At 56.2% G+C, this 230,686-nt stretch carries 193 protein-coding genes, 2 tRNA genes and 1 pseudogene (2 of these 196 only partly in view); 120 read left to right on the forward strand and 76 right to left on the reverse strand.

The annotated features are described in order from the left end of the window. Window positions 1–225, reverse strand: the 5' portion of a protein-coding gene (locus ABJT94_RS01695) for a calcium/sodium antiporter (RefSeq protein ID WP_348475946.1). Its footprint begins 747 nt before the window's first position; 225 of the gene's 972 nt are visible here — the first part of the coding sequence; the start codon lies at window positions 223–225; its stop codon lies off the left edge, out of view. 675 nt (window positions 226–900) lie between these two features. Between ABJT94_RS01695 and ABJT94_RS01700 the strand changes: the two genes are divergently transcribed. The 23 genes from ABJT94_RS01700 to ABJT94_RS01810 all read left to right on the forward strand — a co-directional run bounded on the left by ABJT94_RS01700 (window position 901) and on the right by ABJT94_RS01810 (window position 24,217). Beyond that, window positions 901–1,260: a Na-translocating system protein MpsC family protein gene (locus ABJT94_RS01700; RefSeq protein WP_348475947.1), complete on the forward strand. Its 360-nt coding sequence runs from the start codon at window positions 901–903 to the stop codon at window positions 1,258–1,260. Between the two features lie 239 nt (window positions 1,261–1,499). Continuing rightward, window positions 1,500–2,522 carry a Nif3-like dinuclear metal center hexameric protein gene (locus tag ABJT94_RS01705; protein ID WP_348475948.1) on the forward strand — a complete coding sequence of 341 codons (1,023 nt, stop codon included), beginning with the start codon at window positions 1,500–1,502 and terminating at the stop codon, window positions 2,520–2,522. 26 nt (window positions 2,523–2,548) lie between these two features. Continuing rightward, complete coding sequence (locus ABJT94_RS01710; RefSeq protein WP_348475949.1) at window positions 2,549–3,655, forward strand: hypothetical protein; 1,107 nt, start codon at window positions 2,549–2,551, stop codon at window positions 3,653–3,655. A 1,392-nt stretch (window positions 3,656–5,047) separates the two neighbouring features. Further along, window positions 5,048–5,147 (forward strand) — tRNA-OTHER (locus ABJT94_RS01715). 175 nt (window positions 5,148–5,322) lie between these two features. Next, window positions 5,323–6,102, forward strand: a complete 780-nt coding sequence (locus tag ABJT94_RS01720) for a GntR family transcriptional regulator (protein ID WP_348475950.1) — start codon at window positions 5,323–5,325, stop codon at window positions 6,100–6,102. 226 nt (window positions 6,103–6,328) lie between these two features. Then, window positions 6,329–6,646, forward strand: coding sequence for a nitrite reductase small subunit NirD (nirD, locus tag ABJT94_RS01725; protein WP_348475951.1), 318 nt, complete (start codon window positions 6,329–6,331; stop codon window positions 6,644–6,646). Between the two features lie 4 nt (window positions 6,647–6,650). After that, window positions 6,651–6,968 (forward strand): recombinase-like helix-turn-helix domain-containing protein, encoded by a 318-nt coding sequence (locus tag ABJT94_RS01730; RefSeq protein ID WP_348475952.1) that lies wholly within the window; start codon window positions 6,651–6,653, stop codon window positions 6,966–6,968. 15 nt (window positions 6,969–6,983) lie between these two features. Continuing rightward, window positions 6,984–8,021, forward strand: coding sequence for an aromatic ring-hydroxylating dioxygenase subunit alpha (locus tag ABJT94_RS01735; RefSeq protein WP_348475953.1), 1,038 nt, complete (start codon window positions 6,984–6,986; stop codon window positions 8,019–8,021). Further along, the gene (locus tag ABJT94_RS01740) at window positions 8,014–8,769 is read left to right on the forward strand and encodes an SDR family oxidoreductase (RefSeq protein WP_348475954.1); all 756 of its coding nucleotides are present in this window, start codon (window positions 8,014–8,016) and stop codon (window positions 8,767–8,769) included. Before ABJT94_RS01735 ends, ABJT94_RS01740 begins: the two co-directional genes overlap by 8 nt. A 30-nt stretch (window positions 8,770–8,799) precedes the next feature. After that, on the forward strand, window positions 8,800–10,032 hold the full coding sequence (locus tag ABJT94_RS01745; RefSeq protein WP_348475955.1) for an FAD-dependent oxidoreductase: 1,233 nt from the start codon (window positions 8,800–8,802) through the stop codon (window positions 10,030–10,032). Between the two features lie 198 nt (window positions 10,033–10,230). Further along, window positions 10,231–11,355 carry an FAD-dependent monooxygenase gene (locus ABJT94_RS01750; RefSeq protein WP_348475956.1) on the forward strand — a complete coding sequence of 375 codons (1,125 nt, stop codon included), beginning with the start codon at window positions 10,231–10,233 and terminating at the stop codon, window positions 11,353–11,355. Between the two features lie 94 nt (window positions 11,356–11,449). Further along, window positions 11,450–12,427, forward strand: a complete 978-nt coding sequence (gene dctP, locus ABJT94_RS01755) for a TRAP transporter substrate-binding protein DctP (RefSeq protein WP_348475957.1) — start codon at window positions 11,450–11,452, stop codon at window positions 12,425–12,427. Window positions 12,428–12,491: 64 nt separating this feature from the next. Then, window positions 12,492–13,031 carry a TRAP transporter small permease gene (locus ABJT94_RS01760; RefSeq protein ID WP_348475958.1) on the forward strand — a complete coding sequence of 180 codons (540 nt, stop codon included), beginning with the start codon at window positions 12,492–12,494 and terminating at the stop codon, window positions 13,029–13,031. Continuing rightward, entirely contained in the window at window positions 13,028–14,347 is a 1,320-nt protein-coding gene (locus tag ABJT94_RS01765; protein ID WP_348475959.1) for a TRAP transporter large permease subunit, read from the forward strand. The genes ABJT94_RS01760 and ABJT94_RS01765 overlap by 4 nt, the downstream gene beginning before the upstream one ends. A gap of 48 nt (window positions 14,348–14,395) precedes the next feature. Continuing rightward, window positions 14,396–15,982 carry a sulfatase-like hydrolase/transferase gene (locus ABJT94_RS01770; RefSeq protein WP_348475960.1) on the forward strand — a complete coding sequence of 529 codons (1,587 nt, stop codon included), beginning with the start codon at window positions 14,396–14,398 and terminating at the stop codon, window positions 15,980–15,982. Between the two features lie 185 nt (window positions 15,983–16,167). Beyond that, window positions 16,168–16,974 carry an IclR family transcriptional regulator gene (locus tag ABJT94_RS01775; RefSeq protein WP_348475961.1) on the forward strand — a complete coding sequence of 269 codons (807 nt, stop codon included), beginning with the start codon at window positions 16,168–16,170 and terminating at the stop codon, window positions 16,972–16,974. Between the two features lie 121 nt (window positions 16,975–17,095). Beyond that, entirely contained in the window at window positions 17,096–18,019 is a 924-nt protein-coding gene (locus tag ABJT94_RS01780) for a VOC family protein (protein ID WP_348475962.1), read from the forward strand. An 83-nt stretch (window positions 18,020–18,102) separates the two neighbouring features. Next, entirely contained in the window at window positions 18,103–18,624 is a 522-nt protein-coding gene (locus ABJT94_RS01785) for a cupin domain-containing protein (protein ID WP_348475963.1), read from the forward strand. 85 nt (window positions 18,625–18,709) lie between these two features. Further along, on the forward strand, window positions 18,710–19,459 hold the full coding sequence (locus tag ABJT94_RS01790) for an alpha/beta hydrolase (RefSeq protein WP_348475964.1): 750 nt from the start codon (window positions 18,710–18,712) through the stop codon (window positions 19,457–19,459). Next, window positions 19,456–20,250 (forward strand): SDR family oxidoreductase, encoded by a 795-nt coding sequence (locus ABJT94_RS01795; protein WP_348475965.1) that lies wholly within the window; start codon window positions 19,456–19,458, stop codon window positions 20,248–20,250. The genes ABJT94_RS01790 and ABJT94_RS01795 overlap by 4 nt, the downstream gene beginning before the upstream one ends. A 13-nt stretch (window positions 20,251–20,263) precedes the next feature. Further along, on the forward strand, window positions 20,264–21,058 hold the full coding sequence (locus ABJT94_RS01800) for an aspartate dehydrogenase (protein ID WP_348475966.1): 795 nt from the start codon (window positions 20,264–20,266) through the stop codon (window positions 21,056–21,058). Between the two features lie 30 nt (window positions 21,059–21,088). Then, on the forward strand, window positions 21,089–22,555 hold the full coding sequence (locus tag ABJT94_RS01805; protein WP_348475967.1) for an aldehyde dehydrogenase: 1,467 nt from the start codon (window positions 21,089–21,091) through the stop codon (window positions 22,553–22,555). Window positions 22,556–22,582: 27 nt separating this feature from the next. Then, the gene (locus tag ABJT94_RS01810) at window positions 22,583–24,217 is read left to right on the forward strand and encodes a thiamine pyrophosphate-binding protein (protein ID WP_348475968.1); all 1,635 of its coding nucleotides are present in this window, start codon (window positions 22,583–22,585) and stop codon (window positions 24,215–24,217) included. 199 nt (window positions 24,218–24,416) lie between these two features. Here ABJT94_RS01810 and ABJT94_RS01815 read toward each other — a convergent pair whose 3' ends face one another. The 8 genes from ABJT94_RS01815 to ABJT94_RS01850 form a co-directional block, all read right to left on the reverse strand. After that, the gene (locus ABJT94_RS01815; protein ID WP_348475970.1) at window positions 24,417–25,031 is read right to left on the reverse strand and encodes an ABC transporter substrate-binding protein; all 615 of its coding nucleotides are present in this window, start codon (window positions 25,029–25,031) and stop codon (window positions 24,417–24,419) included. Between the two features lie 103 nt (window positions 25,032–25,134). Further along, window positions 25,135–27,216, reverse strand: a complete 2,082-nt coding sequence (locus ABJT94_RS01820; RefSeq protein WP_348475972.1) for a methyl-accepting chemotaxis protein — start codon at window positions 27,214–27,216, stop codon at window positions 25,135–25,137. Window positions 27,217–27,413: 197 nt separating this feature from the next. Beyond that, complete coding sequence (locus ABJT94_RS01825) at window positions 27,414–27,812, reverse strand: zinc ribbon domain-containing protein (protein ID WP_348475973.1); 399 nt, start codon at window positions 27,810–27,812, stop codon at window positions 27,414–27,416. A 22-nt stretch (window positions 27,813–27,834) separates the two neighbouring features. Beyond that, complete coding sequence (locus ABJT94_RS01830) at window positions 27,835–29,139, reverse strand: M24 family metallopeptidase (RefSeq protein ID WP_348475975.1); 1,305 nt, start codon at window positions 29,137–29,139, stop codon at window positions 27,835–27,837. Between the two features lie 65 nt (window positions 29,140–29,204). Then, window positions 29,205–30,707 (reverse strand): sugar ABC transporter ATP-binding protein, encoded by a 1,503-nt coding sequence (locus tag ABJT94_RS01835; RefSeq protein WP_348475976.1) that lies wholly within the window; start codon window positions 30,705–30,707, stop codon window positions 29,205–29,207. Then, the gene (locus ABJT94_RS01840; protein ID WP_348475977.1) at window positions 30,704–31,570 is read right to left on the reverse strand and encodes an ABC transporter permease; all 867 of its coding nucleotides are present in this window, start codon (window positions 31,568–31,570) and stop codon (window positions 30,704–30,706) included. Before ABJT94_RS01840 ends, ABJT94_RS01835 begins: the two co-directional genes overlap by 4 nt. A 144-nt stretch (window positions 31,571–31,714) precedes the next feature. Continuing rightward, window positions 31,715–32,686 carry an ABC transporter permease gene (locus ABJT94_RS01845; protein WP_348475979.1) on the reverse strand — a complete coding sequence of 324 codons (972 nt, stop codon included), beginning with the start codon at window positions 32,684–32,686 and terminating at the stop codon, window positions 31,715–31,717. A 129-nt stretch (window positions 32,687–32,815) separates the two neighbouring features. Then, window positions 32,816–33,769 carry a sugar ABC transporter substrate-binding protein gene (locus tag ABJT94_RS01850; protein WP_348475980.1) on the reverse strand — a complete coding sequence of 318 codons (954 nt, stop codon included), beginning with the start codon at window positions 33,767–33,769 and terminating at the stop codon, window positions 32,816–32,818. Window positions 33,770–34,051: 282 nt separating this feature from the next. Here ABJT94_RS01850 and ABJT94_RS01855 point away from each other — a divergent pair, with 282 nt between their 5' ends. From ABJT94_RS01855 to ABJT94_RS01885, 7 genes are all read left to right on the forward strand, one after another. Further along, window positions 34,052–35,797 carry an extracellular solute-binding protein gene (locus ABJT94_RS01855; protein ID WP_348475981.1) on the forward strand — a complete coding sequence of 582 codons (1,746 nt, stop codon included), beginning with the start codon at window positions 34,052–34,054 and terminating at the stop codon, window positions 35,795–35,797. An 82-nt stretch (window positions 35,798–35,879) separates the two neighbouring features. After that, entirely contained in the window at window positions 35,880–36,689 is an 810-nt protein-coding gene (locus ABJT94_RS01860) for an SDR family oxidoreductase (RefSeq protein WP_348475982.1), read from the forward strand. Between the two features lie 99 nt (window positions 36,690–36,788). Next, a complete protein-coding gene (locus ABJT94_RS01865; protein ID WP_348476039.1) occupies window positions 36,789–37,871 on the forward strand; it encodes a thiamine pyrophosphate-dependent dehydrogenase E1 component subunit alpha in 1,083 nt (360 codons plus the stop codon). Window positions 37,872–37,881: 10 nt separating this feature from the next. Then, window positions 37,882–38,877 carry an alpha-ketoacid dehydrogenase subunit beta gene (locus ABJT94_RS01870; RefSeq protein ID WP_348475983.1) on the forward strand — a complete coding sequence of 332 codons (996 nt, stop codon included), beginning with the start codon at window positions 37,882–37,884 and terminating at the stop codon, window positions 38,875–38,877. Next, the gene (locus ABJT94_RS01875) at window positions 38,867–40,180 is read left to right on the forward strand and encodes a biotin/lipoyl-containing protein (protein ID WP_348475984.1); all 1,314 of its coding nucleotides are present in this window, start codon (window positions 38,867–38,869) and stop codon (window positions 40,178–40,180) included. Before ABJT94_RS01870 ends, ABJT94_RS01875 begins: the two co-directional genes overlap by 11 nt. A 14-nt stretch (window positions 40,181–40,194) precedes the next feature. Next, window positions 40,195–41,652 (forward strand): NAD-dependent succinate-semialdehyde dehydrogenase, encoded by a 1,458-nt coding sequence (locus tag ABJT94_RS01880; RefSeq protein WP_348475985.1) that lies wholly within the window; start codon window positions 40,195–40,197, stop codon window positions 41,650–41,652. A 17-nt stretch (window positions 41,653–41,669) separates the two neighbouring features. Then, window positions 41,670–42,551 (forward strand): 2-oxo acid dehydrogenase subunit E2, encoded by an 882-nt coding sequence (locus tag ABJT94_RS01885; RefSeq protein ID WP_348475986.1) that lies wholly within the window; start codon window positions 41,670–41,672, stop codon window positions 42,549–42,551. Between the two features lie 82 nt (window positions 42,552–42,633). Here ABJT94_RS01885 and ABJT94_RS01890 read toward each other — a convergent pair whose 3' ends face one another. Genes ABJT94_RS01890 through ABJT94_RS01900 form a run of 3 tightly spaced genes read right to left on the reverse strand, consistent with a single transcriptional unit; the run spans window position 42,634 to window position 45,800 of the window. Beyond that, window positions 42,634–43,044 carry a PaaI family thioesterase gene (locus tag ABJT94_RS01890; protein WP_348475987.1) on the reverse strand — a complete coding sequence of 137 codons (411 nt, stop codon included), beginning with the start codon at window positions 43,042–43,044 and terminating at the stop codon, window positions 42,634–42,636. Continuing rightward, window positions 43,045–44,649 carry an AMP-binding protein gene (locus ABJT94_RS01895; RefSeq protein ID WP_348475988.1) on the reverse strand — a complete coding sequence of 535 codons (1,605 nt, stop codon included), beginning with the start codon at window positions 44,647–44,649 and terminating at the stop codon, window positions 43,045–43,047. It lies immediately after the preceding gene. Continuing rightward, window positions 44,649–45,800: an acyl-CoA dehydrogenase family protein gene (locus ABJT94_RS01900; RefSeq protein WP_348475989.1), complete on the reverse strand. Its 1,152-nt coding sequence runs from the start codon at window positions 45,798–45,800 to the stop codon at window positions 44,649–44,651. The genes ABJT94_RS01895 and ABJT94_RS01900 overlap by 1 nt, the downstream gene beginning before the upstream one ends. Window positions 45,801–45,985: 185 nt before the next feature. On the opposite strand from ABJT94_RS01900, the gene ABJT94_RS01905 reads away from it, so the two are divergent. The 3 genes from ABJT94_RS01905 to ABJT94_RS01915 all read left to right on the forward strand — a co-directional run bounded on the left by ABJT94_RS01905 (window position 45,986) and on the right by ABJT94_RS01915 (window position 49,753). Further along, complete coding sequence (locus ABJT94_RS01905) at window positions 45,986–47,527, forward strand: 3-hydroxyacyl-CoA dehydrogenase (protein ID WP_348475991.1); 1,542 nt, start codon at window positions 45,986–45,988, stop codon at window positions 47,525–47,527. 24 nt (window positions 47,528–47,551) lie between these two features. Beyond that, entirely contained in the window at window positions 47,552–48,757 is a 1,206-nt protein-coding gene (locus ABJT94_RS01910; RefSeq protein ID WP_348475993.1) for a 3-oxoadipyl-CoA thiolase, read from the forward strand. 210 nt (window positions 48,758–48,967) lie between these two features. Beyond that, entirely contained in the window at window positions 48,968–49,753 is a 786-nt protein-coding gene (locus ABJT94_RS01915; RefSeq protein WP_348475994.1) for an IclR family transcriptional regulator, read from the forward strand. A 56-nt stretch (window positions 49,754–49,809) separates the two neighbouring features. On the opposite strand, the gene ABJT94_RS01920 is transcribed toward ABJT94_RS01915, so the two are convergent. Both ABJT94_RS01920 and ABJT94_RS01925 read right to left on the reverse strand, forming a co-directional pair. After that, window positions 49,810–51,828, reverse strand: coding sequence for a TRAP transporter fused permease subunit (locus ABJT94_RS01920; protein ID WP_348475995.1), 2,019 nt, complete (start codon window positions 51,826–51,828; stop codon window positions 49,810–49,812). A 64-nt stretch (window positions 51,829–51,892) separates the two neighbouring features. Continuing rightward, a complete protein-coding gene (locus ABJT94_RS01925) occupies window positions 51,893–53,050 on the reverse strand; it encodes a TAXI family TRAP transporter solute-binding subunit (RefSeq protein ID WP_348475996.1) in 1,158 nt (385 codons plus the stop codon). 236 nt (window positions 53,051–53,286) lie between these two features. On the opposite strand from ABJT94_RS01925, the gene ABJT94_RS01930 reads away from it, so the two are divergent. Continuing rightward, window positions 53,287–54,675: an enoyl-CoA hydratase/isomerase family protein gene (locus ABJT94_RS01930; protein ID WP_348475997.1), complete on the forward strand. Its 1,389-nt coding sequence runs from the start codon at window positions 53,287–53,289 to the stop codon at window positions 54,673–54,675. 184 nt (window positions 54,676–54,859) lie between these two features. Here ABJT94_RS01930 and pepQ read toward each other — a convergent pair whose 3' ends face one another. Genes pepQ through ABJT94_RS01955 form a run of 5 tightly spaced genes read right to left on the reverse strand, consistent with a single transcriptional unit; the run spans window position 54,860 to window position 59,748 of the window. Continuing rightward, complete coding sequence (pepQ, locus tag ABJT94_RS01935) at window positions 54,860–56,164, reverse strand: Xaa-Pro dipeptidase (RefSeq protein WP_348475999.1); 1,305 nt, start codon at window positions 56,162–56,164, stop codon at window positions 54,860–54,862. Window positions 56,165–56,215: 51 nt separating this feature from the next. After that, on the reverse strand, window positions 56,216–56,938 hold the full coding sequence (locus ABJT94_RS01940) for an ABC transporter ATP-binding protein (RefSeq protein ID WP_348476000.1): 723 nt from the start codon (window positions 56,936–56,938) through the stop codon (window positions 56,216–56,218). Window position 56,939: 1 nt separating this feature from the next. After that, entirely contained in the window at window positions 56,940–57,770 is an 831-nt protein-coding gene (locus ABJT94_RS01945) for an ABC transporter ATP-binding protein (RefSeq protein ID WP_348476001.1), read from the reverse strand. Continuing rightward, window positions 57,770–58,675 (reverse strand): ABC transporter permease, encoded by a 906-nt coding sequence (locus tag ABJT94_RS01950; protein WP_348476002.1) that lies wholly within the window; start codon window positions 58,673–58,675, stop codon window positions 57,770–57,772. Before ABJT94_RS01950 ends, ABJT94_RS01945 begins: the two co-directional genes overlap by 1 nt. After that, on the reverse strand, window positions 58,672–59,748 hold the full coding sequence (locus ABJT94_RS01955; RefSeq protein ID WP_348476003.1) for an ABC transporter permease: 1,077 nt from the start codon (window positions 59,746–59,748) through the stop codon (window positions 58,672–58,674). The genes ABJT94_RS01950 and ABJT94_RS01955 overlap by 4 nt, the downstream gene beginning before the upstream one ends. Window positions 59,749–59,844: 96 nt before the next feature. Here ABJT94_RS01955 and ABJT94_RS01960 point away from each other — a divergent pair, with 96 nt between their 5' ends. The 3 genes from ABJT94_RS01960 (at window position 59,845) to ABJT94_RS01970 (ending at window position 62,634) form a co-directional block, all read left to right on the forward strand. After that, a complete protein-coding gene (locus ABJT94_RS01960) occupies window positions 59,845–60,453 on the forward strand; it encodes a cupin domain-containing protein (protein ID WP_348476004.1) in 609 nt (202 codons plus the stop codon). A 37-nt stretch (window positions 60,454–60,490) separates the two neighbouring features. Further along, window positions 60,491–62,077: an ABC transporter substrate-binding protein gene (locus ABJT94_RS01965; RefSeq protein ID WP_348476005.1), complete on the forward strand. Its 1,587-nt coding sequence runs from the start codon at window positions 60,491–60,493 to the stop codon at window positions 62,075–62,077. Window positions 62,078–62,178: 101 nt separating this feature from the next. Next, window positions 62,179–62,634 carry a GAF domain-containing protein gene (locus ABJT94_RS01970; RefSeq protein ID WP_348476006.1) on the forward strand — a complete coding sequence of 152 codons (456 nt, stop codon included), beginning with the start codon at window positions 62,179–62,181 and terminating at the stop codon, window positions 62,632–62,634. Between the two features lie 40 nt (window positions 62,635–62,674). Here the strand turns inward: ABJT94_RS01970 and ABJT94_RS01975 are convergent, their stop codons facing one another. After that, on the reverse strand, window positions 62,675–65,374 hold the full coding sequence (locus ABJT94_RS01975; RefSeq protein WP_348476007.1) for an HAD-IC family P-type ATPase: 2,700 nt from the start codon (window positions 65,372–65,374) through the stop codon (window positions 62,675–62,677). A gap of 187 nt (window positions 65,375–65,561) precedes the next feature. Here ABJT94_RS01975 and ABJT94_RS01980 point away from each other — a divergent pair, with 187 nt between their 5' ends. Then, window positions 65,562–66,761 (forward strand): multidrug effflux MFS transporter, encoded by a 1,200-nt coding sequence (locus ABJT94_RS01980; protein ID WP_348476009.1) that lies wholly within the window; start codon window positions 65,562–65,564, stop codon window positions 66,759–66,761. A 12-nt stretch (window positions 66,762–66,773) separates the two neighbouring features. Here the strand turns inward: ABJT94_RS01980 and ABJT94_RS01985 are convergent, their stop codons facing one another. Beyond that, window positions 66,774–68,006, reverse strand: coding sequence for a bifunctional alpha/beta hydrolase/OsmC family protein (locus ABJT94_RS01985; protein ID WP_348476011.1), 1,233 nt, complete (start codon window positions 68,004–68,006; stop codon window positions 66,774–66,776). Between the two features lie 123 nt (window positions 68,007–68,129). Here ABJT94_RS01985 and ABJT94_RS01990 point away from each other — a divergent pair, with 123 nt between their 5' ends. From ABJT94_RS01990 to ABJT94_RS02000, 3 genes are all read left to right on the forward strand, one after another. After that, a complete protein-coding gene (locus ABJT94_RS01990; RefSeq protein WP_348476012.1) occupies window positions 68,130–69,641 on the forward strand; it encodes an FMN-binding glutamate synthase family protein in 1,512 nt (503 codons plus the stop codon). A 111-nt stretch (window positions 69,642–69,752) separates the two neighbouring features. Further along, window positions 69,753–72,047, forward strand: coding sequence for a diguanylate cyclase (locus tag ABJT94_RS01995; RefSeq protein ID WP_348476014.1), 2,295 nt, complete (start codon window positions 69,753–69,755; stop codon window positions 72,045–72,047). A gap of 117 nt (window positions 72,048–72,164) precedes the next feature. Continuing rightward, window positions 72,165–73,367 (forward strand): FAD/NAD(P)-binding oxidoreductase, encoded by a 1,203-nt coding sequence (locus tag ABJT94_RS02000; RefSeq protein ID WP_348476015.1) that lies wholly within the window; start codon window positions 72,165–72,167, stop codon window positions 73,365–73,367. Between the two features lie 45 nt (window positions 73,368–73,412). Here the strand turns inward: ABJT94_RS02000 and ABJT94_RS02005 are convergent, their stop codons facing one another. Continuing rightward, window positions 73,413–74,039 (reverse strand): peroxiredoxin, encoded by a 627-nt coding sequence (locus ABJT94_RS02005; RefSeq protein WP_348476016.1) that lies wholly within the window; start codon window positions 74,037–74,039, stop codon window positions 73,413–73,415. A gap of 332 nt (window positions 74,040–74,371) precedes the next feature. Here ABJT94_RS02005 and ABJT94_RS02010 point away from each other — a divergent pair, with 332 nt between their 5' ends. Beyond that, the gene (locus tag ABJT94_RS02010; protein WP_348476017.1) at window positions 74,372–74,548 is read left to right on the forward strand and encodes a DUF6435 family protein; all 177 of its coding nucleotides are present in this window, start codon (window positions 74,372–74,374) and stop codon (window positions 74,546–74,548) included. 26 nt (window positions 74,549–74,574) lie between these two features. On the opposite strand, the gene ABJT94_RS02015 is transcribed toward ABJT94_RS02010, so the two are convergent. The 9 genes from ABJT94_RS02015 to zwf form a co-directional block, all read right to left on the reverse strand. Beyond that, complete coding sequence (locus ABJT94_RS02015; protein WP_348476018.1) at window positions 74,575–75,861, reverse strand: DUF4032 domain-containing protein; 1,287 nt, start codon at window positions 75,859–75,861, stop codon at window positions 74,575–74,577. Window positions 75,862–75,950: 89 nt separating this feature from the next. Continuing rightward, window positions 75,951–77,045, reverse strand: a complete 1,095-nt coding sequence (ugpC, locus tag ABJT94_RS02020) for a sn-glycerol-3-phosphate ABC transporter ATP-binding protein UgpC (protein ID WP_348476019.1) — start codon at window positions 77,043–77,045, stop codon at window positions 75,951–75,953. A gap of 198 nt (window positions 77,046–77,243) precedes the next feature. Then, window positions 77,244–79,439, reverse strand: a complete 2,196-nt coding sequence (gene malQ, locus ABJT94_RS02025; RefSeq protein WP_348476020.1) for a 4-alpha-glucanotransferase — start codon at window positions 79,437–79,439, stop codon at window positions 77,244–77,246. 239 nt (window positions 79,440–79,678) lie between these two features. Next, window positions 79,679–82,897, reverse strand: a complete 3,219-nt coding sequence (locus ABJT94_RS02030; protein ID WP_348476021.1) for a glycoside hydrolase family 15 protein — start codon at window positions 82,895–82,897, stop codon at window positions 79,679–79,681. A gap of 84 nt (window positions 82,898–82,981) precedes the next feature. Beyond that, window positions 82,982–83,617, reverse strand: a complete 636-nt coding sequence (locus ABJT94_RS02035; RefSeq protein WP_348476022.1) for a bifunctional 4-hydroxy-2-oxoglutarate aldolase/2-dehydro-3-deoxy-phosphogluconate aldolase — start codon at window positions 83,615–83,617, stop codon at window positions 82,982–82,984. Between the two features lie 52 nt (window positions 83,618–83,669). Then, on the reverse strand, window positions 83,670–84,680 hold the full coding sequence (gene glk / locus ABJT94_RS02040) for a glucokinase (protein WP_348476023.1): 1,011 nt from the start codon (window positions 84,678–84,680) through the stop codon (window positions 83,670–83,672). Beyond that, window positions 84,673–86,508, reverse strand: a complete 1,836-nt coding sequence (gene edd / locus ABJT94_RS02045) for a phosphogluconate dehydratase (protein ID WP_348476040.1) — start codon at window positions 86,506–86,508, stop codon at window positions 84,673–84,675. The genes glk and edd overlap by 8 nt, the downstream gene beginning before the upstream one ends. A gap of 42 nt (window positions 86,509–86,550) precedes the next feature. Then, window positions 86,551–87,249 carry a 6-phosphogluconolactonase gene (gene pgl / locus ABJT94_RS02050; protein WP_348476024.1) on the reverse strand — a complete coding sequence of 233 codons (699 nt, stop codon included), beginning with the start codon at window positions 87,247–87,249 and terminating at the stop codon, window positions 86,551–86,553. Window positions 87,250–87,261: 12 nt separating this feature from the next. Then, the gene (gene zwf / locus ABJT94_RS02055) at window positions 87,262–88,743 is read right to left on the reverse strand and encodes a glucose-6-phosphate dehydrogenase (protein WP_348476025.1); all 1,482 of its coding nucleotides are present in this window, start codon (window positions 88,741–88,743) and stop codon (window positions 87,262–87,264) included. A 313-nt stretch (window positions 88,744–89,056) separates the two neighbouring features. On the opposite strand from zwf, the gene hexR reads away from it, so the two are divergent. From hexR to aceF, 5 genes are all read left to right on the forward strand, one after another. After that, window positions 89,057–89,917 carry a transcriptional regulator HexR gene (gene hexR / locus ABJT94_RS02060; RefSeq protein ID WP_028670392.1) on the forward strand — a complete coding sequence of 287 codons (861 nt, stop codon included), beginning with the start codon at window positions 89,057–89,059 and terminating at the stop codon, window positions 89,915–89,917. Between the two features lie 401 nt (window positions 89,918–90,318). Beyond that, complete coding sequence (gene gap / locus ABJT94_RS02065; protein ID WP_213677280.1) at window positions 90,319–91,344, forward strand: type I glyceraldehyde-3-phosphate dehydrogenase; 1,026 nt, start codon at window positions 90,319–90,321, stop codon at window positions 91,342–91,344. Between the two features lie 92 nt (window positions 91,345–91,436). Further along, window positions 91,437–92,879 (forward strand): pyruvate kinase, encoded by a 1,443-nt coding sequence (pyk, locus tag ABJT94_RS02070; RefSeq protein WP_348476026.1) that lies wholly within the window; start codon window positions 91,437–91,439, stop codon window positions 92,877–92,879. 259 nt (window positions 92,880–93,138) lie between these two features. Continuing rightward, window positions 93,139–95,796: a pyruvate dehydrogenase (acetyl-transferring), homodimeric type gene (gene aceE / locus ABJT94_RS02075; RefSeq protein WP_348476027.1), complete on the forward strand. Its 2,658-nt coding sequence runs from the start codon at window positions 93,139–93,141 to the stop codon at window positions 95,794–95,796. Window positions 95,797–95,832: 36 nt separating this feature from the next. Further along, window positions 95,833–97,779, forward strand: coding sequence for a pyruvate dehydrogenase complex dihydrolipoyllysine-residue acetyltransferase (gene aceF, locus ABJT94_RS02080; RefSeq protein WP_348476028.1), 1,947 nt, complete (start codon window positions 95,833–95,835; stop codon window positions 97,777–97,779). A gap of 248 nt (window positions 97,780–98,027) precedes the next feature. Here aceF and ABJT94_RS02085 read toward each other — a convergent pair whose 3' ends face one another. Further along, a complete protein-coding gene (locus tag ABJT94_RS02085; protein WP_348476029.1) occupies window positions 98,028–98,864 on the reverse strand; it encodes a putative RNA methyltransferase in 837 nt (278 codons plus the stop codon). 234 nt (window positions 98,865–99,098) lie between these two features. Between ABJT94_RS02085 and ABJT94_RS02090 the strand changes: the two genes are divergently transcribed. The 5 genes from ABJT94_RS02090 to ABJT94_RS02110 all read left to right on the forward strand — a co-directional run bounded on the left by ABJT94_RS02090 (window position 99,099) and on the right by ABJT94_RS02110 (window position 102,750). Then, the gene (locus ABJT94_RS02090) at window positions 99,099–99,359 is read left to right on the forward strand and encodes a DUF4212 domain-containing protein (protein WP_028670398.1); all 261 of its coding nucleotides are present in this window, start codon (window positions 99,099–99,101) and stop codon (window positions 99,357–99,359) included. 5 nt (window positions 99,360–99,364) lie between these two features. After that, on the forward strand, window positions 99,365–101,137 hold the full coding sequence (locus ABJT94_RS02095) for a sodium:solute symporter family protein (RefSeq protein WP_348476030.1): 1,773 nt from the start codon (window positions 99,365–99,367) through the stop codon (window positions 101,135–101,137). Between the two features lie 122 nt (window positions 101,138–101,259). After that, window positions 101,260–101,772 (forward strand): hypothetical protein, encoded by a 513-nt coding sequence (locus ABJT94_RS02100; protein ID WP_348476032.1) that lies wholly within the window; start codon window positions 101,260–101,262, stop codon window positions 101,770–101,772. Window positions 101,773–101,824: 52 nt separating this feature from the next. Continuing rightward, complete coding sequence (locus ABJT94_RS02105) at window positions 101,825–102,373, forward strand: TIGR00730 family Rossman fold protein (RefSeq protein ID WP_348476033.1); 549 nt, start codon at window positions 101,825–101,827, stop codon at window positions 102,371–102,373. Then, window positions 102,370–102,750: a hypothetical protein gene (locus ABJT94_RS02110; RefSeq protein ID WP_348476034.1), complete on the forward strand. Its 381-nt coding sequence runs from the start codon at window positions 102,370–102,372 to the stop codon at window positions 102,748–102,750. Before ABJT94_RS02105 ends, ABJT94_RS02110 begins: the two co-directional genes overlap by 4 nt. A gap of 16 nt (window positions 102,751–102,766) precedes the next feature. Here ABJT94_RS02110 and ABJT94_RS02115 read toward each other — a convergent pair whose 3' ends face one another. The 3 genes from ABJT94_RS02115 to ABJT94_RS02125 all read right to left on the reverse strand — a co-directional run bounded on the left by ABJT94_RS02115 (window position 102,767) and on the right by ABJT94_RS02125 (window position 107,302). Continuing rightward, window positions 102,767–103,627, reverse strand: coding sequence for a universal stress protein (locus ABJT94_RS02115; RefSeq protein WP_348476035.1), 861 nt, complete (start codon window positions 103,625–103,627; stop codon window positions 102,767–102,769). Further along, window positions 103,627–105,111, reverse strand: coding sequence for a SulP family inorganic anion transporter (locus ABJT94_RS02120; RefSeq protein WP_348476036.1), 1,485 nt, complete (start codon window positions 105,109–105,111; stop codon window positions 103,627–103,629). The genes ABJT94_RS02115 and ABJT94_RS02120 overlap by 1 nt, the downstream gene beginning before the upstream one ends. A 667-nt stretch (window positions 105,112–105,778) precedes the next feature. Next, window positions 105,779–107,302: an aldehyde dehydrogenase family protein gene (locus ABJT94_RS02125; RefSeq protein WP_348477410.1), complete on the reverse strand. Its 1,524-nt coding sequence runs from the start codon at window positions 107,300–107,302 to the stop codon at window positions 105,779–105,781. Window positions 107,303–107,621: 319 nt separating this feature from the next. Between ABJT94_RS02125 and ABJT94_RS02130 the strand changes: the two genes are divergently transcribed. From ABJT94_RS02130 to ABJT94_RS02145, 4 genes are all read left to right on the forward strand, one after another. Next, on the forward strand, window positions 107,622–109,496 hold the full coding sequence (locus ABJT94_RS02130; protein WP_348477411.1) for a sigma-54-dependent Fis family transcriptional regulator: 1,875 nt from the start codon (window positions 107,622–107,624) through the stop codon (window positions 109,494–109,496). A gap of 319 nt (window positions 109,497–109,815) precedes the next feature. Next, window positions 109,816–112,371: an ExeM/NucH family extracellular endonuclease gene (locus ABJT94_RS02135; protein ID WP_348477412.1), complete on the forward strand. Its 2,556-nt coding sequence runs from the start codon at window positions 109,816–109,818 to the stop codon at window positions 112,369–112,371. A gap of 291 nt (window positions 112,372–112,662) precedes the next feature. Then, window positions 112,663–113,481, forward strand: a complete 819-nt coding sequence (locus tag ABJT94_RS02140) for a UDP-2,3-diacylglucosamine diphosphatase (protein ID WP_348477413.1) — start codon at window positions 112,663–112,665, stop codon at window positions 113,479–113,481. A gap of 249 nt (window positions 113,482–113,730) precedes the next feature. Continuing rightward, on the forward strand, window positions 113,731–114,597 hold the full coding sequence (locus tag ABJT94_RS02145) for a hypothetical protein (protein ID WP_348477414.1): 867 nt from the start codon (window positions 113,731–113,733) through the stop codon (window positions 114,595–114,597). A gap of 18 nt (window positions 114,598–114,615) precedes the next feature. Here the strand turns inward: ABJT94_RS02145 and cysE are convergent, their stop codons facing one another. After that, window positions 114,616–115,404 carry a serine O-acetyltransferase gene (gene cysE / locus ABJT94_RS02150; RefSeq protein ID WP_348477416.1) on the reverse strand — a complete coding sequence of 263 codons (789 nt, stop codon included), beginning with the start codon at window positions 115,402–115,404 and terminating at the stop codon, window positions 114,616–114,618. 1 nt (window position 115,405) lies between these two features. Next, window positions 115,406–116,182 (reverse strand): tRNA (cytosine(32)/uridine(32)-2'-O)-methyltransferase TrmJ, encoded by a 777-nt coding sequence (gene trmJ, locus ABJT94_RS02155; protein ID WP_348477417.1) that lies wholly within the window; start codon window positions 116,180–116,182, stop codon window positions 115,406–115,408. A 531-nt stretch (window positions 116,183–116,713) separates the two neighbouring features. Between trmJ and ABJT94_RS02160 the strand changes: the two genes are divergently transcribed. From ABJT94_RS02160 to ABJT94_RS02170, 3 genes are all read left to right on the forward strand, one after another. Beyond that, the gene (locus ABJT94_RS02160) at window positions 116,714–117,463 is read left to right on the forward strand and encodes an inositol monophosphatase family protein (RefSeq protein ID WP_213677262.1); all 750 of its coding nucleotides are present in this window, start codon (window positions 116,714–116,716) and stop codon (window positions 117,461–117,463) included. 193 nt (window positions 117,464–117,656) lie between these two features. Further along, entirely contained in the window at window positions 117,657–118,727 is a 1,071-nt protein-coding gene (locus tag ABJT94_RS02165; protein WP_348477419.1) for a patatin-like phospholipase family protein, read from the forward strand. Window positions 118,728–118,835: 108 nt separating this feature from the next. Next, the gene (locus ABJT94_RS02170) at window positions 118,836–119,753 is read left to right on the forward strand and encodes a hypothetical protein (RefSeq protein WP_348477421.1); all 918 of its coding nucleotides are present in this window, start codon (window positions 118,836–118,838) and stop codon (window positions 119,751–119,753) included. Between the two features lie 311 nt (window positions 119,754–120,064). Here the strand turns inward: ABJT94_RS02170 and ABJT94_RS02175 are convergent, their stop codons facing one another. Next, complete coding sequence (locus tag ABJT94_RS02175) at window positions 120,065–120,676, reverse strand: Yip1 family protein (RefSeq protein ID WP_348477422.1); 612 nt, start codon at window positions 120,674–120,676, stop codon at window positions 120,065–120,067. A gap of 356 nt (window positions 120,677–121,032) precedes the next feature. Here ABJT94_RS02175 and ABJT94_RS02180 point away from each other — a divergent pair, with 356 nt between their 5' ends. The 4 genes from ABJT94_RS02180 to ABJT94_RS02195 all read left to right on the forward strand — a co-directional run bounded on the left by ABJT94_RS02180 (window position 121,033) and on the right by ABJT94_RS02195 (window position 125,670). Further along, a complete protein-coding gene (locus ABJT94_RS02180) occupies window positions 121,033–121,365 on the forward strand; it encodes a TIGR01244 family sulfur transferase (protein WP_348477423.1) in 333 nt (110 codons plus the stop codon). 3 nt (window positions 121,366–121,368) lie between these two features. After that, a complete protein-coding gene (locus ABJT94_RS02185; protein ID WP_348477424.1) occupies window positions 121,369–122,979 on the forward strand; it encodes a SulP family inorganic anion transporter in 1,611 nt (536 codons plus the stop codon). Further along, window positions 122,972–123,931 carry a sigma-54 dependent transcriptional regulator gene (locus ABJT94_RS02190; protein WP_348477425.1) on the forward strand — a complete coding sequence of 320 codons (960 nt, stop codon included), beginning with the start codon at window positions 122,972–122,974 and terminating at the stop codon, window positions 123,929–123,931. Before ABJT94_RS02185 ends, ABJT94_RS02190 begins: the two co-directional genes overlap by 8 nt. Window positions 123,932–124,308: 377 nt before the next feature. Next, window positions 124,309–125,670 (forward strand): ribonuclease J, encoded by a 1,362-nt coding sequence (locus ABJT94_RS02195; protein WP_348477427.1) that lies wholly within the window; start codon window positions 124,309–124,311, stop codon window positions 125,668–125,670. 14 nt (window positions 125,671–125,684) lie between these two features. On the opposite strand, the gene ABJT94_RS02200 is transcribed toward ABJT94_RS02195, so the two are convergent. Next, a complete protein-coding gene (locus ABJT94_RS02200; protein WP_348477429.1) occupies window positions 125,685–126,125 on the reverse strand; it encodes an acyl-CoA thioesterase in 441 nt (146 codons plus the stop codon). 80 nt (window positions 126,126–126,205) lie between these two features. Further along, window positions 126,206–127,240: a DUF3080 family protein gene (locus ABJT94_RS02205; protein WP_348477627.1), complete on the reverse strand. Its 1,035-nt coding sequence runs from the start codon at window positions 127,238–127,240 to the stop codon at window positions 126,206–126,208. 139 nt (window positions 127,241–127,379) lie between these two features. Between ABJT94_RS02205 and ABJT94_RS02210 the strand changes: the two genes are divergently transcribed. The 6 genes from ABJT94_RS02210 (at window position 127,380) to ABJT94_RS02235 (ending at window position 133,203) form a co-directional block, all read left to right on the forward strand. Continuing rightward, window positions 127,380–128,168, forward strand: coding sequence for a hypothetical protein (locus ABJT94_RS02210; protein WP_348477430.1), 789 nt, complete (start codon window positions 127,380–127,382; stop codon window positions 128,166–128,168). Window positions 128,169–128,183: 15 nt separating this feature from the next. Further along, window positions 128,184–129,890: a solute carrier family 26 protein gene (locus tag ABJT94_RS02215; protein ID WP_348477431.1), complete on the forward strand. Its 1,707-nt coding sequence runs from the start codon at window positions 128,184–128,186 to the stop codon at window positions 129,888–129,890. A 177-nt stretch (window positions 129,891–130,067) separates the two neighbouring features. Next, window positions 130,068–130,949 (forward strand): MBL fold metallo-hydrolase, encoded by an 882-nt coding sequence (locus tag ABJT94_RS02220; RefSeq protein ID WP_348477432.1) that lies wholly within the window; start codon window positions 130,068–130,070, stop codon window positions 130,947–130,949. Window positions 130,950–131,042: 93 nt separating this feature from the next. Then, on the forward strand, window positions 131,043–131,489 hold the full coding sequence (locus ABJT94_RS02225) for a YeeE/YedE thiosulfate transporter family protein (RefSeq protein ID WP_348477433.1): 447 nt from the start codon (window positions 131,043–131,045) through the stop codon (window positions 131,487–131,489). A 2-nt stretch (window positions 131,490–131,491) separates the two neighbouring features. Next, window positions 131,492–131,965 (forward strand): YeeE/YedE family protein, encoded by a 474-nt coding sequence (locus ABJT94_RS02230; protein WP_348477434.1) that lies wholly within the window; start codon window positions 131,492–131,494, stop codon window positions 131,963–131,965. A 206-nt stretch (window positions 131,966–132,171) separates the two neighbouring features. Further along, window positions 132,172–133,203 carry an AI-2E family transporter gene (locus tag ABJT94_RS02235; RefSeq protein WP_127556006.1) on the forward strand — a complete coding sequence of 344 codons (1,032 nt, stop codon included), beginning with the start codon at window positions 132,172–132,174 and terminating at the stop codon, window positions 133,201–133,203. A gap of 52 nt (window positions 133,204–133,255) precedes the next feature. Here ABJT94_RS02235 and yeiP read toward each other — a convergent pair whose 3' ends face one another. From yeiP to ABJT94_RS02250, 3 genes are all read right to left on the reverse strand, one after another. Then, a complete protein-coding gene (gene yeiP, locus ABJT94_RS02240) occupies window positions 133,256–133,822 on the reverse strand; it encodes an elongation factor P-like protein YeiP (protein ID WP_348477435.1) in 567 nt (188 codons plus the stop codon). Window positions 133,823–134,374: 552 nt separating this feature from the next. Next, on the reverse strand, window positions 134,375–136,555 hold the full coding sequence (locus ABJT94_RS02245) for a malate synthase G (RefSeq protein ID WP_348477436.1): 2,181 nt from the start codon (window positions 136,553–136,555) through the stop codon (window positions 134,375–134,377). Window positions 136,556–136,703: 148 nt separating this feature from the next. Next, a complete protein-coding gene (locus tag ABJT94_RS02250; RefSeq protein WP_127556009.1) occupies window positions 136,704–137,654 on the reverse strand; it encodes a LysR family transcriptional regulator in 951 nt (316 codons plus the stop codon). A gap of 231 nt (window positions 137,655–137,885) precedes the next feature. Here ABJT94_RS02250 and aceA point away from each other — a divergent pair, with 231 nt between their 5' ends. The 8 genes from aceA to ABJT94_RS02290 all read left to right on the forward strand — a co-directional run bounded on the left by aceA (window position 137,886) and on the right by ABJT94_RS02290 (window position 146,199). Continuing rightward, on the forward strand, window positions 137,886–139,220 hold the full coding sequence (aceA, locus tag ABJT94_RS02255; RefSeq protein WP_348477437.1) for an isocitrate lyase: 1,335 nt from the start codon (window positions 137,886–137,888) through the stop codon (window positions 139,218–139,220). 212 nt (window positions 139,221–139,432) lie between these two features. Next, window positions 139,433–140,572 carry a HupE/UreJ family protein gene (locus tag ABJT94_RS02260; protein ID WP_348477438.1) on the forward strand — a complete coding sequence of 380 codons (1,140 nt, stop codon included), beginning with the start codon at window positions 139,433–139,435 and terminating at the stop codon, window positions 140,570–140,572. 659 nt (window positions 140,573–141,231) lie between these two features. Continuing rightward, window positions 141,232–141,684, forward strand: coding sequence for a cytochrome c (locus ABJT94_RS02265; RefSeq protein ID WP_348477439.1), 453 nt, complete (start codon window positions 141,232–141,234; stop codon window positions 141,682–141,684). Between the two features lie 82 nt (window positions 141,685–141,766). After that, window positions 141,767–141,976 carry a hypothetical protein gene (locus tag ABJT94_RS02270; RefSeq protein WP_348477440.1) on the forward strand — a complete coding sequence of 70 codons (210 nt, stop codon included), beginning with the start codon at window positions 141,767–141,769 and terminating at the stop codon, window positions 141,974–141,976. A 316-nt stretch (window positions 141,977–142,292) separates the two neighbouring features. Next, window positions 142,293–143,645, forward strand: a complete 1,353-nt coding sequence (locus ABJT94_RS02275) for a multicopper oxidase family protein (RefSeq protein WP_348477441.1) — start codon at window positions 142,293–142,295, stop codon at window positions 143,643–143,645. A 42-nt stretch (window positions 143,646–143,687) separates the two neighbouring features. Beyond that, complete coding sequence (locus ABJT94_RS02280) at window positions 143,688–144,176, forward strand: cytochrome c (protein WP_348477442.1); 489 nt, start codon at window positions 143,688–143,690, stop codon at window positions 144,174–144,176. A 51-nt stretch (window positions 144,177–144,227) separates the two neighbouring features. Continuing rightward, window positions 144,228–145,583 carry an APC family permease gene (locus tag ABJT94_RS02285; RefSeq protein ID WP_348477443.1) on the forward strand — a complete coding sequence of 452 codons (1,356 nt, stop codon included), beginning with the start codon at window positions 144,228–144,230 and terminating at the stop codon, window positions 145,581–145,583. 229 nt (window positions 145,584–145,812) lie between these two features. Beyond that, entirely contained in the window at window positions 145,813–146,199 is a 387-nt protein-coding gene (locus tag ABJT94_RS02290) for a DUF302 domain-containing protein (RefSeq protein ID WP_348477445.1), read from the forward strand. Between the two features lie 78 nt (window positions 146,200–146,277). On the opposite strand, the gene ABJT94_RS02295 is transcribed toward ABJT94_RS02290, so the two are convergent. From ABJT94_RS02295 to ABJT94_RS02310, 4 genes are all read right to left on the reverse strand, one after another. Continuing rightward, window positions 146,278–147,957: an NAD-dependent malic enzyme gene (locus tag ABJT94_RS02295; RefSeq protein ID WP_348477446.1), complete on the reverse strand. Its 1,680-nt coding sequence runs from the start codon at window positions 147,955–147,957 to the stop codon at window positions 146,278–146,280. Between the two features lie 153 nt (window positions 147,958–148,110). Further along, on the reverse strand, window positions 148,111–149,109 hold the full coding sequence (locus ABJT94_RS02300; RefSeq protein WP_348477447.1) for a DctP family TRAP transporter solute-binding subunit: 999 nt from the start codon (window positions 149,107–149,109) through the stop codon (window positions 148,111–148,113). A gap of 195 nt (window positions 149,110–149,304) precedes the next feature. Then, entirely contained in the window at window positions 149,305–150,744 is a 1,440-nt protein-coding gene (locus tag ABJT94_RS02305) for an MFS transporter (protein ID WP_348477448.1), read from the reverse strand. A 209-nt stretch (window positions 150,745–150,953) separates the two neighbouring features. Then, window positions 150,954–151,853, reverse strand: coding sequence for a LysR family transcriptional regulator (locus tag ABJT94_RS02310; protein ID WP_348477449.1), 900 nt, complete (start codon window positions 151,851–151,853; stop codon window positions 150,954–150,956). Between the two features lie 128 nt (window positions 151,854–151,981). Between ABJT94_RS02310 and ABJT94_RS02315 the strand changes: the two genes are divergently transcribed. Continuing rightward, window positions 151,982–152,536 carry an NAD(P)H-dependent oxidoreductase gene (locus ABJT94_RS02315; RefSeq protein WP_348477450.1) on the forward strand — a complete coding sequence of 185 codons (555 nt, stop codon included), beginning with the start codon at window positions 151,982–151,984 and terminating at the stop codon, window positions 152,534–152,536. Window positions 152,537–152,629: 93 nt separating this feature from the next. Here ABJT94_RS02315 and ABJT94_RS02320 read toward each other — a convergent pair whose 3' ends face one another. The 6 genes from ABJT94_RS02320 to ABJT94_RS02345 all read right to left on the reverse strand — a co-directional run bounded on the left by ABJT94_RS02320 (window position 152,630) and on the right by ABJT94_RS02345 (window position 157,661). Continuing rightward, complete coding sequence (locus ABJT94_RS02320; RefSeq protein ID WP_348477451.1) at window positions 152,630–153,109, reverse strand: GNAT family N-acetyltransferase; 480 nt, start codon at window positions 153,107–153,109, stop codon at window positions 152,630–152,632. Next, window positions 153,106–153,543, reverse strand: a complete 438-nt coding sequence (locus ABJT94_RS02325; RefSeq protein ID WP_348477452.1) for a VOC family protein — start codon at window positions 153,541–153,543, stop codon at window positions 153,106–153,108. Before ABJT94_RS02325 ends, ABJT94_RS02320 begins: the two co-directional genes overlap by 4 nt. A gap of 94 nt (window positions 153,544–153,637) precedes the next feature. Further along, complete coding sequence (locus ABJT94_RS02330; RefSeq protein ID WP_348477453.1) at window positions 153,638–154,393, reverse strand: SDR family oxidoreductase; 756 nt, start codon at window positions 154,391–154,393, stop codon at window positions 153,638–153,640. Window positions 154,394–154,425: 32 nt separating this feature from the next. Continuing rightward, window positions 154,426–154,737, reverse strand: a complete 312-nt coding sequence (locus ABJT94_RS02335; protein ID WP_348477454.1) for a cupin — start codon at window positions 154,735–154,737, stop codon at window positions 154,426–154,428. Between the two features lie 68 nt (window positions 154,738–154,805). Further along, window positions 154,806–155,930: a M14-type cytosolic carboxypeptidase gene (locus ABJT94_RS02340; protein ID WP_348477455.1), complete on the reverse strand. Its 1,125-nt coding sequence runs from the start codon at window positions 155,928–155,930 to the stop codon at window positions 154,806–154,808. Window positions 155,931–156,254: 324 nt separating this feature from the next. Further along, window positions 156,255–157,661, reverse strand: coding sequence for a C13 family peptidase (locus tag ABJT94_RS02345; protein ID WP_348477457.1), 1,407 nt, complete (start codon window positions 157,659–157,661; stop codon window positions 156,255–156,257). A gap of 213 nt (window positions 157,662–157,874) precedes the next feature. On the opposite strand from ABJT94_RS02345, the gene ABJT94_RS02350 reads away from it, so the two are divergent. The 6 genes from ABJT94_RS02350 to kynU all read left to right on the forward strand — a co-directional run bounded on the left by ABJT94_RS02350 (window position 157,875) and on the right by kynU (window position 165,197). Continuing rightward, window positions 157,875–159,053, forward strand: a complete 1,179-nt coding sequence (locus ABJT94_RS02350; protein WP_348477459.1) for a hypothetical protein — start codon at window positions 157,875–157,877, stop codon at window positions 159,051–159,053. A gap of 142 nt (window positions 159,054–159,195) precedes the next feature. Beyond that, window positions 159,196–160,266 (forward strand): hypothetical protein, encoded by a 1,071-nt coding sequence (locus ABJT94_RS02355; protein ID WP_348477460.1) that lies wholly within the window; start codon window positions 159,196–159,198, stop codon window positions 160,264–160,266. A gap of 333 nt (window positions 160,267–160,599) precedes the next feature. Beyond that, window positions 160,600–162,240, forward strand: coding sequence for a TonB family protein (locus ABJT94_RS02360; protein ID WP_348477461.1), 1,641 nt, complete (start codon window positions 160,600–160,602; stop codon window positions 162,238–162,240). A 55-nt stretch (window positions 162,241–162,295) separates the two neighbouring features. Next, on the forward strand, window positions 162,296–163,351 hold the full coding sequence (locus ABJT94_RS02365) for a hypothetical protein (protein ID WP_348477463.1): 1,056 nt from the start codon (window positions 162,296–162,298) through the stop codon (window positions 163,349–163,351). Between the two features lie 16 nt (window positions 163,352–163,367). Further along, window positions 163,368–163,802: a hypothetical protein gene (locus ABJT94_RS02370; RefSeq protein WP_348477464.1), complete on the forward strand. Its 435-nt coding sequence runs from the start codon at window positions 163,368–163,370 to the stop codon at window positions 163,800–163,802. 144 nt (window positions 163,803–163,946) lie between these two features. Beyond that, window positions 163,947–165,197: a kynureninase gene (gene kynU / locus ABJT94_RS02375; protein ID WP_348477465.1), complete on the forward strand. Its 1,251-nt coding sequence runs from the start codon at window positions 163,947–163,949 to the stop codon at window positions 165,195–165,197. Window positions 165,198–165,420: 223 nt separating this feature from the next. Here the strand turns inward: kynU and ABJT94_RS02380 are convergent, their stop codons facing one another. The 3 genes from ABJT94_RS02380 to ABJT94_RS02390 are packed head-to-tail and all read right to left on the reverse strand — an operon-like array spanning window position 165,421 to window position 168,504. Further along, the gene (locus ABJT94_RS02380; protein WP_348477466.1) at window positions 165,421–166,782 is read right to left on the reverse strand and encodes a TRAP transporter large permease subunit; all 1,362 of its coding nucleotides are present in this window, start codon (window positions 166,780–166,782) and stop codon (window positions 165,421–165,423) included. Between the two features lie 54 nt (window positions 166,783–166,836). Next, window positions 166,837–167,436, reverse strand: a complete 600-nt coding sequence (locus ABJT94_RS02385; RefSeq protein WP_348477467.1) for a TRAP transporter small permease subunit — start codon at window positions 167,434–167,436, stop codon at window positions 166,837–166,839. 3 nt (window positions 167,437–167,439) lie between these two features. Then, window positions 167,440–168,504, reverse strand: a complete 1,065-nt coding sequence (locus tag ABJT94_RS02390; protein ID WP_348477468.1) for a TRAP transporter substrate-binding protein — start codon at window positions 168,502–168,504, stop codon at window positions 167,440–167,442. A gap of 492 nt (window positions 168,505–168,996) precedes the next feature. Here ABJT94_RS02390 and rimO point away from each other — a divergent pair, with 492 nt between their 5' ends. Next, on the forward strand, window positions 168,997–170,355 hold the full coding sequence (gene rimO, locus ABJT94_RS02395) for a 30S ribosomal protein S12 methylthiotransferase RimO (RefSeq protein ID WP_348477469.1): 1,359 nt from the start codon (window positions 168,997–168,999) through the stop codon (window positions 170,353–170,355). 226 nt (window positions 170,356–170,581) lie between these two features. On the opposite strand, the gene ABJT94_RS02400 is transcribed toward rimO, so the two are convergent. Next, window positions 170,582–171,475, reverse strand: a complete 894-nt coding sequence (locus tag ABJT94_RS02400) for a LysR substrate-binding domain-containing protein (protein WP_213677217.1) — start codon at window positions 171,473–171,475, stop codon at window positions 170,582–170,584. Between the two features lie 129 nt (window positions 171,476–171,604). Between ABJT94_RS02400 and ABJT94_RS02405 the strand changes: the two genes are divergently transcribed. From ABJT94_RS02405 to ABJT94_RS02415, 3 genes are all read left to right on the forward strand, one after another. Beyond that, window positions 171,605–172,717, forward strand: a complete 1,113-nt coding sequence (locus ABJT94_RS02405; RefSeq protein WP_348477470.1) for an S-(hydroxymethyl)glutathione dehydrogenase/class III alcohol dehydrogenase — start codon at window positions 171,605–171,607, stop codon at window positions 172,715–172,717. Window positions 172,718–172,776: 59 nt separating this feature from the next. Further along, window positions 172,777–173,625 carry an S-formylglutathione hydrolase gene (fghA, locus tag ABJT94_RS02410; RefSeq protein WP_348477471.1) on the forward strand — a complete coding sequence of 283 codons (849 nt, stop codon included), beginning with the start codon at window positions 172,777–172,779 and terminating at the stop codon, window positions 173,623–173,625. A gap of 113 nt (window positions 173,626–173,738) precedes the next feature. Then, window positions 173,739–174,992, forward strand: coding sequence for an HD-GYP domain-containing protein (locus ABJT94_RS02415; RefSeq protein ID WP_348477472.1), 1,254 nt, complete (start codon window positions 173,739–173,741; stop codon window positions 174,990–174,992). A 4-nt stretch (window positions 174,993–174,996) separates the two neighbouring features. On the opposite strand, the gene ABJT94_RS02420 is transcribed toward ABJT94_RS02415, so the two are convergent. The 3 genes from ABJT94_RS02420 to ABJT94_RS02430 form a co-directional block, all read right to left on the reverse strand. Next, window positions 174,997–175,533, reverse strand: a complete 537-nt coding sequence (locus ABJT94_RS02420) for a PH domain-containing protein (RefSeq protein ID WP_348477473.1) — start codon at window positions 175,531–175,533, stop codon at window positions 174,997–174,999. 67 nt (window positions 175,534–175,600) lie between these two features. Beyond that, a complete protein-coding gene (locus ABJT94_RS02425; protein WP_348477474.1) occupies window positions 175,601–176,278 on the reverse strand; it encodes a Crp/Fnr family transcriptional regulator in 678 nt (225 codons plus the stop codon). 39 nt (window positions 176,279–176,317) lie between these two features. Continuing rightward, window positions 176,318–177,343, reverse strand: coding sequence for an adenylate/guanylate cyclase domain-containing protein (locus ABJT94_RS02430; RefSeq protein ID WP_348477475.1), 1,026 nt, complete (start codon window positions 177,341–177,343; stop codon window positions 176,318–176,320). Window positions 177,344–177,619: 276 nt separating this feature from the next. Between ABJT94_RS02430 and ABJT94_RS02435 the strand changes: the two genes are divergently transcribed. Both ABJT94_RS02435 and ABJT94_RS02440 read left to right on the forward strand, forming a co-directional pair. Next, window positions 177,620–179,482 carry a patatin-like phospholipase family protein gene (locus ABJT94_RS02435; RefSeq protein ID WP_348477477.1) on the forward strand — a complete coding sequence of 621 codons (1,863 nt, stop codon included), beginning with the start codon at window positions 177,620–177,622 and terminating at the stop codon, window positions 179,480–179,482. Continuing rightward, window positions 179,479–180,120 (forward strand): arylesterase, encoded by a 642-nt coding sequence (locus ABJT94_RS02440; protein ID WP_348477478.1) that lies wholly within the window; start codon window positions 179,479–179,481, stop codon window positions 180,118–180,120. Before ABJT94_RS02435 ends, ABJT94_RS02440 begins: the two co-directional genes overlap by 4 nt. 28 nt (window positions 180,121–180,148) lie before the next feature. Here ABJT94_RS02440 and ABJT94_RS02445 read toward each other — a convergent pair whose 3' ends face one another. Both ABJT94_RS02445 and ABJT94_RS02450 read right to left on the reverse strand, forming a co-directional pair. Beyond that, window positions 180,149–180,838 carry a cytochrome b/b6 domain-containing protein gene (locus ABJT94_RS02445; RefSeq protein ID WP_348477479.1) on the reverse strand — a complete coding sequence of 230 codons (690 nt, stop codon included), beginning with the start codon at window positions 180,836–180,838 and terminating at the stop codon, window positions 180,149–180,151. Between the two features lie 5 nt (window positions 180,839–180,843). Further along, a complete protein-coding gene (locus ABJT94_RS02450; RefSeq protein WP_348477480.1) occupies window positions 180,844–181,269 on the reverse strand; it encodes a cytochrome b562 in 426 nt (141 codons plus the stop codon). 207 nt (window positions 181,270–181,476) lie between these two features. On the opposite strand from ABJT94_RS02450, the gene ABJT94_RS02455 reads away from it, so the two are divergent. The 8 genes from ABJT94_RS02455 (at window position 181,477) to ABJT94_RS02490 (ending at window position 188,611) form a co-directional block, all read left to right on the forward strand. After that, window positions 181,477–182,007 carry a TlpA disulfide reductase family protein gene (locus tag ABJT94_RS02455; RefSeq protein ID WP_348477482.1) on the forward strand — a complete coding sequence of 177 codons (531 nt, stop codon included), beginning with the start codon at window positions 181,477–181,479 and terminating at the stop codon, window positions 182,005–182,007. Between the two features lie 325 nt (window positions 182,008–182,332). Next, window positions 182,333–182,866, forward strand: coding sequence for a hypothetical protein (locus tag ABJT94_RS02460; RefSeq protein WP_348477483.1), 534 nt, complete (start codon window positions 182,333–182,335; stop codon window positions 182,864–182,866). 196 nt (window positions 182,867–183,062) lie between these two features. After that, window positions 183,063–184,412 carry a c-type cytochrome gene (locus ABJT94_RS02465; RefSeq protein ID WP_348477484.1) on the forward strand — a complete coding sequence of 450 codons (1,350 nt, stop codon included), beginning with the start codon at window positions 183,063–183,065 and terminating at the stop codon, window positions 184,410–184,412. A 45-nt stretch (window positions 184,413–184,457) separates the two neighbouring features. Continuing rightward, window positions 184,458–186,233 carry a cbb3-type cytochrome c oxidase subunit I gene (locus ABJT94_RS02470; protein ID WP_348477485.1) on the forward strand — a complete coding sequence of 592 codons (1,776 nt, stop codon included), beginning with the start codon at window positions 184,458–184,460 and terminating at the stop codon, window positions 186,231–186,233. Continuing rightward, window positions 186,230–186,907 carry a cytochrome c oxidase subunit 3 gene (locus ABJT94_RS02475; protein ID WP_348477486.1) on the forward strand — a complete coding sequence of 226 codons (678 nt, stop codon included), beginning with the start codon at window positions 186,230–186,232 and terminating at the stop codon, window positions 186,905–186,907. Before ABJT94_RS02470 ends, ABJT94_RS02475 begins: the two co-directional genes overlap by 4 nt. 5 nt (window positions 186,908–186,912) lie before the next feature. Beyond that, window positions 186,913–187,584, forward strand: coding sequence for a heme-copper oxidase subunit III family protein (locus tag ABJT94_RS02480; RefSeq protein WP_348477487.1), 672 nt, complete (start codon window positions 186,913–186,915; stop codon window positions 187,582–187,584). Window positions 187,585–187,616: 32 nt separating this feature from the next. After that, window positions 187,617–187,937: a cytochrome C oxidase subunit IV family protein gene (locus ABJT94_RS02485; protein WP_348477488.1), complete on the forward strand. Its 321-nt coding sequence runs from the start codon at window positions 187,617–187,619 to the stop codon at window positions 187,935–187,937. A 56-nt stretch (window positions 187,938–187,993) separates the two neighbouring features. Next, window positions 187,994–188,611, forward strand: a complete 618-nt coding sequence (locus ABJT94_RS02490) for an SCO family protein (protein ID WP_348477489.1) — start codon at window positions 187,994–187,996, stop codon at window positions 188,609–188,611. On the opposite strand, the gene ABJT94_RS02495 is transcribed toward ABJT94_RS02490, so the two are convergent. Genes ABJT94_RS02495 through ABJT94_RS02505 form a run of 3 tightly spaced genes read right to left on the reverse strand, consistent with a single transcriptional unit; the run spans window position 188,602 to window position 191,523 of the window. Next, window positions 188,602–189,636 carry a TRAP transporter substrate-binding protein gene (locus ABJT94_RS02495; protein ID WP_348477490.1) on the reverse strand — a complete coding sequence of 345 codons (1,035 nt, stop codon included), beginning with the start codon at window positions 189,634–189,636 and terminating at the stop codon, window positions 188,602–188,604. The genes ABJT94_RS02490 and ABJT94_RS02495 overlap by 10 nt on opposite strands. A gap of 52 nt (window positions 189,637–189,688) precedes the next feature. Beyond that, a complete protein-coding gene (locus ABJT94_RS02500; RefSeq protein ID WP_348477491.1) occupies window positions 189,689–191,017 on the reverse strand; it encodes a TRAP transporter large permease subunit in 1,329 nt (442 codons plus the stop codon). Continuing rightward, window positions 191,017–191,523: a TRAP transporter small permease subunit gene (locus tag ABJT94_RS02505; RefSeq protein WP_348477492.1), complete on the reverse strand. Its 507-nt coding sequence runs from the start codon at window positions 191,521–191,523 to the stop codon at window positions 191,017–191,019. Before ABJT94_RS02505 ends, ABJT94_RS02500 begins: the two co-directional genes overlap by 1 nt. Before the next feature lie 313 nt (window positions 191,524–191,836). Here ABJT94_RS02505 and ABJT94_RS02510 point away from each other — a divergent pair, with 313 nt between their 5' ends. Further along, entirely contained in the window at window positions 191,837–192,709 is an 873-nt protein-coding gene (locus ABJT94_RS02510; protein ID WP_348477493.1) for a MurR/RpiR family transcriptional regulator, read from the forward strand. Between the two features lie 167 nt (window positions 192,710–192,876). On the opposite strand, the gene ABJT94_RS02515 is transcribed toward ABJT94_RS02510, so the two are convergent. The 5 genes from ABJT94_RS02515 to ABJT94_RS02535 all read right to left on the reverse strand — a co-directional run bounded on the left by ABJT94_RS02515 (window position 192,877) and on the right by ABJT94_RS02535 (window position 197,720). Further along, window positions 192,877–193,734: a PA4780 family RIO1-like protein kinase gene (locus tag ABJT94_RS02515; RefSeq protein ID WP_348477494.1), complete on the reverse strand. Its 858-nt coding sequence runs from the start codon at window positions 193,732–193,734 to the stop codon at window positions 192,877–192,879. A 59-nt stretch (window positions 193,735–193,793) separates the two neighbouring features. Then, window positions 193,794–194,999 (reverse strand): NAD(P)/FAD-dependent oxidoreductase, encoded by a 1,206-nt coding sequence (locus tag ABJT94_RS02520; RefSeq protein WP_348477495.1) that lies wholly within the window; start codon window positions 194,997–194,999, stop codon window positions 193,794–193,796. 51 nt (window positions 195,000–195,050) lie between these two features. Then, window positions 195,051–196,211, reverse strand: coding sequence for a GGDEF domain-containing protein (locus ABJT94_RS02525; protein WP_348477496.1), 1,161 nt, complete (start codon window positions 196,209–196,211; stop codon window positions 195,051–195,053). Window positions 196,212–196,311: 100 nt separating this feature from the next. Continuing rightward, the gene (gene arfB, locus ABJT94_RS02530) at window positions 196,312–196,725 is read right to left on the reverse strand and encodes an alternative ribosome rescue aminoacyl-tRNA hydrolase ArfB (protein WP_213677192.1); all 414 of its coding nucleotides are present in this window, start codon (window positions 196,723–196,725) and stop codon (window positions 196,312–196,314) included. A gap of 92 nt (window positions 196,726–196,817) precedes the next feature. Then, window positions 196,818–197,720: a LysR substrate-binding domain-containing protein gene (locus ABJT94_RS02535; protein ID WP_348477497.1), complete on the reverse strand. Its 903-nt coding sequence runs from the start codon at window positions 197,718–197,720 to the stop codon at window positions 196,818–196,820. Between the two features lie 143 nt (window positions 197,721–197,863). Here ABJT94_RS02535 and ABJT94_RS02540 point away from each other — a divergent pair, with 143 nt between their 5' ends. Continuing rightward, window positions 197,864–198,859, forward strand: coding sequence for an NADP-dependent oxidoreductase (locus ABJT94_RS02540; RefSeq protein ID WP_348477498.1), 996 nt, complete (start codon window positions 197,864–197,866; stop codon window positions 198,857–198,859). Between the two features lie 44 nt (window positions 198,860–198,903). Here ABJT94_RS02540 and ABJT94_RS02545 read toward each other — a convergent pair whose 3' ends face one another. The 5 genes from ABJT94_RS02545 to ABJT94_RS02565 form a co-directional block, all read right to left on the reverse strand. Then, window positions 198,904–199,698, reverse strand: coding sequence for a cytochrome b5 domain-containing protein (locus ABJT94_RS02545; RefSeq protein WP_348477499.1), 795 nt, complete (start codon window positions 199,696–199,698; stop codon window positions 198,904–198,906). After that, entirely contained in the window at window positions 199,695–200,987 is a 1,293-nt protein-coding gene (locus ABJT94_RS02550; protein ID WP_348477500.1) for a ferric reductase-like transmembrane domain-containing protein, read from the reverse strand. The genes ABJT94_RS02545 and ABJT94_RS02550 overlap by 4 nt, the downstream gene beginning before the upstream one ends. A 112-nt stretch (window positions 200,988–201,099) precedes the next feature. After that, entirely contained in the window at window positions 201,100–203,229 is a 2,130-nt protein-coding gene (locus tag ABJT94_RS02555) for a methyl-accepting chemotaxis protein (RefSeq protein WP_348477501.1), read from the reverse strand. A 118-nt stretch (window positions 203,230–203,347) separates the two neighbouring features. Further along, a complete protein-coding gene (locus tag ABJT94_RS02560; protein WP_348477503.1) occupies window positions 203,348–205,243 on the reverse strand; it encodes a propionyl-CoA synthetase in 1,896 nt (631 codons plus the stop codon). 219 nt (window positions 205,244–205,462) lie between these two features. Then, window positions 205,463–206,386: a DMT family transporter gene (locus tag ABJT94_RS02565; protein ID WP_348477504.1), complete on the reverse strand. Its 924-nt coding sequence runs from the start codon at window positions 206,384–206,386 to the stop codon at window positions 205,463–205,465. Between the two features lie 232 nt (window positions 206,387–206,618). Here ABJT94_RS02565 and ABJT94_RS02570 point away from each other — a divergent pair, with 232 nt between their 5' ends. Both ABJT94_RS02570 and ABJT94_RS02575 read left to right on the forward strand, forming a co-directional pair. Continuing rightward, window positions 206,619–207,821: a multidrug effflux MFS transporter gene (locus tag ABJT94_RS02570; RefSeq protein ID WP_348477505.1), complete on the forward strand. Its 1,203-nt coding sequence runs from the start codon at window positions 206,619–206,621 to the stop codon at window positions 207,819–207,821. A 271-nt stretch (window positions 207,822–208,092) separates the two neighbouring features. Continuing rightward, on the forward strand, window positions 208,093–209,199 hold the full coding sequence (locus tag ABJT94_RS02575; RefSeq protein WP_348477506.1) for a PLP-dependent aminotransferase family protein: 1,107 nt from the start codon (window positions 208,093–208,095) through the stop codon (window positions 209,197–209,199). Window positions 209,200–209,219: 20 nt separating this feature from the next. On the opposite strand, the gene msrA is transcribed toward ABJT94_RS02575, so the two are convergent. Then, window positions 209,220–209,840 carry a peptide-methionine (S)-S-oxide reductase MsrA gene (msrA, locus tag ABJT94_RS02580; RefSeq protein WP_348477507.1) on the reverse strand — a complete coding sequence of 207 codons (621 nt, stop codon included), beginning with the start codon at window positions 209,838–209,840 and terminating at the stop codon, window positions 209,220–209,222. Between the two features lie 128 nt (window positions 209,841–209,968). Here msrA and ABJT94_RS02585 point away from each other — a divergent pair, with 128 nt between their 5' ends. The 18 genes and pseudogenes from ABJT94_RS02585 to ABJT94_RS02670 form a co-directional block, all read left to right on the forward strand. Continuing rightward, complete coding sequence (locus ABJT94_RS02585; RefSeq protein WP_213677181.1) at window positions 209,969–210,370, forward strand: PilZ domain-containing protein; 402 nt, start codon at window positions 209,969–209,971, stop codon at window positions 210,368–210,370. A 228-nt stretch (window positions 210,371–210,598) separates the two neighbouring features. Further along, window positions 210,599–212,299, forward strand: a complete 1,701-nt coding sequence (locus ABJT94_RS02590) for a peptide ABC transporter substrate-binding protein (RefSeq protein WP_348477508.1) — start codon at window positions 210,599–210,601, stop codon at window positions 212,297–212,299. Window positions 212,300–212,653: 354 nt separating this feature from the next. Further along, a complete protein-coding gene (locus ABJT94_RS02595) occupies window positions 212,654–214,270 on the forward strand; it encodes a peptide ABC transporter substrate-binding protein (protein WP_348477509.1) in 1,617 nt (538 codons plus the stop codon). A gap of 202 nt (window positions 214,271–214,472) precedes the next feature. After that, entirely contained in the window at window positions 214,473–215,396 is a 924-nt protein-coding gene (oppB, locus tag ABJT94_RS02600; protein WP_127556093.1) for an oligopeptide ABC transporter permease OppB, read from the forward strand. An 11-nt stretch (window positions 215,397–215,407) separates the two neighbouring features. Beyond that, window positions 215,408–216,337, forward strand: a complete 930-nt coding sequence (locus ABJT94_RS02605; protein WP_348477510.1) for an ABC transporter permease subunit — start codon at window positions 215,408–215,410, stop codon at window positions 216,335–216,337. 20 nt (window positions 216,338–216,357) lie between these two features. Beyond that, window positions 216,358–217,329 (forward strand): oligopeptide/dipeptide ABC transporter ATP-binding protein, encoded by a 972-nt coding sequence (locus ABJT94_RS02610; protein WP_348477511.1) that lies wholly within the window; start codon window positions 216,358–216,360, stop codon window positions 217,327–217,329. After that, window positions 217,326–218,360, forward strand: coding sequence for a murein tripeptide/oligopeptide ABC transporter ATP binding protein OppF (gene oppF, locus ABJT94_RS02615; protein WP_348477512.1), 1,035 nt, complete (start codon window positions 217,326–217,328; stop codon window positions 218,358–218,360). Before ABJT94_RS02610 ends, oppF begins: the two co-directional genes overlap by 4 nt. Before the next feature lie 254 nt (window positions 218,361–218,614). After that, window positions 218,615–220,462 (forward strand): dihydroxy-acid dehydratase, encoded by a 1,848-nt coding sequence (gene ilvD, locus ABJT94_RS02620; protein WP_348477513.1) that lies wholly within the window; start codon window positions 218,615–218,617, stop codon window positions 220,460–220,462. Between the two features lie 7 nt (window positions 220,463–220,469). Beyond that, window positions 220,470–221,801, forward strand: a complete 1,332-nt coding sequence (locus ABJT94_RS02625) for a hypothetical protein (protein WP_348477514.1) — start codon at window positions 220,470–220,472, stop codon at window positions 221,799–221,801. Beyond that, window positions 221,761–222,813 (forward strand): A/G-specific adenine glycosylase, encoded by a 1,053-nt coding sequence (gene mutY, locus ABJT94_RS02630; protein ID WP_348477515.1) that lies wholly within the window; start codon window positions 221,761–221,763, stop codon window positions 222,811–222,813. The genes ABJT94_RS02625 and mutY overlap by 41 nt, the downstream gene beginning before the upstream one ends. A gap of 42 nt (window positions 222,814–222,855) precedes the next feature. Next, the gene (locus ABJT94_RS02635) at window positions 222,856–223,122 is read left to right on the forward strand and encodes an oxidative damage protection protein (protein ID WP_348477516.1); all 267 of its coding nucleotides are present in this window, start codon (window positions 222,856–222,858) and stop codon (window positions 223,120–223,122) included. A gap of 158 nt (window positions 223,123–223,280) precedes the next feature. Next, window positions 223,281–223,356, forward strand: a tRNA-Phe gene (locus ABJT94_RS02640). An 892-nt stretch (window positions 223,357–224,248) separates the two neighbouring features. Further along, window positions 224,249–225,916, forward strand: coding sequence for a diguanylate cyclase (locus ABJT94_RS02645; RefSeq protein ID WP_348485104.1), 1,668 nt, complete (start codon window positions 224,249–224,251; stop codon window positions 225,914–225,916). 21 nt (window positions 225,917–225,937) lie between these two features. Then, a pseudogene (locus ABJT94_RS02650) lies at window positions 225,938–226,129 on the forward strand (transposase); the annotation flags it as partial. A gap of 133 nt (window positions 226,130–226,262) precedes the next feature. After that, a complete protein-coding gene (locus tag ABJT94_RS02655; protein WP_348477518.1) occupies window positions 226,263–227,159 on the forward strand; it encodes a hypothetical protein in 897 nt (298 codons plus the stop codon). A gap of 205 nt (window positions 227,160–227,364) precedes the next feature. Next, a complete protein-coding gene (locus ABJT94_RS02660) occupies window positions 227,365–228,651 on the forward strand; it encodes an imelysin family protein (RefSeq protein WP_348477519.1) in 1,287 nt (428 codons plus the stop codon). A gap of 80 nt (window positions 228,652–228,731) precedes the next feature. Continuing rightward, window positions 228,732–230,138 carry a di-heme oxidoredictase family protein gene (locus ABJT94_RS02665; RefSeq protein ID WP_348477520.1) on the forward strand — a complete coding sequence of 469 codons (1,407 nt, stop codon included), beginning with the start codon at window positions 228,732–228,734 and terminating at the stop codon, window positions 230,136–230,138. Then, window positions 230,138–230,686, forward strand: the 5' portion of a protein-coding gene (locus ABJT94_RS02670; RefSeq protein WP_348477521.1) for an imelysin family protein. It continues 507 nt past the right edge of the window; 549 of the gene's 1,056 nt are visible here — the first part of the coding sequence; it begins with the start codon at window positions 230,138–230,140; the stop codon falls past the right edge of the window. The genes ABJT94_RS02665 and ABJT94_RS02670 overlap by 1 nt, the downstream gene beginning before the upstream one ends.

Genomic DNA, 230,686 nt, shown 5'->3' on the forward strand with positions numbered 1-230,686 from the left:
GCCGTAGGCATTGCCCAATGCCAGGCCAGGATTACCTTGAACAGAAGCGATGGCTGAAACCACCATTTCCGGCGCCGAGGTGCCGAAGCCGATGATCACCATACCGATCAATAGAGGTGACATGCCCGCGTACTTTGCAGTGACAGAAGCACCATCCACGAACTTGTCGGCACTCCAAACCAGTAAGGCTAATCCAGCAACAACGGCCAGCCACGCAAAAAACATAAGGTAACTCCAGAATTGAAAATGTTAAGCCAGTATAACGATTAGCGCATGAAAAGTCGGGGATTTTTCTCAACTTTCACTGTGTTTTTGGAAAGGCATAATCTCCAACTTCACTTTGAAATTTCGGTGTTGTTCGTTAGGGATAAATCGGCTAGTTCGGTATCGCACAACATACACCTTTGCACATTTAAAAGTCACAGCTTCAGTCGTGTGTTCCAAAAATAGTTTCGGCCTTTAGCGTCACCTAAAATTTTGAACGTCAGAAAAAGCTGCGACCGAAACAAGGAAGCTTCAGAAAAGGTAAGGTGAAATATCTATTTGAACCCGGACTGGCTGGTGAGTTTTTGTTTGAACTTAAGAAGTCAGGAAGAAATTATCTGACCAACTTAAGGCCTCTATATAATTGCAGCGAAGCCCTTCTTCCTTACAGTCTTTTGCTTACCCTAACGACCAGGAGCAGACAACGACCCTGACTAAAAAGCAGCAAACAGGGTTAGTGGCGTTGCCTATCAAGCACGACCAAAAAAACACGAAAGAGGGTTGACTTGCCATAAAACGGGGGGTAATGTCAGCAACAGCAGCAGTTTGGTATACCATAATCAGTAAATATACAGTAACTTAACAATACCAACTGTTACCTACTTGAACCTCAAAACACGATAAGAATCATAAGAGATGAGCTCAATAGGGGAATTTAAGCAAGAACTAATAAAAGACTACAATGTCATCAATAACAAGGTATTCGGAATTGGTGCCGTACGACAAAGAGTGGAAATACACGATGAAAAGCTGGTAATCATAGCCGAAAACAAGCGGGTGCCGTCGCTTTCATATTTAAAGGCGATAGACAACCATACTGGCGAGCTCGCTAACCACTACCTGGTTCAGGGGCTTAAGAAAGAGTTGTTGGATGTGCTTACCACCAAATATAATTTTGACGTTAACGCAATTTTCAAAGATTATGATGTAAAAGCCGAATTATCATGCACAGTTATTATATTGAAAAAACACGTACATGAGTATTTGATGTCATAAAAAACAACAGTTCATTGAAGAAGCTTGATCAAAGTAACCTGATCAAGCGATATCACGGCTGACGAGCTGCTATTGACTAGGTTTCAGTGTCAAAAGCTTGCAAGTAAGCCACTTAGGTAAAGTTGACTGGTAAATTGAACTCCTACCACGTTGTAGGGGCGCATTAAAACCGTCAGCTCAGTCTTGGGTCATTGACTCGGGATTGTGCTGGCGGTTTTTTTTTGGCTGAGGAGAAGCAAATGAAAACCGTTAAAAACATAGTAAAAGCGCTTAGCACCATTACCGGTGGCCGTACAGTCTCATCCATGGATGAAGTTAGAAGCGGGGACCACCCGTTTGTAATTCTCAAGTCTTCTGGTATCTATGGCAAAGAGGTTTTGGAAATCCCAGGGCTTATCTATGGAGCCCCTGATAAACCAGTCAAAAAAATAGCAGTGTGCATGACGATGACGGAGCTTGTTATTGAGCTTGCAGGCGCAACTGATGTAGATGCCATCATTGCGCATCACCCTATAGCCGATGCAGCTAGCTGCGGGGGAGTTACGCTGAAGAATTATCTGGACCTGTACAACATCGCGGGGCTTGAATGCCACGAAGCGTTCCATGGCCTGCACCCCGGAATCGCTTTCCTCCATGGTCACAAGATTACTGCATCAAATATTAGTTACGGTGGCATTCACGGTAACATTATGTTCATTGGTAAAGCGCTAAGCGATGTCCACACCCTTGGCGATATCCTGGATAGGCTTGATTCATTTATGGCCCTGGATCAAGACCGACAGCTATTGGAACAAGAGCAAAGAATCAGGGGGGTACCTTCTATCCAGGAAACAAGCGTGGAAACTAAAGGGTTCATTCATCTGGGTGAAAGTAGCAGCAAGGTCAATAATGTCATACACATCTTCCCTCATACGGGTTTCTCGCCTGACAATCTCAAAACGGCGGTGCATGAAAACCCTGAGATAGATACGGTAATCGCCTCAATAAGCCGTGTATACAGCGGGCATGAATTGATTGAAACAGCAAAGGATCTCGGCCTGAATTTTATAGTAGGAAATTGTCATGTAATGGAAATATTGGAGAATGGCCTACCCCTTGCCTATGCACTCGAAGAATTGCTTGAGGAAGTAGAAGTCGTTCTCTTTCGGGATCGAGTTACCTCAACTCCTGTTCAAGAGGTCGGCAATAAAACAATGCAAGGGTATGCAAGGAACATCGCTGAAGCACATTTACTAGGCAAGAATGCAACCAATATCGCCTGAAAAAATATAATAATGAGGAAAATAAAATGACTCAGAAAATCACACCTGATGCAGACAATCTACCGACCTCAAAAGAAAACAAGAGGAAGTGGGAAAAGGTTGAGTATGTTGGAATGACATTGCTATCGTTATGTATGCTCTTCCTTTTAATATCGCCTACCAGCCTTTCGGGCCTGTTCAATTCCATTCTGGACTCAGTACGCCCTGTTGTAGTGGATGTTTTTCTAACTGGAGTAGTTGGCACTGCAATCATCGCCAGCGTGATTATAGGTCGACTTCTTGAACGTCTTGGTTTTACCGATGCTCTCGTAAGAATCTTCGTTCCTGCGATGAAGGTGATTCGTGTTAATCCGGCCGTCATAATTCCGAGCATCTACAATATTTTCGGCGATATCAATGCAGCGGGTAGAATTTCAGGACCTATCCTTAAAAAAGCACATGCAACCAAGGATGAGCAGAAAATCGCTGTAGCGACTATGGTCCAATCACAACAATCATTTTCTACTTTCATGCTGGGCTTGATGGCTTTGACTTTTGCTGATGTAAATGTCTTCGCCGTCATACTCATCGCTGTGTTTTCCCCGCTCTTTGTTTCGCCGCTTATTTTGTCAAAATTGGTCTTTAGAAACGTTAAAACCGTTGAAATCAGCACTCTACCGAGATTCACACCAAGAACGGAGTTTATGCCAATGCTATTTAGCGCAGCCCGTGAAGGTGTAGAGCTTCTGCTGCTCATATTGATTCCAGCAGTAGCCCTGGTATTTGCCGTAATAGGGATACTCGAATATATTGGTATCTGGCAGCCAATGGAGGCAATGTTAGGACAAGCAATGCTCCTTTTGAACATTCATCCAGAAACCGGTGTACTTTCGGTCCTTGTAAGTCCAACACTGGCAATGGGCACCCTTCAAGGAATTGCTGCCGATCTAGACCCTTCGTTGGTCATCGGTTCCTTTGTGTTAGCTTCATCCGGTCTTCCACTGTCAGCCGTCTTTGGGCAAATTCCAGTCGTGTGGGCGGAATGCTCTGACCTTAGCGAGCGAGAAGCTATGGGTGCTGCGGTTCTAGGCATATGCATGCGGTTGTTGTCAGCGTTTTTAATTGCATTCTTCTTGACGCCGATACTAGTTTAAAGAATTTTAACAGAAATCTGATAAGGGCTACTGCCTCCTAGTAGCCTAGGTTGAATCATAACCACTTAGGGAATATCTCACTAATTGATATACGGCAGATAAGAGTTTAATAGACTTTTCAAGTATTCCTGCCGTATATTCAGTCGTATATTGAACCCTTTATTTCCTTGTGAAATTGAACACCGCTTGTATTATTCTCGACAGCAAGACTTTTAGTCAAGAAGATAGTTGGATTTTCCTTTAGTCCAGTATCATGCTGTTCGAAAACCGGATAGTAGTGTCAAATCGTTGTCGTGCCTTGTCTAAGGCTGTCTGGACTCAATTCAACGTCAACATTCTAGTATATTGCCATGGTCACTTAGTTGCTATTTGTAGCTTCACGTGACTCATATCTTCAATGAGCCCTCTTGTCATCGAATCAGGTTCAAGTTGCCTAAGCTTCTGACCACTACCACACAAAGTTTCTCTCAAGCGTTTGTATAGCCGAGAAAAGTAGGGTGTGAACCAAAAGTATTAATTAGGTCGAGACAATAATGGACATGACAACGGCCATATCAGTGTAAGGGCAATAAAAATTCAGCAAGAGCTGTAGTAAACCTTCCAGTGATCTTCGCCAATTGACTGAGTCGGTTCTAATTGAGGTTTTTTAACTTTTCTAGGAGCTATAGCTACTTATATGGCACCATATCGAGAAACACTCTCATTCAATCTCATGTATACACTTAGCACCTTCACCGTGACTGGCATTGAGCGTGTCGCCAAATCAATCATAGTTAAACAGACTGATTCACAGAACCAATGCTAAACCCCCCGACCGACTGGTTTTGTTGGTGAGCTCAAACCTACCATGTCTTCGATCGATGGTAATTCGTCCTCAGAAACCTTGGCTATCGAATCTTCCAGGCTGAGACTTCTATTCGAGCGGAGCTCTACGCTACCATCAGACACTGTCACTGATAGCTCTTCACTAACTTTCCACTAAGTTTCCTCAAAAAGGTCGGCGGGCAGCGTAATAACCTTTGAGCCTCCAACCTTCCGATTTTTTGTTGTCCATTGCAACATTTTGAATATCTCCAGAGTGGCTGACCTATCCAACTTAAAACTGCTGATTTGGCTGTACAGCAGATTGCCACCCCAATGCCCCTAGCCATTCGGATCCGCACCGTAATGGCTCAATGCCCGCACTGCTGCGGCGGCGGCCCTTTTCCAACTGGTTCGGGATATTGACTAACTGGACAGGAATAACCCCAACCCTGCACTGCTTCTCGGTGCATGAAACCGACTAGTGAGGGTCATGGACCATTAATTTTAAGTGACCATATGCTCTAAGAATACCTAAAAAATTTTAAAACCCGGAAAGTCATTGTTTAAGCGGTTTTAGGCCATGTACCAAATCGTAGGCTCAGGGAGTCTAATATTTTACTATGTCTATTCTGTCATCTTAACCTTGTCAAGGTTGGGGTCGCGAGTTCGAATCTCGTTGCGATTTCCACATATAGTAGTCGGCCTACAGGTACTCTTTGACAACAGGGGTTTCAGTCAGATCAATCCAGTTGCTTTCCCTCCCTCCATTCGCAGACAATTTCGTCAAACACCCCGTGAATACTTTACCCAACAGTTCGGGTACCCTTCTCACCAACATGACTGAAGACATCGGACTTAACACTATGCTGGACCACCTGAACCATCAGTTGGCAACGGAGCTGGAGAATTCACCAAAGTCGCCCAAATATCTGTGTCTGCGTGACGCTGTGCTGGCATTGATCGTTGCCGATACCCTGCCAGCAGGGACAAAACTACCCACTGAGCAGGCGCTTGCAGAGTCGTTACCATTGAGCCTGGGTACCATTCAGAAAGGCCTCAAGTCTCTGGTAGACAGTGGCGACCTCGTCCGTCAGCGTCGCCACGGCACCTTCGTTGCCGATATCGACCACAACCGGGAAATCGGCACCCCAGCTTTTCAGTTTTTCCGGCCCGACGGGACCCAGGTCAAACTGGTATTCATCACCTTGCTGAAACGAGAGAGTTTGAACAAGCCTGGCCCGTGGCAAGATCATCTGGGAAGCTGTTCTGAAGGGTATGTTCATCTGGTCAGACAGGACCAGATAGATGGTGCATTTCAATGCCATACCGAAGTCTATCTCAGAGCAGACCGGGCGAAGGGATTACTGGATGTCGATCAGGAGCAACTGGAACATGAAACCCTGATCCCCCTCTTGCAGGCATCGGGAACGGTGCACGCCTGGCGCGCCGTCAACCGGCTGACTCAGCTGACACTCCCCAAAACGGTACAGGCGACGGTATGGCCTGGTAGTTCGCCTCAGGACTACCACGGCCTGAGACTGGAAACGCATTATCAAACCGATCAGGGCGATACCTTTGCCTGGCAGATCATGCACATCCCCCATAATGACTACAGCATTTCAATGACAACCCAATCCTCCTAAACGCCTCTCGCTGAGGCGTTCAAGCCCCGGCCAACAGAGCACCGTCACACGACTCAACACGACCTGCCACTCCCAGTGTATCTGTCGCTTACAATCTTATACTATATAGTATTGACATTACTGCGAATCCGTAGATATACTCCGGCAAAGTCTCATATCCAAAACTAAATATCATATATGAGACTTGCATCTGACCTTTCCAACATCAGTGGCAGGAGGGTATGTCATGACCTGGCAAACCGTATGTACCAAGAATCAGGTCCAGGAGGACTTTCCATTTTCGACCAAAGTAAATGGTCAGGAAATCGGCATCTATGTACTCGATGGTGAGTATTACGCGCTTGAGGATGTTTGCCCGCACGCCTACGCCCTGTTGTCGCAAGGGTTTGTGGAAGACGGCAAGGTGGAATGCCCGCTTCACGAAGCCATGTTCGACATAAAGACCGGAAAATGCCTGCGTGAACCGGCAGATCGGGATGTCAAAGCCTACCCGGTTCGCATACTGGATGATTCTGTCCAACTGCAACTCAGTGACGAGGACTAAGACCATGGGTGCCACAAACACATCGCCGCAGTACAACCCGCAACTGCAAGACTGGGCCAAAATCATTCCATCTTCCGAGCCAGGCCAGGGTCGCATAGAAGCGCCCGGTGGTTTTGATAACCGTGTGTGGCAAAACCGGGAACGCGTGCCCGAGGCCTTTGAACTGTCACTGATTGAAGGGCTGGAAACCGTTTTTTCTGGTGGTGCCCAGTCTTTGGATGACGTTGTTACTGGTCTCAACAACGCCGGGTACAACGACCGTCAGGGCGCGCCCTGGACAGAAGCCAGTTTTCAGCAGGAACTGGCCATCCTTGGCCGGTAATCAGGAGGGTATCTTATGACCACATCACACCTTAAAACGGACCCACAGTCCTATCTCGATTCCGGCCTGCGTTCGCTCTGGTATCCGGTTATTGCCAGCTGGGAATTGGGCAGCAACCCACTGGGCATCACTCGCCTTAATGAAAATATCGTACTTTGGCGCGATCACGCCGGACAAATTCAGGCCATTGAAGACCGGTGCCCGCATCGTGGAGCCCGGCTTTCCAAAGGCTGGAACCTGGGCGATCGCCTTGCTTGCTGGTATCACGGCGTTGAAGTGGACGGTTCAGGAACCGTTTGCGACGTTCCAGCCATCAGCAATAGCCCCATGGTTGGCAAACCCTGTGTTCGACGCTACCCGGTTCAGGAAGCCCATGGCGCAGTCTTTGTCTGGTTTGGCGTCACGCCTGACGAGCCCCCTGCACCCCTCGAGCTACCCGAGCAGCTCACCGAAACCGACCGCTTTGGCCACTTCCTGTGCACCGCAACCTGGCAATGCAACTATCAGTATGCCATCGACAACGTAATGGATCCGATGCATGGCACCTTTCTTCACGCCAACTCTCACTCCATGGCAGAAGGTGATCGCCAGGCTGACATGACACTGGAACCAACTGACAGTGGTTTCATATTCAAGAAAACCGAACAGGCGGGGGTCAACTTTGACTGGGTCGAATACGGTAAAAGCGGTGCATTGTGGCTGCGCTTGTCGATCCCCTATCAAAAGAAATTTGGCCCGGGTGGTCCGTTCTGGATCGTCGGCATGGTCGTCCCGGAAGACAACGACAATTGCCGTGTCTTCTTTTGGCGTGTGCGTGAGGTCGACGGCTGGCAACGCCAGGTCTGGCGCTTCCTGTATCGCAACAAGCTGGAAGGTTTGCACTGGGACGTTCTGGAACAGGACCGGGTAATATTGGAAAGCCTGGCGCCGGATGCCCGCCAGCATGAAAATCTTTATCAGCACGATGTCGGCCTGTCCCGTTTGCGCCGGGTTCTGCTGAAAGCAGCCAAGCAGCAGCTTGCCGTGCGCCAGGAGGCTACCTCTGATGCGTGATGCACTGCTGGATAAACGCATTATGGTCAGCGGTGCTGCCCGCGGGCTCGGACGCAGTATCGCCGAAGCAGCGGCCAATCAGGGCGCACGCCTGGTCATTACTGATATTCTTTCTGACGAGTTGGAGAACACCGCGACAACGCTGCGAAATCGCGGTGTTGAAGTGGAACACTTGCTGATTGATCAGGGCGATCCGGAATCCATTGAACAGGGGTTTACGCAGATTGCCAGCAATGGACCGCTCGATGGCCTGGTCAACAATGCAGCCATTGCAACTCAGGTCGGCGGGAAAACACTGGAAGAGTACGACCTGGACCTGTGGGACAGAGTCATGCGCGTCAACGTACGCGGTCTTTGGCTCACTACCCGCGCTGCTGCGCCCCTCCTGGCGAAGTCACCGGCTGGTCGTATTGTCAACGTGGCCTCCGACACGGCCTTGTGGGGAGCACCGTTGCTGATGGCTTATGTCGCTAGCAAAGGTGCTGTCATTTCGATGACTCGCTCGATGGCGCGTGAGCTGGGTGATCGCGAAATCTGTGTCAACGCCATCGCACCCGGGCTGACCCACTGCGAGGCCACCGAGTATGTTCCGGAAGAACGCTATCAGACCTATCAGCAGGGCCGCGCTTTGAAACGCGAGCAGCACCCGGCAGACATTGATGGCACGGTCGTCTTTTTACTGTCTGACAGCGCCGGGTTCATTACCGGCCAGCTGATCCCGATCAACGGCGGCTTTGTCTGCCGCTGAACAACCCACAGTGACACCGGGAGCCAAATCATGACTGATTCAAGCACGTCCCAACATCAAACGCCGGATAACCGCCACATTGTGGTCGTCGGTGGTGGACAAGCCGGCGGCTGGGTCTGCAAAACCCTGCGTCGCGAGGGCTTCACCGGACGGTTGACTGTTGTTGCGGATGAAGATTGTGACTTTTATGAGCGGCCCCCTCTGTCGAAGGCCGCCCTGACCGAAGAGCCAGTACTTCCTCGCTTGTTCAGCGACACCGACCTTCAGGCTCTGGAGATTCAGTGGCAGCGCCCCAGAACAGCGAAAGCACTGGACGCTCACGCCCGCACACTTACCTTGGACGATGGCACGGTTCTCCGGTATGACCAACTGGTTCTGGCAACCGGGGCTCGCGCCCGGATTCCGGTGGACGCCTGGTCTGACATTCCAGGGGTCGTCACGCTGCGCAGCTGGAATGATGCGTTGGCGCTGCGCGAGGCCCTTGGAAGCACCCCTCATCTGGCGGTGATTGGCGGTGGCTGGATCGGCCTGGAAGTCGCTGCCAGTGCACGCCGCCTGGGACTCGAAGTCAGCGTTTATGAAGCTCAGGACCGCTTGTGTGCTCGGAGCGTCGGCGAAGAAGTGTCAGCGGCTTTGCTAGAACTGCATCGCGCCTCTGGCGTTCAGGTACACCTGGGATGCACAAATCTCTCTCTGGATCCTGGCTCACAGGGGCTGGTTCAAGTCACTGCCAACGGACTGCCCCCTCTGACCACCAATCTGGTACTGGTTGGGACGGGCGTCAGCTTTAATCTGGACCTTGCCAGACAAGCCGACCTTGCCATTGAACAGGGCGTGGTTGTGGATGACCAGGGCCGAACGTCAAACCCCGACATTTTTGCCGCTGGCGATATTGCTCAACATCCGCAGCTGGGCCTGTGTTTACAGTCATGGGCCTATGCACAAAACCAGTCCATGACAGTGGCCCGTGCACTGCTCGGAGAATCCGACCGATACAACGAACCAGCCTGGCTCTGGTCTGACCAGTACGAGGCCAACATCCAGATGCTTGGTATTCCAGTGCCGGGCTCCCGCTGTGTGATTCGGGAAGATTCCTCCGGGCCCGTGTTTTTTTACCTCGATGAACAGGAGCGGCTCACCCAACTGGTCGCGTTCAATCAGGCCCGGGCGATCAAGCTTGGAAAGCGCTGGATCAGTAATGGTCGTGTGTTAGTCGCCGACGATTTGGCTGACCCGGCGTTCAACCTGATGTCACTGCGCTAACAGGCACTCAAAAACAAACACACAAAGCCGCCCAACAGCGTTGACTTGAACACTGGAACGGCCTAAATTATCAGAATCATATATTAAACATAGTTTCATATTTGAAACAAGCACGAAATCAGCAAGTAACAAACCTGAAAACCGATGCGGCGCCATTCACAACAGCCGCAGCAACGACGAACAAGAGACAGGTGAAGCATGAGCGGATTAAAAATTGGAATTTGCGGTGGTGGTATAGGCGGGTTATGCGCAGCGATTGCTCTGCAGAAACAAGGCCACGACGTCAGCGTCTTTGAACAGGCCAGTCAGTTCCTGCGCATTGGTGCTGATGTGAATTTGACTCCCAACGCCGTGCGTGCTCTGGATCAACTCGGCGTCGGTGAAACCCTACGCAATACGGCCGCACGCCCCAACTATCGCATCAGTCGCACCTGGGACACAGGCGAGGAAACCTCCCGCCTGCCAATGAATCAGTCGGCCGAGGAGCGCTACCAAGCGCCCCAGCTCACCATTCATCGAGGTGATTTGCTGCGAGCCCTGGAAAACAAACTGCCGGAGTCTTCTATTCGCCTGGGCGCCCGGGTGAGCCACATCGAGAACGGGGTGCGGCCTACCGTCCACTTCGAGGATGCTACACAGGAGACGGTGGATCTGGTCATCGGTGGCGATGGCATTCACTCTGCTGTGCGTCGGTCATTATGGGGCGATGACTCTCCGGTATTTACCGGTCTGGTGTCCTACCGTGCCGTTATCGACCGTGCCAAAGTCGATGTACCCAATCTGGACTCCTTCACCAAGTGGTGGGGTCCAACACCCGACCGTCAGGTTGTTGTATTCCCCCTGACACGAGGCGAGGAAGTATTCATCTTTGCCACCACCGCTCAGGATGACTGGCGCGAAGAGTCCTGGACACTGCCCGGCGATGTCGAAGAGCTGCGTGAGGTCTACGCAGACTTTCACCCGGATGTAAGAACCCTGCTGAATGCCTGCGACAGCGTTACCAAATCGGCGCTTTATGTGCGTGAGCCCATGGCCCAATGGTCGAAGGAGCACACCACCCTGCTGGGCGACGCAGCGCACCCTATGGTCCCGTTCATGGCACAGGGGGCCTGCATGGCGATTGAAGATGCCGTGGTCCTGTCCAGAGCACTGGAGGGGGTTAAGCCCGAGACCTTGAAAGCGGCACTGCAAACCTATGAGCAAGCGCGCAAGGAGCGAACGGCAAAAGTTCAGCGTGGGTCTCGTGCTAATGACTGGCTTAAGGAAGCAGGCAACGCCGACTGGGTTTACGGCTATAGCGCCTGGGATGTCGCGCTAGCTTGAACGGCTGACTATCGAAGGACTGGACTCAGAAAACTCAAAAAAAACATCGAAACACTCGATAGCATATCTAACAATTACAACCGAGGATAACGTCATGATGAGAAGTTCCCTGACAAAACTGGCCCTAGTTCTGGCCTCATCGGCTGCGATGGCTTTCGCCCATGCGGAAGAGATTCGCATGAATGTGGTGTCATTCACGCCCAAAACCGCAGCGGTCTCTGATGGCTTCGTCCGTTTCATTGACGCGATGAATGCTGAATTCGAAGGCGAGTTGGAACTGAACTGGCGTGGTGGTCCGGAAATCATGGATCCGTTCAGAATGGCCGACGCAGTTCGCAACGGGTCGATGGACATGGCGTTGATGAGCCCAAGCTACTATTCCGGTCTGGTTCCCTCGTCACCATCGTCAAACATTTCACTGAAGACCTATGAAGAGATTCGCGCTACCGGCTACTTCGACCGCATGACTGACATTCATGCTGACCGGGGCCTGGTTTACCTGGGTGAAATTCCCGCCACCGATGTGAAATTTTATATTTTCCTCAAAGACGAAGTGGCAGACCACACCGAACTCGAAGGCATGCGCATCCGGGTATTCCCGACTGTATTGCCTTTCGTTCGTGGGCTGGGTGCCGAGCCGCTGGTGCTGCCGATCGGCGAGATCTACACCGCTATGGAGCGTGGAGTTATCAACGGCTTCGTTCAGGGCAACCTTGGCTGGGCCGAGCAGTATGAAGATGTGGTCAACTACTACATAACACCTGCCATCTACCGGGCTGGGTTTAATGTCATCATCAACCCTCGTAGCTGGTCTCGCTTACCAGAAGATTTGCAGACTCGGGTACAGGCTTATCTGCGTGAAGAACTGGCCCCACAGCTGGAAAGTGGCTGGCAGCCGATCATCGACCAGGGTAACCAGGAAGTGGCCGATGCTGGCTTCCAGGAAATCCGGTTGTCTGAGGAAGACGCAGCGGATTACCAGAGTATCGCACTTGATCAGGCCTGGGATGATCTGGCCACCAAGATAGATCCGGCACTGGCCGCTGAACTGAAAGCGATGCTGGTAGATTGAAGTTCAAGTGAGCGGTACCGGTTTGTCCGGTCCGCTCACGTCTGTTTCGACAGGAGTTATTTCCATGGGCAGTTTGCGATCTGATACGGGTGTTTATGCCAGAGCAATGCATGGGCTAAGCCTGATTAACGTCAGCCTGGCTGGATTGAGTGCTGTAATTCTATTGTGCGCCACCCTGTTCGTATTCCTGGAAATTGTGTCGCGGTTCTTTTTTGGCAAGTCTCAAATCTGGGTCATTGAAATCAGTGGCTATTCTCTGTTGTACATGACGTTTCTTGGCGCTCCTTACATGCTGGAGAAACACCGGCATGTGGCCATCGATATTCTGACCGATGCTTTGCCAGAACCTGTAAGAACCTGGCTTGCCATCATCATCGGCCTGACCTGCGCGCTCGCCTGTCTTGTCAGCACCTGGTTCGGTGTTGTGGTTTTTATGGATCAATGGGAATTTGGCATGCGTGAAACCACCCTGTTGGCCCCAAAGAGTCAATGGCTGACGATCGTGTTTCCGGTGGCGATGCTGCTGATGGCCCTGCAGTTTATTGACCAGGCTATTACCCAAGGACGGTCGCTGCGATCTCCGGGCTGGGGGTCACACTCATGATGGAATGGTGGCAAACACTGAGCCTGCTATTGGGCTCCCTGCTGATATTAATGGCCCTGGGGATGCCAGTGGCCTTTGCCTTTCTAACCGTCAACCTTGTCGGTTCCTATGTTTTCCTGGGTGGCTTCTCTGGCATTGAGCAACTGGTACTCAATACCACCGGTGCACTCACGAGTTTTACCCTGGTCCCTATTGCGATGTTCATGATCATGGGCGAGGTTATGTTCCGGTCCGGCATAGCAACAGATGTCATGGACACACTCGACAAATGGTTTGGCAAAGTGCGTGGTCGTCTGGCCTTTATGGCTGTGGGTGGAGGCGTACTGTTTTCCACCCTCACTGGCAACAGTATGGGGTCAGTGGCCCTGCTCGGTTCCAGTCTCGTGCCAGAAATGGAAAAACGCGGCTACAAGAAACCCATGTCTCTGGGCCCCATTTTGGGTTCGGCGGGTCTGGCTATTATGATTCCACCAAGCGCACTGGCTGTCGTGCTGGGTGTGGTAGCTGAACTGTCTATTGGGCGCCTTCTGATCGCGATCATCGTACCTGGACTGCTGATGGCCGTATTGTATGCGGGCTACATACTGATCCGATGCACCATTGAACCGGATGTCGCGCCAACTTTTGATATACCGCACACACCGATGTCAGAAAAGCTGACATCGACTGTACTGAATATTTTCCCCGTCGGAATCATCGTATTCGCAGTGGTTGGCTTCATTTTCATTGGCATCGCCACACCCACCGAAGCGGCTGCTTCAGGAGCTGTTGCGACCGTGCTACTGGCGGTTATAAAACGTCGGCTGAGTTTCAGAGGCTTCTCTGAGTCCATGCTCGAGAGCTCCATGATCTCGGTGATGATTCTACTGATTGTCGCCGGCGCCATTGCATTTTCGCAGTTGCTGGCCTTTACCGGGGCTACCTACGGTATGATGGATATGGTGCTGGGTTTGCCTGTCAGTCCAAAACTGATCGTTCTTGCCATGGTGCTGAGCATTGTTGTGCTGGGTATGTTCATGGGGCCCTTGCCGATCATGCTGATTACACTGCCCATCTTTGTACCCGTCGTCATTCAGTTCGGGTTCGACCCGCTCTGGTTTGCCGTCCTGTTTCTGATCGCCATTGAAACGGGGTCGACCTCACCTCCTCTGGGTGCTGGCTTGTTCGTGATGCGTGCAGTCGCCCCAAAAGGAACGACCATGTCGGATATCTACCGTGCGGCTGTCCCGTTTTTGATCTGCGACTTTCTGGCGATTGGCATTGTGTTTATTTTTCCAGAAATCGTTACCTGGCCCGTGAGCCTGATGTTTGACTAACCCCACCAGGCACTCTGACTCAAGGTCAGGGTTGCCGGAGGACGAGCGATGAAGCGACCCAATTTTGTGATCTTCATGACCGATCAGCAACGGGCTGACCACCTCGGTTGCTACGGAAATCGTATGGTGAAAACCCCGAACATCGATCAGCTCGCCAGCGATGGGCTGCGCTTCAAGCGGTTTTATGTTTCCAACCCGATTTGCCAGCCCAATCGGGCTGCGCTCATGACCGGGCAAATGCCGTCGGTCAACGGTGTTCGTCAAAATGGCATTCCACTCGACCTCGACAGCCAGACTTTTGCGGATGTACTGCGTGAGGCTGGCTACAATACCGGCTATATCGGTAAAGCCCACTTTCAGAATGTCACCAACATCCCCGCGCCAAAGCGTGAACAAAGAGGAACGGGTGATGCTCTGAGCGACCAAAGTCGTAACAGCTTCAAACGCCAGCGTTCCGGCAAGCCATATGAATGCGAAATTCGTCAGCAATGGCAGCAGCATCCTGAACAGGACATTCCACTGCCCTACTACGGGTTTGATCATGTGAAGCTATGCATTGGCCACGGTGATCAGATAGAAGGTCACTACAGCGCCTGGTTGAATGAAAAAGACCCGGAAGCGGCTGCACAACGAGGCCCGGATGCCTCCCTGCCCACGGATCCTTCGTATGGACCCTTGCCACCGCAGGCCTGGCGCACCGCCTTGCCCGAGCACCTTTACCCGACCCGTTATGTTCAGGAGCAAGCTTGCGAATTTTTGGCCCAGCAGGATGACAAAACGCCTTTCGTACTGATCGTCTCGTTCCCTGACCCTCACCACCCCTTTACGCCACCCGGCCGCTACTGGTCTATGTACGATCCGCAAGAGGTTGAGTTGCCTGAATCGTTCCATCATTCAGTCGATGCAATCAAAGGGTTGTCGCCAAGCGCATTGACGGCTTACCGTTGGGGCAAAGAGCAGCGAGGGAACCACTGGCCCATCGCCGTTTCGGAAGATGAGGCCCGAAAAGCGATTGCGCTGAACTACGGCAGCATCAGCATGGTTGATGATGCGGTAGGCGACATTATTGCGCAGTTGTCGTCTCGTGGCCTGGCAGACGATACCGTGGTGGCCTTTACCTCTGACCATGGCGATTACATGGGTGATCATGGCTCGCTGCTGAAGCTCGGTTTGCATTTTCAAAGCCTGATTCGGGTTCCCTTTATCTGGCGAGACCCACAACTGAGCGCGCGCGCCGGCCAGTGCAGTACCCGTTTGGCCAGTGCCATTGATCTCGCTCCAACCATATTGCAAAGAGCTGGCTTACGCATTCCCGTCGGCATTCAGGGGCAGAACATTTTTGACCAGAGCAAGCCAGCCGCATCTGTCCTTATTGAAGACCCGGGTATCGATGTATTTGCAGACTCGGATGCTGCCAGTGCACTTTACACCCTGGTGACCCAGAGCTGGCGGCTGACCCTGTTTGAGCATTCAGGGGATGGTGAGCTGTATAGCCTGGTCGAAGACCCACACGAGCTGAATAATCTCTGGAGTGACCGGGGCAGCCAGAACATTCGTGCATCTCTGGAGCATCAGCTGTTGCGTCGAATCATAGAACTTCGCGACAAGCGGCTAGTGGCGACAGCACGAGCCTGACAGATCGACAAGAATAGAAAGAAGACAGGCCAAAATGCTTGACGAAAGGACTCATTAATATATAGTATTGGTTATTCATATGATAAACAGTGTTTCATATATTAATATTTCGTCAGGCCATTCCGGAGCATTCAAGTCAGTTACTTGATACGCACCGATACAACAATGAGAAGGCAGGACAGGACATGGCAGAACAGGACACTCGAAAATACCTGATACCCGGGCTGGAACGCGGGTTGAACATATTGCTCGAACTGAGCCGCAGCGACCGCGAATTAAGCTTTGCGGATATCTGTGCACGAGTCGATGTGCCAAAGGCCACTGTCTACCGCGCTGTCCAGACACTGGAATACATGGGCTTCATCAAACGTCATGAAGCGACCGGCCTATATTCGCTCGGCGTCAATATATTGAGGCTCGGCTTTGAATATGTCGCCTCGCTTGATGTCGTACAGGTGGGTCAACCAGTCATTGAGCAGTTGCGTGACCGCACTGGCTGCTCCAGCCACATTGCTGTTCGTGATGGTCAGGACGTGATTTACGTCGCTCGCGTCAGCGCGGCCAATGCCACCATTCGCCGCGTCAGCGTCGGCAGTCGTCTGCCAGCCCATCGCACAGCTCTGGGCCGGGTATTGCTGAGTGACTTGTCCCGTCAGGCCTTTGATGCGCTTTACCCGAATGAGCATCTGCCTGACAACAGCCCGGGCTCCCCCGGCACACGGGATGCGCTGTGGAATCTGATTCAGGAAGATCGTGAACGGGGTTATGTCATTAGCGACTCTTTCTTTCAGTTGGGCATTTCATCGATTGCATATCCGGTTTTCAACCATGAAAACGATATTGAAGCCGTTGTCAGCATCATGGTACCGGTTCATGAAATACCCGTTGAAGACCGGGACCGACTGCGGGCCTTTGTCGCCGAAGCGGCGACCACTATTTCCGGGTTACTCGGTCACTCGGGGCACAGTAACGAACGAAAGGTCATTCCCTGATCAGTAGACGCAAGAATAAACGAAAACAGGGTTTTGCCAATCCGCAGAACCCACACAATTTTGACTATCCAATGAAGGTGAGACGCCGCTAAAGACTCTGCGTCCACCCCTGGAGGACGGCATGAGCCTGATCGGTATAGAAGCACTTGAATTTGGAATTGAAGATCGCGCAGCAAGCGAACAGTTTGCGACCGACTTTGGGTTAACAAAAGTAAAATCCGGCGAGTATCGCACTCAAAACGGTGCGCGTGTTCGTCTCTTTGACAAGACTGATCCGAGCCTGCCACCCGCCTTTGAGCCAGGCCCTACCCTGCGACGCATGGTGTGGGGTGTCGCGACTGAAGCCGATCTTGACCAGTACCGTCAGAAGCTGACCGGCACACCCGGGTTTCACGACCTGGGCAACGCATTGGAATTTCAGGACCCGAATGGACTCACCGTCCGCATCGTCCTCAGCACACTCGATTCCGTGGAGCTGACCGTTCCGCCCATCAACCAATATGGCGACATGCGCCGTGTCGATGAACCCAGCCCGGTATATGACCAGGCTGAACCAGTGAGCATTGGTCATGCCGTGTTCTTTGTTGATGACCTCGAGGGGCTCGAAGCACTGGAACGGTTCTACTGTGACCAACTCGGGTTTGTGGTATCTGACCGGTACATAGACCGGGGTGTTTTTCTGCGCATGAATGCCCGTGGCGGTCACCATAATCTCTTTCTGCTGAAGCTGCCACACCGCGGACGTGGCCTGAACCACGTTGCCTTCACCGTAAGGGATATCCATGAAGTTATTGGTGGCGGAATCGCGATGACCCGGAGCAAGTGGTCCACCTTCATAGGCCCAGGCCGTCATCCCGTGTCTTCGGCTTACTTCTGGTACGTGAACAGCCCGCTTGGCGGCGCGTTCGAATACTACACCAATGAAGACAGCCTGACCGAAAAATGGCAGGCACGCACCATGCACCACTCGCTGGAGTCCTTTACCGAGTGGGCCATCGAAGGCGGCATCGACTCGGATACTCGCCGCCAGAAAAAGCCGGCCTGACGTGCACTATTCAGTGAAAAACACTGTGCTGGAGATATCGACCGATTCACTGTCTGATCGGTCACCAACCACGAGGATCTGTCATGTCTGAACAATTTGCCACCTGGAAAAAACCCGATGATCTGTCGTTTTCTGACTGGATTGAGTCACGCATTGCCCGGTTCAAAGGCCGCAAGTACGACTGGAATGCACTGAAATTCCAGGCCGATTACGACCCTAAGTACCGTCGTGCTCAAATGCGTTACATCGGTACCGGCGCTACCGGCGTTGCCAACGATACCAACACCATACCGGCTGAACATTTCACGTTTTCGACCATGGTGCTGCCGTCCAAATGCGAGGGGCCGCTGCACGTGCACGATGACGTGGAGGAAGTATTTTTCATGCTCAAGGGCACGATCACGTTGACCTTGCAGGACGGCGAGAACACCACCGAAACCATCCTGGAAGAGCGCGATGTTGTGTCCATTCCACCCAATATCTATCGCGGCTTGTTCAACCACGGTGAAGAAGAAGCGCTGATGTGCGTCATGCTGGGAACACCCAAACCCAACATTCCGACCTACCCGGCTGACCACCCACTGTCCAAAGTAAAACGCAACTGAGCCAAAACGCATGCTAGAACGGATGATCTTACTCAACGGCCAATGCCAGCACTACTGTGAAACAGGCCCGGCAGACGCGCCCATTATGGTTCTGCTACATGGCATCAGTTCGGGGGCGCTGTCCTGGGAGCTGCTGGCGCATCACCTGCCTGGCTTCCGGCTGCTTGCCTGGGATGCCCCGGGATATGGCAAAAGCGACGCCCTAAAAAAAGATCATCCGTCCGCTGCCGACTACGCCGATCGATTGAACGACTGGCTCGTCGCCCTGGACGTCGACAATGTCATGCTTGTAGGTCACTCGCTCGGTGCGCTGGTCGCCAGTGCCATGGTTACTCGCCACAACGCACGCCTTGCCAGCGTCGTGCTGGCAGATCCGGCGCGCGGCTACAAACATCAGCCTGAAGACGTGCGGGATCAGGTGTATCGCAGCCGTTGGCCCGCGCTGATTGAACTGGGTGCCGACGCCTTTGCACTGAAAAGGGCTCCTCGCCTGCTTCGCCCCGACACAGAGCCATCAGCCTTGAAGCGGGTCCAAGCAGGCATGCGCCGATTGAACATTGACGGTTTTAAAGCAGCAAGCTGGCTTCTGGCAAATGACGATCTGGCCGACTGGTGGCCCCCAAACACTAGCCTGCCGGCGCGCATTCTGTGTGGCGATCAGGACACCATTACCACTCCCGAGACAGTACAGGCGCTGGCTACAGAGCTCTCTCTCCAATACCGGAGTATCGCCTGTGCAGGGCATGCCAGTTACCTCGATGCGCCCGAGGCTTTTGCCCGGGAACTGATTGACCTTGCTGGCCAGACCAACTTTGAAATGGAGCACCAACCATGAGTTTTATGATTGAACAGCGCGTCGCGGTGGTAACCGGTGGCTCATCTGGAATCGGACTTGAAACCGTTCGTCTGTTGTTGTCACAGGGTGCAAAAGTGGCTTTTTGCGGACGCAATGAAGACCGTCTAAACACCGCGCACGATCAACTCAAAAACGAGTTTCCCGACGCAAACATCGTCGCCTTGCAATGCGACGTACTCGATGCGGATTCCTGCAAGCAGTTAGCGGCGAATGTGGTTTCAATGCTCGGTCCGGTCGACATGCTGATTGCCAATGCAGGCCAGGGTTTTGTAGCTCGTTTCGACGACACACCCAGTGACGCCTGGCTATCGGAAGCCAACTTGAAATTGTTTGGAGTTATCAACCCGCTGAATGCGTTTCGGAGCCAGCTTGCGGCATCCGAGATTGGTTCACTGACCTGCGTCAATTCTCTACTGGCTGTTCAACCCGAGCCGCATATGATCGCGACCTCCGCCGCCAGAGCCGCACTGTTAAACATGACTCACTCTTTAGCCGACCAACTGGTCTCCGAGGGTATTCGCGTTAACTCGATTCTGCTAGGTGTCGTTGAATCCGGCCAGTGGCGTCGACGGTTTGAACGGCGCGGCGATCCCAGCCAGAGCTGGGAAGAGTGGACCGCAGGCATCGCCACTGATCGCGGTGTTCCCATGAAACGTCTCGGCAAACCGGAAGAGCCAGCACGAGCGCTGGTGTTCCTGGCTTCGCCGCTGGCCTCTTTTACCACTGGCGCCGCGCTGGACGTTTCCGGCGGGTTTAACCGGCACATATAGGAGAACCCGCACAATGACACAACGCATCATGATGATTGGCTATGGCGCCATGGGACGGGAAGTTCACCGCCTGCTGCCTGAAGGTCTATCTCTGGGCTGGCTGGTGCTGCCAGAAGCAGACATCGAAAAAGTCACCGCCGAATTACCGGCCAGCACAAAAATACTCAGCCGCATTGACCAGTGCGACGCCGAGCCCACGCTGGTGGTTGAATGCGCCGGACATCCTGGTCTAGCCGCACACGGTGAGGCGGTATTAAGCCGCGGCTGGACCCTGGCCGTGGTATCCATCGGTGCTCTGGCCGACCCGGCCCTGTATCAACGGTTGCGACAGGCAGCAGTTGACGGAGGCGGACGGTTGCAGATTCTCTCAGGCGCTGTCGCCGGTATGGATGGTCTCGCATCAGCCCGCGAAGGCGGGCTGACCTCGGTTACCTATGAGGCCCGAAAAGCGCCGAAAAGCTGGAAGGGCTCACCGGCGGAATCAATGATCGACCTGGACTCAGTCACCGAGGCGACGGCCTTTTTCGAAGGCAGCGCGGGTGAGGCTGCCCATCAGTTTCCGGCCAATGCCAATGTGGCAGCGACCATCGCGTTGTGTGGACTCGGCATGGACGACACAAGGGTCCGCTTGATGGTAGACCCGGATACAAAATGCAACACCCACCGCATTCATGCCGTAGGCGAGTTTGGTGAATTTCAGGTTGAAATGCATGGCAATCCGCTCGCCAGCAACCCAAAAACCTCCATGCTGGCTGCACTGTCTGTTGTGCGTGTCTGCCGGCAATTACTCGACCCGGTGGTCCTGTAAATCCTTTAACCGACCTGACGGAGAACGGACATGTCACACCCAATCTACATTGGAGGCCACTGGCGCGAAGGCCGCGGCGACGTCATCGTTTCCCGGTTTCCGGCAGACGATTCGATCAATGCCGAGCTGCGCGCGGCCAGCCTTGAAGACGTCGAAGACGCGGTCACCGCCGCCGATGCCGCCTGGCGCGACCCGGGCTGGGCTCAACGACTGCCACACCAACGGGCCGAAGTATTATACCGGGTCAGTGACCTGATCATGCAGCAGTTGGATACGCTCTCACGGCTGCAAACCCGCGACAACGGCAAGCCACTGTCGGAAACGCGCGCCCTGGTCGCCAGTGCCGCCGGAACAGCACGTTATATGGCCGCGGCCTGTGAAACGCTCGAAGGCGAATTGCCGACCCGGCGCAGTGCCGAGTTCATGACCTTCAGTGAATACGAACCCCTGGGTGTCATCGCTGCAATCACACCCTGGAATTCACCAATAGCCAGCGACATGCAAAAAGTAGCTCCGGCATTGGCCGGCGGAAATGCCGTTGTATTAAAGCCGGCTGAAGCGACCCCTTTGATGGCGCTTAAACTGGCTGAGTTGTTTGAACAGGCCGGTTTACCAAAAGGTCTGCTGAGCGTATTGCCCGGGCGCGGCAGTGTCATCGGTGACGCACTGGTACGGCACCCAAAAGTTCGCAAGATTTCTTTTACCGGTGGCACCTCTACAGGCCGCCACCTGGCTCACATTGCGGCCGACAAACTGATTGGCACCTCGTTGGAACTGGGCGGCAAGTCGCCAACCATCGTCTGCAAAAGTGCGGATGTGGAACAGGCGGTACGTGGTATAGCCTACGGCATCTTCAGCTCGGGCGGTCAGGCGTGTATTGCTGGTTCCCGGCTGTTCATACACGAGCGTCAGTACAATGCTGTCATGGCTCGGTTGCTGGAAGTTACCTCGGGTCTGCGTGTAGGGCATCCGGAGACTGATGGCGTTCATATTGGGCCGCTGATCAACACAGCCCACCGCGACAGTGTCTCGGCCTATGTTGATCAGGCAAGGCAGGAAGGCGGCAAGGTGTTGATCGGTGGCCAGGCACCCGATGATCCCGACCTGGCGGGTGGTAGTTATTACCTGCCCACCATTATTGAAGGCTTGCCGGCCAACAGCCAAGTCTGCCGCGAAGAAATCTTCGGGCCCGTGCTGGTCGCCCTGAAATACAAGGACGAAGCCGACTTGATACGTCAGGCCAACGACAGCGTTTATGGCCTGGCAGCGGGCATTTGGACGCAGGATTATCGTCAGGCCCTGACCCTGGCGCGTCAACTGGAGGCCGGAACTATCTGGATCAATACCTACAAAAAGTTTGCTATTTCAACCCCGTTTGGTGGTTTCAAAGAGAGTGGGCTCGGCCGCGAAAAAGGCCGACAAGGTATTCAGGCCTACATGCAACAGAAAAGCATCTACCTGGGGCTGGACTCGACACCCATGGGCTGGAGCCAATAACAACACCCCTGTTTCAGAGGACATCGTATGAGCACAATTACAGTGGGTGAGGCCATCGCCCGGACCCTTGAAGTCTACTCGGTCACCGCCGTTTACGGCGTGATCTCCATCCACAACTTACCCATCGCCGATGCGCTGGGGCAACGTGACCGAATCCGTTTTGTTCCAGCCCGCGGCGAGGCAGGTGCTGTCACCATGGCCGACGCTCATACCAGAGTCGGTTCACTGGGGGTTGCATTGACCAGTACCGGCGCTGGCGCTGGTAACGCTGTCGGTGCCTTACTTGAGGCCATGAACGCCGGTACGCCTATGGTCCATATTACCGGCCAGGTTGAAAAAGCTTACCTGGACAGAGATGCGGGCTTCATACACGAGGCCCGTGATCAAATGGGCTTTTTACGGGCCAGCTCCAAACAGGCCTATCGGGTCTGTACGCCTGAGCAGGCAGTACCGATGCTGCACAGGGCCATTCAAGATGCGACGACGGCACCTTGCGGCCCGGTCAGCATTGAAATTCCCATCGACATTCAAGCTGCGCAAGTCGAATGGCGTGACACCACACCGCCCGCGGCAGCGCCCATGGCCAACCTGGCAGAAGAAACGATCACTGAACTGGTGAACGCAATACGTGAGGCGCGTCGCCCAGTGCTCTGGGTCGGTGGAGGCGCCCTGGACGCGGGTGTGGCCGTTCGCAGACTGGCCGACCTGGGTGTTGCGGTTCTATCCACCACTCATGGCCGTGGCATTCTGCCAGACAGCCATCCACGCAGCTTACGTGCATTTCACAATGCCGAACCGGTTCAGACCTTGCTTGCCAACTGCGACCTGATGCTCGTCGCTGGTTCACGCCTGCGCAGCAATGAAACACTGACCTACTCATTGGCATTACCCCGCCCACTGCTGCAAATTGATATAAACCCGGCCGCTAATCAGCGCAACTACGACATCGACGGTTTCTTCTGCGGTGACTGCAACGATGCGTTAACCAGACTGGCCGACGCACTTGAAGGCAACTGGCAAGCAGATACTACCTTTGATGCTGACATCGCAAGCGCCGTGCAAAGCTCGGAGGACGCATTGCGCATTCAGGTGGGAGCCTACGCACGACTGTCGGATGCAGTGCACAAAGCGCTGCCCGTCAACGGCTTGTTTGTCCGTGACATCACGGTCTCAGGCAGTACCTGGGGAGCCCGACTGCTGCCTGCCGAAGCACCTCTGGGTAATATCCATTCCCTGGCGGGCGCCATTGGCATGGGACTGGCCATGGGTATTGGCTGCGCTGTTGCTCAACCTGAGCGAAAAGTCGTGACACTGGTCGGCGACGGTGGGCTTGCTCTCGGACTCGGCGAGATAGCCACCCTGGCTCAGGAACAAGCTGATATGGTGCTGCTGATCATGAATGATGGTGGTTATGGCGTCATGCGCGGCATCCAAACTAAATACTTCGAGGGTCGGCAGTACTTTAACGAACTCCATACGCCAGACTTCGGAAAAATCGCTGAAGCAATGCAGCTACCCTTCTGGAAGGCGAGCCATGCCGACGATTTTTCAGCAATAATGACTGAAGCGGTTAATACAGCTGGCCCGGCAATCGTAGAAGTCGATATGAAGAGTGTTGGCGAACTTAAATTCTCAGGGCCACCTCAGAAGAAACTGTACTAACGTCGGTGAAAGCCTCAGGTGTCTTAATGAACTTGAGGCTCCACAACAGCAACACCTTATCAGTAGTAAAGTTAGAGTCTCGCCAGCCACCTGAAGCGGTTCAGGTAGTGAAGAAAATATAGGGAACAGGAATACAACCCGCTCTCTACCGGGCATTCAGATGAGGTGGCGGGTAATCACAAGTGCCCCCCCCTACAGGTCAAAACCCCTGAGATACCTCGCCCAACGACATGAGCAACTCGGTCTCACTGTCTTTATTAATGCCCAGGTAAACATCCACTGTCTTCACTACCCATGCCGATCTGGGCATGGGGTAGCCCGCCTGGCGGGCGATGCTCTCTGCGTTCACGTTATAGGTTACCCAGGCATCAATATAGCCCAGGGTCAACTTTTTGAGGTTCAATGCATCGTAGGGCAGTTCATCCACATTTACCCCCCGCTCCGTCAGGTACTCGGTAATGGGCGAGTTCTGATACCCACCCACTCTCATACCCTGCAAGTCATCCAGACTGCTGATCTCACGGTCACTGCTTGCCCGGGTGTAAACAACCCACTGGTACTCCGCTAAAGGCCCTATGAACTCAAAGGTGCTTTCGAGGTCGTCATGCCGTTCCAATGGAAAAATGCCATACCCTGGTCTTTCGGAAGCACGCCGGTAGGAGATCGGCCAGGTGCGCATCTGGATACTGTAGTCAACATCCACCTGATTCAGTATCTGCCGTACTCGCTGTGTTGTCTCGTCCTCCAGATCAATGGCACCGGTCTGACTCTGCAAATCGGTATTATAGTGAAACTGGCCATAATCCTCTTTCATAACCCTGAGTTCGGCAGCGGACAATGAACTGCACAAGGCCATCAGAACGGCAAACCACGTGAAATACTTCAATTCTGCACAAAAAGTCATACCTACCCCCAGACTACAACTGGAATCGTTTAATCGCCTGGTCAAGATGATCGGCGATTTCATTAAGTTCGGCGGTTCTCTGAACAGTCGACTCAAAGTCTGCTGCCACGACGGCACCAGTGTCACTAATGGTATTGGTGCGTTTGGTGATGTCTTCCGAGACCGCCTGCTGTTCGTCCGTGGCCACAGAAACCTGCCCATTAAGTTCGCTTACACGGGCGATGAAAGTGAGGTATTCGCTGAATGCTCCTTGCACATCGCCGACGCGACCGGAAATGTCATTCGCATCTTTTACGCTGGTAGAGATAGACGCTACCGCCTCCCGGGACCCTGCCATCACACAGTCTATTTTTTCCGCAATTTCCTGGGTGTAGGTTTGCGTGCGACTGGCCAGTGTACGAACTTCATCGGCCACAACGGCAAACCCTCTTCCCTGCTCGCCAGCTCGTGCTGCTTCAATAGCAGCGTTGAGAGCCAGAAGATTGGTTTGCTCTGTGATATTTCTGATTACGTCGAGAATCTGGTCAATACCGGCTACTTCGCCATCAAGCGTCTCTATAACACCGGTCGCTTCCTGCATGGAAACGGTCAGTTTTTGATTGGAATTAACGGCGGCTCTGACCGCCGTTTCTATATCATGAGCTCGCTCCTCGCTGCGCACCATTTCACCTGCAGCCTGCCGGGTATTATGTGCCACGTCACGAACACTGGCTGCCATTTCAGTGACCGCCGCCGCCACCGAGTTGAGATCTTCACTCTGAAGGTTTAGGCGGGACCGCACAGACTTCGTTGATTCAGCAGTATCTGTGGAAATTGCATTAATATCGCGGTTAAGGTCAGCAATCCTGACGATCATCTCTCTTATCTTGTCGACCAGTTGCTCGGTCGAGTGAAAAATCTCGCCAATTTCATCATTAGGGTAATTACCCACCCTGGCGCTGAAATCACCGTTACCCACCTGCTTCATATACTTGCTCAGCCTGTGAATGGGACGGCGCACACTGCGCACCACAACCCAGGAGACCGCCAGACACAGCAGCAGTATGACAATTGTAGCCACGATGACGATGTAGCGACCAACCGCTACCTGATCCAGCGCCGCCTCACTGATGCCTGTTACTGCGGTATCGACTTGCTGTGACAGTGCCTGAAGGTTTCCGCCCGTATTGGCAAGACTGGCTTGAACGGCCTCTATCTTACCGGGCAATTCTGAGCGTATATCCACAAAGAGGTTGGTTTGCCGGGCGATCAGTCCATCGTTGGCGGTTGCCAGACTGTTAACCTGGTCAAACAAGGGATCGATTGCATCGTTATAGTCAGCAAAAGCAGGGTCAGCATCGACCTGATCGAAGATATCAAAGGTTAGAGTGGCAACCGCATCCAGGCTGTCTCTAAGGTCTGCCTGGGCAGACTCAATAACATCCAGACTGTCAGCCAGGGAGGCATTGATCGCCAGCAAGCTGACAGTGTCGAACAGTCTCTGTAGCCGAAAGGCAAGGGTTACTGCTTCAGGCGCTTCCATTCGAGCGAGGTTGGTGTCAAATGCCGGACCGGCTTCGGCACGCAGCCGGTCTATTTCCCCTCTGACCTCGGTAATGCGGGTTTCGGCTTCTATGGAACGCTCGTGGGTATTCATGTTCAGCGCTACCCGTTCGAACTGCTCCCGCGCCTGCTGCACTGACTGCGTTAACCGCGCTTCTAGCTCTGGCGACTGACTCAGTAAGGGAAAGTCAGTCGCCAGTCTGTCTGCCCTCTCATTGAAAGCCTGGATGTCTGACTCGACTCTGCCACGAATGGTCGCCATGACATCCGCTTGCCTCGCGTTATAGTGCTCGGCCGCACCGGTACTGATGTCTTTCAACGTCAACCTGGCATCTGCCAGTGCTTCCTTTACCGGCAAGGCCTCAGTAACAAGGGAGTTCACACTCTGGCTGGACTGTTGCAAACTGAACAGACTCACACCGAGCATACACAGCACACCAATACCGACTAGTCCAAAGCCGACACTCAGACGGGTCACCAGCGTCAGCCGCGGTAAACTGAGGTACTTTTTCAACACTGTGATCCGGGTCATTCCAAGGGAACTGACAACCATCACGGCCTCCTATTTGTTATTTTGGCCAGTGGTCTATAGATATTTTCTGTCACTGTTTGCTTTATCAGCAAGCCCCGGTTTCAGGCCGTTGCCACCGACATAGCACGCTATCTCGATGGCTCAACATCCCTTGAACCGGGGTTGATATCAACGTGTTGGCTGTCCCCCCCCAGAAATGGAATATTACGCGCTTATCGTTAATGCTTGTGACCACAGCTACCGCCTGAACCATGGCTGTGACCGCAGCTGCCGCCGTGACTGTGGCTATGTCCTTTAGCCGACCCGGTACTGACACCCCCGTGCACGGTGCGTCTACTGTTGACCGAGCCATAGACCGGGGTTTCCCGGCTATTGCTGTACATCTGTTGTGCTAGTGCAACGTTAGAGGCACAACCACAGGCAGTGGCAGCGGCACTTTTGTAGTTGACCTGGACGTGCTTTTTGAGCCCTTTCATGTGCAGTGCCGGAGCACCCATGATAACGCGCTCCAACAATTCTCCCGTCTCCGGATGAGAGGTCAGTGCCGGGTCATGAATGCTGTGGGAGATCTCAAAGATCTCCCCGGAGTCGGTTGCCCGATAGGTGTAGGTAGGCATAGTGTTTCCTCAATTCCAATACTTAATAGGGGTTCGCCACGAACAGATCCTGGGCTGGGAAAAGCGTGATGACCCGACAGCCATCAGCCGTCACCACAACTTCCTCTTCGATACGGGCGGCGCCATTGCCATCTGCTGCCGGGCAGTAGGTCTCAAGGGCGAACACCATGCCTTCCTGCAGTTCAAACGGGTTCTCAAAGGAAACCAGTCGGCTGATGATGGGACGCTCATGAAGCGCAAGTCCAAGTCCATGCCCGAACTGCAGACCAAAGGCTTCCATTTCGCTTTGAAAGCCAAACTCGGTTGCTGCCGGCCATACGGCTGCAATCTTATCGGTGGTCATCCCCGGTCTGACCAGGTTAATAGCAGCGTCGATCCATTCGCGGGCTTTGCGATAGGCATCCACCTGGGCAAGCGTTTTACTGCCCACATTCAGCGTTCGGTAATAACAGGTGCGATAACCCATGTAAGACTGGATGATGTCAAAAAAAGCCTGATCGCCCGGACGATACATGCGATCAGTAAAGTTATGTGGGTGTGGGCTGCAACGCTCCCCTGATACAGCGTTTATCGCCTCTACATCGTCCGACCCATTGTCATAAAGAAACTTGTTGGCGATGGCAACGAGCTCGTTCTCTCGTTTGCCTGGTTTCAGGTTGTCCGCTATCAACTGGTAACATCCATCGACCATCGATGCTGACTGATTCAGCAGGATGATCTCATCCATGCTTTTGATCTGACGTGCATTCAGCATCACTTGCTGTACATCTCGAACATCGAGCCCTTGCTTTTGCAAGGCGAACAACATGGGCGGTTCACAGACATCCACACCGATGGGCATATCGGCAACCCCTTCGGACTGAAGAATATCGCGAATTTCTTTTGCCGCATTTTCGAATAGCCCGGCTTCTTCAGCCACGGAACCGCGCAAGCCCAACATGCCGGCACGCCAGTGATCGTTATCGAACCAGGGGTTATTCAATCGGTGGTGTGCCGCGGCACTGCCAAAGTCCCACAGATAAGGGTCGGAATTACCCGTAAACAAGGCATACCGGCATATTTTGTCCCGCGACCACTCACCAATGACGCTGCTGGTGAGGTAACGAATGTTGTTGTTGTCGAAACACAACATGGCACCCAGGTCAGACTCACGAAGTGCCTGTCTGGCGCGTTCCACGCGATACTTGTGCAAACGTTTGAAGTCGACACGTTCTTCAAAATCAACATTCATACGCCCGGGTGCCGGTATAGGACGGCTCCAATCCCAGCGGGGGTCAAGTGCGTCGGTGTCAATGATGCTCGGCTCTACAATAATGTTGTTACTCATGGTATTCCTCTCGCCCACGGTGTTGTGCCTGGCCACATCCCGGCACTTCACCACAGTGTCTTTGGTTATTTTGGTGTGATTCCGGAGATCGCCTGGATCAGCTTATCTTCCGTTACATCTTCTGAGGTGAACGTTTTTATTATTTCGCCTGAGTACATGGCAACGATTCGGTCGGCAACATGCAATACTTCGGGCATTTCCGAACTGATCACGATAACGGCGTAGCCACCGGCTGCGAGCTCCCGTATCAGCTTGTGAATTTCGGACTTGGAGCCTACGTCTATGCCTCGCGTTGGCTCATCAACAATCAGGACTTTCGGATGCATTGACAACCACTTGCCAATGACGATCTTCTGCTGGTTACCACCGGAGAGATTGCCCACGGTTTGTCGCCAGCCCGGTGTGCGAATATCCAGCCGATCCCGATACAGGTCGAAAAGCGCTACTTCTGCACCATCGGATACGAAAGGCCCTGCTTTCATGTCATCAATCTGTGGCAACGTCATGTTGTCGCGACAGTTCATGCCAAGCACCAGGCCTTGCGTTTTACGGTCTTCAGGAACCAGGGAAATCCCTTCTCTAATAGCAGTAGCAGGCGAATTGATGACTGTTTCTTTGCCTTCCAGAAAGATCGCTCCTGAACTGGGTTGTCTGAGTCCAAACAGTGTTTCCGCTATTTCCGTTCTGCCCGCGCCCACCAAACCGTAAAACCCCAGGACTTCGCCGCACCGAACCTGAAAGCTAACGTTGTGGAATGAAGCCCCACAACTGAGATCTTTAACCTCAATGGCAATCTCACCCAGCTCATGGTTAACAGGAGCACGGGACAAGTCGAGATTACGGCCAATCATCATTCGAGTAATGGCTTCCTCAGTGGTATCCGCCGTCAACACAGAATCCTGATACTGGCCGTCACGGAGCACACTGACCCGGTCGGTAATCTTGAAAATCTCCTCCATGCGATGGGATATATAAACAATGCCAACCCCCTGGCTCTTCAAGTCGTCGATTACTTCAAACAGGACCAGCTTCTCGGCATCGGTCAGTGAGGCGGTTGGTTCATCGAAAATCACCGCTTTGGCGTCCACCGTCAAAGCCCGTGCAATCTCGACCATTTGCTGGTTGGCAATGGATAAATCCCCGACCCGGGTACGCGCATCGAAGTTCACTTTCAGGCGTGTTAGAATCCCATCGGTTTTTTCAAAGAGTGTTTTCCAATCAACCCGACCCATCGACTTTCTCGGTAACTCACCCAGGTACACGTTTTCTGCCACAGACAGCTCTTCAGCGAGGCTGAGCTCCTGATGGATAAAAACGATGCCCTTATTCTTGGCATCGAGCGGGTTGGACATGACAACCGGCGTTTCAGCAACGTAGATCGTTCCAGCATCGGGTTGATAGATTCCGCCGAGTACTTTCATCAGCGTCGATTTTCCGGCACCGTTCTCTCCCATCAGCGCATGAACTTCACCTGCCATCACAGAAAGAGATACGTTATCGAGCGCCTTAACACCCGGAAATGCTTTGACAATGCCCTCCAGACGCAGGGCTGGCGTTGACTGAGTCATACTTTTAACTCCTGTGCGCCCTTCACGTTGAGCTGGCGATCAATGAACAGAACCACAATCAGGATAAGGCCGAGAACCAGATTCACGGTTGAGGTATCAGCCCCAATGTAGCCCAGCCCTGTTCGCAGCAACTGGATAGCAATGACCCCTCCCAGGGTACCGATGATCGAGCCCGAACCACCGGCCAGCTTGGTACCACCCAGCACCACGGCGGTGATGACCCACAATTCATACAACATGCCGTCATTCGGGTTTACCGAGCCCGATCCGGCGTAGAAAACGACCGCAGACAAGGCAGCCAGAAAGCCTATTAGCGCAAAATTGATCAACATATGCGGGCCTACCCGAATGCCTGCGTTGACGGCCGCATTCCGGTTGTCGCCTATCGCATACGCATTACGCCCGTGGACTGTGTAGCGGGTGATCAGCCAAACAACCAGAACGGTCAGCCCAAACACCCAGGTGGCTGTGTGTAATCCAAGAAATCGAGCCTCGGCAAGGTCGACCAGCGTCCAGTTGAGGTTTGACGTTGGGTTTTCACCGTTGAACATAAATACAAGACCACGATAGCCCAACATGGAACCCAGAGTGACGATGAAGGCATCGACGCCTGTCTTCCACACGATCAACCCGTTTAAAGCGCCAAGTAAAACCCCGGTGGTCAAAGCAAGTAATACACTGGCAACAATTACCCAGTCGCCAATGCCCGAGAAAATACTCCAGGACAAACTGTCCAGCAGGATAATTCCCGCCATGGCAAAGATGGCCCCAACGCTCAAGTCAATGTTTCCGTTCACCATGACAATGGTCATACCGACAGCAATGATGCCAATGGGAGCGGACTGTTTGAGCAGAAGTAACATGTTTCCGCCATCCATGAACGCGACATCCGTTAACGACAAGTATTTTCCCGCAATACTGAAAAATATGAGCTCAACAACAATGAACAACCAAATTGCGCTCGTGCTTAGGTTGCGTTTTATAAAATCAGAATTCATCACCCGCTCCTATATCGTGGCCCAGAACTTGCCACGCTTGACTGAGATATCGAGCCACACCGCCAGGATGATAATGATCCACGTGATGACATACTGGATATAGAAGGGCCACCCAATCAGCAGGAGTCCGTTTTGAATGAAACCCAGAATCAATACGCCGATGACTGTCTTGAGAACCGTACCTGAACCCCCCAGAAGCGATGCACCTCCGAGAATGACAGCCGCGAGCACTTCCAGCTCCAGGCCTTGGCCAACCGTATTTTGGCTACCCATTGAACGACTGGCCTGAATCAACCCGGCCGTTGCCACGCAAAACGCTGAAATGAGATAACAGGTAAATACGGTACGGGCTCTGGGTATGCCAGAAAAAGACGCGGCGGTTGAGTTGCCACCGACGGCATAAACCTTCCTTCCGAACGGAGTTTTTGCCAGGAGTACGCCAAGAAATGCAGCCAGTGCGACAAACAGGATAATCGGCACGGGCAAGCCAAGAATTTCCCCCTGCCCGAAGAAGCTGAACCAGGTGCCTGCTTTGTCGTCAATATCCATGTTCTTACCGCCTGAATAGGTCAGCGTCAGTCCATGGATGGCCGAGAGCATGCCAAGGGTTACAATCAGGGAGTTGAGTCGTAGATAACCAACCAGGAAACCGATGGTCCCGCCCAAACCGAGTGTCATTAAGTACATGGTTGGAATGGCCAGGCTGGGCCCTAATTTATCGTGCAGATCAAGCACCACAATCGTGGAGAAAGACATCATGGAGCCGACCGACAAGTCGAGATTCCCGCTGATGACGACAAAGGTCACGCCAAGAGCCATCACACCCAGAATCGCCGATGATCTGACCACGCTTTGTAGATTGTCCAACGACAGAAACTTGGGACTAGCAAGCGCAAAAACCACCATAAACACCACGAATGCGATGAGAATGCCTTGATTGCCAATCACCGTAAGAATTCGTTTTCTGGCTAGATTTGCCATATGGGTATCCCTGAAACCGTATTGTTTTTATTAAGGTTAAAGAGTGCCCCAGGCATTCGATTGAACGCCTTGGGGCATTGACTTTTGGGAGTTTTAGGGCACCACTGGGCACCCCACCCAAAACCGGTATCAGAATACTGGACGGGTAAACTCATCCATATTGTCTTGAGTGATTTTCGGCGTATCGAAATAGTTCAGGAAAGGAACGTCATTTCCTTCCAGAATTTCAATGGCGGTCAGCAGAGCCGCTTCTGCGTCATCTACAGGAGACTGGTAGATTGAACCCCAATAGTCGCCTTCAGCCATGGCATCGTAGCCGACAGAGAAATTGGTGGCGCCAACGAAAATGATGCCATCGCGACCTGCTGCGCGAGCAGCGTTCAGTGCGCCAACACCCATGTTGTCGTCGCCTGAATAGACGCCGTCGATGTCATCGTACTTGGTCAAGAAGGCTTCCATCACCTGTTGAGACCGCTCCCGGTTCCAGTCACCAGGTTGCGTTTCCATCAGGTCTACATTGGGGCAAACCTCGGGCAGACGGTCCTCAAAACCAGCCGCACGTTCAATAGCCGTGGTGTAACCAGGTTGTCCTGAGATTTGTACAACTTTGGCTTCGTTCTCGATCCCCATGTCCTTGAACTTGTCGCACATGATCTCGGCAGAGCGGCTGCCCTGGGTCACGTTATCCGGACCTGAGAAGGAGCGAATGAAATCAAAGCCCTGTTCAGCAATGTTTGAGTTGGTTACAACCACAGGGATACCGGCATTGTGGGCTCTGCGGACGGCCGGAATGACAGCTTCGCCATTGGTTGGCCAGATGATAATCGCGTCAACTTCCTGTTGAATGAGTGAATCCACCTGGGCAATTTGACGTGCAACATCACCCCCGGCGTCAAGCACGACGGCGCGAACCTCATCATTGGCGTCTGCGGCCGCGATAAAGGCGCTTTCATAGGTCGTCTGGTAGCTATCAACACCCACGTTATTCTGTGTGATACCAATTCTCATTTCGGCCACCGCCAGGGCTGGACCCATTAACACGGTGGCAGTTACAGCGGTTGCTAGTAGTGTTTTAGTGCTCATTTTTACTCTCCGTTATTTTTGTTCTGCTTTACTGCGTTACTGCTGCATCAGCTCGGTCAACGGCAAGTTACGCATTCCCAGTTTGAAACGGGCTGGATAACCATACCCCCGGCCGCATGTTGAAAAACCCCCCAATATATCCAGTTTGGATATACCATATCCATTTTGGACATCATAATGGTTAATATACTTACGCTCTCGGAGTATATTCAGTTCCCTAATAAGAACTAATTGCGGTCCACTGCATTTCAGTCGGCCCAGGCTAGGCACGGAGCGGTCTTTATGTCGTCAATGCACCACAACTCGGTAGACAGAATTTCGGTGTTGGCCGCCCCGGATGAAGGCGTATTGCGCTTCCTCGACTACATGGACGAGCACATGCTGGCCTTCGAGTCGGCTCATTCACTGTTCAAACCGAATGCCCATATTCGTATGTGTGTTGAGCTCCTGAGGCGTCATTTTCAGGGAAAAGTCACCTCGCCAACGCTGCTGATCGATATCAGTGGCGTACCCTATGCCACCGCTACCCGCCGGTTAAATGAACTGGTCGAATCAGGCTTGATTAACCGCAGAGCGCGCCACAAAAGCGAACGCAGCTTCACCTTGCACCCCAGCGATCAGCTTCTGTCTCTCTGGATCCAAATGGCCAAAGACAACAACCTGCTGATCAACAGTACGGTCAATCTGGCGGATCAAAAGCATGAGCCCGACGAACGTTTCTTTGGCAGTGACTACTTCACTGAACGCCTGGGGCCACCGCTGAATGTGCTGAGTACACCCCTGTCTCTGGCCGGCGGCCTGCGTATGCTGTCGCACAGCGACCCTACCTTCCTGATCATGAACAACCTCAAACGTCATTTCGAACTGATTGTTGGCTGCCCCATCCATCACCGTTCCTACTCCCTGGATAAGCTGTATGACGAAGCTGTTGAAAATTCGAGTCGTGACAAAAGCAGTTACGATCTGGTTGCAGTGAACTTCCCGTGGATTGGCGAATTTGCCGAGCGCGGCATGCTATTGCCACTGGATACACTGATCGACATCGAGGCACTGAGCCCGACAGACTTTCACGCAGCCAGCTGGCGGGCATCCCACTGGGGTGGCCGTTGCTATGGCATTCCGGTAGAGACGACCTCCGAAGTATTGATGTACCGGACCGATCTCTTTGCTCAGGAAGGCATTGAGCCGCCTACCACGATCGATGAGTTGTTAGCCGTTGCGGAAAAACTGCATAAACCGGAAAAGCAGATCTATGGTATCGCCTGGAACGCAGCGAGAGGCACCGCGCTGAGCCATACCTTTATGATGGCGATGGCCGATTTTGGTCAACCGATCATTGATTTGGCCCCGGATGGCGAAGAGTTTTCAATTGCGGGCCTGGGCAGTCACAAGTATCGATCAATGATCGATTCAGAGGCGGGCCTGTCTGCTGCAAGATTCCTGCTGGAGCTTCTGAAGTACTCGCCTCCGGGCATTCTGAACATGTCCTGGTATGAGCGCACCAAAAGTTATGCCCAGGGCCAGGTCGCAATGACCTACAGTTTTTCCCAGATGACGCCCTACTTCGAAGATGACGACAATTCCCCGGCCAAAGACAATACCGGCTTCATCGCGCACCCGGCCGGTTCGGGCAAGAAACCCATTTCTCCACTGGGCGGCTTTGTGCTGGGCATTCCCAGCAATTTAAGCGAGCGGCGCAGGCAGGAAGCCGCCATCGCACTGGAAACATTCACCTCAGAACGGGCTCAGAGCCTCTATGTCAAAAATGGCAGCCGCGGTTGTTCACGGTATTCGGCGAGCGAAGACCCCAACATCCGCATTAACTCACCGATCTTCGATGCGGTGGACCAATTGGCCATTCAGGACCAACTGCAGGCATGGCCAAGACCACCCACTCCCGAGTTTGGCGCGATAACCCAGTTCTGCGGCGTTGTATTGCACGAAATGCTGCGCGGGGTCATCACACCCGAAGAGGCCCTGTCTCGGGCTCACGAAGGTGTCCAAAAACTCATCGAAAACTGGCAATAACAACAACGCAGTAACACGGAAATTTTAAAACCAATAGACGGTTAACAACCCACTTCAAACAACAACAAGACTGGAGAGAAAAATGGATCCGAAAAGACTGGCAGGAAAAAACATCGTCATCACCGGTGCAGCTCAAGGTATGGGCGCAGCAAATGCCATGTACTTTGCCGCGCAAGGCGCCAACGTGGTACTGGGCGATTTGAATCTCGACGGTGCTCAAGCCGTGGCCGAGAGTATCAATGCAGCCGGCGTAGGCAAAGCCGTTGCAGTGTCCATGAACGTCACCAAACGCGAAGACCACACAGCCGCGGTTCAAGCCTGTGTTGATGCCTTTGGTTCAATCAATGTTTATCTGAACAATGCGGGTGTGAACAAGCCCAAGATGTTTCTGGACATTGATGACGACAACTGGGACCTGATCATGAATGTCAACGCCAAGGGTGTGCTCTATGGCATGCAGGAAGCGACTAAGCAAATGATCAAGCAAGGCCCAATGGAGGATCACCCGTACAAGATCATCAACGTTGGTAGCATTCTGTCCCGTGCCGCCTTTCTGGACGTCATCCCCTACTCTTGCTCGAAACATGCGGTGCTGGCCATGACTACGGGCGGTGCTAAAGCGCTCTGGGAGCATAAGATCACGGTTAACGGCTACGGCCCCGGGGTTGTAAAAACCGAATTGTGGGAACAACTGGACAAAGACCTGGTCGAGATCGGGATGTTTGAGAAAGAAGGCCAGTCGATGGACCACCTGGCCGAAACCATGATTCTGATGAAAAAACTGTCAACACCGGATGATGTCATCGGCACCGCAGCCTTCCTGTGCTCGGATGAAAGTGACTACATGACCGGCCAGCTACTGATGATTGATGGCGGCATCATCATGCAGTAAAGCCAACCGGCAATCAGCGCAGTACCCTGAGACACAGCGATCAGGCAGACAGGCTCTAACCTGACCGTTCCCGGTACTGCGCTGCGGCCACCTGGCTTGATGCACTTGCCCTCAATTTTCGCCATGCCGGACTTGCTGGCCGATGTCACAGAGCCGCCTGACCAACCACAGAGGTTTGCAATGAGTAACTCGAAGAAAAAATTGAGTGCGGACGAAGCGTTGAGAATGTTTCGCCAGATGGTTCGTATACGCACCTTTGAAAATAACGCGAATCAGCTCTATTTATCGGCAAAAATGCCCGGACTGACACACATGTATTCCGGGGAAGAAGCGGTCGCTGTTGGCATTTGTGAAGCACTGCTGCCAACCGACAAGATTACATCGACCCACCGCGGCCATGGCCACTGCGTAGCCAAAGGCGCAGACTTTAAAGCCATGTTCTGTGAGTTGCTCGGAAAGGAAGAGGGCTATTGCCGTGGTAAGGGCGGCTCCATGCACATTGCGGATCAGTCAAACGGAAACCTTGGCGCCAATGCGATTGTCGGCGGCTCGATGGGTATCGCAACCGGAGCAGCACTGACCTCCAAATTGAAGAAGACGGGCGATGTTGCCGTTTGTTTCTTCGGCGATGGTGCTACCGCCCAGGGGTTAATGTACGAAGTGATGAACATGGCTGCCCTATGGAACCTTCCGGTCATCTACGCCTGTGAAAACAATGGCTATTCGGAGTACACAAAAACTGAAGAAATTGCAGCCGGCTCCATTACGGCTCGAGCTGAAGCCTTTGGAATTGAATCGTATCAGGTCGATGGGCAGGACGTTATAGCCGTTAACGAGCTGTCGCAAAAACTGGTCGATCGAGCTCGAAAAGGTGAAGGGCCTTTTTTCCTCGAACTGATGACCTACCGGTACCACGGTCACCATGTGGGCGATATTAACCGTGAGTATTATCGTGCCAAGGATGAAGAAGCAGACTGGAAGGAAAACCGGGACCCAATCATTCGCATGCGCGCCTGGCTGGTTGACAACGGATATGCCACAGAGGAGGCATTGGATGAGCTTCACAAAGAAGTGACAGAAGATGCCGAGAATGCAGTCGAATATGCACTGAACGCCCCCTACCCGGATGTCTCGGAGGTGGACATGCACGTCTACACCGATATTGAGCATGTCTTAGCCTGAGGAGAACAGTATGCGGAAAATTACGTTATCAAAGGCCGTCAACGAAGCACTGGCTGAAGAGATGCGCCACGACGAGACGGTCATCATTCTCGGCGAAGACGTGGCAGAAGCCGGTACGCCGTTCAAGGTTCTATCAGGCCTGGTCGAAGAGTTTGGTACGGAACGCGTTATTGATACCCCCATTTCCGAACCCGGCTTTATGGGTATTGGGGTAGGTGCCGCCATGACGGGGATGCGTCCGGTTGTCGATTTGATGTTCGGTGACTTTATTTTTCTGATCATGGATCAGCTTTGCAACCAGGCCGCTAAAACTCACTACATGTCCGGTGGCAAACTGAGTGTCCCTCTGGTGCTGCGCACCAACATGGGGGCAACACGGCGCTCAGCGGCCCAGCATTCACAGTCGTTACACGCCATTGTTGCTCATATACCGGGCTTGAAAGTAGCGATGCCGTCTTCTGCGTATGAAGCCAAGGGCCTGCTGAAAACGGCCATTCGCGACAATAACCCGGTGGTCATTTTCGAAGACAAGCTGATGTATCAGGACTCAGCCGAAGTCCCTGAAGAGGAGTACAGCATTCCTTTCGGTGAAGCCTGCGTGAAACGCGAAGGCACAGACATCACCCTCATCGGCACCTCGTCGATGGTTCAGGTCTGTGAGAAAGCCGCTGAAATGCTTCAGGCGGTGGGCATCAGTGCCGAAGTCATCGACCCCCGCACCATAGTACCGCTCGATGAAAAAACCCTGGTTGAATCGGCCAAGAAGACCGGTCGGGTCATCGTGGTTGACGAAGGTCACCAGAGCTTTGGTGTGACCTCTGAAATCGCCAGCCGGATCAATGAAAAAGCCTTTTATCATCTGGATGCACCCACCACCCGAATCGGGGCGATGGATGTTCCGATTCCGTTCTCACCGGCCCTGGAGGACATTACTGTTCCGACACCGGAGCGGGTGTTCGAACAGGCCAAAAAGCTGGTCAGCGGGGAGCTAATCGATGCGGCATGACATCATCATGCCCGCGTTGGGCATGGCACAGGATACCGGAACCCTGCTCGCCTGGCACAAATCGGAGGGTGAGGCGGTAACTCAGGGTGAAACCCTATTCGAGGTGGAAACCGACAAAACCACCATGGAAGTGGAGGCGCCGGCCAGCGGCTTCCTGGTTGGCATTACGGCCAGTGACGGGGATGAGGTACCGGTGGGCCAGGTCATCGCCATCATCAGCGATTCGGCCGACACACCGGCCAAGGAACCTGACGCTGGAACCGAGTCTGCCAAAGCGGACGCCCCCGCGCAGGCCCTGCCAGAAGGTAAGCCGGTTATCATGCCCGTGCTCGGCATGTCTCAGGACTCGGGCGTGCTGGTCGGGTGGAACAAGGAACCCGGTGACGCCGTCAAACAGGATGACATTTTGTTCGAAGTGGAAACGGACAAAAGTGTGGTTGAGGTGCCTGCTGGCCTGGATGGCTACCTGGCTGCCCGACTGGCGGCCGCTGGCGATGACGTACCCACGGGTGAAACCATCGCCATTATCAGTGAAGGAAAGGTCGCTGACCCGGTTGACCGGGCTTATTCGCAATCGGCTACAACAACCGCCAGTACCGAAGAGCCGCCGGCCGAACAGGCGGCAACGCCCGCCGACACATCGCCTGCGCCCAAAAAGCCAGAAACCGCCAAGCGGCCTGCGCCTGCACCGGGTGATAAAATACTGGCCTCTCCCAAGTTGAAGCGCCTGGCCTACCAGGCTGGCTACGACCTGGCGTTGCTCGCCGCCACGGGTCACCCCCAACCCTTTCATGCCAGCGACTTTACAGCGCTCAAAGACGCTAATACATCGGCACACAAACGCACAGGAACGGCCGTAACCCATGAAGCGGTTACCCGGCTGTCCGCACGGGTATCACCGGTTGAACTCGACGCCTTTCTTGGCTGGGCTTCCGACCATGTTGAAGCGGCCAACGACGCGAGTGTCATTGCTGCCTTTGCCGGGGCCAGCCTGGGCGATCATTCGACGGTGCGAATTCACAGGCGAGGCATCAGTGAAACCTATGCTGCACACACGCAATTGTCGAAAACCGTGGCCACGGAAGGCGAGCCTGACCTGATCGTACACGATCTGCGGGGAACCCTAATATCCTCGGCGGAACTCCCACCCGACTCGGCTCCTGTCATCTCTATTGTGGGCTCTGGCAATGAATTGATACTGACACTGACCAGTATTGATTCTCTGTTGGCCGGAAAAGACGCCGCCGTCGTACTCGACAACTTTGCCGGACGCATGGCAGATCCACTTCGGCACCTCTTCTAAAGAAAGGTATTGGTATGTCACAACATAACGATTTCATCAAAACGGTTCCAACCGACCTTTATATCAATGGTCAGTTTGTTTCAGCGTCTGAAAATGGCCGCTTTGGCGTATTTAATCCGGCGACGGAAGAAGCGCTGGCATCCGTCGCATCAGCAGAAATTGCTGACGCCGATGCTGCCCTTGATGCCGCTGAAAAAGCCATGGTTGAGTGGGCAGCAAGAACACCGCGTGAACGCTCAGAAGTGCTTCGAAAAGCCTGGGAGTTGATTCAGGATCGGCTCGAAGAGTTCGCCTATCTGATCACACTGGAAAACGGCAAAGGTAAAACCGATGCCATGGGCGAAATTCGCTATGCCGCCGAATTCTTTCGCTGGTTCGCGGAAGAAGCCGTTCGGGCAGACGGCCTGATTGCCCATGCACCGGCTTCCGGCGCAAGAATCATCGTGCAACACAAGCCCGCGGGCTTAGCTGTGCTGGTCACACCCTGGAATTACCCGGCCGCGATGGGCACCCGGAAAATTGCGCCTGCGCTGGCCGCCGGCTGCGGTGTCATTATCAAACCCGCCGCTGAAACACCGCTGACGATGCTGGCACTGATGCCATTGCTTGAAGAGGCGGGTGTACCGGCGGGTCTGGTAAACGTCTTGCCCACCAGTAAGCCAGCCGAGGTTGTCGATCATATGATGCACGACCCTCGCGTTCGTGTTGTGTCTTTCACAGGCTCAACAGCGGTTGGTCGCAAGCTGCTCAAATCAGCGGCGGATCAGGTACTCACGCCCGCAATGGAGCTTGGTGGCAATGCCCCTGTCATCGTATTCGAAGATGCCGATATGGATACCGCCATTGAAGGCGTGATGCTCGCCAAAATGCGCAACCTGGGTGAAGCCTGTACAGCTGCCAACCGGGTTTACGTGCATAAAGATGTGGCTGACGAATTCACCAAACGCCTGACGCAAACAATGTCGGCGTTAAAGATCGGTAATGGTGCAGACCCGGATGTTGACGTAGGTGCACTGGTTAATCTGGATACGCTTGAAAAGGTGGTGGGCTTTGTCAACGATGCGGTCGCGAAAGGCGCCAAAGTAGAATGTGGCGGACAGCGGCTACCAGGAAAAGGCTTTTTCTTTCCGCCAACGGTGCTCTCCAATGTGCCGGAAAACGCTGACTGTGTGCACGATGAAATATTTGGGCCGGTCGTTGCCATTCAAACATTCGAAGATCAGGACGACGTGATTCGCCGGGCAAACGATACCGAGTATGGCCTTGTGGCCTACGTTTTTTCCGAAAACATGAAGCGTGCCATGCAAGTATGCGAACGGCTGGACTACGGCATGGTCGGCCTGAACCGTGGCCTTGTCAGCGACCCGGCTGCTCCGTTTGGTGGCAGTAAACAATCCGGCCTTGGTCGTGAGGGCGGTCATGAAGGCATGCTGGAATTCATGGAAACCCAGTACATCTCGGCAACCTGGTAAAGAGAGAGGATGTTCGCATGCACACTGTTGTTGCATCACCAAGCGTTCGAGCGCAAGCGCGTCGCTTATCGATCGATCTTCAAGCTCTGGCCGACCGACTGGGCAGAACCCAACTTACCATGGATGACCTCAACGGCCATCAGACACCGGAGCAGCCTGTGAACGGTTATAGCAGCTATTGGAACGTGGATCACCGTCAATTCGGACCGGTTGACGAGCAAAAGACCAGCAAAATCGACCGGGTTGCCGCTGCGAATTTGACCGCTGCCAATGCGGTGATTCCCCAGGTCACTCATCACGATGAGGTGGATGTCAGTGAAATCGAACGCCTACGCGCTCAGTATCGCAGTGAATCCTCCGCACGAGGGGTGAAACTGACGACACTGCCTTTCTTCGTGAAGGCATTGGCCGTTTCATTGAAAAAGTTTCCAAAGTTCAATGCGTCCCTGAGTTCAGACGGTGACATCCTCCATATGAAGAACTACGTTCATATCGGCATTGCAGTGGATACCGAACACGGACTGATGGTCCCGGTTATTCGGGATGCTGACAAAAAAGGCTTGTGGCAGATTGCGGCAGAGATCGTCGATCTGGCAACCCGCGCCAAGTCGAGAAAGCTGGGCCCGGATGAAATGGGGGGTGCCTCCATGACGATCACCAATCTTGGGGGAATAGGCGGTACTGGTTTCAGCCCAATCGTAAACCCGCCAGAGGTTGCGATTCTGGGTATTACCCGTATGCAGCAACAACCGGTATGGAATGGCGAAGCCTTCGTTGCAACACCGATAGTGCCACTGGACTTGAGTTATGATCATCGCGTCATTAACGGTGCCGTTGCCGCCCGTTTTCTCAATGACTATGCACGCAGCCTGGCGGACCCTCGTTTACTGTTGATATGAAGGGGGTCACCCTTTCGTATACGGTGAGTCAGTGCTGCCTGCTCGGGCGCGCTGTCACCATAACGTGTCCTCGCTGCAAACGTCAGGGCGCCTCGTTTTCACTGCCCGAGCGAAGCCGAAAGGTCCCTTCGCCAAAGGCGATCAGAGTACCGTCGGCATCGAACACCTCGCCACTGGACATAAAGGTTTTGCGACCACCACCACGCACCCGGCCAACGACAGTCAACATTCTTGACTGTACCGGGCTCACAAAGGTCGTGGTCATCGACAGCGTTACCGCCTTTCGTATCCAGTTCGGATCGGGGCTGTATAGCCCCGCAAAGCTCATGGCGGTATCCAGAAGCGATGCCAGAACACCCCCGTGAACGTAATCACTGCGGTTCAGGTGGTGCGCCTCAAGCTGCAGTTCAAGGGTTACGGTGCCGGGCTGCCGCTCTTTGACCACCCAGCCTATGAGTGCCTGATAGCCTGAGTACGGTTGTTCATCTGTCATTCACTGCTCACCCTTATTGGCCAGATCACGCAGCCGGCCTTTCAGAATTTTACCGGTAGCGGTCGCCGGCAATTGCTCCATGATGGTAATTTCACTGGGCCGTTTGTAGGGCGCCAGCTGATCGGTGATGAAGTCTTGCAGTTCCGCACCGCTCACGATAGACCCTGGGTCACACTGTACGTAAGCCACCACTTCTTCATTGCCCGACACTTGCCTGCCAACCACCGCCGACATGATGACCGACGGGTGTCGATTGAGCGCGGCTTCTACATCGGGCGGGTAAATATTGAAGCCTGAACGGATGATCAGCTCCTTGCTGCGGCTGACGATGTACAGCTGGCCTTCCCCATCAACCCTGGCGATGTCACCGGTATTCAGCCAACCGTCAGCGGTCAGACACCCCGCCGTTACCTCCGGCTGCCGATAGTAGCCCAGCATGATATTCGGGCCCCGTACCCACAGTTCGCCGGGTTCGACATCACTGGCTGGCTGGTTAGGCGCAGCCGCAGTGTCCAGAGGCTGTAGCCGGTATTCAAGCATGGGCAATACGGCGCCTACGGTGTTGTCTTCTGGCTGCTGATCGATCCGGGTCTGGCTGATGGTCGGGCTGGCTTCGGTGAGCCCGTAGCCGTTGTGCAAGGTCAGGTTGAATACCGCTTCCACCCGCTGCTTTGTTTCCAGGTCCAGCGGCGAACCGCCGGCGGACATATAGACCAGTGAGTCTTTGTTCAGTGGTTGCTTGCGGGTACGCAGGTGTTCGAGCATTTTCGCGTACATGGCCGGAACGCCTTGCAACACCGTGATCGATTCCTGATCGAGCGCTTCAAAAACGGCTTCAGGCGTGAACCTGGGTACGGCATACAGGCAAGCTCCGTTGTAGAGTGAGCCCATGCACACCGACGACAAACCAAACACATGGGACATCGGCAATACGCCATACACCCGCTGACCTTCCGTCAGGTGTCGCATCCCCCCGGAAATGGAGGCAATGTAGAGAATGCCACGATGGCTGAGCATCACGCCTTTTGGGCGACCCGTAGTACCGGAGGTGTAAATCAGAGCGGCCAACTGACGATGCCCTTCCGGATACACCGGGTCGGGTTGTACGTCCTGAACCGCACTGATCATGAGCTCACCCAGGCTTGGGTGCCTGTAAGGTTCTGCCTTATGCCGCTGACCGTGGTTCGCAGCCTCGGTGGATACCCCTGAGGTGAAGTAGATACGCTTGGGCAAACAGTCGTCAGCAATGGCGTCAACCTCGCTGGCTGACAAGCGCGGATTGACGATGGCAACGCTGGCATCAAGCTCGGTTGCGGCCAGTAACAGCACCACCAGTGCCCGACAGTTTTCGCTGACCACCATAATGCGATCACCCGGTTTAACCTGCTGTTCCGTCAACCAGGTTTTCGCCGTCACAATCTTGGCCGACAATTGCCGATAGTTCCAGCGAACCGACCCTTCCACCAGGGCGGGCTGCTCGGGTATGCGTTTCGCGTTGTCGTGAATACGAGTACTGAGCCGATCCGGCAATTCGGCCACGAGGTCGCTAGCCCAGCGACCGAAAATCAATTCATCCGGTGCCTGACGGGGAGTCGACCAGTCCATCAGCTGGCATCCCGCACCATGTTTCTGGCAATCACCAATTGCTGGATCTGACTGGTGCCTTCATAGATGCGGAACAAGCGAACGTCCCGGTAGAAGCGTTCGACCGCGTATTCGGCCATGTAACCGGCGCCGCCGTGAATCTGGACGGCCCGGTCTGCCACCCGGCCGACCATCTCCGAGCAGAACAATTTGCTGCAGGAGGCCAGGGTCGAGACGTTTTCGCCGGCGTCTTTGCGGCGGGCGCCATCGAGCACCATGCATTCGGCGGCGTAAGTTTCGGTTTTGCTGTCAGACAGCATCGCCTGTACCAGTTGCTGATCGGACAGGGGCACACCGAATTGCTTGCGCTCCATGGCATACCGCAGCGACTCGTCGATCAGGCGATTCGCCACGCCAACACACACCGCGGCAATGTGCAGTCGGCCACGGTCGAGCACTTTCATCGCCGTCTTAAAGCCCTGCCCTTCTTTGAGACCAATGATGTTGGCCGCCGGTACCCGACAGTCCTCAAAAATGATGTCGCAGGTATGAGAACCTTTCTGCCCCATTTTTTTGTCGATCGCCCCGCGGGATAAACCCGGGGTATTGCCTTCGACCACAAAGGCCGTAATGCCGCCTGCGCCTTTATTCGACGGGTCGGTCCGTGCCATAACGGTGAACAGATCCGCTTCAGGGCCGTTGGTAATGTAGCGTTTGGTGCCATTCAACACATAGTGATCACCATCGCGTATTGCCGTGGTTCTCAGGCTGGCCGCATCTGAACCGGAATCGGGTTCGGTCAGACAAAACGCACTGATGATCTCGCCAGTCGCCATTCGAGGGACGTAATAGTCTTTTTGTTCATCGGTGCCATCAATCAGAATGCCCTGGGCACCAATGCCGTTATTGGTGCCGAAAATGGAACGAAAGGCGGGCGATGTCTGCCCGATCTCCATCGCGACCCGGACTTCCTCTTCCATGGTCAGACCCAGACCGCCGTAGGCTTCCGGAATGGCCAGCCCAAACAGGCCGATGTCTTTCATTTCCTGAACGATGTCTGCCGGTACCTGATCGGTTTCAGCCAGCACGGCTTCATTGGGAATCAGTCGCTCACGCACAAACTTTCGCAGCGTACCCAGTATTTGGTCCAGTGTTTCCTGATCTCTGATCATGGTTGATCGTCTCCGCGTGCTATTTTTGTTATTCCGCTATGCGGTATCTTCTTCCGCATATATTGCGCCAAACTTTTACATAGCCTAGGATGTCAGTCAATCATTAGAATCCAGTTTTTCAGAGCGGAACCCATCCACCGGGTCCGCCATAACAATAAAACGCATAGGTCACAGGAAATTCCATTATGTCGAGTGAACACCCTACTTCGACGCCAGCGTCACTGACGGTCAAACGTCTGGGCATCGTCGGTACCGGCGCCATGGGTCGGGGCATTGCCCAAATTGCCGCTGAAGCGGGGCTTGAGGTCATCTTGTACGATCAAAATGCCCGGGCGACGACCGCCGCAATCGACTTCGTCTCGGGCCTCTGGCAGAAGAAAGTCAGTAAGAACAAGCTGACCGAGGCAGACCACGACCGACTGCTGGCCCACCTGATACCCGGAGCCGAGCTTGCCAATCTGGCCGATTGCGACGTCATCATCGAGGCCATTGTTGAAAAGGTAGAGGTCAAACAAAGCCTGTTTTCAGAGCTGGAAGGCCTGGTCGGCGACGACACCATTCTGGCAACCAACACCTCATCGCTGTCGGTGACCGACATCGCCTCTGGCTGCAAGCGGCCGGAACAGGTGATCGGGTTTCATTTCTTCAACCCGGTGCCGCTGATGAAGATCGTCGAAGTGATTCCGGGCATCAAAACCGCACCTGAAGTCACCGGGCGCATGACAGCGCTCGGGCAGCAGCTTGGACATTTCACCGCACACACCACCGACACACCGGGGTTTCTCGTGAACCATGCTGGCCGCGCCTTCGGCACCGAAGCCTTGCGGATACTGTCAGAAGGCAGCGCCAGCTGTGCCGACATCGACCGCATCATGACCGACCAGGGCGGGTTCAGAATGGGCCCTTTTACCCTGATGGATCTCACCGGGCTCGATGTTTCCAGTGCCGTTATGGAATCCATTTACCACCAGTACTATCAGGAACCCCGGTATCGACCAGCGCAATTGATACGCCCGCGTGTCAGTGCCGGGCTGCTGGGTCGAAAGACGAGCGCGGGCTTCTACGCCTACGAAAATGGGCAGCAAGTGATGCCCGACGAACCCCCCATCGAGCGCACCCCGCCCTGCCCGGTCTGGATCAGCTCCGAGGATGAACCCAGCCATGCCCTGCTAACATCGCTGGTCGAAACGGCTGGCTGGCCCCTGGCCGATACAGCTCAGGACCCTCAGGCACTGTGCCTGATAACACCCTGGGGTGAAGACATCACCGGCTGCGCCCTGCGGCAAGGGCTGCCACCGGCACGTACCCTGGGTATCGACATGCTGGCGGGTCTCGATAAACGCCGCAGCGTCATGACCAGCCCGGCTACGGAACCTGGTTTCACCCGGGCCGCCACGACGCTGCTCAGTGAGGATGGCAGCGCCATCACCCGCCTGAAAGACAGCCAGGGGTTCGTGTTGCAACGCATCATCGCTTGCATCGTCAACATCGGCTGCGATATGGCGCAGCAGGGCATTGCAGAACCCGCCACCATCAACCGGGCCGTAGAACTGGGCCTGGGCTACCCCAAAGGCCCCCTGGCCTTGGGCGACCACTTCGGCCCGGGCCTCATTCTCGAGATATTGAACAACCTGTTGAACGTCACCGGTGATCCGCGTTACCGCCCCAGCCCCTGGCTGCGCCGCCGGGCCTTGCTTGGCCTGCCGCTGACGACTGAAGAACGCTAATCGCCCTACTGACCGAGGTACATTATGCAAGACGCCTACATTTACGACGGAATTCGAACGCCCTTTGGCCGGTTTGGCGGAAAACTCTCCAGCGTGCGGCCAGACGACCTGCTCGCCCTGGCGATCAGCACCCTGGTGCAACGCACCCCCTTTAACCCCGACCACTATGAAGATGTGGTGGCAGGCTGCACCAACCAGGCCGGTGAGGACTCCCGTAACGTCGCGCGGCATGCCGGGCTTCTCTCTGGTCTACCCGTTTCTGTGGCCGGCCAGACCGTCAACCGGCTGTGCGGCAGTGGCCTGGCCGCCGTCATCGATACTTCCCGTGCCATTCGCTGTGAAGAGGGCGGCCTGTACATTGCCGGGGGTGTTGAGAGCATGAGCCGTGCGCCCTACGTTCTGGCCAAAGCCGAAAGCCCCTTTGCCCGCAACCAGACGATGTATGACACGGTGATCGGTGCCCGTTTTGCCAACCCCCGCATTCAGGAACAGTTTGGTCTCGACAGTATGCCTGAAACCGCCGACAACATTGCCGCCGACATGGGTCTGCCGCGCGACCAGGCGGATGCCTTTGCGGCCCGCTCCCAGGCGCTCTATCAAAAAGCACTGGCTCAGGGCTTTTACGACGAAGAGTTGCTTGAGGTGGAAGTCAGCCAGGGACGGAAAAAGCCCGCGCTTCAGGTTACCCGGGATGAACACCCGCGCGCAGAAAGCACTGCTGACACGCTCGCAAGACTGCCACCCTTATTCACGGATGGAGTGGTTACCGCGGGGAATGCCTCCGGCATCAACGATGGTGCGGCGGCCCTGATTCTCGGCAGCCAGCAGGCCGGCAACGATGCCGGCATCAAACCCCGGGGTCGTATCGTCAGTTGCGCGGTAGCCGGCGTTGAACCCAGAGTCATGGGACTGGGCCCGGTGCCCGCCTCGCGCAAGGCACTGGCGCTGGCCGGTTTGACATTGAACGATATGGACGTGATTGAAATCAACGAAGCCTTTGCGGTGCAGGTGATGGGTTGTGCACAGCATCTGGGGCTGGCCTTTGATGACGCTCGCCTGAATGCCCATGGTGGTGCCATTGCCATCGGTCACCCTCTGGGCGCTTCCGGTGCCCGGCTCGCGCTGACGGCCCTGAGACACCTTGAAGCACAGCAAACCCGATACGCTCTGGTCACCATGTGCATTGGGGTGGGCCAGGGTATTGCTGTGATCATTGAGCGTTGTCGCTGATGTTACCAAACAATGGCTGAGTTACCATGTGGCAATGGGCCGCGCCGAATGCCGGTAGTGCCTCTGAGGGGTCGGCGTAGATCCATCCGTGGAGCCTAGGCCGCAGCATCCCTGCTGCGGACTCCCCCTCAGAGGCACTACCGGCACTCGTCGCTCGTCAACTCAGCAAATCCAAAACTTGAGTTAATATCTAAAGAGTGATGCCTTCACATGCAAGACGATCAACCCGAAGAAAAAGACCGTAATTTTGTCACTGCCCTGGCTCGTGGGCTTGAGTTACTGCGCGCCTTTGAAGCGGGTGAAACCTACCTGGGTAATGGTGAACTGTCGAAACGCACCGGTATTCCCAAACCCAGTGTGTCTCGTCTCACTTACACACTCACCCAACTGGGCTACCTGAAATACAACAGCCACCTGGAAAAATATCTGCTCGGCCCGGGTGTGCTGGCGCTGGGTTACCGGTTTTTCGCCAGCCATGGCATTCGCCAGCTGGCTCGGCCCTATATGCAGGAGCTGGCCAATTCGACGGACTGTGCCATTGCGCTGGGCGATGTCGACCGCAACGCAATTACCTATGTGGAAGTGTGCCAGGGTACTGGCCCGCTGGTGATGCGTCTGGAGGCAGGTTCGCGCCTGCCTGTAGTGAGCACGGCGATTGGCCGGGCGTGGTTGTGTGGCGTTAGTGAGCAGCGTCGCACTGCATTTCTGGAACAGCTCAAGACAGCCGACCCAAAGCAGTGGGAGGCGGCACAGGGCGTCATTGACAAGAGCCTGGCGGATTATCAGCGCTATGGTTTTGTGTTTTCCGAGGGCGATTGGGAGAACGAAATCAGCGCCGTTGCCGTGCCGTTAATTCTTGAAGGCGGTTCTGAGGTAATGGCCATCAACTGCGGCGGCGCGTCGCTCAGGTTGACCCATCAGATTCTGACTGAAAAGCTGGGGCCGCGCTTAAAACGTCTGGCCAGCTCCATTCAGGATCAATTGAAACACGGCTAAACCGATGACTGCGCAGCCCGTTGCTGCGCGATCATTCTACCCAGCGATGTCACCCACTACGCGACCGCTTGTTTCCCCTGGCCCCACCGGGCCAGCCCGATCGCGGGCAGCAAGCAGGCCGCGGCTATCAGCAGCAATTGCCACTGTGTCACTGGAATCAAATCCCCCCCGCCCGGCAAGGCCAGTGCAAGGCCGGCAATCAGGACCAGACCACGAACGACAATTTCCTGGGCAATGCCATAGCCCAATCGACCCACGCCAATCATGTACCCTTGCATGGCCGATGCGAAAAAGACAATACCGACCACCGCCTGCACAAAGACAATCGCAATCTCCAGTGCCTCGCCCTGCATAATCAGCGCCGGGTTCAATACAAACAGAAACGGGATAAAGTAAATGACACTGCCCAGCTTCATCGCCTGAAGACCGGTTTCTATCGGACGAGCGCCGGCGACTGTTGCCGCTGCGAACGCGCCAAGCGCCACCGGCGGTGTGATAAAGCTAAGCATGCCCCAGTAGAGAATGAACAGGTGCACCGCCATTGGGTCCAGACCCGCTCCCCGTGTCAGCGCCGGAGCCAGGGCAACGGCCAGAAAAATGTAGGCCGCCGTTACCGTCATGCCAATACCGAGTACGAAACTGGTCAGCGCACCCATCAACAGCAGCAGCAACACACTGCCACCGGCCAGGAAAATCAGATCATTGGCGATGGTTCCGGACAAGCCGGTGATCGACAAGGCCCCTACCAACAAGCCGACACCGACCAGGATCGCCGTTAACTCAGCAAATAATTTCGCGCCATCCGTCAGGGCCATGTAAGCCTGCTTCCAGCCCCACCGATGTTTCTTCGAAAACTGATTCAACACCAGCAACAACGCCGTTGCATAAAACGGCGCAACGGCTTCACGCTGCATCACCAGCAACATCCAGATCAACAGGGCAAACACGAAAATGAAATACCAGCCTTCCTTCAACGTAGTCGACAAGGTCGGCAGATCTTCCTTTGGCAACCCCTCCAGCTCATTGCGAGCCGAATAAGCGTCTATTTGAATAAAAAGCCCGAGAAAATACAAAACGGACGGGATAATCGCGGCCAGCACGACGGCTGAATAGGGGACGTTCAGAAACATCGCCATAACAAAAGCGGTTGCCCCCATTACCGGGGGCATAAGCACACCACCGGTAGACGCACAGGCCTCGACACCGGCCGCAAAAGACCGCTTCATGCCGATGCGCCGCATGGCAGGAATGGACAACGTACCGGTGGTCAGAACATTGCTGATCACACTGCCACTCATCGAGCCCATCAACCCGCTTGAAAAAATGGACACCTTGGCCGGACCGCCTCTAACGTGGCCCAGTACCGAGAACGCCAGGTTGATAAAAAACTCGCCGCCACCGGTTTTCTGCAACACTACGCCAAACACCAGAAAGCCAACCACCAGGCTGGCGAACGCTTGCAGTGGAATGCCCATGACACTTTCGGTGCTCATGGTGTGATACATGGCGGTTTCCGACAACGAGCTTGAAAACGCCTGAATCGGGCCAGGCATAACGTCAGCAACCAGCGGATACAGAGAAAAAACAGCCGCGATAATGGCGATTGGCCAGCCACCGGCACGGCGCGCCGCTTCAATAATCAGCACCCAGAACAGGTAGCTGAAATAGATGGCCAAGTCGGGTGCGGCAAATGCCCAGCCACGCTCAAGAATCGGTTCGGCGTGTATGACAAAATACGCGCCGGTGATCAGCGTCAGAAGGCTCAGCGCATAGTCATACCAGGGCACCGGCTTTGACGCCAGGGAAGGCACTGCAGGCCACAACAGAAAGACCAGTGGCAACAACAAGGTCACCACCGAATAATAGAATTGCGTTTCCAGACTGGAGACGAACAAAAACCAGCCAAAATTGAATAAGTAATCCAGTGTCATGACCAACAACAGGCTGGTTATCGCGGCCGGCAACCATGCCAGGAAAGTGGGTAAGGCGCGGATGCTGATGGTTTTTTCTGAATCTGGCGCGTTATGGTCTGTCTCGTCGGGACGGACAGGGTTACCCTGAGCCTTGGTCGTCATAAGATCTACTCATTAAAAAAACAGATCAGCCAACCAGCCGGGGGCTGGCTGGCTGCACAGCCGATTACTCGAATACCAGATCCATACCCGCAGCGTTCAAGGCGTCTGCGCGTGCCTGCATCCAGGCTACGGTAAAGGCATCGTTATCGCTTGGGGCATCGTCGATGAACGCATTCCAGGCGTCCAGAATCAGATTCTGGCGGTTGACCAGGTAATCCTGATGAGCCTGAAGATCATCGTTCCAGATGCCGATTTCCTGATAGTAACGAACCACCCCTTCATGGAACGGAATCACCCATTTCAGGTTCTGATTGTCCAGTGCATAGCCGTTAGCACCGGGCGCCGAATCCTTGTACGCGTCAAACTTTTCCTGCATGGCCTTGATCAGGCTGTAAGCCACATCGTCATCCAGCGTCTCATTACCAATGACAATCGGGTAAGGGTAACTGGCACTCGGAACCGGATTGTCAGCACTGACGCCGCCGGCACCCGCGGTCACCTGGTGAGGCTGAAAGTAAGGCGCAACCGCTCTCATGCGCTCCCAGCCTTCGGTATCGTTCGGGTCAAGCACCGGCCAGCTGATGCCCCGGGGGCTGCTGGCCAATTGCTGGGCTGGCGGTGTCACCGATGTCGTGAAGGAGGCATCAACGTTCCCCGCAATGATCCCGTCGAACGACCGTGCGTAGCCGGGAAAATCGACCCGCTCCACGTCATCCCAGGTCAGGCCACCGAACGCCAGGTACGCCTCGGTGCCTTTGTTCAGGGCATCGTCACCGCGAATGTAAGCCACCCGCTTGCCTCGTAAGTCAGCCGGCGTCTCAACGCCCATGTCACCTGCTACTGCAATCGATAAACCAAACGATGCCTTGGACGTTGTAATCAGACGAATCGGCTGAGGGCCCCAGTCCCGGTCGGCGAACATCAGCACACCTTCAGCCCCGTAGTAACTGGCAATACCGCAGGCGCACAGGTCGACGCGGCCGGTTTTCAACGGCGTCATGCGCGATACATCGTTGTCACCCGGCAATATGCGAACCGAGGTACCGTATTGGGATTGCAGCATGTTGCCAATGGCAACCACCTGAGCGTAACCACTGGAATTCGTGCCGTAGGCCGTCCAGGCCATGGTAGAGGGTAATTCAACCTCGGATGCCAGGCTGGCGGATGCACCAAAAATCAGTGGCAAGCTGGCAACAGCAAGGCGTAGCGCAAAACGTCTCATAGTTCACTCCTGAGTGCTTCTTGTTTTTGTTTTGCTGTGCGGAATTATCTTTCGCATGCAGAGGTTATCCTAGCCCTCGCTGATTCCCCCTGTCAATGGCTGGCGGCGTTCAGGCACCCCAGCTGTTCCGCTCTGCAGTTTGGTATTTTGTTTCTATTGACTATTGATGCCGGGCTGACCACCCTAAACAGCAAATTCCGACGGCACCGTTAAGCGCGCAAACATAGAGGGTTAGGATGAGCCAGACTGTTTACTTGAGCTGCCAGGGTGACACGGCCCTGATCGAGATTGATAACCCACCGGTCAACGCCCTGTCACAGTCCGTCCGTGCCGGTTTGCTGGAGGCACTGGACAAGGCGGAAACAGACCCTTCGATCAACGTGATTGCCCTGATGGGACGCGGCAAGGTGTTTATTGCCGGCGCTGACATCAAAGAATTCGGCAAACCGCCCCAGTCACCCATCCTTCCGGATGTGATCGCGACGCTGGAGCAAAGCACGAAAGCGGTAATTGCCGTCCTGCATGGTGTGGCCCTTGGCGGGGGCCTCGAAGTGGCCCTGGGTTGCCACTACCGGGTTGCTCTCAATGACACTCGCCTTGGCTTGCCGGAAGTAAAGCTGGGTCTGCTGCCCGGCGCCGGTGGCACCCAGCGCCTGCCCAGACTGACCGGCCTGGCAACCGCTGCCGACTGGATCACCCGGGGTAAACTGGTCGATGCCAAGACGGCGCTGAGCTCGGGTCTGGTCGACGCCATCAGCGATGCGGATTCCGCGCAGGAAGCAGCACTGGCTGTTGCCAGACAATGGCAAGAAGGGCGTATTGCGCTGCGCAAAACCGGCGCCCTGCCCAACCCCCAAGACGACAGCCATGTCATCGACCGTGCTCGCCAGCAATTGCTCGACGAATGCCCGGAGCTTTATTCCCCGTTTCGCATTCTGGATGCCCTTGAAGCCAGCTGTAATTTACCTCTGTCAGAGGGTCTGACACTCGAGCGCGAACTGTTTTTTCAATGCATGGACTCACCGCAGCGCGCCGGGTTGATACATCATTTTCTTGCCAGCAAAGCCATCGGCAAGGTGCCGGGAGCAGACGGTCCAGCCAGGATCGCAAGCGTCGTTGTGTCCGGTGAGCATTCAGTAGTTAAAGCCCTGGCCGATCAGCCGCTGGTGGAGCGGTCTGAATCCGGTTCACCGGGGATGAGCGTCTGGCTGACTTCAGACGACAACGAAAGCGCTGACACCCCTGTTACCGTCACCTTTCTCGATCCGGATTCAGCACAGGCTGACGTGGCGAGCGACTTTTCATTACTGCTCATTCCCCATAGCCAGTGGGCAGAACTGATTGACCACGGAGCACAGCCCGGCGCACAACAAGCTCTGCTCAACCTGCTCAAATCTTCCGGCTTGTCGGTCATTCCAAGCAAGCAATACAGTCTCTATCGCGCCTTAAAGGACAGCACAAAAGCATCAGAGGGCGACAGAAACGCGCAGGAAAAAGCCGCCCTGAGTAGCTGGGAAGCCGGGCTGTGCTATCGCGGTTCTGACATAGACGTACTGGCCATTGAAACCCTGGGCTACCCAAAACATCTGGGTGGGCCACATTACAAGGCTACTTTGTCGAAGTAGCCTGGTAACACAAGTTTCGGAGTTCGGATTAATAGGGTGGCTGTAGCCCGCGGCGGATACCGGTGGTGCTTCTGTGGGGTCGGCGTTAATCCATCCATGGAGCCTAGACCGCAGAAGCACCACCGGCACCCGCCGCTCGTATTGTGCAAACTCCGAAACCTGAACTCGTAATTTATCGACCTGCTTAAGCGTCGAATGCCTCTCGCGTCAGGTTACGATGGCCGGTTGCGGTCACCAGCACATTGTCTTCAATCCGAATGCCACCGAAAGGCTTAAGCTGTTCGATCAGCTCCAGATCCAGCCCGTGCTGTGGCTCGGCTTCGATCAGTTTGTTCAGCAACATCGGAATAAAATACAAGCCGGGCTCAATGGTAATCACCATGCCCTCTTCGAGTGTGCGGGTCAGCCGCAAGAAGGGATTGTCCGGATCGTTACGAACATCACCTTCGGGGGTTTGCTGATGACCGGCGACGTCGTGAACGTGCAAGCCCAGCAGATGCCCCAATCCGTGCGGGTAAAACGCCTGGGGAACTTTCTTGCTCAGTTGCTCCTCGACTGGGAGGCTGCAAATCTTGTGGTCGAGCAACAGCTGTGCAACACCCGCCTTGGTTTTTCGATGCAGGTCGGTCATTTTCACGCCGGGTTTGATGGCCGCATTGATGTCTTGTTGCAGCGCATCCACACCCGCCAGCAAAGCAGCGAAACGACCGGTATCGGTAGTGTGCGTACGGGTAATATCACTGGCGTAGCCATTCACCTTGGCACCGGCATCGATCAGCAGGGTTCGGTGTTGGGCCGGTACTTCAAACGAGCGTCGTTCGTAGTGCAGCGTCGCCGCTGATTCGTTTAACGCAATGATGCCGCTGTAGGGTTCGGTGCTTTCCAACTGACCACTGGCGGCCAGATAATCGCGATACACGCCGGCTTCAGACTGGCCGGCAAAAAAGGCGTCACGCGCTGCCCGGTGTCCGCGTACCGCGAGCCGGTTTGCCTCAGCCAGGCATTCAACTTCAAACTCGGTTTTATAGGCGCGGTCATAGGCCAATAGGGATCTCAGCTCCGTCGGGTTTAGTTCGACCGCATTAGTAAACTGACTCAATGCAGGATGCTCCGGACCAACCCAGGCGATGCGACCGGTCAGCGAGGGCAGCCAATCATCCAGGCTTTCAGCCGGTTGAAGGCGCCACATGCCTGCCCAGTCGCCACTCGGTTCGGTGGGCGAAATATGCCAGAAATCCTGACGGGCTGGCCACAGCAAACGCGGCTTGTCGCCAGGTTTGAAAACGATGAAGGTGTCGGGCAGGACGTCGTAGGGTAACCACTGCTGAGCGTAGGCTCTCGGCGTATAAGGGTAAGCGCGGTCGTCCTCAGCCACCATGACGAGGCTCCCTGCGCTGATAACAACCTGGTCGTACCCGGTTGTCGCAAGGGCTCGTTCATAGCGTTCCATCAGGGTGGCCAGGTGGCGGCTGTAGTGTTGTGTATTCATGGTGTCTCCAGCGGGCCAGTCACTCAGCCCTGTCAGTAAAAAAGGTCACGATTAAAAACTTTTCGACAGCAATTCGTTTCCGTATTCGCTGTTGAACTGCTGTTGTTTCAGCTGGTCAACGGTGGCAAGCTCAATTAATTGGCCCTGCTGCAAAATGCCCAGGTTGTCACACAGAAAGGACACCACGGGCAGATCATGAGTCACCAGAAAATACGTGAGCCCGCGCTCTTCCCGTAGCGTTTTCAACAGGTTCAGCACTTCAGCCTGTACCGACACATCCAGTGCCGAGGTCGGTTCATCGAGCAGCATGACCGGCGGGTCGAGCATCAGGGCACGCGCGATCGCTACGCGCTGGCGCTGACCGCCCGACAATTGGTGCGGCAAACGAAACCGGAATTTGCGGGCCAGCCCAACGGCATCCAGCGTCTCCAGTACTCGCTGGTTCTGGTCACGAATGCCATGAATACTGAGCGGTTCACTGAGAATGGTATCGACCGTTTTGCGCGGGTGCAGCGAGCCAAACGGGTCCTGAAACACCATCTGACACAAACGGACCAGAGCCGGGTCACGGCCGTGCTGCAGGTCGTGCTCGCCCAGCCGAATCCGGCCGGTCCAGTTGGTGATCTGGCCGGCAATGGCTTTGAGAATGGTGGATTTACCCGACCCACTCTCGCCCACCAACGCAAAGCTACCGCCTTCCGGTACGTGCAACGTCACGTCTTTGACCACTGAGGTTTCCCCATAGGCAATCGACAGGTGCTTGAGATCAATCATGTTAGACACCTCCCAGCTGGGTGCGGTCTAGTACCGGCAGGCGGTCCCGGTGTTCATCGAGCGTTGGCATTGAGGCGAGCAGACCCTGGGTATAGGGATGCCGGGCATTGGCCAGCTCACTGGCTTGACAGCTTTCCACTATTTCACCGTTGAACATCACCAGAATGCGGTCGCAATAACGGGCGACCATATTCAGATCGTGACTGATGATGATCAACCCCATGCCGGTGCGGGTGACCAGGTCATCCATAATATCCAGCACCTGAGCCTGTACCGACACATCCAGTGCAGAGGTGGGTTCGTCGGCAATCATCAGGTCAGGCTCAAGAATCACCATCATGGCAATCATGATGCGCTGGCCCATACCACCCGACACTTCATGCGGGTACAGCTTGTACACTCGCTCCGGGTCGGTAATGCGCACAGCTTCGAGGGACTCCAGCACGCGCTTGCGTCGTTCGCGTGCATTTAATGTGCTGTGAAAGCTCAGCACCTCGGCGATCTGATCACCAATGCGCATCACCGGGTTCAATGAAAACTTGGGGTCCTGCATCACCATGGACATGCGAGCGCCGCGCAGGGCCCGCATTCGCTTGTTGGACAGCGTCATCAGATCCAGGCCATCGAACTCCATCCGGTCGGCCGTCACTTTACCCGGCTTTTCGATCAGGCGAAGGATGGAACGACCGGTCATCGATTTTCCGGACCCACTCTCACCCACAATTCCCAGACGCTCTCGCCCCAGTTCAAAACTGATGCCCTTTACAACCTCAATGGCACCCTGTTCGCCGGGAAAGCTGACGCGCAGGTTTTCTATGGTCAATAAACTCATTATCGGGTCCTGTTACGGGGGTCGAGTACGTCACGCAGACCGTCGCCAAAGAGACAAAAGCCAAGACTGACAATCACGATGGCAAAACCGGGCATGGTGGCTACCCACCACTGGTCAAGAATAAACGCCCGACCACTGGAAATCATCGCACCCCATTCGGGCAACGGCGGCTGTGCACCCAGGCCAAGAAACCCCAGGCCGGCGGCGGTCAAAATGATGCCGGCCATATCGAGCGTTACCCGCACGATGGTGGACGACAAACACAACGGCATGATGTGTCTGAGAATCACCCGGGTATGGCTGGCACCCTGCATTTGAATCGCAGAGATAAACTCTGCATTGCGAAACGTCAGGGTCTCGGCCCGGGCAATTCGGGCATAGACCGGCCAGGTGGTGATGGCAATGGCGATCACCGCGTTTTCAATGCCAGGCCCCAGAGCAGCGACAAACGCCAGCGCCAGAATCAGCTTCGGCATCGACAGGAAGACATCGGTCAGCCCCATCAATACGCGGTCAACCCAGCCACCAAAATAGCCGGCGACCGTACCGACCAGCAAACCCACCGGCGCCGAAATTACGGCGACTAACAGCACGATCATCAGGGTGATGCGCGCACCGTGGATGATGCGCGAAAGAATGTCGCGACCCAGCTCATCGGTGCCCATCCAGTGATCGGCAGAGGGTGCCAGAAGGCGGGCACCAAGGTTGCTTTCTATCGGAGAATAAGGTGCCAGTACCGGAGCGAAGGCGGCAACGATGAGCAGACCAATGATGATCACCAGCCCGACCACCGCCAGCGGATTCCGCAGCAGCGCCCGTACCATCCGATAGGTTTGTCCGGCCCCGGCCTGAAAGCGGGTTTCCGGGTTTTCATCCACTAACCATGCGTGTGACAGCTGCATCATCGTGCCCTCGGATCCAGTATGCGATACAACAGGTCGGAGACCTTGTTGACGCCAATAAACACAGCGCCAATCACCAGCGTGGCGCCCAGCACCGAGTTCATGTCGGCATTAAGCAGAGCATTGGTCAGGTAGTTGCCAATGCCGGGCCAGGAGAAAACCGTCTCGATCATCACGGACCCTTCCAGCAACTGGGCGAAGGACAGGCCAATCACCGTTACCAGTTGGATCCGAATCGGGCGAAACGCATGCCGCCAGATCACAACCCGTTCCGGCGCACCCTTTACCCGCGCGGTAATCACGTATTCCTGACTGAGCTGTTCGAGCATGAATGACCGCGTCATCCGGGCGATGTAGGCCAGGCTAAAGAAGCCGAGAATCGTGGCGGGCAAAATAATATGAGACCAGGCACTGCGGAACACCGCCCAGTCACCCGAGAGCATGCTGTCGATCAGCAACAGGCCGGTTCGGCTCGGTACGATGCCTTCCATAAATATATCGATCCGGCCCGGCCCGCCCACCCAGCGCAGGTTGGCGTAAAACAGGGCCAGGCCCACCAGGCCCAGCCAGAAGGCGGGTATGGCGTAGCCCGCCAGGCCAAGCACCCGAATAACCTGATCAATCCAGGAACCCTGACGAGCGGCCGCCAACACCCCGGCTGGTACACCGACCAGCACGCCAATCAGAATACCCAGCGTGGCCATTTCCAGTGTCGCCGGAAACACTCGCGCCAATTCTTCAGCGACTGGCCGCTGACTGGTGACAGCCATGCCCAGATCACCGCTGATTACCGCTCCAACGTACTGCACGAACTGAACGATCAGCGGACTGTCGAGCCCCATCTCAGCCCGAACGGCGTCGTAGACATCCTGCGGGGCACGGTCGCCCACCACGGCTAGAACCGGGTCGATGGGTACCACTCGGCCGATTACGAAGGTAATGGCCAGCAGGCCCAGAAAGGTCATCGCGATGGTAGCCGCAAAGCCGCCCAGCGAAACCAGCCAGCGCAGTGACTGCTGACGCCGCCTTTTCCAGGGGTCGTCAGCGGCTGGGTTTGTCAGCACAAGGCTTTTCATGGAAGACAAAATCCTTTGTTGTTGTAAAAAACATTTTTTGACTTAACTAAATTTTTTTACTAGTGTCAAATAACTTTCATAAAAACAGGTAGCCCGATGAACGACCCGAAACCGGCTCAAGTCCTCGAAAAACCGCCCCTCAGCGGCCAACGCATTCGCGATTTGCGACGCCGGGCCGGGCTCACGCTTCAGGCGCTGAGTGATCAGGCTGGGATTTCAGTGGGATTTCTCAGCCAGGTGGAACGTGACAAGGGCACACCTTCGCTTGGGACGCTGGCTCAATTGGCATCAGCACTGGGCGTTAGCATTGAATACTTCATCGCCACACCGCGCGCCAATGACAGCATTACACGGGGACAAGAGCGGGAACGGTTTGCCATTGCCGATTCCTCGCTACAGTACGAACGCCTGTCGACAGACCTGCCAGGGGGCACCCTGACGTCGCTCATGATTCACATTCCGGTCGGATACAGCTCCGAACTCACCAAGCACGCCGGGGAAGAACTGATCGTTCTTCTGGAAGGCACTGTCCGACAGACATTGGGTGACAGCGCCTTTGTTCTGAATGCCGGGGACACCCTGCATTTTATGGGTGATACCCCACACAGTTTCGCCAATATTGGAGACGTACCGGTCCGTATGGTCTGGACCGGCACCTCACCCCGACTGATTGGCCAAAAAAGAACCCCGCTCGCTCGGGGCTAAACGATAAAAACGGTAAACACTCTGGAGAGCTATAACTATGGTTAACCGCTTTAAAACCGTCGCAGCTGCTGCGCTGCTGACGCTGACTGGTGCGTATGCATCGGCGGCCACGCCCGATAATGCGTTGGTCGTCGCACAGAACATCGATGACATCGTCAGCATTGATCCGGCTCAGGCCTATGAATTTTCATCCGGTGAGTTTGTCGCCAACGTCTACGACCAGCTGGTGCAATACGACGCTGAAGACACCACCACCCTGGTCGCCGGCCTGGCTTCTGATTGGGAAATCGATGCAGCCGATCAGGAAATTGTGTTCACCTTGCGTGATGGCGTGACCTTTCATTCCGGCAATCCACTGCGCACCGACGACGTGCTCTACTCGTTCGAGCGGGTTATCAAACTGAACAAGGCCCCGGCCTTCATCCTGACCCAGCTCGGCTGGACACCCGACAACGTGCTGGACATGGTCACTGCTGATGGCAACCAAGTGACGGTGCGTTATGAAGGCGAGTTTGCGCCTTCGTTCGTAATGAACGTGCTGGCGTCTCGCCCGGCATCCATCGTCGATGCAGAGACCGTCAAGGCCCAGGCCGTTGATGGCGACATGGGCAACAGCTGGCTGAACCGGAACTCCGCCGGCACCGGTCCCTTCAAGCTGCGCACCTACCGCCCCGCCGAGCTGCTGATTATGGATGCAAACCCGGATTACTTTGCCGGCGCGCCGGAAATGGATTCGGTGATCATTCGTCACGTCGCAGAAGCCGCCACCCAGCGGCTGCTACTGACCTCCGGCGATGTCGACATCGCCATGAACCTGACGCCAGACCAGGTCAGCGGCCTGGCCGGCAACGACGAGGTTCGGGTTGAAACCTTTCCGCAAGCCGCCGTGCACTTCCTGTCGTTTAACCAGATGAACGATACACTGACGTCTGAAGCCTTGTGGGAAGCGGCCCGTTACCTGGTCGACTACAACGGCATGGCCGACTCCTTCCTGAACGGTCAGATGCGCGTTCACCAGGCCTTCTGGCCCGCTGGCTTCCCCGGTGCGGTCACTGAGACGCCCTTCAACTACGATCCGGAACGGGCTCGGAGCATTCTTGAGGACGCCGGTTTTGACTTGCCGATGACGATGACGCTGGATGTCATCAACTCGGCGCCGTTTACCGATATGGCTCAGGCACTGCAAGCTACCTTCGCGCCCATAGGCCTGAACTTTGACATTCTGCCCGGCACCGGTGCCCAGGTGATCACCAAATACCGCGCCCGCACCCATGAAGCCATGCTGCTTTACTGGGGCCCGGATTTCATGGACCCGCACTCGAATGCCAAGGCGTTTTCCTACAACAGCGACAATTCAGACGACAACTACCAGAGCACCACAACCTGGCGCAACGGCTGGCAGCCATCTGATGCGATGAATGAAATGACCATGGCGGCACTCAGTGAACAGGACGCGGACCAGCGCCTGGCCATGTATGAAGAATTGCAACGGGGTGTACAAGAGTCATCACCCATTGTGATCATGTTCCAGGCAACCAAACAGGTCGCCATGGCGAACCAGGTGCAGGGCTTTGTTAACGGTGCCATTTCCGACTATGTGTTCTACCGTCTGGTCACCAAGTAACACGGCATGACGAACGCATTACCTTCATAATGTACGACTTGGGGCGCTCTGCGCCCCCTTTTTTTTGACCGAATTTTTTCTCTAATAATGCTGGATACGCAATGACACTCGATTCATCCGCTCCAATTTATAAGGCACTGCATCAGGAAGCGAAAACCATCGCAGGCGCCAAACTGTTTACCATCATGGTGTTGGACAACGACGCTGGGCTAGCGCACAGAGCTTACACCTCTCATCCAACCGACTATCCGGCAACCGGCTCCAAGCCAATGCGACAGGACCGTTGGAGTGCCCAGGTCATCGACGCCAAGCAGTCGTTTGTTGCCAACTCAACCGACGGTTTTTCCGATGTGTTTTCCGACCACCCGCTGATTAATCAACTCGGTTGCGAGTCCGTACTGAACGTTCCGGTCATTGAACAGAACAGGGTTGTCGGTACCGTGAACTTTCTGGATGGCAAAAACCATTTCACACCAGAACGCGTTACCGCCCTCGAGAATCTGGTCAACGCTCATCATCAGTCGCTGGTTACCGCGCTGGCAAAGGAACTGGGCTGAGGCCTGGCGACGCTAAAATGTAACGGGGCAACTGCCCCGCTTACCCCTTCCTTTTTTCCCACCGTTTTAAAAACTCAATGGCTATAAAGCTCGGGAAAAAACACGCCAGAATATAGGGCCACCATGCCAGCGGAAAAGGCGCCGTGCGAAACAGCTCGTTGGCAGCCGGTATCGCCGTTGGTATCAGCCGAATCCCTATGCTGATGGCAATGCCGCCCAGCAGCCAGGGGTTGCTGAAGGGGCTGAAGCTGAAGGCCGACTGTTTCAGCGACCGGGCAGACACCACATAGCCGATATGCGCCAGCAAGATACCCCAGAATGCGGCGGTCTGCGCCTGGGTCAGCAGTAACGCATCGACCCGTTGACCACCCACCACCGCTGGTGCCCCAAAATAGTAATAGAGCGCAAAGCCCGGTAGCGAAATGGCCAGCCCCATAATCAGCAATCGCTGAACAAACCGTGCATTGATGATGCCCTCGTCTGCCGCCCTGGGGGGTGCCTTGAGCAAGTCGCGCTCCTTGCGTTCCATCACAAGAGGCATGGTGAGCAGCACCGAATCGAGCAGGTTGATCCAGAGTATTTGCACCGGCTCCAGAACAAACCGTACGCCAAACAGTGGCACCTGAGCGGCAAGTAGCACTGCTCCCAGAATCAGAAACGCCTGGGCGGCGTTGGTGGGCAGGGTATATAAAATGGCCTTCTGTACATTGTTCCAGGCGTGTCGGCCTTCCTCGACCGCCGCGACGATGGTGGCAAAGTTATCATCCTGCAGCACCATATCGGCGGCTTCCCGGGCGACCTCGGTGCCACTGCGGCCCATGGCGATGCCAATATCGGCGGCTTTCAGGGCGGGTGCATCATTAACGCCGTCGCCCGTCATCGCGACCACGTGCCTGTTAGCCTGCAGCGCCTGAGCTATGGCCTTCTTGTGCTCCGGCGCCACCCGGGCAAATACCGACACCGTTTCAACCAGGGTGCGCAGGTCGGCTTCGTTCATGCCGGTCAGTTCAGCGCCAGTGACGGCCCTGCTAGCTTCAATGCCCAACAGATGCGCCACCGCCCGGGCGGTATCCGGGTGGTCACCGGTAATCATCATGGTCCGGATGCCCGCCTCCTTGCAGATTGCCACGGCGTCTTTCGCTGCGGCCCTGGGCGGGTCGATCATGCCCTGAAGGCCGACAAACACCAGACCGGACAGGTCTTCATGGCGCAGGTCGGCGTGATCTAAAGACACCGATTTCATGGCAAACCCAAGGGTACGCAGTGCGTTGCTGGCGAAGGCGGTGGCCTGACCGGCAACACGGGCGCTGTCGAGACTGGTCGGCTGACCCTGTGCATCTAGGGATTGATCGCACATACCCAGCACCACTTCCGGGGCTCCTTTCACCCACACCTGACGACCCTGGTCGGTATCTACCAGCACCGCCATGTATTTGGTGCTGGAGTCGAATGGAATTTCCTCCACCCGACGGATCTGCTCGAGGCGGACACCCCCCTTGTGACCGGACTGACGCAAGGCAATCTCCGTCGGATCACCCGTACCACCGTCGCCGGACAGGTGGGCGTTATTGCAGTAGCTACCGGCCGTCAGCAACGTCGACAAGGCAGGATGACCCGTTACATCGACGGGCGCTTCAAGGCTGAACTCGCCCTCGAGTGGCGTCGCGCCGGTGCTGACGTCATACACCCGGTCACCGGCGTATACCCGGGTCACCGTCATTCGGTTTTCGGTTAGTGTGCCGGTTTTGTCGGAACAGATGACCGTGGTTGCACCCAGCGTTTCAGCGGCGGGTAAATGGCGAATCAGTGCCTTACGCCGGGCCATCACCACGCCCGAGAGTGCAAGAATGGAGGTCATCAGCGCGGGCAGCATTTCAGGAATAGAAGCCACCACCAGCGAGACCGCCCCTAGAAAACCGTAGCTGATGCTGAACCCGAGATAAAGGGTATAGAAGAAGCTGACCGTACCCACCGCCAATATGGCGATGATCAGACTGCGAACAAACTCATTCAGCTTGCGTTGCATCGGGGTGATTTTGACCTGGGCGGACTTCACCATACCCGCGATCTGGCCAAAAACGGTCTGATGGCCGGTGGCAATCACCACCGCTGTGGCGGTTCCCTGGCTGACGTACGTGCCGGAAAAGCCGGTATTACGCTGATCGCCGGGTACCAGATCCTGGCCCGCCAAAGCACCGGTTATTTTCTGCACTGGTACGGATTCGCCGGTTAGCGACGACTCATCGACATGCAGATTACTGACACGAACAAAACGAACATCTGCCGGGATTTTATCGCCGGCTTCAAGAGCTACCAGATCCCCCGGTACCAGTTCTCGGGCGGGCAAGCGGTGCTCGGTGCCGGCTCGAATGATCAGGCACTCCTGTACCAGCAGGGTGCGCAATGCATCGAGGGCCCCTTCGGCTTTGCCCTCCTGAACAAACCCGAGCAAGGCGTTTAGCACCACCACACCGATAATCACCAGGGTGTCTGGCAACATGTGCTCACCCAGTAACGTCAGGGTGGTCGTTATGCCCGCGGTCACCAGCAGAATAATTACCATCGGGTCGTAAAACTGCGCCAGCAACCGGCGCCAGGCAGGTGTTTTCCGAAAGGTGATTTCGTTGGCACCAAAGCGCGCGAGGCGCTCTGCCGCCTCTGCTGCGCTCAGCCCTTCGGCGCTGGTTTCCAGGTGCGCAAAGACGGTATCCAGATCCTGTGAGTAGTCGACGGCCTTCATGGCGGAATCCTGCTTGGGCGGTGTAACATGGGTTAACCGGTTTCAGTATCCCGGGATCGACAGCCGGTTGCAAAGCCCGTTCTCAGGCCCATCGTACACCCATTCAGACAGCAGCGTTCCAGCGAGGTCTGCCTTTCTGCGATATAGTGCTGCAACGCTTACGCTCACCGACAAGGACCGACTTTTAATGGCTCTAAACCCTGCTTTTCTGATCCTGATTCTGACGCTCCTGCTGGGTTTGCAGCCGTTCACGACCGACCTTTACCTGCCTGCCCTGCCGTACATCACCGAGTCGTTCGATACCACGATCGCCCATGCCCAGTTAACCCTGTCGGTTATGCTGCTCGCTTTCGGCGGGTCCCAACTGATTTGGGGGCCAGTGTCCGACCGGTATGGCCGCAGGCCTGTCTTGATGGCAGGCCTGGGCTTATACGCCTTATCGGCCATAGGCGCGGCACTGGCACCGGCCATGGAGTGGCTGATTGGCTGGCGCCTGATTCAGGGCATTGCTTTGGGCGCGGCAGTGATGTGTGCCCGGGCCCTGGTGCGCGATTTGTTTGACGACCCGGTACAGTCGGCGCACGCGCTCAGCCGGGGCTTATCCGGCCTTGGCGTTCTGGCCTGTATTTCCGCACCGCTCGGTGCCCTGTTAACCGCCTATCTCGGCTGGCAGTTTACCTTTGTGTTTCTGGCGGTATTCAGCTTTGCGGTTTTGCTGCTAATTGCTTTTCGCCTTGACGAGACACTGCGCGAGCCACGCACCCAGTCGTTGCGACCGAGCCGCCTGGTGCGCACCTGGGCCGGCATTCTCACCCACCACACGTTCTGGTCTTACGCGCTGCTTCAGACCGCCACTTACGGGGGCCTTTATGTATTCCTTGCGTCGTCTTCGTTTGTGTTTATGGACTACCTGAGCCTGTCGGCAACGCATTACGGCATCATCATGTTTTCGATGTCTGCGTCTTACATCAGCGGCACATTACTGTGCCGTCGTCTGCTGCTGCGCGTCAGCATTCAGCGAACGGTTGTGGTCGGTGGTGTGTTTGCACTGACGGGCAGTTCGGCGATGATTCTGCTGGTTGTACTGGGCTTTACCTCACTCTGGGCGTTGCTGCTGCCGTTTTACGTCTTCATGATTGGGCACGGCATAAACCAGCCCTGTGCACAAAGCGGCGTTATGGGGCCTTTCCCTCAGGCCGCCGGGGCAGCATCGGCACTCAGCAGCCTGGTGATGGTGATCGGCTCGTTTCTGATCGGGCTCTGGCTGGGCCAGGCCATGGATGGGTCACCGCTGCCGATGGCGCTGGGCATCTGGTTTTGCGGCATTGCGGTGGCCATCTTTGGCTGGGGCTTTGCCGCCCGGATTCGAATGGCCGCTACAGCGTAATCAGGTTTCAATCTAGTTCACCTGCCCTCCTTCGGTTCTGATCCGTATTTCCCGGGTCAGGGTTTTATGCACCGGGCAGCGATCGGCGATTTCCAGAAAACGTTGCTGTTCGGCCTCGGTCAGGTTGCCCTGGTAGCTTATGTGGCGCTCCAGTTGTTCGATCTGTCCGTTCTTCGACTCGCACTCCTGGCAGTCTTCGGCGTGAATCCTCGAATGCCGCAGCCGCACCCGAATGTCGCTGACAGCCAACGATTTGTGATTGGCGTACATGCGCAAGGTCATTGAGGTGCAGGCGCCAAGCGACATCAGCAACAGATCATAGGGGGTTGGGCCCTGGTCGGTGCCGCCATTGCTTTCAGGCTCATCGGCCAGTACTTCATGTCGTGTTGTGTACAGGCCTCGCAAAAAGCGGGCGTCCTGTTCGGTTACGATGACCTCGTCTTCTGCGACCTTCGGCCGATCTGTCGGAGTGGCTTCATCGCCAAATTCCAGGTACCGGCTGGCCCAGGCCGCCAGTGTCGCCGCCACATAGTCAGCGTCTGCGCGCTTTGACAACAGGTGATCGGCGTTGTCGAGTGACACAAAACTCTTTGGATGCATGGCCGCCTGATAAAGTTCGGCGGCTTCACTGACGGGCACTACGGCATCGACCGGTGAATGGAAAATCAGCAAGGGTTTGCGCAAGGTGGCAACCAGGTTGCGTGACGACCAGTCCTCCAGGTCTTCCAGTAATTGCGACCTGATGTTGAAGTGGCGACCGCCAATATCCACCTCGGCCTGGCCATCCCGGGTAATGTCGCAGTGCTGGTCGGCAAATAAATGCTGAACGTGCGAAGGCGTAGAAGGGGCGGCAATGGTCACCACTGCTTCTACCGATTCAAGCCGGGAGGCCGCGACCAGTGCAGCCGCGCCACCCAGGCTATGGCCAATCAGCAATTTGGGGGCCTGGTAGTGTTCAGTCAGAAACTCAGCGGCATCAAGCAGATCTTCAACATTGGAACTGAAATTGGTGTTGCCGAAATCGCCGTCGCTGCCACCCAGGCCGGTAAAGTCGAAGCGAAATACGGCGATGCCCTGCTCGGCCAACGCACTGGCAATGCGAGTCGCGGCGACCACGTCCTTGCCGCAGGTGAAACAATGGGCGAACAGGGCCATCACCCGAACAGGGCCGGCATCCGGTTGTTCCAGTGCACCGGTCAGGGTATGCCCCTCCCGGTTGGTAAACTCGATTTTACGGCGTGTCATGGTGGCTCCCGGAAACAGATAACAGACCAGCACACTAGCACATTCGCCAGGGCCTAAGGGAAACCGCCCTCAACCGACCATCCTCTGGTAGGCTACTCCAAAATCTCTAACTGAGGACAATCGATGAGCAGTAATCTGCTGAATCTGGGCCTGATCGCACTAGCCGCGTTGGGGCTATTACTCGTGCTGGCGTTGCTGGTTGGATTGATCACTCTGGCGGTTTTGTATCTGATCGACCGCAATCAGAGTAAACACAGCATTCGCCGCAACTACCCGGTGGTGGGTCGCTTCCGGTATTTCTTTGAACACATGGGTGAATTCTTTCGACAGTATTTCTTTGCCATGGACCGTGAGGAGCTGCCTTTCAACCGGGCAGAGCGCAGCTGGGTGTACCGGGCAGCCAAAAACCTCGATAACACCATTGCCTTCGGGTCCACCCGCTCACTGGAGCCAACCGGAACGGTGATGTTCATGAATTCGGCCTTCCCGACTCTGAGCGACACCGCCGCCCACTGGCAACCCAAACGCATTGGCCCGGGCTGCCGTCACCCCTATGAACCCCAGTCTTTCTTTAACATCTCCGGCATGAGTTACGGGGCCCTGTCCAAGCCAGCCGTCCAGGCGCTTTCCCGGGGGGCCAAACAGGCCGGCTGCTGGATGAATACCGGCGAAGGCGGTTTGTCACCGTTTCACCTCGAAGGTGGCTGTGACCTGGTGTTTCAAGTGGGTACCGCCAAATATGGCGTTCGGGACCAAACGGGTGAACTCAGTGACGACAAGTTGCGCGCACTGGCAGCTCACGACCAGATCCGCATGTTCGAGATCAAGCTCAGCCAGGGGGCCAAACCAGGGAAAGGAGGCATTCTGCCCGGCGATAAGGTAACTGAGCAAATCGCAAAGATCCGGGGCATCCCCATCGGTCAGGATTCAATCAGTCCGAACCGCCATCTGGACATTACCTCGAACGCTGAACTGTTGGCGATGATCCACCGGGTCAGAGAAATCACCGGCAAACCGGTTGGCTTTAAATGCGTGCTGGGTGATACCGACTGGCTGGTTGCGTTGTTCGAGCTGATTCGCGAACGCGGCCCCGAGTACGCTCCAGATTTCATTACTCTCGACAGTGCCGATGGGGGCACCGGCGCGGCGCCACAGCCGCTGATGGATTACGTCGGTCTGCCAATCCGGGAAAGCTTGCCATGGCTCGTAGACCAGCTTATCGCCAGTGGCCTGCGCGAGCGTATCCGGATCGTCGCGTCCGGCAAGTTAATGGTACCCAGCAAAGTCGCCTGGGCGCTGGCGACCGGCGCTGACTACGTGGTATCGGCCCGGGGCTTCATGTTTTCGCTCGGGTGTATTCAGGCATTGCAGTGCAACCGAAATACCTGCCCGACGGGCGTCACCACGCACGACCCCAAGCTGCAACGCGGCCTGGTGCCGGCCGACAAAGCCGCCCGGGTGGCCCATTACCATCGACAGATGGTGTATTTTCTGGAAATGATTGCCCACTCCTGTGGCGTTTCCGGCCCCTCCGAGCTGGAACGCAAACACGTGCGCATGGTGACCGACAATGGCTTTTCGGCGCCGCTGGATTATTTCTACCAAAACCGCATACCGTTGCATTCGGTTAAGTAGTGGCTGCAGTGTGCTGAAACCGGTGATCTGCAGTCGATTTTTAAGGCAATCGCCGCAGGCAGCTACTATTATCAATTACTAATATGTTTGTCGGCTGTGGTAGTGCCCCTGATGCAAAATTTTTATGTGCGAACGCTGCTGATCGCTGCCGCCCTTAGCCTGGGGTTGCTGTCGCTTCAGGCGCAGGCGTCAGGGCAACCGCTGGACGAAGGCTGGCAATACCGCTGGGGCGATTCCCCCTTCAACGCAGACGGCGTGCCAGCGTGGACAGACGACCCAGCCGACAGCAGCGAGTGGCAGGCCATCGATTTTCCGTCCAACCCGCCCGATCGCGATGGCCAGACCAATGTGTGGTATCGGGTCACCCTGCCTGCGGATGAATGGCGGGACCCAATTCTCTATATTTACAGCGTTGATCTGATTACCGAGGTCTACCTCGAGGGTGAGCAGATCTACCATTATGGCGCCTTCGATGAACAGGGCCAGGGGTCTTTTGAAGGCTGGCCCTGGCATATGGTGCCTCTGCCGGAGGGGTATAGCGGCAAAACCCTGTATTTCAGAATCTTTTCGAGCTACAGCGACATCGGCCTCTGGGGCGAGGTGAGACTGAACAGTCGGCAGGATCAGATTCTCACCCTGCTGATCGATTCGGCGGATGCGCTAGCCGCCAGTGCCTTTTCCCTGATCATAGCCGTGCTTGCCTTGTTTTTCGCCTTGATCGAAACCCAGCGTCGAACCTTTGTCAGCGTGGGCCTGTTTTCTCTGGCCTCGGCACTGATGGTCACCGCCGAAAGTCCCGCCAGCTTGTTGCTGTTGTACCAGCCTATTGTCTGGGACTACGTCGCCGCGGGCGCTTACTTCACGTTGCCAGTGGCCATTGCTTTGCTGCTGGAACAATGGCTGCCGGAATCCCGAATCGGGCTGATTCGCAAACTGTGGCAAGGGCATGTGTTGTACGTGATTGGTGCCCTTGGCTTGTCGTTGCTCGGTGTCATTATTCTGCCCTCGGCGTTCTATGTATTTGACTATCTGCTGCTAGCGACACTGACCCTGCTGTTTGTATTAGTCGCACCTAACCTGCGCCGGGTAAGCCGGGAGCAACAGGCAGTCATCGCCACCTTCGCGCTCTACTCGGCCCTGCTGATTATCGATATGGCAGTCGCCCACGGCTTCTTGCCCTGGAATCGAACCCCACTGAGCTGGGGCGGACTGGCGTTTTCTCTGGTCATCAGCCTGGTGTCGCTGCGCCAATATCACCAAACCCGCCAGGAACTGTACGCGCTCAATCAACAATTGGAACTGAGAGTCGATGAACGCACCCGCAAGCTTGAAACGCTGGCTGACGAGGAGCGCTTGCGTACCCGAATTCTGTCTTATGAGCATGAAAAAACCCTCCTGCTCAATGACATGGTCACCCGCCTGCACGCCAGCCAATCACTGGAGCAGGGCTTTGACAACCTCGCCGCTGATCTGCCGGCTTACACTCGACCTCTGGTTGGCGCACTCTATCGTCGCCTTAACACCAAACCGGTATTCACGTTACTGTCGCAATGGGGCGAACACGGACTGGAGCTGCCTGAAACCTGGTCAGGAAGCGATTTCCCCGGCATATCAGCCTCTGCCTACCTGGACCCGATGAGCCAGGCACGGGTCGATCTTGACGGTTATCCATACTGGGTATTCCCCATTACTGTTGAAGATGTCGACCGGGGCTCTGATGTGCTGGGCCTGCTGATAATCGCCTTGCCTGAACTGGTCGCCGAAGGCGAACGTCGCAGCGGTCGCGGCCATTTGTTTCAATCTGTCCGCCAGGCAATGGACAAGGTAGGCGTGGTTTTGTCGAGCCTGATTCTGAGACAACGGCTGGAGACGCTATCGTATGAGGACTCGCTCACCGGTCTGAAGAACCGGCGTTACTTTAACGAACTCTATGCCCGGGAGTCGGCCATTGCACTGCGTACCCAGGTGCCACTGAGTTTCATCATGGTCGACCTCGACCACTTCAAACAGTTCAACGACCAATACGGGCACCAGGCCGGCGACGAAGCCCTGCGCCTGGTCGCTGATACCATGCGCATCCGGTTTCGTGAAACCGATGTGGTGTGCCGCTATGGTGGCGAAGAATTCATTGCCATTTTGCCCGGTGCCAGTTCGGCCGATGCCGAAGCCCTGGCCGGAGAAATTCGCATTGCCGTAAATCAGGTGCCCATCTTTCATGAAAACCGGAACCTGGGGCATCTGACGCTATCAGCCGGCATTGCAACCTGGCCCGAGCACTGCACCGACCCGGACAAACTGCTGGTTCTGGCCGACAATGCCCTGTACCTCGCAAAGGATTCCGGTCGTAACCGGGTTTGCACCCCCGCCCGTCCGGCGCACAGCACTGCCCCCAGCCCCGCAAACTGAGCCTTTGAATCCCGCAGTTGACGTTTTAACCAAGGCGCCCTATTCTTCTTTATATTAGTTTTTACTTATTTAATGAGATGCAACTGTGATGACTCGCCCATACACAAGGAGAACAGGATGAAGACCTACCAGATACTGATCGCCGGTGGAGGGGCTGCCGGCCTGTCCGTCGCGGCGTCGCTGAAGCGACGCGATGCGTCACTGACCATTGCGATAATCGAACCGTCTGAGACCCACGTTTACCAGCCTGGTCAGACGTTGGTTGGGCGAGGCGTTATGTCGCTGGAGGAACTGAAAAGACCGACTCAGTCGTTTATTCCAGCGGGTGTCGACTGGATCAAAGCCTCGGTCACCGCATTCAACCCTGAAGCCAGCGAAATCGATCTCGACAACGGCACTACCCTGGCCTACGAACACCTGGTCGTCAGCCTGGGCCTGAAACTGAACCTCGAGGGCATTGAAGGCCTGGCGGATACACTGGGCCAGAATGGGGTGACGTCAAATTACGTCACCGAGTTATCGGCCTATACCTGGGATCAGGTGCAACAACTGAAGACGGGCCGGGCTCTGTTCACCCAGCCACCCATGCCGATCAAATGTGCCGGGGCGCCGCAAAAAGCGATGTACCTCAGTTGCGATTACTGGCTAAAGGAAAATCGCTTGTCTGGCGTTGATGTCGAGTTTCACAATGCTGGAGCGGTCATGTTCGGCGTCGCCGAGTTTGTGCCGGTACTCGAAAGCTATGTTAAAAAGTACGGCGTAAAAACCTGCTTCAGCAGCACGCTAGTCAAAGTGGATGGCCCTGCCAGGAAAGCCTGGTTCAAACAGGGCGATGGCAGCGTTGAAGAAACCACGTTTGACCTGCTGCATGTAACACCGCCGCAATGTGCGCCGGATGTAGTCGCCTCCAGCGCACTGGCCAACGAAGCTGGCTGGGTCGATGTCGATCAGACAACACTGCAACACACTCGATTTACCAATGTCTTTTCGCTTGGTGACGTGTGCTCAGCACCCAATGCGAAAACGGCGGCCGCAGTACGCAAACAGGTTCCGATTGTCGCCGACAATCTGTTAGCTGCCAGAAAGCAGGAGGCAATGCCTGGCGTTTACGATGGGTACGGCGCCTGCCCACTGACCGTGGAAGTTGGGAAAGTCGTGCTCGCTGAGTTTGGTTACGGTGGCAGCCTAAAACCCAGCTTTCCACTGGACCCAAGAGTACCGCGCAGCCTCTACTGGTGGATGAAAACCACGGGTTTTCCTTGGGTTTACTGGAACCTGATGATGCGTGGCAGAGAATGGCTGGTGAAAACCAACCCTTAATTAAAAAACCCCGGTTAACCGGGGTTTTTTTTGCCTGATTGGAAATCAGACTTTGGTGGTGCGCAAGTAGGGACGAATTTCGTTCCAGCCTTGTGGGAAGATGTCTTTGGCTTCCTCGTTGCTGATCGACGGCGGAATAATAACGTCCTCACCCGGACGCCAGTCGGCCGGCGTTGCAACCCGCTTGGCATCGCCCAACTGCAGGGCATCGATAACACGCAAAATTTCATCGAAGTTACGACCCACCGACATCGGGTAGGTCAGCGTCAGCCGAATCTTTTTATTCGGGTCGACAATGAAGACAGAGCGAACGGCCGCTGTCTGGCTTTCGCCGGGGTGAATCATATCGTACTGCTTGGCAATCGACAGGTCTGCATCAGCGACGATCGGAAAGTTCAGGGTAGTGTTCTGAGTGTCGTTGACGTCGAAGATCCACTTGTTGTGCTCTTCAACGGTATCAGTCGACAGCCCCAACGGCTTGACGTTGCGCTTGGCAAATTCGTCAGACAGCTGCGCCGTGCGTCCCATCTCGGTGGTGCACACGGGCGTAAAGTCAGCGGGGTGGCTGAAGAAGAAGGCCCAGGAATCGCCCAGCCACTCGTGGAAGGTGATCTTTCCCTGAGTGGTCTCAACGGTAAAATCGGGTGCGGTATCGCCTAAACGTAGTGTCATCGTCTTGCTCCTGTTTACAGTGAGAACATGAAAGCACGGTGATGTGCCATCCTTATAACTCATTATATTAGGTTTATCTAATATTTATGCAATTCTATTACTATACTGTCGATAGTGACTGACTATCCAGCGTTATACTGATCCACATCAGGCTGGCATCCTGGCTGCACCGCGATGCGGCCCTCGTGTTCTTCCCTACATCTGGTCCCTGTGGCACTTTTTAAAGGCCTTTTACATTTGCTGACAACGCCACCCTGAGTCAAAACCCGTTCAGTGGCCCGAATCCGAGAATCGCCCGTATATGGTTCAAACGATAGTCAATCGGAGTCATCATGCTCAGTTTTTTGAAACGAGATACCACCAAGTCTTTGCAAAAAGCCTACGAAAAAAAGCTGACGGAAGCCCAGCAGGCACAACGCAACGGCGATATCCGCAGCTATTCAATGCTGTCTGAAGAGGCCGATAAGCTGTACCAGATGCTGCAGACGGCTCAACAAGACAAGTCGTAACCACCCGCTTCACTGCCAGCCCGGTTTTAGGGTTTTGTTGTTTTGACAAACGGATCGTCACCCGCTTTGAAATGACCTGCTTTGCGGCGTTTCATCACCGAGTTGATGTAATCTTCCGTCGCTGCCGCCTGACCGACATCCCGTCCGGCGGCCTGGCTCAGATACCAGCGATGCTCGAGAATTTCATGGAAAACCTCGGCGTCATCGAGACTGCCTTTCAGATCGCTGGAAATGCTCTGCAAGCTGGGGTTAAACACCTCGGATAACCAGCGATAGGCAGCCACTGGCTCGGGAATGTCCCGGCCTTCGTGTTCGGCGAGAAAGGCTTTGTAGCGGCTCAGGTCATTTAGCAACCGGCGTGCCTGGTTTTCCTGCACTTGCAACCCGGTCAGGCTGTTCAGGCGGCGTCGGTGATGCCAGTGTTCCACCACTCGCGGCACCATGCGTACGCGTTGGCCATCGTCGACCGTGGTTATCTCCATTTCCTCGACATCGAAGCCCAGGTCATTCAGCCGTCGCACCCGCTGTTCAATTTTGAACTGATCTTCGGGTTCGAAGACCTCATCATGGGTCAGTTCCTGCCAGAGCTTGTTGTAACGGTCGACCACCGAATTGGCCAGTTCAACCGGGTCGGAGCCCGCCGGGAGCTGTTCGGCCGCCTCCAGATCCATCAGATCGCCGGCCAGATTTAACTCGGCCAGTTCCAGATCGTAGGCACGCTGGCCATCACTCAGCGTCGGGTAGATTTCACTGGTTTCAGCGTCGACCAGGTAGGCCGCCATCAGGCCCGCATCACGCCGGAACAGCGTATTGGAGAGTGAGCAATCGCCCCAGTAAATGCCACTGAGATGCAGCCGGGCGAGCAACTCAACCAGAGCGTCCAGCATCTGGCCGAGCTGCTCCATGGTGATGCCTTGCTGGATAATGATGCGGTAAGGCAAGGCGCCTTCCAGATAGTGTGTAACCAGCAGCGCACGGTTGCTCATGTCCATGCTATCCCCCACCAGATCGAAGTTCGATCGGGCCTGGGAGACGCCCTCATCCCGGTTGGTGACCAGGCCGACAGGTTCGACTACTGGCAAGCCCATTTCCTCCATCTCACGCAATAAGTTGTATTCATTGCGGGCGATGGGCGTCATCAGTTCCTTGAGTGCATAGACCCGCCCCTTGTTGCTGATGAAACGAACCACGTTGCGATGAATTCCTCGCGCCACCTCAACAAAAAGATCCGGCGGCCATTGCGTCAGGTGCTTGGACCAGGGGTATCGCAAGTCGGTTATGTAGTGGCTTGGCGAGTGAATCTGAATTTTCATGAAGGGATCCCTGACACTGAAACAAAAAAACCGGCTAACAAGCCGGCTTTCGAGGGGCACTACACACGGTGGTTAACGCCAAACCGACCTTACAGACGGTTGGTGGTTTCACCGTCAAAAATGTGCAGTTTGTCGGCGTTCACATACAACACCAGGTCGTCGCCAACCTTCGGTGTCTTATGCACATCCATTTTGGCAACGATGCTTTTATCGTCATTGGCCAACTTAGAGTGGACAACCACTTCATGACCCAGGGTTTCGACGATTTGAGCCTTGGATTTAATTTCAGCAACGTTTTTCCAGTCGTGTTCGCCTTCGCCGCGAATGTGCTCGGGACGGAAACCAACATAGACCATCTTGCCTTTACGTTCGCTGACGGACGCTTTCCACGCCTCTGGCGTTTTGTAGGTGATGTCCGGGTGCGTCAGTTCGGACCCGTCGTCCGACACGGTCATCTTCAGGATGTTCATGTTCGGGGTGCCGATAAACTGCGCAACAAAAACGTTTTGCGGATTGTCGTACAGATCGAGCGGTGTACCCACCTGACGCAGGTTACCGTCGTGCAATACCGCGATGCGATCGCCCATGGTCATGGCTTCAACCTGGTCATGCGTTACATAAACCGAGGTGATGGAAAGACGCTTCTGCAGGTTGGCGATTTCAGCACGCATGTGAACCCGCAGTTCGGCATCAAGGTTCGATAACGGCTCGTCAAACAGAAACACCGATGGTTTGCGCACAATGGCGCGACCCAGCGCTACACGCTGACGCTGACCACCGGACAAGGCTTTGGGCTTACGATCCAGCAAGGGCGTCAGGCCCAGAGTGTCGGCGGCTTCGCTGACCAGGCGGTCAATCTCGTCTTTGGGGAGCTTGCGCAAACGCAGACCAAAGGCAATGTTTTCATAGACCGACATGTGCGGATAGAGGGCGTAGCTCTGGAACACCATGGCAACGTCACGGTCTTTGGGATGGACGTTGTTAACCACCCGGTCGCCGATAAACAGCTTACCATCGGTGATCTCTTCCAGGCCGGCAATCATCCGCAGCGTGGTTGATTTACCACAACCAGACGGGCCAACCAGAACCATAAATTCCTTGTCGCGGATCTCCAGATCGAGACCCTTGATGATGTCTACGTCGCCGTAGCTCTTCACTACGTTGTCAAATTTTATGCTAGCCATCAGCTTCCACTCATTTTTGTCGTTATACGAACCCAGTGCCGGGGCAAAGGATGTTTCAAGTGCCTTTGTAGTTTTCTTACAGGCATTTTCGACTCATCCGACGAATGGCTCCATTATAGCCGTAATAATACTACCAATTGCAAGCCCGAATCCGGACCTAACGCTGTAATTTCCTTCCAAACCGCTCTGGAATGGGCCTTAGCCATCACCTCTTAGGGTGTTCAACTGCTGGCAAAAGGCCTTTATCGACGGTTTTGAGAACAACTCCGGCAGGGTTTCAGTCAGTTTCCGACGCCAGTTGGGGTATTCATCGCTGGTTCCGGGGATATTGACCGGCGCGTTGATCAGCATCAGATCCTCCAGTTGCACCGCCACAATTTGCGAGTGGCAGGCCGCCAGATGCCGGTGGATAGCCAGGCACAGTGGCAGCGTCATTTCGGGTACCTGTTCGGCATCGCTGGAGATACCGTCCGGCAGTCGATTATGGGCGACAAGGGCATCGATGATTGCTTGTTTGGCTTTCGACCTGGCGTCGCGTTCGCCCTGAAAATCCGCCTCGGTGGCAAACATACCCAATTGCTGGCGCAGATCCAGATCCGACATGGCCCAGAAGGCATGCACGGTCGGCATGTCGTGGTTGCAGACGATGGCAAGGGCCCGCTGGGCGTAGTCTTCCGGCGGTGTACAGACGCCATCGGCCATTTCAAAGTAAAAGACCTTGTTTGAATAAAGCTGCGCACGCGGAAAAGTGTCGATCACCTCGTCCGGAACAGTGCCCAGGTCTTCAGCGATGACCATGCACTGGTTGCGCTGCGACTCCAGATTCAGAATACCCAGCAAATCGTACAGGTCGTAATACACATAAGCGCCATAAGCCGCCGACTCGCCGGGCGGGCACCACCACAGACGCAACAGCGCCATGGCATGATCGATTCGCAGGGCACCACAGGCACGCATGTTGTTGCGCAACAGTGTAATGAAAGACTGGTAACCCTGGGCTTTCAGTTTAACCGGGTCAAATGGAGGCAACCCCCAGTTCTGACCGTTGGGCCCCAGAGCATCGGGCGGGGCTCCGACCGCTGCATTCAGGCAAAAACTCTCCCGGTTGCCCCAGACCTCCGCCCCACCGCGGTCGGCACCTACGGCGAGATCACGGTACAAGCCGATGCGCATACCGCGCGCTTTGGTTTGCCGGTCAACCGCCTGAAGCTGTTCGTCAGCCACAAACTGCAGGTACTGAAAGTAGCTAATGTCGTCGTCATGCTCGGCGGCAAACGCCTGCACCGCATCGCTGTGATGGTCCTGATACGCCTGCGGCCACTTTGGCCAGCCCCATGCCATGGGGTCTTGCTGGCGAAAATGGGCCAGTAGGGCTTCGAAGGTGGCATGCTCACGCAAGGGGTCACCCTGCTGCTCGACAAACGCCTGAAAGGCACGGTCACGATCGGTACCCCGCCCCAGATGGTCTCGCTGAAATACCCGATAGAGTGCATTAAGTGCCTGGTATTTGAGGGCACTGACGCCACTGTAATCGACCATGGGCAGTTCGCGCAGACGGCTCAGTTGTGCTTGCGTTTCAGCGCCAGCCAGTGTCTGTTGCAGCTCGGTCGCCGACTGGAATTCGGGCACCTGCTCAATAACCACGTAGAGCGGATTAACGTAGCTGCGGTTCGACGGGCTGTAGGGGCTGGCGTGTTCGGGACTGATCGGATAGAGCGAGTGAATCGGGTTCAGGCCGATCACATCCGCCCCCTGATCGGCCAGGGTATCAACCAGCTCGGCCAGATCCCCAAAATCGCCCATGCCCCAGTTCTTCGACGAGCGCAGCGTATACAACTGAATGGCCGTACCCCAGACACGATCGCCCCGTGCCATGGGTTCAGGCTGAAAACTGGTGGCCGGGGTCACGATCAGGGCGGTTTCATCGGTTTGACCGGCCAGAGTCAGATAAATGCGATGGTAGCCTTCGGGCAAATCTACAGGCAACGGCAGTGCCAGCCGCAGGTGTTCGATGTCGCCAATCCAGTAATCGCCGGTTTGCGTCAGTTCAGAGGGGTCAAACTGCCCTTCGCGCGCGGATGCATCGTGCTCAAATTCAATACGCCAGTGGCCGGTCTGCTGGCATTCATCACGGGTCAGGTAGAGGTTCAGGTCGTGACCGCGCAGCGGGTTAAGCACCACCACCGGCTCAAGACGTTGCCGCCATTGCTGCTGATCCAGCTGCATGGCGCGCTGTGCCAGCCCGGCGTCATCGTCGAGGTCATAGCCCATGGCGGCGAGAATGCGTTCAATGTTGGCCGCGTCGACTTGCGTGGCGACCCCACGATAGTCCTGAAAGGTGGAGGAAATGTTTCGCAAGTGAGCAAGCTTGCTGACCAGCTCCCCATTCGTCATAGAAACCCCAGTCGCCATAAAAACCTCAGTCAAAGTGCGGTTCAAACCTGACCGGCTGCGGACGCTGCATGCGACGATGTGTGTAGTCGTTGGTATCGCACCAGGCTCCGGGGCCAGTCACCCGTCTAGCCAGTGTAGCGAGCCTTGGCCCGGTTTTCGCGGTTCGTCCGCACCGGGCCGGAAGGATTTATCGCCAGGAGGATTTCCCCGGCCGGGTGCAGCCGCACCAGCGCGCCTTATCAGGCCATTTCCGGTGCATTCTCAACCAGGTAGGCGAGCGATTCCAGTAACCAGTACCGCACGGTCTCCGGCGGTGCCTGATAAAACTGCTGCCAGGCTTCACCTCGGAACTGGTTGTAGGCATCCGCCTGGCTGGCATGTTGGTGCTGCCAGCTTAAGCGCACGGCATGGGAAATCACCACATCGAGAATCACGAAGTCGTCGAGTTCCAGCAGCGGGTTCGCTTCCGCAAAAGCCATCAGTGCCGCAAGCGCTTCAACCGACATCTGGCGATACTCTGCACTTTCTATCTGGCTGAGCAATCGCTCAACCAGTTGGGCAAACTGGGGTTCGCCCCCGGTCATGTGACTGGTCACCAGATCACTTTGCAGTCGGCTACGCGGATCAAACCGGTCGCCCACGACAACGCCCCGGCATTGTTGCAAAACCGACCATAGCCGCTGATGGAAGGATTCAGGGAAGCGAGGCATAACGCCCTGTTCTTCACGCCAGCTCTGCCAGTCAGCAACGTCGCTCTCGACCGTGGCGCCCGGCAAACCCTCCGCGCCCGAGTCGGCCCGATGCAGAACACCCGGCAGGCTGCGCAAATGCAGCGCTTCGGTGGAAAACAATCGACCCACTTCCTCGGTATAGCTTTCCAGAATGTCGCGAATCCGGCTCTGAATGTCGAAGGGGCTCATCGCCGCCAGGCGCTCAAAGGCCTGGTCAGGCTCCAGTGAGGCTTCCTGGGCAAATCGGCCCATCATCAGTTGGGCCAGGTGGCCCGGTCGTATGGTCATCATGCCGTCGAACAGTTCAGGCTCGCCTCGCATAATGACCGACAGAATGACGAGAATTTCCTGGTTGAGTATGGCCTCGCGCACATCGGCACCGCAGTTCTGGCGAATCAGCGCCAGCGTTTCCCGGTTGCTCAGCGGCATGCGAATAAGCCCCTGATCGGAGTAGGCCCGGCCGACATTGATGATGCGCTGACGCGCCAGTATTTCGGCCACTGAATCTTCCAGGCCACCCCAGTACTTGCCGAGCACCCCGGCGGCCTTGCGCAACACGCTCCATTCGTGGCGACAACTGGCTTTGCGATAGACCTCTTCCAGCAATACCTTAACCGTGACCCGCGGAGCAATGCCGGGCTCGAAATCCAGCCCATGCACCTGGGCCCAGTCGGTGATGATGTCCATCTGTTCGCGCAGGTTCGTGCTGTTTTGCAGTCGGTCGCGTTGCTGATCGAGGTTTTCGCTCGGCTCCAGTAACGACAATACTGAGGGCTGAACCGGCTGACACTGATCGGCCTCGGGCAACCAGTTTTTACGGCGCAGTCGAACCAGGCTCAGTGCATCGGGTACGTAATAATCGTTCAGGTCATCAATGCGTTCTGTGCCGACGTCATCCAGCAGTTCAAGCAAAGGACCGGTGCGCACGGTGACGCCGTTGCAGCTACCGGCGCTCAGCTCGGCAACCAGATCGAATACCGCCCCGGCGTCACGGGCGGTTGTCATGGTGTCCGTCAGGTAGAGCATCATCAGCGGTTGCTTGTCCTGATTCCAGTGACGGCTGACGTACTTCAGCTCTGCCTGGACTTTTTCACACAGCAATTGGTTATCGGACGCCAGATAAAAAGTATCCCGATTCTGGAACTGGGGCAGAAACACGCAGCTCTCGCCACCCAGCTGATAAAGCTGTGCCGTTGCCAGCGAGCGCGGCCGGCGTTGTGGGCGACCGGTGAGGCCAAGCGTTCGGTTCTGACCGACCACATTGAAGACTCGCGCCAGTTCCAGCGGTGGCAACACCCGCACCGGGTCCAACTGGTCGACGGTTTCCGACCAGAGGCCGCGCGCCGCCAGCCGGTCTTTCACCGCCTCGTTCTCGGCCAGCAGACCAACCAGCACCGGTGACCGCTGCTTGCGGCCAATGCGTTTGTGCGCGGCAACCGGGTCGAGTTCTTCGGTGGTGACCAGACCTTCGTGCACCAGACAACCGAGTACATAGAGCGACTGGGTCCACACCAGTGGCACGTTGGCATTGGCCACGCGTGGCTGGCTGCCCGGGTCTGCCCGTTCGGCATCGATGTGTTCCTGATCGACGTAGTACAGCTCGGGCAGCAGCCACAGGCCGTCTTTTTCGACGCGCAACGCATCCAGCTTGAGCCGGTATTCGTCGCTGCGTTCACGGTCTTCGGCGAACAGTGCATCGAGATACAGAAACGCAAAAAACAGCGGCCATTCAGATTCTATGTTTTCGAAATTACGCAGTTCGTCCGGCTCGTAATGCAGCCGGTCGTGGTTTTCCAGCACGGTCTGGTGTCCATCGAGCAGAAAACGCTTGCAGCCATAGCGACCGGCCAGTTTGTCGAGTATGTGTTCGCGGGTGGTATTGACCAGGCTCTTCTTTTCCACGGCAAACGCCGGGTAACCGATGACCGACAGACAGGCGGCATCGACTTCCTTCGACAGGGATTCGCGCGGCAATAGGTTTTCGAGCGTCGTCCGGCAGCGGGCTATTTCATCCGGTACCACATGAATAACACCGCGGTAGCTGTGAGCGTCGTGCAACAGGTTCAGGCCACGCATCGCCTGCAGTGCAGCTTTTACCATGCCAACCGAAGACGCATTGATTTCAACGTGACCGTTGTTGATCTTGTTGCCCCGCTCCCAGATCCCGTAATCCGGTGTGCGGTAACCACGGCCGATGTACCAGACCAGGTTCTGGACAAAATTCACTTCGTCAACGCTGTGAATCAGGCGCAACCCGGAGCGTGTCATCTGTGCCAGCATCAACAGAAATATCGAGGTGGCATCGAGTTGCAGATGGCCCCATTTGTCGTCGTCGACCACGACGTCGCCACTTTGGGTGCCGTACTTGGCGTGCAGTGCATCCATAGGGTTCTGGGTGTATTTGAACCGCTCGACTTTGTGCGACTGGCGCAACATGGCCGACAACAGGCCGCGCATCAGCCGGGTCACACAGTCGCCCAGGTATTCGGTACGCCCCGGGTTATGGTTGGTGCGCCGATAGCCGAGCCAAAGGCCCCAGACTGCCTGAACGGAATAAACGTTGTCACGCACCCAGGCATCGGTGTAGTCACCGTGACCGTTTACGTCAGTACTGGCCGGAAACAGACCGGTTTTGGCATCCTGACGGCTTAAAATGGTGGCGTAGACTTCGTCGAAATACTGATCAAGGCGCTCGCTCGCGCCCTGTTGATCGATAGCATCGTTCATTCACTGACACTCCAGAGTGGCGCAGTACAACAACCCATTGTGCAACCTTTATGCCTAACGGGTACCGAGCTCAAAAAAGCATGATCAGTTCTGATTCGCCAACTCACAGGCTTCACGGGCGAGTTGCTCAATGCGATCCCAGTCGCCCTGATTCAGCGCATCGGCCGGCACCACCCAGGAGCCACCAACGCACACCACATTGGGCAGCGCCAGGTACTGGGTAAAGTCGTTCACTGAAATGCCGCCTGTGGGGCAGAATTTCACATCCGGGAAAGGCCCGGCAAAGGCCTTCAGCGCCGAAACACCGCCCGAGGCAGCAGCCGGGAAAAATTTGAAGTGTTCGTAACCCATCTCCAGCCCTTGCATCATTTCCGACACGCTGGCGATGGCCGGCAGAAACGGCATTGACGTTTGCTGGCCGGCTTCGAGCAGGCGCGGGGTTGCGCCGGGGCTGATGGCAAAATCGGCACCGACAGCCTCCAGTTGCTTCAATTGCTCAACCCGGGTCACGGTGCCGGCTCCCACAATGACGCCCTCTACTTTTTTCATCTCGGCAATCACGTCGATCGCGGCGCTGGTGCGCAGCGTCACCTCCAGCACCGTCAGGCCGCCCGCCTTCAGGGCACGTGCCAGTGGCTGGGCGTCTTCTACACGGCTCACCGCCAATACCGGCATCACCGGAAAAGCGCGTTCAAGGATATCCTGGACTTGATAGCTCATATTCTTCTCTCTACGTAAACGTGAGTAACCCTGTCTTGGTGTTGCACACCCGTCAGGCAGTTACTGTATTCAATCGATGATTCAGCACCGCCGCCGACCCGAGCAAACCGGGCTGTCTGGCAACGACAACGTAAGTGGGTATTGGCTGGTTAAAGCCGCTTAAACGCCCTTTGGCCTCGAACCGGGAGCGGAACTGGCTGTTCTGAAAATAAGGCAGAAAACGCGGAACGATGCCGCCGGTGATGTAGACACCGCCCTTGGCTCCCAGCGTCAATGCAACGTCACCGGCATAGCTGCCCAGAATGGCGCAGAAACGGGCCAGGGTCTCTTCGCACAGTGGGTCCGTCTTATCCAGCGCCCGGGTCGAAATATCCGGGGCTTTCAGGCTCTCTGCAGCCACACCTCGCAGATGGCACAGCGCCTGGTAGATGTTCTCGATCCCCATGCCCGATACCAGTCGCTCGATCGACACCCGCTCATACTTGCGAAGCAAAAACTGTAAAATGCCGATCTCAACGTCGTCGGTGGGCGCAAAATGCGCGTGTCCACCTTCGGTCTGCAGGGTTATCGGGCCGGCTTCACCAAAGGCCAGCCCAGCCAGACCCAAACCCGTTCCCGGGCCAGTCACGGCCATTGGCAAACCGGGTGTGGCGTCGCCGCGACCCACCTTGACCAGCTCGTCGCTATCGAGCTGCGGAATCGAGTTGGCCAGGGCGTTGTAATCGTTCACAAACACCAGGGTTTCAAGGCCGAGCGTGGCTTTCAGCTCGCTGACTTTAAATGACCAGGTGTGGTTGGTCATGGTGATCTGGTCCTGGTCGGTCGGGCAGGCAATGGCCATCACCGAATGACACGGCCGTTCGTAATCGGCGGCCGGGCCGGCCAGATAGGCCAGAATGGCATCCGCAATGGTCTCGTATTCAGCCCCGTTCAGCGCGGCGACTGCGACCAGATCCTGTTCAGTCAGCGGTAAGCCGGCCAGCGGATCAAAGTGCTTGATCGGCGCCAACGCAAAGCGCGCGTTGGTGCCGCCAATATCGGCGACCAGTCCATATTCAGTCATTATTCACCTCGGAATCTTCAAACCGGAAGACCGTTGCGCCCTCTTCAGCCGTGCTGACCGCGCTGCGCATATGCCCAAACAGTTCGCGACCGACACCAAACTGATTCGCCTTCAAATCACCAATAACCGGCGCACGCGCCGCAAATTCAGCCGGGTCGACCTGGATGTTCAGCTCACCGGTGTGAGCGTCGAGCTTGATCATGTCGCCGGTTTGTACGCGAGCGAGCGGTCCGCCTTCACTGGCCTCCGGCGACAGATGAATCGCTGCCGGTACCTTGCCGGAAGCACCGCTCATGCGGCCGTCCGTTACCAGGGCCACCTTATAGCCTTTATCCTGCAACACACCCAGGGGCGGGGTTAGCTTGTGCAATTCAGGCATGCCATTGGCTTTTGGCCCCTGGAACCGGACCACGACGATGCAATCCTTGTTCAGATCGCCTGCTTCGAAAGCGGCCTGCAAGTCGTGCTGGCTCTCGAATATCACTGCAGGCGCTTCAATGTGCTGGTGTTCAGCCTTAACGGCAGACACTTTTATTACGCCCGTGCCCAGGTTGCCCTTGATCACATGCAAGCCCCCTTCAGGGCTGAACGGGTTGCTGACCGGGCGAACGACGTCTTCATTAAGCGATTTGCCAGCGCCCGGCTTGAACACAATGTCATCGCCTTCGAGGAATGGCTCTTCGGTGTACTTGCGCAGACCGTTGCCCATGATGGTTTTAACGTCGTCATGCAACAGGCCGCCATCGAGCAATTCACCGATCAGGTAACCGAGGCCCCCGGCGGCGTGAAAATGATTCACGTCAGCCATGCCATTCGGGTACACCTTGGCCAGCGAGGGAACAACGCGAGACAGGTCGGAAAAGTCTTCCCAGGTCAGCACGATGCCAGCAGCCCGTGCCATGGCGATCAGATGAATGGTCAGGTTGGTGGAACCGCCGGTGCTGAGCAGTCCGACCAGGCCATTCACAAAGGCTTTTTCAGTGAGCACTTCATACAGCGGCGTGTATTGACCGTTCTGCTTGGTGATGCGCACCGCCTGCTCTGTGGCTTCGCGGGTCAGCGCATCGCGCATGCTGTTTTCCGGGTTAACAAAACTGCTGCCCGGCAGATGCAGACCCATGAATTCCATCAGCATCTGATTGGTGTTGGCGGTGCCGTAAAAGGTACAGGTGCCAGCGCTGTGATAGGAGTCCGATTCGGCTTGCAACAACGCATCGCGCCCAACCTTGCCCTGGGCGTATTCCTGCCGGACGCGGGCTTTTTCACTGTTGGGTAGACCTGAAGGCATCGGGCCAGCCGGTACAAAGACGGTGGGCAAATAGCCAAAGCGCAACGCGCCCATGACGAGCCCGGGTACGATTTTATCGCACACACCCAGGTACAGTGCCGCGTCGAACATGTTGTGCGACAGACCGATACCCGCCGACATGGCAATGTTGTCGCGGCTGAACAAACTCAGCTCCATTCCCGGCTGACCCTGAGTCACGCCGTCGCACATGGCAGGCGTTCCACCCGCTACCTGGGCGGTACAACCCATGTCGCGAGCCGCCGCTTTGATGATGCCGGGAAAACGCTCATAGGGATGGTGCGCGCTGAGCATGTCATTGTAGGCGGTGACGATGCCAAGGTTGGCGGCGTTCATCATCTTGATGGTGTTTTTTTCCGTTTCCGTGCAGGCGGCAAAGCCGTGCGCCAGGTTGCCACAGCTGAGCTGCTTGCGGTCCGGAATGTTATCGCCCGCGTCCTTCATACGCGCCAGGTATAACTGACGCGAAGCCCGGCTGCGTTCAATAATGCGTTCTGTGACGCGAATCAATTCGGTGTTCATCATTCACTCCTGTTTGGACAGTGACGCCACTGCCGAAGACGCTTACTCGGCCCAGTACACAGACACCGGTGTCTGGTTTTGTTTAAGCACGCTGCGCACCGGAAGGTCGGTAACGGGCCCGTCACCCAGGGCCGTTTCAAGCACCGGTTTCTTACCGGCTCCGGTCAGATGCAACACGATCCAGTCGCTGCGCAGAATGCGTTGCAGCGACAGCGTCATGCGTGGGTGTGGCGCTGTCTTGGGCACCACCGCACAGCAGTCGCTGTGCAGTTCAGTATCGAGGGCTTTTGCCAGCGTATCGGCACCCGGGAAGAAAGACGCGGTGTGTCCGTCTTCTCCCATGCCCAGAATCGATACAGTTAGCCGGTCGGGCAAGGCAGCCAGCGCCTTGTTCAATTCAGACTCGGCTTCAAAGGGCGACTCGGCTGCGGTTTTGTGCGGAATAAAACACGCGGCGGCGGCCTTGTTCTGCAGCAAGTGGGTGCGCACCAGTTTTTCATTGCTGTCGTCGTGGTCAGGCGAGACCCAGCGCTCATCCACCAGGGTAACGGTCACCTTGCTCCAGTCGAGATCCGCCTGGCTCAGTGCCTGAAACAGGGCCACCGGGGTGCGACCGCCCGATACCGCCAGCCCGGCCTCACCCCTGGCTTCAATGTCGGCCTTGAGGCGGGCCAGTATTTCACCGGCCAGGGCGTCGGTCAGGGCATCACGGCTGTCGAAATCGTGTTGTGTCATGGTCATGCTCCGAGCTCCTTAATTGGTTTCGTGCCAGCTGCGGCCATCGCGCGCAACCAGTTCAAAGGCCGCCTGCGGCCCCCAGCTTCCCGCCGGATACACATGCGGATCAACCGTGGCGGTCGCCCAGCTGTCCAGTATGGCATCAGCCCAAACCCAGGCAGCTTCAACTTCATCGCGATGCACAAAGAGAGTCGAGTTGCCGCGAATCACATCGAGAATTAGCCGTTCGTAGGCTTCCGGCACCCGTGAATCAGCGATGCGGTCGGGCAGCGTCAGGTTCAAGGTCACGGGAGTGACTTCCATGCCTTCGCCCAGGCCAGGCAGCTTGTTCATCATGTACAGCTGAATCGATTCTTCCGGCTGTAATCGGATCACCAGCTTGTTCGGGCTCATGTTGGCGGTGCCGGGGAAAATGGAATGCGGCACGTCTTTAAACTGAATCACAATTTCACTGTAGCGAGCGGGCAGGCGCTTGCCGGTGCGCAGATAAAACGGCACGCCGCGCCAGCGCCAGTTGTGAATATCGGCGCGAATGGCAACAAAGGTTTCGGTTTGCGAGTCGGGCACACCCCCCTCTTCTTCCTTGTAGCCCGGTACCTTACGGCCATCCATATTGCCGGCTGTGTACTGGGCCCGCACAGTGTTGCGCCGCACGCGGTCAACCGACATTTTCTTCAGCGACTTAAGAACTTTGAGTTTCTCGGCCCGCACCGCTTCGGCGTCCAGCGAGACCGGCACACCCATGGCCACCAGACTGAGCAATTGCAGCAGGTGGTTCTGAATCATATCGCGCAATGCGCCAGAGTCATCGTAGTAGCCCCAGCGGCCTTCCACACCGACGGTTTCGGCCACGGTGATTTGCACATTGTCGATGTGGGCATTGGTCCAGACCGGTTCGAACAGCGCATTGGCAAAGCGCACAGCGAGCAAGTTCTGCACGGTTTCCTTGCCGAGGTAATGGTCGATGCGATAGATGTTTTTCTCAGGAAACGAACGGGCAACGGCATCATTGATGGTTTTGGACGATTCCAGGCTCTTGCCGATGGGCTTTTCCATCACCACCCGGGTACGGTCGCTGACCAGTCCGGCGGCAGCCAGGTTGTCAGTGATATCGCCAAAGAAGTCGGGCGCGGTCGACATATAGTAAACGGTGTCGTTCTGAGTGAAGGATTTGCCCAACGCTTTCTTTAACAGTTTGAAGCTGTCGAGATTGCGGGCGTCGACGGCGACGTAGTTCAGGCGATCCTTGAACCGTTCCCAGACGGTTTCATCCCAGCAGTCCGGGTCGCCGAACTCGTCGATGCCCTGGCGAACCATCTCGATGTAACCATCGCGGCCGATGTCGGTCCGGGAAGCGCCGATGACCTGAGTGCCCTCGCACAAATAGCCGCCCCGATCGAGGTTGTACAGAGCGGGCAGCAGTTTGCGTATGGCCAGATCGCCATTGCCGCCGAAAATAACGACGTTACAAGGGAAACAGGTCGTGTTGTGTTGCATAGATCACTCCAGGTCAAATGCGGTTCCGGCGGACTGAATGAGCCTGGCTGTTTGGCCGGGCAGGCACGCCGTGTTGTAATTTATTTTCAATTTTACGGCAAATAAAGCCCCATGTCGCCCACATTTGTAATTTTACAACAATGTGATCGGCGACCATAATAGGCGACAATCATGTCGTTTTAAGGTCTGCGGGAAAAGATAGTCACACAGCGCGCTTTCGCCAGCGGGTTGAATTCCCTACAATCGCGAACACTCAACCCGGGGGTTGGCGCGTTTGCAGCACCCCATGCAATCAACCAAGGATTGTCAGTCCATGTCTGTGAACATTCTGGAGCGTCTCAAGTCCAACCCCAGCTGCCTGAGCAAAAGTGAGCGCAAGGTGGCCAACGTCATCCTTGAGGATCCGAACAAGGCGATTCGCTCCAGTATTGCCAGCCTGGCTAAAGCGGCCAATGTATCCGAACCCACCGTCAACCGCTTCTGCCGCAGCCTAGATTGCACTGGCTTCCCCGATTTCAAGCTGAAACTGGCCCAGTGCCTGGCCACTGGCACGCCCTACGTGAACCGCAATGTAGAATCGAGCGACAACGTCGAGGAATACAGCAGCAAGATATTTGAGGCGACGATGAGCGCCATCAGCGACGCCAAGCGCTCCATCGACCCCAATGCGCTGAGCCGCACGGTAGACGCCCTGGCCCAGGCGCGGCGCATTGAAATATACGGCCTCGGCGCTTCCGGTAGTGTCGCCATGGACGCTCAGCACAAGCTGTTTCGCCTTAACACACCCTGCGTTGCCTATATTGATGTCCTGCAACAGCGCATGGCGGCCGCGGCCACCAAGCCCGGTGATGTGGTCATCATCATCTCCAATACCGGCCGTACCATAGCGCTGGTCGAGACCGCTCGCATTGCCCGGGAGTCCGGCGCGACTGTGATCACCATCACCCAGCCGCACACGCCCCTGTCGGAAGAAAGCCATATTCTGCTCGGCGTCGACAGCCCGGAAAACACCGACATCTACACCCCCATGACCTCGCGCATCGTGCATCTGACCATCATTGATGTGCTCGCCACCGGCGTCATCCTCAAGCACGGCCCTGAGTTCCAAAGCCACCTGAAGCGCATCAAGGCCGCCCTGGCCGATACCCGATTTAAATCCCCCGACAGCGAATAACGGCCAACCTGCAACAAACCGCCTTGTAGCAGGCCTGAACCCTCAGGTCTGTCGCTGCGTATCAACGCTTTAAACACGCCTAAAGATGTAATAAAACTACAAATAGCTGTGAAATCTGTCCTGAAGCTGGCAGAATGCGCCCGTTTTGTTGTATAACTATGAAAGTTAGCTACACCGCAACTCGCCCACTAGACTGGGTAACCACACCCACTGGCGAGGCTAACCGGGGTACGGTGCCGTCACGGCAGGGCTAACAATACAGACAATGAATTTCACCAGCCGCCTGCGGGCGGCTGATCTGGCCAGACGCCCCGGTGACACCGGGTTGCGGCCAGACGAACTTATTCAAAACAATCCGGCGGTGGTTCGAAAACCGCCTCATTAACGCTAAGGAGCACACCATGTCCAAGATCCGCGTTGCTATTAATGGTTATGGCCGCATTGGCCGCAATGTCTTGCGCGCCTTGTATGAAGCCAACCAGGCTGGCAAGGACTACCCGATCGAGATCGTTGCCATCAACGACCTGGGTGATTCCAAAACCAACGCTCACCTGACCAAGTACGACACCGTTCACGGTCGCTTTGGTTTCGAGGTTACTTCCGACAACGAAGCGCTGTACGTTAACGGCGACAAGATCAGCATTTTCTCCGAGCGCAACCCGGCCGACCTGCCCTGGGGCAAGCTGAACGTGGATGTGGTATACGAGTGCACCGGCCTGTTCGTCGACAAGGCCAGTGCCAGCAAGCACATCGCCGCCGGCGCCAAGAAAGTCATCATCTCGGCACCGGGCAAGGAAGTGGACGCTACCGTGGTTTTCGGCGTCAACGACAGCATTCTGACCAGCGACATGACGGTCATTTCCAACGCCTCATGCACCACCAACTGCCTGGCGCCTGTTGCCAAGGTATTGAGTGACGCCGTTGGCATTGAAAGCGGTCTGATGACCACGATTCACTCCTACACCAACGACCAGCGCCTGAGCGATGTCTATCACTCAGACCTGTACCGCGCCCGCGCCGCTGCGCTGAACATGATCCCGACCAAGACCGGCGCAGCCGCTTTGGTAGGCAAGATTGTTCCGGCACTGGAAGGCAAGTTCGACGGCATGGCCGTGCGTGTTCCGACCGCCAACGTATCGCTGGTTGACCTGACCTTCACCGCTAGCAAGGACGTCACTGCCGAGGGCATCAACAAGGCTATCTCCGACGCCATTGCTGCCGACAAGAACCTGGCCAAGGTCCTCGACGTCAATGTAGAACCGCTGGTGTCTTCCGACTATAACCACAACAGCTTCAGCTCGATCTTTGACGCAACTCAAACCCGCGTTCAGGGTCGTCTGGTCAAGGTTATGTCCTGGTATGACAACGAATGGGGCTTCTCCAACCGCATGCTGGACAGCACTGTTGCCCTGATGAACGCCAAGTAAGTCCCCCAGAAAAGCCCGGTTGACCCGGGCTTTTCTGCGAGTAAAGATCTGAGTGTCACAGCCAGACCCGACAACAAGAGATCAGAGATACCATGAGACGTACCAAAATCGTCACCACCCTGGGCCCTGCCACCGATCGTGAGGGTGTGCTTGAAAAGCTCATTCTCGCCGGCGCCAACGTCGTTCGCCTGAACTTTTCACATGGCAGCCCGGAAGATCATCAGCGTCGTGCCGATGAGGTCCTAGCCATTGCGAAAAAGCACGGACTTCACGTTGGCATACTCGGCGACCTGCAAGGCCCGAAAATCCGCATTGCCCGTTTCAAGGACACCAAAGTTCTGCTCGAAGACGGCCAATCATTTATTCTCGATGTCGATTTCGACAAGAACGCCGGTGATGCTACCCGGGTTGGCATCGATTACCCGGAACTGGCCGCCGACAGCAAACCCGGCGACATCTACTTGCTGGATGATGGCCGGGTTAAGGTTCAGGTCGATAAAGTGGAAGGCAACGCCGTTCACACTACCGTGACCCAGGGCGGCCCGCTGTCGAATAATAAAGGCATCAACAAGCTGGGCGGTGGCTTGTCGGCGAAGGCGCTGACCGAGAAAGACAAGGCAGACATCAAGACCGCAGCGGCCATTGGCGTCGACTACATCGCTGTCTCTTTCCCGCGTAACGCCGAAGACATGAATGAAGCGCGTCAGCTGCTGGCCGAAGCCGGTTCAACCGCCGAGATCGTGGCGAAACTGGAACGCGCAGAGGCAGTGCTGGACCACGACAACCTCGATCGCATCATCCTCGCGTCCGATGTCGTGATGGTGGCGCGTGGCGACCTGGGCGTTGAAATTGGCGACCCGGCGCTGATCAGCGTGCAGAAACACATCATCAAGCGGGCTCGCACCCTGGACCGCGTTGTGATCACCGCCACCCAGATGATGGAGTCGATGATCGACAACCCGTTCCCGACCCGGGCGGAAGTGTTCGATGTGGCGAACGCGGTACTGGACGGCACCGATGCCGTGATGTGTTCCGCTGAAACCGCCGCCGGCGACTACCCGGTGGAAACCGTGAAGGCGATGAACGACGTCTGTCTGGGTGCCGAGAAGCACCCACTGACGACTCAGTCGCGCCACCGGGTGAACACAGAGTTCCACCGCATCGATGAAGCCATTGCGATGTCAGTGATGTACACCGCCAACCACCTGAAAGGTGTGAAAGCCATTGTCTGCATGACCGAGTCGGGCTCGACGCCGCGCTGGATGTCTCGCATCAGCTCCGGCATGCCGATCTACGCCATGACCCGCCAAGAGCTGACGCAGCGCAAATGCGCGCTGTACCGGGGTGTGGAAGCCATCGCCTTTGATGTCTCTGCCGGACCGATCGAGCAAGTCAACAAGCGCGCGGTCGATGAACTCAAGCAACGTGGCATTGTCAAGGACGGTGATCTGGTGCTGCTCAGCTATGGCGATCACCAGGGTGTGCATGGTGGCACCAATACTCTTAAGATTGTCAGCGTTGGGAATATCCTGTAAAAAGGGCGGCCACGATCGCGATGACCATCTAAAGCGACAATCCAAAACGGCAGCCCTGTGGCTGCCGTTTGTTGTTTCAGGGTTAGCAAAAAGCGAAATTTCGCCAGAATGCGAAATCACGCTAACCCTGGCCACAGACTGTTAATAGTAGGCTAGAGTTAAACCACTGTTTTCAAACGGGCGGGTGCTTATCACACCGGCTCGCAACTTGTGAATCTACTCTGATGATTCAACCCATAGGGGAAGAGGTCTGAACTTTATGGAACACGATATCGATCCGATTGAAACGCAGGAATGGCTTGATGCCCTGGCATCGGTTATGCGCGAAGAAGGCAATGACCGCGCGCAGTTCCTGCTCAAGCGTTTGTCCGACAACATCACCAAGGGCGGTCCGGATGTTCCCTTTGCGCTGAACACACCGTTCCGCAACACCATTACCCTGGACGAAGAACCCAAGTACCCGGGCGACAACGACATGGAGCGTAAGATTCGCGCCATGATTCGCTGGAACGCCGTGGCCATGGTGATTCGTGCCAACAAGAGCGGTGATGAACTGGGCGGCCACATTTCCAGCTTTCAGTCCTCGGCCACTCTGTACGACATGGGTTTCAACCATTTCTGGCGCGCCCCGACCGATACCCACCCGGGTGACATGGTTTATTTCCAGGGCCACATTTCGCCGGGCATTTATGCACGGTCATTCGTTGAAGGCCGGCTGTCGGAAGAGCAGCTCGACAACTTCCGCCGTGAAGTCGACGGCAAGGGTCTTTCTTCCTACCCGCACCCCTGGCTGATGCCCGATTACTGGCAGTTCCCGACCGTTTCCATGGGTCTTGGCCCGATTCAGGCGATTTACCAGGCGCACGTCATGCGTTATCTGGAAAACCGTGGCGAAATCGACAAGGGCGGCAAGGTTTGGGCTTTCCTCGGCGATGGCGAAACCGACGAGCCGGAATCACTGGGTGCCATTTCACTGGCCGGTCGCGAACACCTCGACAACCTCAACTTCGTCATTAACTGCAACCTGCAGCGCCTCGATGGGCCGGTTCGCGGTAACGGCAAGATCATCCAGGAACTGGAAGGCATGTTCCGCGGTGCCGGCTGGAACGTCATCAAGGTGGTCTGGGGGCGTCAGTGGGATAAGCTGTTTGCCAAAGACAGCAAGGGCCTGTTGCAAAAGCGCATGGACGAAGTCGTCGATGGCGAACTGCAAGCGTTCAAATCGCACGGTGGTGCCTACACCCGAGAGCATTTCTTCGGCAAATATCCGGAACTGGCCGAGATGGTCAAGGACATGAGCGACGAAGACATCTACCGCATGAACCGCGGTGGTCACGACCCGTACAAGGTTTACTCGGCGTTTGACCGCGCGGTGAATGACAACAACGGCCAGCCGACTGTTATTCTGGCGCACACCGTTAAGGGTTATGGCATTGAAGCTGGCGAAGGCAAGAACGCTACACACTCTCTGAAAAAGTTGAGCGTTGACGATCTGAAAACCTTCCGCGACCGCTGTGGTGTGCCGATCTCCGATGAAGAGTTGGAAGCAGGCAAGATTCCGTTCTACCGCCCGGACGAAAACAGCCCGGAAATGCAGTACATTCGCAAGCACCGTAATGACCTGGGCGGCTACATTCCAATGCGTCGCCAGACCGCCAAAGAGCAGTTGAAGGTACCGTCGCTGGAATCGTTCGAAGCGCTGACCAAAGACAGCGGTGATCGTGAAATCTCGACCACCATGACTTTTGTGCGCTTGATTTCAACGCTGATGAAAGACAAGAACATCGGCGACCGCATCGTGCCGATCGTTCCGGACGAGGCCCGTACCTTCGGTATGGAAGGTCTGTTCCGTCAGTTCGGTATCTATTCACCCAATGGCCAGCTGTACATCCCTCAGGATAAAGGCCAGGTGATGTGGTACAAGGAAGACGTTAAGGGTCAGATCCTGCAGGAAGGCATCAACGAAAGTGGCGCCTTCAGCTCCTGGCTGGCGGCCGCAACGGCTTACAGCACCTACAACCGCCAGCTGATTCCGTTCTACATCTATTATTCGATGTTCGGTTTCCAGCGCGTGGGCGATTTGTCCTGGGCCGCCGGTGACCTCCAGGCACGTGGCTTCCTGATAGGTGCCACCTCGGGCCGCACCACCCTGAACGGCGAAGGCCTGCAGCACCAGGATGGCCACAGCCACGTTTTGGCCGGTACCATTCCAAACTGCGTCACCTACGACTGCACCTACGGCTACGAGCTGGTCACCATCGTGCAGGAAGGTATGAAGCGCATGGTTGAAGACCAGGAAAACGTCTTTTACTACATCACCACGCTGAACGAGAACTACCACAACCCGGGTCTCGATGAGGCCATGGTCGATGGCATCAAGCGCGGCATGTACCTGCTTGAAGATGGCGTCAAGAAAGGCAAAAAGGCGGTTCAGTTGTTTGGTTCCGGCTCTATCCTGCAGGAAGTGCGGGCCGCTGCCACCCTGCTGCGCGACGACTTCGGCGTGCAAGCCGACGTCTGGGCCGTCACCAGCTATAACGAACTTACCCGTGATGGCCTGAACACCGACCGCGACAACCTGCTGAACCCGGAACGCGACAAGAAGAAGTCGTACGTGACCGAAATGCTGGAAAGCCGTCGTGGTCCTGTCATTGCTGCAAGTGACTACATGAAAAACTACGCCAACCAGATCCGTAAGTGGGTTCCGCACAGCTACCACGTGCTGGGTACCGACGGCTTTGGCCGCAGTGACTCGCGCCAGAAATTGCGTCACTTCTTTGAAGTCGACCGTTACTGGATCGTTGTCGCCGCTCTGAACGCCCTCGCGGAAGAAGGCACTGTTGATGCGAAAGACGTCACCAAGGCGCTGAAACAGTTCAACCTCGACCCCAACAAACCCAACCCGGCGCTGTCTTGATCGGGTACAGGATACGAGCGGATTTAGGAGTCATACATGGCAACTGAAATCATTAAGGTTCCCGATCTGGGAATGGACGAGGCCTCGGTTATTGAGGTCAGCGTCAAAGCCGGGGATACCGTCAGCGAAGACGATACCCTGATTGTGCTGGAGTCGGACAAGGCCTCCATGGATGTCCCGTCGCCCAAAGCCGGGAAAGTCACCCAGGTGAAAGTCAAGGAAGGTGACAGCCTCAAAGAAGGCGACGAAATTCTGTACCTGGAAATTGAAGGCGATTCCGACAGCGACGACAGCTCAGCGTCTGATAAAAAATCCGACGAGAAAGCTGACAAGCCGTCTGCAGAAAAGGCCGAAAAACCGGCCAAGAAAGAAGCCTCCAAAAGCGGTGGCGAGGTCGTCTCCGTCAAGGTGCCGGACATCGGCATGGACGAAGCCGGCGTTATTGAAATCAACGTCAAGGTCGGCGACACCATCGAGGTCGACGACCCCATCGTGGTGCTCGAATCCGACAAGGCGAGCATGGAAGTGCCTTCTGACGTCGCCGGTGAAGTGGTCTCGATCAAGATAAAGGAAGGCGACCAGGTTAAAGAAGGCAGCGTTCTGGTAGAAGTGAAGTCGGCGGGCGGCGGTGCTGAATCGTCGGCGGATGACAGCCAGGAAAGCGACGACAACGCCAAACAAGCGGGCGCGCCAGCGTCATCCGGTGGCGGCAAAGACAGTGTAATCACCGTCAACACGCCGGACCTTGGCGATGCATCGGAAGTGGATGTTATCGAAGTCTCGGTTAAGCCCGGCGACACCCTGGCCATCGACGACCCCATGGTGGTTCTGGAAACCGACAAGGCCAGCATGGAAGTACCTGCCCTGGAAGCCGGTGAAGTGGTTGAAGTGTTGGTCAAGACCGGCGACAAGGTCAGTGAAGGTACACCCCTGCTGAAACTGAAGGTCAGCGGCGGTGAAGCGTCTTCTGCCAAGTCTGACGACAAGCCAGCCAAGTCTAGCGCCCCGGCACCCAAAGCCGCCGCTGAAGAACAACCAGCGACTCTGGCAATGGCCCACGATGACGCCCCGGTGGGTCCGTCCAAGACTGTGCATGCCGGCCCTGCGGTGCGTAAGCTGGCCCGTGAATTTGGCGTCGACCTGGCGCTGGTGCCTGGCTCTGGCCCGAAAGGCCGCATCGTAAAAGACGACGTAGCCGCCTGGGTCAAAAAGCGTGTTCAGGAACCTGCCCAGGTTGCTGGCGGTGCTGGAATTCCGAGCGTGCCGGATCAGGACTTCAGCAAGTTTGGTGACGTAGAGGTGAAAGACCTGACGCGGATTCAGCAGATAACCGCCCAGAACATGGCGCGTAACTGGCTGAACATTCCGCATGTAACTCAGTTCGACGAAGCCGATGTGACCGATACGGAGGCGTTCCGCCAGTCGCTGAAAGGTGAAATGGAGAAGCGTGGCATCAAGATCAGCCCGCTGGCGTTCATTGTTAAGGCCTGTGCTTCGGCCTTGCTGGAGTTCCCGAACTTCAACGTCTCGCTGATGGCTGACGGCAAGCGCATCGTACAGAAGCACTATGTGCACATCGGTATCGCAGTCGACACGCCTAACGGCCTGATTGTTCCGGTGATTCGCGATGCCGACAAGAAGTCGATCTGGCAGATTGCCGATGAGATCATCGACTACGCCAAGCGCGGTCGGGATGGCAAGGTGAAGTCTGACGAGATGCGCGGTGGTTCATTTACCGTCTCCAGTCTCGGCGGTCTCGGCGGTACGGCGTTCACGCCCATTGTGAACGCACCGGAAGTGGCGATCCTCGGTGTCTCCAAGAACCAGGTGAAACCACACTGGACCGGCAAGGAATTCGTGCCGCGCACCTTCACGCCACTGTCGTTGTCCTACGATCACCGGGCCGTGAACGGGGCCGATGCGGCCAAGTTCGCGACCTACCTGACCGAGGTCCTGAGCGACATTCGCAGACTGGTGCTGTAAAAAGCCCCTTATAGCGATTCAATCAACCCGGCCCAGGCCGGGTTTTTTTATGTCAAATTCAGGAGTTCGGGTTGGCTGGGCAGCAATAGCCCGCAACGGGTGCCGGATGAGCCCTTGTGGGGTCGGGCGGAATGCCGCCCACTCAACCCTTCCATGGGGCCTAGACCGCAACATCCATGTTGCGGACTTCCCCACAAGGGCTCATCCGGCACCCGCCGCTCGTTTCTCCTGCGAACTACAAACTTGAGTTAATTGACTTCCAGCACCTGAATCCGCACATCGAGTGTCAGTTGCAACCGGGTCAACTCGGAAGCTCTGGCCAGACCTTCAGCGGGTGCCCGGTATAGATGCGGTGTCATCACTAGCAGGTCCGAAATGTTTGATCCGCTCTCCAGCACAATCGTTTCGCGAACGGTCTCCCGGCTCACCTCCTGAAACGATTCGGGCACAGCGCGCTCCCCAGCAGGTCGCTCGGTGACGCTGGGGTAAATGATGTCCCGCAGTTCACGCAAATGGTCTGGCCCCGGGTCGACCATGATCAGCCGTCCTCCTGGCTTCAATACCCGGGCAAACTCGTCGAATACGGGGAAACCAAACACACAAAGCACCCGGTCGAGGCTGCTGTCGGGTACCGGTATGTGGGCATTTGTGCCCACCACCCAGGTGGATGCCGGGTACTGTTTGGCGGCCGACAGCACGGCCCATTTGGAAACATCCAGCCCTATCACCTGCATATTGATACCATCCGGCACAGCCTGGCCAAGCTGTCGCAGGTAATAGCCCTCGCCACAGCCAGCATCCAAACAAGCGGCCTCAGCGGGCAACCCCGGCAGCACAGCTTTATTGAGCGCGTCGGCAATAGGCTGGTAATGCCCTGCGTTGAGAAACCGTTGCCGGGCGGCCACCATGGTTTTGCTGTCGCCGGGGTCTTTCGACCGTTTATTCTGAACCGGTAACAAATGCACGTAGCCCTGGCGGGCAATATCGAAGCTATGCCCCTGCGGGCACTGCCAGGCATTATTCTGGCGGGTCAGTGGCTGGCCATCCAATGGGCAGGCAAGACGGTCAAAAGTGGTAACAGGCATGATCAGTATTGGCCGGGAATGTGACGCCATTGTACCGAAAAAGACCAACCAGGCACGGCTCGTCCTATCACTAAACTCTCAGCTAATAGCTCGCAGCTCGCAGCAGTCCCCTCTCATGCGACTAAAGTCTGGCTTTTCAATGGACACTGCAATTATGCACCATAGCGTTGGGTATTCTTAAGAACACCGCGCACTCTCTAGCTCGTTCAACAACAATAAGACGGAGAACACATCATGAGTGATGAAAAATCCCCAGCGGCGCAGTATTGGTCGGCTAACCTGAGATTGATTCTGGGTTGCCTGATCGTCTGGGCTTTTGTGTCCTACGGTTGCGCCATTCTGTTTCGTCCGTTACTGGCCGGAATTCAATTCGGTGGCACCGACCTCGGCTTCTGGTTTGCTCAACAGGGTTCAATTCTCAGCTTTATCGGTCTGATCTTCTTCTACGCCTGGAAGATGAACAAACTCGATAAGAAATTCGACCTCGGGGAGTAAGGCAGATGAGTCAATTTGCAATTAACCTGATCTTTGTTGGCGGCTCCTTTGCGCTTTATATCGGTATCGCGATATGGGCCCGGGCATCCTCTACCAAAGAATTCTACGTCGCCGGTGGCGGCATCAACCCGGTGACCAACGGCATGGCAACAGCGGCCGACTGGATGTCGGCTGCTTCGTTCATCTCCATGGCGGGCCTGATTTCCGCTGGTGGTTACGCCAATTCAACCTTCCTGATGGGTTGGACGGGTGGCTATGTATTGTTGGCCATGCTGCTGGCACCCTACCTGCGCAAGTTCGGCAAGTTCACAGTGCCTGACTTCATTGGCGACCGTTTCTACAGCAGCAAGGCGCGTCTGGTCGCCGTTGTCTGCCTGATCGTGGCGTCGGTAACCTACGTAATCGGTCAGATGACCGGTGCCGGTGTTGCCTTCTCACGCTTCCTGGAAGTAAGCAGTACAGCAGGTATCTGGATTGCGGCGGTCATTGTGTTCTTCTACGCGGTATTCGGCGGCATGAAAGGCATTACCTATACTCAGGTAGCCCAGTATGTCGTGCTGATCATCGCCTACACCATTCCGGCGATCTTTATTTCACTGCAATTGACTGGCAACCCGATTCCGATGTTCGGTCTGTTCAGCGAGCATACTGACTCCGGCATGCCGTTGCTGGCCAAACTGGATGAAGTGGTACGTGAACTGGGCTTCCGGGACTACACCGCAGACGTGTCCAACAAGCTGAACATGGTGCTGTTTACCCTGTCACTGATGATCGGTACTGCAGGTCTGCCCCACGTAATCATCCGCTTCTTCACCGTACCCAAGGTGGCTGACGCACGCTGGTCTGCCGGCTGGGCACTGGTGTTCATCGCCCTGCTGTACCTGACAGCCCCTGCCGTTGCTTCAATGGCTCGTCTGAACCTGCTGACCACCGTCTTCCCGGATGGTGCCGAAGCCCCTGCGCTGGCCTATGACGAGCGGCCGCAGTGGATTCGCAGCTGGGAAGAAACCGGTCTGGTGAACTTCGACGACAAGAACAACGACGGTCGCATCCAGTTCTACAATGCCGTACCTTCCTTTGAAGACACCGCAGAATCTCGTGGCTGGGCAGGCAATGAACTGACCGTTAACAACGACATCCTGGTACTGGCCAACCCTGAAATCGCCAACCTGCCAGGCTGGGTTATCGGTTTGATTGCAGCGGGCGGTATCGCGGCGGCTCTGTCGACAGCAGCAGGCTTGTTGCTGGCCATTTCCTCGGCCATCAGTCACGATTTGATCAAGAAAACCCTCAAACCAGACATCAGTGAAAAAGGTGAAATGCTCGCTGCCCGTATCTCCATGGGCGGTGCCATTCTGCTGGCAACCTATCTGGGCCTTAATCCACCCGGGTTCGCGGCGCAGACGGTCGCTCTGGCCTTTGGTATTGCGGCTGCCTCGATCTTCCCGGCGATCATGATGGGTATTTTCTCGACCCGCATGAACGACAAGGGTGCGATCGCCGGTATGCTGGCGGGTCTGTTGTCCACGCTGCTGTACATCTTCACCTACCTCGGCTGGTTCTTCATTCCAGACACCAACATGCTGGCCAACACGGCTGACAACTGGCTGTTTGGTATTTCACCACTGTCCTTCGGGGCTGTCGGTGCTATGATCAACTTCGGCGTTGCCTTCATCGTATCCAACGCGACCGATGCACCACCGAAAGAAATTCAGGAGCTGGTTGAAAGCGTTCGCTATCCGAAAGGCGCTGGCGCAGCGAGTCACCTCAGTCACTGATTGATCCGGTGTACTGCCGCCGACTCTCGCTCCCGGAAGTCGGCACAGGTACACTGACAGGACCACAGTTTCTCTCACGGGCTTCCACTTGGAGGCCCGTTTTATTTCAGGGTTAACCTTTCATGTTATGGCATTTAATCGCAATTGCAGTATCGGGCCTGGGTGCCGCTGGCATTGGCCTTTTCCTACGTTTTCTCAGCCGAAAGAAATTACCCCGATGGATCATCCCGGTCTTTGCCGGTGCGGGCATGCTGGCTTATCAGATCAACTTTGAGTACAGCTGGTTCGATTTGAAACAGACGCAGCTCCCCGAGGGTTCCGTGGTGGTTTCAACCGAATCCCCCAACCAGGTCTGGCGGCCCTGGACCATGGTTTACCCCATGATCAATGCCTTTACCGTGCTTGATGTGAACAACATGATTCACCGCGAACAGGAAGGCGACACCATTGCCCGCTTCGTGATGTATCGCTTTGAAAAACAACACATCGATCAGGTGACCTACCAAACCTATCTGCTCAATTGCACCACAACCGAGCTGGTACCCATGACTGAGGCCGGAGAGGCCCAGGTCAATGACATTCGCACACTTGAGCAAGACAGCACCATCATGACTGAAGTCTGCCAGGCACTTTGAGATTGGGCGCTGAAGGTGGCATTCTTGCAACGCCATTCATCAGGGGAACGTCATGCAAATAGCAGTCTATTGCGGCTCAAAAAGTGGTCATAGCCCGGAATACATCGACCTGGCCACCAACCTGGGCCAACAAATGGCCCGTCGACAGCATGACCTGATATACGGTGGCGCCAACATTGGTCTGATGGGCGCGGTGGCCGATGCCGTATTGGCCGGTGGCCGACAGGTGCTGGGCGTGATGCCCAAAGCACTGGTCGACCGGGAAGTCGCCCACCCGGGCATCACTGAATTGCAGGTCGTCGACACCATGCATGAACGCAAGGCCGGCATGGCCGAGCCGGCCGATGCCTTTGTCGCACTGCCTGGCGGGCCAGGCACCATGGAAGAGCTTTTTGAAGTCTGGACCTGGCGGATGCTGGGCTACCACCACAAGCCAGTGGCCATCCTGAATTACAACGGTTACTACGACCCGCTGCTCACCATGATCACCCGAATGACCGACCAGGGCTTCGCCTGGGCCGACCTCACGACCACACTGATCATCGAATCAACGGTCGACAGCCTGCTGACTACTCTGGAAAGCCAGGTCCGGCCGCAATGAACATCGCCTTTTTCATGCGCGCCTACACCGGTTTGCTGGGTGTGGCCGCCACAGTAGCCATTCTCGCTCTGTTGAACGGGTCAGAACCAGCGCCCTGGTGGGGGGTTCTGCTGGCGGTTGCGCCCATGGCCCTGCATTTCACGCTGCGCGTCACCCTAACCGGTCGGCCGCGCAAACGCTGGCTGATGCCGCAGCAAGTCTTCACCATTGGCGGCCTGGGGCTGACCATGAACCCGGATGCCGTCGAGCAACCTTCAATACTGGCCTCGGGGCTGGCCGCTGCACTGGTGGTCATGCTGTACATCTATGTGCTGAAGGTCTGGCGGAAGGGGGTGGAGCAAGACAACGGGGACGCCGATACATCGGGCGACCCCTGATTTACAGAGCCAAGTTTTACCTCAACAACAACAACGGCTTGTTCGACTTCAACAACACCTTGGCGGTCAGACTGCCCAGCACCAGCTCGCGCAATCGGGTATGGCTGTAAGCCCCCATCAGGGTCAGATCGATATCGTGCTCGGCCTGGTAGTTCACCAGCGCTTCACTCGGTTTACCGTCCAGGGTCACCGCAGTAACGTTGTGACCCGCTGCCTGCAATACCTCCGTTGCCCTATGCTGCAGGGTATTTGAGTTAGCCGGGTCTTCCCCTACGGTGACAAGATGCACCGGAATGCCTTTGAACAGAGGGCTTTGCGCCAGCATGTCGAGTGCCTTGCTGGAGGCATCGCTGCCATCGTAGGCCAGCATGACTTTCTCGGGCACCGTAAATTCAGTGTTTACCACCAGAATGGGTCGGTGCAGAGCGCGTATCGTGGCTTCCAGATGAGCGCCCAGGTGCGTGGCGTCCTGCTCGTGCTCTTCGCCACGAATACCCAGCACCAGAACGCGAATGTCTTCTTCCATCTCGATCAGGGATTCTGTCAGGCTGCCGTGGCGCTGTTTGGTCGACGCTTCGGTACCGCCCTGCCCGATCCGCTCTTTGGCGGCCGCCAGCATCAGCTTGCCTTGCTCCATCATTAGCCGGTTACGTTGTTCTTCGACCTCGGTCAATTCCTGCAGCAGGGTATCGCGGCTACCCAGCCCAATGGCACCGGACAAATCAGCCGTAGAGGCACCCACCGGGTGCTCCAGGTTGTGCAATAACTGCAAGGGTGCATCCGTGCGCTGGCTGATCCAGGCAGCATAGTCACAGACCGACTGGCTGTATTTGGAACCGTCAATGCAGGCCAGTATTTTATTGTCTTTATTAAACATCAGTGACCTCCTAACACTTTGTCGATCTCTTCGGGTTTATCGTGCACCCCAAAGCGGTCAACGATGGTTTCACTGGCTTCGTTCAGACCAATGACTTCAACCTGTGCCCCTTCACGGCGGAACTTGATCACCGCCTTGTCGAGTGCGCCCACGGCGGTAATGTCCCAGAAATGAGCACGGGTCAGGTCAATAACAACATGATCGACGGCTTCTTTGAAGTCGAATGACGCCAAAAACTTCTCGGATGACGTAAAGAAGACCTGGCCGATGACGCTGTAGCGGCGGGTATCGGTCTGTTCATCCAGCTCACTGGTGACATACATAAAGTGCCCCACCTTGTTGGCAAAGAACAATGCCGCCAGCAGCACGCCCGCAAAGACGCCGTAGGCCAGGTTATGTGTCCAGACCACAACGATAACGGTAACGACCATCACAATATTGGTCGACAGCGGGTACGTCTTAAGGTCTTTGAACGAGCCCCAGTTAAAGGTACCGATAGAGACCATGATCATCACCGCCACCAGGGCGGCCATCGGTATCTGCGACACCCAGGGGTTCAGAAAGACCACCATGATCAGCAGCACGACGCCGGCAATCAGCGTCGACAAACGCCCACGACCGCCCGATTTAACGTTGATGACCGACTGTCCGATCATGGCGCAACCGGCCATGCCACCCATCAGGCCAGAACCGATGTTGGCAACGCCCTGGGCCTTGCACTCGCGGTTCTTGTCACTGGGGGTGTCGGTCAGATCATCGACAATGGTCGCTGTCATCAGAGATTCGAGAATCCCGACCATGGCCAGCGCAAACGCATATGGGAAAATGATTTTCAGGGTTTCGAGGTTCAGCGGTACATCGGGCCACAAGAACATCGGCAGGGTATCCGGCAACTCGCCCAGATCGCCCACGGTTCTGATATCAAGCCCCATCACCATACTCACGCCCGTCAGTACAACAATGGTCACCAGCGGCGAGGGAATGGTTTTATTGATCAGCGGAAACAGGTAAATGATGCCCAGGCCTGCTACCGTCATCGCATAGACGTGCCAGGTGACATTGGTCAACTCCGGCAATTGCGCCATAAAGATCAGGATCGCCAGGGCATTCACAAAGCCCGTGACCACTGAGCGCGATACAAATCGCATCAGCTCGCCCATGCGCAAATAGCCAATCACAATCTGCAGAACACCGGTCAGCAGCGTTGCCGCCAGCAAATATTCGAGCCCATGCTCTTTCACCAGCGTCACCATCAGCAAAGCCATGGCGCCCGTCGCAGCAGAAATCATTCCCGGCCGGCCGCCGGTAAAGGCAACGACAACCGCGATACAGAAAGAGGCATACAAACCGACTTTGGGGTCAACGCCTGCGATAATGGAAAAGGCGATGGCTTCGGGGATCAACGCGAGAGCAACAACCAAACCGGCGAGCACATCGCCACGAACATTCCCGAACCAATCTTTCCGGGTAGAAGATAACAACATAGGGACCTCAGAGGGTACGAGTTAACGATTAAGTGCCGCGTATCGGCGAGCCATACAGGATGCGTGCCCTGGATGAACACAGTAAGTCAGACATAGGCGTCTGCAGAGATGGGATGGTGCGCTAGGGTGGCGTAATAGTCACGATGGTGCTGCAGGCTCAGTCGGTAAAGGGACGCGCATGATAGCGGCTGGGGGGCAGATAACAACCCCTGGTTACCCTAGTTCCGGAGATCGGCTCACCTCATTGGAGCTGGCCCGCACCGGATACCGGGTAGGCCTCTGTGGGGTCGGCGTTAATCCATCCATGGAGCCTGGGCCGCAGCATCCGTGCTGCGGACTACCCCGCAGAGGCCTACCCGGCACCCGGTGCTAGTCTCCTGAGCCAACTCCGAAACTTGTGCTAGTAACCTTTGACACACTCTAGCAGGCACAAAAAAGCCCCGACTGTGAAGAAACACAAACAAGGCAAACAATTTTTAGAACAGGGGTTAAATGTATTGTTGGCAGCCAATAAAGTGCCGGATACCGGGTGTGCCTATCCGGGGAAGTCCGCAGCAGGGATGCTGCGGTCTAGGCCCCATGGATGGGTTCACGCCGACCCCGGATAGGCACACCCGGTGTCTGGCACGAACTCACGGCAACCAGTTAAACTGACCTCCGAATTGCCTCAGAAGAATCCCATGGGGTTGACGTCGTAGCTGACCAGCAGGTTCTTGGTCTGTTGGTAGTGATCCAGCATCATTTTGTGGTTTTCGCGGCCGACACCGGATTTCTTGTAGCCACCGAAGGCCGCGTGTGCCGGGTAATGGTGGTAGCAGTTGGTCCAGACGCGGCCGGCTTCGATGCCCCGGCCCATGCGGTAGGCCCGATTCATATCCCGTGTCCACAAACCGGCGCCCAGGCCGAACTCGGTGTCGTTGGCAATTTCCAGAGCCTCGGCTTCATCTTTAAAGGTGGTGACCGACACGACCGGGCCAAAGATTTCCTCCTGGAAAACGCGCATCTTGTTGTGGCCTTTGATCAGCGTTGGCTGAATGTAGAAGCCGGACTCGTACTTGCCTTCTGTAGTGCCCAGCTGGTCTCCGCCCAGCAGGAACTCAGCACCCTCTTCCCGGCCGATGGCAAAATAGCCCATGATCTTGTCGAATTGCTCCTGTGATGCCTGAGCGCCGACCATCACCTCGGTATCCAGTGGGTTACCGCGTTTGATCTGGTTGGTACGCTCAATCACTTTTTTCATGAACTCATCGTAAATGGATTCATGCACCAGCAGGCGGGAGGGGCAAGTGCAGACTTCCCCCTGGTTAAAGAACGCCAGCACCACCCCTTCAATGCACTTGCTCAGATAGCTGTCTTCATGTTGCATCACATCTTCGAAGAAAATGTTGGGTGATTTGCCACCGAGTTCGACGGTAGAGGGAATGATATTCTCTGCAGCGCATTTGAGAATGTGCGAGCCGACTGGCGTGGAGCCGGTAAACGCAATCTTGGCGATGCGCTTGCTGGTCGCCAGCGCCTGGCCCGCTTCCGCGCCGTAGCCATTAACCACGTTCAAGACACCGGCTGGCAGCAGATCTTCAATCAGTTCAACGAATTTCAGAATGGACCAGGGTGTCTGCTCTGCCGGCTTTAACACGATGCAGTTGCCGCTGGCCAGTGCCGGGGCCAGTTTCCAGGCGGCCATCAACAGCGGAAAATTCCAGGGAATGATTTGCCCGACGACGCCGAGCGGTTCGTGAAAATGATAGGCAACGGTGTGCCCGTCAATTTCACCGATGGAGCCTTCCTGTGCACGAATTGCCCCGGCAAAATACCGAAAGTGGTCCACCGCCAGTGGTACATCGGCATTCAGCGTCTCACGGACTGCCTTGCCGTTATCCCAGGTTTCAGCGATGGCGATCATCTCCAGATTTTGTTCGAGCCGGTCGGCAATCTTTAACAAGAGGTTGGAGCGCGCTGTGACCGACATGGACCCCCAGGCCGCTTTGGCCGCATGGGCAGCATCGAGTGCCAGATCAATGTCTTCGGCGCTGGAGCGCGGAATCTGGCAAAAAATATCGCCGGTCACCGGCGACACATTATCAAAGTACTGGCCTTTAACGGGTTCGACCCATTGTCCGCCAATAAAGTTGCCATAGCGGGTTTTTACGGAGACGGGGGAATCGGGCTGGCCAGGGTGCGAATAGAGCATGGTTGTTACCTCTTGCTGTTGTTGTTTTGGGTGAATCCATAAGGGCTATCGCAACGGCCGTGCCAGCGCTTGCATTGATGCCTGGAAGGGGCTAAAACAAAGGAGCTGAACAGCAAGGTGAATCAGACCTGCAAGGCTTGCCAGCCGGGGCTTAGCGTCACTCGGTACATCCCCGGAAAGCCAGTATTCACGGGCCACTCAGCACGCACATCACCACAAGAATAAAAACTCAAACGCCGGTCGGGTATCGGCGATCACCCGAACAGGGTGTTGCAGGGTGCATCAGGTGTTGCAAAATGCCACACCCGGGAGATCACAGATGGCTTCTACGACCCACCCCAGTGCTGAGGCACTGGCCGCCGCCAGGCATCAGTTTTTTGAACAGCGCCAGACGCCCGGTTCACTGATATCTCCACTGATCGAGCGTTCCTGGCAGCGCAGCCTCAAAGCGGGCCTGACACCGGAGCACTGCAGCCGCGAAGCACGGCTGTCGCAACCCGAATTTCGCGACATTCGCGAACGCAACCACACCCTGCTCGACATCGCCCGTCCGCAACTGGAAAGCCTGTTCGAGCAAATTCAGGACACCCAGTGCGCCGTCTTACTGGCGGACCAGACGGGCACCATCCTCCATGGCGTGGGCGATGCGGGCTTTGTACCGGAAGCTCGGCGCGTAGAATTGATGCCAGGCGGTGTCTGGAGTGAAGGCGCGCGGGGCACCAATGCCATTGGCACCGCTGCCAGCGAAGGGCGTTCGGTAGTTGTGCATGGCCAGGAGCATTTTCTCGATCAGAACGGCTTTTTAACCTGTGCGGCCGTACCGGTGTTTGACCCCAGTGGACAGGTGATCGGTGTGCTCGATATTTCCAGCGATGCGCGGCATTCCCAGCGCCACACCATGGCTCTGGTCAATCTGGCGGTATCGATGATTGAGAACAGCCTGCTCGAACGCACTTGCGAGCGGGCTCATTTAATGTACCTGCACCCTCACGCCCATCTACTGGGTGGTTTGTACGAGGGTATTCTGGCCTACGACGATAGCGGCCACATCATTGGCGCCAATCGCTGGGCGCGGCAGCACCTGAATTTACCTGACCGCAGCGAGCACCCCCTCAATCTGCACAACCTGTTTCCGAGACTGACCGAGCCCGAAGCCCATGCCAGCCTGGTGACTCACAGTGGCCAGACCTTGCATGCCCGACACAAAGCCTACAGAACCCCGTCGAGCCCGACTAGAACAGCGCCGGCTCCGCGTCCAACCCCAGTATCCGATCCGCTGGCAGCGCTGGAGAGTACCGACCCGGGCATCGACAAACTGATCAGACAGGCAAGACGCATCGTCGGCCAGGGCATTCCCATCCTGCTGCAAGGCGAAACCGGGGTCGGCAAGGATGTCTGGGCCAGAGCACTCCACCAGGCTGGTCCCCGCAACGGCGCCATGGTAGCGGTCAACTGCGCCGCCATTCCCGAAAGCCTGATCGAAGCCGAGCTATTTGGCTACCGCCCGGGGGCATTTACCGGGGCCGACAAAGCAGGCTCCCGTGGCCGGATATTGGAAGCCGACAAAGGCACGCTGTTTCTCGATGAAATCGGCGATATGCCGACAGCCCTGCAACCGCGTTTGCTGCGCGTACTGCAGGAGCGGCAAGTGATCCCGGTCGGTGGCGGCCAGCCCATTCCGGTCGACTTCGACCTAATCTGCGCCACCCACACCCATCTGCGTGAAGCCGTCGACCAGGGGCTGTTTCGGCAGGACCTGTATTACCGGATCAATGGCCTGACACTGAACCTGCCACCCTTGCGTGAACGGGAAGACATCAGAAGCCTGATCGACAGGGTTATGGCTGAACTCGGCGGTGGCACACTAAGCCCGGCCAGTTGCACTCTGCTGGAAAACCACCCCTGGCCCGGCAACTTGCGACAGCTCCATTCCGTGCTCAGAACCGCCCGCATCCTGTGCGACCCGGACCAACCCATTGAACCCGAACACCTGTCAGCCGATTTTCTGGCCGAAGCCCGGACGGCAGCGCCAGCAGAAGGCACTGGTCCTGCCCTCGCTGACTGGGAACGGCAAGCCATCAGCACGGCACTGGAAAACAGTCAGGGGAACGTTTCAGCAGCGGCCCGTGAATTGAATATTGACCGCACTACCCTGCACCGCAAGTTGAAACACCTGAGTGGGCACAGCCAGTAGGGTCATGAGTCAGACCAAGCCACACATTGCAGCATCTGCATCGTTTGAAACCCAATAATTCGTACTTTGCAAATAGAATCCCATAAAAATGTTACCAATCGGTCACATTTTTCGGGTAATGTGGTTAGGATCATTTTTTGACCAGATGTTCAACTAATGATGCTGCACCGTACCTTCGGGTGCGTTATAAAAACCAAAGTTCTTAGAACGCAGCTCAGCAGTCGATACGCTGCACTCACAAAAAAAAACAATAACGGGACTCTGTGGTCGGCAACCCACACGGATGTCAGTGAGCCCCGAAGTCAATGAGAGGGATACCATGAACGCCAGACGAACCACCCTGGCCCTGATGATTGCCGCGGCCTCCGCCGGCGGTGCCCAGGCCGATCTGATTTTCTCCGAATACATTGAAGGCTCCTCCTTCAATAAAGCCATTGAATTGCAAAATACCGGCGACGCCACGCTCGACCTCAGTCAATACGCGGTCGAACTGTACTCCAATGGCAATACTAGCCTGAATACCTCCCTGACCCTGAGCGGCACCCTGGCGGCTGGCGATGTCTATGTCATCGCCAATAGTCAGGCTGCACAGGACATTCTGAACGTCACCGACATAACCTCAGGTGTTGCCAACTTCAACGGTAACGATGTAGTCCTGTTGCGCGAAGTCGACACCGTCGTCGACCGCATTGGCCAACTGGGTAATGGCGATACCTTCGGTGCCAATGTCACCCTGGTGCGCAAGTCTGACATTACCGAGGGTGATCCTGACTTTACGGCCACCTTCGACCCGAGCGCCCAGTGGGATTCCTATCCGAGTAATACCTTTGCTTATCTGGGTAACGGTGGAACAGGTGATGACGATGACCCGGATGATCCGGTATTGGCGCAATGCGGCGACCCGATGACATTGATCTCGGCCGTACAGGGCAGCGGTGACGAATCTTCCCTGCTTGGCCAGAGTGTGTCGGTTGAAGCCATTGTGGTTGGCGATTACCAGGCTGGAAACCAGCTCAGCGGTTTCTTCCTGCAAGAAGAAGATGCCGATCAGGATGGTGATGCAAGCACCTCTGAAGGCCTATTTGTCTTCTACTCCGGTACCGACGTTGCGGTCGGCGACCGCGTTGTCGTCAACGGTTCGGTGGACGAGTACTTTGGCCTGACTCAGATCAATGATGTAGACGGCATCAGCATCTGTGCCAGCAACCAGATGTTGCCGACACCGGCGCTGGTCTCCCTCCCGCTGGATAATGCCGACGATCTCGAAGCCTTTGAAGGTATGAGCGTCGCCAGTAATCAGACCTTGACAGTCAATGAGGTGTATCAGCTGGGCCGCTATGGCGAATTCACCGTCAGCGAGGGTCGTCGTTACATTCCGACCGAAGTTGCGGCACCGGGCCCCGATGCCTTCGCCGTGAACGCTGCCAACGACCTGAACAAGCTGGTTGTTGAAGACGGCATTCGCACGCAAAACCCGGATCCAATGCGGTTTCCGGCGCCTGAGCTGTCGGCCTACAACACCCTGCGCATTGGCGAAACCATCACCAACCTAAGTGGCGTTCTGAACTACTCGTTCGGCGCTTACAAGCTGATTCCAACGAGTGATTTGCAACTGCAGGGCACCAACCCGCGCACCGCCGCACCGGAAGACACTCTGGATCGCGACATGCGAGTGGCCAGTTTCAACGTGCTGAACTACTACAACGGTGATGGCCTCGGCGGTGGTTTCCCGACCGACCGAGGTGCCGATACACCGCTGGAACTGGAACGCCAGGAAGCCAAGCTGGTTGCTGCGTTGTCGGCTCTGGACGCCGATGTGATCGGTCTGATGGAAATCGAGAACGATGGCTTTGATGAAAACAGTGCCATTGCCCAACTGGTCGATGCGCTGAACGTGACTCAACCGGCAGAAAAAATTTACGATTACATCTCAACCGGTGGTGCGGGTGTGGGCACCGATTCGATTGCGGTGGGTCTGATCTACCGCCCCGATGTGGTGGCACCGGTCAACAGTGCCCAGGTATTGTCGAGCGACAACTCGCCATTGAATGACGAGGGCGAACCGCTGTTCAACGATGAGAAAAACCGCCCGGCGCTGACGCAGAGCTTTGAGCATCTGGGCAGCGGTGATCGCTTCACCGTTGTCGTCAATCACCTGAAGTCCAAGGGCTCTTCCTGTGACGACGTTGGTGATCCTGAAGATCCCAATCTGCAGGGCAACTGCAATGGCGTGCGTACCGATGCGGCTACTGCCATGGCTGAATGGCTGAGCACCTACCCGACTGGTGTTGATGATGCTGACGTGATGATCATAGGTGACCTGAACGCTTATTCGATGGAAGACCCTCTTCAAGTTCTGGCCGATGCCGGCTATGCCAATCTGAAGGGCGAAGGTGAATACTCTTACGTCTTCGATGGCGAATCCGGCAACCTGGACCATGCACTGGCCTCTGCCAGCTTGCAGGCCAAGGTGATCAAGGTTCAGGACTGGCACATCAATACCGATGAACCGCTGGTGCTGGATTACAACACCGAGTTCAAGAGCGACAATCACGTCGAACTGTTGTATGCGCCAACGCCTTACCGGTCTTCCGACCATGATCCGGTCATCGTTGACTTCAGTCTGAACACACCACCGAATGCCTCGTTCAGTGTGTTCAAGTTCCTGTTCTGGTACATCTTTATCAGCGACAGTAACGACGATGACGGCTATGTCGTCGACCATGAATGGCAGGCAGGTTCATTCACCTTCTCAGGTGACTGGAATGTAATTCCGAAGTACCTGCTCAAGCGTAACAAGGTGCGTGAGGTTACCCTCACCGTCACCGATAACGATGGCGCCACCAGCAGTCTGACTCAGACGCTGCCGCGTTGAGGTTGTTGCCATAGATCCGCGCCGGCTACCGGGTATACCTATCCGGGGTCGGCGTAAATCCATCCATGGAGCCTAGACCGCAGCATCCTTGCTGCGGACTTCCCCGGATAGGTACACCCGGTACCCGACACTTAGCTTGGTGCCTCCTCCGAAAAAGACCCCACGCTCGTTACTGAGCACCGCTTGGTTGAGTTAATAATCCCTGTTCATCAAATCATCACCATTCTGTCGTTCAACTGTCATTTCCCGGCAATAGTCTGACACTGTCTGCTATGACCGGAGCCTGCCGTTATGACGAACCGATCCGTACGTGCTGTGTTTATTTCCGATATTCATCTGGCCAATCCCAATAGCCAGGTAACGCTGCTCGAAGAGTTTCTGCGTACGACCGAAATGGAAACGCTTTATCTGCTGGGCGACATTGTCGACCTGTGGAAACTGAGCACACGCAAAGGCCGCTGGTCCCGCGAGCACGAAGCCATTTTAAAGTTGATTCTGGCCAAGGCTCATAACGGCACCAAAGTCGTTTATGTGCCGGGCAACCATGATCCTTTCTTTCGTCATTTCGCCGACACGACGTTGGGTCCGATCAGCGTAGAGCATGAGGCCATTCATACCGCCGCTACCGGTGAACGGTATCTATTACTGCATGGTGACCGGTTCGATGAGGATATCTATTGCGGGCACTTCTGGTGGCACTTGGGTGAGTGGGCCTATGAATCCATTGTTACGCTCAACCGTCATCTGAACCGGGTTCGCGCGCTCTTTGGCAGACCTTACTGGTCGTTGCCGGGTGCACTGAAGGTGCGCAGCAAGAAAGCCCGGGCCTACATCGAGAGCTTTGAAACCAAGGTGATTGATTATGCGCGTAGCCAGGGCGTTCAGGGGGTGATCTGCGGTCACATTCATCAGGGCACACTGCGCATTAGCGAGGGCTTTGTGTATGCCAATGATGGCGACTGGATTGAGAGCTGCACGGCACTGCTGGAACATCAGGATGGCAGTCTGGAGTTGCTTCAGGTGCCGCACGCGGCCACCCAGCCCGGCATGCGATTGCACCCGGCCATGTCACCCAAGCAGGCGACTGCATTACACAGCCAGGCTCATTGAAACCTTTACTTACGTTTCTCTACGAAATAATTACGCTTGCAGTGTCAATTGAATCACAAACGGCGCGGTACCGCATTGTACTGTCTGCCATTAAGGGCCAAAGTATAGGGGTACTCCATTCGCCGATGTAAAGGAGCCATTGAAACCCGGTGCACAGCAGGCAACTTCACCGCTGCAGACCGGGTTCTTCAACCAAGGCCAACCAGCAGTCTTCGGATTCACGGCCGGAACGGATTCCCGGGAGGTTCTATGCTGGCACTGCTCGTAATACTCAGTCTGTTTCTCATGGTTTTTGGCGTTTGCTACTGGTCTTTAAACCACTATCCGCGTTCGCGCCCCTTTCGCTACAGCCCGGGGTCGGAAATGCCTCTGCCCGATCCAAAGCGCACGCAACTGATGGCCGTTCTGGCACAGCGTTACGAACTGGAAACCATCATCAAACATGCCCGCCTCGACAGCGAACGGCTCGATGCCTTGCAGCGCTGGACACTCAATCGCTGGGAACCCCAAAACGGCAGTCGGTCGGGCTCACACAACCCACTCGATATTCTTGCCCGGGTCAGCCAGGGGGAACAGTTTGGTCGCAGCGACTTCGTCACCGTGCTTGGCCACGCCCTTCAGGCAGTCGGTATTCCTGCTCGCCTGGTTGAGCTGCACACACGCGACAGCCACTGGCGGCCGCTTGGGGGCTGTTACACTGGGCTTGAGGTTTTTTTAAGTGAGGAAAACACCTGGGTCTGGGTCGACGCCCAGTACGATGCCATTATTCTGAACAAAGGTCGTTACTGCAGTGCCCTCGATATTAAAGATGCCTTGCTGTCCCGCACCCATGAACTCGAACTGATTTCCGCGCTCGAGGGCACTGACATTGATAGCTATCTTGCTTTCCTGGCGCCTTTTCTGGACATCATTATTGCCCAGCCGCTGGGCCAAAGCCGGCGTTTTGCGCTTGTTCCACCTCAGTTGCGCTTCCCGCGGCGCCACCACCTGTTCGGTCGAACCCTGTACGATCAGGTTTGCCACTCGCGGGATACCTTTTACGCCGTTCGGGAGCTGAACCAGTTAATCCCGACTCGTCCCAAAAGCACCTTCCGGCCAAGAACCGCCAACGCCTGACGACTAAACGACCGGCCGTTAGCCGCCAGCGTTGGCTGACCGGTCGGAGTCTTCGATGGGGGCGAAATCTTCCTCACTCAGTTCGGGCGATTCCGTGCTGGTGTAGGTGGAGTCGATTCGCTTAAGTGCCTTGCACATCACATCGATGCGCTGATCCTGAGCGTGAATGTGTTCAAGCAGGGCCATAATGGCATGGGCGGTCGGGTCTGGCATTTGTGACACCCCGTAGGCATCGAAACCGACTTTATCGGCCATGGCCTTCTGTTTGTCACTGAACGGCAGCACTTTTTCACCCTGCTGTTTAACGATGCGCCCGGGAATACCGACCACGGTAGCGTTCTCTGGCACAGCCTTGGTAACAACCGCATTGGACCCTACCCGCGCATTCTTGCCGACGGTAAAGGGGCCCAGCACCTTAGCGCCGGCACCAACAATCACGCCGTCTTCCAGCGTTGGGTGGCGCTTGCCTTTTTCCCAGCTGGTGCCGCCCAGAGTAACGCCCTGGTAAATGGTGACGTCATCGCCAATTTCAGCGGTCTCCCCGATCACCACGCCCATGCCATGGTCTATGAAGAACCGTCGGCCAAGCTTGGCGCCCGGGTGAATCTCGATACCGGTGAACCAGCGAGCCAGTTGAGAGACCCAGCGAGCCAGTGTTTTCAGATTCCATTGCCACAGCTTGTGACTGAAGCGATGGATCAGAATGGCATGCAAACCCGGATAGTTCAGGAGCACCTCAAACCAGCTTCGCGCCGCAGGGTCGCGGTCAAAGACGCTCTGGATGTCTTCTTTCAGATTGCGGAACATATCAGGGTTTCCTTATCGACTTGTCTACCTGCGTCAGCATGCCACGTAAAATGTTGGCTTCAACTTCATCGGGCTGCGCGCGCAGAATCAGGCGGCGTAATTTACTGATCAGAGTTCGGGGGTTAGTGGGGTCGAGAAAGTCGATCTCAACCAGGGTCTTCTCCCAGTGCTCGAACAACCCTTCAAGCTGCTCGGCCCGCGCTGGTGGCTGGTCCCATTCGACGCCCCAGTCGGTTCGGGTCTGGGGCACAGCCAGTTCCTGACGCATGCGCAATTCATAGCAGAGTACCTGAACTGCCTGAGCCACATTAAGCGAACTGTAGTCCGGATTTGACGGAATGTTCACATGATAGTGGCATTTGGCCAGCTCATCATTGGTCAGGCCACTGCGTTCACGCCCAAACAGCAAGGCCACTGTTGACCCGGCCGGGTGGGCGGCCACTTTATCGGCCATTTCACGCGGATTGAGCAGCGGCCAGGGCAAGGAGCGCAAACGAGCTGAAGCGCCCACCACCAACGTGCAATCGGCTATGGCGGTGTCGATATCCTCGACGACCTCAGCCCGGTCGAGCACATCGTGGGCACCGGAAGACAAGGCAAAGGCTTCACCGGACGGATAATCCTTGGGAGACACCAGCACCAGCCGGGTCAGGCCCATGGTTTTCATGGCCCGGGCGGCGGCACCAATATTGCCGGGGTGGCTGGTGTGCACCAACACCACTTTAATATCATCCAGCCGGATACCCGTTTCGCCAGCGGCGTCCTGTGACTGCGACATGCTTTATTTCACCTCTTATCGTTCAAAAACTGCACACCACGTCTTAAAGAGTGCATCAAAGGTGTGTATTATACGCGCCCTTGTGCACTGTAACAGACTAAATGCCCTCACCAGCGAGTCGTCAGGCGGCCAGATGCAAGGCGCATTGGCGCAGGAATAGTGAGCCTATTTCAAGCCGATGCAACGCAGTCAGATGGCTGCCTGACGACTCGCCCGAAGGGAGCTTCCCAAAAGGCCCACCCCGGCGTTGTCGCTCTTGGAAAGGGAACCACCCTTCCCGGCAAGCGGCGCCTTGTGGTGAACCTTTTGGGAAGCTCTGGTGTGAGCATTTAGTCTGTTACAGCGCACTAATTCGGGAAAGCGCCCGAACCGCTGTTTAACAAACCCGTTTTTGCGGATAAAACCGACGTACCTGACCAGGCTCGTCCGGTCCGTTCTGTCTGGCTGTGCTGTCACACACCCGATGGAAAGGCTGGCGCCCATGCCTGTACCGGTACGGTTTAACCCTTTTGATGTGAGTGTGAACCGACCATGCAACCGATTCTGACCATTGCCCTGCGCGCCGCGCGCAACGCAGCCGACAAATTGACCTACACCTTGTCGAACATCGATTCACTGACCGCCGAAGGCGCCACCCGCAAAGACGTGTTTGACCAGGCCATAGAAGACGCCGCCTGGCGTGCCCGCAAAGCCATCCGAAAAGGCCACCCGCGCCACCATATCGACAGCCTGCACATCGGCATGGACGAAAGCCGCGACTACGACGGTCAGTCGTGCTGGAAAATCAACGTGCTGGCCGGTGAATCCAACTACCGCTCCGGTTACCCGGGCTTTCTGATTGTCGTCACTTTCTTTGTTAAAGACCGCATCGAAGCGGCCGCCCTGCTCGACCCGATCACCGGTGACGAGTGGACCAGCATGCGTGGCCGCGGTGTGCAGCTGAACGAACGCCGTGTTCGGGTAGACGCCTCCACACTGGACCTGGCCCTGGCCGCGATCGACAGCAGCGACCCGGCCGAAATCGGCCGCTGGTCAGAGCGCGTCGCCGGCATTCGCGTCAGCGGTTGTGGCTTGATGAACATCGCCCAGTTGGTGGCAGGCAGAGTGCAACTGGCCTTTGCCGACGATCTGAACGACGTCGATTTCCCGGCGGCCAGCCTGCTGCTGCAAGAAGCCGGGGCACTCAGTGGTGATCGCAACGGTGGCCCGGTAAGCGCCCGCAAAGGTGAGCTGCTGGCTGCGTCACCGCGCCTGTTCAAGCAACTGTTCAGCCGCGGCTAAGTACCCTTTACCCTGTTGCCTCCAGCAGCCTGCTGTTGGAGGCGTCATTTTGTGACTTCCTTTCCGGTTCCAGACACCAGATCTGCCGTTTTATCCGCTACGCCTTGGGGCAGGGCCAATCACGGGGTATAGTGCGCGTTTTCCGCACTGTGTTTTCTGCAACTACGATTTCTGCAACTACAGGGACAGCCGTTTGACCCAAGCGCTCAATTTCTTCGCTGGCGAGCACGCCTACCGGACCATTCACAACGAAGGGCTGTCACCCCAGTCGATCCGCGTCATTATGGGCGCATCGGGCGGGCCCAAGTGGTTTGTACTGAGCCACCTCGATCGCTACCTGGCCAGCGAATGGTTGCCCGCCATCGATCACCCCCTGAATCTGATCGGCAGCTCCATCGGCGCCTGGCGCATGACGGCCTATGCCAACAAAGACCCGTTGGCAGCGCTAAACCGGCTCGAACACGGCTACCTGAACCAGCGTTATTCAGACAACGCCGATGCCGACGAAATTACCGGCAAGGTCAACGAGTTCATCGACGAAACCATGGGCGATGCCCCCTTTGATGACTTGCACCCAAACCGCCTCTTGCATCTGGTCACCGCCCGTTGCCGGGGTGTCACGGCGGCGCACTCCACGCGTAAACAGGCCTGGGTATTCACCGGCGTCGCTGCCAGCAACATGATCTCCCGGGCCACGCTGCCGCGCTACTTCGACCGGGTGGTGTTTCGCAGCCCCGGCGGCCAAATCCCCCTAACCGACTGGGACCAGTTCACCACCTACCAGGTGCCGCTGACACCCGACAACCTGCGCCAGGCGCTGCAAGCCAGCGGCGCGATTCCGGTAGTCATACACGGCGTCACCAACCCGGCCGGCGCCCCGCCGGGGGTTTACCGTGACGGCGGTATGGTCGATTACCATTTCGACCTGCCAATCAAACCGGATAACGGCCTGGTGCTCTACCCGCATTTCTCCCCGGTGCTGAAACCTGGCTGGTTCGACAAACCCTTGCCCTGGCGCAAAGTCACCGCGAGCCATTACAGCCACACCCTGGTCGTCTGCCCAAGCCAGGCGTTCATCGACAAGCTGCCTTACGGCAAAATCCCGGACCGCAAAGACTTCGAAACCCTCGATGACGAAACCCGCCTGCGCTACTGGAATACCGTGGTCGACATGAACCGGGCGTTAGCCGACGAATTTCACAACCTGGTCAGCACTGGCAAACTGGCAGAACGGCTCCAGCCTATTAACGCCATAGCGCGCTGATTGGTTACCTTAACCCAATATTAACAACCACACTTTCCAGCCCGTTCAGTTCAGATCGGGTTCAGCCTGCCTTGCGATACTGGCTCCATTGAACAAGGAGCCTTACTCATGACTCAGAACAGTCTGCATCAACGGTTCGAACCGACTACCGAGCCAACACAGCATTCACTCGCTCAGCGCCGCCGCCTGGCCACCATGGCCACCTTTTCCTTAATGACAGGCCTGCTGCTGACGGGTTGCCACGTAAGCGTCACCGATGTAAATGAGCATGAGGCCGGTTACGACACGGAAGTCACTCCAACACTGGCGCGCTACGACACCGAATTTCTGGTTCGCAGCGCGCTGGTACCCTATTCACTGAGCGCCACCAGCATCGAGATGATCTCGGACCCCGAGGCGTTTCTAACCCCCTCGGCCCGTATGGCCAGCCGCAGTCATATTCCGGTTGAAACCACGTCAACCTATCTGTTTGACAGCGGAGCCTGCGACTTTGGCGGCTACACCAGCATCGACGCCTATGGTGAGACCGAAACCTACTCCGACAGCATGACGTTCATCACCATGGACGTAACCGCTGAAGCCGTGGACTGTGACACCCGTAACTGGCAGGGTTATGTCACCCTGAACAGTCGGCTCGATTTTGATGTAATGGGCTGGTACGACGACTATGAAGACCGCATAGAATCCCTCGAAGGCAGCATGACCGGCCGGCTGCGCATGCGCGCCGAACGCAGCGACCTGAACTACACCAACATCAGCACGGAAATCATCGAACTGAACTCGACCGACTTCCGAATCGAGGCCAGAGCCAGTGTCTGGCTCGACGATGGCTGGCGCACCAACTCGGCCAGCCTTACGACCACTCGCGGCGTGCACTGGTATCAGAACGACACCCGCCCACACGCGGGCAAGGTTCGGCTAACGGCTTATCGGGGCTGGGTGGATCTGGAGTTTTCGGACTATGGCGTGACTCGTACCGACAGCAATGGTTATCGGGACAGTATTTCCTGGTCGAGTTTGCTCTAAAAGTGCTGTTCTGAAAGTGCCAGCCACAAAAAAGCCGACTCATTGTCGGCTTTCTTTCGTTTATTTTTTGAACCCGCCCGGCGCTGAGTGGCGGCTGCCGGATTGGTCTATCCGGGGTAGTCCGCAGCATGGACTAAAATGCCGGGAGCGTTTTAGCATGAGCGCAGCGAACCCGAAGGGTGAATCCCACGGATGGGATTCATATCCTGCGGTCTAGGCTCCATGGATGGATCTACGCCAACCCCGGATAGGCTAATCCGGCAGTCGGCACGGGCTAAAGGCACCCAAGCAGGCGCAACTGAGCAACCACCTTACTCCAATACCATGTATTCGGGGCCGAAGCCGGCTGACCAGACGATGACAGTGCCAACTCGCAGGGTCACCAGCAGTACCAGTGCCACGGTGATGACCGAGGTTGCGTACATAAAAGCACGCTCTTTCGGAATGTTCATCACGATGGGCAGGCCTTCGTAGATCAGATAGACCGCATAGGCGGCTGCGATGGCGAACACCACGGCATTAAGCCAGAGCACTGGCCATGCACCGACGATACCGGCCAGGAAAATTGGCGCCGTGGTATAAACTGCCAGGGCCATTCCATGGTGCGGATCAACCGGCTCATCGGAATAGGTCGTTGTCATCCAGGTAATAAACTCACCGAATGCCCAGACACCGACCAGCGCCGCCAGATAACTCAACACACAAAGCACCAGTGCGCTTTGCTGGGTCAACACTGTCAGCGGACCATCGCCCAGGCTCCAGCCGACCTCGGCTACGCCAATGTAGAAACACACCGCAGGAATCAGCGCCAGAATCGGGACGTGGGTCAGAAACTCCATCGTCTTGCTGCGTCGCTGTTTACGAATGAGTGACCACTCACTACCGGGGTGAGTGAAAATACCAAGGGTGTGATCCAGAATCATAATGCTCTCCAAAGGGTCGTTCCGGCCGGTACGGGTTATTGTTGTTGACGGTCACCTGAGCGGTTTCTACCAGGCTGGAACAGGGCCTGCTTGCAACCGTTCAGAGGCTACGTAAAAGTGGCCGGATGCTGACTGATAACATAGAGGAATTGGCGCAGACTGCAAGCATGCCGGGAGGCCTGACATGGAAAATTAGTGCACCACGACGACCAATCTCTGGAAACTGTGATCCATATCATTATATTATACTTTTCTAATACAGCCGCTGAACGCTGCAATCCGGCCGACGGTATCGCACCGTGGTTAAGCAGGTGGTAGCATCCAGCATAATTCGACATCAAAGCAGGAGAGGTTCAATGAACGTAACCCAGCTATCCCCCACTTTTCGGGTCAGCCCGCAAATTACGACTGACGACGTTGCCGAAGCCAAAGAACAAGGCATTGGTGTCATCGTTTGCAACCGGCCCGATGGCGAAAGTGCCGACCAGATTCCGGCGGCCGACATCCGTCGAGCCTGCGAAGCGGCCGGCATCAAATTCGTCGAGTTGCCAATGAACGGGCCCAACTACTCGCCCGAACAGGTGAGCACCCTGAAATCCCTGATCGACGACGGCAGCAACATTCTTGCCTATTGTCGCACCGGCAATCGCAGCAGCATTTTGTACAACGCCACTCAAGGGTCCAACTGAGTCTTGCCGAAAGCCATCGCCTTCTCAATGCCCCGCGCCGGCGACATCAACGCCGGCTTACTGGTGGCACTGGTCGGTATTCCGCAATGCCTTGCCTACGCCATGTTATCGGGGCTGCCCCCGATGTACGGGCTGGTTACTGCTGCCCTGCCGGGTATGGTGGCGGCCCTGTTTGGTCGCAGCGCCCACGTTACCGTCGGCCCGACCAATACCACCGGCCTGATCATTCTCGCTAGCCTGACCCCCTGGGCCGACCAGCCCGAACTGTTATTAACCGCCATGGCTACCTTGACAGTTCTTGCGGGCCTTTCACGCCTGCTGATCGTCGCGCTGCGGGCGGAGCGCGTCTTCGACTTCGTGCCCGAGGCCGTTATGGTGGGTTTCGCCACCGGTGCGGCCGTTATCATTGCGCTGATGCAGCTCGACGAATTCATCGGCACCCCCTTTTCCGATGTTCGCAATGTGGTGGATGAACTGGTGCGGCTCTCGGGTCTTAGACTGCCTGATATTGAATGGGCCGCAGTTGGCCTGTCGGTCTTTGCGCTGGCGTCGGTCGTGCTCGGCCGGCGCTACCTGCCTCGGTGGCCCATTCCGCTGATGACCCTGGTGATCAGCACGGCTCTGGTCGTCTGGGCACCCTGGTCCTTCATCGAACGCTGGATAACCCTGGAACAAACCACCGTCATTGCCGATGGCTGGCCGCAACTGGCTACTCACTGGCCCAGCTGGAGCATGGTGCAGGCACTGATTATTCCCGGGTTTGCGGTCTCCTTTATCGGCTCGCTGGAGCTGATTGTGACCCTGCGCAACCGCGCCGAACAGCGCTGGCTGCGCCGCGAACTCGGCAGCCAGGGCATTGCCAACCTGGTCGGCAGTGTGACTGGCGCCTTTCCGTCCAGCACATCCCTGACCCGGTCGGTATTGCTCGACATTGGTGGTGCGGTGACCCGCTGGGCGCCCTTTATCGCTGCCCTGATCATTCTGCCCATCATTCTGTTCGGCGCCGATCTGATTCGCGCCATTCCACAGGCGGTTATCGCCGGCCTGCTGGTCGCCACCGCCCTGTCGATGCTGAAGCCCAACCAGATTCGAACCATTCTCAAAGCCAACTCCCAGACCCGAACGCTATTTCTGGTCACCCTGATCAGCACCCTGGTACTCAATTTCCACGAAGCCATTCTGCTTGGTGCAGCGCTGGGGCTCGGCATCTTTCTGTTTCAGGCCAGCGTACCCCTACTGCGTCGCTACGCGGTGGACGAAGAAGGCTGGCTGCGTGACACCATTGAACTCGACAGCCCCCACACGCTGATTCAGATCTCGGGCAGTCTTTACTTCGCCGCCGCACGTCAGCTCCCGGAGCGGTTGACGGCCATGCTGGCTCCGAAAACAACGTTGCTGACCATCGACCTGACCCATACTCATCACATTCGCGTCGCGGCCCTTCAAGCTCTGCAACAGTTCGTAGCGCATGCTCAGACGCAAGGCATCGAGCTTCAGATTTGCGGCCACACACCGGCGCTGGTGCAACTGTCCAACACTCTGGGCATTCGTCTGCCCTGGTGCGACCGGGTAATGGCCCAGCGCATCCGCGAACCGGAACCCGACAATGACTGACCTCTACCGGCCCGACGACCAGCGCCCGCATAACTTTGGTGGCCTGCTGACCGTCGCCCCCAACATGTTGGAGTTCATGGCTCAGGCCGAGCGCGTAGCCAGAACTCAGGCCTCAATACTGGTACGTGGTCAAACCGGTTCGGGCAAGGAGCTGGTGGCGCGCTACATTCACGACCAGTCTCGCCGGGCCGGACAGGCCTTCAGCGCCATCAACTGCGCCGCTCTGTCGCGTGAATTGATGGCTTCTGAACTTTTTGGTCACAAGCGCGGTGCCTTCACCGGCGCAACGCATGACCGCACAGGTCTGTTTGAACTGACCGACGGCGGCACCCTGTTCCTGGATGAAATCGCCGAAATGCCGCTGGATATTCAGGCAGGCCTGCTGCGGGTACTGCAAGACCGATGCTTTACCCCGCTGGGGTCGAGCGAGGTTCTGCATACCGACATCCGTCTGGTCAGCGCAACGCACAAATCGTTGCGCAAGCTGGCCGCTGAAGGCGATTTCCGCGAAGACCTTATGTACCGGGTGCGCGTCGTGCCGCTATACCTGCCACCGCTGAAAAGCCGCGTCGGCGATGTCGCCATGCTCAGCTGGCAGTTCATTCACAGCCTGAACCAGGAAAATGAACGTCACATCGACAGCATCACTGCACCGGCCTACGATGCGCTGCTGGCCTACGACTGGCCCGGCAACATTCGCGAACTGATCAATGTCATCACCTACGCCCATGCCATCGGAGAAGGCCCGACCATTCAGCTACAAGACCTGCCGCCCGAACTGCGCGGCGAAGCCCCGCCCGATGAATCCGAGATCAGCATCGAACAAAATGAACGGGACCGAATTCTCGCACTGATGCAACAGCACAAAGGCCACAAGCAGGCCGTCGCGGATGCCATGGGCATTTCACGCGCCACACTTTGGCGAAAAATGAAGTCCCTGCAGCTAATGTAACCCAGGTTTCGGCGTTGTCGTCGGCTTGGAGGCTTTGGCCCGCGACGGCCACCTGGGATGCCTCTGTGGGGTCGGCGTGGATCCGTCCATGGCGGTCCGACGTCTCGGGCCTAGGCTTCGGGATGTGAATCCCATCCGTGGGATTCACCCTTCGGGCTCGCTACGCTCATGCTAAAACGCTCCCGGCGTTTTAGTCCATGCCTCAGACTACCCCACAGAGACATCCCAGGCACCCACCGCTCGTCGCATCATCTCACTCCAACGCTTAAGGAATGGAGCCCTTTTGCGAAGAATTTTCGTTCCTGAGCCGCCTTTCCCAACAGTCGCTCCCGGTATTCGGTAAACTACCGTTACATTTTCAAATAACTGCAGAATGCATGTCCCCCGATCACACTGATCTCTGGTTTCTGCCGCTGGGTGGCTGCGGCGAAATCGGTATGAACCTGAATTTGTATGGCCACGACGACCAATGGCTCATGGTCGACTGCGGCGTCACTTTTGCCGACCCCGATCAGGCCCATCAGCCGCATGTGCAAATGCCCGACCCGGCTTTTATCGCCGAACGCGCCGATCATCTGGCCGGTATTGTTATCACTCATGCCCATGAAGACCATTTAGGTGCCCTTCCCTATCTGTGGCGTCGCTTTAAGGGCCGGGTCTATACCACGGCTTTCACCGCCGAAGTGCTGCGCCGCAAACTGGTCGAGTTCAATCTGGCCGGGCAAATCTCGATCGAGGTCGTTAAACCCGGCGACCGGAGGCAAATAGGCCCGTTCAATGTCGAATGGCTCAACATTACCCATTCGATACCCGAGCCCCAGGCTCTGATGATCCGCACGCCCGTCGGCAGTGTTTTTCACACTGCGGACTGGAAACTCGACCCGGCGCCAGTCATCGGCCCGCCCATCGCGCCTAAGATCTTCCAGGCGCTGGCGGATGAATCCCCTTCGGCCATGGTGTGTGATTCCACCAATGCGCTGGTCGATGGTCACTCGGTTTCAGAATCAGAACTGATTCCCGGGTTGCGCAAAATCATTGAAAACGCGCGTGGTCGGGTCGTGGTCAGCTGTTTTGCCAGTAACGTCGCCCGGCTGGTTACACTGATGCAGGCCGCAGACCAAACCGGACGCCGCGTCGCCCTGCTGGGCCGCTCACTGAAAAACATGGTGTCGGCGGCCAGGGCCACCGGTTACTGGGACAGCAAGCACCGCTTCATCGACCCCTTCGACCTTGGCTTCTTCCCGCGCGAGCACTTTATGGCCATCGCCACCGGCAGCCAGGGCGAACCCCGGGCCGCGCTGTCACGACTGGCGAAAGACACCCACCCGGACTTGACGCTGGAAGCGGGCGACACGGTTGTATTCAGCGCACGCATTATTCCGGGCAATGAAGTGCTCGTCGACGGTCTGATCAGAGCGCTAAAAGCGCGTGACATTATCGTCATTACTGCAGAAGAAGCTGGCTTGCCGATTCACGCTTCCGGCCACCCGGCAGCCGATGAGCTCACGCAGATGTACCAGTGGGTCAAACCAGAGCTGGCCATCCCGGTTCACGGCGAACCCGCCCATATGGCGGCCAATGCCAAACTGGCGCGAGGTGCTGGCGTCACCCGTCAGTTAACCGGGCAAAATGGCGACTTGTTTTATATCAAACCGGTCGTTGGGATTCGGCGCAAGGCGGTTGCAACCGGGCGGCTCGGGTGGGATCGGGATGCGTTGATTCCAGTGGCAAGTTCGTGACGTTTGGCTCTATCTCACTGACCTTCCAACTCCGCAATCCTTGCCAGCAAATCAGCATCGGGCTCCACCTTGGCGTTGGTGTTGTAATCCAGCAACACGATCCGGCCATGGCCTTCGGTGACCAACGCCTGCTGGGTTTGGCTGAAAATGCCGTAGTGCTGAACGAATCCAAATCGCTGCAACTCCCCAATTCTGGCACCTACCAACAATCGGTCCGGGTAGTTGACCGGTCGGCGATATTTGCATTCGGTCGAGGCCAGAATCGGGCCGATACCTGAGGCTTCCTTGCGACCGAACAGGCCGCAGGCTTCAAAATAAGCGATGCGGGCGCTCTCGAAGTAGCGAAAATAGGTGACGTTGTTGACGTGATTGAAGGCATCCATCTCGCCCCATTGCACAGGCAGTTCAATTCGAACGGGGAAGGTGTTTTTGAAATCGTCCAGGGTCATGGCCATGGGTCTTTCCTGTTTGAGTCGTTTTAATCAGGTCGCAGTGTGCCCGACTTGCTGGCATAACAGAAGGAAGCGGTCAGTCTTCAGGAGTCGGTAGCCTGCTCGCCACAAGCATCAAACAGGGCCTGCCAGGCCTCGACCTGCTGGCGAATCTGAGCCCGGTAGCGATCATGATAGTGCGTCAGCGCTGTTGCATAGTCGTCAATGGCAGGGTTATCCACGTCGATGGTTTTGGTCATTGAAGTCAAGGCGTCGTAGCCTGCCAGAAAACGCTGATCGACGCTCACCAGCCAGGGCTGAACTTCCCGGGCGAACACATTACCCATCACATTTCGGGCAAAGCCGAGCTCCTGCAGTGGTGGGCCCATCGGGCACAATCTGGCGTCTTCCGCGGCGGCGTTCAGCATCTGCTCGCTTTGCTCCAGTGCCTGAATAGCCCAGCGCATAGCGATAAGACTGCGCCCACCCATCGAGTAGCCTGCTATTCGCTCCATACTTTGAAGCCATTGCGACTGGGTAACCGTCAGCGGCTGCTCCGCATAACCGGCCAGTGCTTGATGCGCTGCCCGGTAGCCTTCGAAATCGACCTCGTCTTCAGCCGCAAAACCCTCGCTGCCGCCCGTCCAGTAGCTCTGGTAGTCAGGGTTGGCCAGGGTGGCGTTAAACAGGTGCTGGGGGAACACCTGGCGTTTCAGTTCCAGAATGCCCTCCAACTCGGTGATCAGATCGTCATCCAGACCGGGTTCGGTTTTCAGACACTCCGGCAGCAGGGTTAACAGCCGGCGCTCGTAATCCAGCCGTATCAGCGGGTCAGCCACCCGACCCAAGATGCTGTTGCGTTCGCCCATCAGGGTGAACACTTCGCATCCGCGCAGCGACCAGGCATCGAGTACATCGATCTGCACCTCCGGAGGCGACTGTCGCAGGGCTCGGGTCTGTGGATAAGCCGGCAGATTAACCGGTGTCACAACGGGGATATCCGCATCCAGCACCCGGCTGACCCGCTTGACGTAATCAGCGAGCAGGTCATCACCCTGTTGCACGCATCCGACCAGAGCCAGGATGCCAAATAGCGTTGCAAAACGAAACACTGGTTGCAACACACTAATACAGACCATCCAACTCACCCAGAAAATCTCCTTTAATATCAATAGGTTAATAACTGGCACGAGACTTGATATGGGTAAGCAAAGCGAACTCACTGGACCGGCACCCGGTTTTGAGTCTCCCGCTCCCGATCACCAAGAGGATACTGTCATGGCACATCGACTGGTCTGGATGCCAACCGACGAAATTTTAAAGAAAGTTCCCTGCACCTGCATTGACGGTCGCACTCAGGGCATTCGCTACAGCGTAGCCGGCGGCAGCTTTGGGTTGTTCCTGCATGTCCTGGCGAGATTGCAGCGTACTCAAGGTCGCTGTCTGCAACAGGAGGACGTCGATCAATACATGCACCTCTTTGCCACCGATGTAGGCCCTGTCTATCTACACAGCGACCAGCATACCATCGACCGGATTTTCGCCCGCATGGGGCTGGAAAGCGATACACGACTGAAACAACTGACGGTCAGCCAGCAGCGTTCTTTCTGCGAACTGGCCACCACTCCCGAGTTTCAGGGGTGCGGTCATATCAAATTGATCATGCAAAACGAGTTGGATTATCAGGTACCACCTACCCTGGTCACCCGGGCGATTAAGGCCTTTTTCCGCCTGTACTTCGCGGGCACCGGCAATCTGATGTTCGATGTCCTCGCCGGACGCCACCAGGAAGAAAGCGTGCTGCTGCTTGAAGAACAATTCAGCAAGAACCTGGACAGCGAATCGGCGCTGCTATTGGCCGAACCGATGGATCAGGATCAGTTCTTCTGTCACCGCCCGCTCAAACAGGCGCTGGCAGAACGCTTTCTCAGGGCCATCGATCAGGCTGGCTTGCCCGGCCTCGATGAGTCCCAGTGGCCAGAGCTGATCAGTGCTCACAACAGTGCCGCTGAAACCACCCTCAACAAACTTGCGCCGGAGCTTCCGGTCGACCACATTCGACTGTAACTGGAGAACCTCACTATGACACAAGCAACTTTTACCCGCCGGGTGTCCCAATGGATCCCGGCGCTGGACTGGATTCGCAACTACCAGCGCGGCGATCTGCGTGGCGACCTGATCGCCGGCATCACCGTGACCATGATGCTGATTCCCCAGGCCATGTCTTATGCCATGCTCGCTGGTCTGCCGCCGTACATTGGTTTGTACGCCTCGGTTATGCCGCTGCTGGTGTATGCCCTGTTTGGCACGTCACGGCAGCTCGCTGTTGGCCCGGTCGCCATGGTAGCCCTGCTGGTTTCAAGCGGGGTGGGCGCCATGGCACCCATCGGTTCCGATGAATACATCGCCATGGCGATTCTGCTGGCGCTGATGGTCGGTGTAATCCAGTTCCTGATGGGGGCGTTCCGGCTTGGCTTTGTCACCAACTTCATGTCGCACCCGGTCATTTCCGGCTTCACCAGTGCTGCGGCGCTGATCATTGGTTTCAGCCAGCTCAAGCATATAGTCGGTCTGCCTCTGCCACGCACCGAGAACATTGCCGAAACCCTGTGGCTGACGGTTACCCAGGTCAATGCCATGGACCCGGTCGCACTGGCCATCGGTGTCGGCGGTATCGTTTTGTTGCTGGGCCTTAAACGCATCAGTTCGTTGTTGCCGGGTGCCATGATCGCCGTTGTGATCGCCACCCTTGTTGTCTGGGGCTTCAACCTCCATGAAACGGCCGGCGTCAGCATCGTCGGTCAGGTTCCCGCTGGCTTTCCGGAGTTTTCAATCCCGACACTCAGTTGGGCCAGCATCGTCAGCCTGCTGCCCATCGCCCTGACCATCTCGATCGTGGGCTTTATGGAAAGCATTGCCGTAGCCAAGAAGATCGCCACGGAAAAACGTTACGAAATAGACGCCAATAAAGAGCTTGTCGGCCTGGGTCTGGCCAACATTGTCGGCTCGCTGTTCAAAGCCATGCCGGTAACCGGTGGTTTCAGCCGCACCGCGGTAAACAAGAATGCCGGTGCCAACACCGGCCTTGCGGCCATCATTACAGCGGTTCTGATCGGTATTGCCCTGGTGTTCCTGACGCCGCTGTTCTATTACATCCCCAACGCCATCCTGGCGTCTGTGATCATGGTGGCGGTGTTTGGATTGATCGATGTGCACGAGGTAAAACATCTTTGGAAGGTAAAACGCGACGATCTGGGCCTGCTGATCTTCACCTTCACCGCCACGCTAGTGCTCGGCGTCAAGTACGGTATCTTCCTGTCGGTGGGTCTGAGCATGGTCTGGTTCGTGATTAAAACCACTCGGCCCCACTATGCCGTGCTGGGCAAACTGCCAGAGACCGACCAGTACCGCAACGTGAAACGTCACGATCAGGCTGAAACCACGCCCGGCGTGCTCGCCTTGCGCTTCGACGCCCAGTTCTACTACGGCAATGTCAGTTTCCTGAAAGACACCGTCAAACGCGAAGAAGCCCGGATGACCAGCCCGATGAAAGCCCTGGTACTCGACGCCAGCGCCGTCAATCAGCTCGATTCATCGGCCGATACGGCTCTGCATGAACTGCTCAGGGATTACCGTCTGCGCAATGTGGATCTGTTCTTCGCCCACGTTAAAGGACCCGTCATGGATGTCATGAAACGCAGTGGTTTTGCCCAGACATTGGGGGAAGACCACTTCTTCCTGACGACGGATGCCGCGGTTCAGGCGGCCCGGGCCTATACCATCCAGTGAGTCAGTGGTTGCAACATGCTGAAACGCATGTTGCAACCCATTAATACAGATTATTCTAATATAACTTGAAAAGCCCGTATCATGGGGGCTTTGAGTTGGCACAGTACTGGCAATACAGATTGCAACACCGGACATACGACCTCCGGTTTGCGACTCTCATCAGATTGGAGAACAACCATGAAACACGCGATCAAAACATTCTACGACCCAGCCACGTTTACCCTGACCTATGTGGTCTACGATGAAGACAGCCGCGATGCCGTCGTCATTGACCCGGTGCTGGATTACAACCCCATTGGCAGCATTGTCTCGGACGAGTCGTTCCAGCAAGTTGTAGATTTCGTCGCCGAAAACGACCTGAAACTGCACTACGTGCTTGAAACCCATGCTCACGCCGACCACCTGAGTTCCAGCCAGCTGTTCCGCGATGAGTACCCGGGTATCAAAGTGGCGATCAGCGAGCGCATCACCGGCGTGCAGACGGTCTTCAAGTCAGTCTACAACCTTGAAGAATCCTTCGTTACCGACGGCAACCAGTTCGACACGCTGATTACCGACTTCGACATACTCGAAGCCGGAACGCTGCGCATCAAGGCGCTGCCAACCCCGGGACATACACCCGCCTGTTTGTCGTTCCTGATCGGCGATGCTGTATTTACCGGCGACGCCCTGTTCATGCCCGATTACGGGACCGGACGCTGTGACTTTCCCGCAGGTGATGCACGCACACTGTACCGCTGTGTAACCGACAACCTATATAGCTTGCCGGATGAGACTCGCGTCTTTGTCGGTCACGACTATCAGCCGGGTGGCCGTGACGTTGCCTGGGAAAGCACGATCGGTGACGAAAAAGCCAACAATATCCAGTTGAAAGCGGACACCACCGAAGACGATTTCGTCACTTTCCGTGAGCAGAGAGACTCCGGACTGGCTGCGCCGAAGCTGATCTACCAGAGCATTCTGGTGAACATCGACGCGGGCCACCTGCCCAAAATGGAAAGCAACAATCAGCGGTACCTGAAAATACCGCTCAACCTGAAAATGCAGCGCGCTGTCTGAAAAAGTGGGCAACCCGGTGGCCTAAGCCCTTGCAAAGGCCACCGGGCTCCCTAATTAAGGCACCCATACATTAGCTAACACTTATTCGAGGTTATGATGGAAATCATCAATTTCACACCCTTGTCAGCAACACTCGGCGGCGCCCTGATTGGCCTGTCGGCGGCTTTTCTGCTGCTGGTTAAAGGCCGCGTGGCCGGTATATCCGGTATTTTCGGCGGCATCGTCTACCCGGAAAAAGGCGACGTCAGCTGGCGCATCCTGTTCATCGCCGGCTTGATCATCGGTGGTTTCATCTACCAGTGGCTGGGTGCCGGCGTCGGTGTAGACCACATTGAAGCCGTGGTCGGTACGCCCTGGCTGATCGCCGCTGGCCTGCTGGTCGGCGTTGGTACCACCATCGGCACCGGCTGCACCAGTGGTCATGGCATCTGCGGCCTGGCCCGTCGCAGCCCGCGCTCACTGGTCGCTACGGTGACCTTTATGGCTACCGCCTTTGTGACGGTCTACATCGTCCGCCACCTGTTTACCGGAGGAGTCTGATCATGAGTAACGCAAAAAGCCTGTCGGCCGCCCTGTTTGCCGGCATCCTGTTCGGTTTTGGCCTGTCTGTCGCACAAATGATCGACCCGGCCAAGGTGGTAAACTTCCTGGATATTTTCGGCACCTGGGATCCCTCCCTGGCCTTTGTCATGGGTGGCGGCCTACTGGTGAATGCCATCGCGACGCCGCTGATTCTCAAGCGCGGCAGACCGATTCTGGCCGAATTCTTCCGGGTACCCGCGAAGAGCCAGGTAGACCGGCGCATCGTGATAGGTGGCGTGCTGTTCGGCGCAGGCTGGGGCCTGGCCGGCTACTGCCCGGGGCCGATGATCACTTCACTCAGCTTTGTGGATGGCAGCATTCTGACCATCTTCGTCGCCTACGTCGTCGGCACACTGGGCGCCAAATTTGGCCTGGCCAAATACGAAGACTATAAGCACCAGAAGCATCAGGCGAACGAGGCCTGCGTTGGCTAAGGGTTCTGCTTAAGGCGATACGCTCAAACCCGGCTTCGGCCGGGTTTTTTGCATCACCCATCATATTTCAACTCCAAATGCCCGTATATGATCATTGCCGCTTGAATTGGCGCTGATAAAGCGAGAAGCTGGCCGCACTGTGTTTGAACCGCAGGGAACCCGATCAGCTACACTGACGATGACCGAAACAGGCAGACCCACACCCTATGACCCGAAGAGCTTCACCGAACCCATTCGATGCACCCCTCACCCGTGCGCTGATTACCGTTGCTGCCGTAATCGTCATCATAGCCGGCATGCGCATCGCACAACCCATACTGGTACCCTTCCTGCTTGCGCTGTTTCTGGCTGTTCTTACCACCCCCGCCGTGCGCTGGCTGGTGCACTACCGGGTACCTACCCCACTTGCCATAGGGGCGGTGGTGCTTTTGGTATTTATCGTGCTCTACGGCATCAGCAGCCTCGTCATCTCGTCCACTGAAGAGTTTTTCACACGCATGCCGGAATACGAAGAGAAGCTCGAGGGCTGGCTGCAACTGCTGCGAGAGCGGCTCCCCTGGCTATCGGGTGATCTGCGTACCAGCCTGCAAAGCATCGCGCCGGATTCGGACAATCTGCTGGGGGTTGTCAGCGCCCTGTTTTCAGGCCTGGGCGGTATCCTGCTGGCCCTGGTGTTGACGGTGTTTATCCTGATTTTCATGCTCGACGAAGCCCAGGGAGCCCACGCCAAATTGAACCGGGCGCTGGGCGATGATCGTTCTGCCGAATATGCCCGTCGCTTCACGTCTATGGTACAACGCTATCTGGTGATCAAATCGTTCATCAGCGTCATCACCGGTTTGCTGGTTTGGGGGTTTCTCAAACTTCTCCAGGTCGATTACCCCATTCTTTGGGGTACCCTGGCCTTTGTCATGAACTTCATCCCCAACATCGGCTCTCTCATCGCGGCCATTCCCGCGGTTTTTCTGGCCACCGTGCAACAGGGCTTTAGTGGGTTCGCCATCAGTTTGATTGGCTTTGGCGTCATTAACGCCCTCATCGGGAATCTTCTTGAACCGCGCATGATGGGCCGGTCGCTGGATCTGTCGACCCTGGTGGTGTTTTTGTCGCTGATTTTCTGGGGCTGGGTACTGGGGCCGGTCGGCACCCTGCTGGCTGTTCCGTTAACGGTGGTGGTGAAGATCGGCCTGGAGGTTTACCCGAAAAGCCGATGGCTTGCGATATTACTGAGCCAGTAGTCAAACAATCACAACAACCGGCACCAGGACGGCACCGGTTGTGAACTCACTATCAAGCCCGGGACATAAACTTCTTCGATTCGGTATTCACCTTAATCCGCTCACCCTGCTCAATGTATTCGGGCACCTGAACGGTTATGCCCCCTTCCAGCAAGGCCGGCTTGGTGCGCGCAGAAGCGGACGCCCCCTTGATGCCGGGTGCCGTTTCAACAATCTGCTTGATCAGCGACTGCGGCAACTCAATGGCAACCAGCACTTCATTGACCACCAGCCCTGTCAGCCCTTCCATGCCATCGTGCAACCAGGCCAACTGATCACCCAGGTCGTCGGTCGACAGCATATGCTGGGCATAGTCTTCGACGTCCATAAAAGTATGCATGTCACCTTCGGAAAACAAATACTGCATGGAGCAGGTAGCGGCGTCCGCCAGGGTCAGAAAGTCATCCCCTTTAAAGGCTTCTTCACGCTTACGCTTACTGACCAGCTCATTCATGGTCATCTTATACAAGGTCGCCGCGCCCCGGGCACTGGGACTATGCACATCAACTTTGCTGATCTTGTACTGGTTACCGTCCAATTCAATAACGTGGCCGGGTTTAATCTCGGGAGCTTTCGGCATGATGGTCTCAACAGGGAAGTGGAAAAGGCCTAAAAACCCGGCAATTCTAGCACTCAGGTTTGTTGTGGCGACAGTGGGTTCTGTGGCATGAGTACTGAGTTAGACGTTCGCGGGCGAAATGGGCTGGGAGGTAGTTTGCAGTTCAGTGCCAATCGGGCCACCGGGTACGCTTACTGGAGGCACGCCGTGAACCCATCCATGGGGGCTCGGAGACCGCATCCATGCGGTCTAACGGCCCCCAGTAAGCGCACCCGGTGTCCCTATGCATCCATCCGGCTTAATTGCAGCGAACTTCTAACTCAGTAAACCTGTGGTTAATCTCAGAAAGTAACCCGCTGGCTCGGATTAGTTGCAAATCAATGGGTTATTCAACCCGTAGCTTTGTGCTGGCTGCCGGGTTGGCCTCTCCGGGGTAGTCTGAGGCATGGATGCCGAAGCCTAGGCCCCATGGACGGGTTGAGTGGGCGGCATCCCGCCCGACCCCGGAGAGGCCTACCCGGTGGCCAGCACGAACTCAAGGCAATAAAGCTAACCGTGCCCTCAAAAGCGCCGTCAGGCGCGGTGTGCTTCCTTGGCCTTGATTCTGTACGCATGCAATAAAGGCTCGGTGTAGCCATTGGGTTGCTGTTTGCCTTCGAGCACCAGCGCCAGGGCAGCCTGGAAGGCGATGTTGTTGTCCGGGTCTTTGGCCATGGGTGTGTAACTTGGGTCGTGGGCGTTTTGTTTGTCGACCACGGCCGCCATTCGCTTCATGGTTTCGATGACCTGGGCTTCGGTACAGATACCGTGGTGCAGCCAGTTGGCCATGTGCTGGCTGGAGATGCGCAGGGTGGCGCGGTCTTCCATCAGGCCAACGTTGTTGATGTCGGGGACTTTTGAACAGCCGACGCCGTGGTCGATCCAGCGGACGACGTAGCCGAGAATGCCCTGGGCGTTATTGTCGAGTTCTGCCTGAATGGCTTCTGCGGTCAGTGAACCCGGGTCAGCCAGCAATGGAATTTGCAGAATGGCATCCAGTGAGGCCGGTTCGCGTTGACGCAGGGTTTCCTGACGCTCGGCCACGCTGATGCGGTGGTAGTGCACTGAATGCAGGGTGGCGCCGTTGGGGGACGGTACCCAGGCCGTGTTGGCACCGACCATGGGGTGGCCCTGTTTTTGTTCGAGCATGGCGGCCATTTCGTCCGGCATGGCCCACATGCCCTTGCCGATCTGGGCTTTGCCTGGCAAGCCTGCCGCGAGGCCGGCATCAACGTTGTTGTCTTCGTAGGCGCTGATCCAGGCTTGCTGTTTCATCTGGGCCTTGGGAATCATTGGGCCAGCCAGCATGCTGGTGTGGATCTCATCGCCGGTGCGGTCGAGAAAGCCCGTGTTGATAAAAACGGTGCGGTCACTGGCGGCTTGAATGCAGGCCGCCAGGTTAACTGTTGTGCGACGCTCTTCGTCCATGATGCCTATTTTCAGGGTCTTGGCTGGCAGATCGAGCGCCTGCTCAATGCGGGCGAACAAGTCGACTGCAAAGGTCACTTCTTCCGGGCCGTGCATCTTGGGCTTAACGATGTAAACGCTGCCGGTGCGACTATTGCGCCGCTCGGTGTTGTTCAGCACATCGTGTTTGGCCGCCAGCGCCGTGACCATGCCATCGAGAATGCCCTCCGGCACTTCTCGACCGTCGCGATCTAGCACCGCGTTGATGCTCATAAGGTGGCCGACGTTGCGCACGAACATCAGGCTGCGGCCATGCAATACCAGCGGGCGGCCGTTCAGGCCCTGATAGGCCCGGTCGCTGTTCAGCGAGCGGGTAATGGTGTGCCCGCCTTTTTCAAACGACTCGCTGAGCGTGCCTTTCATCAGGCCCGTCCAGTTGCGGTAAACCTCGGTTTTATCTTCGGCATCGACGGCTGCAACCGAATCTTCGCAATCCATAATGGTGGTCAGAGCGGCCTCGACCAGCAGGTCTTTGACACCGGCTGCATCGGTTTTGCCAACCGGGCTGGTCGCATCGATCTGGATTTCGATGTGCAGTCCATTGTTTTTCAGCAGAATGGCCGTGGGTGTGGCTTCATCGCCCTGGTACCCCAGGCATTTGGCGGGGTTAGCCAGGCCGGTTCGCGTACCATCGCTCAGTTCGACCGACAGAGTGCCGTGTTCAATCCGGTAGGCCACCGCGTCAGCATGAGAGCCTTTGGCCAGTGGCGTGGCCTGGTCGAGGTGCGCCCGGGCAAAGGCAATAACCTTTGCACCACGTACCGGGTTATAGCCCGGGCCTTTTTCGGCTCCGCCGTCTTCTGAAATGGCATCGGTGCCATAGAGGGCATCGTACAGGCTGCCCCAGCGGGCATTGGCAGCGTTCAGTGCAAACCGGGCGTTCTTGACCGGTACCACCAACTGCGGACCCGCTTGTTCGGCGATTTCGGTATCAACATTGGCAGTGGTGATGGGCCTGACGTCGACCGGGGGCAGCAAGTAGCCGATGTCCTGCAAAAAGGCTTTGTAGTCATCCGCGTCGTGCGGTTCGACGGAGCGCTCGGCATGGTACTGATCGATTTTCGCCTGCAAGGTATCGCGCTGGCGCAACAGCGCCTCGTTGCGCGGCCCGAATTCATCCAGTATGGCCTCAAACTGACCCCAGAAATGAGCGGGCTCAACCCCGGTGCCCGGGGCGATCTCCTGGTCGATCAGGTTATAGAGTTCGGTCGCGATCTGAAGACCGCCGTGTTGAATTCGATCTGTCATGAGTCTGGCCTTTCGCTGTTTGCTTTTTATTCGAGTCTAGGGAGCCCAGCCGGATACGACTAATTTATAAACCTTATAGTCACCATTCACAGCATGAATGGCTTTTTGATCAACGAACGTTTTAGCGACCCCGCCATTCAACATGCCACTAAAACTCGGGGCTTGGGACCTGCTCGGCCACTTCATTGATGAGACGTCGCATCCACCGGTGCGCCGGGTCGTGGTGCAACAACGGGCTCCACACCAGTTTCAGTTGAATGCCGGGAATCACAAAGGGCGGCGCCATGACCCGCAAGCGATCATTATGGGCCTGCAGCAGGGCAGCCCGGGCCGGCAACGTAACCACCAGGTCGTTCTGCTCGGCCAGCAACATGGCGGCCTGATAATGGCGGGTAAAGACAGTGATGTTGCGCTTGCTGCCCAGTTGACCGAGCACTTCGTCCACCCAGCCCAGGCGCTGTACATCAGCCGGATCGACCCCCACACCCACGCCATAGCCGGTTTTACTGACCCAGACGTGCTGCGCCTGCAGGTAGTTCTTCAGGCTGAAGTTTTCCAGAATGGGGTTCTCGGAGCTGACCATGCAGCAGAACTCGTCGCGCCACACGATGGTCTGGTGGAATGACTGGGGGATGTCGTCGAAGCGGTTGATCACCATGTCGACCTTACCCTGCTCGACATCCAGAAAACTGACGTCGCTGGGGGTCATCAGGTCCAGAATGACGTTGGGGGCTTCTTCGCGCAAACGCCGCAACAAAGGCGGTACCAGGGTCGATTCGGCATAGTCGCTGACCATGATGCGAAATACCCGCTGACTGTTTTCGGCATCGAAGTCAGAGCGAGGCTGAATGGCGCGCTCGATGTCCTGCAGCACGGTGCGCAGCATGGGCTCCAGTTGCCCGGCGCGCTCGGTTGGCGTCATGCCCTCACTGGTACGAATCAACAGGGGGTCATCAAACAGGGTGCGCAGTCGGCGCAAACCGTTGCTCATGGCCGGCTGGCTAATGCCCAGTTTGTCGGCCGCCCGAGTCACGCTGCGCTCACGCAGCAGCACATCCAGATACACCAGCAGGTTCATGTCGATGCGGCTCAGCTGCATCCTTTCCTCCTTCCGTTCGCCTGTTCGTCTAAAAATCGTCTTTGATCCGAATTATACCCAAAGCCCACCAATCATTCATACTGTGAATACTGAAAATAATAACTATAAATTGGCCAAATCACCCAAGCGATTTTACTGTGAAGTCAAGGTCGCAGCAGAGACACACCGTTGCAGCAGCGACAACGACAAAAGACTAATACAACTAGACCGAAACACCGAGAGGACATGACCATGACCACTGGAAACTACAACCGCCAAGCTGAGATCGAAGCCATCCAGAAAGACTGGGACATCAACCCCCGCTGGCAGAACGTAAAGCGCACCTACAGTGCTGAAGATGTGGTGCGTCTGCGCGGTTCCCTGAAGCGTGACAATACCGTGGCCACTCGCGGTGCCGAGAAGCTCTGGCAACTGATCAATGAAGGCGGACGCCCGGCCTTTCGTCCTGAAAAAGACTTCGTAAACGCCATGGGCGCGCTGACCGGTGGTCAGGCTGTGCAGCAGGTCAAAGCCGGTATTCAGGCGATCTACCTCTCTGGCTGGCAGGTGGCGGCCGATGCCAACTCTTCTGAAACCATGTACCCGGACCAGTCGCTGTACGCCGTTGATTCCGTACCGACCGTGGTTCGTCGCATCAACAACGCCTTTGAACGGGCCGACCAGATTCAGTGGAAAACCGGCAAGAACCCGGGTGATGAAGGGTACACCGATTATTTCGCGCCCATTGTGGCGGATGCCGAAGCCGGTTTCGGTGGTGTGCTGAACGCCTATGAACTGATGAAAAATATGATTCGTGCCGGTGCCTCCGGTGTGCACTTTGAAGATCAGTTGGCGTCGGTTAAAAAGTGCGGTCACATGGGCGGCAAGGTACTGGTGCCGACTCAGGAAGCGGTTCAGAAGCTGGCTGCGGCCCGCCTGGCAGCCGATGTTGAAGGTGTACCGACTATTCTGCTGGCTCGCACCGATGCCAATGCGGCGGATCTGATCACTTCTGACTGCGACCCCTACGATGCCCCCTTCATCGTCGGTGATCGCACGGCAGAAGGTTTCTACCGCGTTAAAGCCGGTATCGATCAGGCCATCGCCCGCGGCCTGGCCTATGCGCCCTACGCCGACCTGCTGTGGTGCGAGACGGCCAAGCCGGATCTGGACGAGGCCCGCAAATTCGCCGAGGCCATCCGCAAGGAGTTCCCGGATCAGCTGCTGGCCTACAACTGCTCACCGTCGTTCAACTGGCGCAAGAATCTGGACGACGCGACCATTGCGAAATTCCAGACTGAATTGTCAGCCATGGGCTACAAGTTCCAGTTCATCACGCTGGCTGGCATTCACAACATGTGGCACGGCATGTTCAACCTGGCCCACGCCTATGCCCGCAAGGACATGTCGGCCTACGTTGAACTGCAAGAGCAGGAATTCAAAGATGCCAACAAGGGCTACACCTTTGTGGCGCACCAGCAGGAAGTGGGCACCGGCTACTTCGACGACATGACCACGGTCATTCAGGGCGGCACCTCTTCGGTTACCGCACTGACCGGGTCTACTGAAGAAGAGCAGTTCGCCTGATCTGCAAGAAACCTCAGAACAGGATCACACGGAAGTGACCTGCCTCATACGGGCTGCTGACGACCCAGTCACGTTAGCAACCCCCTCCCTCCAGTTCCCGATAAATGCATCGGCAGTCAAATTTGCTTCGTATACACTGCACAGTGAACAGCCTTATTCTGTTAACACTGCTCCTGTAGCGCTCAAATAATAACTGCATTGGACTCTAACACATGATTTCTACCACCAAACTGGCCATTTCAGGCCTTTTTGTTTTTTTGCTGGCCCTCAGCACCATGTCAACGGCTCACGAAATTCGCCCGGCCATCATCGACCTGACTCTCGATGAGAACGGTTCCTACAGCATTGACATTCAAACCAGTGTCGAGACTTACCTGGCGGGTATCGGACCGGACGTAACCGATACGAATAATGCGCCCCAAGCCGCTGAGTATGATCGGTACCGGGCCATGTCAGAGCAAGAGCTGATGCCTGTTTTCAACGCGTTTGCACCCGACCTGATCCGTGGCATACAGTTGCAAGCCGACGGCCTCGATATCAACCTGGCCGAGCCGAACCTGACCTTAACCAGTGAACCGGATCTGGAGCTGGCCAGAGAGGCCGTCATTACGTTTACCGGCACGTTGCCTGTCGGTAGCTCAAGCCTGAACTGGCAGTGGGATGAACAGTTTGGCGGTTCAGCACTTCGGGTCAGTTCCGCAACCGGACAGGAGGTTTATACAGAATACCTTCAACCTGGTGTGGCGACAGGACCTTTTGATATCACAGGCGCCGTGAAACAAAGTGGCTTCTCAATTTTTGCAAACTACCTCGTTATTGGCTTCGAACACATCCTGCCCAAAGGGCTCGATCACATCTTGTTCGTAGTCGGCCTGTTCCTGCTGAGCTCAAGAATAAAGCCGCTACTCTGGCAAGTGAGCAGCTTCACCCTGGCGCATACAGTTACCCTTGCTTTGGGCATGCTGGGTATCGTGACCATACCAGCTGCCATTGTGGAGCCTCTAATCGCGCTCTCGATCGTCTACGTTTGTGTCGAGAATCTCTGGTCACGCAACCTCAGCAAATGGCGACCCGCCGTCATTTTTGGCTTTGGCCTTTTGCATGGCCTTGGCTTTGCCAGCGTTCTAACGGAAATAGGGCTAAGTCCAAATCACTTTATTACAGGCCTGGTCGGGTTCAACATCGGGGTCGAACTTGGTCAGTTGACTGTTATTGCCCTGTGCTTTCTGGCGGTCGGCGTCTGGTTCAGGAATAAAGCGTGGTACCGGAGCTACATTACGAACCCCGCTTCCATCGCGATCGCCTTGATGGCCGGCTGGTGGGTATTTGAACGAACGGTTTACGGTGTTTAAGCATTCACACAAGCTAACGGGACACGGATGTTCCAGGCAGCAGCGTTTGGATGCGTCAGGTCACCCGGGAAGCGCTGCCCAATCGTCGGTGGCCTCTACTGGTAAAAAAGAGGTCTTCGACTGGAAATTCGGTAGCCCCGCGAGTATTCTCTGAGTTCGTTCAAGCCAGCGACGCCAGCGATGACGACCTTTAAGCTCAAATACATCCTTGTTCTATTCCTGGTTATGTTCCAGGTACTAGGGGGTGTATTGGCTTGGGCGGAAACCACAACCATCAGCCACGATCAAACAGTGTCATTGTGTGCCGAGCATCATGTTGAACACTGTGGAATGGCCGACCATTCCGGTCAGTTTCGTTCACACTGCAGCGTTATGGCATGTACCTTACCTCTGGTAGCGCAGGTCACTACCAGTCTGGTCAACGGTGCGCCACAGGCCACAGAGCGTTATACACAACCGCTCAATCATTCCCTCCACTCGGGCTATCATAGCGCTCTCGAACGCCCACCCAGTCTCTGATCCTCAATCATTTAATGACCGTTACGCTCAGACGAGAGGCTAATCCGGCGCCTATCACTGTCACCTGACAGCATACCCCCTGTCTCTTGATGCTCTGACCGTCACTTTATTTCGGATCAATATAGATACTGAGGTCACTCATGAGATCACTGTTTGAACGCCATAGTCATCCTTCCATGATGATACCTGGTGCCGCTACCTACGCGCTTCCGCTTATTGCACTTCTCGTTTTGGGCACTTTAGCCATGGCTATCGCGCCTGCAATCGAGGCCAATGACATGCCAAATCATGTTGATGTCGTTGTTGAAGGGCTATCGGAGAAAGCTCGAACTGGGCAACGAATGTTCAACCAAACCTGTGCATCCTGCCACGGGCTGAATGCTGAGGGATCAGAGGCCGGGCCGCCATTAATCCATTCCATTTATAACGCCGGACACCATTCCAACAAAGCGTTCTACCGGGCAGTAACACAGGGGTCACGGCAACATCACTGGTCGTTTGGCGACATGCCGCCGCAACCCACAGTTGGGTTTACTCAAATGACGTTCATCCTCGCCTTTATTCGTGAGGCGCAGGTGATCAATGACATTTAACAAAAAGGCGCAGGCCGAGAGTGCTCTGGCTGAGTTACCTCAGTTGCACACAATCTCGATCTCAAAATCAGGAGACTAAGCAATGATGATGGATATGAGTTGGGGTTTTCACCTGTTCTGGTGGCCACTGGTCGCTGCACTGGTGGTCATACCTTTATGGCGAATCTGCGAAAAGCTTGGATTTCCGGGCATTCTCAGTGTTCTGGCACTGGTTCCCATACTAAACCTTGGGTTGCTGTACTTTCTTGCATTCAGCGAACCGCCTCACAGCAACAATAATTCTCGCCTGTGAGTGGATTGGGAAGCGTTGGACATAACGCCTGGCATCAGGCCAATTCTGGCGATGTCGTCATTGAGTTCTCTGACACAGCAATTGTTGGCTCACTGGAACTTGCTGTTCCTTTTCTATTTGCAGCACAGCTCCTTGTGTATTCGCAAAACCGTCTGAGCGGTCGGGGTCGCATCGCAAAATGGCTTCATCGGCTAGCGGGAGTTCTATCAAGTGAATGGGGTGGTTGATGATTATGGGCGTTATGAGTCGCATCGCTTCCTGGATGTTGAGGCTGTTTCCCGCAGCCGGTAGCTTGGGTTAAACGAGGACGGTAACAATGAATCTGACACGACGGCAATGGATCAAGAACGGGGCACAATTGACAGCGGCTTCAATGCTGCCCTGGTCACTCTGGGCTGACCAACCACAAGTCCCGCACATCAACATTCAGGCCCGGGAAACGACGGCGTCCTGGTTCGCCGCACCAACCCCGATCTGGGCCTACAACCAACCGAAGCTGACGTTACAACAGGGCGTCATGCAAACACTGCGCGTGACCAACCACTTGCCGGTGCCAACGACCATCCACTGGCACGGAGTCCGTGTTGGCAATGCGATGGACGGTGTGTCTGGCTTGACCCAGGCGCCCATAGAACCGGGTGCCTCTTTTGACTATCAAATAATGTCACCGGATGCGGGCACATTCTGGTTTCACAGCCACCACAATACTATTGAACAGTTGGCACGTGGGCTCTATGGCGCACTGGTCGTTACCGGCAACAACGAGCCTCGCTTCGAGCGGGATTGGCCGTTGTTGATTGATGATTGGAGCCTGAGCAGAAACGGTCGCATCGACCCTGCGTTTGCTAACCGTCACAACCAGTCACACGCGGGTCGAATGGGTAATTTTCTGACCATCAATCACCAGGCGGGCCCTTGGCGGGGCGAGGCAAACGCGGGCGAACGAGTCAGACTGCGGCTGATCAACACAGCCACCAATAGGATTCTGCAGTTACATGCCGCGTTTCCGGGGGCGTTGTGGCTTGCGAAAGATGGCCAGCCGCTCGCCATCCCCGAACCGGTTCCCGAGGTGATTCTCCTGGGGCCTAGCGAGCGTTGGGATATAGGCTGGATCGCCCGTGACGCCGGCCAACTACTGGAAGTTAGTGGTGATGAGCCCCTGCTCGTTGCACAGGTTGACCTAAACCCGGCTGAAGGTACAGGTGTCCCGGCTTACCCGGATGCGATGGCTTTGCCGGCTAACCCCATGCCTCACGTGCCTGCCGGTGTAAACCAACGTGTGCCGGTAACCCTCGAAGGCGGAGCGATGGGGCGGTTGCAGACGGCTCAATTCCAGGGAGAGCCCCATAGCTTTAGAGAGCTGGCTGCAAGAGGCCAGTTCTGGGCGATCAGTGGCCAAACGGGCATGCCTGAAGCACCCCTCTTTCGTGCCCGACAGGGAGAGTCGGTTGAACTGCTGCTCGACAATCGCACGGCCTTTCCACACACCGTGCATTGGCATGGTCATCATGTCTGGGCGGATGGGCGCTGGCATGACAGCCTGACCCTGTTAAGAGGTCAGAAGCAGTCTGTCCGATTGATGGCCGGAAATCCGGGTAAGTGGCTTATCCATTGCCACATGATAGACCACCAGGCAACCGGGATGATGACCTGGTTTGAAGTTGTTTAACAACAGTAACGGTGCAAACAGAAACAAGTATAGGGTAATGCCATGAAATTTATTTGGATAACAACTGCAATATTGGGCCTCGCTGCCTGCACAGACAATCAGGAGACTTCGCGGAACGCGGGCGAAACCATCGATACTTCCAGTATCTCACTCGAACCGAAAGCGGGCACGGGACGATGGTACACACAAGATGAGGTAACGCGTGGAAAAGAAATTTTTGGGGAAAACTGCGCTGGTTGCCATGGACAAAATGCTGAGTCCACACCCAATTGGAAAACAGTGGCTGCGAACGGCCAGTACCCACCACCCCCGTTGAATGGTACAGCCCATGCCTGGCACCACCCATTGGGTGTGCTCAAAATGGTTATCGAACAAGGTGGAGAACCGGTAGGTGGCGTTATGCCTGCCTGGGGCGACAGATTAAGCGACCGTCAAATCATAAATGTGATCGCCAGTTTTCAAAGCTACTGGTCGGATGACATCTATCAGCTCTGGCTGGAACGTGAACAGTCCAGCAGTGACAGACAATAGTCTACAGGGAAACAAGGCTTCCAAACTGGACGATTAAAAGTCGGAGGGCTTATGGCAAGTGAGAAAGACAGAACAACGCATTACCGGGAAGGCAGCCTGACGCTGGCTGGGACAGTAATGCTGGGGACGGGCGTCATGATCGGTGCCGGTATCTTTGCGCTCACCGGGCAAATGGCACAGATGACCGGCGCCCTGTTTCCGTTGGCGTTTCTGGCCGCAGCGGTCGTTGTCGGCTTTAGTGCCTACTCCTATATAAAAATCTCCAATGCGTACCCGTCCGCCGGGGGCATTGGAATGTATTTGCACAAAGCCTACGGGAATCGCCTGCCTACAGCGTTTAACGCCTTGTTGATGTACTTTTCGATGGTGATCGCGCAGAGTTTTCTGGCCCGCACCTTCGGCTCCTATACCATGCAGCTCTTTGGTGGCGATGAAGGTGGTCGCCTGGTTCCCATTCTCGGGGTGTCGCTCATGCTCGCCGCTCTCCTGATCAACCTGCTTGGCAACCGAATGATTCAGGGGGTGGCTTCCTTTATTGGGATCTTGAAGATCACGGGCATTGTGATTTTCGGGCTGGTGGGAGTCTGGATTTCCGACAGCATCTCCGTCGATTTCTCCACCCCTGGAGAGGCTGGATCCCTGGGTAATTTCTTGGGGGCGACGGCTTTGGGGATACTGGCGTTCAAGGGCTTTACAACAATCACCAACAGCGGCTCAGAGGTGCAAGACCCCCATCGCAACGTTGGCCGTGCTATTGTGATCTCCATCGCGGCGTGTGTAGTAATCTATACCTTGGTCGGCTTTGCCGTTTCCAGCAATCTCTCGCTGCCTGAAATCATTGAAACACAAGACTACTCCCTAGCGGCGGCGGCGCGACCGGCATTGGGCGATTACGGGGTTTGGTTCACCGTGGCTATTGCCATGATGGCCACCGCCGGTGGCATTCTTGCCAGTATTTTCGCGGTTTCGCGAATGCTGGCCATGCTGACAGAAATGCAGTTGGTGCCTCACAGTCACTTTGGCATGCCAGGGAGCATTCAAAAACACACGCTAGTCTATACCGTCGTGTTGGGGCTGATTCTTACAGCATTCTTTGATTTATCCCGAATTGCTGCACTGGGTATTGTGTTTTACTTGATTATGGATATTGCCATCCACTGGGGCGTACTTCGCTACCTGAAAGCTGATGTTAAAGCACAGGCTTGGGTGCCCTTGATGGCCATTCTGCTGGACTTACTCGTCCTGGGTGGCTTTGTCTGGGTGAAGCTAAACACCGATCCATTTGTAATTGGTGTGGCGGTCGTCACCATGATAGTGATCGCCACAGCGGAACAGGTCTTCCTGAAAAAATCGCCAGAATCTGCGCAAGCAGAAGACGAAAAGTCTGACGATCATCATCACCGCTAATGTGCATTTGGCTATTGCCCAAATGAAATCGAACGATGTTTAGCACTCAACCGGGGCAATGAGGATCGTCTAACAGATTGGTGAAGTAGTCGAACCAAGGTTCCGTCGAAAAGGGGAATGAATATTAGTATTTACACATACAACCCTTTAATGCGGTACAGATATCCTTCACTGTATGCAGACATCTAGATGTTCCAACTTGCAAAACCTGAAAGAAGGACAGACAACCATGAGTTACACCATCAACCGACTGATCCAGAACGCCGATTTCGATACTGTCGACGCTCGTACCCGTAAAGCCCTGGCAGACCAGGGGTTTGGCGTACTGACAGAAATTGATGTTCAGGCCACCATGAAAAAGAAACTGGATAAAGAGATGGCTCCCTATCGAATTCTCGGAGCCTGCAATCCGACAATGGCATTTGAGGCCATCGGTCTTGAACCTCGCGCTGGTGCGATGTTGCCCTGCAACGTCATTCTTCGATCGATTGGAGACGGCGTTGAGGTAAGCGCAATAGACCCCGTGGCCTCAATGAGCGCAATAGAAAACGATGAACTGAAAGCGGTTGCCGGTCAGGTACGGGACTTGTTAAGTAAAGCAGTTATGTCTGTGTAGTAAGGCTGGCAATCGCCCTGCCTAGCTGGCAGGGCACTTTATTAACATTAACACCGGATTCAACCGTCGAAGCCCATCTCACACAGCCCGACGTCGATACTGCCGGTAACGCGGTGTCCAGAAGTTCGCCTCGATGGTTTCGCGGACCTGCTCTTCGCTGCTCATCAGGGCTACGCCATCGGCCTGAGCCTGACGGGCGACTTCAAAAGCAATTAGTTTGCTGGTTTCGCGAATATCGGCCAATGGCGGTAGCAGTGCGCCCTCGCCGGTTTGCACCATGGGAGCCTGATTGGCGAGCGCCTTTGACGCCGCCATCAACATGGAATCGGTGATACGTTCAGCACCGACGGCCAGCGCACCAAGCCCAATGCCCGGAAAGATGTAGGCATTGTTGCACTGAGCGATGGGGTAAGTCTGGCCATTGACCCTTACCGGCCCAAACGGAGAGCCTGTTGCTACCAGCGCCTGGCCATCGGTCCAGGCCAGCACGTCGGCCGGGGTGGCCTCGACTTTGGATGTCGGGTTCGACAATGGCATGACCACAGGCCGTGCACAGCCCGAATGCAATGCCTTAATGACGTCTTCAGTGAACAAGCCTCTCTGGCCTGAGACACCGATCAGAATGGTTGGTTTCGCCTGTTTCACGACATCCAGCAAGTCGGTACCAGACCAGCCGGCAACCAAATCGGCTGGCTGGGCTAGCCGCGCCTGAAAGTCATAAAGGTCTACCATATCGCTGGTCAGCAACCCAAAGCGGTCGACCATAAAGACCCGCTTTCGGGCTTCGGCTTCGGACAGGCCTTCATCCTGCATCGCCACGATGATTTGCTCGGCAATACCGCAGCCGGCGGAACCGGCACCCACGAACGCAACGCGCTGTTCGCTGACCGGCTCGCCTTTGGCTTTACAAGCCGCCAACAGGGTTGCCACACAGACCGATGCCGTTCCCTGAATGTCATCGTTAAAGCAGCACAGTTCTTCGCGGTAGCGTTCCAGCACCGGCATGGCGTTGGTCTGGGCAAAATCTTCGAATTGCAACAGGGCATCGGGCCAGCGGCGTTTTACAGCCTGAATGAATTGTTCAATAAACGCATCGTACTCGTCCTGGCTGATGCGGTTATGGCGCCAGCCCATGTACATGGGATCGTTCAGCAGCGTCTGATTGTTGGTGCCTACATCCAGCATGATCGGCAGCGTATTGGCCGGGCTGATACCACCACAAGCGGTGTACAACGACAACTTGCCGATGGGAATGCCCATGCCACCGATGCCCTGATCACCCAGGCCCAGAATGCGCTCGCCATCGGTCACAACGATGACTTTCACGTTGTCTTTGGTGGCACTGCGCAGCATGTCATCCATGTGATCGCGGTCCGGGTAGCTGATGAACAGGCCCCGGTGGTTGCGATAGATATTGGAGAACTCCTGACAAGCCTCGCCCACCGTCGGGGTGTAGATGATCGGCAGCATTTCCTCGAGATGATCTTCGAGCAAGCGGAAAAACAGGGTTTCGTTGTCGTCCTGAATCGAACGCAGGGCGATGTGGCGGTCCAGATCACTCTGGCACAACTGGTACTGACGGTAGGCCCGCTCGGCCTGCTCTTCAATGGTCTCCACGTTTTGTGGCAACAACCCGATCAGATTGAACGAAACGCGCTCTTCCTGAGTGAAGGCACTGCCTTTGTTCAACAACGGAAGTTCCAGCAGGGTTGGTCCGGCGTAGGGAATATAAAGCGGGCGTTTTTCAGAATTACTCATAATGGGCAGGTCTGTTCCATGTCATTAATCGGATTTAACGGTCACTAATGGACGTATTTTAGCATCAATACAGCACCCTGTTCCCGCCACCGCCGGGTAGAATTCCCGGGACAGGCAGCGGGAACCTGCGTTCCAGACAGCGAACCCGGGCCTTTAGTCAGGGGTCTGGTTGGCATCCAGTGCCGCTTCAATAACGTCAGCGCCGATTTGTGGTTCGTACTCCTGCCATAGGGGCTTCATGGCATTCTGCCATTGGACCAACTGCTGCAATGTCGGCTCATGCAAGGTCACGCCTGACATGGAGGCAATGGCGGCACGGTCGTTCTGGTTTTTCGCCAGTGCCACTGCATTGCCGTATTTCACCGACATCTCCATAGCAAAGCGAAACTCCTGACGTTGCTCTGCCGTCAGGCTGTTCCAGAAATCGGTATTGGTGATCACCATGTAATCCAGTACGCCATGATTCGATTGCATCATGAACGGCTGGTGCTCATAGAAGGCCTGCGAATAGATGTTCGACCAGGTGTTCTCCTGCCCCTGAATCTCATTATCGGCCAGTGCCTGGTAGACCCGACCAAAGGCCATGGGTACAGCTTCGGCATCGAGCAGTTCAAACTGCTTTTGCAACACTTCAGAGGTCATTGTCCGGAAGCGCAGGCCCGCCAGGTCATCTGGCCGGGTGAAATCCCGATTCGCGGTCAACTGTTTAAGGCCGTTATGCAGATAACCCAGCCCCAGAATGCCATCTGACTGCATATGGGTCAGCAGGTTAAGACCGGTCGGGCTGTTCTGAAAGCGCTCAACCGCTTCCATGTTGGCGAACAGAAAGGGCAGGTCATACACCATCAACTGCCCGGTATAGGCTTCAAACTTAGACAGTGACGGGGCCGCGAAGTGGATGCGACCCTCTGCAATGGCCACTACGGCTTCGTCGTCGTCCATCAGTTCGGTATTGGGATATATCTCAATTTGAAACTGATCCCCCATCCGACGCTCAATCATCGATTTGAACATCAGTGCCATTTTGCCTTTGGGTGTGTTTTCACTGACAACGTGAGAAAAAATCAGGGTTTGGGGTTCAGCCGAAGCAAACCCGGCAACCAGAACGCAAGGCAATGCGAGTCGCAACCAGCGAAGAGAGAGCAGCGTCATGAGCGTTTCCTGTGATTAAAATTATTGTAGTGGTAGGTCGCCGCAGCGCCAACCCGAATCACAAGCAAGAATGGCGCCACTGCCACAAGGCCGTGACGGCGCGAAGCTGCTGCCGATGACGGGTAGGAATCCACCCAATTCCAGCCCGGAAGTGGTGGCATCCCATCCATTTACCCGGATTGGCTTGCAACGACACTATTGCGGAGGGCGCGGCTTCTTGCGCCTGCCACTGACCACGTCGAAAACGACACCGGAAATGGGTGTGAAGCGTGACACTCGAAAAACCAGATCACGCACGCGACCACGTTGCTTTACCCGCAACTCAGGCGCCCTGGGCAAGTACCACAGGGCAACGACGGCACGAAGCACCGCAGAGATCACAAATATGACCCAGATGGGACGCGCAATTGGCCACGACCAGTTACCGATGACGAGAGCATTCGGCACCCAACTGATCAGATACCCGCCGCTGATGGCACCTACAAACACAGCAGCCGCGCCAATGGTGGATTGCATGGCGGCATAGCCGGCGAATTCACTGTCGTCGGGTTTCAGGTCATAGAGGAAGTTCGATGTTGCCAGCGTAAATCCGGCCCAGGCCGCACCCCCCAGCATTTGCACACCCATCAGATACACCAGGTTATCGGAAAACAGCCAGAGCACCGGCAACACCGGTATGACCGTAGCACCCAGAGCCATGACATAGCGGTTACCCTTGCGGTCGGCAATGCGCCCCCAGTAACGCAACAACACAAACTGAACCAGAATGGAGGCCGCCGTGTTCAGCGTAAATTGCAGGTAGGTGAATTGCAGATCGCGCAGCATATAAACGGCAAAAAACGGGGCCGACAAGGCCACCATGCATTGCATGCCGGCCAGAAACAGCGTGAAGCGCCGAAACCGCTGGTCGGCAAAGGCGCGTTTCATGCTGCGCAGTGTATGCATCAGACCACGGCCACGGGAGTGATCTGGCCGGTAGGGATCGTACATCCGATGCAGGTATCGGGTGGACATGCCGCGGCCAAATACGGCAATGAGAAACAGAGCGGCAAAGCCCAGTGATTCAACACTCAGCGAGGCCGAGCCATTCAGCAACAGGCCACCCGACAGAAAGGCGAAGAACGACGTCGCCATGGCCAGCCGGGAGCGAACGCCGAAATAGCGCCCGCGCAACCGGGGAGGAACCAGGTTGCCCATCAGGGCTTTCCATTGCGGTTGAGCCAGGTTGGAAGCACCGTGATAGACAATGGCACAGCCGATCAACAGCGGCACCCGGGCGCCCTCGGGCCAGGGGAACGGCAGCGCCAGAGCACACAGACCCACCAGCGACAGGGTTTGCACGGCAGCGCCCAACACGATCAGGCTACGACGTGGCCAGTAGCCGCCAAGCCAGACCGACAGTATCTGAAACAGGCCGCCCAGTAGCTGCGGTATACCGGTCAACCAGCCAATTTGCACACTGCTTGCCCGCAGAAATATCGCAAAGGCATTGAGGAACTGATCCACCGTCCCGGTCATCACCGAAGACGCCACACTGTCTTTCATCGACACCGTTAGGCTGTCGCGAACCCGTTGCGCCGGCCTGGGTTCTGGCGGTGGCGTTTCCGCTATGGTTGGCAATTCAGATTCAGACATGAAAGATCCGTTAAAAACGACAATCGGTATCGGAGACTAGAAGCCCTCGCGTGAAATTCTGTTACTAAGGAACAACGCCAGCAAGTTCAGGGCGAGGCCCGGAACTTTACTGTATGAACCGCCGGAATAGCACCGCTATTTCAAGGTTTGACAACGAAGCTCTGGGCTTGCTGGCACCGTGACAGTGACAGAACTGTCCGCATGGACCACTAGCTCTGGAGGTGCTCCGGACACTCCATCCGATCCGACAAAAAATCGATGAATGTTCGCACTTTAGCAGACAGATAACGCCGGCTGGTATAAACCGCATAAAGCTGGCTGTTAAGCGGTGTATAGCCCGGCAGTACCTGGGTCAGATTACCCTGCCCCAATTCCCGCTCAACCAGGCCACCGGGCAAGATAGCGATGCCCATGTCATTGACCGCCGCTGACAGTAACAGCGACTCGTTGTTCGACTGCAACACCGAGTTAAAGTTAATTTTCACCTCTCCTTCCGGCCCGGTCAGGGTAAATTCCTTACCGCGAATCAGCGAATACGCCAGCATGCCGTGCCGCTCCAGATCGCTGCCCTGCTCTGGCGTACCGTGGCGCTCCAGGTAGCCTGGCGAGGCGACAATGTAAAACGGAATCGTCATCAGCGGGCGGGCAATCAGGTTAGGGTGCAGCGTGCGGCTAGCCCGAAGTGCCAGATCGAACCCTTCCTCAACGATGTCGACAAAACGCCCGCTGATGTCGATATCGAAGGTAACTTCCGGGTAATGCTCACGAAATTCCCGCAGCAACCGGGTAAAGTAGTCTGTTGCCAGCCACATGGGGGCAGTAAAGCGAATGGTGCCACGCGGTGTAACCGTCGCGCGACTGACCGTGGCTTCAACTTCATCGAGCTCTTCAAGCATGGCCCGACACCGCTCCAAATAAACCCGGCCAGACTCCGTCACACTCAGGTGACGACTGTTCCGGTTCAGCAGGCGGGCGCCCAGGCGGTTTTCCAGGTGCATGACGTGCTTGCTGACCATCGCCTTGGACAGACCCAGATGCTCGGCCGCCTGAACAAAACTTGCGTGATCGACCACGGCCAACAGCACCTTCATGCTAAGCAACGTATCCATAACCCATGGTTTCCTATTACGAAACAATCTGTCAATAATAGCCCCATTGATTGCCGCTGGGTAGTCTTCATACTGTGGGGGTGATACAGAATTCGGGTGCCCATTCGGTCACCCCAGAGGAGCTTACTATGAACAAGATTGCAGTCGTAACAGGTTCAACCCGCCCGGGGCGTAACAACATTGCCGTGGCAAACTGGGTTCTGGAAAACGCACAAAAGCGCAGCGACGCTCAATTTGAGTTAGTCGATATTGCTGATTTCAACCTGCCGGTACTGGATGAAGCCATGCCCGCTGGCTTTCAGCAGTATGCTAATGAGCACACCAAAAAATGGTCACAGACCATTGCCCAGTACGATGGCTATATCTTCGTGACACCGGAATACAACCACAGCATTTCAGGTGCGCTGAAGAACGCGCTGGATTACATCAGTGTCGAGTGGAACAACAAAGCCGCCGGTTTTGTTGGCTACGGTTCCGCCGGTGGTGTGCGTGCCGTTGAGCACCTGCGCCAAATCGCATCAGAACTGCAACTGGCTCACGTGCGCAACCAGGTTCAATTGTCGCTGTTCACCGATTTTGAAAACTTCAGTGAGTTCAAACCAGCCGACATGCACCAGGAAACGCTGTCCGCCATGCTCGACCAACTGGTCGCCTGGACTGGTGCTATGAAAACACTGCGCTAAGCGCGCAGTCGGATCATAATGAAAAAGACGGGCCTTGCCCGTCTTTTTTTTTGGTATCCTGGAGAACTATGGATGCCTGCTTCAACAAAAGGCTCAGCGTGACAAACTCTGGCGCATCACATGCTGTGGCCCGGCTGCCCCACCCAGGTACAGGTCGCCGGTATCGGTAAAGCCACCCTGCTGGTAACACCGGTAAGCGGCCAGATTTCTGCAATTGACCGTGAGCCACACCGCAGCCGAACCGGGGTAAGCCCTGGCCAGATAAGGCGTCAGTGCTATTACCGCTGCCTTGCCCAGGCCCTGACCTTGTCGGCGGCTATCGATCAGAAACGTTCTGATACCCAGAGAGCCCTGATCGCAAAATTCGAATTCACGATCAAATCGGGTATCGACAATAAAGAATCCAACCAACGACTGGTCAAACCAGATGCCATGCGGGTGTCGCGCCTCATCGCTCCCGGCGAGCGCGTCGGCAACGGTGCCGGTATAAGCCAGTTGCTCGGGTGCCACAGATAAAGCAGTGGCCCGCTCATAGCCGTCGCGTGGCAACCGCTCCAGGGATAACGCGTTCAACGGGCAAACAAACTGCTGCGATCGGCAAAGCCTTTCATTTCAATGGCATTGCCGCTGGGGTCGCGGAAAAACAAGGTGCCCTGCTCTCCTGGCTCGCCTTTAAAGCGAATGTAGGGCTTGATCACGAATTCAAAGTTCATGGCCGTCAGCCGATCGGCCATGGCCTGCCATTCGTCCATCGACAGCACGACACCGAAATGGGGCACCGGCACGTCATGTCCGTCAACCGCATTGGAAATGGGTTTTGCCGCCTCTGCCTGTTCTGAAAGGTGAGCGACAATTTGATGCCCGAAGAAGTCGAAGTCGATCCAATGGTCGGAACTGCGCCCTTCGGCACAGCCCAGAACCTCGCCATAGAACTGCCGGGCGGCGCCCAGATCGTGAACAGGAAAGGCCAGATGAAATGGCGACAACGCCTGGTATTGGGTAGACATGGGGATACCTCGCTAACGCAGAGAAACAAGAATTACCGGAGCCCGAGATTATCGGCTCCGGTCCGGGCAATCAATGCCGTTCACGGGTGTTGCCTTACAACCCACCGGCCAGATCAATCACACTGCCGGTGCAGTATGACGACCGATCCGACACCAGCCACAAGATCGCCTCGGCAATTTCTTCCGGCTGGCCACCCCGCTGCAACGGAATGCGATCGCTCAATCGTGCCACCCGGCCCGGTTCGCCGCCATCGGAATGAATGTCGGTGTGAATCAGCCCGGGCCGGACCGCGTTCACCCTTATACCCTCGGCGGCCACCTCCAGTGACAACCCCCGGGTCATCGTATCCAGCGCGCCTTTGGAGGCTGCATAGTCGACATATTCATTCGGTGAACCGGTTCTCGCCGCCGCCGAAGAGACATTAACAATGGTGCCACCGGGCCCGCCATGGCGTGTCGACATGCGTTTTACGGCTTCACGGCAACAGATAAATGGCCCGGTCACATTGGTCGCCAGAACCTGGTTTATGCGCTCGGCGGTCATGTTTTCCAGGCGCATCTGGGTCTTCAATATCCCCGCATTGTTGACCAGGACGCGGAGTGTTCCGGGCAACCGGTCGATCACCTGGAACAACCTCTCCACCTCGGCTTCCTGCGATACATCAGCCTGGATAACCTGGCACTTTCCGCCCGTTTCGCCAATGCTCATCGCCAACGCCCTGGCCGATGCGGCATCGGACCGGTAGTTGATGCACACAAAATACCCTGCTTTTGCCAATAACCGGGCAGTCGCCGCGCCGATACCCCGGCCTGCGCCGGTGACCAGTGCGATGGCGTTTGTCGTTGTCATAGCGTTACCTGCCTGATCATGAGAATGGTGCGTCAGACACTGCCGGCCTGCTCGACCACCAGTATCCGGGCTTCGCCCAATGGATGGGCGACGTGCTCAGTGCCAACCGACGCGTAAAACACATCACCGCTTTCCAGAACAACAGAGTGCTCAACGCCGGCTTCGCGATACAACATCTCAACCCGGCCATCCAGCACAGCAAACACTTCCTGCCCGTCGTTGATGTGCCATTTATAGGGCTGATCAGTCCAGTGCAAGCGCGTTGAGATTCCGTTCATCAGGGCAATATCCTGAGCGCCCCAGGCTTTCTCTGCGGTGAAATCTTTGGCTCGATAGATGTTCATGATCGCCTTAACAGTTAATTGGAACTCGCATCAAAATGCTCGGTTTGCGGCTAAGTTCGCTGTTCACATCACAATAACGGCAACACCTGCCAAATCGCATCAATATTAGCCGCACCCAGTCGCTGGCAACGGTCCGGCGACCAACCGGTCGAGGGCATGGGCGTGGCGGTGGTGTCCTTGAACGGCATCTCCAGAGTCATCGCCAGGCATTTGTGGTGCTCGGCCACATAAGCGGTGCACAGCGTCAGATTCGCTTTGCCGGGCTCAGCGATGGGGTAACCGACATCGGTCTGAAAGTCCGGACAGGCGGTCTGCAACACCGACTTGAAGGTGCTCAATTGCAAAGCCATGTGCTTGTTCCAGGCCGGTATGCCCTCGGCCCCGGCAATAAAGTTGTAGGGCAATTCTTCATCACCGTGAACATCCAGGCAAAAGTCCACACCGGTTTTAGCCATGGCTTCGCGGGCAAAATAGACTTCCGGTGAAAACTCTTCACTCGGTTCCAGCCATTCACGGTTCAGGTTACGACCATGTGCATTACAGCGCAGATGCCCGCGCACACTGCCATCGGGGTTCATATTGGGTACCACATGGAACACGCAATGCTCCAGTAACTGACGACTCAGACTATCCTGTTCATCCAGCAGGCGCTCCAGAAAGCCCTCCATCCACCATTCCGCCATGGTTTCACCGGGGTGCTGGCGTCCAATGACCCAGCAGACTTTCTTGTCGGAGGACGGTTCGCCAATGGTCAGGCGGGTCAGCGGATGGCCGTCCGGGGAAATACACAGGGTATCGGCCTGCACCAGCGGCGATGCCAGCGTCGCGGCAATCAACTGCTGATGCCGCTCAAAGCTGTAAGGCGCAAAATAGGCATAGTAGATGCTGTCGGTTTCGGGGCTGTGCTCGATGGTCAGGGTTTGCCCATCGTACCGGGTCGGCACCCGAAACCAGAATTCACGGTCGTAGGACGCCACAGCCTGATAGTCGTGGAAGGCCCTGGGGAAAGACACCTGCCCGGCATTGGTAATGTCGAACCGGCACGCCTGATCGCGCGCATCCAGTACCTGAAAATAAAACCATTGCTTGTGCTCGTCCCCGACATCGGAGCGAATCTGCAACTCCACCGCACCGGGGTCGGAGGCATCCAGACAAATAATATTACCGCCATCGAAACGCTGGTTAATGTGCATGCTCTTCGCTCCTGTCTTCAAAGTAATTGGTAAATCGATATTCGGCGTTCGGGTCTTGTGAGAGGTGTTGGCCCGCGGCGGTTACCGGGTGCGCCCCTGTGGGGTCGGCGTTAATCCATCCATGGAGCCTAGGCCGCAGCATCCTTGCTGCGGACTACCCCACAGGGGCACACCCGGCACCCGCCGCTAGTCTCATAGGCGAACGCGAAACCATGAGTTGATTAAATGACAGTCGATGCTACCTCACCATTGCCGCCAGTAAAGAGGCAAAGGTGAATCCTTTTTTCTCAGAACCGTAAAGCACCCTGAAAACTCGACCCACTCTCAATGAACTTGAGTGCGCCATTCATCCCAGGCCTGAATAACCGATACAGCCTCCCCTATCTGCGGGTTGGAAGGGTCAAATTCCTGAGCAAGCTCGCGCTCGGTGACAGCGGCTTGGGCATCTTCGAAGACAACATCCAGCGGCTTTTCCAGTGAGAAAGCCGTTTCAAAGAAAGCACGGCCAAAATAAGTCATGGTCTCTTCGTTGGAACAACCGAAGGACGGTTTGTCGGCGGCGGCAGCGGTGATGACGAGCGTATTCTCATCGCTGAGCTCGGGAATAAACCCACCGGAATAGCAGGCGGAGATCACCACTACTTTCTGTTGTGGGGCTTCGTCGAGGATCTCAGCCAGTTCCGCTGGGTCTATATCGGGCAATGACTGGTCACTGTTGAAATCGACCGAGAGTTCGTGATCGGAGCTGCCGTGAGAGGTGAGATAGACGAAGATCAGGTCTTCTTCTCCAAGCCGTTTACCGAGCGTGCGAATAATGTGAGTCAGGCTGGTCTCGGTGGCGAGCGGGTAATTGTCGCGATCGTGCAGTTCATTGGCCAGGGTAACCACGCGGCCTTCGAAGGGGGGCATGGCCGTGAGTTGAGCATCAATGGTTTCAATTTCGGTCCGAAAAACGGTTTCCGCGTTACTAAGGGCAGCGAGCACGGTGAAGACTTCCCGCTCGCCCGGGGTTTGGTCGCGCAGACGTTTCAGCTGGGCATCGACCAGGGTGCGCTGGGAATAGAGTGCCCGCTCCAGTCGCGCCTGATGGCCGGCCTGTTCTGCTTGAAAACGGGACAGGCCACTCTCGTCGATGTGCTCGCCATAGGCGAACTGGCCTTCAAGTACCTCGCCATCTGCCTGTACCAGGCGACCTTCCCCGTGCGGGCGCCAGTTCCTTAACTCACCTTCATAGACCGAGCCGTCCCTCGAAGTAAGCGTCCCTTGCGTCAAACGATCGCCACTGAAGGCGCCCTCATAGACAGTGCCATCCGCCGCGGTCATCTGCCCTTCCCCTTCCATCTTCCCGGCCTGAAAATCGCCCTCGTATACAGTCCGGTTACCAAAGGTGAGCTTGCCTTTGCCATCAAAACGTTGCCGCTCGAATTCACCCTCATAGGACTGGCCATTGGGGAAGTGCAACACTCCGCTCACCCACTGCCCGTTTCGATACGCTCCTCTGTATATCCGGCCATCCGGCAGGGATTCCGCACCTTCTCCGTGCTTCAAGCCGTTTCGGAAGCTTCCGATGTAATAAGTGCCATCGGGCCAGTCAATGCGGCCATCGCCGTGCAACAGGCCGTTTTTCACATCACCTTCATAGTCACCGCCATCCGGGGTAGTCAGGGAGGCCGCTAAAACGGGCCCCGAGAGCGCCAGTAAGAACAACAGAGAGAACAGTGAGTTAGGCAAAGTCATTTCCTTGGCTTAAAAGGCGAAACGTGAGATGGGCATAATCGGGATGACTATTGATGCTACCTCACCAATGCCATCAGTAAAGAGGCAATCGTGAATCATTTTTCTCAAAGTTGGTAAATCATCCTCCGATACTAGACCCCTTGCCCGGCACCTCCTACTTTGAAGCACGCAGTAAAACAGCCTAATAAAAACAAGAAAGGCGAACAGATGAAACAACGATGGGTACTGGCCGGGCTGACACTGGTCACCCTGGCTACTGTGAGTGGCCTGGCGGCACTGAAACCCGTGTCGGATCCAGCACATACAAAGGTTTCCCGGGCATCGACCAACCCTGCGGCGGAAACCGATACGCCTGCGTCCGGCGCTGCGAATAACACAACCCAGACCGGTGTTGCACAATTACCAGCCGCGCCCCGGCTGATGTCTCCCGGGAAAATACCCGATACAGAAACGGGTGCAGACTCTCTGGACGATGAAGTCAGCTTACCCGCCAACCTGCGCCAGTCGCTGACCCAGGTCGCCGATGTCTACCGGGAACAGAACCGGTATCCGCCATTTTCACAGCCCATTGGCTCTGAACAGGAAGCACTGCGCTATCGGTTTAATCAGCCGCAGCAGGTCAGCATTCCCTTTCCGCTGGCCAACGGCGCCACCTTTGATGCCAGACTGACGCTGGACCGCTACCACTATTTTATCGGCGACGAACAGCGACTCACCTTGTCGCTGACAACCAGCGATGACAGCCTGGTACGAGACGTCTCCCTCAGCGTAACCGACCATGCCGGTACTGTACTGCATCGCCAATCGCTGGCGTTGCACGCGGATTCATCCATTCGTCACCACCTGACGGTCGATCTCAGCGACCACGCCAGTGCCTGGCCGCGGGAGCTGCAATGGCGGTTGCAAGCCAGTGTGGGCCAGCAACGGTTATCGGTCGCGGCGCCCTTCACTTACGAAGTACCGGTTGTAACGCTGACCGGCATTACCGACCCGCACATCGACGGCGAGTTTCTGGTGCTACCCCTGTCACTGGATTACGACCGCAGCGGCTACTATTTCGTGCAGGCCAACCTCTACAGCAGCGGCGGCGACCCGCTGCTGCACCTGGAAACCGAAGGCCCGCTAACGGCCACTGAACCAGGCCTCAGGTTGCGTGCCTCGGGCCCTGCCTTAATCGACCTGGAGGCGCCAGGCCCCTATGTACTGCGTGACGTGCACCTGACCCGCATGGGCGGCAATGGCATACCCGACTTGCAAGGCCAGGCACCTCAGGATGAATTTCCGATTCCGGCCTTTGATCTGGAAGGCTATGCCGACAGCACCTGGAGTGACCCGCTGGCACAGCAACGCCAGGAATTTCTCGATGAACTGAGCAACAACCTGTAATCGGCGGATCACATTCTCCGCTCCGGTACAGGACCTACAGGGACGTAGTGACCTGGCAATAACGAGTGCCGGGAAAAAAGTCCGGGCGCAGAGCCCGTCGTACTGCGCCGCAACACCACAACAACAATAAGGTAGGTTCACTATGATACGACCCATCACCCGCGCCACCACGCGCCTTCTACTTCTGCTCGGCTTTGCGTTGCTGAGCTGGCAAGCCCAGGCAAGCCTGAACGGCAAACCGGTCGTGCTGATACACGGCTTTCAGTACCAGCAACTGGGCACCCAGCCGACGGATGCCAGTCTGCAGGCTGAAGCCATCGATTACTGGCAGGAATACTGGCTGCAACGCTCCGAAGTCGTGCTGTACTGGTCCGCCAGTGAACGCATCAGCCAGGGCATCAGTGATCAGATCAAGCGGCAGGTAAAAACTCTGGCCGACAATGGCACCTGCCAGTCCGGCTGTGTGTTGCTCACCCATTCGACGGGCGATCTGGTCGCAAGACAGATGCTGCGCAATCTCAATGGCTGGTTATGGGAATGGGGTTATCCATCCAGCCGGGTTAATTTCCTGGTGTCTCTGGATATGGCCGGTGCCGGTGGCGGGACTGAACTGGCCGACCTTGCCGTCTCGGTGATCGACAGCGATAACATCTTCGCCGGCGCCGCCACCTCGGTCGTGAACTGGTTTCTGGGCACCAATGTCGGTCCAGACGAACTGGGGGTCGTGCGTGATTTGCAGCCGGCTGCAGCCCGCTCTCTGGCAACCCAAAACAATGCAGTACCCAGGCTTCGTTTTGTCGGCAGTGGCGATGCCTTCCTGCGTGCCAGCAAGCCCTTCATACTGGGGTACGACGACAGTGTTGTGCCGTTGCACAGCGCCTGTGGTTCCATCCGTCAGGAGAACCTTGAATCCTGCTCAGCGAGCATCAAGACCAACGGCGAACTGGATGCGGTGGCGAAGTCACCTACCGGCCTGCGCTATAACAACTTCCCGGTTCTGATGGGCGACAGCACCGATCACTTTGAAGTGATCGGTTCGGCCACCTCGGGCGACTACGCGCCCGTGATCAACAACTTCACGGTCGGTGGACTGGGCGTCGACTTTGCCATTGACCAGTACTGGAGCTGGTGGCATTGGGACACCCTGCGACTGGTGCGCAACGGGTCCGACAAGAGCCTCTCGGCCAATGTGTTCGATACCTTGAATCAGTAGCACACCTGCCGGGGCGTTCACGAACGTGCGACACGCACTAACCGGAACGCCCCACTGACGATTCGCACTGGCGTCACACAGACCTGACTTGACGGACGGCATTATTGAAAAACTCGATGGTTCAGCCAGGGATTCAGTAACATTTTTGCCATAAATGACAGTGTACGGACAAAAAACACACAAACAGTCGCCTTTAAATCTCGCTGCTTTACTATCCGAACCCGCTCAGGTGAACGAAAAAAACCCGTAATAATTCTTCGGACTGTCCGGCTATTATCGCTATCCGACGGTACCGGGACGCGCCTGATAACCGGTGTAAAACAGGAAAATCCTATGTGGTACCGTATTCTGGTCGCTGCCGCCCTCAGTCTGGCATGCAGCAGCCAAACCCTGGCCAACGAATTGATGTTAAATGGCCTGGCTCCCTATCAATACCTCAGTAAAACCTTCTATCTAGCCAGCTTTTACGCTGAGCAACCGATCACGTCGACCGCACAGTTTGCGGCGGACACCGGTGCCAAACGCATGGTGATCAAAGTCAGCACCGATAAATGGTCGCCCCGTCAGTTCAATCAGATGTGGAAGCAGGACATTGCGATTAACAACAACCTACGGGCGAATCCGGAGGTTATTGACCTGATCACCGCCTTTACTGAAACGCCGAGTGACGACTTTACCCGGGGCGATACCATCGTGGTCGACTATGCACCCGGCCAGGGAACCCGCATTACGCTAAACGATGCCGATTGGCTACGGTCCGGCGATGACACACTGTTTCGCACCCTGGCGAATGCCTGGCTTGGCGAGATTCCAACCTCGCTACGGTTTCAGGAAGCCATGTTAGCCGGCGGCGCTTTTTCAGACCATCGCTCTCATGCGCAATGGGTAAGCGAGAACAATGACCTGACCTACACGGCCAACCGCCGGCAATTGCTCGCATCGTTCAGTGGTGAATCCGTTGTTGCGCGCCGCCAGGCTGAACAGCGCGCTGCCGAAGCAGCTGAACGGGCCGCTCAGGCCGAACAGGAGGCGCAACGCCAGCGCGATGCGGCTCGCTTGGCCGAGGCCCGGGAACAAGCCCGGCAACTGGCTGAAGCGCGGGCACTGGCTGAGGCTGAAGCGGCGGAATTGGCGCGTGCCAGAGCGCGGGCCAGTGCCGAAGCGCAGGCGCTGGAACAGGCCAGAGCCCAGGCGGATGCCGAGCGCAGGGCCGAAGAACTGGCCCGAGCACAAGCGGCGGCTGAAGCCGAGGCAGAGGCCGAGCGTCAGGCTCGCTTGCAACAGCAGGTTGCCGAGTATCACCAGGATCAATATCGCTGGGAGTTGTTGCGTACCATTTACCCTCGGGTTAGCTACCCGGACTGGGCACAGCAGCTATCCCAGGAGGGTCGGGTTCAGGCTGAAGTTGTGATTACCCGGGGCGGCGAACTGGTCGAAATTGCCTCGATCCGCCCTGCCGATGCCGGTCTGCTAGGCCAGGCGTTTCGCACCGCCATTGAGAACGCCGCTCCCTTTCCACCGGTGCCAGACGCTTACGAAGGCAATGGCGACAGCGACCGCTTTCGCGCCACCCTCGACTACCACTTTCAGCTGAACCAGCCCCAGGCCGCCCTGCCACCTCGGCCAGTGCCACCCGAAGATTACCGGGAACTGCTGGGTGCGTTGTCTGAAGAAGATCGGCAGAACCGACTTATTGCTTACCAGACCCGGTTGCAAGAACAGATTCTGAGCCAGGTTGAATACCCTTACTGGGCGGAAAACCTGGGCCAGGAAGGCCTGGTTGCGATGCGCCTGAACATCACCGCCGATGGCCAGGTGGGACGCATGGAGTTTACCGAACGTTCCCGCCATGCCGTTCTGAACAAAGCCCTCGAAGATGCCATCAGCCGGGCCTCTCCGTTCGAATCCATACCGCCGGAACTGGATCTGCCGGAAACCGATCTGACCATTCAACACGAATTCGCTATTAACTGACCTTTGGCCCGGCCCAACACGGGGCCGCGCCCAATTACCACTGCTGGAGAACCCTATGAAACCAACCCTCTGGGCCCTGATTGGCGCCCTGGCAATGCCCCTGGGCGCCTCTGCCTTTGACATGCGACTGAACGGCTTTATGTCCATTGCCGGCGGCATGACCCTCGGCGACAACCAGACGCTGGTCATCGACCCGGTCAACCTGGCCGCCTATGACAACGACCTCAACTTCGCGACCGACAGCCTGGTGGCCATTCAGGCCATTGCTGAAGTCAACGACCGCATGACCGCTACCGCACAAATGGTTGGCCGCGGCGGTGAAGACTTCAACACCCAGTTCGAGTGGGCCTACCTGACCTATGAAGCAACCGACAGCCTGGATGTTAAAGCCGGCCGCCTGCGCATGCCGCTGTTCTATTACTCCAACTTCCTGGAACTGGGCTATGGCTACCAGTGGGTGCGACCACCGGTTGAGACCTACAATATTTTTGTGACGACACTGGAAGGCATCAGTGCCGACTACAACTTCTACATCGGCGATTTTTCTGCGAAAGCCTCTGCCTATGCCGGCTCTACCCAGGGCACAGACCCGGAATCCGGTTCAGAGGTAGACTTCAACACCCTGGCGGGAGGTTCACTGGACCTGGCGATCAACAACTTGTCATTCCGCGGTTCATACAACACGGCCGACAACGCCACCCTGACGCGCGGTGCGAGCCCGGCGTTTGACTTCCCCATCACCTTTATATCCGGTGCTGCCATGTACGATAACGGCACCCTGTTCAGCATCGCCGAATACACCAGCACGCTGAACGATACCAACCTGATCAACAACCGCTATAACAGTTACGCCTCGCTGGGTTATCGCATTGGCACCCTGACGCCTCACGTCACCGTTGCCCGGTACGAGGAGGAAACCAACTCCATCGATCCGGGTTACAACCAGAACCCACGGGAATATCAGTCTGCCACTCTGGGCATGCGCTGGGATTTCGACATCGCCGCCGCCCTGAAAGTGGAATACACCCGCCGGGAAGACACCAACCCGGATTCCCTACGTGCAGTCGGTGATGCTGACCTGCTCTCCTTCGCCATCGACGTTGTATTTTAAGGCTGGATACTGACTTATGAAGCACTTTGCACTACGAACCCTCGCCGGCCTGATGCTGACCACCCTGATGATGTCTGCAGCCGCACTGGCTGATCTCGTGATCGTGGTTCACCCCAGCAACACGGCGGTGATCGATCAGAGTTTTCTGAAAAACCTGTACCTCGGCAACACCCGCCAATTCAGCACCGGCGTTCGTGCCGAACCACTCGATCTGCCAGCAGGTGACGCCATTCGCGAGACCTTTCTGAACACGGCCATTGACCAGACACCGGTAAAATACCGGCGCCACTGGTCCAAGGCGTTGTTCACTACCGGTCAGCAACCGCCACAGGAACTGAGCAGTTCCGCAGCGGTAATCAATGCCGTCGCATCCGACCCATCGGCCATTGGCTATGCCGATTCAGAGGCCCTGAACAACAGCGTTAAAGTCGTTATGCGCGTACGTCTGTAACCCCGCCAGCGGAGGCTGGGCGTTCGCCGCACCAGCCTCCGTAACGCCTGATCAACGCTCTGAAACGGTGCTTTTGCTCAGGTGAATCTTCCACTACGGATAACAAAACAGTAGGGTAACCGCAAAACAACGGAGCCCCGCCTAATGTCTTTAGATCGTAGTCATTGCCTGTCCCTGGATACACAAGACCCTCTCGCCCCTCTGCGCGACCAGTTCGAGATTCCCAACGATGTTCTGTATCTCGACGGCAACTCTCTGGGTGCCCGCCCAAAAGCCGCTTCGGAACGCGCGCGCCAGGTGATCGAACAGGAATGGGGCCAGGGCCTGATTCGCAGCTGGAACCAGGCTGGCTGGATTGATCTGCCACGCCAGGTCGGCAGCCAGATCGCTGCACTGATCGGTGCCAAACCTGAAGAAGTGGTGGTCACCGACTCCACCTCAGTCAACCTGTTCAAGGTCGCCGCTGCGGCACTGAAACAGCAACTGGCGACAGACCCGTCACGGCGCGTCATCCTCTCTGAGCCCGGCAACTTCCCCACCGATTTGTACATGCTGCAAGGCCTCAGCCAATTCATGACCGGTGGCCCGGTTCTGGAAACGCAGCCGGCCGATTCACTGCTCGAGCGTATCGACTCCGATGTGGCGGTGGTTGTATTGACCCACGTTCACTATAAAACCGGCAAGCTGCATGACATGGCGGCCATTACCCAACGTGCCCACGAGCAGGGTGCCCTGGTGGTTTGGGACCTGAGCCACAGCGGCGGCGCGGTTGAGGTAGACCTCAATGGCGTCAATGCCGATTTCGCCATCGGTTGTGGCTATAAATACCTGAACGGCGGCCCTGGCGCACCAGGGTACATCTTCGTTGCAGAGCGGCATCTGGCGGCCTTTGAACAGCCACTCAGTGGCTGGTTCGGCCATGAAGCTCCGTTTGCCATGCGTGACGACTTTGCTCCGGCCGGTGATATTCGCCGTGCTCTGACCGGCACACCTTCGGTGGTGGCCACGCAATTGCTCAGCGTTGGCCTGGATACCTTTGCCGATACCACCATGGCGGAATTGCGCGCCAAATCAGTCGCACTGACCCAGTTGTTCATCGAGCTGGTCGAAACCCGGCTGCCCGACGCGAGCTTCGAACTGGTCTCACCGCGCAAGGCAGACGAGCGCGGCAGCCAGGTAGCCTTTGCACACCCGGAAGGTTACGCCATTATGCAGGCACTGATTGACCGCGGTGTGATCGGAGACTTTAGAGCGCCGGATATTCTGCGCTTTGGCTTTGCGCCACTGTATGTGCGTTTTACCGATGTATGGGACAGCGTCGACTGCCTGAAAGACATTATGGACAACCGCACCTGGGATCAGCCCAAGTACCACGAGCGTCACGCCGTAACCTGAAACCTGGCAGGCTGTTGAAATTCGCAGAATTTCGGCGGACTGCTACCGGAACATGGATGTTCCGGCAAAATCGATGACTATTAAGTCATTGATTTTGAGAGAGAAGCAAAAATCGCCATTTTTTGATTCTCGTGTTTTGGAAAAGGCAGGATGCCTTTTTCAACAACCTGAGAAAGTAAAAGGGGGCTGAATCATCAGCCCCTGAATGACCGCGAACGCTACGTTAGCCGTAGCGCACCTCGGGCAACCACAACACCAGCGGTTCCCAGAAAAAGACCAGTGTCACCGCCAGTACCTGCAATGCAATAAACGGCATAACGCCCTTGTAGATATCCGTTGTTTTTATCTCCGGCGGCGCCACGCCTTTCAAATAGAAGAGTGAGAACCCGACCGGTGGCGTCAGGAAGGACGTTTGCAACGTCAGCGCAAACAACACCACAAACCAGGTTAAATCAAACCCCAACTGCACCACCACCGGCCCAACCAGCGGCAGCAAAATCAAACTGATTTCCAGCCAGTCCAGGAAAAAACCGGCCAGAAAGGCGATGAACAGAATCACCAGAATAATGCCACCCGGCGACAGCGGAATACCGGTTAACAGACCGGCAATGAATTCATCACCACCGAGCGACCGAAGCACTACAGCAAAGGCCGTTGCACCCAGAAAGATACCGAACACAAAGGCTGTAGTGATGGTTGTTTTACGCGATACATCGCGCAGCACATCCCAGCTCAGGCGTCCGTTCATGGCCGCCAGAATGGTCGCTCCCAGAGCACCGACACCGGAGGCTTCCGTCGGCGTGGCGATGCCAAAGAAAATGGAGCCCAACACCGCCAGAATCAGCGACAGCGGAGGCAACACCGAGCGCAGCGTTTCAATGACGACTGCCCGGGTTATGGGTGGCAAGTCAGCCTTTGGCGGCGCCAGCGACGGTTTGAGCCAGGCCGCGATCACAACAAAGGCAATGTACAACATGCCCAGCATTACTCCCGGAATCAGCGCCCCCATAAACAGATCACCGACTGAGAGCGACAACTGATCGGCCATGATGATCAGCATGATACTCGGAGGAATCATAATACCGAGCGTACCCGACGAGGCGACAATACCACTGGCAAAAGCCGGCGAATATTTCTGATCCAGCATCACCGGTAGCGACAACATCGCCAGCAAAACCACCGACGCGCCGACAATACCGGTGGACGCCGCCAGCAGAATACCAATCAGAATAACAGCCACGCCCAGGCCACCGTTGAAGCGCCCGAACAGATTAACGAAATTGACCATCAGCCGCTCGGCAACGCCGGAGCGCTCTAACATCAGCCCCATAAATATGAACATGGGCAAGGCAACCATGATCCACTTGGTCATCTGATCATAAATTCGCTGAACGACGATGCCGAATATATTCCAGTCGGTTAAAAAGTAGGTATCTGCATCCAGATAGTTATAGGCCAGCACCGCGCCAATACTGAAAAAGACGGATACGCCCGCCAGGACCCACGCCACCGGAAAACCGGTAAAAATAAGCAGAATAAAACTGCCCAGCATGGCCATGACGATGAGTTCGTAGGTTTCAAACACAACAAGTCTCCACGGCTATTCAACCGTTACAACACAATAACAACGGGCATTGGCTCAACGACCAGCCGTAACCCGTGCCCGGGGAAAGCCGGTTAAAAACGACAGCGCCCGAACAAACCGGCTGAAGGCAGCGATCAACAGGAGTCCGAATCCGATCAGAATCACAGACTTGATCAACCAGCGCATGGGCAAGCCACCCGGAGATCCGGAGATTTCGCCCATCAAATAAGACCGTTCAACAAAGGGATAGGCGTAATACAGTACAAACAGGCAAAACGGCATTAAAAACAGGGCCAGCCCCAACAATTCGAGCCACGCCCGCTTGCGATGCGACAGTTTTTCAGCCAATACATCTACCCGAACATGGCCGTCGTGCAATACGCAATAAGACAGGCCCACCATGAAACCGATGGAATAGATGTGCCACTGCAGCTCTTCAAGGGCAACGTAGGAGTTACTGAAGAAATAGCGCAGCACGACATTCAACACCACCAGCACCATCAGCAGCAGCCAGCTCCACGAGAAAAAACGCCCGACGACTTCAAGAAAGGCATCGAGTTTGTCGGATAACCAGGTGGGCGGATACGGAACGGCGGTGGGGCCATGCCCCACCGCTTGCTCCACCTTGTCCAGATCGAGCTTTATGTCAGACATGGATCAATCCTGTGCATGCCAGTCACGTGACAGGTAGCCATACTTCTTCCAGGTCGCGTGCTCAGCCTGGAACTCCTTCATGGAGCTGTAGATTCGATCGAACATCTCGTCCTGCTCGGAATACTTGGCCATGACAGACGCCGTGGCTTCTTCAAAAGCACCCAGCATCTCGGCATCGTACTGACGCAGGTTCACACCTTCTTCGGCGAACTCGTTCAATACAGCGCCCTGCAGTGCTTCGGCTTTCGCCAGTGCTACCGCATTGCCAGCCATGCAGGATGTTTCGATCAGGCTTTGTGTCTGACCATTCAGCTTATTCCACTCATCGAGGTTGATGTACAGGAACTGGTTCGTTGACGGCTGGTGCCAGCCTGGCAGGTAGTAGTATTTGGCCACCTGAGAGAAGCCCAATTGCTTGTCGACGGTCGGCAACGAGAATTCGGTGGCATCCAATACACCGGTTTCCAGTGCCTGATACAACTCGCCACCGGGCAACACGTTAATGGACATGCCAAACTCGCCCATGATTTCGCCACCAAGACCCGCAGCGCGGAATTTCAGGCCACGCAGATCTTCAACCGAATTCATTTCTTCAGTATACCAGCCAGCTGATTCAGGGCTGATGGTGCCGCACAGAATCGGGTAAACGTTGTAAGGCTCAAACATTTCTTTCAGCAGATCATCACCACCGTGGTGATACATCCAGGCCAGAAATTCCTGGGATTCCAGACCGAATGGCGTGGCGCCGTACAGGGCTGAACCTGGTACCTGGCCCCATTCATACCCCATCCAGGAGTAACCGGCGGAAATATTCCCGGAACTGACGTTGTCGAAAACCGACAAAGCCGGAATCAACGCGCCGGGTTCAACGGTCTGCAGGGTAACGCGACCATCACTGATGGTTGAAACCATATCGGCAACAACAGGCATGGTGTCGCCCAGGGCCGTCAGCGACGAAGAAAACGCCATCGGAACCTGCCAGCGAACCCGGTTGAATTCAGCCTGAGCGGTAAAGGGCGCAGCAGCGAGGGTCGTGGCCAGTACGGCCAGGGGCAATGCTTTTTTCATAATCATTGTCTCTCTGTTTTTGTAATTGTGGAGTGAGTCTTAGTGCTTTCTACCAACTCTACGGTCTGACTCTGAGCCTCCTGATGCCGGCAAAGCCGACTTCAAAAAAGAGGCTGGACTGACCCATGGGTGTTAGCCAGTGATGGCATGCTAGGCCGGGACTTCGGGCGTGGCTTTCGTTCGTTAGTAGGAGGGTGCTACAGACCACCTGAAATCGGGCTCTGGCGAGGCTCCTGCTTTGGTAGGAGAGGCGGACAAGGAGACTAGCTGCGGGTATCGGGTAAGCCCCTGTGGGGTAGTCCGCAGCTGGGACGCTGCGGTCTAGGCTCCATGGACGGATCTACGCCGACCCCACAGGGGTTTGCCCGGTACCCGTAGCGGGCCATTACCTCCAGACTACAAAGAAACACGGCGAATAAGGTGCGTGGCGCTTGAAGCCAGATTGGAAGGCGCTACAATACCGCTCCTTTTTTGACCAGCCCTGAGGTTTTCATGACCACCCATATCGTCACTCCCCGCGAAGGCAAGCCCGTTACCGAGCAGGGGCGTGTCGGTTTTGTCAGCCTGGGCTGCCCGAAGAACACCGTCGACTCTGAACGCATCCTGACCCAGCTGCGGGCTGAAGGGTACGATGTGGTGCCGTCCTACCACGATGCCGATGTGGTGATTGTGAATACCTGCGGCTTTATTGACTCAGCGGTGAAAGAGTCACTCGACACCATCGGTGAAGCGCTGCGCGAGAACGGCAAAGTGCTCGTCACTGGCTGTCTGGGCGCCAAGGAAAACGACATTCGGGAAGTCCACCCGAACGTGCTGGCAGTTACCGGACCGCATGCCTACGAAGAAGTGGTCCGCCAGGTGCATGATGTGGTGCCGCCGCGTCACGACCCCTTTATTTCCCTGATACCGGACACTGGCGTCAAGCTAACGCCGAAGCATTATGCCTATTTGAAGATTTCCGAGGGCTGCAACCATCGCTGTACGTTCTGCATCATTCCGTCGTTCCGGGGTGATCTGGTCAGCCGCCCGGTCGGACAGGTGCTGAGCGAGGCCGAGCGCCTGGTGAACAACGGCACCAAAGAACTGCTGGTGATTTCCCAGGACACCAGCGCCTATGGTGTCGATATGAAATACCGCACCGATTTCTGGAACGGCAAGCCGGTGAAAACCCGGATGAAGGAACTGTGTGAAGAGCTGGGTCAGCTGGATGCCTGGGTGCGGTTGCACTATGTGTACCCTTACCCGCACGTCGACGACATCATTCCGCTGATGGCCGAAAACCGCATTCTGCCGTATCTGGATATTCCCTTTCAGCACGCCAGCCCGACTGTACTCAAGGCGATGAAACGCCCGGCACACGCTGAGAAAGTGTTAAACCGCATTCATAAGTGGCGGGAAATCTGCCCGGACATCACTCTGCGCTCAACCTTTATTGTCGGCTTCCCCGGTGAAACCGAAGCCGACTTCCAGATGCTGCTCGATTTTCTGGAAGAAGCCCAGCTGGACCGCGTCGGCGCGTTTCAGTATTCCAACGTCGATGGTGCTGCCTCTGCCGTCCTGCCCAACCACGTAGACGAAGCCGTTAAGCAGGAACGCTACGACCGCTTCATGGAAGTGCAGCAACGCATCAGCACCGCCCGCCTGCAAGCGAAGGTCGGCACCGACATCGAAGTCATCGTCGATGAAGTGGTCGCTGAAGGCGCCGTCGCCCGCTCCAAAGCCGACGCACCGGATATCGACGGCCAGGTCTTTCTCGACAACCAGACCCACCTGAAACCCGGCGATCGCCTCTGGGTCCACGTCGAAGATGCCGATGAATATGATCTCTGGGCTCACCCAATTGCGCGGTAAAACCCTGCGTTAGACATTCAAGTTTCGGTATTCGCCAAAGCAGAGTCTGTGGCAATAACTCGCCCTCGGCACTGGCAGTGCCCCTGCCGGGACGCCGTAAACCCATCCATGGGGGCTCGACTGCCGCATCCATGCGGCAGACGCCCTGCAGTGACACTGCCAGTACCAAGGGCTAGTCTGTAGTGCAAACTCCGAAACTTGAATCTCTAACGCATGCCACAGTGGCTCAATATTGATTCCAGGCTACGCCATCCTTTAACCCCCGCCCCAACCACTCAATACAAGCCCGAACCTTCGGCGACAAATGCCGATTCGGTGGGTACAACGCCCAGACACCCTCTTCCGCCGGTGCAAAGGCATCCAGAACAGTCACCAGCCGCCCGGCCTGAATGTCCTCTTTAACGTAGTAGTCCGGCAATTGAACAATGCCAAGACCTTTCAAAGCCGCATCCCGCAGCGCAGGCCCGCTATTACATCGTAGCCGACCGGTTACCCGGATATCTCGTCGCTCGCCCTGGTCGGTAAAGCGCCAGTGATCCAGGGTACCCAGCAAACAGGAATGGTTTTTCAACTCAGCCAGAGTGTGTGGCTGCCCGAACCGGGCCAGATAATCCGGTGAGGCACAGACGAATTGGGCCCTGTGCGCCAGCGGCCTGGCGACCAGGCGTTCGTCTTCCAGAACGCCGACCCGAATCGCCAAATCGATGCCGGATTCGATCAGATCAAGGCGCTGATTGGTCAGTTGCAGGTCAATTTCGAGACGTGGGTAGTGCATTGTGAACCCGGCAATCAACGGGGCTATGTAGCGCTCGCCATAAGACAGCGGTGCGGTAATCCGCAGCCGCCCGGTTGGCTCAGACAGCCGCTCGCCGATGGCCTGTTCGGCCTCAACCAGGCCATCGAGCAAGGCGCGGCAGTGGTTGTAGTAGATCCGGCCATCGTCAGTGAGCGTGACCGAGCGGGTGGTGCGCTGAAACAACTGAACATCCAACCGGTCTTCCAGCCGGCTGATCTGCCGACTGATGTTGGCAACAGAACTGCCCAGTCGCTCGGCAGCCCGGGTAAAACTGCGAGTCTCGGCGACTGCTACACACTCTTCAATACCATCCCAACGCGCCATCGGCCTCTCTCTCACTCTATTATTGCACCATGGTAAAAATGATTTACTAAGCGGCACCATTATTAACTTGGCGAACCCTAATACAATCGACTTTACTGTTCCAACTCATCTGACCAACGAGGTTCGACCATGATCAAATCCAAAGCCGCCATCGCCTGGGGCCCCGGCCAGCCGCTGAGCATTGAAGAAATCGACGTCATGCCACCCAAAGCGGGCGAAGTGCTGGTGCGCATCGTCGCCACCGGCGTCTGCCATACCGATGCCTTTACCCTTTCGGGTGACGACCCCGAAGGTAACTTCCCGGCCATTCTCGGCCATGAAGGCGGTGGCATCGTTGAGCAGGTGGGTGAAGGGGTCACCAGCGTTAAGGTCGGCGACCATGTCATTCCGCTGTACACACCGGAATGCGGCGAGTGCAAATTCTGCCTCTCGGGCAAGACCAACCTGTGCCAGAAAATCCGCGCAACTCAGGGCCAGGGCCTGATGCCGGACGGCACCAGCCGTTTCTACAAGGACGGCAAGCCGATTTTTCACTACATGGGCTGTTCAACCTTCTCCGAATACACCGTGCTGCCGGAAATCTCTCTGGCCAAGGTGAACCCGGAAGCGTCACTGGAAGAAGTCTGTTTACTGGGCTGTGGCGTGACCACAGGTATTGGCGCTGTGATGAACACGGCCAAGGTCGAGGAAGGATCAACCGTCGCTATTTTCGGCATCGGCGGCATCGGCCTGTCGGCGGTCATCGGCGCGGTAATGGCCAAAGCCAGCCGCATCATTGCCATCGACATCAACACCAGCAAGTTCGATCTTGCGCGCAAGCTAGGGGCGACCGATTGCATCAACCCCAAAGATTACGACAAACCAATTCAGGAAGTGATCGTCGAGCTGACCGATGGCGGCGTCGATTACTCGTTCGAATGCATTGGCAATGTAGACGTTATGCGCTCGGCGCTGGAATGCTGCCATAAGGGCTGGGGTGAGTCGGTCATCATTGGCGTTGCAGGGGCTGGCCAGGAGATCAGCACCCGCCCGTTCCAGCTGGTGACCGGCCGGGTCTGGCGGGGCAGCGCTTTCGGTGGCGTTAAAGGACGCACTGAATTGCCTGGCTATGTTGAGCAGTATCTGGCAGGTGAGATTCCACTGAAAGAGTTCATCACCCACACTATGTCGCTCGAACAAATCAACGAAGCCTTTGATCTAATGCATGAAGGCAAGAGCATTCGCAGCGTTGTGCATTACTGAATACCAGCCTGATGGGTGATCCTAAAGTGGATCGCCCACCGATAGACATTGGGGATTCCATGAGTTTGAATCATCTGAACAGCAACAAGTGTTTCAACGGTTGGCAGAAGCAATATGAACACGCTTCCGCCACACTCAACTGTACCATGCGTTTTAGCGTCTACCTGCCGCCCGGTGCCGATGCCCAGCACCCGGTACCGGTGCTTTACTGGCTCTCGGGCCTCACCTGTACCGACGAAAATTTTGTGCACAAGGCCGGCGCCCAGCGCATGGCGGCTGAGCTCGGTATTGCCATCGTCGCTCCCGACACCAGCCCGCGTGGTGACGGCGTCGCGGACGACCCGGAGGGAGCCTATGATCTGGGCCTGGGCGCTGGCTTTTACGTCAATGCCACTGAAGCACCCTGGAACCGGCACTACCGGATGTACGACTACATCGTGTCGGAATTGCCCAGCCTGATTGAGGCTCATTTTCCAGTAACAGAACAACGATCGATCAGCGGTCACTCCATGGGTGGCCACGGTGCGCTGGTGATTGGTTTGCGCAACCCCGATCGTTACAGCTCGGTCTCGGCCTTTGCACCCATTTGCAACCCAACGGCGGTACCCTGGGGTCACAAGGCGTTTTCCGCCTATCTCGGCGACGACCAGACGACATGGCGTGACTATGATGCCAGCCTGCTTCTGGCCAGCAGCGACGCTCAGTTTCCGATTCTGGTGGATCAGGGCGATGCGGATAACTTTCTGGAAGCGCAATTGCATCCGCAGGCATTGAGCAACGCCGCTGAACGCAGTGCTCATCCGTTTGAAAGCCGCACTCAGCCGGGTTATGACCACAGCTATTATTTTATTGCCAGCTTTATGGATGATCACCTGCGCTTTCACGCCAAAGCCTTGCAGAGCAATTAGCACGAGCGTTCACCGGTCATCCAAGGTGACAAGCCAGAGCAACGAAGTCGACCCGAGATCAACATTCGGGCTACACTGAGATTCACACGTTGTATCTCGGAAATCCAGCTACTATGCGCCATGCCGATTACCAGGATTTGTCTGTTTCCGTCCAGGATCTGGAAATCGGCATGCGCGTGGTGGCGCTGGACCGGCCCTGGGAGGAAACTACCTTCCTGTTGCAAGGCTTTGTCATCGCTTCCACCGATGAGATACGGGAACTACAGAGTCAGTGCCAGACCGTAACCGTTCAAGTCAGAATTGACGCATCTCCCGCCTCGGGACAACGAACAACCCCCAGCCATGACCTAACGACGCCCAAGCCAACCAAAACCGGGCCGGCCAGTGCCCGACGGGTCAACTACATCAATCAGGTTGGCTTTGAGCGGGCGGTTGAAGCCTCCCGGCTGACCTTTGATTCGGCGCGTTCAATGGCCACGTCGATCATGGATGGTTTGCGTGTCGGGCGCAGCCTGGAAGTGACTGAATGCCGCGACGTCGTCGATAAGGTGGTCGATAGCATTCTGGCCAACAAAGATGCTCTGCGGTTTCTGTCGATGATCAAACACAAAGACAGTTACACCGCCGAACACAGCATGAATGTATGCATACTCAGCGCCACCTTTGCTCGCCACCTGGGGCTGATGGAAGCTGAAATCCGGGACGTTGCACTCTGTGGATTGCTGCACGATGTGGGCAAGAGTCGAATTCCCGCCGACATACTGAACAAACCCGGCCGGTTTACACGGGAAGAAGCCTACATCATGGCCGAACACCCAACACACGGCCGCAATATTCTGATGTCCGCCTCGACCGAATTCAAACATGCCATTGATGTTGCGCATTCCCACCATGAGCGCATCGATGGCAAGGGGTATCCGCGCGGCTTGCGCCAGCAACAAATTTCCTACTACGCCAAAATTGTGGCCCTGGCCGATGCCTATGACGCCATGACCAGTGAGCGCTGCTATGGCACGGTCAAAACTTCCGAACAGGCACTGAAAAGCATCTTGCGCGAGCGGGGTACGCACTTCGACTCAGACTTGTCGAAAGCCTTTATCACCTGTATCGGGTTTTACCCGACAGGCAGCCTGGTTCAACTGAGCGGAGGACAAGTCGCCATGGTGCTGGAACCCAACCCGGACGATTTTGCCCGGCCTCGCATCCGGGTGCTAACCAATGCCCGGCAACAACCCTTGCAGACCCCTCATGAACTGGACCTGGCCGATCCTACCAATCAGAGTGTGACCATCCGCAGTGAAGTGCTGAATGGCACGGCCGGCGTCGATATCAACACGGCCGTAAAACAGGAACTCAGCCTGCTCTGAGTAATTACACAAGATGACTCAGACTGTTGCGCAGGCGCCGTACCTGACGGACAGGTTCTGAGGTCGTATCCAGATCGCAACCACCGTGCTGATGATCCAGAAGCCGAACCAGTCGCTCTGGCTGAGCGACCCAGCGGAACGACTCCGACTTGCCTGTACGCGTAGTCACCGTCAGTTTGCCAACCTGAAAGAGCAGCCCGAAATCCCGGTTCACCAGATCCATACTGGCCAGTTCGATCAGCGGTATACAGCGGGCTCTGCGCCAAAAAATGCCTTTTTGTTCGATAATCTGACGGCTGGTTACGGAAAACGAGTAACTCAGTTGCTGTACCGCCAGTACCAGCAGGGGCAGCAACAGCCAGGCAGAGGCCATTAGGCTGACCAGTGACGCGACACCCAGGGCAACCCAAACCGCCGGATGGCGTTTGCTGGTATGCAGTATGAATTCATCCAAAGCCAGTGTGGGAATGGCCGCTTGCGCTGAAGCGGTATCGGCTTGGTTTGGAGTAGCGGTTGTTTTGTGCGTTAACGTCGTAGTCATGAGCCTGTCTCCGGTTGAGTGACAAGCCCATGCTACGAAGTGCCTTAACCAGGCGCAGTGATGTACATCACTCGCTCTGATCCAGTATCGCCTGCAGCGCTGGTGCATCCAGCACGGTCAGCTGACCACGATGAAACTGCAGCCACCCCAGCGCCTGCCATTCTTTCAACAGCCGATTGACGTTTTCTCTGGCCAGCCCGGCAAATTCGCCCAGCTCTGCCTGGCTTAGCTGTTGTGACAGGTGCAGTAGGCCTTGCTCGTCCGTTTCGCCCCATTTGCGTATCAGCGTCATTACACAATGCGCCAGCCGCACTGACGCGGGCGCAACGGCCCGGTTCTCAAACATATCCGATGCGTTACGAACCCGGCTGCACAGTAACCGAATGACTTCCAGGCAGGCATCGCTGTCATCGCGCAATACCTCGGCGAGCCGCTGCTTGGGAATCACCAGACCCCCGGTATCGGTCAGCGCCAGCGCATCAGCACTGCGCGGCAGCTGATCCAGTGCCGACAGTTCGCCGATCACCTCGCCCGGGCCCAGGTGGTTCAGCGTGGCTTTTTTACCCTGCAACGACATCAGGCTGATCTCGACCAGGCCCTGCTCGATCAGGTACAGCCAGGTGCCATCATCGCCCTTGTAAAACAAGGCAGATCCCGCTGTAAAGTGACGCGGTCGGGCATGACGCATCAGTTGCTCGCGGGACTGGGTCGTCAGGGCTTCCAGAATGGATACCGTCTCAGCCATTACCTTGCCCTGGTCCACAGTCTGTTACTCCAGCAACGCTCACAGTGACGTCGCTACATAATCAGCCACCGAGTCGAGCACCGACGTTTCAAGAGCTTCCAGCTGATCCAGATCACCCTGCCACTGTTCACTGAACAATATGCTGTCTTCGTCGGCTTCCACGACGCTGATTTCAATCGTCACCTGCTGCCCGACCAATAACAGGCTGCCCTCCATGAAAAAGTCGACCTCCTCATCGCCCAGATACCCACTGGCATCGGTTAATCGCCGGGCATTGGCCTGTGACGCCAGGTTGATGTTCTCAAAGGGAGCAAGGTGGGATTGCAATCGGCTGGTAAGCGCCGAGGCCAGGTACTGGTAATCGGCATCGGCTCCGACATACTCAAGTGGCAAAACGGCCAGTGAATCCGGGGTGTCGAAAACCTGTGAGGCAACAAAGGCAGCCGCCAGGCTAAAACACAGCACAGTCGCCAGTGCCACGACGCGGGTGCGGCTGATCTGTTGATGGCGGTATGAAAAACGCGCTCTGGGTGAGGCGGCCGGCACCCTACCGGATACCGACCGAACCTCAAAAAGCTCCATCGCCTCTGGCAAATTCTTTAGTGTAAACAGGCCGGCCGATTCAAACGTCAGTTGCGCGTTGCTGCGCAGATCGGTCGCCACTCTGGCCGAGACCCAGACCCCGGGCGCCGGTGCATTGCTTTCTATCCGGGAAGCAGTATTGACGGCATCGCCGATCACGCGCATGCCCCTAAGACCATCGCGCTCTACCACCGTATCGCCAACGTGAATGCCAACCCTCAGTTGGGTGTCATCCTGGTTGGCTTGCAGATCATGCTGCAACGCCAAACCGGCATATACCGCGTCGAGACTGCTGGAAAACAGACACAGATGTCCGTCGCCTATGGTATCGACAATGCGTCCGTGATAGTGCGTCACGATGCGCTGATGCCGTAAGCGGTTACGTTGCAATACCTCGAGTGTGGACGCCTCATCGGCGGCCATTTGGCTGGAATAGCCTACGATATCGCTGAAGAGAATGGCGTTGAGTTGATGTTCTTTCATCGTCGAGTCCTGACTGCACGGGCAAGGCTGTCTTCACTGCCCGGAATCCATGTGTCACACCATCCTGTGCGCTATGCTATTGCGTTCCCTGTCGGCTTGCCTTGCCGGGACCGGGCCTTAACCTAGCACATTCTTTTGAACGGTGCACAGGGCCACACCGCCGGACCCGGATAGTGCGGATTCTTGCTTTACTGGCTGTGACTTCTCTGTAATTCTGAACTTTCACTGTCCGACCTGACGGATACAGAAAAACGCGACTTACAGGGAGGTTTATCGTTGAACGAGCACACTCCGGATATACAGACGCACCACCAGGCCTTGCTGGACCAGCACCTCGCTGAGTTTCTGGGCGCTATCGAGCCCGAAGCCCTGGCGTTGTTGCGTAAACGCCTGCGCTGGGTGGAAATAGCCGGGGGCGAGACGCTGATGGAGCAAGGAGACCCCGGCGATGCCCTCTATCTGTCCGTCAGTGGCCGTTTGCGCACTTACATCAACGACGAGTCGGGAACGCCAAAGCCGGTTCGCGAGATGGGCCGGGGGCAGGTCTTTGGCGAGATGAGCCTGTACACGGGCGAACCCCGCTCAGCCACGGTAATAGCGATTCGCGATTCGGTTCTGGTGCGGCTCGACAAGGCCCATTTCAATGAACTGCTGGCCAGTAGCCACCGGCTGTCGATGGCACTGACCCGGCAGATCATTCAACGCCTGCAAACCCAGCATACCGTCAACCCCATGCCATTGCCGGTTACTATAACGCTGGCGCCGATATCACCGGGCGTAGACCCCGGCGACTTTGCAAACCGCCTCGCTGCACAACTGGAGCAACAGGGTTCGGTCACCCTGATCGACGCCAAGCGGCTGGAAGCCCACCTGGCACAGACCGACACGGGCACCCAAGCCGACCCGCGCGACCGGCAGCAGCGCACCACACTTTATCTGGACCAGATTGAATCTGAATCCGATTTTGTATTGCTGGTCACCGACGATTCCCCTTCTGACTGGACCCGGCGATGCTGCCGCCACAGCGACGAAATATTGTTGCTGGCCGATGCAACGCAACCACCGGCCCTGCATACGATTGAAACCGAATGCCTCGGCAGCGACTCGATGCGTACCGAAGCGGCCGAGGTGCTGGTGTTGCTGCACGCAGCCGACACCCAATGCCCGCGCAACACCCGGGCCTGGCTGAACCGGCGACCGGTGACGGATCATGTTCACATAAGACCGGATCTCGAACGCGACATGGCCCGGCTGGCACGCATTGAAACCCGCACCGCCACCGGGCTCGTTCTGGCCGGTGGCGGTGCGCGTGGCTTCGCGCACCTGGGCGTGTTCAAGGCATTGCAGGAAGCAGGCATTGAAGTCGATTACGTGGGCGGAACCAGCATGGGCGCCGTAATGGCAGCTCTGATAGCCGCCGACCAGCCGCTGGATCAAACGCTCGATATTTGCCGTCGGTCGTTCAAACTCAACCCGACAGGCGACTTCAACTGGTTACCCATAGTGTCGCTGATTCGCGGACAACGCCTGGCCCGCATCATCGTTCAGGCGTTTCAGGATTTACTGGGCCACAAGGCCAATCTGGACGATCTGTGGAAACCCTTTTATTGCGTGGCTACCAACTATTCCCGGGCAGAGGAACACGTTATGCGCCACGGCTCGCTGGCCAAGGCCCTGCGCGCCAGTACGGCGATACCGGGCGCATTGCCACCTATCCTGCACAAGGGCGACCTGTTGTGTGACGGTGCCACCCTGAACAACTTTCCGGTCGACATTATGCGCAAGGCGCGCGGCGTAGGTACGGTGATTGGCATCGACCTGAGCATCGCTGCCCGGCGACCACTGACATTCGATGAAGTGCCCGGCCCCTGGACGTTGCTGCGCGACCGGTTGCGCAAGCGTCACAAACGAAAGTACAAATTGCCCTCTCTGGCGTCCTATCTAATGAACGTCAGCATTCTCTACAGCACCTCGCGCCGCACCCAGTCGGAACAACTGACCGACCTGTATTTTAACCCGCCACTGAAACGGATTGGCTTGCTCGACTGGCGCCGGTTTGATCAGGCAGTGCGTCAGGGCTATGACCACGGCAAGGACGTTCTCGCCAGAGTTGAAACAGCCAGAGAGTCGACACCATGAGGGCGCTGCTGCGACACCCGAATACCAACCGGTGGCACCGGCTGGCAAGCGCGACAATCGCCAGCCTACTGCTGTTGTCGGCGTGCGGTGGCGCCCGGCTCGACCCCATTGCCCCGGGTGACCGCATACTGGCGTTTGGCGACAGCCTGACCCTAGGTGTGGGTAGCGGCCGCGACAACGCCTATCCGGCTGTTCTGCAACGGATGACCAGCATCGAGGTGATTAACGCCGGCGTATCCGGAGAAACCAGCACCGAGGGCCGACAGCGGCTACCGGCTGTGCTCGACGAATACCGGCCAGACCTGGTGATACTGTGCCATGGCGGTAACGATTTTCTGCGTCGCCAGGATACCTCGGCCACCAAAGCCAATCTGGCGGCCATGATAGAACTGATGCAATCGCGGGGCATTCAGGTTGTGTTGATAGGCGTGCCGGAGCCAGGCATCTTTCTGTCTTCAGCCAAGTTGTACGCTGAGCTGGCCGATCAGTACGACATTCCGATCGACAACGACACCATGGCTGACTTACAAGGCAACGCGAGTCTGAAGTCGGACCGGGTGCATCTGAACGCTGCGGGCTACCAGCAATTTGCCGAGGCCGTGTCAGCCTTACTGAGCGATGCTGGCGCCCTGCCCTGAAAGATTTCCGCCTCGTCTTCCAGTGCCTTCAGATGGGCAGACTTACTAGCCAGAGGCTCCACACGGCGGTCACCAGCAAGCTCAACACAAGCCACACACGGCTGATGGCGCTGCGGTCCGCTCCCGCCAGGGGTTTACGGCCGTGAACCATGGCACCGATCAGCGGTTCTTTCAGCCGTAAACGATGGTACAGGACCGCGACTATGTGAGTGCCCGCCAGCGCCAGAATCAACGCAGGCAACCTCGGGTGTAGCCGCGCCGCAAGCGCCTGGGCCCATTCAGGCGCAGCAAAAAACCAGGGGCCGTACCAGAACACATCGTCGGAATACACCAGGCCACTGACAACCTGGACGGCAAGCACCAACAGCAACAGCAACACCATCCAGGAACCCGCCGCATTATGACCGGCAGGACTCTGGTGCCGACCGGCAACCAGATCTCGCAGGGTTGGCACAACTCGCCTCAGTGACAAATCAAAACCAGAGAACCGGGCATAGGTCGTACCGACCAGCGCCCACAGCAGCCGAAACACCAGCAAAGCCGACAAGGCATAACCGGCGTAAAAATGCAGACTCATCCAGCCAATGTTGACACTGACAAACAACGTCACCAGACACAGCACCAGCAACCAGTGCACCAGCCGGACAGGCAGGTCCCAAACATCACTTTCGACGGACGTTGCTGACTGAAACTGCCTGTTTTGATTAACCGTTGTCATCTGTGTCAGTCTTCGCAGCTGCTGTCTTTAAAGTCACCGTGGCCGGTACGGCGCACGTCACCCAAGGCTTGCATTGCCCGGGCCGCAGCGCTCTGATTACCGGATGCCAGGGCCGTCTCCAGGGCCGCAAATTCGGCGGTAAAATCTGCCATAACCGCTTCATAGGCAGCGACATCACTGTCGGCCGCACCGTCACGAAACAGGTAGGGCATTTCCTGGCTGGCAGACTCGGCAGCGGCTTTCATCGCCGGCAACAGTTCCCGGGCCGTGTCCATGTCATTGCTGCGAATTGCCTGGGTCATCGGTCGCATATTTTGTGCAAGAGTGCGCATATCCTCATAGAGGGCGGTATCCTGGCAAGTTTCAGCATAGGCAGCGGCTGATATTCCCATCGACAACATCGCGATTGCGCCCAGTTTTTTTAACGTCATTAAAAGCTTCCTGTTCAGTTCATTTAAGAATAAAAAATCATGGGCTTATGATAATCGACAAAATGTGCAGACATCGTGGATCTCATGTAAAGGTCACGACTAGCGGCTCTCGGATTGACCAGCCAAATGCACCACTTTGCGCCATACTGTGCTTTTGAGGTCTGCGTTCGCACCAATCACGCCCATCGACACCAGGAGGTCAGTTCCATGTTCAAGCGGCCCTTGCCTGCTCGTCGTCCGATGACACTTGTTCTGGTCTGCCTGGTCATCGCCCCGGTTACTCTGGCCGAGTCATTCAAACCAGTCACTGAAGTCAACCTGCCAGAGGCACCCGCCTTGCTGACCCTCAACAATCGGGTAAGCGATCTGCCCGAAGGACCTTTGTTTATCAATATCTGGGCCAGCTGGTGCAAGCCCTGCATTGATGAACTTCCTGCGCTCAATGAGCTCAAATCGCGCTATCCGCATGCCGACATTCAATGGGTGGCATTGAACTACGGTGACAGCCTCTCAACGGTTAGGGAATTCATGAATAACACCGAGATCGAATTACCGGTGTTGCTGGATCTCACTACCCGATTCACGGCGCAACTACCGCTTAAAGGATTACCCGCAACCTTTCTGGCCGACGCCAATGGTGAGGTTCGTTACCAGCTCGATGGCTATGCAGACTGGACCGACCCGGCGCTGATCCGGCAATTGGAATTACTATTGCCTGAACTCGCCGACCCACAATGAGAACCAGGCTGGTTTTTTATACTGATTTAGGGTTAAAAAATATCTGTTAATAGCGATAAATCATGTTATGCCAGGTTTCATTCGCCAACAATATTACTTTCATTGCATTAACCGACTGATATTCCAACTGTTTTAAGAGATTCATCTTTTTTTAAAGACCGCTTTCGATTTCTATTTACCAGTCGTTAATGTTTCCTTGTGTGATTCAGCCGGTTGAAAAAACGCAACCTTGAATTAACGTTAAGCCAAATAATAAAAACCAAGCCCATGACAGACTACTCAACCCTACTATTTGAAATGGTCTGTTACAAAAAGAGGAACGCCAATGAAGTGCTTATACTATTTATCGCCGACACTGAAAGAGAGCGCCGATATCGCGGAAGATTTGCACGAAGTTGGTATATCTGACTGGTACATTCACGTCATCAGCAAAGATGAAAGCGGACTCACTCAAAAGCATATTCAATCGGCCAACTACATCGAAACACTGGATCTCTACCACAGCTCCATACTCGGTGGTCTCATCGGTTTCTGTGCCGGTATGCTACTCATCATTCTCTTTCATTTAACCGGTATCTTCAGCGATAACCTGCCCTGGTGGGTAAACGCCGTCTTCATCGCGGTAACCACGTTATTTGGTATCTGGGAAGGCGGCCTCTGGGGTGTTGATACTGAAAACAAGAAACTGCAACCCTTTCACGATGATATCGAAGCTGGCAAATATCTGATCCTGATATACACGCCCAAAGAACAGGAGGCCGCTGTCAGAAAGGTGATGGAAGAACGTCATGCTGACGCTCAGTTCGCAGCAGTCGACCGACATTTTATCTCGCCTTTTTCAAAGCTGAAACGCGTATAACCGACTCAGATATCTGAACATAGAGAGACCTTGTCAGGTCTTCAGCAGAATCGCTGAGCAACCACCGGCAGGACCCGGTGGCACCCTATAACAACACCATGCTACCTGGCGCAACGCGCAGTCTAGTACTGTGCTGCGTCGCTGCACATCGGTCGCGAACAACCGGTTCGAGCCGGTAGTGTTCAGGAGGGATACTGTGTATATAGCCATCGTCATTGTCGGTCTGGTTGCGATTACGCTCATACTCCATTTTGCCAGCCCATGGTGGCTGACACCCCTGGCGTCAAACTGGTCGTCCATCGATACCACCATTGAGATATCGTTCTGGATCACCGGCGCCGTGTTCATTGCCGTTAACCTCTTTCTCGCCTGGACTGTCTGGCGCTATCGCCACAATAAAAACCGGCGCTCCCATTACGAGCCCGAAAACAAGAAACTCGAAATCTGGTTAACCGCACTGACGACGATAGGGGTTATCGCCATGCTCACACCCGGGCTGATCGTCTGGGCCAAGGTCGTGAATGTACCGGACGATGCCATGGAAGTTGAAGCCATTGGCCAGCAATGGCAATGGACGTTTCGTTTTCCCGGTGAAGACGGTGTACTCGGTGCCGCCAATGCGCGTTTCGTCAGCAATCGCAACCGTTTTGGCCTCGACCCGAGTGACCCCAATGGTGCCGACGACATTCTGGTAGAGCACCATCGTCTGCACCTGCCTTTAGATCAGCCGGTCAAGCTGGTCTTGCGCTCCAACGATGTCTTGCACAACTTTGCGGTACCTCAGTTCCGGGTCAAGATGGATTTGGTGCCGGGTACTCAAACCTACCAGTGGTTTACGCCGACCCGCGAAGGTACCTTCGATGTCTTGTGCGAAGAACTATGCGGCCTGGCTCACTACACCATGAAAGGCCAGGTACAGGTGGAACCCGAACAGGATTTCGAAACCTGGCTGGCCACCTACCCGACCTTTGACGACGTTCAGTCAGGCGACGGAATTGACCTGGCAGCAGGCGAGGCCGCCTATCAGAGCTGTGCTGGCTGCCACGGCGCCAATGGCCAGGGCAACCCGGCGCTGAATGCACCCAATCTTACTCGACTAGACAGCCGCTATATGGCGCGACAGCTGCGGCATTACCGGAACGACATACGCGGGACTGAGCGGGAGGACTCCCCGGGCCAGACCATGGTAGCCATTGCCCGGGGTATTGAGCCCGACACCGAAGCCGACTTGCTGGCCTACATCGAATCGCTCAACGCGGTTGATGTCGACGGCACGCTGGTCGGCGATATTGCCAACGGCCAGCGCCTCTATGGCGCCTGCGTAGCCTGTCACGGTGCCGGCGGTGAGGGCAAGGTGCTGCTCAGCGCACCGGCACTGGCTGGCCAGAGCGACCTCTACCTGAAACGCCAGCTGGAGCATTTCAGCATGGGCTGGCGGGGCAAACACCCCGAAGATCAGTTTGGTACACAGATGCGGCTGATGACACGCACCATTCACAGCCCCGAACGTTTGCGTGACTTGCTGGCCTACATTGCAATGCTTTAACCGGAATCACAAAGACTAACAAGAACCTTTGCACAGGGATCTACCATGACACACATTGCCATTGCCGATCAGGAACCCGAGCTGCATCACCCCCGAACCTTTATCGGCAAATACATCTGGAGTCAGGATCACAAGGTCATCGCCGTTCAATATGCCTGCACCGCGATCTTTGTCGGGCTGGTTGCCCTGTTGCTGTCGGTGGTGATGCGCCTGCAACTGGGTTTCCCCGACCAGTTCGACTTCATCAACCCCAACATGTACCTGCAATTCGTAACCATGCACGGCATGATCATGGTGATTTATTTGCTAACGGCACTGTTGCTGGGCGGTTTCGGTAATTACCTGATTCCGCTGATGGTTGGCACCCGCGACATGGTTTTCCCCTACCTGAACATGCTCAGCTTCTGGTTTTATTTTTTATCGGTACTGGTGCTGCTCGCCAGCTTTTTTGTGCCTGGTGGGCCAACCGGTGCTGGCTGGACACTCTATCCACCACAGTCAATTCTTGAAGGAACGCCGGGCTCGGGCTGGGGCATTGTGCTGATGCTCGCCTCTCTGGCTATTTTCATCATCGCCTTTACCATGGGTGGCCTGAATTATGTGTCGACCATTCTTCAGGCGCGCACGCGTGGCATGACGCTGATGCGCATGCCACTGACTATCTGGGGCATTTTCACGGCCACCATTCTAGGTCTGTTTGCCTTCCCGGCCCTGCTGGTCAGCGCCATTATGATGCTGTTTGATTCCCTGCTCGGCACCAGCTTTTTTATGCCGGCCATCGTATCGCTGGGTGAGGCAACCGACTATGAAGGCGGCAGCCCAATCCTGTTTCAGCATTTGTTCTGGTTTTTCGGGCACCCGGAAGTGTACATCGTGGCGCTTCCTGCGTTTGGCATGGTAAGCGATGTACTCAGCGTGCATGCGCGCAAGAACATTTTTGGCTACCGGATGATGGTCTGGGCCATCGTTATTATTGGCGGGCTCAGCTTTGTGGTCTGGGCGCACCACATGTATGTCAGTGGCATGAACCCCTATTTCGGGTTTTTCTTCGCCACCACCACGCTAATCATTGCGGTACCCACGGCGATCAAGGTCTATAACTGGGTGCTCACGCTCTGGCAGGGCAACATTCACCTGACCGTGCCTATGCTGTTTGCCATCGGATTTATTTTCACCTTTACCCATGGCGGCTTAAGCGGCCTTTTTCTGGGCAATGTTGTCATTGACCTGCCGCTGTCCGATACCTTCTTTGTGGTTGCCCACTTTCACATGGTGATGGGGGTCTCACCGATCATGGTGCTGTTCGCCGCCATTTATCACTGGTTCCCGCTGGTGACCGGCAAACAACTCAATACCCGTTTGGGCATGATTCACTTCTGGGGTACCTTCCTCGGCACCTACGCCATTTATCTGCCGATGCACTACATCGGGTTCCTCGGGGTCCCAAGACGCTACTACGCTCTGGGTGACACCAGCTTTATTCCCGACTCGGCCCATGCACTCAATGCGAACATCACCATCGCGGTCATCATTGTGGCATTGTTCCAGCTGATTTTTATCTTCAATCTGTTCTGGACGATTAAGCGGGAACCCAAATCCCGCATCAACCCCTGGGATGCCGCCTCGCTTGAATGGCACACGCCGGATGTACCGCCACACCATGGCAACTGGGGCAAGGAACTGCCTACCGTATATCGCTGGGCTTACGATTACAGCGTACCGGGTGTCGTGGACGACTTCATACCCCAGCATGTACCCGACAGCGACGTGACCTACGAACCTGGCTATGACCGCACCACAACCGGGAGGGAATCCACATGAAAGGCTTCAGCGCTCTGACTGAAAAACCCTGGCTGGCCATGCCCGATGGTTCAATCGCGTATGATGCCCCGGGCGGTACACCCCCGGCTCAGATTGCCCTGCGGTTTTTACTGATGGTGATCAGCATTGCCTTTGTGCTGATTTTTGTGACCTTTCTGACCCGGTCCCAGTACCCGGACTTTCAGGCACTGGCCGGCGAGCCGTGGTTGCCGTTCAACCAGAGCCCCAGGCTTTGGGCAACCACGGCCGTTCTTGTTGCAGCCAGTGCCGCCATGCACTGGGCCTGGCATTCGGTAAAAACACAACGGCCCGATGGCGTTATGCTGGGTATCAGCGTCGGCGGTTTCCTGGCCCTGGTGTTCATTATGGCGCAATGGACCACCTGGAATTATCTTGCCAACCTGGGCTACGGCGTCAGCGAAAACCCGGCCAATGCCTACTTCTATCTGTTTACCGGTTTGCATGCCCTGCATCTGTTTGGTGGTGTGCTCGCGGTTGTGCGGGTTTTTATTCGCATTGGTCAGGGGTGCAGCATTGAGCAGGTCGCCGTTGCCGTAAAAGCCTGTACCACCTACTGGCATTATTTACTGGCGTTGTGGTTACTGCTGTTTTTTCTGCTCACCCGTACGCCTGAAACTTACGCCTTAATTGCCGCCGCTTGCGGCCTGGGGTAACCACCATGACGGAAATGAACAGCAAGCCCCAGGGTTACTGGCAACACCTGGTTGTCGACTGGTCGGCCGACAAAGAGGCCTTCAAGGTCAACTGGGGCAAGGTCATGATGTGGGTGTTTCTGGTTAGCGACACCTTTATTTTCAGCCTGTTTCTGATTGGCTACATGAACGTGCGCATCTCGGCGACGGAAGCCTGGCCACTGACCAGCGAGGTCTTTGCCCTGGTGGTCGGCGGTGAACACATTCCGTTGCTGCTCATCGCCATTATGACGTTTATTCTGATTACCAGCAGCGGCACCATGGCGATGGCGGTCAACACGGCCTATCAGGGCAACAAGAACGCCACATTCTGGTTAATGATTACCACGGCGGTACTGGGTTTCAGCTTTGTTGGCATGCAGGCTTACGAGTGGAGCAAACTGATTGTCGAAGAAGGCATTCGCCCCTGGGGTAACCCGCTAGGTGCCGCCCAGTTTGGCTCCACCTTCTTTATGATTACCGGCTTTCATGGCCTTCACGTTACCGGTGGGGTGATTTATCTAACCATCGTTGCGATCAAGGTGAAACTGGGTCACTACGATAAAAAGGGGTTCCAGATTGTCGAGATCACCGGCTTGTACTGGCACTTTGTCGATCTCGTCTGGGTGTTTATTTTTGCCTTTTTCTATTTATGGTAAGCCGGTACAAACCGCCGGTTTCAGGAGGATGAATGAGCGCGAGCACTCAGGGTCAACAGCACCCGTTAAGCCTGTATTTTAAAGTCTGGGGGTTATTGTTTGTCCTCAGCACCCTGTCGTATATGGTCGATTATCTACAGTTTCAGGGCCTGCTACGCTGGAGCCTGATCCTGATTTTCATGTTCCTCAAGGCCGGCCTGATTCTCAGTGTGTTCATGCACTTCGCCTGGGAACCCATCACCCTGCGTGTGGCCTTACTGGTACCTACTCTGGCCATTCCCATCTTTATTGCCTTTATGGCCATTGAAGGCAATTACACCATGACCAGCCGACTGATGTTCCTGGCGGGGTAGCGGCTATTGTGCAAGGTGCCAGACTGATCCCGCTCATTGCCCCGCCGGCTATTCTCATGTTGCTTGTTGGCTTAGCCCTGTGGGTAATAGCACCGGCGGTGCCCTCGCTTCCCGCGATACAGGGTGCCTGGCTGATGCCCGCCCAGCCGCTTCCGGCATTCAGGCTGGAGCAACACAACGGACCCGTGGTTACACCAGACACCTTGCCCGGCGACTGGCACCTGATCAGTTATGGGTTCACACATTGCCCTGATATTTGCCCGACAACCCTGGTGGAAATGGCCCGGTTCAAACGCGCGCTCGACCGGCAATCACAGTTCACCGATCTGAGACTGCATTTTTATACGGTCGATCCGGGTCGGGATTCACTGGCGCAACTGGCCGACTACCTGCCCTGGTTTCATGACCAGTTCAGCGGTTGGCGTGCAGCTTCAAGTCAGGATGCCGAAGCATTTGAATCCGCATTGGGCATCCATGCCAGCGTGACTCGGGATGAACAGGGCTCAGTGCAGGTCACACACGGGTTAACACTGTTTCTTATCAACAACGACGGCCGGTTGCAGGCCGTGCTTGAACCGACCCGAACCCTGACCGGTCGGCTTCATTTCGAGCCCGACCGGCTACTGCAGGATTACTTGACCGTTCGTCGCTGGGCGAACAACCATCAACTGTAACGGTAGGGGCGTCCGGCCCGGTCCATCGCTGCGTTGTAATCTTTGAAAATCTGCACAACGCGCGCAGCGGTTTCCGATTCTTCGGCGATGTCGTCCCAGAAAACCCGCGCTGCCTGCTCGACCTGCGCCCACTCTGCATCCGGAATCGACGTCAGTTCCAGCTTGGTGCCCTGGGTGCGCAACCGGGCTTCGCCGGCCCAGTACCAGTGCTGGCGATAATAATGCGATTGCTCGAAGCAAGCAGCCATCAGGGTTTGCAAATGCGCGGGCAATTCGTTCCAGCGTTCCATGTTGGCAAAGAAATGGCCAATCCAGGCACCGGAAATGTTGTTGGTCAGAAAATGTGAACAGATATCAGCCCAGCCCACCTCATAGGCTTCGGTAATACCGCACCAGGCAACGCCGTCGATTTCACCGGTCTGCAACGCGATTTCGACGTCTTCCCAGGGCACCGTAACCGGCACGACACCGAACTGGTTCAGGAAGCGGCCTGCAGTCGGAAAGGTAAACACCCGCTTACCTTCCAGTTGCGACAGACTGGTAATGGGTGACGTGGTAATAAAGTGACAGGGATCCCAGGAACCGGCGGAGATGTGCTTCACACCCACAGAGGCGTATTGCTCGGCCCAGATTTCATTCAAACCCCAGTCATTGAACAGCGCCGGTACATCCAGGGAGTAACGACTGGCAAAGGGAAAATAACCGCCAAACACGGTCACGTCGGTGGGTGACATCATTGAATCGTCGTCAGACTGCACCGCGTCGATGGTACCGCGCTGCATCGCCTGAAACAGTTCGGACGTTGGTACCAGCTGGTCGGCATAAAACAGATCGATCTGCATTTCATCGCCCGCTATGGCGTTGAACATATCAACAGCAGGTTTGATCACCTGAGCACCCAGTGAAGACCCGGCATAGGTTTGCAAACGCCAGCGGATGGTCGATTCTGCCAGTACCCTGGGGGCTGTTATGGCAGCTGCGCCAGCCATTGCACCGGCCTTAATGAACGTACGTCTTGATGTCATGGTATTTCCCTCTTTCCAGTTGAAACAAAGGTTGCACCAGCGCAGCCTTTTATCAGCGGTTGTAAAGGGTCTCGGGTAACCAGAGTGCGATTTGGGGAAACACCATCACTATGATTAATCCGAGAATCATTACACCCACAAACGGAATTATGGATCGATAGATGTCACTCAGCGTTACGTCGTTCGGTGCCATGGCACGCATTAAAAACAGGTTATAGCCAAAGGGCGGTGTCATATAGGCAATCTGGCAGGTAATGGTGTACAGCACGCCGTACCAGATGAGGTTGAATTCCAGCATGCTGACGATGGGTACATAGAGCGGTGCAACGATCACCAGCATGGCAGTATCGTCGAGAAAGGTGCCCATCAGAATAAAGCTGAGTTGCATTAATATCAGAATTTCCCAGCGCCCCAAGCCCAGGTTGTCCATAAACAGATTGCGCACAAAATCGACGGCTCTAAGCCCATCGAAAACCGCACCAAAGGCAAGTGCGGCCAGAATAATCCACAGGAACATGCAACTGATGGCGAGTGTGTTACGGCTGCAGACCTCCAGAACCCGCCAGCTCATCCGGCCTTTGAAAACAGACACTGCGGTCGCCGCCAGGGCACCAATAACCGAGCTTTCCACCAAACGGGTATAGCCCATCACAAAGGGCACCATCATGACGGCGAAAATGCCCAGTGGCATCAGACCAGCCAACAGTAACCGGTATTTCTCGCCCCGACTGATGCTCTTTCGGTCTTCATCGGAAATGGGCGGACCCAGCTCCGGGTTCAACTTGCAACGCAACCAGATGTAGATAATAAACAGCGACGCCAACAACAACCCGGGCAAGACCCCTGCTAGCCAGAGCTGGCCAACGGGCTGGCGGGCGATCATGGCGTACAGCACCATCACCACCGAGGGCGGAACCAAAATTCCCAGACTCGCACCGGCCTGTATAACGCCGGTGACCATGCGTTTATCGTAAGACCGTTTCAGCAATTCAGGTAATGCGATGGTCGCGCCAATGGCCATACCCGCCACTGACAACCCGTTCATCGCAGAAATAAGCACCATCAGCAAAATGGTGCCAATGGCCAGGCCGCCGGGCACGGGGCCGAACCAAACATGGAACATTCGGTACAGGTCATCTGCCAGGCGGGATTCTGACATGACATAGCCCATGAAAATAAACATCGGCAACGTCAGCAACGGGTACCAGTTCATCACTTTGATGGTTTGGGCAAAAGCGAGGTCATAGCCGCCCCGGTCACCCCACAAGAACACCGATGCAACCACTGCCACAAACCCGATCACGCCAAACATGCGCTGACCGGTCAGCATCATCACCAGCATGGACCCGAACATCAGCGCGGCAATCAGATCGTAGGACATCAGAGCTCCACCTTTCTCAGCCGGGCGATATCACGAATAAAAAAGGCAGTGCATTGCAGTATCATCAGCACGATACCGATGACCATGACTATTTTTATGGGGGCCATGTAGGGGCGCCACAGGCCACGTCGTCGTTCGGAATACTCAAGGGCGTAAAGGGTACTTTCGATGCCACCCCACAGCAGAATGCCGAGGTAAACCACCAGCATTAAAATAGTGACGGCATCAACGGCGGCCTTGGTGCGATCGGACCAGCGGCTGTACAGCAGATCCATCCGCACAGCCGAGCCCAGCTGCAAAGCGTAGGCACCACCCAGCATGAAGTAACCCATTAACAGAAACTGGGCCATTTCATCAGTCCAGATCTGGGGTTGCCAGCCAGCCCGCGCGATGGCGCCCCACAGCAGAATGCCCATCAGCGCGAATAACGAGAACATGGCTACCCGACCGACGCCATAGTTCAGGCGTTCAACCCAACGCACATAGACAATCAGGAAACGGGGCATGACCGAACTCCCAGGTCATATGAGGCGGTCGTTGCGGTGGGAGCCCCGGGGGCCCCGGCTGTGCCGGTCGCGGTACAGGCATCGGCGGTCAGCATTGGACAGTCCTTTCCTACTCAACGATAAAACCAGTCTCTGACGCTCTCTGCATCTTGTCAATATCTTTTCAGATTTACATCGACTGTTACAAATCAAACAAAATGACTAAACTTCATACAGGGAAAAAACGCACTGACTTGGGTTGTTCTGGTCAAAGATGCACTGGTTTGAGACAGTCTGCGCCCCTGTTTTTACTCGCCTGCTGAGACCTGATTTCATGAACCTGCAATCCCATACCATTGAGACCCAACTGCGCAATACCTTGCCCAAACTGACCCGGGCAGAACGCCAGGTGGCAACTTACATGCTGGGGAACTTTCCGGTGACGGTTCTCGGTTCGGTGGCTTCGGTCGCCCGGGCAGCCGGAGTTTCAAGCCCAACCGTGGTGCGGCTGGTGCAAAAACTGGGGTACAAGGGCTATCCGGATTTTCAGGCGGGGTTGCATGAGGAACTTAGCGATACACTGGCCTCCCCCCTGGCCAAACACGACAAATGGGCCGATGCGTACCCAAGCGCTCACATACTGAACCACTTTGCCGACAAGCTGGTCGATAACCTGAACGCCACTCTGAGTCAGATCGATCAGGCCAGTTTCGATGCCACCACCGGTCTGCTCTCTGACCCGGAGCGACGCATTTATACGCTGGGCGGACGCCTGACGCATTCCATCGCGGACTATTTCGCCACCGCCCTCAAGGTGATGCGCGGTGATGTGGTTGTTCTATCTTCCATGCCCAATACCTGGCCGACCGCCTTGCTGGATATGACCGAGGGCGACGTACTGATCGCCTTCGATGTACGCCGCTATGAACCGGCTGTTGTGCAACTGGTGGAGCTGGCGCGGGAACAGGGCGTCGAAATCGTACTGATCACCGACCGCTGGGTATCACCCGCCGCGGTTCACGCACGCCACACCATGCCCTGCCACATTGAAGCCCCTTCAGCCTGGGATTCACTGACGCCACTGATGGCACTGGTTGAAGCATTACTGGCAGGCGTTCAGGGACGGCGCTGGGAAGAGACCAGCGCACGACTGAAACGAATAGAAGGGTTGTATGAGCGGACTCGCTTGTTTAAGCGGCCGCGTTGAAGTCTTGGGGTTCGCACAGTGGAAAGCAGCGGGTGCCGGAGTTGCCCCTGTGGGGGAGTCCGCAGCATGGATGCTGCGGCCTAGGCCCGAGACGTCGGACCGCCATTGACGGATTCACGCCGACCCCACAGGGGCAACTCCGGTAGCCGTTGCGGACCAATGCCACCCTAGTCGTCCAGATCCTCGGCATTTTCCCAGCCTTTGCGCTCTTCCTCTTCGGCCAGAATGGCGGCAATTTCGCCCAGTACGCCATCGACATCGGCGGCTGTTTCATCGACGTCAAAGTGTCCGGTCAGTTCGGTCTCGTCCGTTAGATCGCCGGCTTCATAAAGCGCCCAGAGTTCTTCGGCGTAGTGGGTTTTATTCAGCTCGGGCGCAAACTGACCGTAGTAGCGGGTCATGTTATCGACATCACGCTTCAGCATGGCCTGGGCGTTATTGTTGGCTGCCGCATCGACCGCTTGTGGCAAGTCGATAATCACTGGCCCGTAGGCGTCGACCAGCACGTTGAATTCGGACAGGTCACCGTGAATCAGGCCTTCGACCAGCATCAGTTTGACGTAATGCATCATCAACGCATGATCTTCCCGCGCCTGCTCCGGCGTCAGCACAACGTCGTCCAGACGCGGGGCGACACCGCCGTCATCGTCGGTTACCAGCTCCATGATCATGACACCGTCGATGCAACCAAAGGGTTCCGGTACCCGAACACCTGCCGCAGCCAACCGGTACAACGCATCGACTTCGGCGTTCTGCCAGGTTTCTTCCTGTTGCTTGCGGCCAAAGCGCGAGCCTTTTTCCATGGCACGGGCGCGACGGGTGCTGCGAACCTTACGGCCTTCGGTATAGGTGGCAGCCTGTTTAAAACTGCGTTTTTTGGCGTCTTTGTACACCTTGGCACAGCGAATTTCCTCGCCACAGCGGACCACAAACACAGCCGCTTCCTTGCCACTCATCAGGGCACTGATCACTTCATCGATGACGCCATCCTCAATCAGAGGTTGTAGGCGTGCAGGGGCTTTCATTCAGTTACGTTCCTCTTCCAATCCGGTATGGATAGTCCGGGCTCGTGTGCATTGTGCGGTCACAGATACTGCGCCGCGCAATGTCCGCTGGCCCAGGCCCACTGAAAATTGTAGCCGCCGAGCCAGCCGGTTACGTCCAGCACCTCTCCAATAAAGTAGAGCCCAGGCACCGACTTTGCTTCAAATGTCTTTGACGATACTTCGTCAGTACTGACGCCACCCCGGGTCACTTCCGCCGTACGGTAGCCTTCTGTGCCCGCCGGCACCAGCGTCCAGCGGTGCAGCACCTGGCCGAGTGCTTCGGTGTCGGCTTTACTCAGATTGGCCAGGGTGGTGCTTCCCAGCGACCTGACCGAACTATGATGCTCCAACCAGGCCTGCACAAAGCGCTTGGGCAGCAACTGCGCCAGGGCGTTTTTAAGCTCGCCCTTGCGACCCTCTGTCCGCCACTGTGCCAGACAATCGGCAATGGCAACATCCGGCAGAAAGTCGACTTCGATCGACTCGCCCGGCTGCCAATAATTGGAGATCTGCAGCATCGCCGGCCCACTCAGGCCCTTATGGGTGAACAGCATGGCTTCGCGAAAGCGTGCATCACCACAGGAGACACTGACCGGCACGGCAACACCTGCCAGCGACTGCGCCAATTCCAGCAAGTCGCCTGAGAGCGTGAAAGGCACCAGCGAGGCTTCCCGCCGCTCCACTTTCAAACCAAATTGCCCGGCTACCTGATAACCAAACCCCGTCGCCCCCATGGTCGGGATCGACAGGCCACCGGTGGCCACCACCAGTGAGGGTGCCGCTACCCGGCCTGTTGAAGTGCTCAGCTGAAAGCGGGTATCTTGCTGCTCGGCCTGATACTCAATGGACTCGACGTCGCATTGGGTGCGAATGTCAACGCCGGCGGCCTCGCACTCGGCCAGCAATATCGACAGGATATCCTTGGACGACCGGTCACAGAACAACTGCCCCAGTGTCTTTTCATGGAACGCCAGGTCGTGTTTCTGCACCAGCGATAAAAAGTCATAGGGCGTATAGCGCTTCAGCGCCGATACGCAGAAATGCGGGTTCTTTGAAATAAAATGGGAAGGCTCTACCTGGTAGTTGGTGAAATTGCAGCGTCCACCACCCGACATTAGAATTTTCTTGCCGACCTTTTTGGTATGCTCAAGCACCAGCATACGCTTGCCACGCTGACCCGCCACAGCAGCGCACATCAGGCCGGCGGCACCGCCACCGATAATCAGTCCATCGTACTGCTGCATATCAGAAATGGGGTTCCCGTCGAGTCTGAAGGTTGGTTGGCACAGAGTGTATCACAGCCCTGTAGCAGAGGATGCGGCCGCCACCACCCAGCGGTCTCTGCCTGCATCCTTGGCACCGTAGAGTGCATCATCGGCCCGTTGAATCAGGCTGTTGAGGCTGTCGCCCGGAACCCAGCTCGCTGCTCCGGCGCTGAAAGTGACGGCGCCGTGTTCTAGAAAACAAATAGCCCATTCGGAGCGCAGACGGGCAAGAAAGGCATGCGCGGCATTGTCATCGCCGGGAATGATCGCCAGAAACTCTTCGCCTCCGGCCCGGCCAACCTGGCCTTTGGACGGTTCACAGCAGGCGCGCAATACCAGAGCGAATTGCACCAGCACGGTATCCCCGTACAAGTGGCCGTGCCGGTCGTTCACTTTTTTGAAGTGATCCAAATCGAGCATGACCAGTGAGAAGGGTCGTTGCAACGCCAGCGCCGCCATCACCCCCTGGTGAATGACCTTGTGATTCAACAACCCGGTCAGGCTGTCTTTACGCGCCATATCCGTCAGGCGTTTTGACAACACACTGGCCTTGTACAGCTCCTGACTGAAACGCCGTACATGACCCAGAATAATAATGCTCAGCAGCAGAGCACCGGCGGAGTAGCTAAAACTCAGATCAATAAGGCGTGTCGTGTTATCGGGATAGGCCACTATCCAGTGAGGTGCCCTCAATTCTGCTGTCATCCAGACGACCGGCGATACCAGCAATAACGCCAGTAAGCCCAGCCGCCAGCGATTCTCGGCACTTTGCATGCCGACGGCATAGCTCACCAGAATCAGGTAGAGAATCAGCGTTGGTCCCTGGGAGCCGGCATTAAGAAACCAGGTGGCCGGGGAGACGATTAACGCCATTATCACCAGCGAAGTGGTCGTAGCTCTCCGGGTCATGTCCCGCCAGCGACCCTGCCACCACAACCAGATCAGCACCGGTATAACCGCCAGATAAATACCAACCAGCAAGAGAGGGGTGACACCAAACAGACCATTGAAGAGCGCAGATACCCACAAAAAAATTATGCCGGACACGATCAGCATCAATTGCTGTTGCTTGAGCGTATCGGTATCGGGGCCTAACAGCCAGCGCACTATACGACGCAGGCCCAGGCGACGGCGACGATCTGCCAGCACACGGCTCTTCGGTGAGTCAGCGATGGGGGTGGTGGATGTCATCTGGCATCACTCTGGGCAGGTTTCCTGGCATGGCCAATGTGGGAACTAGCTCACAGTATGATCGTTTCCCAGGCAGGTCGCAAAACCAATTGCGCTTGCCTCAGGGCTCAACCTTACCTCGCATGGCCTTGGTCTTGCCGCGCTGAACTTTCTTCTCTACCCGGCGACGCTGCGAACCCCGGGTGGGCTTGGTAGGCCGCCGGGCTTTTTCCTGTTTGACCGCACCGCGAATCAGCTCGGCCAGGCGCTGCAGGGCATCGTCCTTGTTTTTTTCGAACGTTCGAAACCGCTGCGCCTTGATGACGATCACGCCATCTTTGGTAATCCGGTGGTCCGACAACGCCAGCAGCCGCTCCTTGTAAAAATCCGGCAGGGCGGTTTTGGGCACATCGCAGCGCAGATGCACCGCAGAAGCGACTTTATTGACGTTCTGGCCTCCGGCTCCCTGCGCCCGAATCTGGACAATGTCGATCTCCCAGTCGGCCAGTGACACCGCGTTGGATAGTTGTAGCATGATTACCTTGAAATAGAGGGCGAAACACTGAGACACGCCGATCAAACCACAGGGGAGGCCAACACAGCAACCCTGCAGGCGGCAGCCTGGCGTCAAACCATCGGAATTTCGGCCACCAGAAAATCAACGGCAGCCCGTATTTTGGGAACCTGATACCGGGTCTTTTGATACAGCAGATAAATCGCCATACCCGGCTGTGTCGTCACCTGCAAGCCCGGAGACACCAGAACCGGCACCAGCTCACCGCTGTCCAGATAGGGTTTCAGCACCCAGCCCGGCAGCATCAGAATGCCATCGCCGCGAATGGCCCGATCCAGCAACCAGGAGCCAGCATTGGAGTAGCCGACACCCGGGGCCGATACATCCTGCCAGCGGTCATCCAGCTCGCATATCCAGCGAGTTGGCCCCTGCGGGGTGCGAAAATACAGACCCTTGTGGTGTTTCAGCTCCAGCGGGTGCCTGGGGGTGCCGTATCGGGCCAGGTACTCTGGTGACGCGACGGCGATGAAATCGTTGTTCATCAACTTGATGGCGACGACCCGGGCGTCGGGCGCATAGCCACCACGAATGGCGATGTCCACCTCATCCCGGTCCAGCACACTGAGTTCGTCACTGAGCGTAATGTCCAGCTGCACGTCCGGGTAACGCTGGTTGAACCGGTCCATCAGCGGCAACAGAATGCGCTCTCCGAAGCCAACCATGGCACTGATGCGCAACCGACCCATTGGCTCGGCCTGGTAAAGGCTAACGGCCTCGTGGGTTGCATCCAGTTGCGCCAGCACATCGACAATGTCCCGGTAGTAGCGCTGACCGATTTCAGTCAGCCGCACCACCCGGGTTGAGCGAGTCAGCAGCGTCGCACCGAGATGCGCCTCAAGGTCTGCCACGCGCCGCGACAGCGACGACGGCGGTACCTGAAAGTGCTCGGCTGCGCGCGAAAAACTGCGGGTTTCAGCTACTTTCACAAAGTATTTGATGGCTCTCAACTGGTCCACGGTTTCGAAAAGCCCTTACTATTGCTTTTAAGACAACAAATATTCGCTCAAATGGCCCTTTTTGTCATCTCAGCCGTCGCAATAATAGACATCAGACCCAAGAATCAGTCGATTTTGTTCAATCAACACAGTGAGCTAACACCATGAGCACCTATACCGCAATAAACCTGATCAAACGTCCCTCTGGCCCCATTGGCCCCGATTTGTTCGAGGTGGTTGAAAAACCCGTTCCAACCGCCGGTGATGGCGAATTTCTGGTTCGTCAGACCCACATGTCCCTGGACCCGGCCATGCTGGGCTGGATGTCGCCCGACACCGAAAGCTACATCCCCCCGGTTGAACTCGGCAGTGTGATGCGTTCTTCCGGCCTGGGTGAGGTCATCGAATCGAATCACCCGGATTTCTCAGTGGGCGACCGGGTCATGGGCATGTTTGGCTGGCAGGAAATGGCCATCAGCACGGGCAAAGGCGTCAACAAGGTTGATGCATCCCTGCCGGCTGACATGCTGCTGTCGGTGTTTGCCTTGCCCGGTTTGACGGCCACTCAGGGCCTGTACGGAATTGGCAAGCCAAAGGCCGGTGAAACCATCGTTGTATCCGGTGCAGCCGGTTCGGTCGGGTCGATCGTCGGCCAGTTGGCCAAAGCCGATGGCCTGAGGGTGATCGGGGTGGTGGGCAGTGAAGACAAAGCCAGCTGGATCATCAACGACCTGGGGTTCGACGGCGCGGTCAATTACAAGACGGATGACCTGGGTGCAAAACTCGATGAACTGGCGCCAGAGGGCATCGATCTCTATTTCGAAAATACCGGTGGCCCTATTCAGCACCGGGTATTCGAACGCATGAATGCACACGGGCGCATCATGGTGTGCGGCATGATCGCCGATTACACCGCGCGCGAACCCAGCCCCGGCCCGAACTGGATGAACATCATTAAGAAGCGCCTGCTGATTCAGGGTTTCACCATGCCGGATCACCTGCACCAGGCGCCACAGTTGCTGGAAAAACTGACACCCTACGTTCAGCAGGGCAAGATCAAATACCGGGCACACACCCTAGAAGGCCTCGAATCAGCGATGACCGGATTGAACTTATTCTTTACTGGTGGCAACGATGGCAAGCTGATCGTTAAACTCTAACGGCTTGCAAAACCAGTCGCCCGCCTCGCAGCGGGCAACTCTGCTCAGCGGGCTGCTGATAGGGCTTCTGTTGCCAGCCCTACAAAAGCATCATAAGCGCCAGTGGCTCCGCTGATAGCATCAACCCCTTCTGGTACACCCTGCTCAATCAACATCTGTTCATAGGCGGGGTAAGCAGACAGTTGCGTTACGCCACCACTGACACGGCGCCAGCGTTCGGCATAATTCAAGTCGGCCGATTTGCGGTAATTAACGGTGCCATCGTCATCGCGCGACAGCTCATCAAAATACACTCCAACAATACGGTTGCCCTTGACGGTGATTTCAATGATGCCGAAGGTTCCACGGCTGCCAGGTTCGGCTTCTGCATAATAGCTACCATCGCGATATCGTCCAGTTCCGGCATCGGCAACAGCGGCAGACCGCTCAGCAGAAGCAGTGTCTGACCCGGTTGCAGGCTGATTCAGAGCGTCCAGATCAACATCGGCACCAGCCAGATACCCCACCAGAAAATCATCCAGCAAGGCTTCAGCTCCGGCGCTGTGAGGCCGGCCATTGCCTTTGTCGACCCAACCTTCGGTAGAGGGTCGACCACACCATTCGGTCATCACCGACTCTGGCGTTGGATGCCGGTCGATGAAGTCGGTAACGTCATAAACCAGGCCTTCTATCTCTTTCCAGCAACTGTCGGAGGTGTTGTGACTGGCCAGCTCATCCAGACTGATTTCTCGCACCGTCCCTTCGGTTTCCGCTACGGTCGGGGCCACCCAAACGATGGTGATCAGGGTCAGCAGACTGCTGACAAAGGCGACCAGCGCTGAATATGCAAATTTGTTCATAGGAAATCAAAGACCTCGCTGTGAATGGCGTCGCCAGATAGACCGGCTTGTTTTAACAGGGGAATCAGATGTCTCATCATGCCCGGCGGCCCGCACAGGTAGACTTCGCGCTCGCGGAAATCCGGGCAGTGTGTTTCCAGAAAGGCTTCGGTTACGGCCCCCTGTACGGAAAAATGATGCGCCGTGATATCAAACCGAGGCTGCTTGCCGGCAATGTCCTGAAGCTCGTCCAGGTAGTAGGAGCGGTACTCATCCTGAGACAGGTAGAACAAATGCACCGAGGTGTCCGTGTTGTCATCCAGCATGGCGCGGGCACCACTGACAAAGGGCGTAATGCCGATGCCACCCCCCAGCCAGAGCTGATTGCGCGCCGGGTAATGTCGCTGGTAGAAATCGCCATAGGGGCCTTCAATTTCGATACGACTGCCCGGCGGCACTCGCTGCAAGGCATGGCTGGCATCACCCAGGTCTTTGATGCCCAGACGCAGCAACGGATCAGACGGCGCCGAGGCAAGGGTGTAAGGGTGTTCCTCCCGATTACCGGCACTCAAACCAGACACTTTCGGTGTCAGGTAAACAAATTGACCGGCCATGTAGCGCAATGGTTTGCCAAGTGGTTTCAGGCAAATTTCCACGACGTCGTGTTTCAGCTGATGCACCTCGGTGACCTCCCAGGCCGACCGGCCCAGATGAGGTGAAAGGACTTTGCGCCAAACAATGGCCCCGATGGACAATGCGCCCATCAGCCACCAGACCAGAGGCTGAGCAGCCAATGGCAGGGTATGAACCAGCGCCAGAATCAGCGCCGGCGCTGATAACAAATGCAGCCGCTTCCAGCGCTGGTAGTTGAGCCGACCAAAAAACTGAAATGTCGGTGCCAGAAACACCACCATCAACGCCAGGGCGAGCCAACCAGCCCAAATTGGCCAGTTCGATGCCTCAGGAAATAAGCCAGCCAGACTCAAAGCACGTCCCTGGGTAACCGTTGCAAAACCAAGCAACCAGGCATGAAGCAGAATGCCCACAAATCCGAGAAAGCCAACCAGTCGATGAAGGGTCCACAGCCGGGGAAGACCACCAAAGTAGATATCGAGCCGAGGCAACCGCAGGCTCATCAGTGCCGCCAATAACAGTAGCGTAAGCCCTGTAACTCCCACTAACCGACCACACCAGCGAAACCAGTACAGAGGGTCGGCTGAGGGTGCAGGCCAATGATTCAGTAGAAAAATCGAGACAGGGGTAAGCCCCAGTATCAGCAGAATCCCGTCTCCGGATTTGAACCAGCGCATTGTTGCTCCTTGAATAGCAGAGCACCCACTATAGCAGAGGCCTGTTAACTGCCGACTGACTCAGGTCAAGCAACTGCCAGCCGGCTCTGCGGCCACCGGGGCGTTATCCCGATCATTGCACTTTAAGCTGGCTAAGCTGCCGGTCCAGGTCATCGGTAATGGTACGCATCGAATCGCTGACACCCTGGGCATCCTGTGCCAGTTCTGCCAGGCGAACACTGGCCACTTCAACCCGGTTGATGTTCCGGTTAATTTCTTCGTTCACCTGGTTTTGCTCTTCGGCGGCGGTCGCCACCTGGGCGGCATTATCGGTGATCGATGCAATGCCGCTGGCCGCTGTCTCCATTTGCTGATAGGCGTTGTCGGCCTCACTGACGGTGATATTGATGCGCTCGGTGCTGTTCTTGATCTGACCGACAGCGGCGTCGACTTCCTGCTGCAGTGTCTGGATCAGGGCTCTAATCTCAACGGTTGAGGACTGGGTACGCCCGGCCAGGCTTCGCACTTCATCGGCAACCACAGCAAAACCCCGGCCCTGCTCTCCAGCCCGGGCCGCTTCGATGGCGGCGTTGAGCGCCAGCAAATTGGTCTGCTCGGCGATCCCTTCAATAACCTGGGTAATGCCGTTGATGTTGTCACTGCTCTTAGCAACCAAAGCAACTCGCTCGCTGGATTCTGTCATCGCTTTCGCCACCGCCCGGATCTCCGACACCGTATGCGCAAAGGCTTCACGTGCCTGCTGCAGCGACTGGTTCGATTGCTCGGCATCGCCTGCCGTGCCACTAGCAAGCCGGGCAACTTCATTGGCGGTTGCCGACATCTCGTTCATGGCCGCCGCAACACTCTGCATTTCTTCCTGCTGCGCCGACGTTGCTTCGGTGGTGTCGCTGGAGGTTTTCACCAGAATATGGCTCTGATCACGAAGCTCTGCCGCCGAATGCTTCAACACCTGAATCATGTCGCGCAATTTGCCGGTAAAGCGATTGAACCCGTCGGCAATCGCAATCAGTTCGGCATGGCTGGAAACCGTCAGTTGCTTGGTCAGATCACCTTCCGCACCGGCCAGCTCATCCACCAGGCTTTGCATCTCGCGCATCGGTTGCGTGCTACTGCGCAACCACAAACTGATCAGCACAATGGCAATGACCACCAGCACCAGCCCGATACCAACCATGCTGGCGGCCGTTGACTGGTAACCCTCACGCAGACTTTGTTCAAGCGCCTGGCTGGCCGCAAAAGCGATATTCCGGGGGATAGATATCGCCACGGTCCACTCGACCCCCGCATCTTCGATGACGACAGGAGCCCGGACCAGAATCGTGTTGGCATCCGTCATCACAGGCTCGGTCATGGAGGCAAGGGCCTGTGCCATAGATCCATCAACCCGCTCGTTCAATTCACCCAGCTGATCGGGGTATGCTGAACTGGCGACTAGCAATCCCAAATCACTGAGTAAAGCAATGTTCGCAGCGCCATCAAACAGGTCTCGCTGATAGGCCAGCACCTGATCCTGAACCTGGGGCATGTTAATATCGACCCCGGCGACTCCCCGGAACTCATTGTTAACGACAATCGGGTGTACCAGTGACGTCAATAAGACTTCATAACCCTCTTCAATTTCATACAGATACGGTTCCATGATGCAGGGTTCAAGCGTATCCCGGCTGCACAGATACCACTCAGATTCGCGATTACCGAACTCGTCCTCTTCCGTCAGGTATTTAAAGGATTGATCTTCGTCCGTGCGGTAATAGACAACCTCATCACCATCGCGTACCCAATAGACATCCAGATTACCCGCAGGTGCGCTGTGCGCCTCGGAGCCGTCGCGATAGAATGAATCGGCCCCGTCATATCCGTCCGGTTCGAAATGGGCATAAGCCGAGCCCAGACTGGGGCCCTCGAGCAAAACTGCTTGGACCAGATCATATACCGCCTCTCGTTCGAACGGTTCCCGGCCTGTGTCATTACCTTCAGCGGTATTACTCAGCGCGGTTCCAAGCACACGAGCCAAATCAAAGCTACGATTCAGGAACGTTTCCACATCACCGGCGATCAGTTCTGCGGTGTTAGCCAGATCCTGCTCTACCAGGGTTTCGATTGATTCACTGGCGTCCGCGACAGCCCGGTCACCGTTGGTCTGCATGGCATACCAGCCAGTACCGATAACCGCTAAGAGAGCCAGGGTAATTGCCAGGGCGGTGCCCAGAGTGAGTTTCCAGCGAAGAGACCAGGTATGCAACGGCGTGTCCTCTGATACATCAGCCCTATCCAACCACTGGGATCGGGCTTTCTATTTCAGTATAGGCAAATAAATTTGGGACGCGCCTGAATTTTATGCTTCGCCAACAAGCACTGACTCAGTCGGCCAACCGACCCCTGATCTCTTCCAGAATCGCCGGGTCATCTATGGTGGATGGCACTTGCAGCTCTTCGCCATTGACCATCTGACGCAGGGTCTTGCGCAGAATTTTTCCGGAGCGGGTTTTCGGCAATCGTTCAACGATCAGCGACTGGTTAAAACAGGCCAGCGCCCCAATCTGCTGGCGAACAGAAGCGACCAGTTCCGCCTTCAGGGCATCTTCATCGCCAACAAAGCCATCTTTGAGCACCACCATGGCCAGCGGCAATTCGCCTTTCAGTTCATCATAGACACCAAAGACCGCGCATTCGGCAACCGCCGGGTGCGCGGCGACAATCTCTTCCATCTCGCCGGTGGAAAGCCGGTGCCCGGCGACGTTGATCACATCGTCCAGTCGCCCCATCACGAACAGATAACCCTCTTCGTCGCGGTAACCTCCGTCTCCTGAAAGGTAGTAACCCGGGTATTGGGCCAGGTAGCCTGAAATAAAACGGTCGCTGTCGCGCCAGATGGTCGGCAGGCAGCCGGGCGGCATCGGCAACCGTATCGCCACCGCTCCTTGCTGGTTGGCACCGCACGGCTCGCCATAGGCATCGAGTATTTCGACTTGAAAGCCCGGTGTTGGCAAAGTCGCCGAACCGGCTTTGACCGGCATCTGCTCAATACCCACCGGGTTGCAGGCAATTGCCCAGCCCGTTTCGGTTTGCCACCAGTGGTCGAGTACCGGCAGGCCGGTTTTCTCAACCAGCCAGTCATAGGTAGGCGGGTCGAGACGTTCGCCCGCGAGAAAGAGTTTTTGCAAACTGGAGGTGTCGTACTGGGCCATCAACGCGGCTTCGGGGTCTTCTTTTCTGACCGCCCTAAAGGCTGTCGGTGCGGTAAACAGAGCCGCCACTTTATGCTCCGCGACCACCCGCCAGAACGCTCCGGCATCCGGCGTCTTAACCGGTTTGCCCTCATACAGCACCGTGGTGCAGCCGAATATCAGCGGCGCGTAGACGATGTAGGAGTGCCCGACTACCCAGCCAACATCGGAAGCCGCCCAAAAAACATCACCCGGCGTCATGCCATAGACCACTTCCATGCTGTAATGCATGGCCACGGCATGACCGCCGTTATCGCGCACTACGCCCTTTGGCTTGCCGGTGGTTCCGGAGGTGTACAGTACGTAGAGCGGGTCGGTGGCTTTTACCGGCACCGGGTCCGCCGGTTCGGCCATCGACAGGGCTTCATCCCAGTCGAGGTCGCGCCCGGTTTGCATCTGTGCGACGGCTTGCGGACGCTGCAGAATCAGCGTTGCTGCTGGTTTGTGGTGTGCCTCAGAGAGGGCGGCATCCAGAATCGGCTTGTATTCGATCACCCGGTTGACCTCAATGCCACACGAGGCGGAAATCACCACCGTCGGTTCGGCGTCATCGATGCGCACGGCCAGTTCATGGGCGGCAAAACCACCGAATACGACAGAATGCACAGCCCCAAGCCGGGCGCAGGCCAGCATGGCCATAACCGTTTCAGGCACCATGGGCATATAAATCACAACGCGATCGCCCTTTCCCACGCCCAACCCACGCAATACCCCGGCTACCCGGGCCGTGGCATCGCGCAATTCCAGGTAGGTAAAGCGTTTAACGCTCCCGGTTACCGGTGAATCATAAACCAGGGCCAACTGCTCACCCCGGCCCGCTTCGATCTGCGCATCCAGTGCGAGATAGGCAGTATTGAGTTCGCCATCGGCAAACCAGCGATACAACCCCTCTTTATCGAGGCTGGAACCCTGTGTTGGTTCTTTATACCAGGCGACGCGTTTGCTTTGCGTCAGCCAGAAGGCATCCGGGTCGGCCACACTGGCCTGGTATTCAGTAAAATAATCGAGAACAGCGGGCGTCTGGGACATGTGATCACCGTATTGTTTAGGCGTTCAGGTTTTGTGTTGACGGGAAGTCATGCGGACCACCGGGTAGGCCTATCCACCAGGCCAGACACATCGCGTTTTCACCACCGAACCTTTGTACGAAAACTATGCGCTGATAAACCCTTTTGGCCCATTAGACATTGGGCGTAAAACAATCGTTAGAAAACCGGCAAAGAAACGCTCGAACAAACTAGGAGGGAATTATTTTTTTGACACTTTATTTTGTTGCTGTTGGCTGCGGCCATACACCATCAAGCCCAGAGTACAGAGTGCAATGGCAGCCCACTGCAGAGTCCCGGGCCATTCACTCAAAACAGGGATCGCCAATAATGCTGCACTGGCCGGTACATAGGCCATAAACAACGAACTGGTCATCGACCCCAATTCGCGAATCACGAAACCGAGCAGAAACAGGGCCAACACACTGACAATGATGCCCTGGTAAACGACCTGTAACAGCACATCGTTCAAGGGCGCTTCGGGAAGAACATGCGGCATCAGCCACCAGATGGGAATAAACATCAGACCGTTGATCCAGGGCACCCAAACCAGAATATCACGAGTGCTGACCTGCCAGGCCTTTATAGCGGTCATGTAAATTGACATGACCCAGGCAGCAGCAAACAACAATAACAACCCCCTGACCGGAACCGAGTGATGCAGCAGTGTCGGCCCCACCATCAGGCCATTGGCAACGACAACCAAGGCTACACCCAGCCAGGCACCGGCCCGAAAACGCTGTTTTAACAACAGGATGGCCAGCAAACCACTGATGACCGGCAAACTGCCATTCACCAGCACACCCGCCTGAGCCGCCGGGCTCAGTTGCAGGCCATAAAAGCTGAGCAGGGTATAGGGAAAACCACAGCCCAGTGCCACTACCAGAGCCCGCCCCCAGCGAACGCTGCGCCACGGGTAAGTCAGCGCCCAGGGCAAAGTGCACAGCGCTGCCGTTACATAACGCAACAGGGTAATGTCGGCCGGGGTCAGTACGGTTTGCACGCCCAGCCGCGACAGCACCAGCCAGCCGGACCAGATGGCAATCACGGCCAGGCCTCCCAACAGAGCAAGGCCGGTTTTGGGCGTGACCGGGGCAATTGGCTTTGCGTTGCTGGACGTCGACATTCAGATTCAACTAACCCTGTTTGAGTGCCCGGGAGATTACCGGTTTACTTCCTGGCAAGCCAGGGAGCCTGCCGCCCAAACGAATCCTTGTAGCGTGTTCTGGACACTGCGGCCCACATCGAATGCCTCAGAACCCCGGCGATGACCCGGCAAATTCTGTATGATCGGTCATCTTTATCGGCAGGCTAGCCAAACGCTTTGCTTGCAGCACAGCCCCAACAGACAGGTTCGCATGAAATCCACTCTTCAATTTTCCATTCTTCTGGCGGCCACCATGGCTCTGGGCCCGCTAGCCATTGATGCCTATTTGCCGGCGTTTCCGGTGATCGCCAATGACCTGGGTGTTAGCCAGAACCAGGTGTCACTGACACTGAGCCTGTATGTGTTTGGCCTGGCGCTGGGCCTGATCATCGGCGGGCCGCTATCGGACCGTTACGGCCGGGCGCCGGTGTTACTGACCGGGCTTGGTATCTATGCCATCAGCGCCATTGCCATTGGCCAAAGTACCGACGTGCAATGGATGATCGTCTGGCGGCTGATTCAGGCCTTCGGTGGCGGCTGGATTGCCGTCAGCGTACCCGCGCTGGTGCGGGATACCGCTCGTGGGCGTGATGCAGCCCGGCTGTTTTCGCTGATTGCGCTGATCATGTTCATTGCCCCGGCCATTGCCCCATCGCTTGGTTCTATCTTGCTGTGGATCGGCAGTTGGCCGCTGATTTTCTATTTTTTGTCGGTCTATGCCGTGGGGGTTGGGGTGCTGATGTGGTTCCGCCTGCTGCGCCATCAACCGCGCAAGACCGGGGCCAAAGAACCGGTGTCGAAATTGCTGACCAATTACCTGGCTGTGTTGCGCCACCCTATGGCGTGGCGGCATGTTGTGATTCAATCTCTGGCGTTCAGCACCGTCATGCTGTTCGTGACCCACGCCTCCTTTATGTATCAGACCTGGTTTGGGCTGAACAATGCGCAATTTTCCATTGCGTTCGCCTCGGGCGTGGTCTGTATGGGCGTACTGGGTACGCTGAACCGGCGCCTGCTGCTTAGCTATTCGCCGGTGCTGCTGTTGAAAATTGCGCTGATCACTCAGGCCGGTGCCTTGTTGGTGATGAATCTGTTTCTGGGCATCAACAGCCAGAGCCTCTGGGCTTTCCTGCCGATGATGATACTGGTCGGCGGCACCATCGGCGCCATTGCCCCCAATAACCAATCGGCCTATCTCGAACACTTTGGCCGGCTCAGCGGCACCGCCAGCGCGTTGATCGGCGCCTCCCAGTTCATTGTGGCCGGCACCGTCAGTACTGCCTCTACATGGATCGTCGATGGCTCTATTCAGCGCATTGCCCTGGCCATGTTTGTCTGCTCCCTGCTGGCGACCCTGAGTGGTTTGTCGCTGGCCAACCACCCGGCCCATTCAGAAGACTCAGAAGCTACTTAAATTTTCAAATCCATGAACTTGCACAAAGCGAGCGGTGGATGCCGGTGGTGTCTCTGCGGGGTAGTCCGCAGCAAGGATGCTGCGGTCTAGGCTCCACGGACGGATTGAGTGGGCGGCATTCCGCCCGACCCCGCAGAGATACCACCGGCATCCGCTGCGGACCATAGCCACTGACTAAATCAACCGCGGAACTGGGGTTAAAACCCATTTGAAGCCCTCGCCTAATGCCGTCAGACTGGAAGCACCCCTGGCAATCAGATGAGTTCGCTTCATGACCTGGCAAACCACACAACTGACGCCTCCTGGCGATCGCATTGATCTTGGCATTGGCCAACCCGATCCAGTCCTGTTACCAGCCGACCTGTTTAAGCAGACGAGCGTTGATGCATCTGTTCTTGCCTATGGAGCCGAAGCGGGCGACGAACGGTTTCGCTACGCACTGGCAAACTGGCTAAACCAGCGCCAGAGTCAGCCTGCGAGCCCCGATAACCTCATGGTGACCACCGGCTCTTCCAACGCGCTCGACATGATCTGCACCCGCTTCAGCCAACCCGGCGATACGGTTCTGGTGGAAGACCCAACCTATTTCATCGCCCGCAAACAACTGGCCGAGCATGGGCTCACTGCTGTTGCGGTACCGATGGATGATGACGGAGTCGATATTCTGGAGCTGGCGGCACTGATCGAACAGCACAGGCCCGCCTTCTTTTACACGGTTCCGACCTTTCACAACCCGACCGGAATTACCCAAAGCGCTGAGCGCAGAGCGCAACTGGTCGCGCTCGCGCGGGATACCGCTTGCCCGGTGGTCGCCGATGAGGTTTATCAGTATTTGTATTACGCCAAGCCACCGCCCGACCCACTGGCAAGCCTCGACGAGCGGGCGCCGGTTTTGTCGATTGGCTCCTTTTCCAAACTGCTGGCGCCGGGCCTGCGCCTAGGCTGGATTCAGGGGCAACCGGAGATGCTGACTCGCCTGATTGGCAGCGCACTGCTGTCGAGCGGCGGCGGCCTGGCGCCGGTGACGTCCAGCCTGGTCAGGCCCTTGCTGGAAGACGGTCGTTTTGATCAACACCTGACGCGGCTAACCGGGATTTATCGAAAGCGACTGGCAACACTGTTGCGGGGGCTTGAGGACAATCTGGGAGATCGGCTGGCCTGGAAGGCGCCTGAAGGGGGGTATTTTGTCTGGGCGCACTGGCGCAATGGAGCCAATACCGACGCCATGCTGCCCCGGGCCCATAAAGCGGGGGTGGGCTATCAGCCCGGGAGCAAATTTTCAGACTCGCCCGACCAAGCCAGTGCCATGCGGTTGTGCTTCGCCTTTTACGATGAAGCACAACTGACGGAGGCTTGTGTCAGGCTGAGTCAGCTCTGAGGGTTTCGTCCGACCCGCCTTTACAGCGGGCAGACTGCGCCGGTGCCCTTGAGGCCACAGTAGCCGTTCGGGTTTTTCAGCAAGTACTGCTGGTGGTATGTCTCGGCAAAATAGAACGTTGGTTTTGGGCCGATCTCGGTGGTAATAGCGCCTTTACCCTGGGCTTGCAGCGCCTGTTCAAAGACGTTGCGTGTCTGTTCAGCCACCGCGAGCTGCTCGTTCGAGCCGTAAATTGCTGAGCGGTACTGGGTGCCGATATCGTTGCCCTGGCGCATGCCCTGCGTTGGATCGTGCGCTTCCCAGAACGACTTCAGCAAAGCAGCCAACGATACCTGGCCCGGGTCGTACACTACCCGCACCGCCTCGGTATGACCGGTCAGGCCCGAGCAGACTTCTTCATAGGTTGGGTTAGGCGTCAGGCCGCCAGCGTAACCTACGGCCGTGTTACGAACGCCAGGCAAGGTCCAGAAATGGCGTTCAGCCCCCCAGAAGCACCCCATGGCGAGTATGATTTCCTCGCAACCTTCGGGTGTGTCACGCATGTCAATATCGAATACCGCATGTTGAAAGTCGACCGGCAACGGTGTTTCCCGTCCGGGCAGCGCAGCGCTGTCAGCGGGCAGTTCAGTGGATCTGGCCATGGAGCTCTCCTTAATGATTGCACCCTAAATGAGCGCCAACTATAGTGAATTCAATGGGGGCTGATCACCCATTTACTTTTAGCTGCCTCAGCCGATAACCGGAAAGGTCCTGTCATCTGGAGACTTTGATGTCTGACAACCATAGACGCTTTCAACGCATTGAATTCAATGCCCGCATCGAATTGCGCCTGGGTGACCCGGCCCAACCCGACCTCTACCCCGGTATCTTACGCGACATCAGTCTGAAAGGGGCTCTGGTGGTGCTCGGCGATACCGGCCATATTCCCGGGGTTAACGGCACCGGGCAGCTTGTAGTCCAGCTAGACCAGAGCGACGTCGTGCTGACCATGGAAGTCGAAGTTTCCTATTACCACGCTGAACGCCATGCCTGTGGCCTGAACATACTGTCCATGGATGTCGACACCGCTTCCCATCTGCGCCGGCTGGTAGAAGTCAACCTCGGCGACGATGCAGCCCTGCAACGGGAACTGAGCAATCTGATTGAAGTAATGGAAGCCGAACACGGCTGACAGTGTGAACTGATCCCTGTTTTTGGCCCCGCTACTGACAGCATTGCGTAATGTATAGCGTTTTATCGTTTCGTTCGTTGAAGTTTGCTCGCCTCTGTGACAATTTCTGCGCCGCTCGCTGTCTGATCCCAATACGCCAGGTTAATTAACCTGCCGCCCAACCTGGCTGGCAGGGTACCTGTGGTTCGATCAGATGTAGACGGCATTACTCACACAGGGAGAATACCCATGATAAAACCCATCGCAATGGACTGGCGCCTGACTCTGGCCGCCACTCTCATCACTGGCGTCACGCTGGCCGGTTGTTCACAGGGCCCGGAAGACACGGCCTCGCAATCGTCATCCAGTGAACCGGCCGAATCGTCGCAAAGCCAGGCATCCTCCGGTATGGCACACCCGGTTACCGGTGAAACACTGGCCGAGGAGCAAGTGTTTACTTACCGCGCGCTCGATGAATCATCGTCTCTGGACCCTCAGTTGGTCGAAGATGTGGATGGCTCCTACATCGTACGGGATTTGTTCGAAGGCCTGCTTAACTCCAATGAGCAAGGCGACTTGATTCCGGGTGTTGCCGAACGCTACGAGACCGAAGACAACCAGACCTGGACTTTCCACCTGCGCGATAACGCCCAGTGGTCCGACGGCGAGCCAGTCACCGCGAACGACTTCGTCTACGCCTGGCGTCGCGCTGTCGACCCGGACCTGGCATCACCCTATGCCTGGTACATGAGCCTGATGGCGCTGGAAAACGTTGAAGCCATTCTCGAAGGCGAGTTACCCCCTTCTGAGCTGGGCGTAGAAGCGATTGACGAATCCACCTTGCGTGTCAGTCTCAGCCGGCCTCTGCCCTATTTCGCACAAATGGTCGTTCACGGCACGACTTTTCCCGCCCCGCAATGGGTCATCGAGGAACACGGTGAAGACTGGACCAAGCCCGGCAACCTGGTCGGCAATGGTGCCTTTGTACTGACTGAACATGTGGTCAATGAGCGGTTGGTGCGCGAACGCAACGAACGCTACTGGGACAACGAAAACAACCTGATGGACCGCGTCGTCACCCTGGTCATCAACGATGAAAACCAGGCTCTGAACCGCTACGATGCAGGCGAGCTCGATAAAACCGACGTTCCGGCGGGCCAGTATCCGCGTCTTGAGTCCGAGCTCCCGGATGAAGCCCACGTCTTCCCGCAACTGTGCAACTATTACTACATCTTCAATAACGAAGTTGAACCGTTCGATGATCCGCGCGTGCGCCAGGCTCTGTCTTACGCCATCGACCGTAATGTCATTGTTAACAATGTATTGCAGGGCGGCCAATACCCGGCCTACACCTTTACCCCGGCACTGACAGCTGGCTTTACCACGCCCGATGTGGAATGGGGCCAGTGGACTCAGGCAGAGCGGGATGCCCGTGCCGTTGAGTTGCTGGCAGAAGCCGGCTACGGCCCGGAAAACCCGCTGGAAACCAGCTTGCTGTACAACACCGATGAAGCCCACCGTAAAGTGGCCATCGCCGTAAGCAGCATGTGGCAGGAAAAGCTGGGCGTAACCGCCACTCTGGAAAACCAGGAATGGACCACCTTCCTGACCACACGCAGCGAAGGCGACTTCGACATTGCCCGTGGCGCCTGGTGTGGCGATTACAACGAAGCATCCACCTTCCTGGACCTGATGCAATCTGACTCGGGTTACAACGATGCGGGCTATGCATCGGAAGAATACGACCGGTTAGCGGCCGAAGCCCAGACAGAACTGGACCCGGGCACCCAATATACCGCCATGGAAGAACTGATTGCCGCGGATATGCCCAACGCACCGGTCTACCATTACACCGAGGTGATTATGCTGAAGCCGGATGTCAAAGGCTGGCCCTTCGACGATATTCAGCAAAACATCTACAGCCGCAACCTCTATAAAGTTGCCAACTAAGTCGTAAAGCGCTGACTTGCTCCCCGCCGGGGCCCAGCCCCGGCTTTTCACCTTTTCAAACTCTGCTTCTAACTCCGTTCAACGACCTGGAATTGCATAACCCAGCGTCGATAAACCCCCTTCACAACGCCCATTCCCAAGGCTGTGTCACAGATTCGCCAGTAAAGTGAACCATACAGTCATTTTTTTTGGCGCACTGATTGATGTTTGTTGCAGGATGTGAAAGTTTACATGCCTTGTTTCGCATCAGGCTAAGACCTGGAAACAGACACTGTTGTGAGCTATCCCTACCCGGGCACTGGCTTGTCATATGTCATCTACTAAAAAATAGAACGATTCAAAAGAGGGTTAATCATGAAAACTCTGCACAAAACGCTGGCAGCGGCGCTGGTTTCAGCTTCGCTGGCAGGCACTCCTGTACTTGCTGAAGACACCCACCCGGTTACCGGTGAACAATTGGCCGATGAGCAGGTATTCACTTACCGTGCACTGGACGAGTCCTCCTCCCTGGACCCGCAGGTCGTTGAAGACGTCGATGGCTCTTACATTGTTCGCGACCTCTTTGAAGGCCTGCTGAACTCCGACCCTGAAGGCAACATCGTACCGGGCGTCGCAGAGCGATGGGAAACCGATGACAACCAGACCTGGACGTTCTACCTGCGTGATGACGCCAAATGGTCTGACGGCGAGCCGGTCACTGCGAACGACTTCGTTTACGCCTGGCGTCGTGCTGTTGATCCGGAACTGGCGTCACCTTACGCCTGGTACATGAGCCTGATGGCGCTGGAAAACGTCGATGCCGTGCTCGAAGGCGAGATGGAAGACACTACTCTGGGTGTCGAAGCCATTGATGAACATACCCTGAAAGTCAGCCTGACCCGCCCCATGCCCTACTTTGACCAGATGGTCACCCACGCCACCACCTTCCCGTCACCCCAGTGGGTGATTGAAGAGCACGGTGATGACTGGACCAAACCCGGCAACCTGGTCGGTAACGGTGCTTTCGTGCTGACCGAGCACGTCATTAACGAACGCTTGGTGCGTGAGCGTAATGAGATGTACTGGGACAACGAAAACAACCTGATGGACAAAGTGGTCACTCTGGTTATTAACGATGAAAACCAGGCACTGAATCGCTACGACGCCGGCGAGCTGGACAAGACCGACATCCCTGCAGGCCAGTACCCGGCTCAGGAAGCCGAACGTCCGGATGAAGCCCACGTTTTCCCGCGTCTGTGTAACTACTATTACTCGTTCAACAACGAAGTAGCTCCGTTCGACGATGCCCGTGTTCGTAAGGCGCTGTCCTACGCGATCGACCGCAACGTCGTTGTCGACAACGTACTGCAAGGTGGCCAGTTCCCGGCTTACACCTTTACCCCGGCCCTGACCGCAGGCTTCACCACGCCCGACGTCGATTGGGGACAGTGGACTCAGGCTCAGCGTGACGAGCGCGCCCGGGAACTGCTGGCTGAAGCGGGTTACGGCCCAGACAACCCACTGCGCACCACCCTGCTGTACAACACCGATGAAGCTCACCGTAAAGTCGCCATTGCGGTCACCGCCATGTGGAAGCAAAAGCTTGGCGTAGAAGCCACACTGGAAAACCAGGAATGGACAACCTTCCTGACCACTCGTGGTGAAGGGGATTTCGAGATTGCCCGTGGCGCCTGGTGTGGTGACTACAACGAAGCCTCCACCTTCCTCGACCTGATGCAGTCTGGCTCTGGCTACAACGATGCCAACTACGACTCGGCCGAGTACGATCGCCTGGCTGCCGAAGCCCAGACCATGTCTGACCCGAGCGCCAACTACACCAAGATGGAAGAATTGGCCGCAGAAGACATGCCTAATGCACCGGTTTACCACTACACCGGCATTATCATGGTCAAACCTGACCTGAAAGGCTGGCCTTATGAAGATGTTCAGCAGAACATCTACAGCCGCAACCTGTACAAAGTCGAGCAATAATCGGCGCGTAACGTACAGAAAAAACAGCGGCCTTCGGGCCGCTGACTATTGAGAACACCCTCCTGTTCACTGAAACATTCCGCTGCTTCTCTTTTGTTTTCAAAGGTTTACGGATTGTTACCGAATAAAGTCGGGTTTCTGTTCCGGCTTGTCCTTCAGGTTGGGTAGAATCGCCGGTCATCATTTTGCAGGCATCTTCACTATGTTCAATTTCGTGCTCCGCCGGATCGCTGTGGCGATACCGACCCTGCTCATTCTGGTCTCTATTTCATTCTTTCTGATGTTTTCTGCCCCAGGTGGCCCGTTCACTTCTGAACGACCCATTCCTCAGGCCGTCATGGAAAACATTGAAGCCAAATACAATCTCGACAAACCGGTCTACCAGCAATTGGGGATCTACATCTGGAACATCGTGACCGATTTCGATTTTGGGCCCTCATTCCGGTACCAGGACAGAACCGTACTCGATCTGATTGAGAGTGGCTTCCCGGTCACCCTGACTTACGGTTTCTGGGCCTTTGTCTTCGCCGTCACCATCGGTGTGGGGCTCGGCGTCATCGCTGCCCTTAAGCACAACACCGCTGCTGACTACACGGCCGTCAGCGTTGCCATTGTCGGCCAGGTACTGCCTAACTTTGTTATGGCGCCGATACTGGTGCTTATCTTCGTTCTCTGGCTCGGTTGGTTGCCGGGCGGCGGTTGGCAGGGTGGCCAGATCGAGTACATCATTTTGCCCGCCATTGCATTGGGCACCAGCTTCCTGGCCAGCATTGCCCGGATCACCCGGTCCAGCATGCTCGAGGTACTGAACTCCAACTACATTCGCACCGCCCGCGCCAAAGGCCTGCCGTTCCGTTACATCGTCTGGCGTCATGCTCTGAAGCCTGCCATGTTGCCCGTCGTGTCCTATCTCGGCCCGGCTTTCGTGGGCATGATCACAGGCTCTGTCATCATCGATTCCTACTTCACCACCGGTGGCATCGGCGTGCATTTCATCAACGGCGCCCTCAACCGGGATTACGCCGTCATCATGGGGTTCACCATTCTGCTTGGCACCCTGACCATCGTTTTTAACATGTTGGTCGACATTCTTTACGCCTGGATTGACCCCAAGATTCGTTACTAAGGTTCACCATCATGCTGACGCACAAGAAAACCAACGTAGAAGAACTGGCCGAAAACCTCGGCAATGAGACCCCCGTGGGGCGCAGCCTCTGGCGCGATGCCATGCACCGTTTTTCCCGGAACAAAGCCGCTATGGCCGGCCTTGTTGTCATGCTGCTGATTGTACTGTTCGCCGCCATCGGCCCGTTTGTCGCCGCCTGGCATTATTCGGACATCGACTGGGGCTTGATGGGCAACGCCGCCAGCGCTGGCCAGCCCTCCATTGAAAACGGCCATTATTTCGGTGTAGACGATCTGGGCCGGGACTTGTTTGCCCGAACCGTCCAGGGTAGCCAGATCTCCCTGCTGGTTGGCACCATCGGTGCACTGATTGCCGTGGTTATTGGAACGCTTTACGGCGCCACAGCCGGCTACTTCGGCGGCCGGATCGACAGCATCATGATGCGCACGGTCGACATTCTGATGTCGATTCCTTACATGCTCTTCCTGATATTGCTACTGGTGATGTTCGGTCGTTCCATACTGCTGATCTTTATTGGCATTGGCGCCATTTCCTGGCTGGAGATGGCTCGAATCGTTCGCGGCCAGACTTTGTCGATCAAAAACAAGGAATACATTGAAGCCGCCGTTGCGTCCGGGGTAAGACCCTTCAAGATCGTTCTGCGCCACGTTGTACCCAACTTGCTGGGCGTGGTCATTGTCTACGCGACGCTGCTGGTTCCACAGATGATTCTGACCGAATCGTTCATCTCCTTCCTCGGCCTGGGTGTGCAAGAACCACAAACCTCCTGGGGCGCGCTGATCAATGACGGTGCCGGTACGATGCGTTATGGCACTCTATGGCAACTGATGTTCCCACTCGGTTTCTTCATCGCCACCCTCTTAAGCTTTTTCTTTGTCGGTGACGGCCTGCGCGACGCGCTAGATCCGAAAGACCGTTGAGACACAGGAGCCACTGAATCATGAGTTTATTATCAGTCAATGACCTGGGCGTCAGCTTCGATACGCTCGACGGCCAGGTGAACGCCGTCAACGGCGTCAGTTTCGATTTGGCCAAGGGCGAAACCCTGGCCATTGTCGGGGAGTCCGGTTCCGGCAAAAGCCAAACCGCGTTTTCCATCATGGGCCTGCTGGCCCGCAACGGCCACGCCAGCGGCAGCGTCAAATTCGATGGCATTGAGATCCTTAACCTGCCCGAACAGGGCATGAATCGCATTCGTGCCGATAAAATCGGCATGATCTTTCAGGACCCGATGACCTCACTGAACCCCTTTATGAAAGTCAGCAACCAGATGACCGAAGTGCTGATGCATCATAAAGGCATGTCCCGCAAAGATGCCCTCGAAGAATCCGTTAAAATGCTCGATGCGGTGCGCATTCCAGAGGCCCGCAACCGCATTCACATGTACCCGCATGAATTCTCCGGCGGCATGCGCCAGCGTGTCATGATCGCCATGTCGCTGCTGCTGCGCCCGCAATTACTGATTGCCGATGAACCGACCACGGCCCTGGACGTCACCGTTCAGGCACAGATCATGAAATTGCTCAAAGACCTGCAAGGCGAGTTCAACACCGCCATTATTCTGATCACCCACGACCTGGGTGTAGTCGCCGGTGCCTGTGAAAACACCTTGGTCATGTATGGCGGTCGGGTCATGGAATACGGCAGCACCGAAGCCCTGTTCGAAAACCCGAGCCATCCGTACACCAAGGGTCTGTTGCGCGCTATCCCGAGGCTCGACCAGGACGGCGAGGAGTTGCTGACCATCCCCGGCAACCCGCCCAACATGCTCAAGTTGCCGCAAGGCTGTCCGTTCCAGCCACGATGCAGTTACGCCCATGATCGCTGCATTACCGAGGAACCGGCCCTCACCACCAACAACAGCCTGCAGCGTGAACGCGCCTGCCATGCCGATCCGGAGGCCCTGGTATGACCGAGCACATCCAAGCTGACCACCCAAACACCAATGCCACAGACGATTCGCGCAAAAAGTTGTTGTCGGTGCGTGACCTCAAAGTCTATTTCGACATCTTCCCCAAAGGGGCGATGCCGTGGACCAAGCCCCGCAAACTGAAAGCCGTCAACGGCGTCAGTTTTGATCTGTACGAAGGCGAAACGCTGGGCGTGGTTGGCGAGTCTGGTTGTGGCAAATCGACCCTGGCGCGGGCGGTCATCCGCATGCTGCCGGTTGAAGGCGGTGAAGTCGTCTGGCTGGGGCAGGACCTGGCGCCGCTCAAAGACAAAGCCATGCGCAACCATCGCAAAGACATCCAGATGATCTTTCAGGATCCTCTGGCGTCATTGAACCCGCGCATGACCATCGGCCAGATCATCGCCGAGCCTCTGCAAACCCACTACCCGGAACTGGGCAAAGCGGAGGTGAAAGAACGCGTCGCCGAGATGATGAAAACCGTCGGCTTGTTGCCCAACCAGATCAATCGGTACCCGCATGAATTCTCCGGCGGCCAGTGCCAACGCATTGGCATTGCACGGGCGTTGATTCTGAAACCGAAGCTGATCATCTGCGACGAACCGGTGTCTGCTCTGGATGTGTCCATTCAGGCGCAGGTCATCAACTTGCTGATGTCGCTGCAGAAGAAAATGGGCTTGTCGCTGATTTTCATCGCGCACGACCTGAGCGTTGTCAAACACATCTCGACCCGCATCATGGTTCTGTATCTGGGCAACGTGATGGAAGTAGCAGACGCCGCCGATATTTACCGGCAGCCACGCCACCCCTACACCCAGGCACTGATTTCAGCGGTCCCGATTCCGGACCCGAAAATCGAGCGCAACAAAGAAGTGATTCTGATCGAGGGCGACTTGCCCAGCCCGATCAACCCGCCTTCAGGCTGCGTTTTTCGCACGCGTTGCCCGAAAGCCGATGCCAAATGCGCCGAGCACAAGCCAGAGCTGGTGTACTCTAAAGGCACGCATCAGGTGGCCTGCCACTATCACGACTGACCCGTGATAAAACACCCGGCTCCGGCCGGGTGCCGCTTTCGCAACAATCCATTGGCAATATTGCACTGACCACAACCAATCCTTTGGTTACAATCCTGACAATCGTATTCCGCCACATAACCAGTGGTGGCTGCCGGGTGTGCTCATCCGGGGAAGTCCGCAGCAGGGATGCTGCGGTCTAGGCCCCATGGACGGGTTCACGCCGACCCCGGATGAGCGCACCCGGTGGCCACCACGAACCAAAGGACTCACCCATGCCAGAGTATCGCTCCAGAACCACCACCGCCGGCCGCAACATGGCAGGCGCACGCGCCCTCTGGCGCGCCACCGGTATGAAAGACGACGACTTTCAGAAGCCCATCATCGCCGTTGCCAACAGCTTCACCCAGTTCGTACCGGGCCACGTTCACCTGAAAGACATGGGTCAGCTGGTCGCGCGGGAAATCGAAAAAGCCGGCGGTGTTGCCAAAGAATTCAACACCATCGCGGTCGATGACGGCATCGCTATGGGCCACGACGGCATGCTGTACAGCCTGCCCTCGCGCGAGATCATCGCCGATTCGGTGGAGTACATGGTCAACGCCCACTGTGCCGACGCCCTGGTGTGCATCTCCAACTGCGACAAAATCACCCCGGGAATGCTGAACGCGGCCATGCGCCTGAACATTCCGGTCATCTTCGTCTCGGGCGGCCCAATGGAAGCCGGAAAGACCAAACTGGCCGATCACGGTCTGGATCTGGTCGACGCCATGGTGATCGCCGCTGACGACAGCGCCGACGACGAAACCGTCGCCGAATACGAACGCAGCGCCTGCCCGACCTGCGGCTCCTGCTCCGGTATGTTCACCGCCAACTCGATGAACTGCCTGACCGAGGCCATTGGCCTTTCACTGCCCGGTAATGGCAGCACCCTGGCCACGCATTCCGACCGTCGCCGCCTGTTTGAAGAGGCAGGCCACCGCATCGTCGAGATAGCGAAGCGCTACTACGAAGGCGAAGACGAGTCGGTATTGCCTCGCAACATCGCTAACTTTCAGGCGTTCGAAAATGCCATGGCACTCGACATTGCCATGGGGGGTTCAACCAACACCATTTTGCACCTGCTGGCGGCCGCGCAGGAAGGCGAAATCGACTTCTCGCTCAAAGACATCGACCGGCTCTCGCGTCAGATTCCACAGCTGTGCAAAGTGGCGCCAAACAACCCGAACTACCACATGGAAGACGTACACCGGGCGGGCGGCGTCTACGGCATTCTCGGCGAGCTGGACCGTGCCGGTTTACTGCACTCGCAGTTGCCGACCATCCATTCCAAAACCATGGCCGATGCCCTGAACCAGTGGGACATCATGCGCACCGACGACTCGGCGGTTAAGCAGTTCTTCCGCGCGGGCCCTGCGGGCATCCCCACCCAGGAAGCCTTCAGCCAATCAACCCGCTGGCCAACGCTCGATGGCGACCGCCAGAAGGGCTGCATTCGCAGTGCTGAAAACGCTTACAGCCAGGAAGGCGGCCTTGCCGTGTTGTACGGCAACATCGCCGAAGATGGTTGCGTGGTTAAAACCGCAGGCGTCGATGAGAGCATTCTGACCTTCACCGGCAAAGCCCGCATTTTCGAAAGCCAGGATTCAGCCGTCGCCGGCATTCTTGACGACCAGATCAAGGCCGGTGACGTAGTGATCATCCGATACGAAGGCCCCAAAGGTGGCCCGGGCATGCAGGAAATGCTGTATCCGACCAGCTATCTAAAATCCAAAGGGCTGGGCAAAGACTGCGCCCTGCTAACCGACGGTCGTTTCTCGGGTGGCACCAGCGGCCTGTCAATTGGCCACGCTTCGCCCGAAGCCGCCGCTGGAGGGGCCATTGCGCTGATTCAGGACGGCGACGACATTGTCATCGACATTCCCAACCGGTCCATTAACGTCGACGTGTCCGATGCCGTCTTGGCCGAACGCCGAGCCGACATGGCCAACCGGGGCACCCAGGCCTGGAAGCCCGCAGAGCCGCGCAAGCGCAAGGTAACCGGCGCATTGAAAGCCTATGCCCTGCTGGCGACCAGTGCCGACAAAGGCGCGGTGCGCAATCTGGACATGCTGGAAGACTGATAACGGAATGAGAACTCCCTTCTCACGCCGGCTGGGCCTTGGTCTGGCCGGCGTTTTTGTGTTGATACTGATCGCCATTGGGGCGCGGGCACTCAGCTGGGCGCCCGAGCCCTGGCTCATAGAGCAACTCAACGACGCCGGGTTCAACCTGCAAGCCGATACTTTCAGAACGGGGGAGCACCAGGGCTTCAGCCGCACATGGTACGACGTCGCCTACAGCAACGCCGACAACGACTGGGTAGCGTCAGCGATTCAGGTCAACCTCAACCCGATGTCGGTGTTAATCGGCCAACCTCAGATTGAGACCCTGCACATTACCGATGGGTTCTGGTTCAGCCGCAGCCCGGGCAATGCCGACGCACTCACCGGCTTTACCCGCCTGCTTGATGCCCTCGCCCCACAACGGCTTGTCCTGAACGGCAGCAACCTGGTCCGTGGCAATCTGGAAATCACACAACTGGCCGCCGTGTTCGAACGCCGGGGAAGCAGCAACCGCTACAATGCACAGGTCACCACCCAATGGGCCTACAACGCCATCCGCGCCCGGGCGACCGCTGAAGCCGTCGTGCAATGGCGTGACTCCGCCGTGCGCATCAGTGAGGCCAGCGTCAGTTCCGAGCTCACCTCTGGCCCCTGGCCCGGATCCACGACCGGTCAGTGGCGCGAGGCCCGCATCAGTGATGCCCAACTGGCGATCGACTTCCTATCCTGGCACAGTACCCGCCAGCCGCTTGGCACCGAATTCCCGAATGGGCTTGAATGGGCGGGTGGTTTGGACGCAGTTCGTCACACGACCGACGGCTGGGCATTTTCCGGTCTGGATTCAGCACTGGCGTTCATGGTTCGCGACCCCGATACCACTTACCGGCTGGGCACCCAGGGGCAGGACCTAACGCTCAACAACGGGCAATTGTCCGGCTCATGGGCGATTTCAATGCGCTCCGAAACCCTTGGAGCAACGCCTTCCGACCTCACCGCCACCCTTCAGGGTGACGCAACAGTGAGCGATAATGACTGGCACTGGCAGGCACCCAAACTGTTACTGGGCATCACCCAAGACAACCAGCAACGCAGCCACAACCTCAGTGCCGCAAGCCTGGCGCTGACACCGGCCAACCAGCGGTGGACGCTGACCGATGGCGACTGGGTCATCCAAACCGCGAACGCGCCCGAACAGACATACGGCTTTGGCGCACTCACCGGTGCCTGGCCAGGCCTGGGGCTCATTGGCGCGCCCGACTGGACAACCCCACTGAACGACGACCTGACCCTTTTACGCCGTAACCTGGAGTGGATAGATGCATTGCGACGCGAGCTGGTTTCAACACCAGGTTCTTGACTGGTATGACCACCACGGTCGTAAAACACTGCCGTGGCAACAGGCCAAAACGCCGTATCGGGTGTGGATTTCCGAGATCATGCTGCAGCAAACGCAGGTGGCCACCGTCATCCCGTACTTTGAACGCTTCATGGAACGGTTTCCGACCGTAGAAGCCCTGGCCGATGCCCCACAAGACGAAGTCCTGCATCACTGGACCGGCCTCGGCTACTACGCCCGCGCCCGCAACCTGCACAAAGCCGCACACACATTGGTTAACCGGCACAATGGCCAGTTTCCCGAAACGGTAGAGAGCGTCAGCGAACTGCCGGGCATTGGCCGATCCACCGCCGGGGCGATTCTAAGCCTGAGCCGGGGCACCTATGCCCCCATACTCGATGGCAACGTCAAACGGGTACTCAGCCGCTTCTTTGCCCTTGAAGGCTGGCCCGCCACCACCGCCAACCTGAAACAGCTGTGGGAATGGGCCGAACACCTGACCCCGGAAGCACGCGTCACCGACTTCAACCAGGTGATGATGGACCTGGGTGCCATGGTTTGCACCCGCAGCAAACCGGCCTGTGAAACCTGCCCGCTGCAAACGCAATGCAAAGCCTACCAGCAAGGCCGCACCGCCGAGCTGCCCGCCAAAAAGCCGAAGAAAGACAAACCCACCCGAGACACCTGGCTGTTGATCCTAAGCGCACCCAACGGTGAGATCTACCTGGAAAAACGCCCCCAAAGTGGCATCTGGGGCGGTTTGCACAGTTTCCCTCAGTTCGAGAGCCGGGATCAGGCCGAGCAACACCTGGCGCTGGCTGGCCTGCAGCCGGAAATCGAAGACTGGGCACCGTTTCGGCACACCTTCAGCCACTACCACCTCAACATTTACCCACTGTTCGTACCTCTGTCCAGCATCCCGGGCAGCGTACACGAGGCTGCGAGTAATGCTGGCCTCTGGTACCATCCTGGCATCGCCAGCCAGGTTGGCCTCAGCGCCCCGGTGAAAGCCTTGCTGGGTCGGTTGTTCTGAACCAGCAACACTCAGCGTCGAAACTCGAACGAAGGACACCCAATGCCCCGTACCGTACATTGCCGCAAATACGATCAGGAACTCGAAGGCCTGGAGAAAGCCCCCTACCCCGGCCCCAAAGGCCAGGACATCTACGACAACGTGTCCAAACAAGCCTGGGAAGAGTGGCAAGCCCACCAAACGCGCCTGATCAACGAAAAGCACCTCACCATGACCGACCCGGCCGCGCGCAAATACCTGATGGAGCAGATGGACCGATTCCTCAGCGGGCAAGACTATGACCAGGCCGAAGGCTACGTACCGGAGTGACCCGCAGCCAGCTTGCACCGCGCTGTTCATAATCTAGCCAAAACCCGGGAATCTTTAAAAAAATCAAAGATTTAAACCAAAAAAGGTTGACGCCAAAACGGAAAATTCGTTTAATACGCCTCGTTCGAGACGCACGGCACGCCGAGCACCGCGAACATGCCCAGATAGCTCAGTCGGTAGAGCAGGGGACTGAAAATCCCCGTGTCGGTGGTTCGATTCCGCCTCTGGGCACCATCAAGATTCAGCAGAAGAGCCTGGCTTACGCCGGGCTTTTTTGTGCGTGGTAATAAATGATTCGAACTGCGTGTTCGTTATAAAGACACCCTTTCCTGTAATTCACCTTTTGAGTACCTTCGCAGCCCTAAACAGCCTTCCCTGGCACCTACCCCAGCTCATCATGAAAAACTATCAAAAACTGACTTTTGATAGCCACATCATGTGAGTCTCCATAGGCCCTACCAGTGTGGAAGGCAAGGAACTGAGCACCCGGATGACCATCGTCGACACCCGTGGGAAGACGGTGTGACCGACAACGCCTGCGAGTGGTGGTAACGCTGCGCCCGCAAACGTCTGACATCTCTACAAAGGCGCCAAATCCGATGTACCACTGCCAGAGTGCAACCCCTACCTACTGAAAGACAACTTAACTAGAGCCCCCACCGGGCCGACGAAGGTACTTCACGCCTCCACTTTCCGCACTGGTTGGTCACCTGGTTCTGGGATGAATGGTATGCGGAACTGTGCCAGCCGCATGGGACTGGGAAGAAGATACGGGCCAATAATGAGGCTATTGACCTCGCACAATTAACCAGGCTGCGTTGGGTGTCCGGCGGATTACCTGGGGCAAGCCGAAAGCCAGGACTAATTATTCTCAATACAATCGCTTTGTTATTTTCCACCGAAAAAGTGAAGGCACTAAGTCATCTTATAATAGTAATATATTAGCACATTATTATATTACGTATAACGCAAGATCATCTGGATGGGAAAAAAGCGACCCTGTTCAAATAGTGGCAAGCACTGTATTCGCACAAGTCGCAATCGTCCTAGGCAATGGCTTAATGAGTACAATTAATCTAAGCTTGGCTACAATACAACAATAAAATGCGGTTAGAGGTAGTGCTCTATGAACCCGAGCGAAGAGTTTTACCGCAGACTTGCAGAAAACATGAGCGACTTAGTTGCGCTACATTCTCCAGATGGTCGTTATAAGTGGGTCAGCCCATCTTCTACAAGAACCCTGGGATATTCACCTGAAGAACTGATTGGTACGGACCCATACCTTTTATTTCATCCTGACGATCAATTCTCAATTCGTAATGATACACACGTTAAAGCACTAAAAGGCGATGGAAACATATTAATCCGATATCGGATCCGCCATGCTGATGGGCATTACATATGGTTTGAAACATTAACGCAGCCGATCAAAAACGAAGATGGCCTGGTTGTTGAGCTACACACCACATCAAGAGATGTAACTGAGCAACAAGACCTGGAAGAAGTACTAAGTCGGAACGAAGCAGTATACAGGACCTCATTGGAGAGTTTGGTGGAAGGCATTGTTGTACTTAATGCTTCCGGTGAAATTGTCACGATAAACTCACAAGCAACCGTTATACTACCCTTTTTAGATGCAAAAAACTGTCAAGAATCACTTGAAGGATTGATAGACAAATTTATCTACCCAAGCGGTGATCGATGCCCTCCGGCAGAATTTCCGAGCTCACTAACGCTAAAGACCGGGAAAAGCTATACTCAGGTTCTATTAGGTATCCCATCCGCACAGAACCAAAAGACGCAATGGATTTCGTTTAACTCGCGACCAGTTTTGAGTGAAATACCGCCAACACCCGAGGCTCCTGCTGTTATTATTTCTTGCTCGGATGTCACCGATCGAATTGAACGCGAAGACCTGCTTAAGCTGTGGTCAACTGTCTTTCAGTATAGCAGTGAGTCAATAGTAATCATCAATGAACTTGGTGTCATCATAGACCTGAACAAGTCATTTGAGCTTCTAACAAAAAGTGATCAATCCACTTGGATCGGAAAATCTGCAGAAACTATTACCGCAAACAGCCCATCTGAGACTATTTTTAGATCTGAGATTTGGCCAGAGCTTGAAGAGTCTGGGCAATGGACGGGAGAGTTTTGGCTTAGGGATAAAAAAGGTGCAATACAAACAACCTGGGCATCTGTTACCCGCGTCGACCAAAGTGAAATTACTACCAATCACTTCATTCTGAGCATGAGTGATTTCAATGAGCGAAAAACACAGGAAGAGCTACTACGACACAACGCAGGTCATGATGCGTTAACAGGCTTGCCAAACCGGCTACTATTAGCTGATCGATTTAAAGTTGCGATAAATACTGCCAGTAGGAACAATCAGAGATTTGGTTGCTTTTTCCTCGACCTGGACAAATTTAAACCGGTAAATGACCTTTACGGACATGCTGTTGGAGACAGAGTGCTGCAGATCATTGCTCACCGAATGGAGTCCATAGTTCGATCTATCGACACAGCCACCAGGATTGGAGGTGATGAATTCATTCTAATAATCCAAGGACTAGACACCGTTGAAGAGTACATTAATCTAGCAGAGCGTCTCGTCAGAGAGATATCAATACCTATTGATATAGGTAGCTGCCTCTTATATGTAGGCGCTAGTGTTGGTATTGCAATATACCCTGACCATGGAAGTTCGATAGAGCAACTCTTGAGTGCGAGCGATGCTGCAATGTATGAAGCTAAGAGTAAAGACCTCGATATCTATATCGCGAAAGAGGTATAGAATTCAGTCGGCCAAAGGTGCAGCATGGCAGAGGCTGGCAAGGCGATGGATGTCAACGTATCGGTTATGCTCCGCTGGGTTGATCAATTACGGCTCGAACGAGGAGGCCAGACACCCCTCAGTGGCAAAGCTACTACACCTGAACAACAGCGAATCCAGGAGCTGGCAGCCCAATTGCGCAGGGTCGAGCGGGAGAAAGAGATACTAAAAAAGGCTACTGTAGATTCAATTGACCACGTCCAGCAGCTGGTCGCCATCAGTTCTGATGCGTTCTCAACACACTTTACCACTGTCCCTTTTATCCACTACTCTTAGGTTCGGAAGCACACACCGGAACCCCACATCAATGGCCACCCCTTTCGCTCAAGTGCGCAATACTCCAGTCTCACTCGTTGCACTGGTTATAATCGGTGTTCTGTTTATAGCAGCTACCACGCGCGCTCAGGATATTCGCGTCGCTCAGGAGCATTCGGATACTGAACCATTTGAACTGGTGATTTCCATACTGGAGCAATCGATTGCCCGGTACGGCGAGAATAGCCGGCTGCAATGGGTAGATACCACCGAGATGAACCAGCCTCGCGCGCTGCGCATGCTGGAATCCTGCTCGGCCGATTTTGATGTCTATTTCAGTGGTTATGATACCGGGCGTGAGCAGCGGCTGTTGCAGGTCAACTTCCCGTTGACCATGGGGCTATTGGGGTTGCGCGGCTTTGTCACCACCGCTGATCGCGCCGAAGCCCTTGAAGCCGATGTACAGCAGGCAGAAACCTGGCTGATTGGCTCTGGCCGAGGCTGGCCCGATACCCGCATCATGCTGGAAAACCAGTTTCGGGTAACGCAGGCCAATTACCAAAACCTGTGGGCAATGCTCGAACAGGGCCGGTTTGATGTATTTCAACGCGGGCTCCAGGAAGCCCAGCTTGAAATTCGACAACGAAGCAATGAACTCCAGTTGTTGAACACGGTCGTTATGCTGTACCCGCTGGCAACGGTGTTGTATGTGAACCCCTGCAAACCGGAATTGAAAGAACAACTGGAGTTCATCCTGCAGTCGGCCTACGAGATTGGACTGGTGCAATCCATTATTTACCAGAATGCCGATGCAGCCCTTGCCATCAATCGACTGGCCGACCCTTCCGTTAGAATAATCGCGTTGAAGAACACAGACATGAGCGATGCCTTTGTCACCATGATCGATGCGTACTGGCTACCTGAAATCAGACAACACCTGAGCCACTAGACCTCCCCCGCCCTTAACCTCTGGGTATTTGGTCAACCCACTGAATTCACCAGCTCGATAACGATTTCCCGCCCGCAACACCCAACCCTGTCTCAATAACACGGCCATCCAACTTGCACGGTGGTACGCTATTAACATAAACTTGATAATTATTATCATTACTAATAGCATCATTGATACGATACAACCACACAAGGAACCCAGCATGAGCCCCACTCAGCCTCTGGCAATCGCCACGGCACTTGCCAGCCTGTATCTGGCGGGATGCAGCACTCTCACAGGGACAGCACACACACCTGCAACCCCCGAAACGGTCGTCAACCATTATTCAGACCTTGCCCTGGCAACCTATCAGGATGCGCTCACCACCGCACAGCGGTTGGATGTAGCGGTCGATGCCCTGCTCGACAACCCGACCGAACAAACCCTGGCCAGCGCGAAACAAGCCTGGCTTGCCGCACGGGTACCCTACCAGCAAAGTGAAGTGTTCCGTTTCGGCAATGCGGTTGTCGATGACTGGGAAGGCCAACTCAATGCCTGGCCGCTGGACGAAGGCCTGATCGACTACGTCGAAACCACTAATTACCAATATGAACTGGGCAACGAAGGGGCGTCCGCCAACCTGGTCGCGAACAGCGGGTTAACGGTCGGTGGCGAGGCGCTGACGGTCAATACTTTTACCCCTCAGGTACTGGCCGACCTGAACGAAATTGGCGGCTCTGAAGCGAACGTTGCCACGGGTTACCACGCCATCGAGTTTTTGCTCTGGGGCCAGGACCTTAACGGGTTCGACGCCGGTAACGGCAACCGCCCGGCCACCGATTATGCTACCGGCACCGAGTGCACGAACGGCCATTGCGACCGCCGTCGGGCCTATCTCGATGCCGCAACAGACTTGCTGGTCGACGACCTGGAATGGATGACAGACCAGTGGTCACCGAACATAGCAGGCAATTATCGCGCCTCACTGGTCGCCGACGAGGCAACCACCGGCTTGCAAAAAATGCTGTTCGGTATGGGCTCGCTGTCTCTGGGTGAATTGGCGGGCGAGCGCATGAAGGTAGCACTCGAAGCGAACTCACCGGAAGACGAGCACGATTGTTTCAGCGACAACACCCATAACTCGCATTATTACAACGGTCTGGGCGTCGTCAATGTCTATACCGGCACTTATCAGACCATTGACGGCAAACTCGTTGAAGGCCCGTCATTGTCGGACCTGGTCGCCGCCGATCAACCTGAGCTGGATGCGACTTTGCGCCAACAACTTGAAACGTCCATGACGGCATTGGGTGCCATTAAATCGGCCGCTGAAGCCCCATCGAATCCGATGGCCTTCGATCAGATGATTGAGCCCGGCAACCAGGTTGGAAGCAGGCTGATCAATACCGCCATTCAGGGGTTGGTTGCGCAAACCTATTCCATCGAGCAAGTCGCGCTGTCGGTCGGCGTGAATGATCTGCAACCCGATGATGCGGGTCACGCTTTCTAAAAAACAGCCGTAGTAAGAGTTAGGCCGGGGGTGTCACCACCCCCGGCCTTTTGTGGTTTTGTAATAACCGGGATTTTCCAGTGACCTTCCAATTCAAGACCCTGACCAGCCTGCTCCTTTCAAGCCTGCTCTCCGTGCCTGCAGTGGCCAGTGATTCACCGATACAAACCAACGCAGATTCAGGTGGGAGCGGCAGTGTTGCGCAGACCGACCACAATGCGTTTTCGTTGCCCAATGCCGCCATGTCAATGACGCGTCGTCTGGATTTCAGCGTCGGCAACAGTTTCTTCCGCAACCCCTGGGTTCAGGCCCCGGCCAGCACCGATGCCCGGGACGGGCTGGGGCCATTGTTCAACACCAACAGCTGCCAGGGCTGTCACATCAAAGACGGGCGCGGCCACCCTCCACCCCCCGGCGATACTCCGGTATCCTTGTTTTTGCGATTGTCGATTCCCGCCGACCCGGCAACCGATCAGGATCGACTGATCATTCAGGGGCACATTCCAGACCCGGTCTATGGCGGCCAGCTTCAAACCGCTTCGCTGCCCGGCCTGACCCCGGAGGCCGATCTGCGCATCACCTATTCGGAAAAAACAGTCACCCTGCAGGATGGCACTCGCGTTACGCTGATGCAGCCGTACTATCACATTGACAATTTGGCCTACGGTGACTTGCCCAACAACCTGATGACATCACCACGAGTCGCCCCGCCGATGATCGGCCTGGGTTTACTGGCGGCCATACCGGAAGCCCGGCTGCGCGCACTGGCAGACCCGGACGACCGCGATCAAAACGGAATTTCCGGGCGCTTCAACCAGGTGTGGGATCGGGCCAGCCAAAGCACCCAGGTTGGCCGCTTCGGCTGGAAAGCCGGCGAGCCCACTGTGCTTCAGCAAAGCATGGGGGCGTTCGCGGGTGATATGGGCCTGACATCCACTTTGTTTCCCAACACTGACTGCACGCCTTCCCAGGGGTGCCTGGGCTTTATTGACGGAGGCTCGCCCGAGGTCTCGGATGACATTGCTCGCTTCATCGAGTTCTATGCCAGCAGCCTGGCCGTTCCCAAACGACGGTCCATGGACGACCCGGCCGTTCAGCGCGGGGCACAACGCTTTAACGACGCCGGCTGTGCCGCCTGTCATACGCCCAATCATCAAACGGCACAGGTTGAGCAGCGCCCTGAGTTAAGCCATCAGTCTATCTGGCCCTACTCGGATTTACTGCTGCACGACCTGGGCCCCGAATTGGCCGATAACCGGCCTGAGTTTCTCGCCACGGGCCAGGAATGGCGCACGCCACCTTTGTGGGGCATTGGCCTGGCACAGCACGTTAATCCTTTGGCCGGGTTCCTGCACGATGGCCGCGCCCGTACCTTGGAGGAAGCCATTTTATGGCATGGCGGCGAGGCCGAATCGGCTCGTAACGCGTATTCGTCGTGGCCGTCTTCTGACCGGTCTGATCTCATTCGGTTCCTGGAGTCACTCTAATGCGGCACTCATTATGTCGGGCAGTCTTTCTCAGCGCCCTGCTGGGCACACAGACCCTATCGGTCGCCATCGCCGAGCCACAGGATTCGCCTGCAGAGCAAAACGCTCGCGCGCTCTGGCATGAGAACATTACCACTGGCTACCAGGCTTTAGCGACATCGGCACAAGCGTTGAGTGATACGGCCACTCTCTATTGCAACGCACCAAGCGAGCACACCAGACAATCGCTTGAATCTCACTGGCGCGAGGCTTTTTCCAACTGGCAAGCGGTTCGCTTTGTCGACTTCGGGCCCATTGAACTCGACAGCCGAGCCTGGCAATTGCAATTCTGGCCAGACCCAAAAAACCTGGTAGGCACCAAAGCCCGTCAATTGCTTTCAGCCGATGCACCGATAAATCGCCAGCGCGTTACCGATTCTGGCGTCGCCGCCGAAGGGTTCCCGATGCTTGAGTACCTGCTGTTTGATGCCCCCTTCAATCAGACAGAACAGGCACTGCCCGGTGATCGTAGTTGTGCTCTGCTAAAAGCCACGGCAACGGTGGTAAAC

Origin of the sequence: Saccharospirillum sp. (genome assembly GCF_039982735.1) — a bacterium.
In the GTDB taxonomy this organism is placed as follows: Bacteria; Pseudomonadota; Gammaproteobacteria; order Pseudomonadales; family Natronospirillaceae; genus Saccharospirillum.

Excerpts from the sequence above, each read along its gene's own strand:
- ABJT94_RS02160 (WP_213677262.1), top strand. The coding sequence starts at position 116,714 with ATGCAACCGATTCTGACCATTGCCCTGCGCGCCGCGCGCAACGCAGCC.
- gap (WP_213677280.1), top strand. The coding sequence starts at position 90,319 with ATGTCCAAGATCCGCGTTGCTATTAATGGTTATGGCCGCATTGGCCGC.
- ilvD (WP_348477513.1), top strand. The coding sequence starts at position 218,615 with ATGCCAGAGTATCGCTCCAGAACCACCACCGCCGGCCGCAACATGGCA.
- ABJT94_RS01910 (WP_348475993.1), top strand. The coding sequence starts at position 47,552 with ATGCAAGACGCCTACATTTACGACGGAATTCGAACGCCCTTTGGCCGG.
- ABJT94_RS02430 (WP_348477475.1), bottom strand. The coding sequence starts at position 177,343 with ATGAAAGAACATCAACTCAACGCCATTCTCTTCAGCGATATCGTAGGC.
- ABJT94_RS02315 (WP_348477450.1), top strand. The coding sequence starts at position 151,982 with ATGAACAAGATTGCAGTCGTAACAGGTTCAACCCGCCCGGGGCGTAAC.
- ABJT94_RS02305 (WP_348477448.1), bottom strand. The coding sequence starts at position 150,744 with ATGTCTGAATCTGAATTGCCAACCATAGCGGAAACGCCACCGCCAGAA.
- ABJT94_RS02385 (WP_348477467.1), bottom strand. The coding sequence starts at position 167,436 with ATGTCTGACATAAAGCTCGATCTGGACAAGGTGGAGCAAGCGGTGGGG.
- ABJT94_RS01840 (WP_348475977.1), bottom strand. The coding sequence starts at position 31,570 with ATGTTACTTCTGCTCAAACAGTCCGCTCCCATTGGCATCATTGCTGTC.
- ABJT94_RS02310 (WP_348477449.1), bottom strand. The coding sequence starts at position 151,853 with ATGGATACGTTGCTTAGCATGAAGGTGCTGTTGGCCGTGGTCGATCAC.
- ABJT94_RS02545 (WP_348477499.1), bottom strand. The coding sequence starts at position 199,698 with ATGAACAAATTTGCATATTCAGCGCTGGTCGCCTTTGTCAGCAGTCTG.
- ABJT94_RS01855 (WP_348475981.1), top strand. The coding sequence starts at position 34,052 with ATGTCGTCAATGCACCACAACTCGGTAGACAGAATTTCGGTGTTGGCC.
- rimO (WP_348477469.1), top strand. The coding sequence starts at position 168,997 with ATGACCACCCATATCGTCACTCCCCGCGAAGGCAAGCCCGTTACCGAG.
- ABJT94_RS02095 (WP_348476030.1), top strand. The coding sequence starts at position 99,365 with ATGAGTCAATTTGCAATTAACCTGATCTTTGTTGGCGGCTCCTTTGCG.
- ABJT94_RS01900 (WP_348475989.1), bottom strand. The coding sequence starts at position 45,800 with ATGATCAGAGATCAGGAAACACTGGACCAAATACTGGGTACGCTGCGA.
- ABJT94_RS02550 (WP_348477500.1), bottom strand. The coding sequence starts at position 200,987 with ATGCGCTGGTTCAAATCCGGAGACGGGATTCTGCTGATACTGGGGCTT.
- ABJT94_RS02610 (WP_348477511.1), top strand. The coding sequence starts at position 216,358 with ATGAGTTTATTATCAGTCAATGACCTGGGCGTCAGCTTCGATACGCTC.
- malQ (WP_348476020.1), bottom strand. The coding sequence starts at position 79,439 with ATGACGAATGGGGAGCTGGTCAGCAAGCTTGCTCACTTGCGAAACATT.
- oppB (WP_127556093.1), top strand. The coding sequence starts at position 214,473 with ATGTTCAATTTCGTGCTCCGCCGGATCGCTGTGGCGATACCGACCCTG.
- ABJT94_RS02235 (WP_127556006.1), top strand. The coding sequence starts at position 132,172 with ATGACCCGAAGAGCTTCACCGAACCCATTCGATGCACCCCTCACCCGT.
- ABJT94_RS01765 (WP_348475959.1), top strand. The coding sequence starts at position 13,028 with ATGATGGAATGGTGGCAAACACTGAGCCTGCTATTGGGCTCCCTGCTG.
- pyk (WP_348476026.1), top strand. The coding sequence starts at position 91,437 with ATGAGACGTACCAAAATCGTCACCACCCTGGGCCCTGCCACCGATCGT.
- ABJT94_RS01980 (WP_348476009.1), top strand. The coding sequence starts at position 65,562 with ATGGCTCTAAACCCTGCTTTTCTGATCCTGATTCTGACGCTCCTGCTG.
- ABJT94_RS01820 (WP_348475972.1), bottom strand. The coding sequence starts at position 27,216 with ATGGTTGTCAGTTCCCTTGGAATGACCCGGATCACAGTGTTGAAAAAG.
- ABJT94_RS02105 (WP_348476033.1), top strand. The coding sequence starts at position 101,825 with ATGCAAATAGCAGTCTATTGCGGCTCAAAAAGTGGTCATAGCCCGGAA.
- ABJT94_RS01740 (WP_348475954.1), top strand. The coding sequence starts at position 8,014 with ATGCGTGATGCACTGCTGGATAAACGCATTATGGTCAGCGGTGCTGCC.
- ABJT94_RS02360 (WP_348477461.1), top strand. The coding sequence starts at position 160,600 with ATGTGGTACCGTATTCTGGTCGCTGCCGCCCTCAGTCTGGCATGCAGC.
- ABJT94_RS02400 (WP_213677217.1), bottom strand. The coding sequence starts at position 171,475 with ATGGCGCGTTGGGATGGTATTGAAGAGTGTGTAGCAGTCGCCGAGACT.
- ABJT94_RS02275 (WP_348477441.1), top strand. The coding sequence starts at position 142,293 with ATGAATCTGACACGACGGCAATGGATCAAGAACGGGGCACAATTGACA.
- ABJT94_RS02455 (WP_348477482.1), top strand. The coding sequence starts at position 181,477 with ATGTTCAAGCGGCCCTTGCCTGCTCGTCGTCCGATGACACTTGTTCTG.
- ABJT94_RS02495 (WP_348477490.1), bottom strand. The coding sequence starts at position 189,636 with ATGACATCAAGACGTACGTTCATTAAGGCCGGTGCAATGGCTGGCGCA.
- ABJT94_RS02505 (WP_348477492.1), bottom strand. The coding sequence starts at position 191,523 with ATGCCCCGTTTCCTGATTGTCTATGTGCGTTGGGTTGAACGCCTGAAC.
- ABJT94_RS02540 (WP_348477498.1), top strand. The coding sequence starts at position 197,864 with ATGAGCACCTATACCGCAATAAACCTGATCAAACGTCCCTCTGGCCCC.
- ABJT94_RS02175 (WP_348477422.1), bottom strand. The coding sequence starts at position 120,676 with ATGATTCTGGATCACACCCTTGGTATTTTCACTCACCCCGGTAGTGAG.
- ABJT94_RS02525 (WP_348477496.1), bottom strand. The coding sequence starts at position 196,211 with ATGACATCCACCACCCCCATCGCTGACTCACCGAAGAGCCGTGTGCTG.
- ABJT94_RS02125 (WP_348477410.1), bottom strand. The coding sequence starts at position 107,302 with ATGCTCTATTCGCACCCTGGCCAGCCCGATTCCCCCGTCTCCGTAAAA.
- ABJT94_RS02225 (WP_348477433.1), top strand. The coding sequence starts at position 131,043 with ATGATGGAAATCATCAATTTCACACCCTTGTCAGCAACACTCGGCGGC.
- ABJT94_RS02115 (WP_348476035.1), bottom strand. The coding sequence starts at position 103,627 with ATGTTTAATAAAGACAATAAAATACTGGCCTGCATTGACGGTTCCAAA.
- ABJT94_RS02170 (WP_348477421.1), top strand. The coding sequence starts at position 118,836 with ATGACTCAGAACAGTCTGCATCAACGGTTCGAACCGACTACCGAGCCA.
- ABJT94_RS02355 (WP_348477460.1), top strand. The coding sequence starts at position 159,196 with ATGATACGACCCATCACCCGCGCCACCACGCGCCTTCTACTTCTGCTC.
- ABJT94_RS02485 (WP_348477488.1), top strand. The coding sequence starts at position 187,617 with ATGAGCGCGAGCACTCAGGGTCAACAGCACCCGTTAAGCCTGTATTTT.
- ABJT94_RS01705 (WP_348475948.1), top strand. The coding sequence starts at position 1,500 with ATGAAAACCGTTAAAAACATAGTAAAAGCGCTTAGCACCATTACCGGT.
- mutY (WP_348477515.1), top strand. The coding sequence starts at position 221,761 with ATGCATTGCGACGCGAGCTGGTTTCAACACCAGGTTCTTGACTGGTAT.
- ABJT94_RS02605 (WP_348477510.1), top strand. The coding sequence starts at position 215,408 with ATGCTGACGCACAAGAAAACCAACGTAGAAGAACTGGCCGAAAACCTC.
- ABJT94_RS01710 (WP_348475949.1), top strand. The coding sequence starts at position 2,549 with ATGACTCAGAAAATCACACCTGATGCAGACAATCTACCGACCTCAAAA.
- zwf (WP_348476025.1), bottom strand. The coding sequence starts at position 88,743 with ATGCAACACAACACGACCTGTTTCCCTTGTAACGTCGTTATTTTCGGC.
- nirD (WP_348475951.1), top strand. The coding sequence starts at position 6,329 with ATGACCTGGCAAACCGTATGTACCAAGAATCAGGTCCAGGAGGACTTT.
- ABJT94_RS02560 (WP_348477503.1), bottom strand. The coding sequence starts at position 205,243 with ATGTCCCAGACGCCCGCTGTTCTCGATTATTTTACTGAATACCAGGCC.
- ABJT94_RS01730 (WP_348475952.1), top strand. The coding sequence starts at position 6,651 with ATGGGTGCCACAAACACATCGCCGCAGTACAACCCGCAACTGCAAGAC.
- ABJT94_RS02100 (WP_348476032.1), top strand. The coding sequence starts at position 101,260 with ATGTTATGGCATTTAATCGCAATTGCAGTATCGGGCCTGGGTGCCGCT.
- ABJT94_RS01945 (WP_348476001.1), bottom strand. The coding sequence starts at position 57,770 with ATGAGTTTATTGACCATAGAAAACCTGCGCGTCAGCTTTCCCGGCGAA.
- ABJT94_RS01850 (WP_348475980.1), bottom strand. The coding sequence starts at position 33,769 with ATGAGCACTAAAACACTACTAGCAACCGCTGTAACTGCCACCGTGTTA.
- ABJT94_RS02295 (WP_348477446.1), bottom strand. The coding sequence starts at position 147,957 with ATGAGTAATTCTGAAAAACGCCCGCTTTATATTCCCTACGCCGGACCA.
- pgl (WP_348476024.1), bottom strand. The coding sequence starts at position 87,249 with ATGACCATGACACAACACGATTTCGACAGCCGTGATGCCCTGACCGAC.
- ABJT94_RS01865 (WP_348476039.1), top strand. The coding sequence starts at position 36,789 with ATGCACTTGCCCTCAATTTTCGCCATGCCGGACTTGCTGGCCGATGTC.
- ABJT94_RS02660 (WP_348477519.1), top strand. The coding sequence starts at position 227,365 with ATGAGCCCCACTCAGCCTCTGGCAATCGCCACGGCACTTGCCAGCCTG.
- ABJT94_RS01890 (WP_348475987.1), bottom strand. The coding sequence starts at position 43,044 with ATGACAGATGAACAACCGTACTCAGGCTATCAGGCACTCATAGGCTGG.
- ABJT94_RS02000 (WP_348476015.1), top strand. The coding sequence starts at position 72,165 with ATGAAGACCTACCAGATACTGATCGCCGGTGGAGGGGCTGCCGGCCTG.
- ABJT94_RS02200 (WP_348477429.1), bottom strand. The coding sequence starts at position 126,125 with ATGGCCATGACCCTGGACGATTTCAAAAACACCTTCCCCGTTCGAATT.
- ABJT94_RS02300 (WP_348477447.1), bottom strand. The coding sequence starts at position 149,109 with ATGACGCTGCTCTCTCTTCGCTGGTTGCGACTCGCATTGCCTTGCGTT.
- ABJT94_RS02645 (WP_348485104.1), top strand. The coding sequence starts at position 224,249 with ATGAACCCGAGCGAAGAGTTTTACCGCAGACTTGCAGAAAACATGAGC.
- oppF (WP_348477512.1), top strand. The coding sequence starts at position 217,326 with ATGACCGAGCACATCCAAGCTGACCACCCAAACACCAATGCCACAGAC.
- fghA (WP_348477471.1), top strand. The coding sequence starts at position 172,777 with ATGAGTTTGAATCATCTGAACAGCAACAAGTGTTTCAACGGTTGGCAG.
- ABJT94_RS01785 (WP_348475963.1), top strand. The coding sequence starts at position 18,103 with ATGTCTGAACAATTTGCCACCTGGAAAAAACCCGATGATCTGTCGTTT.
- ABJT94_RS02340 (WP_348477455.1), bottom strand. The coding sequence starts at position 155,930 with ATGCACATTAACCAGCGTTTCGATGGCGGTAATATTATTTGTCTGGAT.
- ABJT94_RS01760 (WP_348475958.1), top strand. The coding sequence starts at position 12,492 with ATGGGCAGTTTGCGATCTGATACGGGTGTTTATGCCAGAGCAATGCAT.
- ABJT94_RS02145 (WP_348477414.1), top strand. The coding sequence starts at position 113,731 with ATGCTGGCACTGCTCGTAATACTCAGTCTGTTTCTCATGGTTTTTGGC.
- ABJT94_RS01915 (WP_348475994.1), top strand. The coding sequence starts at position 48,968 with ATGCAAGACGATCAACCCGAAGAAAAAGACCGTAATTTTGTCACTGCC.
- glk (WP_348476023.1), bottom strand. The coding sequence starts at position 84,680 with ATGACTGAATATGGACTGGTCGCCGATATTGGCGGCACCAACGCGCGC.
- ABJT94_RS01780 (WP_348475962.1), top strand. The coding sequence starts at position 17,096 with ATGAGCCTGATCGGTATAGAAGCACTTGAATTTGGAATTGAAGATCGC.
- ABJT94_RS02565 (WP_348477504.1), bottom strand. The coding sequence starts at position 206,386 with ATGTCGACGTCCAGCAACGCAAAGCCAATTGCCCCGGTCACGCCCAAA.
- ABJT94_RS02140 (WP_348477413.1), top strand. The coding sequence starts at position 112,663 with ATGACGAACCGATCCGTACGTGCTGTGTTTATTTCCGATATTCATCTG.
- ABJT94_RS02085 (WP_348476029.1), bottom strand. The coding sequence starts at position 98,864 with ATGCCTGTTACCACTTTTGACCGTCTTGCCTGCCCATTGGATGGCCAG.
- ABJT94_RS01960 (WP_348476004.1), top strand. The coding sequence starts at position 59,845 with ATGAACGACCCGAAACCGGCTCAAGTCCTCGAAAAACCGCCCCTCAGC.
- ABJT94_RS02500 (WP_348477491.1), bottom strand. The coding sequence starts at position 191,017 with ATGTCCTACGATCTGATTGCCGCGCTGATGTTCGGGTCCATGCTGGTG.
- ABJT94_RS01735 (WP_348475953.1), top strand. The coding sequence starts at position 6,984 with ATGACCACATCACACCTTAAAACGGACCCACAGTCCTATCTCGATTCC.
- ABJT94_RS01990 (WP_348476012.1), top strand. The coding sequence starts at position 68,130 with ATGAGCAGTAATCTGCTGAATCTGGGCCTGATCGCACTAGCCGCGTTG.
- ABJT94_RS02030 (WP_348476021.1), bottom strand. The coding sequence starts at position 82,897 with ATGAACGATGCTATCGATCAACAGGGCGCGAGCGAGCGCCTTGATCAG.
- ABJT94_RS02330 (WP_348477453.1), bottom strand. The coding sequence starts at position 154,393 with ATGACAACGACAAACGCCATCGCACTGGTCACCGGCGCAGGCCGGGGT.
- ABJT94_RS02230 (WP_348477434.1), top strand. The coding sequence starts at position 131,492 with ATGAGTAACGCAAAAAGCCTGTCGGCCGCCCTGTTTGCCGGCATCCTG.
- ABJT94_RS02575 (WP_348477506.1), top strand. The coding sequence starts at position 208,093 with ATGACCTGGCAAACCACACAACTGACGCCTCCTGGCGATCGCATTGAT.
- ABJT94_RS01700 (WP_348475947.1), top strand. The coding sequence starts at position 901 with ATGAGCTCAATAGGGGAATTTAAGCAAGAACTAATAAAAGACTACAAT.
- ABJT94_RS02195 (WP_348477427.1), top strand. The coding sequence starts at position 124,309 with ATGTCCCCCGATCACACTGATCTCTGGTTTCTGCCGCTGGGTGGCTGC.
- ABJT94_RS02130 (WP_348477411.1), top strand. The coding sequence starts at position 107,622 with ATGGCTTCTACGACCCACCCCAGTGCTGAGGCACTGGCCGCCGCCAGG.
- ABJT94_RS02475 (WP_348477486.1), top strand. The coding sequence starts at position 186,230 with ATGAAAGGCTTCAGCGCTCTGACTGAAAAACCCTGGCTGGCCATGCCC.
- ABJT94_RS02370 (WP_348477464.1), top strand. The coding sequence starts at position 163,368 with ATGAAGCACTTTGCACTACGAACCCTCGCCGGCCTGATGCTGACCACC.
- ABJT94_RS01795 (WP_348475965.1), top strand. The coding sequence starts at position 19,456 with ATGAGTTTTATGATTGAACAGCGCGTCGCGGTGGTAACCGGTGGCTCA.
- ABJT94_RS02515 (WP_348477494.1), bottom strand. The coding sequence starts at position 193,734 with ATGAAAGCCCCTGCACGCCTACAACCTCTGATTGAGGATGGCGTCATC.
- ABJT94_RS02350 (WP_348477459.1), top strand. The coding sequence starts at position 157,875 with ATGAAACAACGATGGGTACTGGCCGGGCTGACACTGGTCACCCTGGCT.
- ABJT94_RS01790 (WP_348475964.1), top strand. The coding sequence starts at position 18,710 with ATGGTTCTGCTACATGGCATCAGTTCGGGGGCGCTGTCCTGGGAGCTG.
- ABJT94_RS02450 (WP_348477480.1), bottom strand. The coding sequence starts at position 181,269 with ATGACGTTAAAAAAACTGGGCGCAATCGCGATGTTGTCGATGGGAATA.
- ABJT94_RS01970 (WP_348476006.1), top strand. The coding sequence starts at position 62,179 with ATGACACTCGATTCATCCGCTCCAATTTATAAGGCACTGCATCAGGAA.
- ABJT94_RS02010 (WP_348476017.1), top strand. The coding sequence starts at position 74,372 with ATGCTCAGTTTTTTGAAACGAGATACCACCAAGTCTTTGCAAAAAGCC.
- ABJT94_RS01895 (WP_348475988.1), bottom strand. The coding sequence starts at position 44,649 with ATGGACTGGTCGACTCCCCGTCAGGCACCGGATGAATTGATTTTCGGT.
- ABJT94_RS01880 (WP_348475985.1), top strand. The coding sequence starts at position 40,195 with ATGTCACAACATAACGATTTCATCAAAACGGTTCCAACCGACCTTTAT.
- ABJT94_RS02090 (WP_028670398.1), top strand. The coding sequence starts at position 99,099 with ATGAGTGATGAAAAATCCCCAGCGGCGCAGTATTGGTCGGCTAACCTG.
- dctP (WP_348475957.1), top strand. The coding sequence starts at position 11,450 with ATGATGAGAAGTTCCCTGACAAAACTGGCCCTAGTTCTGGCCTCATCG.
- ABJT94_RS02365 (WP_348477463.1), top strand. The coding sequence starts at position 162,296 with ATGAAACCAACCCTCTGGGCCCTGATTGGCGCCCTGGCAATGCCCCTG.
- ABJT94_RS01830 (WP_348475975.1), bottom strand. The coding sequence starts at position 29,139 with ATGAGTAACAACATTATTGTAGAGCCGAGCATCATTGACACCGACGCA.
- ABJT94_RS02405 (WP_348477470.1), top strand. The coding sequence starts at position 171,605 with ATGATCAAATCCAAAGCCGCCATCGCCTGGGGCCCCGGCCAGCCGCTG.
- ABJT94_RS01975 (WP_348476007.1), bottom strand. The coding sequence starts at position 65,374 with ATGAAGGCCGTCGACTACTCACAGGATCTGGATACCGTCTTTGCGCAC.
- ABJT94_RS02270 (WP_348477440.1), top strand. The coding sequence starts at position 141,767 with ATGATGATGGATATGAGTTGGGGTTTTCACCTGTTCTGGTGGCCACTG.
- ABJT94_RS02490 (WP_348477489.1), top strand. The coding sequence starts at position 187,994 with ATGTTGCTTGTTGGCTTAGCCCTGTGGGTAATAGCACCGGCGGTGCCC.
- ABJT94_RS02210 (WP_348477430.1), top strand. The coding sequence starts at position 127,380 with ATGGCACATCGACTGGTCTGGATGCCAACCGACGAAATTTTAAAGAAA.
- ABJT94_RS02035 (WP_348476022.1), bottom strand. The coding sequence starts at position 83,617 with ATGAGCTATCAAGTCCAGGATATCCTTGAACGCGCTTTTCCGGTGATG.
- ABJT94_RS02595 (WP_348477509.1), top strand. The coding sequence starts at position 212,654 with ATGAAAACTCTGCACAAAACGCTGGCAGCGGCGCTGGTTTCAGCTTCG.
- ugpC (WP_348476019.1), bottom strand. The coding sequence starts at position 77,045 with ATGGCTAGCATAAAATTTGACAACGTAGTGAAGAGCTACGGCGACGTA.
- ABJT94_RS02285 (WP_348477443.1), top strand. The coding sequence starts at position 144,228 with ATGGCAAGTGAGAAAGACAGAACAACGCATTACCGGGAAGGCAGCCTG.
- ABJT94_RS01995 (WP_348476014.1), top strand. The coding sequence starts at position 69,753 with ATGCAAAATTTTTATGTGCGAACGCTGCTGATCGCTGCCGCCCTTAGC.
- ABJT94_RS02005 (WP_348476016.1), bottom strand. The coding sequence starts at position 74,039 with ATGACACTACGTTTAGGCGATACCGCACCCGATTTTACCGTTGAGACC.
- ABJT94_RS02470 (WP_348477485.1), top strand. The coding sequence starts at position 184,458 with ATGACACACATTGCCATTGCCGATCAGGAACCCGAGCTGCATCACCCC.
- ABJT94_RS01925 (WP_348475996.1), bottom strand. The coding sequence starts at position 53,050 with ATGAGACGTTTTGCGCTACGCCTTGCTGTTGCCAGCTTGCCACTGATT.
- aceF (WP_348476028.1), top strand. The coding sequence starts at position 95,833 with ATGGCAACTGAAATCATTAAGGTTCCCGATCTGGGAATGGACGAGGCC.
- edd (WP_348476040.1), bottom strand. The coding sequence starts at position 86,508 with ATGAACACCGAATTGATTCGCGTCACAGAACGCATTATTGAACGCAGC.
- ABJT94_RS01720 (WP_348475950.1), top strand. The coding sequence starts at position 5,323 with ATGCTGGACCACCTGAACCATCAGTTGGCAACGGAGCTGGAGAATTCA.
- ABJT94_RS02135 (WP_348477412.1), top strand. The coding sequence starts at position 109,816 with ATGAACGCCAGACGAACCACCCTGGCCCTGATGATTGCCGCGGCCTCC.
- ABJT94_RS01845 (WP_348475979.1), bottom strand. The coding sequence starts at position 32,686 with ATGGCAAATCTAGCCAGAAAACGAATTCTTACGGTGATTGGCAATCAA.
- ABJT94_RS02480 (WP_348477487.1), top strand. The coding sequence starts at position 186,913 with ATGACGGAAATGAACAGCAAGCCCCAGGGTTACTGGCAACACCTGGTT.
- ABJT94_RS02460 (WP_348477483.1), top strand. The coding sequence starts at position 182,333 with ATGAAGTGCTTATACTATTTATCGCCGACACTGAAAGAGAGCGCCGAT.
- ABJT94_RS02625 (WP_348477514.1), top strand. The coding sequence starts at position 220,470 with ATGAGAACTCCCTTCTCACGCCGGCTGGGCCTTGGTCTGGCCGGCGTT.
- ABJT94_RS01965 (WP_348476005.1), top strand. The coding sequence starts at position 60,491 with ATGGTTAACCGCTTTAAAACCGTCGCAGCTGCTGCGCTGCTGACGCTG.
- arfB (WP_213677192.1), bottom strand. The coding sequence starts at position 196,725 with ATGCTACAACTATCCAACGCGGTGTCACTGGCCGACTGGGAGATCGAC.
- pepQ (WP_348475999.1), bottom strand. The coding sequence starts at position 56,164 with ATGAATACACAACACTACAGCCGCCACCTGGCCACCCTGATGGAACGC.
- ABJT94_RS02260 (WP_348477438.1), top strand. The coding sequence starts at position 139,433 with ATGATTTCTACCACCAAACTGGCCATTTCAGGCCTTTTTGTTTTTTTG.
- ABJT94_RS02510 (WP_348477493.1), top strand. The coding sequence starts at position 191,837 with ATGAACCTGCAATCCCATACCATTGAGACCCAACTGCGCAATACCTTG.
- ABJT94_RS01810 (WP_348475968.1), top strand. The coding sequence starts at position 22,583 with ATGAGCACAATTACAGTGGGTGAGGCCATCGCCCGGACCCTTGAAGTC.
- yeiP (WP_348477435.1), bottom strand. The coding sequence starts at position 133,822 with ATGCCGAAAGCTCCCGAGATTAAACCCGGCCACGTTATTGAATTGGAC.
- ABJT94_RS02290 (WP_348477445.1), top strand. The coding sequence starts at position 145,813 with ATGAGTTACACCATCAACCGACTGATCCAGAACGCCGATTTCGATACT.
- ABJT94_RS02205 (WP_348477627.1), bottom strand. The coding sequence starts at position 127,240 with ATGGTCTGTATTAGTGTGTTGCAACCAGTGTTTCGTTTTGCAACGCTA.
- ABJT94_RS02390 (WP_348477468.1), bottom strand. The coding sequence starts at position 168,504 with ATGAAAAAAGCATTGCCCCTGGCCGTACTGGCCACGACCCTCGCTGCT.
- ABJT94_RS02520 (WP_348477495.1), bottom strand. The coding sequence starts at position 194,999 with ATGCAGCAGTACGATGGACTGATTATCGGTGGCGGTGCCGCCGGCCTG.
- ABJT94_RS01825 (WP_348475973.1), bottom strand. The coding sequence starts at position 27,812 with ATGCCTACCTACACCTATCGGGCAACCGACTCCGGGGAGATCTTTGAG.
- ABJT94_RS01835 (WP_348475976.1), bottom strand. The coding sequence starts at position 30,707 with ATGACTCAGTCAACGCCAGCCCTGCGTCTGGAGGGCATTGTCAAAGCA.
- ABJT94_RS02265 (WP_348477439.1), top strand. The coding sequence starts at position 141,232 with ATGAGATCACTGTTTGAACGCCATAGTCATCCTTCCATGATGATACCT.
- aceE (WP_348476027.1), top strand. The coding sequence starts at position 93,139 with ATGGAACACGATATCGATCCGATTGAAACGCAGGAATGGCTTGATGCC.
- kynU (WP_348477465.1), top strand. The coding sequence starts at position 163,947 with ATGTCTTTAGATCGTAGTCATTGCCTGTCCCTGGATACACAAGACCCT.
- ABJT94_RS02280 (WP_348477442.1), top strand. The coding sequence starts at position 143,688 with ATGAAATTTATTTGGATAACAACTGCAATATTGGGCCTCGCTGCCTGC.
- trmJ (WP_348477417.1), bottom strand. The coding sequence starts at position 116,182 with ATGTCGCAGTCACAGGACGCCGCTGGCGAAACGGGTATCCGGCTGGAT.
- ABJT94_RS01905 (WP_348475991.1), top strand. The coding sequence starts at position 45,986 with ATGTCGAGTGAACACCCTACTTCGACGCCAGCGTCACTGACGGTCAAA.
- ABJT94_RS01920 (WP_348475995.1), bottom strand. The coding sequence starts at position 51,828 with ATGACGACCAAGGCTCAGGGTAACCCTGTCCGTCCCGACGAGACAGAC.
- ABJT94_RS02245 (WP_348477436.1), bottom strand. The coding sequence starts at position 136,555 with ATGACAGATCGAATTCAACACGGCGGTCTTCAGATCGCGACCGAACTC.
- ABJT94_RS01955 (WP_348476003.1), bottom strand. The coding sequence starts at position 59,748 with ATGAAAAGCCTTGTGCTGACAAACCCAGCCGCTGACGACCCCTGGAAA.
- aceA (WP_348477437.1), top strand. The coding sequence starts at position 137,886 with ATGACCACTGGAAACTACAACCGCCAAGCTGAGATCGAAGCCATCCAG.
- ABJT94_RS02335 (WP_348477454.1), bottom strand. The coding sequence starts at position 154,737 with ATGAACATCTATCGAGCCAAAGATTTCACCGCAGAGAAAGCCTGGGGC.
- ABJT94_RS01805 (WP_348475967.1), top strand. The coding sequence starts at position 21,089 with ATGTCACACCCAATCTACATTGGAGGCCACTGGCGCGAAGGCCGCGGC.
- ABJT94_RS02635 (WP_348477516.1), top strand. The coding sequence starts at position 222,856 with ATGCCCCGTACCGTACATTGCCGCAAATACGATCAGGAACTCGAAGGC.
- ABJT94_RS01745 (WP_348475955.1), top strand. The coding sequence starts at position 8,800 with ATGACTGATTCAAGCACGTCCCAACATCAAACGCCGGATAACCGCCAC.
- ABJT94_RS02570 (WP_348477505.1), top strand. The coding sequence starts at position 206,619 with ATGAAATCCACTCTTCAATTTTCCATTCTTCTGGCGGCCACCATGGCT.
- ABJT94_RS01815 (WP_348475970.1), bottom strand. The coding sequence starts at position 25,031 with ATGAAAGAGGATTATGGCCAGTTTCACTATAATACCGATTTGCAGAGT.
- ABJT94_RS01930 (WP_348475997.1), top strand. The coding sequence starts at position 53,287 with ATGAGCCAGACTGTTTACTTGAGCTGCCAGGGTGACACGGCCCTGATC.
- ABJT94_RS02325 (WP_348477452.1), bottom strand. The coding sequence starts at position 153,543 with ATGTCTACCCAATACCAGGCGTTGTCGCCATTTCATCTGGCCTTTCCT.
- ABJT94_RS01870 (WP_348475983.1), top strand. The coding sequence starts at position 37,882 with ATGCGGAAAATTACGTTATCAAAGGCCGTCAACGAAGCACTGGCTGAA.
- cysE (WP_348477416.1), bottom strand. The coding sequence starts at position 115,404 with ATGTTCCGCAATCTGAAAGAAGACATCCAGAGCGTCTTTGACCGCGAC.
- ABJT94_RS01750 (WP_348475956.1), top strand. The coding sequence starts at position 10,231 with ATGAGCGGATTAAAAATTGGAATTTGCGGTGGTGGTATAGGCGGGTTA.
- ABJT94_RS02015 (WP_348476018.1), bottom strand. The coding sequence starts at position 75,861 with ATGAAAATTCAGATTCACTCGCCAAGCCACTACATAACCGACTTGCGA.
- ABJT94_RS01800 (WP_348475966.1), top strand. The coding sequence starts at position 20,264 with ATGACACAACGCATCATGATGATTGGCTATGGCGCCATGGGACGGGAA.
- ABJT94_RS01775 (WP_348475961.1), top strand. The coding sequence starts at position 16,168 with ATGGCAGAACAGGACACTCGAAAATACCTGATACCCGGGCTGGAACGC.
- ABJT94_RS02590 (WP_348477508.1), top strand. The coding sequence starts at position 210,599 with ATGATAAAACCCATCGCAATGGACTGGCGCCTGACTCTGGCCGCCACT.
- ABJT94_RS02415 (WP_348477472.1), top strand. The coding sequence starts at position 173,739 with ATGCGCCATGCCGATTACCAGGATTTGTCTGTTTCCGTCCAGGATCTG.
- ABJT94_RS02215 (WP_348477431.1), top strand. The coding sequence starts at position 128,184 with ATGACACAAGCAACTTTTACCCGCCGGGTGTCCCAATGGATCCCGGCG.
- ABJT94_RS01875 (WP_348475984.1), top strand. The coding sequence starts at position 38,867 with ATGCGGCATGACATCATCATGCCCGCGTTGGGCATGGCACAGGATACC.
- ABJT94_RS02250 (WP_127556009.1), bottom strand. The coding sequence starts at position 137,654 with ATGCAGCTGAGCCGCATCGACATGAACCTGCTGGTGTATCTGGATGTG.
- ABJT94_RS02585 (WP_213677181.1), top strand. The coding sequence starts at position 209,969 with ATGTCTGACAACCATAGACGCTTTCAACGCATTGAATTCAATGCCCGC.
- ABJT94_RS01950 (WP_348476002.1), bottom strand. The coding sequence starts at position 58,675 with ATGATGCAGCTGTCACACGCATGGTTAGTGGATGAAAACCCGGAAACC.
- ABJT94_RS02110 (WP_348476034.1), top strand. The coding sequence starts at position 102,370 with ATGAACATCGCCTTTTTCATGCGCGCCTACACCGGTTTGCTGGGTGTG.
- msrA (WP_348477507.1), bottom strand. The coding sequence starts at position 209,840 with ATGGCCAGATCCACTGAACTGCCCGCTGACAGCGCTGCGCTGCCCGGA.
- ABJT94_RS02190 (WP_348477425.1), top strand. The coding sequence starts at position 122,972 with ATGACTGACCTCTACCGGCCCGACGACCAGCGCCCGCATAACTTTGGT.
- ABJT94_RS01985 (WP_348476011.1), bottom strand. The coding sequence starts at position 68,006 with ATGACACGCCGTAAAATCGAGTTTACCAACCGGGAGGGGCATACCCTG.
- hexR (WP_028670392.1), top strand. The coding sequence starts at position 89,057 with ATGTCTGTGAACATTCTGGAGCGTCTCAAGTCCAACCCCAGCTGCCTG.
- ABJT94_RS02180 (WP_348477423.1), top strand. The coding sequence starts at position 121,033 with ATGAACGTAACCCAGCTATCCCCCACTTTTCGGGTCAGCCCGCAAATT.
- ABJT94_RS02120 (WP_348476036.1), bottom strand. The coding sequence starts at position 105,111 with ATGTTGTTATCTTCTACCCGGAAAGATTGGTTCGGGAATGTTCGTGGC.
- ABJT94_RS02420 (WP_348477473.1), bottom strand. The coding sequence starts at position 175,533 with ATGACTACGACGTTAACGCACAAAACAACCGCTACTCCAAACCAAGCC.
- ABJT94_RS02445 (WP_348477479.1), bottom strand. The coding sequence starts at position 180,838 with ATGACAACGGTTAATCAAAACAGGCAGTTTCAGTCAGCAACGTCCGTC.
- ABJT94_RS02655 (WP_348477518.1), top strand. The coding sequence starts at position 226,263 with ATGGCCACCCCTTTCGCTCAAGTGCGCAATACTCCAGTCTCACTCGTT.
- ABJT94_RS01940 (WP_348476000.1), bottom strand. The coding sequence starts at position 56,938 with ATGATTGATCTCAAGCACCTGTCGATTGCCTATGGGGAAACCTCAGTG.
- ABJT94_RS02425 (WP_348477474.1), bottom strand. The coding sequence starts at position 176,278 with ATGGCTGAGACGGTATCCATTCTGGAAGCCCTGACGACCCAGTCCCGC.
- ABJT94_RS02440 (WP_348477478.1), top strand. The coding sequence starts at position 179,479 with ATGAGGGCGCTGCTGCGACACCCGAATACCAACCGGTGGCACCGGCTG.
- ABJT94_RS01770 (WP_348475960.1), top strand. The coding sequence starts at position 14,396 with ATGAAGCGACCCAATTTTGTGATCTTCATGACCGATCAGCAACGGGCT.
- ABJT94_RS02220 (WP_348477432.1), top strand. The coding sequence starts at position 130,068 with ATGAAACACGCGATCAAAACATTCTACGACCCAGCCACGTTTACCCTG.
- ABJT94_RS01860 (WP_348475982.1), top strand. The coding sequence starts at position 35,880 with ATGGATCCGAAAAGACTGGCAGGAAAAAACATCGTCATCACCGGTGCA.
- ABJT94_RS01885 (WP_348475986.1), top strand. The coding sequence starts at position 41,670 with ATGCACACTGTTGTTGCATCACCAAGCGTTCGAGCGCAAGCGCGTCGC.